Here is a 224,841-nt window from a genome sequence, read left to right as displayed (position 1 = left end):
GACGTCTATGGGGACGGCTCATTCACCTACAACCCGACTGCCGAACAGCGGCACCTCGCCGCGGCGTTGGGTGCCCCGTTCACCGTGACCCACGACAGCTTCACCATTTCGGTCTCCGACGGTCACGGCGGCAGCACCGCGATCACGATCGTCGTCCCGGTCGCGCCCGAGGCGGACGACCCTCCGACCGGGGTCGCGGCCGGCTGACGGCGGCCAATGTCGAGAACGGACACAGTGGCCACGTAAAGGACTAGAGTTCGCTCGCCGGTCGAGGAGTCTCGAAGACGGAAGGGCGGCCCGACGATGACGAGGTATGTATCGGAAGCTGTCGGTGTGCTGACTGTGCTCCTGTCCATCGGTTCGACGGTGGCGAGTCCGACCGCATCAGCTGTGCCCGCGTGCACACCCGATTCGCTTGGTCTGAGTACCGGCGCGCCCGCGTCGCCCGGCGATGCGACGCAGATCCACTTCGACGTGATCGTCACGAACACCTCGCCCCAGCCGTGTGAGGTGCTGGGGTATCCCGGCGTGGATCTCATCGGACCCGACGATCCGAGGTGGGGTCCGGACTATCAGGTGCCGCAACAAGCCGACGCGGCGGTGCCGATCACGCTCCCACCGGGTGCCGCCGCCGCTAGCCGTCTCACGTTCCTGGCGGACCCGAATGGCTGGGTGCCGGACACCATCGCGGTGACCATGCCGAATTCGCCTGGGCGGATGGAAGTTCCCTGGATTGCCGGCCGGGTACCCGTTGCCCGACAGGACGCAGCGAGTCATCCCGGGACCTACATCGGACCCCTGCAACCCATGACTGACAGCTAGGCCGTAATGCTCTGGGCGTAGCTGAACACGTTGTCGGGGTCGTAGGTCGCCTTGATCTGACGTAGCCGCTCGACATTGCCGCCCCAGTAGGCGCGCTCCCAGTCCGGCATGCCGGCGTTCGGTACGTTCACGTAGGCGCCATTGACATAGGGCGCCAACGCGTCAGTGAGTTCCGCGACCCACGCGAGGACCGCCTCGGTCTCAGCATCGGGGGCGGGCGGCCCGCCGCGAACACCCCAACCTGCACCTGGTTCGGCGTAGTACAGCGCGCCGCGGTGTGCGAACGCCGACCCGCCTGAGGGCTCACTGTCGGCCAGCGCGCCACCGAACGCGTTGGTGAAGTAGTTGCACCCGTCGGGTGCCTTCGCCATGAATTCGGCAATGATGCCCACCGCGTCGGACGGTAAGGGCTCCGTCATGAACTGCGAGGAGAACTTCCAGTTCGCCGGTTCTTCTGTGATGGGGATCTGGAACCCGGCGTAGATCTCCGGCCACGTCGAGTCCTGCACGACGATATCAGGGCTCCCGATCGACAGCATCGGCGAAAGGAGCTGCAGCGCTTCGGCTTCCGTCCCGCCGGCAAGCAGGGCATGTAACCCGACCTTGTCGCCCTCGATCTCCAGCTGACTCGTCAGCCGAGGGTCCACGTACGGCGCGGACTGCTGCCAGGCCTCGAACACCGGCTGCAGTTCATCGAAGCCGGGCCACGTGGCGACGACGAAGATCGACTGTGTCAGCGGATGAATGCGATACGTCAACGACGTGACAATGCCGAAGTTTCCGTTGCCCGCGCCCCGTAGCGCCCACAACAGGTCGGGGTTGTTGTGTTCGTCGGCGGTGATCACCTGGGCGCCGCCGTCGGCTGAGGCGACGACGATCTCGACCCCCAGCAGGTTGTCCGACGCCATTCCGTAGTTGCGTGTCAGCAGGCCGAAGCCGCCGCCGAGCGTGGCACCGACCAGCCCGACGCTGCCTTCTGTTCCGGTGGGTGCCGCGAACCCCGCCTCGCCGAGTCCGGTGACCGCCTCGAGCTGATTGAGCCCCGCCCCGACGGTGGCGGTCCGGGCATGCGCGTCGATCGCCACCGATTTCAACCCGCTGACGTCGATCACGACGCCGCCGTCGACGCCAGACCAGCCTTCCAGGGCGTGGCCGCCGCTACGTACCCGGACGGCGAGTCCCTCCTGGCGTGCCCAGGTCAGTGCGTTGAGGACATCGTCTGTGTTGTAGGCGAATACGACGGCCTTGGGGTGGTGGGTGAAGAAGTGGTTCCAGCCGCGGCTGGCAGCGGGGTAGTCGGCGTCGCCAGGGTGCACCACCCGGCCGGTGAGTACAGCAGCCATGATCACTCCACCTCCGCGAACATGTTGGGATCACCGGGCTCTTCCTCGAGCACCGAACGATTGAACGTCCACATGTAGAGGAAGTACAGCCCGCCGGCGGCAGACAACCCGAAGGCCAGCGCGATGGGCGCCCATCCCGGGGACGTCGTGATCACCACGAACAGTGAAATGATCACCCACACAAGCGCTCCGATCGCCACCGGCCATTCCCAGCGACCCAGATCGAATCCGCCCGGCCTGCGATCGAGCTTGTGGCGCGTCGCGAGATACAAGATGATCGTGAACAGGTAGGGGAGCATCGTGACGATCGCGCCGGCCATGATGAGTTGCAGCAGTGCGTCTCCCGGCATGAGCGCCATCAGGATCACACCGACGGCCAGGACCAGGAATGTCGCGGGTATCGGTGTGCGGGTGCGCGGGTTGACCCGGCCCATCACCTTGTGGGCGGGAAAGCGCCCGTCGCGCGACATGGCGTAGATGTAGCGTGCTCCCGACACCATGGCAACCAAGGCGGCCCCGAAGAATGCGAGGGCGATCGCGGCCAGCAGCGGCCGCTCGAAGCCCGGTCCGAAGCGCTGGTTCATGATCTCGGCGACCGGCGATTCGGTGTTGGAGACCTTGGCCATGTCGGTGATCGACACGGTCAGGATGATGACGAACACCATCCCCAGTACCGAGGCTGCGATGACCGAGCCGATGATCGCCCGCGGAACGGTGCGCGTCGGATTCTTGGCTTCCTCAGCCATATTCGATGCCGTCTCGAAACCGACAAGCGTCGACAACCCCATGATCGATGCAGCCATCAATCCGCCGCCGATGACCCAGAAGTTCGGGTTACCTTCGGTGATGCCGCGGGAGAACAGGTTCGCCGGTTCCGCGTTGCCACTCACCATGATTGCGATGGTCAGGGCGACACCGATCACGAGCAGGATCGCCAGCTCGACCCCGACCGACAGTGAGTTGACCCAACCGACGATGCGCGTCGCGGCGACGGCCAGGACGAACTGAATGACCAACAGCGCCACCGTCATCAGTCGCGCGGTGGTTTCACTGGGCTCCATCCCGAACAACGGCATCAGGCACTGGCTGGCCAGGGCGTTGTCGATGGTCACCGGACTGGCGACCGCACTCAGAACGGCCAGCCAACCGAAGGCCCAGCCGAGTTTCGGGCTCGCCAGCCGCGATGCCCACGCGTAGGACGATCCGCTGAGCGGGATGCGCGCAGCGAATTGCGCGTACACCAACGCCACCAGAATCTGTCCGATCGCGACGATGGGGAACAGCCAGATGCCAATCGGGCCCGAATCCCGCAATACGTCGTCATAGGTGGCGAAGATTCCCACCGCAACCGACAGCGAAGCAAACGAAATGGCAAACACCTGAAAGCCATTCAGTGTTCGCTTGAGTTCCGGCTCGTAGCCGCAGTCTTCGCAGAAGTCGTCGGCGGCTTCGTCGCCCGCTATTACCTGGGTCATTATGCCCGTCCTTGCACTGGTGGGAGGTAGGTGTGCGCGGGCTCAGTTACCGCGATGGGTCGTGGCCGTGTGGGTGGCGCCGGCCGGGGGAGCCGTGTGGGCCGAGCCTGGAATGTGGGTGCCGCTGTCGTCGCCATGGATCGGGATCGGGTGATCCCGGGGAAAGACCTCTTGGTCGCCGCGGTCGTCGGACCGGAGTTGGTGGGTCCCGGTCGCCGGTCCCGAGGGGTCTGCCTGGGCCACACCGGAGCCGATGCCGAGAGCTGCAGCAGTGATGCCGCCGAAGAGCGCGCCGTAGGCGGCCAACCTGGTGATGCCGGTGATCGTGTTCATGCTGTTGAACGTATGGCGCATGGACACACCGGCTCTTCGGCTGAACTATGTGTTCGCAGAATGCGGTATGGGTCAAATGATGTAGGGAGCCCGGTCATGCGCTCGGGTCGGACGGCCCCGTCGCCGCCAACCCGCCTACCCCTCCGATGTGGTTGATGGCGGTACGTGATGGCTGATCGGTAGCGCGGTGTAATGCCATACGCATGCCTCCCGGCGAGTAGTCGACGGAGTGTAGCGGTCAAAGGCGTCGTTGCGACGCGACTCCGGCAAAGCGAGCACCGACAACGTGAATATGCGGTGAGCGCGCCGGTGCCAATTGGCGAGCAGTGCGGCGATTCACGCGTCCAGCGCCCCGAAAAGGGTTATGAATCAACAGTGAGCAACCACCACGTGAACCTGACACCGCAGGAAGACTCGCTGATCGGCGAGAGCCAACCGGAAGCGCTGGCCCGCATGGACGCCAAGCAGCTCAAGGAATTGCAGAGTCGGCTCCGGCAGGCGCGGGAGAAGAACTTCAGCCTGTTGCGGCGCCAGGGCGCCGCTCGAGTGGAGACCGAGGGTGGCCGCGGCGCCGCGCAGCCGGCCAATGAGAAACGTTCGGAAAAGGTGGAGGTCTTCGATGAGGCGCTGGTTCGGGTGACCGAGCGTCTCGACGCTATCGCCGAGTAGCAGCTACCGGGCGGGGTCTCCGGGGCGCCCGCCCCGCCCACCGATGCCGCCGTTTCCGCCGGTGCTTCCGTTGGGCGGACTTCCGGCCCTGGCTCCTCGACCGGCTATGGTTCCGCCGACGCCCAGCCCGCCGTTGGCCCCTGAGCCACCCGCACCGCCCGGCCCGGAGTTGCTGTTTCCGCCTTTGCCGCCATAGCCGCCCGAGCCGCCGACGATTCCGCCGTTCCCACCGCCGCCTCCGCTGCCGCCCTGGCCGCCGGTGCCGGTGGTCGCGCTGCCGCCCTGACCCCCGACTCCGCCTGAACCGCCCGAGATTCCGCCGGCACCCCCTGCGCCGCCCTCACCGCCCAACCCGCTGACCCCGCCGGTGGTGCCGCCGCCGGTGCCGCCGTCGCCGCCACCGCCGCCGACGCCGAAAATGCCGCCCGTGCCACCGACGCCGCCTTGGCCGCCCTTGAAAGATCCTCTGTTACTACCGTTTCCGCCGGCACCGCCGAATCCGCCACGGCCGTCTATCGCACCGCCGTTGCCGCCGCGACCGCCTTGCCCGCCTGCTCCGCTGGTGCCGGCGTCACCTCCTTGCCCGCCGTCGCCGCCACCGTGGAAGAGTCCGCCGTTCCCGCCGGCGCCCCCGCCCCCACCATTGCTGATGACGACGGTGACGCCGAGGCCGCCGTCGCCACCGTTGCCGCCCTGACCTCCGACACCACCGAACAGCCCGGAGTCGCCACCGCGGCCACCGGTGCCGCCGTTACTGCCCGGGGATCCCGCACCGGCGGAACCGCCGTTGCCTCCGTGGCCGCCGAACACGCCGCCGTCGCCGCCTCGACCGCCAGCGCCGCCGCCGCTCGCGCCGAAGCCGCCGTCGCCGCCGTCGCCGCCGTCGCCCGACAGCACACCACCGCGGCCGCCGTCGCCCCCGTCGATGTGCTCGGAGGTCCCGCCGCCGCCCCGTCCACCAGAGCCGAACAGGCCGGCGCTGCCGCCGCGGCCGCCGTTTACGCCCTCGCCGCCATTGCCGAGAAGCCAGCCGCCATTGCCGCCGTTGCACGCGGTGCCACACGTCGCCGGGTCGGGGCTGTATCCATTCCCGATCAACAGCCCGCCGTTGGGATGCTCGGCAGTACCGTCGCCGACGAGCATGATCGGGGCGGGCGCGACAGACACAAACATGGCATGACCCGGGCGGCTGTCGCCACAGGAGTGAATGTCCGAATTACATTGTGGTGCAGCACTTGCCGGTGCTGTCGCCGCGAATGCGACGACAACGTAGCCGGCCCCGGCGATCGCTGCGCCCGCGACGCCGCCGCGTAGACAACGCGAGGTCGTCATACAGTGGCCTGTCCGATGGCGAGTGGATGGACAACGGCCGGCATTCCGTGCCACACCGCGGCATCGGCCCTCACCGTGAACCCGCAGGCCCGCATCAACTGCAAAGTCGGGCGGTTGCATACGCATCCGCCCGCGAAGCCGCGCCATGGCCGCAGCATCACGTCCTGATACGCCGCAAGGAGACGCGAGCCCGAGCGGATGTGTTCGATGAACAACAGCTGCCCGCCCGGTCGCAGGATGCGGGCGATTTCCCGCAACGCAGCCTCGGGGTCGGGGACGGTACACAAAACCAGCGTCGAGACGACGGTGTCGACCGAGGCGTCGGGGAACGGCAGGTGCAGGGCGGACGCATCAGAGATCCGCGCGGCGCGCCCGACCCGTTCGAGCCGCCGGGCGAGTGCGCGGCGCATCGCTGGTTCGGGCTCGGTGAGCACGAGCTCGTCGACGCCGCCGGGGTAGTGCGGGAGGTTCAGCCCCGTTCCGGCGCCGATCTCGACCACCCGCCCGCGCGCGCCGGCCACCAGCTCGCGCCGCCGGCGCCGCATGCCGACCAGTTCGCCCAGCCAGACAAACGGGTCATATACCAGCGCCATGACGCGCAGCCACACCGCGTAGGTGGGCGTGGGCTGTTCATCGGTACGGGAATCGTCGCGGGCAGTCTCGGTCATGTCGAGAACGTACGGTTGCGGCCCGTCGGCCCGCATCGCTCAACCCGGCCATCTTGCGGGGATGGCCCGTTCAGGTCACCTGAGACAGACCGCCGCCCTCGAGTGCGGGAAATCGGGTGAACCCAGAAGCGCTGTGGCTCGTGTCGTAGCAGACGACAGTTCGGGTCGCCCACCAAGACAGGGGTCTCAGGCGCATCGTGGAACAAGGTCTGATGGGACTCGCCTTCGGCGCTGGGTTCGTGGCTGTGCTCAACCCGTGCGGTTTCGCGATGCTGCCGGTTTACATGACGCTGGTCGTGCGCGGCGATGCCACCGGTCAGCTCACCGCGGTGCGCCGAGCCGCGGTGGCAACGATCGAGATGGTGCTGGGTTTCATGACTGTGTTCGGTGTCTTCGGCGTGCTCACGGTCTCGGCGGCCACTGCTGTGCAGCAATACCTGCCGTACGTCACGGTGGCGATCGGCGCCGTCCTCGTCGTCCTGGGGATCTGGTCGCTGGCCGGTCGGCACCTACCCGGCCTCAACCCGGTGACCCGAAGTAGCCGATGGGCGCCGACAGTGCGCGGCGGTTCGATGTTCGGCTACGGCGTCGGATATGCGATTGCGTCCCTGTCCTGCACGATCGGGCCTTTTCTAGCCGTCACCGCGGCCGGCTTCCGCAGCGGGCTGATGGTCAACGGGTTGGTGACCTATCTGGCGTACGCGGCGGGGATGTCGCTGATCGTCGGCGTCCTGGCCATCGCCGCCGCATTCGCCAACCCGATCGGGGTGTACCGGCTGCGTCGAATCCTGCCGTATATCAACAGGTTCGGTGGTTTCTTGGTGCTGATCGTGGGGTTGTACGTCGGCTACTACGGTGTCTACGAGATACGCGTCTTCAGCGGCGCCGCGGCGCCACGAGACCCGGTGATCGCCGGCGCCGGACGCATTCAAAGCGGTCTGGCCGAGTGGGTGCACGGCCACGGCGGCCATCCCTGGCTCGCGGCGTTGGCGGTGCTGATGCTGAGCGCGTTTGCGGTGTCCTGGACCAGGCGTCTGCGCCGAACCGCCAAGGTTCGCCGCGTACTGCGCCTTCATTCCGGCGGTTTGAGTCCGTCGTCGTCGTGACCGACTGAGTCGTGACCGACTGAAATCCCTTGGTTTCCTGCTGAACCAACCGGAATCGCCACTCGTGACTCAAAAAAGAGGACACTGAGTGCGCGATCAGGGAAAGTTCATCACAAAACAAGGAGTGTCGATGTCGACACCAACGGTTGAGGCGAACGACGGTGTCGGGTCGCCCGAGGTCACGCCCGGCGACGCCCGGCAGCGGATCTTGGAGGCGACGGTCGAATGCTTCCGCGCCCACGGGTACGAGAAGTCGTCGATGCGCCTGATCGCCAACACGGCCAAGGTGTCCCAGACGCTGCTGCACTATCACTTCGAAACCAAAGAGAAGCTCTTCGACGCCGCCATCAACGATGTGGCGACGAAACTGTTCGCCACGGCAGCGACCCAGCTGGTGCCCGCAGAGTCGGTCGGCGACGGGCTGGCTGACGCTGCCGGCCTGCTGTACACCCTGTTCATCGACAATCTCGACACAGTCACCTTCGTCGTCGAGTTCGGGGCGGCTGCCAACCACAACGAATTCCTGCGCACCGCCTACCTCGAATTCCGGGACACCCAGCGGCGGCAGTTCGCCGGGCTGCTGCGCTCCATCGCCGGTGATGCGGCGCCGGAGCATGTGATCGACGAATCGGTGCGACTCATGGAGGTTGTGCTGCTGGGGATGTCGATGCAGCGCCCTTTCGCGTCCGATCAGGATCGGTTGCGCGGCGACTTCGACAGCTTTGTCATCATGCTCATCACCCGGCTCTTCGAGGGCTTGGCCTCGGGGTGACGTGATGACCACAGTCGACGGTCCGTCGTCACCCGGCGACACCCACCCGTACGCGCTGTGGGATGCGGCGTATGTTCTCGGCTCCCTGTCGCCGGCGGAGCGGCGCGATTTCGAGACACACCTGATGGGCTGCCCGTCGTGCGTTGATGCCGTCAGCGATCTCAGCGGCATGCCTGCGCTCTTGGCGCAGATCGACCGCGGTTACGTCGACACCCTTGACGATCGAGGTGGCCAGGCCGGGCTGCCGCCGCTGCGGGATGAATTGCTGGCCGAGGTCACTGCGCGACGGCGTCGCTCGAGGACGGCGACGTGGGCGTGGTCCGGGGCGGCCGCGTTGGTCGTCGGCCTTACCGTCGTTGCCCTTCAGTCGAACCCGATGGTGGTGACGCCTGCACCGGTCGAAGCCCCCGCGCTCACGATGACGCCGGTGACGCCGGTTCCTCTGACTGCCACAGTCACTCTCACCCGCCGGAGCTGGGGGACCCGCATCGAGATGCACTGCCTCTATGAGGCGGGACCGATGGACCTCGGCCATGACGGCGATGAGGTGACCGACACACTGGCGATGGTGGCGGTCGGTCGCGATGGGAGCCGCACCCAGCTGGCGACCTGGACGGCACGGATCGCGATACCGGCATCGCCCGCTGGCAGCACATCGATGCCTGTCGACGACATTGCCGCAGTCCAAATCGTTTCCGTCGACGCGGGTGCGGTGTTGCTCGAACGCGACCTCTGACGCTGCTGCCGGGCCGAATTTCGTGGACGTGACGCGCCAACGTTTGCTCACGCGCTTTACCTTCAGATGTGCCTGCACCCTCAGTCTGCGTTGGCGGCGAACTGAGCTTCGAGGTCGTCGCGCGTGACCGGTGGTCCCGGGAGCGGTGCTTCGTCAGGTGATCGCAGACCTCGAACGAACAAGCTGAGGTGGCGGCGGCCGATGGCGGGCCACGCGGGACCGTGGGGCAAAGGCTGGCCGGTCATGACCGCACAGACGATGACATCAGTGGCGTTGACGTCGGGGTGCACCGTCCCGGCCGTGCGACCCTCGGCGAGGAAGTGTTCGAGGGAGGCGTTGATTCGTCGACGGGCGGCGACGGCCGCCTCGGAAGTTAGGGGCGGCGCTCCGCGCAGGGGCAGCACCAGCTGGTGGCCGAGGTTCAAACTTTCGATCAGGTAGGTCTCTACCGCGTCGGCGCCGGTCTGCCCGGACTCCTCGATCCGATCGAGGATGTCGATGAGCATGTCGTACGAGCGGTGCTCCAGGGCGTGCAGCAGCGCCGTGCGGTCCGGGAACCCGCGATAGAAGGTGCCGACACCGACGCCAGCGGCCTTCGCGATGTCGGCAAGCGGAATGTTGAGTCCCTGACGGGCCATCGCGTCGGCCGCGGCGTGCAGAATCTTCTCTCGGTTTACGAGCGCATCGCGCCGGACCGCGCGCCGACGTGGCTGCGGGGACAACTCAGCGGTCATCCCTCGAGTGTCACACAACACCCGCATCGTCTGACGAGCACGACATGGCGATTCGAAGGTCGCCGTTCACGAAGCGCTAGCCGCAGGGAGTCGACTCAGCCGGGCTGCAGGCAAGCCACCGGCGATGCCAGGTCTGCATGCGGCAAAAGACTTTGAAGCACAATCGATCTCTGAGTTCTGCGCGGCCGCGCCAAGATCGACCACGGGGTTGGTCGGCGCGAAATCCGGACGGCCCGGAGCGAATCCTTGCGGCGGCAGCGACTTCGTATTGCCGGAACGCCGGCCGCGACCTACCCTATCGTTATGCGGAATATTTCGTCCGCTCCTAACCGTCGCCGCATCCGCGCGACACAGCTGCGGCCCGTGATCGGAGAAGAGTGTGGCGCTATCTGGTGTGGTCGCCGTCGTTGGAGCAACCGGGCAGCAGGGCGGTGCCACCGCGCGGGCTCTGCTGAGCGCTGGGGTGGCGGTACGGGCGCTGGTCCGCGACCCGCAGAAACCGGCTGCGCAGGCGCTGGTAGCTGCCGGAGCCAAACTGGCGATCGCTGATTTCGACGACCCGGCAAGTGTTCGCACGGCCTTCGAGGGCGTCGAACGTGTCTTCGCGATGACGACGATGACATCGGGCCGTGGCACGGAGGGTGAGATCAACGATGGCATCCTCATCGCGGATGCGGCCAAGTCTGCCGGAGTCGAGCATCTCGTGTACAGCTCGGTGGGCGGCGCGGAGCGGCACACCGGGATCCCGCACTTCGAGAGCAAGCGCCGCGTCGAGGAGTACATCGAAAGCCTGGAAATACCAGCCACATACGTGCGGCCGACGTTCTTCTATGACAATCTGCTGAGCCAGTCGTCGAACTTTGAGGCGAACGATATAGTCGTGCGCCTTCCGATGCCCGACGGTGTTCCGCTGCAAATGGTGGCCGTCAGCGACATCGGCGCCGTCGCCGGCGCTGTGCTCATCGACCCGTCTCGTGTCCCCACGGGAGCGGTCGAGATCGCCGGCGACGAGCTGACCGGCTCGCAGATCGCCGACGTCTTCGGACGCCGGGCGGCACAACCAGCTCGTTTCGAAGCTCTGCCGACAACCGCTGCCGGAGATGACGACCTGCGCGCGATGTTCACGTGGTTCTCCACGCCGCCGTCCTACCAAGCAGATCGGGCGCTCACCGCGGAACTCGCCCCTTCTGTGCAGACATTCGAACAGTGGCTCGATCAGCGCTGGAACCGATGATCAGCCCGACCTGGCAGTTCGGCCGGCGCGGGGCCTGGAACCCGCACAAACACAGGACCTCTGGCTGTCCTATCACGAGAGGCGACGCGATATGAGCATGGCATACCTGGCTCAACCCGAACAGCAGCAAAAACTGGAATGGCTCGATGGTGGCACGCTGGCGATCTTGCTGGACGGCAAGGCAACTGACGGCCAATTGATGGTCGGACGGTTTGACGTCGGCGAAGGTGAGGCGCCGCCGTACCACAAGCACACCCGCGAAGACGAGGTTTTCATGCTGATCAAGGGAACGGCATTGGTTTGGGTCGATGACCAAGAGATGGAGCTATCCGAGGGTGGGATCGTGTTCTTGCCCAAGAACATTCCGCACGCTTACCGCATCACATCGAAGACGGCTGACTTGCTGATGATCAATACTCCGGCGGGGATCGAGGGCATGTTCCGGCATTCTGGGCGCGATCGGGCGACGCCGCGACCGGACGACTTCGAGATCACGCCTTCGAAGATGGCCGAAGGGGCAAGGGAATTCGGCCAGATCATTCTTGGCCCCCCACGTTGACATTCCGTCCGAGCGGGTCTTACCCGGTGGGGTGTGCGCCAAGGAGGAACCTCGTAGACGGTTCTGGCGCCGGGCGCGCTCCAAAAACTTAGACGACAACAACTTTCGGTATGGTGCCCGGAGCGGCGCTCGAGGCCAGGCCGGCGAAGTACGCGCCTGACCACATCCACAGTCCCGCTTGCAGCCGCAGTGAGCTGCGACCGATGGCCGCATCGCCGTCGGCGTAGGCGGTCATGCTGGACAGTACGGCGGCCTTGCTGACCATCAGGTATGCCGAACTCAGCTGCACCAGTGCGGTATACGAAGCGGGGGAGAAGCCGGCTTGGGCCAGCCCTTCCCAGACGAACCGCCCCGCGCCGGTAGCTCCTTGGAGCACGCTGGTCCACATCGACATCTCCGCCCAGCCGGGCGTGGCCGGGTCGTCGAGCTTGCCCAGTGCGCTGTCGTAATGCGTGGCGAGTTCCAGCGGGAACGCCGTCGAGTTGCACGCCAGAAAGCCGCTGCAGGCCAATGTGTCCTGCATCGACGGCACGCCCGCCGGCGGATGCTCCAGTACCACCTGCAGATAGCCGCGGTTGTACCCGTAGAGCGCCAGCAGCACCGGCACCGAGACGTGTGCGACCGCAGAGACGACCCAATCCGGCGCACTGGCCGCCGCGCCCGTCAACCCGGCCGACACCGCGTCGAACAACCGGATGCCGATCGCCGACGGGGACAGGTCGATTGCCGGGAACGGCCCAGGGGGTGCCGGGATCGCCGGGGTGCTGGTGGGGCTGGCGTGCAGGTTGTCGCGCAACCAGATTCCGCCGAAGTAGCCCGATGCCGCCAGGTTGCCCATCAGCAACCGCACCTGGGGTGCCGGTATGTTGTCCTCGGCCAGCGAGTCCAGACTCTTGACGGCCAGGTCGCCGAAGAAGAACCGTGCGCTGTCGGCCGGATCACCGCCGGCGGCAACGAAATTCGTGGCAAACGGCTTCATGAATCCGGTGGACACCGTGAACGACGCGCCACTGACGACCGGAATCGGCGGCAGTGTCACCGATACAGTGGGCGCCACAGTCGTTGTCGCGGTTGTCTTTTCGATCGATCGGGGAGCAGAGCGTGCGGCCAGTCGTGCGGCCGGGTGGTGAGTGTCACTGCGTGCCGGCGTGGGTCGGCCGGCCTGCCGCGCCGACTTGGCGGCGGGCTTCGTCACCGACTTCTGGGCAGCGGATCCGGCGTCGGGAGCGGCCGAGGCCACCCCGTGCCCGAGGAAGAGCCCAGCGCCGATCCCGAGCGCGAGCACACCGCCTGCGAAATACCCCGATGCCTGCACGCTGCAGAGACTATCAGTTCAGCAAATATTGATGTCGGTGTTCAGTCGTTCAGTTCGGCGCGCACTTCGGAGACCGTGTCTTCGTCGCAGAGACGCAGACTGCGGGCCAGTTCGGCGGCCTGCCCGGCGTCTGCCACCAGGTGCATTGGAATGCCCTCGTCGCGCAGCGCCTGCGCGTGCTCGCGCAATGACACGTTGCGCTCGTCGTCGTCGGCGCCGACCTGCCGGATGATGGCCGCGAGCACCCGTGCGGGGAATTCGCGCGCCACCTCCTCGTAGATCAGCGGATCGCGCTGACCGCTGTCGCCGATGACGACGAAACGCATCCGTGGATAGGCCTCGAACAGCCGGCGCACGGCGGCTCGTTTGTGCTCGGCACCGCTGCGTCGCAGGTAGCGCTCGGTCGGGCCCCAGTCGGTGAGGAACATCGGACCTGGCGGAAAGGCGCGCAATTCCACGAACTGTTCCAGCATCGAATAGAACGACCAGCTGCCCGTCGAGACGTAGAAGAACGTGGGTTCCGCTCGACGGCTGCCGGTGCGGCTCTCGACGCCGCGGGCCAGACCGCGGTAGAACGGCGCCATGCCGGGGATCGCCCTGCGTTGCTCCACAGCGTGCAGCAAGGTCCTGGCGACCATCGCCACACCCTCGGTCAGGCCGGTGAGAAGAATGGTGTCGTCGATGTCGGAGATCACCAGATAGGGCGCGGCCAGCGACGGTTTCATCACCCAGCCGGTGCCGACGGCCGGTTCGTCGTCACCGATCCCCGCGGCGACCGCCTCCGCCGTGTGCCAGCCGACCCGCAGCTTGGGCACCGGCAGTGAGAAGTTGGCGAAGCCGTGGCTGTCGGTGACCTCGGTGGCCCGATGCCTGCCGATGCGCAGCTCGACCTCGGTACCGACGATGGACAACGTCGCGTGCCGTCGCACATTGCTCTGCGCGACGTCCCAGTACGGGATCCTGCTGTCGCCGGGCAACTCCGGTGTCTCCATCACCCGGACCCGGACCTTGGCGACGTCCTCGGCCACATACCCGCGGTAGACCACCACGTGAACACCACGGAAGGCGCCCAACTGCACCTTGAGGTCACGACGTCGTTCAGTGAGCTTGCCCTCCAGCCCGGCCACGACGGCGGTCAGATCCGATGTGATCCGGCGAGGCAGACGAGGCATGGGAACAGCATGGCAGCCCGACGTCCCCCGATTGGTGGACACCGGATTCATCCTCTGCATCGGCCGACCGGCCGATGCCGTCGACGCTCGCGAACCAGCAGAGTCATGGCAACGACGACAACACCGAACTGGAGGTCAGCCATGAAGGCTCGAATCTCGCGTTGGCTGGAGCGGGTGGGCAACAGCCTCGGCGGCGCGGATGCGCTGACTCCGATCGATCCCTATTACGGCGCGACCTGGACCGGTCGGGTGCCCGCCATGGTGGAAGGGCGCGCCGTGAACGCCGGCCGGCTGCCGATGATCGCGGCCGCGCACCTGCCGGTGTTCTGACCCCGCGGTCTGGGACACTGTCGCCCATGGACTCGCTCGTCTCGAACGTCTCCGACACCGCCCGCTGGGTGACCGCGCACCGGGCGAAGGAATCGGCGCGGCCCGACGCGCTGTTCCGCGATCCGCTGGCCGAACGGCTGGCGGGGCAACAGGGTCACGCCATCATCGCCGCCGCGCCGCGCAGCATTCGCGACGGCTGGTGGCTGGTCGCCCGCACCAAGATCATCGACGACCTCATTGCGCAGGCCATCAGCCAAGGGTGTGACAGGGTGCTGAACCTGGCGGCCGGTCTCGACACCCGGCCCTACCGGCTGGACCTGCCGGCCGGGCTGGAGTGGGTCGAAGCCGACCTTCCGGCCCTGGTCGCCGAGAAAGAGCAACTGCTGGCCGATCAGACCCCGCGCTGCCGGCTGTCGCGCCACGCCGTAGACCTGGCCGATCCGCGCGCCCGGAACGCGTTTCTCGACGAGGCTCTCGCCGGGGCGACGAAAGCCTTCGTGCTGACCGAGGGTCTGCTGATGTATCTGGACGAAGCCGATGTCATCGGGCTGTCCGCGGCTTTTAAGCGCCCCGAGATTGCTTGGTGGACATTCGATTTCGGATCCGGCGGGATCAAGAAGACGATGAACGACAAGACCGACGGCATGATGCGCAACGCGCCGATCAAGTTCGCCCCACCCAACGGGCTGGCGTTCTTCGAAAACCTGGGCTGGTCGGTCGTTTCCTCGGAATCACTGTTGACGGCGGCCCGCCGGTTTCGGCGGTTGCCGCTGCTCCTTCGGCTCGCGGCCCGCCTACCGCAGCCCGATCCGCGCAACCCGGGCGACAAGATGTGGAGCGCGGCAGTGTGTGTCACGCCGCGGGCGCGCTCAGGCCAATAACGGATCGATCGCCGAGCGCGGAACCAGCACCTGGGTGGCGCCCGCCGACTCGGGCAGCAGCTGGCCCTGGCTGAAGAAGAAGATCACGCCGTCGTTGGTGATCGCGAAGTCCTGGTAACTCGCGGGGTCCATCCCCGTCACCGGATCGACCGAGATCGGCTGGCCGGCCTGTTTCTGCAATTCGGCGACGACGATCGGATACACCACCGGCAAGGGGTCGGCGTCCGGGCGCCACAGCGTGTCGTAGGTGATCGGCGTGCCGGAGGCCTGATCCCAGTTGAACGCTTTGAACGATGTGCCGGGGTGTGCGCCGCCGATGTTCTCGTAGTTCTGCAGGACCAGGGACTCGCTGGTACGGGGCGGGACCGTCGAGGTGTACGAGGTTGCGGTGATGTCGAGCTCGAACGGCACGTCGCCCGGATTGGACGCCTTGGCCACGTTGAGGAAGCCGTCGCGAGTCCGGCTGATGTAGTCGGCGACGGGCTTGAGGTCCGGGTAGCGGCTGGGGAAGCTGATCTTGACCTGGTATGCCGAGGCGGATTGCTGAATATCGCACGTCTGCCCGTTGTCGACGCCCTTGAGATCGCCGCAGTAGTTCGTGGGCGCGGCCGCGGCGATGCCGGGGGCGCCCGTGATCGCGGCGGCCGCGATCAGCGTGGCCAGGGTCGCCTTGCGCATGTCGGGGTCCTTCCGTCGTGTCGACCCAGACTAGGACATGGCGTCGCGGCCAACGGGCAAGCGGTCTAGCGGAGGGCAGCTCGGCCTCGGATGCGCCCGAGGACCACCAGTACCAGCAGTGTGACGAGAAGCAACAGTGTGGTGCTGGCCGCCGCCTGAAATGCCTGACCGCGATCAGTGAGCCCGAAGATGGTCACCGGCAGTGTTTTCCATGTTGCGGGATACACCATCACCGTGGCACCCAGCTCGCCCATCGACAGTGCCACGGCCAGCCCGGCGGCCGCGCCGAGCGCGGGCAACAGAAGCGGAAGGGTGACCCGTAGGAACACTCGGGCCGGGCCGGCACCCAGCGACTCCGCGACCTGCCGGTAGGCCGGGTCCAACCGATTCAGCGCAGCCGACACCGCACTGAAAGCGAACGCGAGCACCAGCACGAAGTGGGCGAGGATGACGATCCACCGGGTGCCCCCCAGAAGGACGGGACGGCTGTTGAAGGCGATCAAGAGCCCCAGTCCGATTGCGACCGACGGCACCGCGATCGGCAGATGGAATACGGCATCGGTCAATCGGCCCAGCCAGCGGGGCGCATCCTGGACCGCGATCGCGGCCCAGGTTCCGAACACGAGCGCGAGGCCGCCGGCCAGGACCGCGGTCTGCACACTGACGGAAAGGCTGGCGAGATTCTCGCCGGAGAGCGCCGGTCCGAATCTGGCGAACCCGACGTTCGACGGCAGCGGACCGTTCCACGCGCCGGAGAGTCCGGCGATCACCACGGTTCCCAGGGGGGCGACGAACACCACCAGCACCACCACAGCGAAGACGGTCAACACTATGACGCGACTACGCCTGCCCCACAGCAACATCCGGCTAATCCCCTCAGGCCCGGCCGACGGAGACGCGGGTGAAGACGGCCCGGTAGCCGGCATACAGGGCCAGGGACAGCGCGATCTGGACTGTCGCGATCACCGCCGCGCCGGGCAGGTCGAACGTCACAATTCCCCGGGTGTAGATCAGCACCGGCAGTGTGATCACACCCTTCGCGCCGGTGAACAGGACGATCCCGAATTCGTTGAGTGTCAACAGCAACACCAGGCTGCCGCCGGCCATCAGAGCCGGCCACGCTTCGGGCATGATCACCGACCACAGCACCCGCAGGGGAGACGCACCCAGACTCGCCGCAACGTCGAGTTGCTGGCGGGGGAGAAGCGCGAAAGCCGCCAACAGCGGGCGGATGACGAACGGAGTGAAGAAGGTGATCTCGGCAGCGATCACGCCCGCCGGGGTGTACAAGAAATTGAGCGCCGGCGATGAGCTTCCGCCGACGGTGGAGATCAATGCATTGACCGCGCCCGCGCTGCCGTAGATGAACGTGAAAGCGAGCGTGATCAGAAACGATGGCAGTGCGAGGACCGAGTCGATGAGTCGGCCGACCACCGATGATCCCCGAAATGGCATGAATGCCAACACGACTGCCAGAAATGTCCCCAGAACCAGACAGCCGGTTGTCGACGTCACCGCGATCGCCACGGTGCGCCACAGGGCAGACCGAAAAGCCGGCGAACTCAACACCGATTCCCACGTGTCGGTACCGAGGCCGTCGCCGCGAACTTTGGCCGATTCCAGGCACACTCGTAACAACGGGTAGACCGCGACGAGCAGCACGATGAGCAGCGGCGGCAGTGTCCACCACACCTGCCTGCGGCCGCGGCCCGGTCGGCCGGTGGGTGCCGCCTCGGTCGGTGCCGGCTGGTCGAGAAGTGCCGTCATCGACCCACCTGGACGAGCACGCCCGCAGGTTGCGGAAAACGCACACCGACCTCGGTGCCCACCGGGTAGCCGGTGTGTCCGGGCGCGTCCACCTCGATGAGGCGGTCGGTCATCCCTGCCACCGACAACACCACACGCGTCGTCGCACCCCGCCACACCGACGCGTTGACGGTGGCACGCAGTGCTTCCGGATGGCCCAACCCCACGATTTGTAGCGCATGCGGCCGAATGCACAGCAGCGCCTGCGCGCCGGGCGCCCACTCGACCTTCCCAACGGCGGGCTGCGGCGCCTCGGCGCTGACGGTCTTGTGTGCGACACTCACCAGCGCGGAGGTGCCGATGACGCGCCCGATGGTGCACGGGATCAGGTTGGCCCCGCCGAGAAAGGCCGCCGTGAAACTCGTCGGCGGGCGCGTCCACAGGTTCTGGGCGGTATCGACATCCATCAGCCGCGCGTCGTTCATCACAACCACGCGATCGGCCAGTGCCAGCGCCTCGGCCTGGTCATGGGTGACGTACAGCATCGCGGTGTCGGGCAGTGCCTCTTTGAGTTGCTGCAATTCCGCCAGCATCGACTGACGAAGCCGCGCATCCAGGGCCGCCAGCGGCTCGTCGAGCAGAAGCACCTTGGGGCGGATCGCCAATGCACGCGCGATCGCCACCCGCTGCTGCTGTCCACCGGAAAGTTCACGCGGCAAACGCTTTCCGAAAGACGCCATACCCACCATGTCGAGCGCTTCGGCAACGCGCGGACCGATCTCCCGGCGGGCGACCCGGTGGGACTTCAATCCGAAGGCGACGTTGTCGGCGACCCGCATGTGCGGAAACAAGGCGTACGACTGCAGCACGACCCCGATCCCGCGCTTCGACGGCGGCAGATCGGTGACATCGCGTCCGCTGAGCCGGACCCGACCGGACGTCGGCCGGACGAATCCGGCGAGCGCGTTCAGGGCGGTCGACTTGCCCGACCCGCTGGGGCCCAACAGCGCGACGGTTTCACCGACGGCGACTCTGAGGTTGAAGTCGATCAGCGCGTCGGTCCTCTTCTTGCCACGCCGGTAGCTCACCCCCACCCGATCGAAGGTGATGGCCGGGGCCGCGTCGGATACCGCCGGTGCCGACCGGCTGGTCGAGGTGGCCTGAGATGAGCTGACGGCGATCTCGCTCACCTCAGTTCCCGGTGGCCTTCTGATAGGCGGCGACATCGGCGTCGAGGTCGGTGAGCACCGCGTTCCAGTCCGGCGACCAGACCTGCACACCGTTGAGCAGGCCGGTGGGTGTGGTGGTATCCGACGAGCCGGCCGACGCCGAGACCACGGCATCCTTGACCGGGATGCCCAAAGCATCTGTGGCAACTGTCTTCTGCACCTCATCGGACAGCAGGAAGCTCAACAATTTCTTGGCCGCGTCTACATGCGGTGCACCCTTGGTGACACCTGCGACATAGGGCAGCGCGACCGTGGTTCGGGTGTGGTCGGCCATCTCGGGGAAGAAAATGACGAACTTCGAGCCGTCGTCTTTGATCGAGCCCAGATTCATCTGAACGTCACCGTTGGCCACCAGCAGTTCGCCGTTGCTCACCTTGGGCTGCAATTTTCCGGTGGACGACGACGGTCCGACGTTGTTGGCCTGCAGCTTGCCCAGGTAGTCCAGCGCGCCTGGCGTGCCCATCAGATGCTGCAGCAGAACGAGCACCGCGGTCCCGTCGCCGGCCTGCCCGGGGGTCGAATACTGCACCTTCCCCTTGAATTCCGGCTTCAGTAGGTCATCCCAGCTGACCGGCATCGGGTTCGCGCCGGGATTGGCAATGAAGCTCAGAGCATTGTTGACGATCGCCACGTACTTGCCGTCGGGGCCGACAAGGTCCGGCGAGATGCCGGTCGTATCGGCGTCACCGGCCTGCAGCAGACCGGACTTGTCCGCTTTCTGAATGAACGGCGGCAGAGTGACCAACAAGTCAGCCTGCGGATTGGATTGCTCTTTCTCCACCCGCGATACCACCTCGCCGGAGCCCGCTTCGACGACGTTGACGTTGATCCCGGTGTCCTTGGTGAATTTGGCGAACTGACCCTTGTACCAGTTACCCAGGCCGTCGGCGCTGTAGACAGTCAGCGTCGTGCCGCCGCCGGAGCTCGAGGTGCCGGTACCGCCACACGCGCTGAGCAGTGTCGCGACGAGGGCGACGGTGGCCACCGCCGTCCAATTTCGAATCTTCATCAGTACCTTCCGGTTACGCGGGTTTGGGTGATCAGGTCGGCGAATTCGGTCACGGTCGACACGATGTGGGTGGCCCCGGCGTCCCGCAGTTGCGCGGCGTTGTGCGCGCCGGTGAGCGTGCCGGCCGCGACTGCGCAGCCGGCGCGTAGCGCGCTGTGGATGTCGCTGCTGGTGTCTCCCAGCGCCGCGACGTTGCCGACCCCGTCGACCTGCAGACGCATCAGCGTGGTCAGGATCAGGTCGGGGTAAGGCCGGCCGCGAACGTCGTCGCCTGGCGCCAGTGTCAGATCGGCCAGCGACTGCCAGCCGAGCGCGGCCAGCAGTTTGTCCTGGGTGGCGGCGCTGAATCCGGTGGTCAATGCGACCTTCACGCCGGCCTGCCGCAAGGCGGTGATGGCGTCGGCCGCCCCCGGAATCGGCCGGGCGTTGCCGGTGTCGATCAGTTCGTCGTAGGCCTGCTCGAAGGCTTGATTGGCCCGCTGTGCCAGCTCTTCTGTTCCGAACAAAGCGCGGAAGACAGCGATCTTCGACTGGCCCATGGTGTCGAGCACATAGCGGCGCGCGCGTTCGCGTTCTTCGCCACTCGGCGGCAGGCCCGCCGCGGTGGCGGCAGCCTCGAAGGCCTCGACCACCAGGCCGTCGTCGGCTACCGTGGTGCCGGCCATATCGATGACTGCGAGTTGAATATCGTTGTTCGCCATGATGTTTTCCTCGGTTTCCGTTCAGAGCCCGATCAGTTCTGCGGTGTGTTCGGCGATCGCGGGCGCCAGCGTCATCCCGCGGCCTCCGGGCCCGGTGATCACCCAGTTGCCGTCGCCGATCGCGCGCCGGCACACCAGTTCGCCCGGGTCGACGCACTGGCTGTACACCCCGGCCCACCGTTGGCGAACCGGCGGCAAACGCCGTCCCAGAAGCTCTTCGACCAACTCCACGAGATACGAGTAGGGCGCCTCGTGTACATCGAAGCCGAACGGCTCGGTGTATTCGTGGGTGTCGCCGATCGTGAGTCCGCCGTGGAGTCGCTGCACGCACAACAGTTGCATCCGGTCAGCTTCTGCAATGGGATGCTGAGGCTCGTTGTCCCGCAATCTGTTCAGTGCGGTCCCGGCGAAAGCCGGGTAGTACCGAAAGCTGTCGCCGTCGGCGATCGCGGTGCTCAGCGGTTCGCCGAGTGGCTCGGTCTGCATCATCTGTAGCCGCACCCGCCGCACCGGAAGATCTCCGGCGAGTTCGCGAGTGAGCCCGCCATGCGCCGCGCCGGGGCACAGCAGTACGACATCGCCCTCGTGATGGCGGCCATGGTCGTCGCGCACGGCGTGACGCTCGACCGATCGGGCTTCAGTGCCCGGAAAGAACAGGTACCGACCGCTGTTTTCCAGATGTGCGCGGATGGCGGGCAAGGCTTGCCGTGATTCCACGGCGGCATCGCGTGAACAATGGAGTCCGGCAAGGAAGTTGCCACGCAACGCGGGGTTGAGTGCACGCACCTCGGTGGGTTCCAGCAAGCGGAAGCCGCGGCGGGCGGCGTCGGGACGGCGGCTCACCTCCTCGGCGACGGCCACCTCTCGGGCGGTGCGCAGCAGCGTCAGCGACCCCGCGGGACGAAAGCCCACGCCGGGGACTCGCTCGCCGATCTTCTCCCACAATTCGCGAGCCCGCAGGGCGGCGTCGAGTTCGCACTCCGCGCGTCCGGAGACCCAGACCAGTCCGAAGTTGCGCACGGTGGCGCCGCGTGCTTCGACCTCTCGTTCCAGATGGACGACGGTGTGCCCGCGTTCGACGGCCTCCCACGCATGGGCGGCTCCCAGCACGCCGCCACCGACAATGGTCACCCGCATGGATAGAGGCTCTACGCCCCGAGCGTCGGCGGACCTACGGTGCGGTTCCGCGCACCTGAACAGAAGCCAAACGATTGGTATAGACCAATTCGCGTTATCCTGTCAGCCATGGCCCTCACCGAGGTGCTGGCGGAGACGTCAGCCTTACTCAGGTCGCTGCGTGACGTGTGGGACGAAGACTGTGTCGACGAACTCGACCACGCGATGCAGGCCGCGGCCCGCGCCGTCGACGACGGCGCCGACGACGAACTGGTGCTGGCTGCCGCCCTGCACGATCTGGCGCACAGCCCGCTGTACGTCGGTCCCGACCGAGATCGCCACGACGTCGCCGCACGCAACTGGCTCACCCCGCGCTACGGCAGCCGCGTGGGATGGCTCGCGGGTGCTCATGTGATGGCCAAGCGCTACCTGGCCGCCACCGACCCGGCCTATGCCGAAGCGCTGTCACCGCGGTCGGTGCTATCGCTGCGGCAGCAGGGTGGCCCAGCCGTCGATGACGAAATATCGTGGCACCCTTGGTGGTCCGACGGGCTGCGGCTACGGCGCTACGACGACGCCGCGAAAGTTCCCGGGGCGCCGGCGTTGAGCATCGCCGATGTCCTGGTCATCGCTGAGCGAGTACTCAGACGCCGCACGACATGAGCAAGGTGCATCTGGTCCGCAGCGGCCTCGCCGAACTCTTGGCGGACTTGCAGGAGGGAGACGCCGTACCCGCCGAGCGGGACCTGGCGGTGCGATTTGGTGTCGCGCGTGACACGGTGCGGCAAGCGTTGCACGAGTTGCTCCTGGAGGGCCGTATCCAGCGCCGTGGCCGCGGTACCGTGGTCGCGAAGCCGAAACTCACACAACCACTTTCGCTGCAGTCGTACACCGAGGGCGCCGAAAGGATGGGGCGCAAGCCAGGCCGCATCCTGGTCACGTGGGAGGACGTCGAGGCCACCGCCGAGCTGTCGGCCGGACTCGATGTCGAACTCGGGGAGCCGGTGATGCACCTCGAGCGTGTGTTGTTGGCCGACAACGAGCGAATCGGACTGGAGAGCACCTACCTGCCCCTGTCCCGGTTCGGCACGTTCTATCAAACCTTCGATGCGGAGACGTCGTTGTACGCGGCGATCCGTGCGACGGGGGTCCGGTTCGCCTCGGCCGTGGAGCGCATCGAGACCATCCTGCCCACTCCGCGGGAGGCGGGTCTGCTGATGACGACCACCGCCATGCCGATGCTGCATCTGCACCGTCGCTCACTGGACGTCCACGGAAGGCCCATCGAGGTGGTCCGCGCGCTGTACCGCGGCGACCGTGTGGCCTTCCAGACGATGCTCGTCGACGATGCGTGAGTCAGCCCGTGCCGGGCTAGGACACGCCGAGCAGTGACTCGATCCCGCTGCGGGCGAAGTACAGGACGAACCCGGCCGCGACGATCCACAGCAGCGGGCTGATCTCGCGGGCCTTGCCGGCGGCGGAGCGCACCACCACCCACGTCACGAACCCGACGCCGATGCCGTTGGCGATGGAATAGCTGAACGGCATCACCGCGACTGTGAGGACGACCGGTAGCGCCACCGAGAATTCCGAGACATCGACATGGCGCAGTTGGGAGAACATCATCGTCCCGACGATCACCAGCGCGGCCGCGGCGACTTCGGTCGGAACGATCTGGGCCAGCGGCCCGACGAACATCGCGGCCAGGAACAGCGCGCCGGTGACGAGGTTGGCCAGCCCGGTCTTGGCGCCCTCCTCGATGCCGGCCCCCGATTCGATGAACACCGTGTTCGACGAGGCCGACGTCGCGCCGCCGACGACTGCGCCGGCGCCTTCCACGACCAGAGCCGAACGCAGCCGTGGGAAGTTGCCCCGGTCATCGGCCAGTCCGGCTTCCCGGGACAGTCCGGTGAAGGTGCCCATCGCGTCGAAGAAGTTCGCGAACACCAGCGTGAAGACCAGCATCGTGGCGGCCAGGACGCCGATCCGCCCGAAACTGTCGAAACTGAAGGCGCCCACCAGAGATAGGTCGGGAAGCGCGAACGGTGACCCCGACAAGGTCGGCACTGACAGGGTCCAGCCCCCGTGGTTTTTGGTCGCGGGGCCGAGATGCCAGATCGCTTCGATGATGACCGCGACGACGGTGCCGGCCACGAGTCCCAGCAGGATTCCGCCCCGGACCTTGCGCACCACGAGTGCGCCGGTCAGTAGCAGTGTGAAGATGAACACCACCGTGGGCACGGTACTGATCGAGCCATGTCCGCCACCGCCCAAACCAACAGGGGGAGAGGGCAATCCGGTCGAGGAGATGAAGCCGGCGTCGACCAGGCCGATGAACATGATGAACAGGCCGATGCCGGCGGTGATCGCCAGCTTGAGCGGCATGGGCACCGCGTCGAACACGAGCCGGCGCAGCCCGGTGACGGCCAGCGCGACGATGACGAGGCCGTTGACGACCACCAGGCCCATCGCTTCCGGCCAGGTGACAGTACCGACCACGGTGGTGGCCAGGAACGAGTTGATGCCCAGCCCGGCGGCGAACGCGAACGGAAGCCGGGCGAACACGCCGAACAGAATCGTCATCACCCCGGCGGCCAGCGAGGTGGTGGCCGAAACCTGCGCGAAGCCGAGTTTGTGTCCGGTCACGTCGGCGGCCCCGGACAGGATGATCGGGTTCAGCACGACGATGTAGGCCATCGCGATGAACGTGACCAGGCCGCCGCGAACCTCGGCGCCGATCGTCGACCCGCGGGCCGTGATCTCGAAGAAGCGGTCGAGACGATTCACGCTTCGCACCCTAAGCGACGAGGTGGGTCAGGCCGGTGTTGCGGTGACCGGGATGGTGACCGTGCCTTGGCAGGCGCCGCTTTCGATGGTGGTCTGGAATGTGCCCGCCAGCGATCCGTCGGATTGCGGGGTATAGGTCGTCACCGAATGCGCCGGGTCGTAGGTGATTGTGCCGTCCGGCAGTGTGCAGTCCCATCGCCAGCTGTTCGACCTCGACCATTGCGAGCCCGTCCAGACGAAACTGGTCGATTGCGCGGCGTTGTCCTTGGGCGTCGGGCCGTCGATGACCGAGGCGGTACAGATGTCGGCCGAACAGTCCGTGTTGATCTTGTACGAGGCGGTGTAGGGCGTTTCCTGTTGTGTCGCCGCTTTCGACGTGCCCGACTTCTGATCGGTGTGGAAGGTGATCTTGTACCAACCACCCCAGAACACCTCGTCGGCGTGCGCGACCGGCGCGGCGATCAGCACAAGAGCGGCGCTCGACACCACACCAAAAACCTTGAAGTCAGCCAAAATAACTCTCGCCACCGGTGGGATAGCCGCCACCGTTCGTGGCGATGTGAACGTGAGTGTAGTGGTTGGCGTCGTTTCCGCCGAGATCTGGCATGAGGGACGGTTTGCCGCCGTGGTCGTAGATGATGCGGCGCCAGATCACGTGATTCAACGACAGCCGGTCTGCGTTGGCCAGGGCGAATGCCGCGATCCGGTTGCCGAGTTCCTTGCCTTCCGGCGTCTGCCAATTCGGGATCATCACGTCGATGGCCAAGCCCATCGGATGCCACTTCAACGAGTCGGCTCGTACGCCGCCGATGTTGTGGATCTCCGGGAAGTAGGCGCTGATGAGGCGTTCGGCCAGGACCGTTTTGAGCTGCAGCCCCTGTTCGATTCCGACGCCCGCGGGTAGTGCGTGCAGGGGCGTGCGGTTGACCGCACTTCTGCTGGCCACCAACTCGGCCTGCGTCATGACGACGTAGTGCGCACCGATCGGTGCGGCGGCCAGATCCATCGGCACCGCGGCGACCAATTCGGCACAGCACTCGACGGTGCCCGACGTCATCCTGGCGGGGCCGGAACCGGTGCTGCCGGACAGCACGGCGGCCAACGGGAGAGCGGCCAGCGCGACCACGGCGACCGACCATCGGCGCCGGGGCCTGGCTAACCGGTGCTTTCCCACGGACGGCACTTTACCTGGACAGTTCCGGCGCCCATACACCGTTCGCTATCTTCTGGACTGGTGTCCAGGACCGTTGAGAGGCTCTGAACCGTTGCTGTCGAACCGAGGTGCCGACCAGCGGGGAACGCGCCGAGACCGCGGCAAAGTGCGCCCTGACGTCGGTGTTCATCTTCTGTTCACCAAACCGAATCCGGACTGATACTTCTCCGTTTACCGTTCGCTCGATCGCCGTCAGACTGCGGCTTTTACTTCTTGAACCGGCCCGCGAATCCACGCAGCGGCAGGTCCGCGCTCGTGATCAGCCCGGGTGCGGCGGCCACCACCGCGGGGATGGCGTTGAGCGCCGGCAACCCCGTGACGGTCATGCCGATGGAGGCGAACGACTCCACGTCGGACAGGTCGACGCCCGGCTTCGGAAAGATCATGTGCTTGTTGTAGACGTACGGGTCGCCGGCGATCTGGGTGATGTAGCACCCCTTGATGTCCCAGCTCGGATCGGTGTGCGGTGTCATCTGCCACTCGAGATGCGTCTCGACCCGCGGCACACCGTCGACCATGCCCTGGTACTTGAGGTAGTTGCCGCCGAGTGAGCCCTTGGGCAGCTGGTACCAGCCGAGGTCGACGTCTTTGGTGCACGCGCCCAGTTCATAGGTGAACTTCACCTCGTCGAGTTCGAGGTCGAAGCAGTCGGCCATCATCAGCACGCTGTCGGCGAAGACCCGGGTGTACTTCTCGAGCATGCCGGGCAGCGCCGGGTCGTCGACGGGCAGACCGTAGCCGACCTCTTTCCAGGTGTCGGCCGAGTGGTGGCACGACACGTCTACCGATTCGATGGTGGTGACGTTCTCGATCTCCGCGACGTCGGAGGAGCAGACGACACCGAGGATCTGGTTGACGCCGGGATTCATGCCGGTGCCGTAGAAGCTGGAGCCGCCCTTCTCGCAGGCCTCGTGCAGAAGCTGCGACACCTTCTTGCCGGAGTGGTGCGGGTGATTGGTGTCGCGATGCCAGCCGGTGATCCAGTCCGCGGTCGTGACGATGTTGATGCCCGCCTCGAGCACCTTCACATAGAGGTCCTCATCGGGGAAGACCCCGTGGAAGGTCAGCACATCGGGCTTGGCGGCGATGATCTCGTCGACGGATCCTGTTGCGGTGACACCGATCGGCGCGATTCCGGCGATTTCACCGGCGTCGCGGCCGATCTTCCCCGGGGAGTAGCAGTGCAGGCCGACCAGCTGCAGGCCGCGATGCTCACCGATGCGCTTGATCATCTCGGTGCCGACGTTTCCGGTCGCCACCTGGAACACCCGGATCGGGCTATTGGCTGACATTCGCAGGTTCTCCTTGGTGGTCGGAAGCATAGAACTGGTTGGCCCACTTACGAATTGCGGTGAAGCCGTCGAACTCGGTGGTGGCCAGCGCAGGGCGGTGGGTGTAGCGCTGGTGCTGCCAGATCTCGATGTCGGCGGCGAACTGGTCGATCACGTCCTGGGCGAACGCCTGCGCCTTGGCTTCGGCTTTGGCGCTGTCGTCGCCGGGCTTGCGGCCGATGTAGACCATGAACCGGACATCGGAGGTGTTCTCGTCGACCGGGGTGACCGCGGAGATGGTGCGGTTGTCGATCATGCCCCAGCTCTTGGTGACCGCGACGCCGAGTCCGCCGTTGATCGCCTCGACACCGCTGTTGATGTCGTCGATGATCTGGCCCTCGTCGCCCTCGAAGGTGATGGTGAAATCCACGTAGGACACCGGCTCGTCGAAGTCGTGCCGGGTGAACAGCGGCACGATGGGAGTCTGGTGCACGAACTTGAAATGTGCGAAATCCACCCCGTTTTCGAGCACGTATTGCGGATGAAGCTCAAGCTGTGGCCGGTACAGCCGGGCCTGCGGGTAATAGTCGGCGGCGGTCTTGTCGTCCCCGAAGTCGGCGAAGATGTCCGGCGCGTCGAAGTACGGCGACCTACCTTCGATGTCGTGCCAGATGTACACCGAGGAATTTCGCTCCACCACCGGGTAGGTGGGGATCCGGCGGCCGCGATTTGGCCTGTCCTGGTAGGGAATACAGACGTTGCGTCCCTCGTGGTTCCATTGCCAGCCGTGAAACGGGCACTGGATGACCTCGCCGACCACTTGGCCGCCGTATCCGAGGTGAGCGCCGAGATGTTCGCAGTAGGCATCCATCACGGTCAATGCTCCCGACTGCGCGCGCCAAGCGACCATGTCGGTGTCGAAATACTTCATGCGGTGGACGTCGCCGACCGCGATCTCGTCGGACCACGCCACCTGGAACCAGCCGGTGGGCTTCATCGACAGGGACGGTTTCGCCACGCTGGCGAGTCTAGAAAGAGATCATAGAAGTGTCAATGAATCTGGGTTAGGCTTTCGGCGTGGCCGAGGCGGACAGTGCGCGACGACGGCCGAACCGGCGCGGTTCGGCCACCCGCGAGAGCCTGCTCGAGGCGGCGTTGACCGCGCTCGCATCCGGTCAGCCCGGTGCGGTGTCGGCCAATCGGATCGCGAAGGACGCCGGCGCCACCTGGGGCACCGTGCAATACCAATTCGGTGATACCGACGGTTTTTGGGCAGCGGTACTGCGTTACACGGCCGAGCGGCGGGCCAACATTTTCACTCCGCCGGATACGTCGGCGAGCCTGCGTGAGCGGGTGGCCGGCATCATCGACACGCTCTATGACGGGTTGACGAACCGCGACTCGCGCGCGATCGAGAACCTGCGGGCCGCGCTGCCGCGGGAGCATGCCGACCTTGAGCGGCTCTACCCGCAGACCGCTGCCGAACTGTTCTCCTGGGGGCAGGGCTGGCAGGAGACCTGCCAGAAGGCGTTCGCGGACCTGCACGTCGACCCGCAGCGCATACGGGAGATGGCCTGGCTGATTCCCGGCGCGATGCGCGGGATCGCCTCCGAGAAGCAGCTCGGCAGCTACGGCGATCTCGACGCGGCCCGTCGCGGACTGACCAACGCGATCGTCGCCTACCTGAAGTAGGGTTTTGCGCCGAGATCGACGAAATGTCGCGCGCCACTCGCTCTTTCCCGGCGAAATGTCGGTTTGGGCGGAGGGGGTCAATCCTCCTTGGCGATAAGCCGTTTCAGCGCCACCCGGTCGGGCTCCAACAGCTCGGCGATGCGCTCCTGATTGACGTCGGCGACGATGATCTCGCCGACGTCCTTGTGCACATCGCTGAAGATGCCGTGCGCCTTCATCTTGTCGGCCTGATAGATGTTGTCCTCGGTCGGCGTCACGTAGTAGACGGCGTCCGCCTTGAACCGGTGCACCATCCACAGATGGATCAGCGTCATCAGGCGCTTCTTCCGCAGCTTCTCGGCGAAGGTGTTCTGGTCGCGCACCGTCAGGATGCTTCGGCCGTGCCGGTCCTTGATCGGGTCGACGAGCACGTTGGCCAGCAGCTCCTGCTCGCCGCCCTTCTCTCGCTCGCCGTAGATACCGAGCTCGAGGACCTCGCCACCGGCACGCCGCGGACGCAACGTCACCCGCAGCTTCTCGCCGAGCTCATAGTGCTCGCTCCACAGCGCCAACCAGTCTTCGAGCAGCTTCTTCGGCACTTCGGTCTGCACCAGGTGCTGGTGCTGGGTGGAGCCCTTGCCCATCGACTTGGTGGTGGCGGTGCGACCCGAGGATGCTGCCAGCGCGGCATCGCTGCGCGGACCGCCGACCAGCGTTTGCGGTGTGCGGTACGGCGATTCGACCAGCCGCATCTTGCGCTGCAGACGCGCCAGCGCCAGCATGCCGTCCTGGCGCAGGGCGGTGGCGAATTCCTCGGCGGCGACACCGTCGATCTGGTGGCCGCCGTAGGTCATGAAGTTGAAGACGAAGCCCATCTTGCCGAGTTCTTCTGGGAAGGCTCGCATCTCCTCGTCGGTCATCCCGGTGGTGTCCCAGTTGAACGAGGGGGAGAGGTTGTAGGCCAGCATCTTGTCCGGATACACCGCATGAACGGCCTCGGCGAACTCGCGGGCGTCGGCCAGATCGGCGGTCTTGGTCTCCATCCAGAGCAGGTCCGCAAACGGCGCTGCGGCAAGGGATTTCGCGATCGCGTAGGGAATGCCGCCGCGGACCTGGTAGTAACCCTCGGGGGTCTTGGCCCGCTCGGGATCCCATGCTGCGTCGACGCCGAGTTCACGTGCCTTCTCCCGGGCCGCGTGCAGCGATGCGGTCTTGGCGAACTCGCGCCAGTCCGCGGCGCTCATCTCGTGCGGCTCACCTTCGCTCTCCCGGAATGCGAGAAGCTCGGCCACCGCGTCGCCGTAGGTGTCCAGCGAGGCGTCGTCCTGCCAGGCGTCGACGAATCTCGACTCGACCTTGTCGAACAGGGCGTCCAGCGAATGCTCTTTGCCGTCGCGCCATGCGGCGGCCTGTTCGGTGATGAGGTCGGAGATGCCCTGCCGCTGCAGCCAGGCGTCGGCCACCGCGTACTCACCTTCGGGCAGCGCGTAGAGCAGATGACCGTTGAGCTCGGTGACACCCGACTCGTAGAACCGGCGGACCATGGCCAGGAAACACGACTTGTACGGCGGCACCTTGAGATTGGTCGCGCCGAGCAGGAACGGCTGATCCCGCTCATCACCGCGGCTGTCGATGAGGTTGGCCGCCTCGGCATCGGTGCGGGCGACGATGATGCCCGGCACACCCATGATGTCGAGCTGGAAGCGGGCGGTGTTCAGCCGTTTGAGCTGTTCGTCGGACGGCACCAGTACCTTGCCGCCCTGGTGGCCGCACTTCTTGGTGCCGGGGCGCTGATCCTCGATGTGATAGCCCGCGACGCCGGCCTCGACAAAGCGGCGAATCAGGTTGCGCACGTGCGGATCTCCGCCGTGGCCGGTATCGGCGTCGGCGATGATGAACGGGCGATAGTCGACGGCCGGCGTGGCCGCACGCTGCTCGGGAGTCATCTGCAGGCGCAGGTACTGCTGGTTGCGGTCGGCGGTCAGCAGCGCACGCACCAGGCCCGCTGCCTCCTCGGGCACCTGGCTCAGCGGGTAGCTCGCCAGGTCCGGGCCCGGGTCCTCGGTGGTCGAACCCTTGGCCGAGGTCGCCCAGCCCCCCAGGTAGATGCCCTCGATGCCCATCCGCTTCATGGTCACCGCCTGGCCCGGCGAGTACGGCCCGAAGGTGGTGATGCTCTTCTTGGCTGCGAAAAGTTCTCGCAGCCTCTTGTAGAAGGCGGCCGACGCCTCGCGGGCGACGGTGTAGTCGACGGGGATCGTGCCGCGCTGTTCGACGACTTGGGCTGCGGTGTAGAGGCGGGTGATCCCCTCGAATCGCGGACTGTCGATGTATTGCTGGGTCTCGCTGACCGCGCGCTGATGGGGCGACTGGGTCGCTGAGTCCGCTTCGATGATGGACATGGGTCTCACGCTCCTCGCTGAGCTGTTCCCGCGCCGGCGACACCCCCGGGCGGCACAGTCGATTATCCCGACTCCACCGCTTACCGGAGCGGGTTTGGGGCCAGTTCGGGATACCGTCATCATCCGGCCGGCGGGCAGCACTCGCCGATCATCGGTGCCGCAGTGTCACAGCAAATATTGCAAAGACAAATTGCCACCCTTATCGGCGGCCGTTGGTAATGCACATCAGGGCGCGCGGAATTGGTTGGGCACCTGCATATTCCACCGCGTCGGTCCGGTCCCGGATATATTGACGATGACGCAATCAGAATTACTGAATTAACGGCACGGCGAATTGCACGGATGGCGACCATTCGACTCGCAAATCAGGTACATTCCTGTGGTCCATATCACTGGCCACGGCCGGTAGGGGCGCTCGTTCGCTTGGGTCGGGGTGAGGAGGGGCTGCGGTGAACTGGCGCGACCGTCCGCCGCTCAAGGCTGCCGGCTTGATCTTTCTCGCCGTGATCGTTCTGGTCCTGTCGTTGGTCTATCTGCAATTCCGCGGCGATCTGTCGCCTCGGGCAACGTTGACGATGGTGTCTGATCGCGGCGGCCTGGTGATGGACACGGGGTCAAAGGTCACCTTCAACGGAGTGGTGATCGGCCGGGTCATCAGCGTCAGCTCCGGGGAGCGCGACGGAAAGAACATTGCGCGCCTGAGGCTCGACGTCGAGCCCCGCTATCTGGCCTACATTCCCGCCAATGTGCACGCCGACATCAAGGCCACCACGGTCTTCGGCAACAAGTACGTCGCACTGTCGACACCGAAGAACCCGGTGTCGGCCCGGCTGACGACGTCCGACGTGATCAACGCCTCCAGCGTCACCACGGAGTTCAACACCCTGTTCGAGACGGTCACCTCCATCGCGGAGAAGGTGGACCCGGTCAAGCTGAACCTCACGCTGTCGGCGACGGCCGAGGCGTTGAACGGGCTGGGCACCAAGTTCGGCCAGTCGATCGTCAACGGCAATTCGGTGCTCGACGACATCAACCCGCAGATGCCGCAGATCCGCCGCGACATCCAGCGGCTGGGCGATCTGGCCGACGTCTACACCAAGGCCAGCCCCAACCTGTGGGATGCGCTCGACCACGCGGTGGTGACCGCGAACTCGCTCAACGGCCAGCAGCACGACATCGACGCTGCCCTGCTCGCCTCCATCGGATTCGGCAACGCCGGCGCCGACATCTTCGAGCGCAGCAAGCCGTACTTCATTCGGGGAATGGCGGACCTGGTCCCCAGCTCCCAGCTTCTCGACACCTACAGCCCCGAACTGTTCTGCGGTATTCGCAACATCGCGCAGGCGGCGCCCAGTGCACTGGATGCCTTCGGCGGCAACGGATATTCACTTTCCACGATGACCGAGATCCTCGGCGCGCCGAATCCCTACGTGTACCCGGACAACCTGCCAAGGACTAACGGCAGGGGTGGACCGGGCGGAGCACCGGGGTGCTGGCAGACGATCGACCGCAATTTCTGGCCGGCTCCCTACCTGGTGATGGATGACGGGGCCTCGATCGCGCCGTACAACCACTTCGAACTCGGCCAGCCCTTGCTCACCGAGTATGTGTGGGGGCGTCAGGTCGGCGAGAACACCATCAACCCCTGAGGCCTTGCCGAAATCGGCACGTCCGCTCGGGGACCGCGGTTAACCTGAGCCGATGCGGGTCCGCCTGGAGAGCGCACGGTGCGTGGGTCATGCGCTGTGCTATGCCGTTGATCCCGAACTGTTCCCGGTTGACGACATGGGCTACTCGACACTCGAGGAGCATGACGTCGCACCCGGAGACGAGCAGCGCACCCGAGACGGTGTCGCAGCTTGCCCGGAACAGGCGCTGGTGCTCGACGAGGGTGACTGATTGGCCGGGCACGAGGTGTCCGGTGATCCCGCGCTGCGCCGGACCCTCACCGTCTGGTCGGCGGTGGGTGTGTCGGTTGCGCTCATGGCACCGTCGATGGCGATCAACATCAATCCGCAGGGAACGGCCACCGCGGTCGGTCGTGCAGTCCCACTGGCATTCCTGTTGGCGACGGTCGGCGTTCTGCTGATCGCCCACACGTTCGTCCGGCTCGCCCAACGGTTCAGCCACGCCGGCAGTGTGTACGCCTTCGTCGGTGTCACGCTCGGACCGCGGGCCGGCAGTGTGGCCGGCTGGCTCAACGCGGGAACCTATGTCTTTTTCGGCGCGGTGACTGCGACGGCAGCGGGCATCTTCCTGACCGATCTGGTTCGAAAAGTTGTTGCTCCTAACGAATTACCGGATTGGATTGCGTTCGTGTTCGCCTGGCTGGTTCTCGCCGCGGTGTGGTGGCTCGCCGCCAGGGAGATCAGGGGTGGCGCCACCGTCCTGCTGGTCACCGAAGGCCTGACGGTGATGCTGATCCTGGTGGTGGCGGCGATCACGCTGGGCAAGGTGATCACCGGCCACACTCCCGGCGGTCAGCATCTGGACATGTCGGTGTTCACCATCGCCCCCGGTACCTCCGTCTCGACGGTATTCCTGGGAATCGTGTTCGGCTTCCTGTCATTCGCCGGCTTCGAGGCCGCGGCGACTCTCGGTGAGGAAACCGAGGCGCCGCGGCGCAACATTCCCCGGGCCATCCTCGGTACCGCGCTGTTCGGCGGGGTGTTCTTCGTGACGGTCACGGCGATCGAGATGATGGCGTTCGGCACGGACTCGGCCGGGGTCGCGGCCTTTGCCAAGTCCGACGCGCTGATGGGCGATATCGCCGAGCGGTACGTCGCACCGTGGCTGTCCTATGTCATCGTCGTCGGCGCGACGTTCAGCGCGGCGGCCTGCTGCCTGGCCAGCGTGGTGGGTGCGAGCCGGCTGCTCTACGCGCTCAGCAGGGACGGTATCGGCCCGGCCGCGCTGGCAGCTGTGCATCCCCGACGCAACGTTCCGCATTTAGCGGCGGCAACAGCGGTGGCGGCGGTGTTCGCAATCCAGGCGATCGGCTGGATTGCGTTGCGGGCGCGTCCATTCGACGTGTTCAGCATCGCGGCCACAGCGGGCACGCTCATCTTGCTGGTGGCCTACGCACTGGCCACGTTGGGAGCTGTCCGGCTGCTATTCCTCGCCCGCGACAACCAGATTCGCAAGTCGGAGGTGATCCTGCCGTTGCTCGGTCTGGCCTTGCTGGGATACACCTTGTATCGCAATGTGATCCCGTGGCCGCACGGCAGTGCGGTGTGGGGGCCGTGCCTGGCTGTCGCCGTCCTGGTGCTGGTCGTGGCCGGCGTGCTCGCCCGGCCCGCCGCCGCCCGTGACGCGGGAGCGAAACTCATCGCACAACAGGGCTTTTGACGATATACGCCGCACTGCCGGGGTGGGCAGAGCGGCGTACTCGTGGATGTTCTATGCGGGCTGGGGGGCGGGATCGACTGGCGGAGGGGCGATATCGGCGCCGACGGGCACGATGTCGGGGGCCGGCGGAGGAACGTCGGCAGCCGGCGGCGGCGGCGCGTCGACGGTGTCGACAAACACCGGCGCATCCGGAGCCGGCGGGGGCGCATCCGGAGCCGGCGGCGCGGGCGGATCCTGCATGGCATCGGCAAGCATCGGCAGGTACATGTGGTGGGTGAACTGCGGCTGGTAGGCGCCGCCACCGCCGACGCGCACGCCGCCGCCCTCACCGCTGGACACCGCGGTGCCGTCGGGCAATGTGACTGCGGTGTGGCGGCCATTCCAGCCGATCACCAGGGAATTGGGGGCGGTTCCGTAGTGGAATCCGCGGGCGAGGAGGGCGGCTTCCTCGTTGCCGGTGTGGAACCGGCTGCCAAAGGCAGGCCTTCCGGTGGCCACATTTGACACCCAGGAGGCCAGTCCCGAGCAGTCGGTGCCAGCCGGTGTGTCCCCGCCGGGGACGTACGGCGTGCCTGACACCTGACTGATCAGAGTCATCAACGTCGCGATTGCAAACATGCGGCCGAAACTAACAACAATTTGCGCGCAGACCAAAGTCTGTGCTTTTCACCACGTTTCGCGAAAAAGTGTGTCCTGCACAACATAAATCTTAAGATTTATAAGGCTAATCCGATTAACGCGCTTTGCGCATTCCGCGAATTAAAGCCTATAACAAGGGATTTCGGCAAGGCATCGTCCACAGCACGTCGGCAGCAGTCGCCCAACCGCACGGCTCATCGGTCACGGCCTGTGACAGCGCCGAGACTACTTGAACGATTCAGGTGAGCTGGAATCGGGACTTTGCCGTGATCGCGCAGGTGTGCGACGATCAGCCTTCAGCGCGGACCTGGTCCTTGACCGCAGGCACGATAGGCGGCGCGGTCTTCCAGTTCGGCAGGCCATCGGACTCCAGGCCCACCGGCCAGCCCTCCTCGTGCACCTGCGCCCAGTGTGAGTGATTGAGCTGGTGCAGCGTGAAGCAGGCGTTCAGCGCGTTGTAGAAGCCCATGTTGTCGACGGTTTGATTCACCGCTTCTTTGGCGAGCAGAGCCGCCATCGTGGGCACCTCGGCGACCCGGCGGGCGAATTCCAGCGTCTTGTCGGCGAGCTCGTCTTGAGGGAAGACCTTGGTGATCATGCCGAGCTGATATGCCTCGTCGACCTCCATGGCGTCACCTGTGAGCATCAGCTCCTTGGTCTTGCGGGGTCCGAACTCCCACGGATGGGCGAAGTATTCGACACCGCACATACCCAGCCGGGTGCCCACCACGTCGGCGAACCGGGTGCCCTCGGCCGCGATGATCAGGTCGCACGCCCACATCAGCATCAGGGCCGCCGCGTAGACGTCGCCGTGCACCTGCGCGATGGTGATCTTGCGCAGGTCGCGCCACCGGCGGGTGTTGGCGAAGAAGTGATGCCACTCCTGCAGCATCAGCTTCTCGGCGCCCTCCCGGTTGGCGCCAAGGCCCTGAAAGCTCGGGTGCTGGTCCGGCCCCGGGGTGTACTCGGCCCGCGACACCGCCGACCCGAGGTCGTGACCGGACGAGAACATCGGGCCATGACCGCCCAGGATGACCACCCGAACCGTGTCGTCGGCCTCGGCCCGCAGGAACGCCTCGTTGAGCTCGACCAGCAGGCCGCGGTTCTGCGCGTTGCGCGCCTCGGGCCGGTTGAGCATGATGCGGACGATGCGGCCGTCATCGAGCTCTTCGTAGGTCAGGAAGCGGTAATCGGTGGACATAGCGGCATTCTATGCAGACGAGAACGTCGTTACCCGAGGCGGGCGCGCAATTCGCGCTTGAGCACCTTGCCGTAACTGTTCTTGGGCAGGTCGTCGACGAAGAGGTAGCGCTTTGGCCGTTTGAACCGGGCGATCCGATCGAGCAGGTGGGCGTCGAGCACATCGCCGGCGGCGGAGCCCACGACGAACGCCACGACCACCTCACCCCACTCGGGATCCGGCGCACCGACCACGCAGGCTTCGGCCACGTCGGGATGCTCCAGCAGCGCCTCCTCCACCTCCCGCGGATAGATGTTGCTGCCACCGCTGATCACCACGTCCTTGGAGCGGTCGTGCAAAGTCAGGTAGCCACGGTCGTCGAACGACCCCATGTCCCCGGTGTACAACCAGCCCTGCTTCACGGTGTCGCGGGTGGCCGCCGGGTTGTTCCAGTACCCGGACATCACGACGTCGCCCCGGCACACGATCTCACCGATCTGGCCCGGCTCGGCGCGGCCGCCGTCCGCGCGCAGCACGGCCACCTGGACGCCGGAACGGGGGTATCCCACCGACCCGAGGATCGCGTCGTCGCCGAGTTCATGGTCGGCGCGCCGCAATCCGGTGATCGTCATCGGCGATTCGCCCTGGCCGTAGATCTGCGCGAAGACAGGCCCGAACGCGGCCATCGCCTTCTTGAGGCCGTCGACGTACATCGGGCCTCCGCCGTACACGATCATGCGGAGGGCGGCGGGAGCCTCGCGCCCGGTGCCCACCAGGCGCTGAATCATGGTGGGCGCCAGGAACGCTGATGATCCCGGGTGTGCCGCGCAAAGATCGAGGAATTCGTCCGGGTCGAAGACGCCGGATGCGGCAACCACCTGCCGTGCGCCGCGCAGCACGTACGGCGCGATGTAGAGACCGGAGCCGTGCGACATCGGGGCGGCGTGCAGCAGGCTGCAATTCTCGTCCGGGGAATCGATGTCGGCCAGATGCGCCACCGTCATCGCGGTGAGACTGCGGTGGGACAGCATCGCTCCTTTGGAGCGGCCGGTGGTGCCGCTGGTGTAGAAGAGCCACGCCAGCGTCGACGGGTCGGTTACCGGGACGTCAGCGGGCGGGGCGGTGAACAGCTGGTCGTAGTCCGGGCCGCCGATCTGTTCGACCCCGACGGGGGAGTGCGGGGTCAGCTCTGTCGCGATCTTGGGAGAAGCGAATACCGTTGCCGCACCGCAGTCGTCGAGGATTTGTGCCATCTCACGGGGATGGAGCTTGAAGTTGACCGGGACGACGACGCACTCGGCCGCCCACACCGCGTAGAACAGTTCGATGATCTCCGCGCGGTTCTCGCTGGCGATCGCGATCCGCTGGCCTGGTGCGTGGACCCGCCGAAGCGATGCGGCCAGTCGCAGCGCGCGCTGCTTGAGCTCGCTCCAGGTGTGCAGCTGCTGCTCGCCGCGGTAGACCGCGCCGCGGTCGCCGAAGCGGTCCGCTGCCTGATCGAGGGTGGCGAACAGGTTCACCGGGCGACCCACTGCGAGGTCAGCGCGAAGTCGGACAGATACTTGGTGGAGCTCCAGCCGCCGTCGACCACGATGGTCTGGCCGTTGATGAAACTGCCTGCGGGGGAGCACAAGAACGCCACCGTGCCGGCGATGTCCTCGACCCGTCCCAGCCGGGTGTGCGGTGTCATCTCCGTCTGCATCTTCCGGAAGCCGGGGTCGTCCAGGCGGTGCTCCACCATCGGGGTGACCGTGACGCCCGGCGCGACGGCGTTACTGCGAATCCCTTGTGCGCCGTACTGGCACGCGATGTGCAGGGTCAGTGCGGTCAGGCCGCCCTTGGCTGCGGAGTAGGCACCGCCGCGCAGACCGCCGACCACGGCGAAGGTCGAGGTGACATTGATGATGGCCGAACCCGTTCGCATGTGCGGGATCACGTCGCGGGCGAGCCGGAACGGCGCGCGCAGCATGACCCCGAGGAAGTGGTCGAGCGTCTCGTCGTCGGTTTCGTGTAACGGTTTCGGGCTGCCGACCCCGGCGTTGTTGATCAGGAAGTCGACATGTCCCCACCGGGAGACCGCCGCCTCGACGATCCGCTGCGGCGCATCGTCGTCGGTGAGGTCGACCGCCAGCGTGGCCACCCGGTCGGGATCGCCGATCGCCTCGGCCAGCGCGGCCAGCCGGCCCGCGTCGCGCCCGGTGCCGACGACAGCCATGCCTGCCGCGGCGAGCGTTGTGGCGCAGGCGAATCCGATTCCACTGCTTGCGCCCGTCACCACCGCCACCTGGGGATCACTCATCCGCGTCGACCAATCTCGCTCGAATTCGATGTTTCAGTACTTTGCCTGCGTCGTTCTTGGGCAGCGCGTCCCAGACGACCACCTGCTCGGGCCACTTGAACTTCGCGACACCGGTGGCCTGCAGAAAGTCGCGCAGATCGCCGACGTCTGGCCCCGGCGGCCGATCGGTGACGATCACCGCGCACGCCCGCTCCCCGGTGCGCGGGTCGGGAACCCCGACGATCGCGATCTCACCGATGTCGGGGTGGCCGAGCAGTAGGTCCTCGACTTCCTTGGGGGAGATGTTCTCGCCGTTGCGGATCACGATGTCCTTGGCCCGGCCGGTGACCACGAGATAGTGGCCGTCCACCCAGTGACCGAGATCGCCGGTGCGGAAATAGCCGTCGGCATCGAAGGCGTCGGTGTCGTCTTCCGGATGCAGGTAGCCCAGCAGCATCTGCGGACCCCGGGCCCGGATTTCACCGTCCACGATCGTCACGTCGGCGATGCCGGGTCGGCCGTCGGTGTCGGCGGCCCGGTCGCGATCGTCGGGAGCGCCGATCGTCGTGACCGGCACCTCGGTGGAGCCGTACACCCGAGTGACCACCGCCCGCTCGAAATAGTCGGCGGCAGTGCGGATCAGCTGTGGCGAAACCGAGGCACCGCCACAGATGAACACCCGCAGCTCGGGTAGTCGGGTGTTCGCGCGTTGGGCGGCGGCGAGAATCGCCTGCAGGAACGGCGTCGCGCCGGCCATGTGTGTGCAGTGCTCGGCGGTCAGCAGTGCGACCGCGCCGTCGGAGTCCCACCGGTCCATCAGCACCGCGGTGGTTCCCAGCAGCACTGGGCATTCGAACGCATAGATCGAGCCACCGATGTGGGCAATGGGGGAGGGCACCAGGAATGCCGATCCCGGATCGATCAGCCAGTGTCTGCCGATCTGGCGGATCAAGGCGTGAATCGAATTATGGCTGTGAAGAACACCTTTGGGCCGTCCGGTGGTGCCGGAGGTGTAGAGGATCATCCGGACGGCGTCGGGGTCCAGAGCCGGGGCCGACGCCGGCTGGGTGGGCAGCGAGTCGAACGCGAGCTGCCCGGTCAAGGGTTCGCCGCGGACCACGACGACAACCGGTGGATGGGGCAGCGCCGCGGTGACGCGCTGGAGCATTGCCGCATAGTCGTGACCGCCGACATCGCCGGGCACGAAGATCATTCGCACATCGGCGTCGGCCAGGATGAAAGCCAGCTCGTGGTCACGCAGCGACGGCAGAATCGGATTGACCACCATGCCGGCCGCGGTCGCGGCGTGGTAGATGATCGCCGCTTCATGCCAGTTGGGCAGCATGAACGACACCACGCTTGCGGCGGGTATCCGGGTCAGCATCGCGCCGGCCAGCCCGGTCGCCCGATTGTGAAGTGTTGCGCAGTCGAGGCGCACCGGGCCGTCGACGAGAACCTCCCGCTGCGGGGTGTCGCGGGCGGCGGCGGTCAACGCGTCCGCCAGGGTGTCGTGCACCCACAATCCGGAACCGTAGGCCCGGGTGGCCAATTCGGCGTCACGCTGCGCGGTGCGCATTGCCCGTCAGCCCTTCACCCGTCGCATCGTCATCGAGTGGCGGAACCGCGAGGCCGGGTGCGTATTGACGGTCACCTGGGCGATCTCACCATCAGACGTGATGTAGGTGCGTTGCATCTCGAGTGCGGGTGTACCCGGTTCGACCTTGAGCCGGCCGGCCAGCTCGACGCTGATCTGGACAGCGGAGATCTCCTGCCGCACTTCAACGATGCTGAGCCCGAACAGGTCCTCGATGAGCGGGAAGATCGGCCCGCTGTGGTTCTGCAGCATCCGGCCCACCGCCGCGAACGCGCGGTTGATGTAGTACTCGGTACGACAGACCGGGGCGTCGGCTCCGTCGGCGCCGCGGAAGCCCCGCACCGCCAGCCATTCTTCGCCGGCCGCCAACCCTGTCCGGTGCTCGAGTTCGTCGTCGATGGTCACCATGGCGATCGATTCGATCGCGAAGCGGGCACCCGTCGCGAAGGCCAGCAGATCATTGATGGACACCACGTCCTGGACGTAGGCGTGTGCCGACGGCCTGGGCACCACCATGGTGCCGGCCCGCGGCCGGGACGACACCAGGTTGTCCTCACGCAGCCGTCGCAAGGCTTCGCGCACCGTATACCGGCTGACCGAAAACCGTTGACACAGTTCGTGTTCAGTGGGTAGCTGAGAACCGACGGGATACACCCCGTCCACGATCTCCTTGCGCAGCGTGCGGGCCACCTGAATATAGCGGTGGTCGCCGGACTCGGGAGGTGTCATGTCAGCTGCTCCGGCGCAGGGCCAAGATGCTGCCGTCGGCATCGGCCGAGACGTATATGGTGCCGTCCGGCGCGGCGGCGATCCCGGCGAACGGCCCCTGGGGACCCGAGAACGGCGGCATGCCGCGCAGCGGTTTGGGGGTGACGCCAGGTGGTGTGCCGACCGGAAGACCCGAGGCGATCGTGGTTCGCGATCCGCTGTCCAGATCGACTTCGAGCAGCGACTTGGCGTCCGCGTCGACGATGTAGAGCCGGTTGGCGTCCACCAGAATGCCCTGCGGACAACCCAATCCGTCCACGACCGGCTCGATCCTGCCGCCATCGACCCGCACCACCCGGCCGCGTTCACTGACCAGCGCGCTGCCATCGGGCCCGAACGCCACCCCGACCGGAGTATCGAGTCCGGTCGCCAATACCTCGGTGCGACCGGCGTCCACTGACACCAGCCGCCCGGTGCCCTGCTCCACGGCGACGATGCCGCGCGCTGCAACGGCCACCCCGTAGAGCTGGTCCAATCCGTCGGCCAGAAAATCGCTTTCGCCCTGGGTGGGGCGGAACCGCGCGACCTGCCCACCTGACGTCGTCACCACGAATTCGCCCGGCCCCGTCGCGGTCACACCCCGGACGAAACCGGGGTAGCCGGGGCTGAACAGCATGCCGAGCGTCTGCAGTTCGCCATCGGCGCCTAGTGCATAGAAGTAGGTGCCGTCCGCGATGTACACGACACCGTCGGAACCGACCGTGAGGTCCAACGGCCAGTTCAGCCCGCCGGGCAGCGCGGTGCGGGTCTGCAGGCCGTCGAGGACCTCGGTGATCTCGCCGGTGAAGTTGGAGACGAACAGTCTGTTCCCCACGAACGTCAGGTTGTCCAGCCCGGGACTGAGGTTGGCCAGCACGGTGTGCTCGCCGGTGCGGGGGTCGATCTGCAGCACCTGGCCGCTGTGTACCTGGGTGGAGACCAGATTGCCGTTCGCGTCGAATTTCACCGCATCGGGCACGCCCAGGCCGCCGGCTACCACTTCGGGGCCGCCGCCATCGGGGTCGATGCGCCAGATCTCGTTGGCACCCATCACCGGGAAGTACAGCAACCCGTCGGGTCCGACCTCCATCGCGTTGGGTGAGGGCACGTTCTCCAGCAGGATGCGCGGCGGTCCGCCGGCCGGATCGAGCTCGATGATGCGGCCACCCTCGCGGCATTCACCGATGAAGAGCCGGCCGCGGTGCACGGTGATGCCGTTGGCGCAGGGCAGATCGTCGCGCAGCACCCGAGTGCTGCCGTCGGCGGCCCGCACGCTGACCCGCCCGTCCATCACCTCGGTGGCGTACAGGTTCCCGGCATCGTCGAACGCGACGTCGTCGGGGGCGATGATGTCGCCGCCCTTGGCGCTGATCGTGTCGAGTGATCCGGTCCCGATGTCCAGGGCGCTGATCTGGCTGCCGGTCACCTGCGCGATGTACACCCGACCGTCCGGACCGGTCCGCAGACCGTTGGCGCCGAACAGCCGGCTGGGTGCGGTGCGGCGCTCGATGGTCCAGCCCTCGGCCACCACCGGGGGTTGGACGAGGGTGAAGCGGCCAGGCGAAGGACGCAGCGACCTCTGTTCCACCGCGTGACCGTACCAAGCTGATTTAGTCCAGACAATAGGCGCCATATTTCTGCATGATCACCCTTGACGAGGCCATATCCGCTGCGGAATCATGTTCTCCATTCGGCAGAGTCCAGCTATTTGTCCGGACAAAATGGTGAGTGAAAGCAGGGTATGGCGGATCTCCTCAGGCTCGACGGCCGCATCGTGGTGGTGTCCGGCGCGGGCGGCGGCGGCATCGGAACCGCTGTGACGGCCATGGCCGCACGGGCCGGCGCGACGGTTGTGGCCGTCAGCCGCTCGCAGGACAACCTCGACACCCATATCGGCCCGCTGATCGCCGAGGGACTGCCGATCGTGCCCGTGACAGCGGACGCCGCGACCGACGACGGGATCGCAGCCGTGCTGGCCGCGGTGCGCCGCACCGAGGGGCGACTGCACGGATTGGTCAACATTGCCGGCGGCGCCGCACCCTCGACGTGGATGCCCGCCACCCGGGTCAGCCGTGACGACTGGCGAGACCTGTTCACCGCGAATCTCGAGACGATGTTCTTCATGAGCCAGGCGGTGGCCGCCGAAATCCGTGCAGTGGGTGGGCCGGGCTCGATTGTCTCCGTGTCCTCGATCAGCGGCATGAACACCGCGCCGTTCCACATCGCCTACGGCACGGCTAAAGCCGCGATCGTGGCGGCCACCCGCACCCTGGCGGTCGAACTCGCGCTCGACGACATACGGGTCAACGCCGTGGCACCCGGGGTTACCGAAACCGAGGCGTCACGCACCTACGTCGACCCCGATCCGGAACGGGACCGAGCGGCGATCGCGATGGGACGGCGGGGACAACCGGAAGAACAGGCCGGCGCCATCGTGTTCCTGCTGTCGGACCTCGCCGGCTACATCACCGGCCAAACCCTGCTCGTCGACGGTGGCCTGGACCTGCGGTGGAGCCACCTTCGTGCCGACAACACCTCGCTGTTCCTCGCCGACGACGACTTCCGCCGCGAAATCAGCAGGCCCTGAAAGGAAGTGATGATGGGCGAACTGGAAAGTGCCGAAGAGCTCGCGGAGCCGATGACCATCGATGTCGATGCTTATATCTCACCGGAGTATGCCCGCGCCGAACGCGACAAGCTGTGGCGCACGGTCTGGCAGCAGGTCGGCAGGGTGGAGGAACTGCCCGAGGTGGGCAGCTACCTGACGTACGACATCCTCGACGACTCGATCATCGTCGTGCGAACGGGGGCGGACACTTTCGCGGCGCACCACAACGTGTGTATGCACCGCGGCCGCCGGTTGGTGGACACCCCGCCGGGGGCCAAACATGCTGTCGGACGGGCACGCAAGTCGTTCGTGTGCGGATTCCACGGCTGGACCTATGGTCTGGACGGCGCCTGCACTCACATCCGGGAAGAAGCCGATTGGAAGGGTGCGCTGAATCCGGACAACACCCGGCTTCGGCCGGTGAACGTCGACACCTGGGGTGGCTGGCTGTGGGTCAACATGGACCCCGACTGCGAACCGTTGGCGGACTACCTGTTCCCGGCCGCGAAGATCCTCGATCCGTTCGGATTGGAGAACATGCGGTGCAAGTGGCGCAGATGGGTGCATTTCGACTGCAATTGGAAAGTCGCGCTGGAAGCGTTCAACGAGACCTATCACGTCTTCACCACACACCCGGAGTTCAACAGGTTCGGTGAATTCAAGGGCTGGGCCAAGGCGCAGGGCAGGCACAGCAACATCGGCTACGACGCTCCGGAGGAGATGGCCGAGACGAAGTCCAAGATCAGGCTCGGGACCGGCGACCCCCGCATCTCCACCGCGGAGATGCAGGTGTACACCATGGAGGAAACCAACGCCACCACCACGCAGACCCTGGTGGCCGCCGCATTGCGACTCGTCGACGAATTGCCCGAGGGCACCCCGGCGGACAAGGTTCTGGAGCACTGGCTGGCCTCCGCGCGGCGCGACGACGAGGCGCGCGGGGTCTTCTGGCCGACCATCCCTGCCGACATCCTTGGGCAGAGCGGCACCGCATGGCAGCTGTTCCCGAACTTCCAGATCGGACAGGGCCTGACCAGTGCGCTGTGCTACGGCGCACGCCCCGACCCGGGCTATGACCCGGACAAGTGCATCTTCGAGGTGTCGGTGTTCGAGCTGTACCCCAAAGGCGCCGAGCCCCAGACGGAATGGGAGTACACCCCGGTCGGCGATCCGCGGTGGCGCAGCGTCCTACCCCAGGACTTCTCCAACATGGCCGCCGTCCAGCAGGGGATGAAGTCGCTGGGTTTCCCCGGGACACAGCCCAATCCGTATCGCGAGCGCAGCACTGTCAACCTGCACTACCAGTTGTCGAAGTACATGGGCACCGGGGAGCCGCGACCGCTCGCAGAGGAGACCGGCCGATGACCGCCGACTGTGGACCCACCCGGACACCCGACGACATCGACATCGATGCGCTGCGGGAGAAGTACCGCGTCGAGCGGGAAAAGCGACTACGTCCGGACGGCTCCGCGCAATACCTGGAGCTCGAGGGCGACTTCGCCGAGTTCTACGAAGTCGACCCGTATACGCCGGTGGTGCAGCGTGATCCGATCATCGAGGATGTCGATGTGGTGGTGCTCGGCGGCGGCTTTGCCGGGTTGCTGGCGGGCGCCTACCTGAAGAAGGCCGGCGTCGACGGCATCCGGGTCATCGAGATGGCCGGTGACTTCGGCGGCGTCTGGTACTGGAACCGGTTCCCGGGGATCCAGTGCGACAACGATGCCTACTGCTACATCCCGATGCTCGAAGAGCTGGGCTTCATGCCGTCGAAGAAATTCGCCGACGGCGCCGAGATATTCCAGCACTGCCGCAACATCGGCAAGCACTTCGGCCTGTACGACGGAGCGCTGTTCTCCACCCAGGTGCGCGAACTGCGCTGGGAGGACGAGACGCACCGCTGGCGGATCAGCACCGACCGGGGTGACGACATCCGGGCCAGGTTCGTCGTGATGGCGCAGGGCTCCTACAACCGGCCGAAGCTGCCGGGTATCCCGGGGATCAAAGACTTTGCCGGCCATGTGTTCCACTCCGCGCGCTGGGATTATGACTACACCGGCGGCAGCGCGGACGGTGGCTTGGACAAACTGGCCGACAAGCGCGTCGCGCTGGTGGGCACCGGTGCCACCGGCATTCAGCTGGTTCCGCATCTGGGCCGGGACGCCAAGGAGCTCTTCGTCTTCCAGCGCACGCCGTCGTCGGTCGACGCGCGCACCAATCCGCCGACCGATCCGGCCTGGGCGGCGTCGCTGCAACCCGGCTGGCAGGAAGAACGCAAGCGCAACTTCCACAACTGGTCGCCGTTCGTCGGTGTGGTATTCGGTGAACCGGATCTGGTGTGCGACTTCTGGACCGAGCTCGGACGGAACCTGACCGCCCGGATCGCCGCGACCGAGGATCCAGCTTCGGTGTCGATCGAGCAGATCATGGCGTTTCGGGAGGAGGAGGACTTCAAGATCATGGAGCGGCTGCGCCGTCTGGTGGCCGAAGTCGTCGAGGATCCGGCCACCGCCGAGGCGCTGAAGCCCTACTACCGCTTCATGTGCAAGCGTCCGACGTCCAGTGAGCACTACCTGGCCACGTTCAACCGTCCCAACGTCACCCTCGTCGACGTGTCGGCGTCCAAAGGCGTTGAACGGCTGACCGAGCGGGGGATCGTCGCGGACGGGGTCGAATACCAGGTCGACTGCGTGATCTTCGCGAGCGGCTTCGAGATCTCCACCGAGATCAGCCGTCGATTCGCGATCGACGCCATCGTGGGGCGGGACGGGCTGTCGTTGTTCGACCACTGGCACGACGCCTACTCGACATTGCACGGCATGACCAGTCGCGGCTTCCCCAATCAGTTCTTCATGGGCTTCATCCAGGGCGGAGTCTCGGCCAACACCACCGCCATGTTCGAGCAACAGGCCAAGCACATCGCCTACATCATCGCCGAGGCCCAGAATCGCGGCGCGACCACCGTCGAGCCGAGTCAGGAAGGTCAGGACGCCTGGGTCACCACGGTCCGTGAGCTGTCGATCGACAACTCCGCGTTCGAACTGTCTTGCACGCCGGGGTATTACAACAACGAGGGCCAGGGCGGCGCGAAGGACAACGGCGCTTTCCTCGGTGACTTCTACTCGCCCGGCTTCTACGCCTTCGATGAACTCCTCGAGCAGTGGCGGGGCACGGGTGATCTCGACGGCCTGGTACTCGGAACCTGATGGCACCGGCACGATTCGACGACCGGGTCGCCGTCATCACCGGCGCAGGCCGGGGTCTGGGTCGCGAGTACGCGTTGCTGCTCGCCGGACTGGGTGCCAAGGTCGTGGTCAACGACGCGGGCGGGGAGCTGACCGGTGAGGGCACCGACACCGGCCCGGCTCAGCAGGTGGTCGACGAGATCACCGAAGCAGGCGGGGAGGCGATCGCGTCGTCGGAGTCGGTGGCGAGCGCCCACGGTGGCCAGGCGATCGTGGCGGCGGCCCTCGAGGCGTACGGTCGCTTGGATGTCCTGATTCACAACGCCGGAAACGTCCGCCACGCACCGCTGTCGGAGATGACGGCCGAGACCTTCGACGCGGTGCTCGACGTTCACCTGCGCGGTGCTTTTCACGTTGTGCGCGCTGCGTTTCCGTCGATGTGTCAGGCCGGCTACGGTCGAGTGGTCCTCACGTCGTCGATCGGCGGCCTGTACGGCAACCACGGGGTGGCCAACTACGCCGCGGCCAAGGCCGGGGTGATCGGGTTGTCCAACGTCGTCGCGCTGGAGGGCGCCGACCACGGGGTGCGCTGCAATGTCATCGTCCCGGCGGCGGTTACCAGAATGGCCGAGGGTATCGACACCTCCGCCTACCCGCCGATGGGTCCTGAGCTGGTCGCTCCCGTGGTCGGCTGGCTGGCGCACGAATCATGTTCGGTCACCGGCGAAATTCTCACCGCGATCGCCGGACGGGTGGCCCGGGTCGCCGTCGTCGAGAGCGCCGGGGTCTACCAGCCGGCGTGGACCGTCGACGACGTGGGCGCTCGTATCGACCAGATTCGCGACCTCGGGGAGCAGCTCATGTTCCCGGTGGTCCCCGACGGCCACCACGCGCACATCGGCCACAGCTTCGCTATGGCAAGGGGCACGGTATGAACAGCAGCGGCCCGCTGGCGGGGATCCGGGTGGTCGACCTCACCGCGATGGTGATGGGACCCTACTGCACCCAGATCCTGGCCGACATGGGCGCCGACGTCGTCAAGGTCGAGCCGCCGGCCGGTGATGACACCCGCTACGTCTCGGTCGGCCCCGTACCGGGGCTCAGTGGTGTGTTCGTCAACGTCAACCGCGGCAAACGCAGTGTGGTACTTGATCTTCGATCCGACGAGGGTCGGGCCGCGCTGTGCGCGCTGATCGCGCGTGCCGACGTGTTCATCCACTCGATGCGCGCGAAGGCGATCACCAAACTCGGGTTCGGCTACGACGACGTCGCCGCCATCAACCCGTCGATCGTCTACACCAACTGCTACGGCTACGGCCGCCGCGGACCCGACCGGGACCGTCCCGCCTACGACGACACCATTCAGGCCGAGTGCGGCCTGCCGGCCGTGCAGGCCGAATTGACCGGTGAGGCGAACTATGTCGCCACGATCGTCGCGGACAAGGTCGCCGGACTCACCGCGGTGTATGCGACGACGATGGCGCTGTTCCACCGCGAGCGGACCGGCGAAGGTCAGGAGGTCGAAGTCGCGATGTTCGAGACGATGGCCTCGTTCATGCTCGTCGAGCACGCCAACGGCGCGATGTTCGACCCTCCCCTCGGGCCCGCGTTGTACCACCGGACGGTCGCGCCGAATCGAAAGCCGTATCGCACCAAGGACGGTTACATCTCGGCGCTGATCTACAACGACCGGCACTGGGCCAGCTTCATCGGCGCCGTGCAGCCGGCCTGGGCTACCGAGCGATACGCGACGCTCACGGCCAGGGCCGCCGAGATCGACACCGTGTACTCACTGGTGGCGCAGACCATGACCGAACGCACCACCGAGGAGTGGTTGACGTTGTTCGTCGAGCTCGAGATTCCGGCCGCACCGCTGAATTCGCCCCAGGCGCTGTTCGACAACGAACAGCTCAATGCGGTCGGATTCTTCGAGACCGTGCCCACCCCCCAGGGTCCGGTTCGGATGCCGGGCGTGCCGACCTGGTTCTCCCGGACTCCGGGCCGGATCGCCGGGCCCACACCCGAACTCGGCGCCGACACCGAGGCCGTGCTGGCCGAGCTGGGTCTGGCGGAAGTGGAGAGCCGATGAATCTGAACTTCGACATGGGCGCGTCAGCGGCAGCACTGCGCACACAGCTGCGTGAGTTGGTGAAAGACCATGTCCCGGATGGATACCTCGGGGCGTTCACCGATGACCCCGCGGATCTGGATGTCGCACAACGGTTTTGCAAGACGTTGGCCGCGCACGAACTGCTCTGCCCGGCCTGGCCGAAGGAGTTCGGCGGTCGCGGCGTCTCGGTGTGGGAACAGACCGTGGTCCGCGAGGAGATGTGGGCGCACCACGAACCGCGCGGTGCGCAGTACATGGGGGTCAACTGGGTGGGACCGATCATCATGCGGCACGGCACCGAATCCCAGCAGCGCACCCATCTTCCGGCGATCGCCCGCGGCGACGTGATCTGGTGTCAGGGCTTCTCGGAACCGGAGGCCGGGTCGGACTTGGCGTCACTGCGGACGACCGCGCGGCGGGACGGCGACGGCTGGTTGGTGAGCGGTCAGAAGATCTGGACGTCCTACGCCACCATGGCGCAGTGGTGCTTCCTGCTGGCGCGCACCACCAAAGTGGGAGAAGGCGCAACGCAGAGAAAACAACAGGGCCTGACGATATTCCTGGTCCCGATGAACGATCCCGCGATCCAAGTGCGGCCGATCCGCTCCATGATGGGCCCGCATCACCTCAACGAGGTGTTCCTCGAGGACGTGCGGGTCACCGCGGCGGATGTGCTCGGCACGGTCGACGACGGATGGTCGATCGTGCAGGAGGTGACCTCGTTCGAGCGGGTGGGAATCGCCCGGTACGCGCGGTGTGAACGGTTACTGGCGGCGGCACCAACGGTTCTCGGCGACCGCTGGGATGACGTGTCCGCTGAACTGCGCGGCAGATGGGTGCGGATGTTGACGCATTGCCGCCGTGCGCGGCTGATGGCCTACCGCATCGTGGAACTCCAGAGCACCGGTCGGGTCCGGCCCGGCGACGCTGCCGCCTACCGGATCGCGGTCACGAAGCTGGATCAGGACAGCGCAGAGGTATTGATGGACATCGCGGCCGAGGTGTCACACGACGACCCGCGGGCGGGATGGTTCCTCGGCGAGGTCGATGACCATTGGAAGTACTCGCAGGCCTCCACAGTGTCCTCGGGCAGCATCGAGATGCAGCGCATCCTACTGTCCCGTTCTCTGCTGGCGGCGGCGAAATGACCTCGATGGTGCTGGACCTCAGCGCGGAGGCCAGAGAGTTCGGCCTTCAGGCACGTCGGGCCTTCGAGGCCGCGGGCGGGGACCAACTCGTGCAGCAGGCCGAAAAAGACCCGGCCAAGCCGGGCCTCAGAGAGTCTCTCGTCGGCCCGATCCTCTCGGGCTTGGGCGCGTGGGAGCTCGACCCTCGCACCGACCCGGACAGTCTGGAAGCCGCCGCGGCTCTGTGTCGCAGCGCGGGCTACTGGGCGGTGCCCTACCCGGTGGCCGAGCGTCTGTCCGCTCCCGCCGACCTCGACGTCGACGGGCTGGTGGTCGTGGCAGGCAGCCGACCGTCGGCGACTCTGGCCGGCCTCGAAACCCGTTGGGCAGCAGTGACCCTGGACGGCGCGCGAGCACACGTGACCGGCCATACCGCGGCCGGGCCGGCATTCGTCACAGAGCTGCAGCTGTCGGCGATCGATGAGAACGGCGCCGGGGACGTCGCCTTGGCACTGACGTTGCAGTGCTGGACATTGCTGGGCATGCTGGATCGCGCGATCGAGCTGACAGTTGCGCATGTGAGCCTGCGGCAGCAATTCGGTCAGACCTTGTCGGCATTTCAGAGCGTGCAGTTCCAGCTCACCGACGCCGAAGTCGAGCGCAGCGGGTTGGACATTCTCGCCAAGTACGCGCTGTGGAGCATCGGAAGCGACAGCGCCGACGCGTGCAACGATGCTCTCGCCCTGCGAATGTCGGCTCTCGAAGCCGCGGAGATCGTCTTTCGGGTGTGTCATCAGCTGCACGGTGCGGTGGGGTTCTGCGACGAGACGACCCTGTCCTGGCTCTCGCGCCACAGCCAGCCGCTGCGGCGGCTCCCGTCCGGCCTGTCCGCGACGCGGGACCTGCTGACGCGCAGGGTGGGCGGGGCCGGATTGACAGGACTGTTCGCATGAAGGTCGTTGTCATCGGCACCGGCTTCGGCAAGCACGCTGCCGCGCCGGTCTACTCGAGTCTCGGCCTCGACGTCGACGTGATCAGCCCACGTGACGAGTCCGCGGTGCGGACGGCGATCGCATCGGACGTCGATCTGGTCTCGGTGCACTCGCCACCGTTCATGCACGTCGATCATGTGAACGCCGCGATCGATCACGGACACCCCGTGCTCTGCGACAAGCCGTTCGGCCGCAACGCCGCCGAGGCCGAGGCCATGCGTGACCGGGCACGGGAAGCGGGAGTGCTGAACTTCCTGAACTTCGAGTTCCGGTTCACCGCGGCGTGGGCGAAGCTCAAACAGCTGGCCGGCGATGGAACGATCGGCACGCCAGTGCATCTGAACTGGACGTTCTACGGAAGCGGACTACGCGGACGCGAGTACGGCTGGATCAACGACCGTGAGCGCGGTGGCGGTTGGATCGGCGCCTACGGCTCGCACCTCATCGACTACACGCGGTGGTTGTTCAACAGCGAGGTGGCCGACTGCGGGGGTGTCACGCGGATCGATGGTTCGGCGCCCGAGGCGACCGCCGAGGACGCGTACTCGGCGTGGTTCAGGATGGCCAACGGCTGCACCGCCTCCCACGACACCGGCTTCGCCGGGGCGGTTGCCCTCACGCCGCGCGCGACACTGCTCGGCAGCGCCGGCTCCGTAGAGCTGACCGGCGACACGGCACTGGTGGTGTATCGGCGCGGCGAGGATCCGCAAGCGTTCGAATTCCCGCCTGCACCGCGACGGTCACCGCCGCCGGCATTGTCCGCGTTCCTCGGCACGGTGGTCGAGGCGATACGGACCGGTACGCAGATCGCTCCGTCGTTCGACGACGGTGCGGCCGTGGCGCACGCCATGGACCAGCTGCGGGCCAATTCATGACGAATCTCGAGGACTTCAGGACCGAGGTGCGTGCATGGTGCGAGAGCCATGTGCCCACCGATTGGCGGTCCGCCCAAACCGGCGTCACCGACGCCGATTTCGTCGCCTTCCAGAAAGCCTGGTTCGCCGAACTGCACGCCGCGGGCTTCGCCGTCCCGCACTGGCCGGGGCAGTGGGGTGGCGGAATGCCGGTCGACCAGCAGATCGTGCTGTACTCCGAACTCGCCGCGCATGACGCCCCGCGGTTGGTCCTGGCGTTCGTCGGCATCCACCACGCCGCGTCCACTCTGCTGGTCGCAGGCACCGAGGAGCAGCGCCGCCGCCACCTGCCCGCCATCCTGGACGGCGAGATCTGGGTGCAGGGATTCTCCGAACCCGAAGCCGGATCCGATCTGGCCAGCCTGCGTACCACCGCCCGACGCGTCGGCGACACCTATGTGGTCAATGGTCAAAAGATCTGGGCCAGTGGGGGATTGCATGCCGACTGGTGTCTGCTGCTGGCCCGCACCGATCCGGAGGCGCCGAAACGGCGGGGGATCTCTTACTTCCTGCTGGACATGACCACACCGGGTATCGAGGTGCGGCCGATCCGCAACGCCGTGGGGGAGTCGCACTTCTGCGAGATCTTCCTCGACGACGTGGTCATTCCGGCGGCCAATCTGATCGGCGCCGAGAACGAGGGCTGGCAGGTCGCCCAGGCGACGCTGGGCGCCGAGCGCGGTATGACGATGCTGGAATTGGCCGAGCGGCTGGGGACTGCGGGCTTCCGCCGGCTGGTGCAGGCTTGCTCGCCGATCACAGATGAGCGGGTCGCCGATCGCCTGGCGCATATCGAGATCGAGATCGCCGGCTTGCGCGGACTGTGCCGTGACCTGGTGCTCAATCACGATGCCGAGGGTGTCGGGGCGGCGGACGCCTCGGTGGTGAAGTTGTTCTACAGCGAACTGCTGCAGCGGATGACCGACTTCGGCGCCGAGATCGGTGGGCTGACCGCCCACACCACACTCACCAAACCCGCGTCCAGCGGCTGGGAGTCCGGGGCGTGGATGCTGGACTTCATCGGATCCTGGGAATGGACCATTCCGGGTGGCGCCAGCGAGATTCAGCGCACCATCATCGCCGAACGCGGGCTGGGGTTGCCGCGCGAACCGAGTCCGAGCGGGGCCTTGTGAGACCGCGAGAATCAGGCGCAGCGTGATGGCAGACCATTTCGAACAGTTCCATGCCGACCTACGATCGGTGGCCGGCGCTCTGCTGGCCAAGGAGCGCACGGTCGAGTGGGCGGTGATCGCCGACGCCGGCTGGACCGGGCTGGAAGTACCCGAACACCTCGGTGGCGCGGGCGCGACGTTCGCCGAGGCGGCGGTCATCTGTGCGGAGATGGGCCGGGCGGCCAGCGCCACCAGCTTTCTCGGCAGCGCCGTGCTGGCCGTCGGAGTGCTGAACAGCCTGGCGCCCAGCGAGACCCGGGACCGTCTGCTCGCCGAAACAGCTTCCGGCAGCACCCGAGTGGCGGTTGCCTTCGAGCCGTTCGATTTCGTGCCCGACGCCGAGGGCGCCGACACGATCTTGGTCGTCACCGACGCCGGGGTCACCGAGGCGACTGCGTCCGTCACCCCGCAGCCGGTGCTCGACGAGACCCGCCGCCTGGCCCGCGTGACGGTCGAACACCCAGGAGCAGCGCTGAGTTTCGTCGACGAGTCGGCCATCGGCCGGCTACGCGATAGGGCCGCCGCCGCCATCGCATGCGACAGTCTCGGCGTGGCCGAGGCCATGCTCGCCGCGACCGTCTCCTACGTGACGATGCGACACCAGTTCGACCGGCCCATCGGCTCGTTCCAGGCTGTCAAACACGCGTGCGCCGACATGTATGTGGCGATCGCGGTCTCCCGCCAACTGGTCCGCGCGGCCGTACACGCCGTCGCCGGTGACCAACCCGATGCGGGGGCAGCGGCCGCGATGGCGAAGTCGTACGCGTGCAGCACTGCCGTCGACGTGGCAGGCAAGGCGATGCAACTGCACGGTGGCATCGGCTACACGTGGGAAAGCGGCGTCCACGTCTACCTCAAGCGGGCCGCGCTGAATCGTTCGTTGTTCGGCTCTCCCGCAGCGCATCGTCACCAACTCGCACAACGCTATCTGTAACGGAATCAAGGAGTTTCGCATGGGTGTACCGGTCTACAAACGCATTCTCGACCTGTTCGAGGCCGAGGGCGTGAGCACATTGTTCGGCATCCCGGATCCCAACTTCGTGCACATGTTCACCGAAGCGGACGCCCGCGGGTGGTCGGTTGTGGCGCCGCACCACGAGCTGAGCGCCGGCTTCATGGCCGAGGCCGCATCCCGGATGACGGGCAAGCCCGGCCTGTGCATCGGAACGCTCGGCCCGGGCATGGCCAACATCGCCGGCGCCATCCAGTGCGCACTCGTCGAGAACTCCCCGGTCATCTTCCTGGGTGGGCAGCGGGCCCGGGTCACCGAGCGCCGGGTGCGGCGCGGACGCATCCAATTCGTGCAGCAGGAGCCACTTTTCGCCGCATCGGTGAAGTACAGCAGCTCAATCGAGTACGCCGACCAGACCGACGAGATCATCCATGAGGCCATTCGCAAGGCCATGTCGGGCACCCCGGGACCGACCTACGTCGAGTTCCCGTCGCACATCATCCTCGACGAGCTGGACGTCGACGACGCGCCGCCGCCGTCGGCCTACCGGCTGGTCAACCAGGGCGCTGGCAGCCGTGAGGTGGCCGAGGCGGTCAGGCTGATCCGCGACGCCCAGCGCCCGGTGCTGCTGGTCGGTCACGGCGTGCACACCTCCCGCACCCAGCAGGAGGTCAAGGAGCTGGCCGAACTGATGGCCTGCCCGGTGATCCAGACCTCGGGCGGTACCTCGTTCATCCCCGGGCTGCAAGACCGGACGTTCCCGTACCTGTTCTCCCCGGCCGCCAACACCGCCGTCGAGGAATCCGACCTGTGCGTCGCCCTGGGCACCGAACTCGGCGAACCCATGCACTACGGCAAGACCCAGCACTGGGCCGCAGGCAACGCGACCCGCAAATGGGTGATGGTCGAGCAGGACCCGACCGCCATCGGTGTCAACCGGCCCGTCGACGTGGCGCTGGTCGGTGATTTGCGCGGCGTTGTCCCCCAGCTGGTCGAGGCGCTGCGGGACACCCCGCGGTCGGTGTCGGCCAACCTCGAGACGCTGATCAAAGCCGACGCCGCCGAGCTGGTCCGGGTCGCCGAGGAAGCACCGAGCGGACGCACCCCGGTGCACCCGGCTCGCTACGTCGTCGAGGCGACCAAGGCGTTCGACGACCTCGACGACGGGATCCTGGTGCGCGACGGCGGGGCGACCGTGATCTTTCAGTGGACGTATTCGCAGACCAAGCCACGCGACGTGATCTGGAACCAGAACTTCGGTCACCTCGGCACCGGCTTGCCCTACGCCGTCGGCGCCTCGGTGGCCGAGGGCGGTAAGCGCCCGGTCATGCTGCTCACCAGTGACTCGGCGTTCCTGTTCCACATCGCCGAGCTGGAGACCGCAGCCCGGCAGAACCTGCCGCTGGTGTGTGTGGTCGGCGTCGACCATCAGTGGGGTCTCGAGGTCGGCGTGTACAAGCGGACCTTCGACCAGCCGTCCCCGCAACCCGGCGTGCACTGGAGCAAGGATGTCCGGATGGACAAGATCGCCGAAGGTTTCGGTTGCCACGGTGAGTATGTGGAGAAAGAAGAGGAGATCGGTCCGGCGATCGCCCGGGCCTACGCCAGTGGAAAAGTCGGCGTGGTGCACGTGTGCATCGACCCGAAGGCCAACTCCGAAGAGATGCCGAAGTACGACCGATTCAGGACCTGGTACGCCGAAGGCACCCAATAACCCAGCCGGATTGAGGAGGATGTGATCATGCGCGAATATCTGAAGTTCTACATCGATGGCCAGTGGGTGGATCCGGTCGAGCTGCGGACGCTCGACGTCGACAACCCGACACTCGAGCAGGTCGGCGGCACGATCGCCATCGGCAGCGACGCCGACGTGGACAAGGCGGTCAAAGCGGCCCGCACGGCATTCGGCACGTGGTCGGTCAGCTCCAAGGAAGACCGCCTCGACGTCTTGCAGACGATCCTCGACGAGTACCAGAAACGTCTGAAGGATCTCGCGGACGCGGTGCACGAGGAGATGGGCGCACCTCCGACGCTGGCGGCGGGGCCGCAGGTGATGATGGGTCTCGGTCACCTGTCGACCGCCATCGACGTGCTGAAGAACTACAGCTTCGAAACCGAGCGCGGCCAGACGATGGTGGTCAAGGAGCCGGTCGGGGTGTGTGGCCTCATCACGCCGTGGAACTGGCCGATCAACCAGATCGCCTGCAAGGTGTTCCCGGCCCTGGCTGCCGGGTGCACCATGGTGCTCAAGCCGTCCGAGGTGGCGCCGTTCTCCGGGCAGATCTTCACCGAGATCATCGACGCCGCAGGGCTTCCCGCGGGCGTCTACAACATGGTCTTCGGTGACGGGCCGGGCGTCGGCGCCGCGCTGTCCAGCCATCCCGGCATCGACATGGTGTCGTTCACCGGCTCGACCCGGGCCGGTATCGAGGTGGCGCGCAACGCCGCCCCCAGCGTCAAGCGAGTCAGCCAGGAACTCGGCGGGAAGAGCCCCAACATCGTGCTCGACGACGAGGCGTTCGGCCAGAGCGTCGCGGCCGGCGTCGCGGTGATGATGATGAACTCCGGGCAGAGCTGCAATGCGCCATCGCGCATGCTGGTCCCGAAGTCGCGGATGGACGAAGCCGTAGCCGTGGCGAAAGCCACCGCCGAGGGAGTCAAGGTCGGCGACCTGTCCGACAGCTCGGCCATCGGGCCGGTGGCCTCCCGCGCGCAGTTCGAGAAAGTACAAGGCCTCATCGAGAAGGGCATCGCCGAGGGCGCGACGGTGGTGGCCGGCGGCCCGGGCCGTCCCGAGGGCCTCGACACCGGCTACTACGTGCGCCCGACGGTGTTCGCCGACGTGAACAACGACATGACGATCGCCCGCGAGGAGATCTTCGGACCGGTGCTGTGCATCCTGGGTTACGACAACCTGGACCAGGCCGTCGAGATCGGCAACGACACCGACTACGGCCTCTACGGGTACGTCTCCGGTGCCGACCTGGACCAGGCGCGTGCGCTGGCCCGGCGCATCCGGGCCGGCGCGGTCGCGATCAACCACGCGTTCGACATCAAGGCCCCCTTCGGCGGGTACAAAACCAGCGGCAACGGCCGGGAGTGGGGCGAAGAGGGTTTCGCCGATTTCCTGGAGACCAAGGCGATCCTCGGGTACGCGCCCGTCGGCAGCGGGGATTAGCCAGGGCACGCATTAGCATCGGCATCCATGCGGGTGCTGGTGCAGCGGGTGACGTCGGCCTCGGTGTCGGTGAGTGGTGAGGTGGTCGGGGAAATCCGGCCGTCCGGTCAGGGCCTGCTGGCCCTGGTCGGCGTCACCCATTCCGACACCGACGCCATCGCCCGCCGGCTCGCCGAAAAGCTATGGCAGTTACGGATTCTCGACGATGAACGGTCCGCGGCCGACATCGGCGCGCCGATCCTGGTGATCAGCCAGTTCACCCTGTACGCCAACACCGCGAAGGGTCGCAGGCCGACCTGGAACGCGGCGGCGCCGGGCGCCGTCGCCGAGCCGCTCGTCACAGCCTTCGCCGATGCGCTGCGGGAGGTGGGCGCCCACGTCGAAACCGGCGTGTTCGGCGCCGACATGGCGGTGGCGCTGGTCAATGACGGCCCGGTCACTGTGCTGCTGGAGCTGTGACCGAAACCTGTTGACGCAGAGCCTCATAGGCGCGGGAACCCGGGATGCGCGGGCGGTTTCGGCCATGGCTCCAACCCAGCCAAGTTACCTGGCCGTCGGCTGCCTGCGGGCCTGGTCGGCAATTGCGCCGCAATCCGATCCGAGCCGACCGGCAGAAGTGGTTGACTGGCAGCTGACCAATGGCAGGGACGGAGGTCGACCAATCGAAGGCGACTCGGAGCATACGGATGCCGGCGTCCCCGATGACGTCCGGCAGATGGTGATGACAGCCGCCTACGACGAGCTCACCCGGTGGGGCTTGGAGCGCTTCGACATTCCGACGATGTGCTCGCGGCACAGCATCGACGAGTCGCTGGTCACCAGATATTGGGGGGACGGCAGCCGGCTCGCTCTGGAGGCCCTCCTGTACTGGAGCAACGACGTCCTCACCGCACCGGATACCGGATCCCTGCGCACCGACCTGCAAGCGTTGGCCACCACGGTGGCCCAGCAGGTGAACGACACGGTCGGGCGCAGTCTGCTTCGAGCACTGGTGGTGGACGACCGTGCCGCCTTCGCAGACGACACCCGGATGGCGTTCTGGATGCGGCGCTTCGCCAGTATCCGGTCGGTGTTCGATCGGGCTGCCGCGCGTGGCGAGTTGCGGGACGGCGTCGACACGATCGCCGCGATGCAGCTCGTCCTGGCGCCGATCAATGTCCGCGCTCTCTACACCCGGGAGCCGATCGCCGAGCATTACTGCGCCGCGATCGCCGACCTGGCGTGGCACGCCGTTGCGAAACATTAGGCTCGGCTGTCGCTGAGCACGATGTCCATGCTTACCGTCAAGAAACAATTGTCTGTGCGCAACTAATCTAAGCGTTCGATGAGGCCTCGATTAAGGTGTGGCCGTCACGGGCATTCATCGCCGCCGACCGGGTACGCGCACTTCCATGCATCGCAATGGGATGGGACCTCGTTCCATACCGGGCGGGTTGAGCCGATACCTGGTGGCGTCGGTTGTACCGGTGAAGTCCCGAGGTCTCAGGAGGCTGGCGTGGCGCCCGCGTGGCTGACGGTGCTGTCCTGGTGCGCGCTGGCGCTGGCCGGAATCAGTTCTCTGATCATTGTTTTCGACATCTACGCACGCGGCCACCGGCAGCGGATGCGCGTGATGGAGGCGGTATGGCCGGTAACCGGCCTGTACTTCGGTCCGATCGCGGTATGGATGTATTGGCGCTTCGGAAGGCCACAGAGTGGCAGGTGGCTGGCCGAGCACGGGCGCGACAACCCGCCCGGAAAGCCGGGCTGGGCCACCACCGCGATCGGCGTCAGTCACTGCGGGGCAGGATGCACTCTCGGGGACATCATCGCCGAATTCGCGGTATTCGCCCTGGCCCTGCAGCTGGCCGGACGAGCGCTGCTGCCGGAGTACATCGGTGACTACACTGCGGCGTTGGCGCTGGGAATTCTGTTCCAGTACTTCGCCATCGCCCCGATGCGCGGCCTGGGACTGCGCAAAGGGCTAACCCAGGCAGCGAAGGCCGATGTGCTGTCACTGACCGCCTTCGAGGTGGGGCTGTTCGGTTGGATGGCGCTGATGTCGTTCGTCTTCTTCGGCTCCCATCCGCTGCATCCGAACAATCCCGTGTACTGGTTTCTGATGCAGATCGGCATGATCATCGGCTTCGCGACGGCGTGGCCGGCCAACGTGTGGTTGATCAGACGAGGGGTCAAGGAGGCGATGTGAACGGCTGGGCGCACGCACTGATAGGCGACTGGCACCAAGCGCCGTGGGCGGCTGCCAAGGCGTTGGCACTCTTCGTCACGGCCGCCGCGGCGTTTCGCTTCACCCAACGTCGTGCGATCGCGGAGTTCACCCCGTTCGATTGGGTGACCGCAGTCGCAGTCGGCGCAGTCGTGGGCCGGACGGCGACCGCGCCCGACACCGCATGGCTGACCGGAGCCGCGGCGCTGGCGACGTTGATCGCGGCGCATGCAGCGGTCGTCCGGATGCGGTTCGTTCCGGCCTTGCGGCGCATTGTGGATCCGCCGCTTCGCGTGCTCATCCGCGATGGCGAGGTCGACGAACGAAACCTGCGGCGCAGCGGGCTGACTCGCGCCGACCTCGACGCGGTGCTGCGACAACACGGCCATCGCAGCCCGCGGCACGTTCATCTGGCATTGTTCGAAGAGAAAGGTGTGGTGTCGGTGCTGGCCGCGAAAGACGAGTGAGCGCCGCGGCCGGAACATCAATGAGGAGGGGGGCCGGGCGTGCAACAGTCAATCGACGGGCCGTCGTCGGCAGATGTCGATGCGGTATTGCGGGCCTCCCGCGCACTGGTGGGTATCGCCGCCGCCTCGATAGCCGAGATCTCCGAAGTCGTCACGGTGCCACAGCTGCGGGTGCTGGTGATGATCGACACCCAGGGCCCGCTGAACCTTGCTTCAGTCGCCGCGGCGTTGGACATCAGCCCGTCGAACGCCAGCCGGATCTGCGATCGGCTGATCAAGGCAGGCTTCCTGCACCGGCAGGACTCCGCGGCGGACCGGCGCAACATATCGCTGTCGCTCACGACCGAGGGACGGCAACTGGTCCGCAAAATGAACCGGCACCGCCGGCGCGCGATCACCCGGGCGCTGCGTGCGATGAGCGTCAAGGAGCGGCAGTCCGTGGTCAACGCACTGGACACCTTCGCGGTCGCGGCCGGTGAACCGGCCGACGATGCCGGGCTCCACTTGGTGTGGCCGCCGGCCTGACCCGAACCGATTTGTTACCGGTCCGCGCTCTCGGGTCCACATCAGACGTGAGAACGTAGACCTCTATGCAATCGCACAGCTTCGTCACCTATGAGGAATTCGGGCGCCGGTTCTTCGAAATCGCGGTGACCGAGGAACGGGTGGCTGCCGCGTTCGCCGAGATCGCCGGCGGCGAATTCGAGATGGGCCCGATGGCCCAAGGGCCCGGTGGTCTGGCCAAGGTCACCGCCAAAGTGAAAATCCAACAGCCGACCGCCCGGCGCAGCGTCGGCGACACCATCACCTTCAACGTGCGCATCCCGCTGGTGATCGAGCTGATCGTGGACCTCAGAGTCGACAAGCAGCGGTTCAAGGTCGACGGCGATATCGCGCTGCGGGCGACCGCCCGCGCGGCCGAACCGCTCACCCTGGTCATCGACGTCGCGAAGCCGAGGCCCTCTGACATCGCCGTGCACGTGACCTCGAAATCGGTGCGCGGCGAGATCCTGCGGATCGTGGCCGGCGTCGACACCGAGATCCGTCGGTTCGTCGCGGCATACGTCGCCGACGAGATCGACAGCCCGGCGTCGCAACAGGCAAAGGTCATCGACGTCGAAGAGGCTGTTGCCTCAGCCTGGGACTGAATTGCTCGGTGGCTCTGGGGGCAACCCGCCGTCCGGTGGGCCCGCGACCGCCGGATTAACGGCGTCTGAACGAAATCTTGCGTAAAGCGGGTAACCCCATGCGATGAACGGGTTGAGTGGACGGGGATGACCGCCGTCGACGTCGAGCCCGAAGCGCCGCAGCGCGATCCGGATCCCCACACCAGCCGGCTCGCGCTGATCCGGCGCGCCGCCATCGGAGTCTGGCTCGCCGGCATCGTATGGTGGACTGCCGCAAACGGTTTGGCGCTCAATCGTGAACTCGTGCTGCTCTACGTGTGTTCCGGGCTGCTGGCCGCCAGCATCGGCAGGCGCCGGGTGTTGCTGATCGTGCGGGACTGGTTGCCCTTCGCCGTGGTGCTGATCGTGTACGACCTGAGCAGGGGAGCGGCCGGGCTGATCGGCACCCCCACCCAGTGGGTGTGGCAACCGGAGGTGGATCGCCGAATGTTCGGCGCGGTGCCCACCGTGTGGCTTCAGGAACACCTCAAGATGCCGTCCCCGCCCTGGTGGGAGGTGGTGATCAGCACGGTGTACATGTCGTTCTTCATCCTGCCGTACGTGGTGGCGGGCGTGCTGTGGCTGCGCGACCGGGCGGAGTGGAAGGCATTCGTCCGGCGTTTCGTGGTGCTGTCGTTCGCCGCGCTGGCCATCTATGCGGTGCTGCCCGCCGCGCCGCCCTGGGCGGCGGCCCGCTGCGAGCCGGCCGACGTCGCAGGCGGTCCATCCGCACCGCCGTGCATGTTCAGCCCGGTGCCGCATGCCGACGGCGGGCTGCTGGGGCCCGTGACCACCCAGCACCCGGGCGCCAACGACGTCGTGGAGCGGATCTCCAGCCGGGGCTTCGCGATGCTGCATCTGGACGTGGCCCGCGCGCTGCTCGACGAGGGCCAGGCCAGCGTCAACCTGGTCGCCGCCATCCCGTCGCTGCACGCGGGCCTGTCGGCGATGATCGCGGCATTCCTGTGGGGACGGGTCGCCCGGCGCTGGCGGCCGCTGCTGGCCGGCTACGTGATGATCATGGCCTTCACCTTGGTGTACGCGGCCGAGCACTATGTCATCGATCTGCTGCTCGGGTGGGCTCTGGCCGCAGTGACGGTGCTCGCGGTCCGGCGCTACGAGCGCCGCCGGCTAGCTGCGGCGGGACCGGCCGGTGAAATTGAGTGGCCGCCCGACAGCACTGAGCTGGGTGAGAACGTCCTCGACGCGCGCCCTGGGCACCTCGGCCCGCCACTGCGGGAGGCTACCGGTCAGCTGTAAGGAGCTGGGCCCCAACGACAGACTGGTCAGGGTCAGGCCACTGGCCAGTTCCGGGAGCCGCACCGGGTAGGACGGCAACCGCGTCGGTAACGCCCACCGGCGCCGAGTGGTGCGCAGCGCCCGCGGGTGCAACCACAACGTGGAGCCGTCCAACTCCACATCGACCTCCACACTGCCCAGCCGGGGGTGGCGAGTCCAGCGCAACCGCGCGATGCCGTCGTCGTCGACATGACCCGACAGTCGGGGCAGCGACTCGGAGAACACCGCGTTGAGCGCCTGGGTGGAGAGGACCATGGTCACCTCCACCGGCGCGGCCACCAGTACCGGCGGAACACCCGGCTTCAAGTGCACATTGTGCAGAACCATCGTGGCGCCCTCGAAATGATGGTTGCCCCAACGGATGTCGGTCGCGGTGATCCGGACGTCATTCAACTGGCCGACGGCAAGACCACGGACATCGAGGCGGGAGTTGAATTCGGTGACGGTCAGCGTGACGTCCCCGCCGTCGAGGCGCACCGTCATCGTGCGCCCGACCACCAACCGCTTGATGGTCATGAACAGGGTGCGGTACGCCATCGCCGCCCCGGTGCTCACCGGGAAGGTCGCCGCCGACGACCAGACCGAAGACAGCAGACCCAGCGAACGTGCCATAGGGCTACCCATCCTGCTCGGTCGGCACGGCGCGGCGCAACAGTCCCAAGCGTGAGTTTGTATTCGCCGGGTGAGGGTATAACTGGCCCGATGACGTCCGTCGTGGTGGTGGGAAGCGGCTTCACCGGGTTCGAGTGCGCGCGGCGGCTGCAGCGTCGCTTACATCGGCACAGCGCAGATGTGCAGATCACCCTCATTTCGCCGATCGACTACATGCTCTATACGCCGTTGCTGCCCGACGTGGCCGGCGGCCTTGTCGACGCGCGCTTCGTGTCCATCCCGCTGGCCGGCACGCTGCCCGGGGTTCAGGTGATCCGCGGTCGCGTCGACACCGCGGACCTGACGGCGCACACGCTCGGCTACACCGACCCCGAGGGTCGAAGCCACGAACTGTCCTGGGATCGGCTGGTGCTCACCCCCGGCTCGGTGACCCGGCTCTTCGACATTCCCGGCCTGGCCACCTACGCCCGCGGTCTCAAATCGATCGCCGAGGCGCTGTACCTGCGCGACCACTTCCTCGAGCAGCTGGAACTGGCCGGTATCGACTCCGACCCCGCGGTGGCCGCAGCACGACGCACGGTCGTGGTGGTGGGCGCGTCGTATTCGGGCACCGAACTGGTGGTCCAGCTGCGGGCGCTGGCCGACGCCGCGGCACGCCAGATGGGATTCGACCCGCAATCGGTGCGCTTCCTGCTGCTCGACCTCGCCGAACAGGTGATGCCCGAAGTGGGTGAGAAGCTCGGGAAAGCCGCACGGGAGGTTCTGCGCGACCGCGGCATCGACGTTCGGCTGGGCCTCACCTTGAAGGAAGTGCACGCCGATCACGTTGTGCTCAGCGATGATTCGCGGATCGACACCCGGACGGTGGCCTGGGTGACGGGGGTGACCGCCGCACCGCTGATCGAGACGCTCGGCCTGCCGACCGAGAAGGGCCGGCTGAAGGTCGGCGCGGACCTGCGGGTGCCCGGCCACCCCGACGTCTTCGCCGCCGGCGACGCCGCCGCCGTCCCCGACCTGACCCAGCCCGGCGCCATCACCCCGCCCACCGCCCAGCATGCGGTACGGCAGGGAAAGGCGTTGGCGCGCAACGTCGCCGCCAGCCTGGGGTTCGGTACCTCCAAGGACTACCGGCACCGCAACATGGGTCTGGTCGTCGATCTCGGCCCGCGCAAGGCTGTGGCCAACCCGCTCAACATCCAGGTCTCCGGCCTGCCCGCCAAAGCCGTCACCCGTGCCTATCACCTGTATGCGATCCCGCGTGGCGTCAACCGGTGGGCGGTCGCGCTGGCCTACCTCACCGACCTGATCTTCCCGAGGACGCTGGTGTCGATGGGGCTTGCCAGCCAGGAAGATGCCCAGTTCTCGACCAGCGAGGGCATTCCGATGCTCAAGGCCGACTGACTACAGATCCAGCGTCAGGTGGCCGCCGTCGGGCGCGCGTGACACGCACGTCAGCATCATTCCCTCGGCCCGCTCGGGTTCGGTGAGAAGCGTATCCCGGTGCTGGACAACGCCGTTGATGACGCGGGTGCGGCAGGTGCCGCAGAAGCCCTGCTGGCAGGAGTACGGTGCCGCGACGTGCTCGCGCTGCAGCGCCGACAGCAGGGTCTGCTCTGGTTGCACCGCCACCGTGACACCTGTCGAGGCCACCGTCGCGGTGAACGTCGTGCCGTCGACCACCGGCGGCGCGGCAAACCGCTCGAAGTGCAATTCGACGTTGTCGCGGCCGGCCAGGGCTTCCCGAATGGCGGTGAGCATGGGCGCCGGCCCGCAGGTGTAGACGCCTGCACCGTCCGGGCAGGCGCCCAAAAGTTCTGCGGCGGTCGGAATTCCGTGTTCATCGTCGGTACGGATCTGCACCCGCTCACCGAATTCGCCCAACTCGTCGAGGAACGGGATGGACTCGAGGCTACGCCCGGTGTAGATCATCGACCAGTCGATACCCAGCCGCTGCGCCAGCCCCAGCATCGGCAGGATCGGGGTGATACCGATACCGCCGGCGATAAACCGCAGTTGCCGGGCGGGGGAGCCGTAGCCGGGAACGGTGAGCGGGAACGCATTTCGCGGGCCACCGGTGGTCACCGTCGCCCCGACCTCAAGATCGTCGTGCACCTCGATCGATCCACCACCACCATCGGGGATGCGCCGCACCGCGATCCGGTAGCTGGTGGGCGCGGCGGGGTCGCCGCACAGTGAGTACTGCCGAATGCGCCCACTGGGCAGCCGGATGTCCACATGCGCGCCGGGATGCCACGCCGGCAGGGGTCGTCGATCCGGCATCGCCAGCGTCAGTGCCACCACGTTCTGATCCCGCGCGACCACCCGACGGTCGACGACCTGCAGCGTGAACGTGCGCTCGCGTGCCTGCGGCATCGCCGGGCGCCGCACCGCGCCGCTGATCGCCCACAGGGCCCTGATCGATGCGTCGGTGAGGCGCAGCAGCGGATCGTGGCGAGTACGGCCCGACGCGCTCGGCGGCGCGGACCCCAGCCGGTCTCTCACAGGTGCGCGGCGCGGGCGGCCGGCGAGCTGGCCAGATAGGCGACCGCCTGCGCGGTGGACCCGACGTCCTCGGGTGAATAGTTCGGCCGGAAGTAAGTCAGCGTCGTCGTGCCGAACAGGGTGCGGTACTTGGGCAGCAGACCCAGCTTGGAGTCGCGGGCCCGCAGCCGCTGCATTCGCCACCAGCTCATGTCCAGCGTCGGGTCGGTGCGACACATGTACCAGCTGCCGCGGTTGAAGAAGCCGGCGATGAGCACCACGGCCATGGCCATCGAGCGGATCCGGTCGAGATAGCTGTCATGGAAGTAGACCGCGACGTCGTGCGCGACGTTGCGGTGCTCCACCTCTTCGCTGCCGTGCCAGCGGAAGACGTCGACCAGGGTGGGGTCGGCGCCGAAGTCGTCCCAGGCGCAGTTGAGCGCGAAGTCGCCCAGGACGGCGGTGTAGTGCTCGATCGCCGCGATCAGCCACAGGCGGTCACACAGATTGTTCAGCCGCTTCCGTGGGTCACTCGAGGTGCTGGGCGAGAGCACCTGACCGAACACGTAGTCGAGCTGGCGCAGGATCGGCTCGGCGTCCACGCCGCGCGCCACCATCAGCTCCTGCAGGACCTGGTCGTGGGTGTCGGCGTGGGTGGCCTCCTGGCCGATGAACCCGCGCATGTCCTCGGCCAGCCGCGGATCCTTCACCAGCGGCAGCGCTTCGTTGTAGGTGGCGACGAACCAGCGCTCCGCGACCGGGAGGACGACGTGGAGCAGGCCGACCACATGTGAGGCGACCGGGTGCCCCGGAATCCAGTGCAACGGCGCGTCGGACACGTCGAAAGCGACCTTACGGGCCTGGATCTGCACCGGGCCCGGATCGATCTCGCGGTCGAAGCGACGTGGGCGCAGCATGGGCAAACCTCCCGGCAGTGGCTGCCGAGGAGTCTAGCCCGTATCGGAGCCGGGTCAGCCGACCTGAGTCGGCGTGACGATCACGGTTCCCGGAGCGCCCGGAGTCGGGCGGGAACCACCGTCGGACGGGATCTGCTGAGCAGGGGCCGAACCCGGTGCGCTGGGCGCCGGCGCGTCGGGCTGGGCGGCCTTGGTGCAGTTCAGCATCAGCGACATCTTGCCGCTGGCCAGGTATTTCTGGCTCTGAACGATGCACTTGGCCTGCGGAACGTCGCTGCCCACCGAGCCGCCGAAGACCGTCGAGATGCCTTGGGCGTGCAGGATCGCGACCGCCTTGTAATACGGTTCGCCGAGGATGTTCATCGTTCCGCCGGCATTCGGGTCGGCGCTGCTGGACCCCATGCTGAGGGCGGCTGCTGCCGAACTTGCGGCAAGCGCGCCGGCGGCCACCAGGATGAGCCTTTTCACTCCAACCTCCGTCTGTGTCTGCGGTCGAACATAGCCCAGGGAGCTTGGAGGTCGCTCTGCGAGCAGATCACACCAGCCTCTTGCGACCTCTATCGCCACAAGGGCATGGATTCGTTTCACCGGTATGCGACTAGAACGTCTCCCGGTGCCGTTCCTGCTCGACGACGGCGTCCAGGTCGGCCAGCCGCGCCATCGAGGACACCGCGCGCGCGGTGCGGTTGTTACCGGCCAGCAGGTCCTGGTGACGATGCACGAACGCCCAATAACCCGAGGTGAAGGGGCATGCATTCGGTCCGATGCGGACCTTCGGGTCGAAGCTGCACGAGCGGCAGTGGTCGCTCATCTTGTTCAGGTAGGCACCACCGGAGGTGTACGGCTTGGTGGCGAGCAGACCCCCGTCGGCGTGCTGGCTCATCCCGACCACATTCGTCGGCATCACCCAGGCGAAACCGTCGACGAACGCGGTGGCGAACCATTCGGTCAGGGCCCGCGGCTGGTAACCGCGCTGCAGCGCGTGGCTGCCCAACACCATCAGCCGCTGGATGTGGTGCGCCCACCCGCGATCCCGCACCCCGCCGAGCGCCTGCCGCAGACATTCGGCGGTGACCGAGTCGGCATCGAGTTCGGTCCACCAGGCCGGCAGCGGAGTCTCGGCGGACAGGGCGTTGTTGTCCAGATAGTCCGGGCCGAAGTGCCAGTACAGGTGCCACATGTACTCCCGCCACCCCAGAATCTGGCGGATGAACCCCTCGGCGGCGGCCAGTGGGGCGTTGCCGTCCCGGTAGGCCTGTTCGGCGGCGTGCACGGCGTCCAGCGGGTGCAGCACGCCGAGGTTCAGCGGCACCGACAGCAGCGAATGTGACATCGCCCAGTCACCGCCCATCATGGCGTCCTCGTAGCGGCCGAACAGCGGCAGCCGACGTTCGATGAATCTCGTCAGCGCCCGGCGTGCCTCGGCCGGGGTGACCGCGAACAGCCGTGGCCCGTCGACGCCGACGGTGGGCAGATCCATCGCATCGAGGTCGCGGCGCACCCGGTCGTCGATGTCGTCTTCGGGCGGGCGGTAAGGCGCGTCGACACCGATCGATGCACCGTTCTTGGGTGGGGACTCGCGGTTCTCGGCGTCGAAGTTCCACCGCCCGCCGACCGGCTCGGAACCGTCCATCAGCACGCTGAACCGCCGGCGCTGCTCGCGGTAGAAGTCCTCCATCCGGAACCGGCGCCGATCCCCGGCCCACTGTCGAAAGTCGGCTCGCGACAACGCAAATCCCGGGGTGGGCAACACCTCGGCGATCATGCCGTCGCGCTGAAGGCGCCGCACGAAGCGATCGGCGGCGAACGATGTCGGTTCGTGCACCAGCACCGGTGTGCCGTAATCGCGCAGCGCCTCGGTGTAGGTTTCCGCGCGGACCACGGTTGCGCGCTCACCCAGGTCGGCCGCGGCGTGCCGCACGCCGGACAGCACCAGGTGCAGCTTCTGCCGGTGAAAGCGGCGCCGGCGCAGCGCGGAGGTCGCCTCGACCAGGAACACCGGACGGTGCGCGTGCTCGCCGCCGTGGAACTGCGGCCCGAGCTGATCGGCGAACAGCCACAGGGGGGTGTCGTCAGCGCTCATCGGTTCGGTCCTAGCCGCCGTTGCCGCGCAAAATCTCCTCGGCACATCGCAGTCTGGTATGCCCGGTTTCCTGCATGCAGACACGAACCGGGGACTCGGTCTCGGTCGGCGGGGCCGCCACCGGGGAAGTCGGCGCCGACGTGAGGACCGGATTCGGGATCTCGTCGGAATGCACCGACCACAGGTAGCGGTTGGTGTACTGCAACTTCGTGCAATAGGCGGTCGCACCGTCGGCGGTGGTTCCGGTGGCGCCCGGCTCGGTGCAATCCGAGCCGATCACCGCGGTGGGGGTCGGCTCGACGGTGACGGTGTCGGTCGTCTGTGGTGTCGTCGTCGCCGTCTGTGGTGTCGTCGTCGCGGCCGGCGGTGGTGGTGGCGGGACGGCCGGGGTGGTTGCCGTCGTCGTGGCGGTCCGGAGGTCCTTGGCGGCAACGTCCTCCCCGCGGTCGCGCCCGGCGATGAAGGCGATCGCGACACCGGCGACCAGCAGCACCGCGAGGACGGGAAGCAGAATTTTCAGCCACCGACTGTGAGACTGCGGGGCCGGCTCCCCGATGGGCGCCGCATCGGTGATCGGAGTCAGCCGGGTGCCATCGGCATCGATCAGGCCGTCACCGGACACCGGGGTGGTGATGTGGTGGGCCAGCGCCCGCACGAAGTCCACGCAGCGGTCGAACCGCTCGGCAGGGTCCTTGGACAGCGCCTTGCGCAGCGCAGCGTCCAGGTTCGCCAGCTCCGGCCGGTGCTCGGCCAGGCTCGGCGGCAACGCCGACAGATGCTGGCTGATCACCACCGCGGGATTGGAATGCGGAAACGGCGGGGTGCCGGTGAGTAGGTGGTAGGCAGTGGCCGCCAGCGCATACTGGTCGGCCCGTCCGTCGAGGTCGCGGCCCATCAGTTGTTCGGGCGCGGCATAGGACACCGTGCCGACCGTCATGTTGGTCTGGGTCAACCCGCTGGCATCGTCGTCCCACCGAGCAATTCCGAAGTCCGCCAACAGAATTCGTTCCTCACCGGATTCCTGTTTGGAAACCAGGATGTTGGCGGGCTTGACGTCGCGGTGCAGCAGGTGGCGTTGGTGCGCGTAGTCCAGCGCCTCGGCGACCGCGGTGACGATCTTGAGCACCTCAGCCTGGGGCAGGCCGGTGGGGAAGTTCCTCAACAAATCGCCGGCGTCGTTGCCGTCGACGAAATCCATGGCGATCCACAGCTGGCCGTCGGTCTCGCCGCGGTCATGGACGCCGACGATATGGGGGTGCCAGAGCGTGGCAGCGATATCCGCTTCCCGTTCGAATCGCGCCCGGTATTCGGCGTCGCCACTCACCGAGGCCGGTAACACCTTCAGGGCGTCGCGGCGGGGGAGCCGGGGATGCTGGGCCAGGTAGACCTCACCCATCCCGCCCGCACCCAGCAATCGCAGGATCGTATAGCCCGCGAATGTCTCGCCTTCGGCCAGCGGCATGGCCTGATACTACAAATGTCCTGCCCGGACGGGTTCGGACGCGCTGAGCGCGGCAAGCTGGTCCTCGGTGACACCGAGGACGCGAAGGCACGCGTCGGCAACGTGGCCGGCCAGCGTGCCGGGGTCCGGATGCGGGGGCGGTGTCCACATGTTCACCAAGGACTCGACCAACCGGAACGGAAGGTCCGCCGCGTCGTCGGAGATGCCGGTCGCGACCAGAACCGCGCGGCTGAGGTCCAGGTAGGCCTGTCGCAGGCGCTCACGTTCGGTCCAGAACGTGGCCAGCCGCGCCTCCCGGAGCTCGGGCAGCAGGTAGAGGGCACCCAGGTTCCACTGCGCTGTCAGCAGCTGGGCACCGTCGAAGGCGGCCAGGGCGTGCAGGGTGCTCGCGGCCGAGCGGGGGTCGCCGCCCTGCTCCAGTCCGGACAAGAACGTCAGGGTCGGTGTCACAGTCTGGTGCAGCAGCGCCGACAGCAGCTCGTCCTTGGTCTTGAAGTAGTGGTACAGCGAGGCCTGCCGGATGCCGACCGCCTCGGCGATGGCCCGGGTCGAGGTGCTGGCGTAGCCGCGGCTGGTGAACAGCTCCGCCGCGGCGTCGAGGATCTCGTCCCGGGCGGTCGTGCCGGGTCTGCGCCGTTCGGTCAAGCGCGGACGGCCCGCCCGCGTTGTGTCCATGGTCCGATGTTGACCTACATCACCTGCGAAAAGACAGACCCAGGGATTTTCTGTCACATGACAGAAACGCGGGATACCTATCGGTTACGCGCCGTCTTGGTTTGGTTACGCCAGCGACACCCACCGCGACCAGAGGCCCGTAAAACTGTCAATCGACAGGCTGATGGCTCACCGGTGAGCGCATCCTCGTGGACCCTCTGACCTTCCGGGAGACTCTGCATGGCGAGCGCCGCAAGTGTCGCGCTGCGACCCGATGCACCGGCGACGACGCCGGGCGACGTGGTCGCCGCGGTGGATGATCTCTGTGTCACGTTCCGCCGCAACGGCAAGGACGTGCACGCGCTGCGCGGGGTGTCGCTCCAGATCGCACCCGGCGAAATCGTGGGCCTGGTGGGTGAATCCGGCTCCGGGAAAAGCGTTCTGGGCTTCAGCATGCTCGGCCTGCTCGGCGCCGCCAAGACCAGCGGCAGTGTCCAGGTGTGCGACACCGACATGCTCACCGGCGCCGCCAAGCAGCTGCGCAAGGTCCGCCGACTCGACCTCGGCGCGGTGTTCCAGGACCCGATGACGTCGCTGAACCCGACGATGCGGATCGGCAAACAAGTCGAAGAAGTAGCAGGCAGCAGCGCAGAAGCACTGAAACTGCTGACTGCCGTTGGTATTCCAGATCCCGAACGACGGATGCGAGCCTATCCGCACGAACTCTCCGGCGGGTTGCGCCAGCGGGTGATGATCGCGATCGCGGTGGCCGGTGATCCCGAGCTGATCATCGCCGACGAACCGACCACCGCACTCGACGTCACGGTGCAGGCACAGGTGCTGGCGCTGCTGCAGCGCCTGCGCGCCGAGATCGGCTGCAGCATTGTGCTGATCACCCACGACCTCGGCGTCGCCGCGCAGATCGCCGACCGCATCGCCGTGCTGTATGCCGGGCGGATCGCCGAAATAGGCCCGACCGCCGACGTTCTCGCCACCCCCGCGCATCCCTACACCCACGGGCTGTTGCAATCGCGGCTGACCCTGGACACGGCGCGGGACCGGCCGCTGGCGGCGATGGCCGGCCAGGTGCCCAGTCCGACCGCACCGCTGCCCGGTTGCGCGTTCGTGCCGCGGTGTGCGCTGGCCCGCACCGAATGCTCCGCCACACCACCGGATCCGGTGGCGTGCGCCGAGAACCGGGTGAGCGCATGCATCATCGAGCCGGCCCAGATGCGCACCGAGCTGGCCGGGATCGTCGCCGCCGAGGCCGAAGCCTTCGCCGAGCGGGTCGAGATTGCGGCTGATCAACCGCCCGCCGTCGATGCCCGCACCGTCACCAAGACGTTCACCGTGCGCCGCCGCCGGCTGGATCGCTCCGGGGCATCCGGAGGCAAACTGCAGGCGCTGCGCGGAGTGTCGCTGACCGTCGCGCACGGCGAATCAGTGGCCCTGGTGGGCGAGAGCGGCTCCGGGAAGTCGACGTTGCTGCGCATCATCGCCGGGCTGGAGAAGCCGACCACCGGCGAGGTCGAACTGGCCGGCGACACCCGCCCGCAGATGGTCTTCCAAGACGCCGGTGCCTCGCTGACACCGTGGTTGTCCGTCGGCGAACTGATCGGTGAACGGCTGCGCGGCACCTCGATGTCGCGCAGCGAGCGCAAGGACGCTGTCGCGGAAGTGCTGGAGCGGGTGGGCCTTCCGCAGGATGTGGTCAAGTCGAGGGCCGCGCAGTTGTCCGGCGGTCAGCGGCAACGGGTTTCGCTGGCTCGGGCCACCGTGATCCCGCCGCAGGTGCTGCTGTGTGACGAGCCCACGAGCGCGCTGGACGTGTCGCTGGCGGCCTCGGTGCTCAATCTGATCGGCGGGCTGCGCCGCAGCCTGGACATGTCGGTGGTGTTCGTGACCCACGACCTGTCGGTGGCGCGGGTGGTGGCCGACCGGATCGCGGTCATGTACCTGGGTCGCATCGTCGAGATCGGCCCCGCCGAAGACGTGATCGGACGCCCGACGCATCCGTACACCCAGGCGCTGGTCGACGCGATCCCCGACCTGGGCCGCGACTGCCGGGTGCTGGCCGGCGAACCCGCCAGCCCGCTGTCACCGCCGACCGGCTGTGCCTTCCACCCGCGATGCCCGATCGCGATCGACACCTGCAGCGACATCGAACTCGACGTCCGCCTGGAAGGCACCCCCGGCAGCCCGCACCAGGTCGCCTGTATCGAACGGAAGGCGCGCTGATGGCCATCGCAGTCCCCGCCCCGGCACTGCTGCGCAGCCGCGAGAAGCGGATGGCGGCGTTACCGAAAGACCGTGCGGTGATCGTCAATTGGCTCGGAGTGTCCTTGCTGCTGCTGGTGACCGTGATCGCCGTCGCCGTCCCGCTGCTGGCCCCGCACGACCCGCTGGTGCCCGTCGGCATGCCGCTGCAGGCGCCCGGCAAGAACGGATTCCTGCTCGGCACCGACAGCGTCGGGCGGGACATCTTGAGCCGCGTGCTGTTCGGCATCCGGTCGAGCTGGTTCGCAGCCCTGGTGGTGGTCGGCGTCGGGCTGCTCATCGGAGGCCTCATCGGGCTCATCGCCGGCGCGACCGGCGGCTGGCTGGACGCGACCTTGATGCGGATCACCGACGGGTTCCTGTCGCTGCCGGCGCCGGTGCTGGCCATCGCCGTCGTCGCCGCACTGGGACCCGGCTTCGTGCACACCCTGATCGCGGTGTCGATCGTGTGGTGGCCGTTCTACGCCAGGCTGGTTCGCGGCGAGGTCGCGCGGTTGGCGGCCCGCCCCCACGTCGAGGCCGCCCGGCTGGCCGGCGTCGGGCCCGTCCGGGTCGCCATGCGCCACCTGCTGCCCGGCGCGGTGCCCAATGCGCTGGTGGCCGCCAGCCTCGACCTCGGCACGTTGATCCTCACGCTGGCGGCGTTGTCGTTCCTGGGTCTCGGGCAATCGGCTCCCGCCCCGGAACTGGGCGCCGACGCGGCCCGCAACCTGAGCTACTTCCTGCAGCAGTGGTGGGTCCCGGTGATGCCCGGCCTGGGCGTCCTTGTCCTGGCAGTGATCGGCAATGTCGCCGGTGACAGCCTGCGCAACCTGATGAAGACGAGCTAGGAGGCCCACAGGTGAAAGCGTTCATCGCCTCCCGACTGGCCGCGACGCTGGTGATCCTGGTCGCACTGACCGCCGTGATGTTTGTCCTGCAACATATTTCGCCCCTGGATCCGGTCAAAGCTCAGATGGGCGCACAGGCGTCCGCCTCAGCGGTGGCCGCGCGCCGAGAAGCGCTGGGCCTCAACGACCCGATCGTCACCCAGTTCTGGCACTACCTCACCGGGGCGGTCCAGGGCGACCTCGGCACGTCCTACCGGACCCGGCACGCCGTCGCGTCCGATCTCGGCAGCTTCTTCCCGGCCACCCTGGAACTCGCCCTCTACGGTATCGGTATCGCGCTGGCACTGGCCGTGCTGCTGGCCTTCAGCACCACGCTGAAGTGGCGGGGATCGGCTGTGCTGCGGGCGATCCTGTTCACCGGGTCCTCGGCGCCGATGTTCCTGCTCGGCATCCTGGGGCTGATCGTCTTCTACCAGAAGCTCGGCTGGGTTCCCGCCAACGGCCGCATCGGCATCAGCAACCCGCCGACCGGCCCCACCGGACTGCTGACCGTCGATGGACTGCTCAGCGGACGTTTCGACGTCGTCGCCGACGCCCTGCACCACCTGATCCTGCCGGCCCTGGTGCTGGCGTTGGGCCCGGCAGTCGCCATCGGCCGGGTGCTGCGATCCAGTCTGCTCACCGACATGGACAGCGACTACGTGCGAACCGCACGCGCAAAAGGATTGTCGGAGAGCCGAATAGTGGCCGGTCACGTACTGCGCAACTGCGTCGGTTCGGCGTTGTCGATGACCGGACTGCAGGTCGGCCTGATGTTCGCCGGCGTGCTGGTCGTCGAGCAGGTCTTCGGCTGGCCGGGCATCGGCCAGTACATCGCCCAGAGCATCCCGGTGGCCGACTTCCCGGCGATTGCCGGCGTCACGCTGATGCTCGGCGCCCTCTACGTCTTCATCAACACGGTCGTGGATCTTCTCCAGGCCGCCGCAGACCCCCGCATCGCAGTTACAGGAGGATAGGTGCCGAAACAGCCACTGATAGTGGGCAATCCGGTCTTGGTCGTCGTCGACATGCAAGAAAGTGGCGACATGCCCGTCGAGGAGGTGGGCATCCCGCACATGGCCGGCTACGCCGACCGAATCGCCCGGGCGCGGCAACTGATCGCCGCCGCGCGCGCCGCGACCATCCCGATCGTGTTCTTCCAGGAAGTGCACCGCGCCAACGGCATCGACTTCGGCCGTGAACTCGACGGTGTCGAAGGACCGCACTGCATCGACGGCAGGCCCGGCACCCCACTGCATCCCGAGCTGTTACCCGACTTCACCGGCCCCAATCACGAATTCCACATCGTCAAGCGGCGCTACTCCGGTTTCATCGGAACCGAATTCGAGATCGTGCTGTCCGGTTTGAAGGCCGACACGCTGATCCTGATCGGCGGCCTGACCGACGTGTGCGTGCACTACACCTTCGCCGACGCCCATCAGCGTGACTTCCACGTGCGGGTGGTGTCCGACTGTGTCGGCGGTTCCTCGGTCTACCGGCACGATGCCGCACTGGATGCCATGGAATACCTGCAAACCGGCGCGACGCGGACCACTGAGGAGATCCTCGACGCCTTTGCTTCCCTCACCACCCCGGTACTCGAAGGAGCCGCCCGATGAAGAAAATCACCACGCTGCTTGCGATCGGCGCGACCGCAGCCCTGGCGTTGACCGCCTGCGGCGGTTCGAATTCCGGTGGCAGCAGCACCCCGAACGCGGCTCCGACCGACAAGGTGTTGAAGCTGTCATTCCTGCAGGATCCGGGCCAGCCGCCGGACCCCGACATCTACTACGCCGGCCAGGGTCTGCTGTTGACCACCAACACCTATGAGGGTCTGCTGGAGTACAAGGCCGGCACCGACAAGCCTGGACTCCAGCCGCTGCTGGCCACCGAGTGGACGGCATCGCCGGACAACAAGGTGTTCAACTTCAAGCTGCGCCAGGGGGTCAAGTTCCACGACGGCACGCCGTTCACCTCCGCGGCTGTCAAGGCGTCCTTCGACCGGCGCGCGGCGGTGAATCAGGGGCCCGCATACATGGTCTCCGACGTCGAATCGGTCACCACCCAGGGCGATTACGACGTCACCGTCACGCTGAAGGCGCCGAACTCGGCGTTCCTGGACTACCTCGCGTGTCCCTATGGTCCGCGGATGATGAGCCCGGACGGGCTGCAGAAGAACGCGGGCAGCGACCACGCGCAGGGTTATCTGACCACCCACGACCTGGGCACCGGTCCGTACACGCTGACCGACGCCGAGGTTGGTTCGAAGTACCAGTTGACCGCCTTCGGCGACTACTGGGGCGCCAAGCCGTACTTCGAGAAGGTCGAGCTGCCGGTGATCACCGACGTCTCGGCGCAACAGCTGCAGTTCAACAACGGTCAGCTCGCCGCGATCCTGCACGACCTGCCGTCCTCCGCGGTGCAGTCCTACCTGGACAACAAGTCGTTCGCGAACTATTCGCTGCCGACCATGATGTCGAACTTCGTCTACATCAATCCCAAGAAGGGGATGATGACCGACGCCAAGAACCGCAACGCCGTCATGCAGGCCATCGACGTAGACGAACTGGTCAAGCAGACCTACTTCGGCCGCGGCAAGAAGGCCGAACAGATCTACCCGCCCAACGTGATGGCCGCCGAGTTCGGTAAGCAGTCGGTGACGCACGACCCGTCCGTGCTGACTCAGCTCGCGGCGGGTCTGCCTGCCGACCAGAAGTCCGTCACCATCGGCTACGACTCGTCGAACCCCGATAACCAGTTGATCAGCAACCTGGTCCAGACCCAATTGGCCGCAGCCGGACTCAACGCCAAGGTCCAGGCCTACCCGACGTCGGAGATCTACGGATGGGTCGGCGGCGACGGGCAGTCGGCTCCGGAGATCATGACCTACCTCGGGTGGCCGGACGCGCCCTCGCCCTACACCTGGGGCCACATCTCGTGGGATGCCGACGGTGGACTGAACTTCTTCGGATGCTCGGCGCCGCCCATCACCGAGGCGTTGGCCAAGGGTCTGCCCACCGGATCGGACGCGGACTTCTCCACGGCTGGCGAGGAAGCGGTCAAGACGGGTTGCTGGCTGAATGTCGCTGATGTCAACGACTTCATGGTGGCCCAGCCGTGGCTGAAGGGCGTTGAGCAGGCACATGTGGTGACCGACCCGAACTCGCTGCGGTTGGCCGCGCTGTCGGTGGGCTGAGCCGAATGGTCCTGGGAGACGGGAAAGTTCGCCGGATTGTCCTGCTGACCCTCGGTTGGGAGGAGCTACCCAAGTCGGTGTCGGTCTACGGGGCGCCACCGGAGCTGCGGATGCGTGAGCCGGTTCCCGGGGTGCTTCTGCAAACCGACGGCGGCTGGGTGTTGCTCGACACCGGGTTCAACACCGCACTGATCCGCGATCCGGCGTTGTACCGGCGGTTCTTCCCGACCGTCGAGTACATCCCGGTACTCCCAGGACCCGGTGAGCCGATCGAGGAGTCGTTGCACGACATCGGCATCGACGTCGACGACATCCACCTCGTGGCGCTGTCGCACCTGCACCACGACCACGCGGGCGGCGTGAAGCTGTTCGCCGGCAAGGTCCCGGTGCACGCGCAGCGCCGCGAGCTGGAGTACGGGCTCTCGAACCATCCCGAGCCCGAACACAACGCGATCAACCGCATCGACTTCGACGATCCCCGCATCGACTGGGTACTCGCCGACGGTGAAGCCGAGATCGCGCCCGGTATCACCGCGGTGCCCACCTACGGGCACACACCGGGGCATCAGAGCTTCGTCGTCGAGCTCGATGAGGCGGTGGGCGGCGGCGGGTTCGTATTCGCGTTCGACGCCGCCGACCTCACCGAGAACATCGAGCACGAGTTGCCGATCGGCGGGTTCATCGACGTCGATCCGGCCGACACGGTCGAGCCGATCCGCAAGCTGAAGCGGCTGGCCACCGACAAGGGATACGAGCTGGTGCCCGGCCACGACCCCCATGTCTGGCCGGAGCTGACCCAGCGCTTCGCGGACCGGTTCGGCCCGGTGCCGCCGCCGTGACCACGGCCGCCGTCGAACACGTCATTCGCGCACCGCGCGCGGTGATCGACGGCGAGGTCCGGCCCGCCGCGATCGGGTTGGCGGACGGCATGATCCGGGTAATCGGCGAGGTCGACAGTCACCTCGGCGGCGCCGGCGAGACGGTGCTCGGCCCCGACGTGGTGTTGCTGCCCGGTCTGGTCGACACTCATGTGCACATCGACGACCCGGGCACCGACTGGGAGGGCTTCGACTCCGCGACGGCCGCGGCGTTGGCCGGTGGCATCACCACGGTCGTGGACATGCCGCTGGACTGTGACCCGGTGACGACCACGGTGCCGGCGCTGGAGGTCAAACGTTCCGCGGCGCGCGGCGCATGCCACGTCGACACCGGTTTCTGGGGCGGCATCGTGCCGGACAACCTCGAGTCGTTCGGTGAGCTGGCCGGTGCGGGAGTGCTCGGCTTCAAATGCTTTCTGTCCGAGTCGGGCAACGCCGACTTTCCGCCGCTGGACCCCGACCAGCTTCGCGCCGCGATGGCCGTTGTGGCCGAACTGGATTCGGTACTGCTGGTACATGCCGAGAGTGAGCGGGTGCTGACCGATTGCCCCGCCCCGGCGGGACGGTCCTACGGCGAATTTCTGCGGTCGCGGCCCGACGCGGCGGAGCGGGACGCGGTGCGCATCGTGCTCGACGCCGTCGCCGAGACCGGTGCCCGAGCTCACATCGTGCACGTCTCGAGCGCCGAGGTGCTGCCGATGCTCGCCGAGGCCAAAGCGGCAGGTCTTCCGGTGACTGCCGAAACATGCCCGCACTACCTGACTTTCGCCGCCGAGGCCATTCCCGAGGGGGCGACGGTGTTCGCGGCCTGCCCGCCCATCCGCGGCGGGGACAACCGCGACCTGCTGTGGGCTGCGCTGGCCGACGGAACGCTGGACATGGTGGTCTCCGACCACTCGCCGTGCGCCCCGCGCCACAAAGACCTCACCGGCGGAGACTTCGGCCGAGCCTTCGGCGGGATCAGTTCGTTGCAGATCGCACTGCCCGCGCTGTGGACTCAGGCCCGCCGGCTCGGATTCGACGTGCGCGAGGTGTGCCGGTGGATGGCGCAGGCGCCCGCCGGCCTGGCCGGGCTGACCGACCGGGGACTGATCGCCGAAGGTAAGCGCGCCGATTTCTGCGTGTTCGACCCCGACGCCTCATGGGTGGTGCGGGGTGCCGAGCTGCGGCATCGTCATCCGGTGACCCCGTACGAGGGCAGCGTGCTGACCGGTGCGATCCGCCAGATGTGGCGGGCCGGACGGGTGGCCGGCCACGATAGCCACGGCGACCTGCTGGTCGCCGGACTGCGGGAACCGGCATGAAAATTCTGGTGCTCAACCCCAACACCTCGGACACGATGACGGCGGAGATCGATGCCGCGGCCCGGGCGGCGGCCGCACCCGGGACCGAAATTGTCACCGGGCAATCAGCTTTCGGGTCCGTCGCGATCGACTCCGCCGCGGAGAGCTACCTCTCCGCCGTCGGGGTGATGGACGTCGTCGCCACCCAGCTCGCCGCCGGAACGTTCGACGCCGATGCCGTGGTGCTGGCCGGCTTCGGTGAACACGGCAAAGACGCGCTGCAGGAGATGCTCGACGTCCCCGTACTCGACATCGCCGAATCAGCCGCCCACGTCGCGCATCTGATCGGCAGGCGGTTCTCGGTGGTCACCACGCTGGCCCGCTCCATCGCTCCGATCGAGGACCGTCTGCTGTTGGCCGGGTTGGCTGCCCACTGTGCATCCATACGGGCGTGCGGCCTCGGGACCGCCGAGGTCGACGCCGACCCAGCCGGCGCGGTTGCCGCCATCGTCGCCGAAGCCGAACGCGCGGTGACGCTGGACGGCGCCGACGTGATCTGCCTCGGCTGCGCGGGAATGTCCGGTGTGACCGCCGCGATCACCGACACACTCGGAGTGCCCGCCGTCGACGGGGTGGCCGCGGCGGTGGGTCTGGCACAGATGCTGGTCGGTCTGAACCTGTCCACCAGCAAGGCCGGCGTATATGCCGCCGGACCGGACAACGCACGCACGCATTGGCCACTATCGCAGGGGTTACACACATGACCGGACTGGACTTGGCGTGCCGCACGGTCGGCGGCAGCGTCGTGGCGGCCAGCGACGAGTCGTTCGGCGTCAAAGAGCGGCTGATCGACGCGGCCGAACCCGACTTCGTCCCAGGCACATTCGACTTGCGCGGCGAAGTGGTCGACGGCTGGGAGACCCGCAGGCATGCGCCCGCGCCGGACTGGGCTATCATCCGGCTCGGAGTGCCTGGCCGGCTGCACACCATCGACGTCGACACCCGATTCTTCACCGGCAACCATCCGACCGGCTGCACGCTGTATGCAGCCACGCCGGCGGCCGGCACCGACCCATGCGATGCACGGGTGGACTGGCGGTTGCTGTCGCCGCTGACGGCTCTGAAAGCCGACGCGCACAACCCCATCGCCGTCGACGACCCGCGCCGCTACACCCACCTCAAGTTGGTGATCGCCTCCGACGGCGGGGTGGCCAGGCTGCGGGCCTACGGCGACCCCGTACCCGATCCGGCGCTGTGGTCCGGGGTGACCGTCGAAGTGTCCGGTGCCGAGAACGGAGGGTGCGTCGAGCACTGCAGCGACACGTTCTTCTCCGATGCGCGGGCGCTGATCGCCGCGGACCGCCCGCAGAACATGGGGTCGGGCTGGGAAGCCCGGCGCAGGCGTGACATCGGGCCCGACACCCACGACGCGGTGACGATCTCGTTTCTGACACCCAGCGATCTGACCCGCATCGAAATCGACACGTCCTACTTCGTGTTCAACGCCTCCCGCGAGGTGTCCGTGCTCGGTACCCGGGACCGGCCCGATGCGCGACGACCATGGTGGGCCCTGCCGTTCGACGAGGTGGTGCTGCCCCGCACGCACCTGGTCGCCGACGCGCGACAGGTCTTCGTGGTCGATGCGCCGGCGATCACCGCCATTCGAGTGCAGGCCTATCCCGACGGCGGCATCGCCCGGGTCCGGGCGCTGGGCCGGCCCACCGAATCCGGATTCGCGGAGTTGCGATCGAGATGGGACGCGTCCCTGTGACCCTCGCGACCCCGGTGATTGCCGACTGCACCGGGCTCTGGCGACGGACGCTGCTGGTGGAGGCCGACGGTTCCCGCGACACCGGAACGAATGTGCAATGGCTGCAAGGTATCTCCATGTTCGTCGATCTGCGTGGACCGGGTGAGGGTTTCGCGGGCCTGCTCAGCCAGCGCGACGACGTCTTCGAATGGGCCCGCCTGGTCGACCTGCAGCCACCCGGCCTGCCCGATGCGGGGCGGATGAGCTGGGCCGGTGGCACCCTCGTGGAGATCGGCATACACGCCGACTACACCGAGCACTGGCAGCGCGAAGCCGGCACGACACAACCCTGCTGGGGACTCGTGCTCTCGGCGCCGGGAACGACCGGGGTGCTGGTGCGGGTGGGGGACCGGTTCGGCTGGGCCGGCCCGCAGGAGGTCTCGCTCGGGACCGTCAGCGGAACCGATTGGCAGATCGAGGAATCCAGCGATTCACACCGAGTCGGGGCGCAGCTGCGTCCTCGGATCGAGACAGGACAGCTACGAGTCGACGACGACATCACCTGGGACATCAAAGAAAGCGAAGGAAGCGTGACACTGTGAGTGGGGCGACATCATTTCAATCGGTACCCATCATCGACATCAGCGGGTTGCGGTCCGCCGACGCTGCCGACCGTGAGCGCGTCGCGGCCGAACTCGGCGCAGCGGCACGCGACGTCGGATTCTTCTACATCTCCGGGACCCCGGTCAGCGACGAGCTTTTCGACCGGCTACTGGAGGCCACCAAGCAGTTCTTCGCTCTGCCGGTGACGGAGAAGATGAAGTCGTACATCGGGCTGTCGAACTGTCATCGCGGTTATGTGCCGGTGGGTGAGGAAGGGTTCTACGGCGACAAGCCGGATGTCAAAGAAGCATTCGACACCGCACTGGATCTGCCCGCCGACGACCCCGACCACCTGGCGGGAAACCCGATGCTCGGACCCAACGTGTGGCCCGATCTTCCCGGCTTCGCCGAAACGGTCACCGAGTACTACCAGGCGGTGCTGAGCGTCGGACAGGATCTGTTGGCCGCCTTCGCCATTGCGCTCGGGGAGGATCCGGACACCTTCACCCGGCACGCCACCAAGACGCCGAGCCAGTTGCGGCTGATCTACTATCCGCACAATCCGGATGCCGAGGACGCCCAGGGCATCGGGGCGCACACCGACTACGAGTGCTTCACGCTGCTCAAGCCAACGGCCCCCGGGCTCGAAGTCCTCAACGGCGCCGGGGAATGGATCGATGTGCCACCGATTCCCGGGACGTTCGTGGTGAACGTCGGCGACATGCTCGAACTGTGGACCAACGGCGCCTTCGTGGCCACGTCGCATCGGGTGCGCAAGGTCAAGCAGGAGCGGTACTCGTTCCCGCTGTTCTTCAACGTCGACTACCACACCGTGGTGCAACCGCTGCCGCAGTTCGTCACCGCCGACGACCAGTCGCGACCGGCGTTGGTGGCCGGCGAGCACCTGTTCGCCCAAACCGCGCAGACGTTCGCCTACCTGCGCTCCCGGCTCGACAGCGGCGATTTGGTGCTGCCGGACGGTTCGCTGGCGACCGGTACCTTCGGCCAGCAGGCACTGCAGTCCCGCACCTGAGTGCGCCGAGCGTGCGGCCTATCGTCGACGAACCGCGGCGCTCCACCGACAACGCCCACGCTCGACGGGCTGCCCTCAGCGCGGCGAGAAGAATGACGCGTTGAAAGTGTTGGTATCGAGTTTGACCCCGTGCAGGATGACATTCTGCCCCTGCTGGACACCAATTCTCGGATTGTCTGGAGTGTTCCACCCACCGAACGGGATGGGCGTGGGCTTCGCGAGGTCGGCGGGTCGATCCGGCGTCCAGCCGGCGATCGGACCGGCCTCCCACAACGGCAAGTCCGCGAACTCGGTGACGTCGCCACCCATGATTTGACGCCAGCGCTTGCGGAAGGTGTACACGACGGGACGGACACCGGTAGAGGCAACGCCGTCGACCATGGCCCTGGTAAGTTGCGAGCCGCTGTCTTCGATGTCGAACGCGAAGAACTGAAGTTGGTCGACGTAGGGCGCGGCCGCGTCAATGCCGACCTGCCAGAGCGCGGGATCGCGGGAATATGCCGCGATCATGAACCCCGCGTCCAGCGCCATCTTCATTTGCTCAGGTGCGGCTTCCCACGGTGTCCGCTGCCCGGGAGGCCAATGATCGACCGTCGTGGTGCTGGCGACGTACAGGCGAAAGCCGTCGTTGTACGCGGCCGCAAACCAGGCGGCGTCGACTCGTTTGGCGGTATCGATGCCTTTGATCAAGACAGGCTTTCCTGCGGAGGAATCGGCCTCTGCAGAAGCTTTGCCGGACGGAAACAGTGCAGCGCCCGGAACGCACAGAGTAGCCGTGGCTAGCCCTGTTGAGAAAAATTGGCGCCTACTCAGTGCGGGCATGGGACCCTTTGATCCGCTTTAAGTGGTTGCCGAGACAAACGTCAGCCATGTTGCTAGGCTACGCGATCCGCGTCGAGTGACCGGAAATAGGCACGCCGCCCACAGGACTGTCACCCGCTGTTCCCAGCGAGGTAACCGTAGGCGATCGGACACTCCCGCCACGCTGAACCCTCAGCGCACTCGCCGGACGGGCCGTGTCTCGATCGCGTCGATGGTCAGGGCACGGCGGGTCAGCACCCAACCTGGCTCGGCGCGGTGGTACTCGTCGTCGTAGTGCAGGTACCACACCAGATCGGTGAAACCTTCCGCGCGGCGGCTGAAGTGGTGTGCCGTCGCCGCGACGCGACCTTGTGCGACAGCGGGATTCGGTCCTGCGGCATACACCTCGGAGTCGATGCTGTGATGCGTTCGCCCGACGCTGGTCGCCGCTGCGAGTGCGTCGCGAAGGGCGTCCCGGCCACGGTGCGACCGCGCCGGGGTCAGCACCTCCGGTGGATCCGGCAGCACCAATTCGCCGTCAGCCGCGAATAATCCGATCACGGTCTCGACATCCCGGTCGTCGACCGCAGCCGCGTAGCGATGCACCACGTACGACAGGTCGGAACGGTCGGCGACCGAAAGACTCACGGCCGCAATCCCAGGCGCTGCGCGCAGGCCGACAGGAGGTCCTTGGCCTCGTCTATCTCGCTGACAGCAGGCATCCCGAGCACCAGCCGCCCGGCTCCGACCTCGGCCAACCGCCCGGCCCGGTCGGCGTCGACCTTGGTCACCAGATGGCCCAGCGACAGCTCGAGGGAGGCGGGGTCACGTCCGGCGTCCTCGGCGGCCAGTCGCATCACCTCGATGAGCGTCGCAAGCTCGGCGCCGCCGACCCCGAGTGGCTGGAAACCGTCACCGAGACGCCCGGCCCGCCGTGCCGCCATCCGGCTGTGCCCACCGATATGAATCGGAATACCCTCGGCTTCAACCGGTTTCGGGTAGGACATCGCATGGTCGAAGTCGTAGAACTCGCCGTGATGGCTCACACCGCCGGGATTGTCGGCCCACAACGCCCGCAGCACCTCGATCTGCTCGTCCGCGCGACGGCCCCGGCTGGTGAAACCCGCTCCGCAGGCTTCGATCTCCTCCCGTAACCAACCGACCCCGACGCATAGTCGCAGCCGTCCGCCGGACAGCACGTCGACGGTGGCGGCCCGCTTGGCCAGCATCACCGGATGGTGGTTGGGCGCCACCAGCACTCCGGTGGCCAACCCCAACGTGGTGGTCTGGCCGGCCAGGAACGCCAGCATCTCCAGCGGGTCGGGCACCGGGCACTCCGGGGCCACCTCGACCCGGCCCGACGGGTCGTACGGATACACGCTGGTGTACTGCGTCATCAGCACCGTGTGCTCGGCCATGATGATCGACTCGAAGCCACACGCCTCGAGATGGCGGGCGAACTCCGCCATCCACACGGGGTCCGCGGTGACCCCCGCGGCAATGGGAGCGACGACGGCGAACTTCACGTCGTGAGGCTAACCCGCAGGCTCCGGGTCGCCTTCGCCCAGTCCCGGCAGATGAGCCATCAGCCGGTCCAGGAACACCACATGGCCCTTGAGCAACTTGCGGCGTGCCCGCGCCACCGGGAACCACCCCACCCGGTCCAGTTCGGGAAACTCCTGAATTCGCCCCGAACCCTTCGGCCACTCCAGGGTGAAGGTATTGCTCTGTGCCCCGGTCACATCCAGGTCGGCCTCGACGGCGAACACCGTCAGCACCTTGCCGCTCGGCTGCTTGACCGCATCGAACTCGATCCGGACGCCCTGCGGCACTTCGGATCCCAACTCCTCGGCGAACTCACGCCGTGCGGCGTCCCATGCGTCGTCGGTATCGGGGTCGTACTCGCCCTTGGGAATCGACCACGCTCCGTCGTCCTTGCGTGCCCAGAACGGCCCACCGGGATGCCCGATGAGCACCTCCGCGACGCCGTCGACATGTCGGTGCAGCAGCACACCGGCGCTGTATCTCGGCATCGCTATTCCGGATGTGGCGCGGTCGCGGACTGCATCACCGCCGCCAGCGCCTGCGCCCGCGGGTCGGTCAGCACATCCTCGAGCAGCAGCGGCTTACCGTCGGGCCCGGTCAGCGGGACACGCCAGTTCGGGTACTCGTCGGTGGTGCCTGGCTGATTCTGGGTGCGCCGGTCACCCACTGCGTCGGTCAGCGCCAGCGCCAGCAGCCGCGACGGGGTCCGGGCCAGATACCGGTACAACGCCAGGATCACCTGCTCCTCGTCGGCGTCGTCACCGAGAAGACCGACCCGGCGAAGCTCGGCCAGCCAGGCCGCCTGCTCGGCGCGATCGTCGGCCAATTCCTCCTCCGCCGGGCGGGTGAGCAGGCCGAGCTCGTCACGCAACCGTACGTGCTCACCGGCGAGGTAACCCGCCGTCGGCGGCAGGTCGTGGGTGGTCACCGAGGACAGGCACAACTCCCGCCAGCGCTCGGCGGGCAGCGGTCCGCCGCCGCCGTCGCGGTCCAGTTCGAACCACAGGATGGAGGTGCCCAGCACGCCGCGAGCCCGCAGATAGTCACGCACCCAGGGTTCCACCGTGCCCAGATCCTCACCGACGACGACGGCGCCGGCCCGGTGTGCTTCGAGCGCGACGATGCCGATCATCGCGTCGTGGTTGTAGCGCACATAGGTGCCCTTCGTGGGCGCGGCGCCGGAGGGGATCCACCACAGCCGGAACAGTCCGATGATGTGATCGATGCGCACCCCGCCGGCGTGCCGCAGGATCGCCGCGATCAGATCCCGAAAAGGTTGGTAGCCAAGCTCTTCGAGCTGGTCGGGCCGCCAAGGTGGTTGTGACCAATTCTGGCCGAGCTGGTTGAACTCGTCAGGCGGAGCGCCGGCGGCGACCCCGGTGGCCAACACGTTCTGCAGGGCCCAGGCGTCCGCGCCGTCGGGATGCACGCCGACGGCGAGGTCGTGCATGATGCCCAGCGCCATCCCGGTGCGGACGGCCTGGGACTGCGCGGCGGCGAGCTGATCGTCGAGCTGCCACTGCAGCCAGCGGTGGAAGTCCACCGCCGAGGCGTGCCGGTCCACGAACTCGGCCACGTCGGGGCCGGCCGGATGGCGCAGGCCTTTCGGCCACTTCCGCCAGTTGCCGCCGTACTTCTCGGCCAGCGCCGACCAGGTGGCGAAGTCGTCGAGGGCCCGGCCTTCCCGTTGCTTGAACGCCTCGAAGGCGAGCTCGCGGCCCGCCGACCGGGGCACCCGGTAAATCGCTTTCAGCGCAGTACGTTTCGCGGCCCACGCCGAGTCGCGGTCGATGGTGTCGATCTTGCGTGACCGGGCCGCAACCGCGGCCCGCAGCTTCCACACCCGCCCGCGCTTGGGCAGCTGAGCGAATTCGGGAACGGACTCGACGCGCAGGTAGATCGGATTGGTGAACCGCCGCGACGTCGGCAGGTAGGGGGAGGGCTCCATCGGCCGGGTCGGTGCGGCCGCCTGCAGCGGATTGACCAGGATGTAACCGGCCCCGTGCCGCGCTCCGGCCCACACGGCGAGATCGGTGAGGTCACCAAGATCGCCCACCCCCCAGGAGTTTTCGGAGCGCACACTGTAGATCTGGGTGGCCAGGCCCCAGGTTCGCCGCGCGCCGAGCCGGGCCGGCAGCCCCAGCCAGGCCGGGGTGATGATCAGCGGCGTACTGAACTCCTGACCCCCCGAGCTCAGATGGACGCTGTGGTAGCCCAGCGGCAGATCGGCGGGAAGCACGAACGTCGCCTCACCGACCAGCCTGCCGTCCAGGTCGTGCGGCGGGGTGAAGTTGTCGGCCTGGCGCACCCCGGTGCGCACCGTGCCGTCCTCCAGCCGAACCCAGACGTGCGCCGGGTCGCCGTGGGTGACGTGCGCCCAGAACGAGGTCTCGCTGTCGGCGCGCCCGACGACCGTCGGTGGCAGCGCCCGGGACCAATACCGGGTGTCGTCGGCCGAAAGCGCTGCGGCGCGGCCCTCTTCGGTGCGGGCCTCGACACCGAGCGCGGCCAGCACCGCCACCAGGGTGTCCTCCTCGACCGGCACGGACCGCCCGGTCCAGTCGTGGTACTCGGTGGCCACACCGAACCGATGGGCGAGTTCAGCCAACGACGAAGCAGTCATGTGTGCCATCTTGCTTGGTTGCCCGTAACCTCGCCTCACATGGGCGGCCCCGGACTCGCTGCGCGAAATCGGCGAGCCCGCATCGCCAGCGCCGCGCTGTTCCTGACGAACGGCGCGCTGTTCGCCAACCTGCTGCCGCGCCTCCCCGAGATCAAGGCTGATCTCGGCCTGTCCAACTCGGCGTTCGGCCTGGCGGTGGCCGCGTTCTCGGCGGGTGCGCTCCTGACCGGGGTGACCGCCGCGGCCCTGGTCCGTCGGTACCGCTCCTCGGTGGTGGCGGTCGCGGGCAGCGTGCTGATCGCCGTCTTCACAATCACCGCCGGCCTGGCACCCACCGGCCCGACGCTGGCGGTCGCGCTGTTCTGCGCCGGTGCGGCCGACTCGGTGACCGACGTCGCCCAAAACGTGCACGGGCTGCGCGTGCAACGCGCCTACGGCCGCTTCATCATCAACTCGCTGCATGCGGTGTGGTCGTCGGGTGCGGTACTGGGTGGCCTGATCGGCGCGGGCGCAATCTATCTCGGCATTCCCCGCGTCGCGCAGCTCTCGGGATCCGCTGTGTTGTTCAGTGCGGTGTGCCTGGTCGCCTACCGGTACCTGCTGCCCGGTCCCGACCACGACCACACCGAAACCCCGGCGGGCGAGCGGGCCACGGCCCGGGCGGGCCGCAGTGTCTACCTCGCGCTGGCCGCGCTGGTGGCCATTGCGATCGCCGGTGCCGCAGTCGAGGACGCGGGCAGCTCGTGGGCGACGTTGTATCTGCGAGAGTCGCTGTCGGCGCCCGCGGCGCTCGCCGCGTTCGGCTACGTCGCACTGGTCGGCTTCCAGTTCATCGGCCGCCTCGTCGGCGACCGGCTGACCGACCGATGGGGGCCGTGCACGGTCGCCCGGGCCGGCGGTGTGATCGTCGCCGCCGGCATGGCGGGCGCGCTGGCGTTTCCCAGCATCCCCGGCACCATCGCGGGATTCGCCGCCGCCGGATTCGGCTCGGCCACCCTGGTACCCGGTGCCATGCACGCCGCCGACGAGCTGCCCGGACTGCGGCCGGGCACCGGGCTGACAGTGCTGACCTGGCTGATGCGGGCGGGCTTCCTCGGCTCACCGATCCTCGTGGGCGCGATCGCCGACGCCGTGTCGTTGCGAGCCGGTCTGCTCACCGTTCCGGTGGCCGGGCTGGTGGCGGTCCTGCTGGCCCGGGCTCTCAGCCCACGGCGCCGGTCAGTTCGATCGTGAGCACACCCGCGATGATCAGTGCGATGCCGCCCATCATCAGTGGCGTCAGCGGCTCGGCGAACACCACCCGGGCGATCACCGCGATCAACGCGACACCGGCCGCCGACCACACGCCGTAGGCCACCCCGACCGGCATGCCCAGCGACAGCGTCACCGACAGCAACGTGAATGACACCAGATAGCCGAGCAGCATCGGTGCGACCCACGCCTTCTTGCGGAAGCCGTCCGAGGCACGCAGACACAGGGTCGCGCACACCTCGATGAGGATGGCCCCGGCCAGCGTCAGCCACATCATGGCGTGCCCTCCTGGCCGGCGTGATTCCGCGAGCCGAGCTCGACCAGCAGGACGCCGGCGATGATCAACCCGATCCCGGCGACGATCGGGACGGTGAACGGGTCACCGAAGATCACCGCCGCCAGGATGGCCGTCGCGGCGGTTCCGACCGCACCCCAGACGCCGTAGGCCACCCCGACCGGCATGCCGGCCCGTAGCACCAACGCCAGGAAGTAGAACGAGGCGAGGTAACCACACACCACCAGAATCAGCCACGCCGAATGGTCTTGCGACGCGCGCAGCGACAGGGTGCCGGTGACCTCCACAGTGATAGCGGCCAACAGGAGCGCCCATTTCCGCACGCGGGTCAGGATAGCTGGGCCGAGACGTGTGGCCGCCGTCATAGGTGGCCGCCGCGGTGACCGGATAGACCAGCTGCCGCGCGCCCAGACGCATTACCCGTCGGTAGCGTGGATGGGTGATGTCGTGCATCGACATCGCACTTTGTGGCAGGAGGACAGCGATGACAGCGGATGCGAGCGTGCGGCCGATCGTGGACAGCCCGGTCGTCCAGACCCGCTACGGGCCGGTGCGCGGGGCCGACGACGGCCGGGTCACGACGTGGAAGGGCATTCGCTATGCCGCCCCGCCGGTCGGAGACCTGCGCTGGCGGGCGCCGGTCGCTCCGCAGCCGTGGACCGAGGTTGCCGACGCGACGACGTTCGGTCCGGTCAGCCCGCAGCCGCGCAGCCCCATCCCGATGGGATTGGGCACCCACGCCGACGAGGACTGCCTGTTCCTCAATATCTGGGCGCCGTCCGGGACCGGGGCATCGGCCACCGGCGACCCCAAGCCCGTGCTGGTGTGGGTGCACGGCGGCGCCTACATCTTCGGGTCGGGTAGCCAGCCGATGTACGACGGCACCGTGCTGGCGACCGGTTCCGACGTCGTCGTCGTCACGATCAACTACCGGCTCGGCGCGCTGGGCTTCCTCGACCTCTCCTCGGCCGGGTTCGACAGCAACGTCGCGTTGCGCGACGTGCTGGCCGCGCTGCGCTGGGTTCAGGACAACATCGCCGAATTCGGCGGCGACCCGGACCGGGTGACGTTGTTCGGTGAGTCGGCCGGGGCCGCGATCACCACCACGCTGCTGGCGGTGCCGGAGGCCGCCGGCCTGTTCTCCCGGGCCATCGCCCAAAGCGCGCCGGCCACCTCGATCTACGGCACGGAGCGCGCGGGCACCATGGCCGAGCTGTTCCTCGATCGGCTCGGCATGACAGCGGCCGAGGCGCACCGGGCTCCCGTCGAGACCCTGGTCGACGCGTCACAGCACGTCTTCGATCACGTCCCGGCCACCACACCCGGGTTGCTGGCCTTCGCGCCCACCGTCGACGGGGATCTCGTGCCGGACTACCCGGTCACGCTGGCCAGGGCCGGCAAGACGCACCCGGTGCCGCTGCTGATCGGCACCAACAAGAACGAGGCCGCGCTGTTCCGGCTGATGCGCTCACCGCTGATGCCCATCGCGCCCAAGGCGGTCCGCACGATGTTCAGCGAGATGGCCAACGACCAGCCGGGCCTGCAACTGCCGACCGCCGAGCAGGTCAGTTCGGTGTACCCGGCGAAGATGGCCCGCACCCGCAGCCTGTGGGTGGCCAGCGACGTCGGCTTCCGGATGCCGACGGTGTGGTTCGCCGAGGGGCACACCGCGGTGGCGCCGGTCTACCTCTACCGATTCGATTGGGCCACACCACTTTTCAAGACGATCCGACTGGGTGCCGCGCATGCCACCGAACTGATCTACGTGTGGGGCAACCTGATCTCGGGTCCGCGCGACGTCACGTTCAAGCTCGGCGGACTCAAGACCGGCGAGGAGCTGTCCGAGCGGATGCGTGCCCGGTGGACGGCGTTCGCGGCCACCGGTGACCCGAACGTGCCCCTGGGTCAGCCGCACTGGGCGCCGTATCGGGACGGCGACCGCGCGACGCTGGTGATCGATCGCCGGGATCGCGTCGTCGACGACCTGGACCGGCCGATCCGCCACGCCTGGGGCGACGAGGTGCTCAGCTTCCGCTGAGGCTTCTTGACGCCGTGTCTAACAACGGGCCCGGATCGCGTTAGACTCCCGCCGGGAGGTGTCGCGTGGAACGAATCGGTGAACTGTTGTCCGTTCTCCCGCCGCAGATGCGTGAGCCGGTGCTGTTTGCGATCCCGTTCTTCCTTGTGCTGCTCATCCTCGAATGGACCGCAGCCCGCAAGCTCGAACGGCTGACCGAAGCCGAACAACCGGCGTCCGGCGCCTACCACACCCGCGATGCGTGGGCCTCGATCTCGATGGGGCTCATGTCGGTGGCGACGATGGGCGTCTGGAAGTTCCTGGCTCTGCTCGGCTACGCCGCGCTGTACGCGTACGTCGCGCCGTGGCACCTCTCGCCGACGAAGTGGTACACGTGGGTAATCGCGATCGTCGGAGTGGACGTGCTGTTCTACGCCTACCACCGCACCGCCCACCGGGTCCGGCTGATCTGGGCCACCCACCAGGCGCACCACTCCAGCCGCTATTTCAACTTCGCGACCGCGCTGCGGCAGAAGTGGAACAACAGCGGCGAGATCATCATGTGGATTCCGTTGCCGCTGTTGGGCGTTCCGCCGTGGATGGTGTTCACCAGCTTCTCGATCAGCCTGATCTACCAGTTCTGGATCCACACCGAACGGATCGACAAGCTGCCGCGGGCCTTCGAGTTCGTGTTCAACACCCCGTCGCACCACCGTGTGCATCACGGGATGGACCCGGAGTACCTGGACAAGAACTACGGCGGCATCCTCATCATCTGGGATCGCCTGTTCGGGACATTTCAGCCCGAACTGTTCCGCCCGCACTACGGCCTCACCAAGCCGGTCACCACATTCAACATCTGGACGTTGCAGACCCACGAGTACGCGGCGATCGCCCGCGACGTCCGCTCGGCGCGCCGCTGGCGTGACCGGCTGGGCTACGTCTTCGGTCCGCCCGGCTGGGCGCCCAGCACCACCCGGCAACCGGCGACTACGGTGGCCGCAAGCTAGTCAACATCGGTGCCGCCACCCGAGGATGGAGCCCATGGAGGTCAAAGAAGTCCTGCTGCCCGGAGTCGGGCTGCGGTATGAGTTCGACAACGCCGATGGCAACCGCATCGGTGTGATCGCCCGGCGCGGCGGTGATTTCGAAGTCGTCGTCTACGGCGCCCCCGACCCCGACCAAGCGCGCCCGGTGTTCCGACTCACCGACGAGGAAGCCGACGCGCTGGCCCAGATCCTCGGTGCCCCGCGGATGGTGGAGAGCTTCGCCGACTTGACCAAGGAAGTGCCCGGCCTCGATGCCGGCCAGGTCGAGATCGCGGCGGGGTCGCCGTTCGTCGACCGGCCGCTCGGCGATACCAAGGCCCGGACCCGCACCGGCGCGTCGATCGTGGCGATCGTGCGCGACGAAGCGGTGCTGGCCTCGCCGAAACCCGACCAGGTGCTGCACGCCCACGATGTCCTGATCGTGATCGGCACCGAGCACGGCATTTCCGGCGTCCGTCGAATCGTCGACCAAGGATGATCTGAGTGGCTGTGTCGGCGGCGCTACTCCTCGAGCTCGGCGTCATCTTCACGGTCCTGACCATCCTCGGAACCCTGGCGCGCCGGTTCGCGCTGTCACCGATCCCGCTCTACCTGCTCGCCGGACTGGCCCTGGGCAACGGCGGAATCGCGCCGGTCCCCGCGGCGGGGGAGTTCGTGTCCACCGGCGCCACGATCGGCGTGGTGCTGCTCCTGCTGACCCTGGGCCTGGAGTTCTCCATCGGTGAGTTCGCCGCCAGCATGCGGCGACATCTGCCGTCGGCCGGCGTCGACCTGGTCCTCAACGCCACCCCGGGTGCGATCGCCGGCTGGCTGCTCGGCCTGAACTTCGTCGGCATCCTGGCGATGGCAGGCATCACGTTCATCTCCTCCTCGGGCGTGATCGCGCGCCTGCTCAACGACCTGCGCCGGCTGGGCAACCGGGAAACGCCTGCCGTGCTGTCGATCCTGGTGCTCGAGGACTTCGCGATGGCCGCCTATCTGCCGCTGCTGGCTGTGCTGGCGGCCGGCGGCACGTGGTGGGAGGCGCTGCTGTGGATGGCTGCTGCGATGGTCGCATTGGTGCTGGTGTTCGCGGCGTCCTACCGATGGGGTCATCACCTGGGCCGGCTGATCAGTCATCCCGACGACGAGCAACTGCTGTTGCGCATCCTGGGGCTGACCCTGCTGGTGGCCGCGGCGGCCGAACATCTGCACGCCTCGGCCGCGGTGGGCGCGTTCCTGGTGGGGCTGACACTGACGGGGGAGACCGCCGAGCGGGCCCGCACCGTGCTGAGCCCGTTGCGGGATTTGTTCGCGGCGGTGTTCTTCGTGGCGATCGGGTTGTCGGTGGCACCGGCGGACCTGGTGCCGATGCTGCCGGCGGCCGTACTGCTGGCCGCCGTCACCGCGATCACCAAGGTGGCCACCGGTGTGTACGCGGCCCGCCGCGACGGCGTCGGCCGACCGGGCCAGCTGCGCGCGGGCACCGCGCTGGTCGCCCGCGGGGAGTTCTCCCTGGTGATCATCGGCTTGGCGGGGACCACCGTCACCGCGGTGGGAACGCTGGCCACGCCCTATGTTTTCGTCCTGGCCATCGTCGGGCCCCTACTCGCGCGGTTCGCCCGGTAGGACGCCGCCGTCATGGCACCATGCTGGAGTGCAGACCGTATTTGATCGCGACGTCGATCCCGCCCTGATCGCCCGGGCGCTGGGCTCCGCCGCGTTCGGATCGATGTGGCTGGACTCGTCGCTGGTCGGCCGTCCCGACTACCCCCGGCTGTCCGGCGACCTGACGTGTGACCTGTTGGTGGTCGGCGGCGGCTATGCCGGACTGTGGTCGGCTCTGCACGCAAAGGCGCGCAACCCCGGGGCGCGGGTGGTGCTGATCGAAGCCGAACGGGTCGGTTGGGCGGCATCGGGACGCAACGGCGGCTTCGTCGAGGCCAGCATCACCCACGGTGCCGAGAACGGAAAGTCGCGCTGGCCCACCGAGTTCGACCGCCTGGAGAAGCTCGGCCTGGCCAACCTCGACGGCATGCAGGCCGATATCGCGTCCTATGGCATGAACGTGGACTGGGAGCGCACCGGCATGCTCACCGTCGCCACCGAACCGCATCAGGTCGAGTGGCTGGCCGAGGGCGCCGACGACGGCGAGGGCCGGTTCCTGGATCAGGCGGCCGTGCGCGCCGAGGTCGCCTCACCGACCTATCAGGCCGGACTGTGGGCGACCGACACCTGCGCGATCGTCCATCCGGCCCGGCTGGTCTTCGAACTCGCCCGGGCCTGCTCGGAGGCCGGGGTCGAGGTCTTCGAACACACCGCGGCGACGTCGGTACAACGCGAACAGCGGGGGATCCGGGTCGAGACGTCCGCCGGGGTGCTCCAGGCCGACCAGGTTGTGTTGGCCACCAACGTGTTTCCGAGCCTGCTGAAGCGAAATCGGTTCCACACGATTCCGGTGTACGACTATGTGCTGTCCACCGAACCGCTCACGAGCGACCAGTTGGAGCGCATCGGGTGGCGCCACCGACAGGGCATCGGCGACAGTGCCAACCAGTTCCACTACTACCGCCTTTCGGCGGACAACCGGATCGTCTGGGGCGGCTATGACGCCGTCTATCACTACGGTCGCCGCGTCGACTCGATGTACGAAGACCGGCCCGAGAGCTACCGCAAGTTGGCCGCGCACTTCTTCATCACGTTCCCGCAACTCGAGGATGTCCGGTTCAGCCACCGCTGGGCCGGTGCGATCGACACCAACACCCGGTTCTGTGCGCACTGGGGGCTGGCCGGGCGAGGCCGGATCGCCTACGTCAACGGATTCACCGGTCTGGGTGTCGGCGCCGCCCGGTTCGCCGCCGACGTCTGTCTGGACCTGCTCGACGGTCACCCCACCGAGCGGACCGAGCTGGAGATGGTCAACCGCAAGCCGCTGCCGTTCCCACCCGAACCGGTGGCCAGCGTGGGGATTCAGGCCACCCGGTGGTCGTTGGACCGGGCCGATCACAACGAGGGCAAACGCAACCTCATCCTGCGCACCCTCGACCGGCTGGGCCTGGGGTTCGACTCCTAACTCCGGCTTTTAACCCCATCTGCGGCGATTCCTGCGACGACACGCCGGGTACGCCATAGTTCGTTGGTAACGATTTGAAATCGGCGCCGATACACAGTCGAGATACTTCCGCGGCGCGTCCTTGACGTACCGCCGACCGATCGGGGTGTAGGGTGACTCGTTTTTCGCTGGGATTCGTCTCCACCGCCGCGGCTCTGGCCGCGTCCGCGATCATCGCCCCGCTGGCCCACGCGACACCCGGTGTGGTCGTCTCGCCCGGGATGGAGATCCGCCAGGCCAGCAACGTCTGCACCCTCGGCTACGTGGATCCGGTGGCGCGCATCGCCTACTCGGCCGGTCACTGCCGGGCCGACGGGCCGGTCACGGATCGCGACGGCCACTTCATCGGCATGGTGTCGGCATTCCAGGACAACACCCCTGACGGCGCCGTGGTGCGCACCGACCAGGTGATCTCCGACTACGAGACCATCACGTTGGCCGCCGACGTCGCGGTCAACAACATTCTTCCCGGCGGCCGCCAGCTGGTCGCCGACGCCGCCCCGCCGATGGCCAACGGCCAGCCGGTCTGCCACTTCGGCGTGATCACCGGCGAGAGCTGCGGATCGATCGAGCGGGTCAACAACGGCTGGTTCACCATGGAGAACGGCGTGGTCAGCCAGAAGGGCGACTCCGGCGGCCCGGTGTACATGCCGGTCGACAACAACAAGGCCGTCATCATCGGACTGTTCAACAGCACCTGGGGCAACCTGCCCGCGGCGGTGTCGTGGGTCGCCACCAGCCAGCAGGTGCGCGCCGGCGCCGACGTCGTCAACGTGGCTGCCGCCGAGGAAGCCAACGCCAACTAGCGTGCGAGCGCGAACACCGGGACTTTCGGTGCGGCCGAACGCAATTCGGCGGTCGTCGAGTCCGGTGTGAGGCCGGCGATGTGGCCCTTGACCTCCCAGTACCACCGGTCGAGATAGCTCTTGAGCAGGGCCGGCTTGGCGTCGTCGTCGACCTCGGTGAGGGTGACCGCGGTGCGACGCCAGCGCGGGCCCAGTTCCACTTCGCCTGCTGCCCGCGCATTGCGTGCCCACTGGGTGTTGCCCCGCGGGGAGACCAGGTACTCGGTGTCGCCGACCCGCAGCACGTTGACGACCACACTGTGCAGTGCGCCGGATTTACGGCCCCGCACGCGTAGCGCGCGCGTGCCCGCGATGCTGATCCCCGCCTCGGCGAGCCGGCGGATGACGGCGTTGGCCGCCCGGGCGGCGGCGTTCGGACGGTCGTAGTGCGCATTCATGGCGGTGTCCCATCGACTCGAAGATTTGAGAGCGGTGCTCTCACCACGAGGATGCCAGCCGGGTGCGCGAAAAACAAGAGCAGTGATCTCGGATGTGTCAGACTCGGCGCGTGGGGAAACGCGAGGACACGCGGCAGCGCATCGAAGCCCAGATCGTCGAGCTGGGACGCCGGCAGCTGGCGACCGTGGGGGCGGCCGGACTGTCGGTGCGGGCTATCGCCCGCGAGCTGGGCATGGTGTCCTCGGCGGTGTACCGCTATGTCGCCAGCCGCGATGCGCTGCTGACCCTCCTGCTGATCGATGCCTACTCCGACCTCGCCGACGCGGTCGGACAGGCGCGGGTGGCCGCCGACGGCGGCTGGCGGGCCGACGTCGCGACCATCGCCCACGCGATCCGCGGCTGGGCGCTGGACCAGCCCGCCGAGTGGGCGCTGCTGTACGGCAGCCCTGTGCCGGGCTATCACGCCCCGGCCGAGCTGACCACCGGACCGGGCACGAGGGTGATCGGCATGCTGTTCGACGCGGTCGCCACCGGTGTGGCCACCGGCGATATCGCCTTGACGGAACACCATGCGGCTCAACCGATGTCGACCGACCTGATCCATGTGCGGGACGAGTTCGGCTTCCCCGGTGACGATGCGCTGGTGATCCGGTGCACCGCGATCTGGGCCATGATCATCGGGGCCATCAGCCTCGAGGTGTTCGGTCAGTACGGCAGCGACACCTTCACCGATCCTCGGGCATTGTTCGACGAGCAGCTGCACCTGGCCGTCGACCTGCTGACCGCGGGCGGGCAAAACTAGAACACGTTCTAGCCACACCGGCGGGCCGGGGATATCCTCGAACCGATGACCGACCAGACACCTGTCCAGATCGCGTGGGTGACCCGCGACCTGGACGCCACCGAGGCGGCCCTGACCACGCTGCTCGGGGCCAGGAAATGGATTCGCATGCCCGATGTGCACTTCGGGCCGGACACCTGCGAACACCGCGGCCGCCCCGCCGACTACCACGCCGACATCTCGTTGAGCTACGCCGGCGACACCCAGCTCGAACTCATCGCACCGACGCGTGGCGAGAGCATCTACACCGAGTTCCTGGACCACAGCGGCCCCGGGCTGCACCACATCTGCGTGGAGGTTCCCGACACCGACGCGTTCGACGCCGCGCTGACCGGCAGCGGTCCGACGGCGGAGATCGTCGCTCGCGGGGTGATGCCCGGCGGCATGCGGTTCGCGTACCTGTCCGCCGCCGCGGCCGGCGTGCCCTACCTCGAAATCGCCTACATCCCCGACGACATCCGCACGTTCTTCGACTATGTGAAACAGGAGCAGCAATGAGTGGCCTGGACATTCCCGCGACCGTCGCCGCCTCGGATGTGACCGACTGGTCCGACGAGGTCGACGTCGTGGTGATCGGTTTCGGCATCGGGGGCGGATGTGCGGCGGTCAGCGCCGCGGCCGCCGGCGCGCGAGTGTTGGTGCTCGAGCGTGCCGCGGTCGCCGGCGGCACCACCTCGATGGCCGGCGGCCACTTCTACCTCGGTGGCGGAACCGCCGTTCAGCAGGCCACCGGGCATGCCGACAGCGTCGAAGAGATGTACAAGTACCTCGTCGCGGTGTCGCGCGAGCCCGAACTCGACAAGATCCGCGCCTACTGCGAAGGCAGCGTCGAGCATTTCAACTGGCTCGAGGAGTTGGGGATCGCGTTCGAGCGCAGCTACTACCCGGAGAAGGCGGTGATCCAGCCCAACACCGAGGGGCTGATGTTCACCGGCAACGAGAAGGTGTGGCCGTACAAGAACATGGCGGTGCCCGCCCCGCGCGGCCACAAGGTCCCGGTGCCCGGTGACACCCAGGGCGCGGCGATGGTCATCGATCTGCTGCTCAAGCGGGCAGCAGAACTGGGTGTGCAGATCCGTTATGAAACGGGCGCAACGAATCTCGTCGTCGAGGACGAGTCCGTCGTCGGCGTCTCGTGGAAGAAGTTCACCGAGACCGGCGTGATCCGGGCCAAGGCGGTGGTGATCGCCGCGGGCGGTTTCGTGATGAATCCCGAGATGGTCGCCGCGCTCACGCCGAAACTCGCCGAGAAGCCGTTCGTGCTCGGCAACACCTACGACGACGGCCTGGGCATCCGCCTCGGCGAATCGGCGGGCGGGGCCACCAAGCACATGGACCAGATCTTCATCACCGCGCCCGTCTACCCCCCGTCGATCCTGCTGACCGGAATCATCGTCAACAAGGAGGGCAAGCGGTTCGTCACCGAAGACTCCTACCATTCGCGCACGTCGGGTTTCGTGATGGACCAGCCGGACAGCGCGGCGTACCTGATCGTCGACGAGGCGCACATGCAGCGCCCGGAGATCCCGCTGATCACCTTTATCGACGGCTGGGAGACGGTCGAGGAGATGGAGGCGGCGCTGGGCATCCCGACGGGCAACCTCGTCGAGACGCTGAACAACTACAACGAGCACGCCGCCAAGGGTGAGGATCCGGAGTTCCACAAGCAGCCGGAATTCCTTGCGCCGCAAGACAAGGGGCCGTGGGGCGCCTTCGACCTGACGCTGGGCAAAGCGATGTACTCCGGCTTCACCGTCGGCGGTCTGGCCACCGACGTCGACGGCGAGGTGTTGCGCGCCGACGGCAGCGTGATTCCGGGCCTGTACGCGGCGGGCGCGTGCGCGTCCAACATCGCCCAGGACGGCAAGGGCTACGCCAGCGGCACCCAGCTGGGGGAGGGCTCCTTCTTCGGGCGACGCGCCGGAACGCACGCCGCCACGGTGGCCGCCGAAAGTGCCAGCGCCGCAGGCTAAACGGTAGCGGGCTCGTTACCCTCGACGTGGCCGAGGCGCCACTGGCCCTCGCCGAGCAGTTCCAGGTGCCTGACGTGGTGTTGCTCGACGGTGCTGCGGTGGCTGACGCTGACCAGGATGGTGTCCGGTAGTTCGGTGCGCACCATGTCGTAGAGCGCGAACTCCAGCCCCTCGTCCAGCGCCGAGGTGGCCTCGTCGAGGAAGACCGCCTTCGGTTTGGTCAGCAGCACGCGGGCGAACGCGATGCGCTGTTGCTCGCCCGGCGACAGCACCTTGGCCCAGTCCTGCGACTCGTTGAGGCGAATCGTCAAGTGCGACAGGGCGACCTTGGTCAGCGCATGTTGCAGGTCGTCGTCGCTGATCTTCCCGGAGGTAGCCGGGTAGGACACCACGGTCCGCAGATCGCCCAGCGGGACGTAGGGCATCTGCGACAGGAACATGGTGTGGTCGTCCTCGGGACGGCAGAGGGTGCCGGAGGTGAACGGCCACAGCTGGGCCAGGCTGCGCAGCAGCGTGGTCTTGCCGGCACCCGACGGCCCGGTGATGACCAGCGTCTCGCCCGGCTCCAGCCGCAGGTCGATCGGGTCGACGAGCTGGCTGCCACTTGGCGTGCGGACCTCGACCCGGCGAAGTTCCACCGAACCGTCAGTGCTGGTGACCGTCGTCAGCTTGGGCAGCTCGCGCGCCTCGGCGTTGGTTTCCACCAGGCCGTGCAGACGGATGATGGCCGCCCGGTAGGAGGCGAACGAGTCGTAGGCGTTGCGGAAGAACGACAGCGAGTCGTGGATCGACCCGAATGCGCTCGACGACTGGGTGACGTCACCGAGGTCGATCTGCCCGGCGAACAGCCGAGGCGCCTGGATCACCAGCGGTAGCGGGTTGATGATCTGGCTCATCGACAGGTTCCACCCGGTCAGCGCGATCGTGCGATTCACATAGCGCTTGTAGTTGGAAATGATCTGGGCGAACTTGGTGCGCAGCAGTCCCCGCTCGGCGTTCTCGCCGCGATAGAAGCCGACAGCCTCGGCCGAATCGCGCAGCCGGACCAGCGCGTAACGGAAGACGGCGTTGGTGAGCTCGTTGCGGAAACTGAGCCGGATCAGCGGATGGCCGATCCAGAACGCGATGACCGTCGCGACGAACACGTAGACCAGCACCACCCAGAACAGCGCGTGCCCCAGGGTGACGCCGAGGAACGTCAGCGGACCCGACAGGTTCCACAAGATCACGGTGAACGACACCACCGTCACCAACGAGTTGATCGCGCCGAACAGCAGCGTGCTGGAGCTGCCGATCATCGGCGTGTTCGGCGAGGACCCAACCCCGGCGGTGAAGATGTCGATGTCGTACTGGATGCGCTGGTCGGGGTTGTCGATGTCGCTGTCGGTGAACCGGGTGCGGTAGTAGGCGTGGTCGTCGAGCCAGTCGCAGGTGAGCCGGTCGGTGAGCCATACCCGCCAGCGAATGATGAACCGCTGCATCAGGTAGATGTCCAGCATCACCCGGCTGATGTAGATGGTCGCCAGGATGCCGAACAGGATCAGCGCCGCCCAGAATCCGTCGATACCGGACTGGCGAACTTCCTCGTTGCCGCCGCCCGCGCCCTGGAACGCGACCTGCAGCGACGTAAACAGGTCATTGCTGTAGTAACTGAGCAGGACGTCGAGGCGCACCGAGATGATCGTCGAGAGCAACAGCACGGCGATCCAGATCCACACCCTGATGCTCTGCCGGCCGGTGAAGTAATCCCCGGTGATCCGCCAGTACTGCCGGCCCCACACCGTGTACCGGGCCAGCAAGAACAGCACGATCAGGCTCAGTACGGCGCTGATGCCCCATGCCTTGGCAATCCAGATCAGGGACGGGACCAGCTCGTGTCCCCAGTCCATGGACGGGTGGAACATCTCCAACGTGCTTCTCCTCCTGCGGCGCCGACCACGCGACGCCCGATCAGCCGGCTTCCCGGCGAACCTACCCCGGCATCCCGGGGAAGGCGCGCGTGTGTGTCAGATGACTGGCGAAATGTGAGTTCCGGTGCGTCGTCAGACCCGTCCCCGGGTTGAACCGCGGGCAGTGACGCAAAGATAACCGCCAGGTCCGAGAACGACGGTCGCGCGGCGCGCGGGGTGGGACGGCGCGGCGAACGCACCAGCGCCGAGTGCTCCGCCGTCGGCCAAGGCGCCGACGGTACCGTTGACCCGTGGCGAAAACTCGCAAGGACAGCGTTGCCGGACCCGGCCGGATCAGCCGGGGCTTCTGGCGCATGCTCGGTGCCACCACCGAGAAGGCCAAGGCTCAATCGATGGCCGAGGTGGACGCCTCGGCCGAGTTCGACGAGAAGGCCAAGGGCCTCGACGACGAGCAACTGGCCAAGGCCGCGAAGCTGCTCGAGCTCGGAGACCTCGCCTCGTCGTCCGACATCCCGCAGTTTCTGGCGATCGCCCGCGAAGCGGCCGAGCGCGCCACCGGCCTGCGCCCGTTTGATGTCCAGCTGTCCGGTGCGCTGCGCATGCTGGCCGGGGACGTCATCGAGATGGCCACCGGTGAGGGCAAGACCCTCTCGGGTGCCATCGCTGCCGCCGGCTACGCACTGGCCGGGCGCAACGTCCACGTCGTGACCATCAACGACTACCTGGCCCGCCGCGACGCCGAGTGGATGGCGCCGCTGATCGAGTCGATGGGTCTCACGGTCGGCTGGATCACCGCCGAGTCGACCGCGCAGGAACGCCGCGCCGCCTACCAGTGCGATGTCACCTACGCCTCGGTCAACGAGATCGGCTTCGACGTGCTGCGCGACCAGCTGGTCACCGATGTCGCCGATCTGGTGTCACCCAACCCCGACGTCGCGCTGATCGACGAGGCCGACTCGGTGCTGGTCGACGAGGCCCTGGTGCCGCTGGTGCTGGCCGGCACCACCCACCGTGAGACCCCGAAGGTCGAAATCGTCCGGCTGGTCGGCGATCTGACCGCCGGCATCGATTACGACACCGACGCCGACAGCCGCAACGTGCACCTCACCGACGAAGGGGCCAAGAAGCTCGAGGCCGCGCTCGGCGGTATCGACCTCTACTCCGAGGAGCACGTCACCACCACGCTGACCGAGGTGAACGTCGCCCTGCACGCGCATGTACTGCTGCAGCGCGACGTGCACTACATCGTCCGCGACGGCGCCGTGCAGCTGATCAACTCCTCGCGCGGGCGGATCGCCTCGCTGCAGCGCTGGCCGGACGGGCTGCAGGCCGCGGTCGAGGCCAAGGAAGGCATCGAGACCACCGAGACCGGCGAGGTGCTGGACACCATCACCGTGCAGGCCCTGATCAACCGGTACCCGACGGTGTGCGGCATGACCGGTACCGCGCTGGCCGCCGGCGAACAGCTGCGCCAGTTCTACAAGCTCGGCGTCTCGCCGATCCCGCCGAACACGCCGAACATCCGCGAGGACGCCGACGACCGCGTCTACATCACCGCCGCGGCCAAGATCGAGGCGATCATGGAGCACATCGTCGAGGTCCATGCCACCGGTCAGCCGATCCTGGTCGGCACCCACGACGTCGCCGAGTCCGAAGAGCTGCACGAGCGGCTGGTCCGCCGCGGCGTCCCGGCGGTGGTGCTGAACGCGAAGAACGACGAGGAAGAGGCCGCCGTCATCGCCGAAGCCGGCAAGCTCGGCACGGTCACGGTGTCCACCCAGATGGCCGGTCGCGGTACGGACATCCGGCTGGGCGGCTCCGAAGAAACCGATCACGATAAGGTCGCCGAACTCGGCGGTCTGCACGTCATCGGCACCGGCCGGCACCGCACCGAGCGCCTGGACAACCAGCTGCGCGGCCGCGCAGGCCGGCAGGGCGATCCCGGTTCGTCGGTGTTCTTCGCCAGCTGGGAGGACGACGTCGTCGTCGCGCACCTGGACGAGGGCAAGCTGCCCACCGACGCCGACGAGACCGGCCGGATCACCAGCCCCAAGGCCGGTGCCCTGCTGGACCACGCCCAGCGGGTGGCCGAAGGTCGGCTGCTCGACGTCCACGCCAACACCTGGCGCTACAACCAGCTCATCGCCCAGCAGCGCGCGATCATCGTCGAGCGCCGCAACACCCTGCTGAGCACGCCGGCAGCGCGCAACGAACTCAAGGAACTCTCGCCCGACCGGTACGAGGAGCTGGCCGAGACGTCCGACGACGACCAGCTCGAGACGATCTGCCGCCAGATCATGCTGTTCCACCTGGACCGCGGCTGGGCCGACCACCTGGCCTACCTGGCAGACATCCGGGAGAGCATCCACCTGCGCGCACTGGGCAGGCAGAACCCACTCGACGAGTTCCACCGGATGGCCGTCGACGCGTTCGCGCACCTGGCCGCCGACGCCATCGAGGCCGCCCAGCAGACCTTCGAAACCGCCAACATCCTCGAAGAGGAGCAGGGCCTCGATCTGTCGAAGCTGGCCCGCCCGACGTCGACCTGGACGTACATGGTCCACGACAACCCGCTCAACGACGACACGTTGTCGGCGCTCAGCCTGCCCGGGGTCTTCCGCTAGGGCTAAGTTCATCACCATGGACCGCCGCGACCGCGTGCTGACGATCCCGAACGTCCTGTCGGTGATCCGGCTCGTGCTGGTGCCGGTGTTCCTGTACCTGCTGCTGGCCACCGATGCCTATGGCTGGGCGGTGGCGATCCTGATGTTCAGCGGCTTCTCGGACTGGGCCGACGGCAAGATCGCCCGCCTGGTGCCCAATCAGTCGTCACGTCTCGGCGCATTGCTGGACCCGCTGGTCGACCGCGTCTACATGGTGGCCGTGCCGGTCGGGATGGGTTTCGCCGGTGTCGTGCCGTGGTGGCTGGTGGCGACGCTGGTCGGCCGCGATCTCGTGCTGGCCGCCACCTTGCCGGTGGTGCGCAGCCGCGGGCTCACCGCGCTGCCGGTCACCTATATCGGCAAGGCGGCGACGTTCGCGCTGATGTCCGGGTTCCCGCTGGTGCTGCTCGGCCAGTGGGACGCGACGTGGAGCCGGGTGATCGGTGCCTGCGGCTGGGGCTTCCTGCTGTGGGGTGTCGGCATGTACCTGTGGTCGGCGGTCCTCTACCTGCTGCAAGTCCGTCTGGTGGTGACCACGCTGCCCAAAGCCGGCGTCAGCGATGCCCGCACCTGACAGCGCGCTCGGCGGCTACGACCCGCGGGCCGGCCGCAGTGAACGCCACGAGCGCCGGCCGGCCCTCATTCCGCTGCCGGGTCTGCTGCGCTCGCTGCTCACCGAACACCTCGACCCCGGCTACGCCGCCGCTGCCGCGGCCCGCGAGACGAGCGGACAGTCCCGCCGAACGATCGCCGACCGGGCCTGGCAGGCGGTGGCGGCGGTACTGATCGCGGTGGTGTTCGCCGCCGCGGTCGCGCAAGCCCGGACCACCGCGCCCGGCGTCAACGCCGCGCAGCAGGTGCTGGCCGCCAGCGTGCGATCCGCCGAAGGCACCACCGACCGGCTCACCCAGCGCCGCGACGAGCTCGCCAGCCAAGCCGACAGCATCCAGCGCCGCCAGCTGCGCGACGACGCCGCAGGCCGGGATCTGCTCAGCAAACTCGACGCGCTCAGCCTGGCCGCGGCCACCACCGCGGTCATCGGACCCGGCCTATCCGTCACAGTGACCGACCCCGGCGTCGGCCGCGATCTGTCCGACGTGTCCAAACAGCGGGTGGCCGGCAGCAGGCAGATCATCCTGGACCGGGATCTCCAGCTGACCGTGAACTCGCTGTGGGCCAGTGGGGCCGAAGCGATCTCGGTCGGGGGAGTGCGGATGGGGCCCAACGTGACGATCCGTCAGGCGGGCGGTGCCATTCTCGTCGACAATCATCCGATCAGCAGCCCTTACACGATCCTGGCGGTGGGCCCGCCGGGCGAGATGCGCGATACCTTCGATCGGAGCAGCGGGCTGCAGCGCCTACGGCTGCTCGAGGTGTCCTACGGCGTGGGGGTCAGTGTGAGCAGCGGCGACGGCCTGTCGCTGCCGGCGAGCGCGGTACGGGAGATTAAATTTGCCAAGCAGATCGGTCGGTAGGGGGCGTCTCAGCAGATGATCGGAATCGCCGCACTCGTCGTCGGCATCGTGCTGGGCCTGGTGTTGCATCCCAGCGTCCCCGAGGTCATCCAGCCGTACCTGCCGATCGCGGTCGTCGCCGCACTCGATGCGGTGTTCGGCGGTCTGCGGGCCTACCTGGAGAAGATCTTCGACCCGAAGGTGTTCGTGGTCTCGTTTGTGTTCAACGTGCTGGTGGCAGCGCTGATCGTCTATGTCGGCGACCAGCTCGGGGTGGGCACGCAGCTGTCCACGGCGATCATCGTCGTGCTGGGCATCCGCATCTTCGGCAACGCCGCCGCACTACGGCGCCGGCTGTTCGGGGCCTGAGGTGACCGACGACGAACACGGCCGCCACGAACTGCCGGGCCCGGCCCCGGCCCCGCTGCGCCGCCCCCGCAGTCGCACGCAGATCATGTTCGGCGCGCTCGGGGTGGTGCTGTGCCTGATGCTCGGTGTGGCGATCGCCACCCAGGCCCGACAGACCGAGACCGGCGACGCACTGGACACCGCGCGCCCAGCCGACCTGCTGGTCCTGCTCGGCTCGCTGCAGCAGCGCGAAGCAACGCTCAACACCGAGGTGGCCGACCTGCAGCGCAACCTGGCGGCCATGCAGACCGCAGGCAGCAGCGACCAGGCCGCGATCCAGAACGCGCAGGCCAGGCTGGCCGCGCTGTCGATCCTGATCGGCACGGTCGGGGCGACCGGGCCTGGCGTGACGATCACGATCGACGATCCCGGGCCCGGTGTCGCGCCGGAAACCATGCTCGACGTCATCAACGAACTGCGGGCCGCCGGCGCCGAGGCGATGGAGATCCGCTCCGGGCAGCAGGCCGTCCGCGTCGGGGTCGACACCTGGGTGGTCGGCAGCCCCGGCGCGCTGGTGATCGACACCCAAACTCTGGGCCCGCCGTATTCTGTTCTGGCCATTGGCGATCCGCCCACCCTGGCTGCCGCGATGAACATCCCGGGCGGCGCCGTCGACAGCGTCGAACGGGTGGGCGGCCGAATGACCGTCGCGCAGTCCGACCGTGTGGACATCACCACCTTGCGGCAACCGAAAGCGCGACAATACGCTCAGCCCGTCAAATGAGCAGCCCGTCAAAATGACCGACACCGAGGAGCACTGTGAGCGAAATCCCAGCCGACCTGCGCTACACCGCCGAGCACGAGTGGGTGCTGCGTACCGGTGACGACACCGTGCGCGTCGGCATCACCGACTTCGCCCAGTCCTCGCTGGGTGACGTGGTGTATGTGCAGCTCCCCGAGGTGGGCAGCGACGTCACCTCCGGTGAGTCGTTCGGCGAGGTGGAGTCCACCAAGTCGGTGTCTGATCTCTACGCCCCGGTCTCGGCCAAAGTGATTGCCGTCAACGGCGAATTGGAAGGCAGCCCCGGGCTGGTCAACTCCGATCCCTACGGTCAGGGGTGGTTGTTGGAGTTGCAGGTCGACGGCGATACCCTCGAACAGGGGTTGGCGGCGTTGCTCGACGCGGACGCCTATCGGAACACAGTGACTGAATGACATTGTTAGGGTGCCTGCCAGCCACCGATCCGGCGGTGGTGGGCACAACGACGACCACCGCGCGGTACGGTCGTCGTAAGTGATTGGTGAGGCGGACGGGCGCCTTGTGCGGATTCCCGCCAAGTACAGCCACGGCAGCCAGTGAAGGAGCAGCGGGTGACCGACAAGGACCAGAACTCTGACGAAGTCACCGTGGAGACGACGTCCGTCTTCCGGGCCGACTTCCTCAACGAGCTGGACGCCCCGGCGGCAACCAGCGGCGAGAGCGGGGTGTCCGGGGTCGAAGGTCTCCCGGTCGGCTCGGCGCTGCTGGTCGTGAAGCGCGGCCCGAATGCGGGTTCGCGGTTCCTGCTGGACCAGGCGACGACGTCGGCAGGCCGCCATCCGGACTCCGACATCTTCCTCGATGACGTGACCGTGAGCCGTCGGCATGCCGAGTTCCGCTTGGACGGCAACGAATTCCAGGTCGTCGACGTCGGCAGCCTCAACGGGACCTACGTGAACCGCGAGCCCGTCGATTCGGCCACCCTCGCCAACGGCGACGAGGTCCAGATCGGCAAGTTCCGCCTGGTGTTCCTGACCGGACCGAAGTCGTCCGAGGATGAAGGCGGTCCAGGAAGCTAGTGACCGCACCCGATAGTCCCGCGCTTGCCGGGATGTCTATCGGAGCGGTCCTGGACCTGCTGCGACCGGACTTCCCGGACGTGACGATCTCCAAGATCCGATTCTTGGAAGCCGAGGGTCTCGTCACGCCGGAGCGCAGCGCATCGGGGTATCGGCGGTTCACCGCGTACGACTGCGCACGGTTGCGGTTCATCCTGACCGCGCAGCGCGACCACTATCTACCGCTGAAGGTCATCAAGGCTCAGCTCGACGCCCAGCCGGACGGCGAGTTGCCGCACGTCGGATCGCCTTACGCTGTACCGCGTTTGGTGACGGTGGCGGACGGCCAGGATGTTCCTGCCGCCGACACCGAGAGCGACGTGGCGCGCACCCAGGTCCGGTTGAGTCGTGAGGATCTGCTGGAGCGCTCCGGGGTGGGCGAGGAGATGCTTACTGCGCTGTGCAAAGCGGGCGTGATCACCACCGGCCCGGGTGGGTTGTTCGACGAGTATTCGGTGGTGATCGCGCAGTGTGCGCGGGCGCTGGGGGACTACGGCGTCGAACCGCGGCATCTGCGGGCGTTCCGGTCGGCGGCCGATCGGCAGTCCGATCTGATCGCGCAGATCGCCGGCCCGGTGGGCAAGGCGTCGAAGACCGGGGCGCGCGATCGCGCGGACGACTTGGCGCGCGAGGTTGCCGCTCTGGCAATCACGTTGCACACGTCGCTGATCAAGTCCGCTGTACGAGACGTTCTCGACCGCTGAGGACTAGACTCCAAAGGACTGCAACGAGCGCGGAGGTCAGACACAGATGGGCGAGGTTCGTGTGGTGGGCATTCGCGTCGAACAGCCCCAGAACCAGCCGGTCCTGCTGCTGCGGGAGTCCAACGGCGACCGGTATCTGCCGATCTGGATCGGCCAGTCCGAGGCCACGGCGATCGCCTATGAACAGCAGGGTGTCGAGCCGACCCGCCCGCTGACCCACGACCTGTTCCGAGATGTCATTGGCGCACTGGGGCATTCGCTCAAGGAGGTGCGCATCGTGGATTTGCAGGAGGGCACCTTCTACGCCGACCTGATTTTCGACCGCGACATCAAGGTGTCGGCGCGCCCGTCGGACTCGGTGGCGATCGCCCTGCGCATGGGAGTGCCGATCTACGTGGAGGAGGCGGTGCTGGCCGAGGCCGGGCTGCTCATCCCCGACGAGAACGACGAGGAATCCACCGGCGCGGTCCGTGAAGACGAGGTCGAGAAGTTCAAGGAATTCCTCGACAGCGTGTCGCCGGACGATTTCAAGGCGACCTGACCGGGTATCACCGCGGTGCCGGCCGGCAAGATCACGGATGCGTCTCACTTGGCCTGCAGCGGTTCGACACGCGCGGCGGATGACGGTCCGCACGGGCAAGGGCGGCCATACTTTGATTGCGAACGACGAGCGCGACTGCCCGTCGAAAAGCGTATGCTCGGTGGACTCGGACTGGGCAAACGTGGTTGGTGGAGCGGTGAGCGGGCCATAGGTTCGAACGGCGAGAGGAAGCATCGTGGGCGAGCAGCCACGTCAGGGACAGTTGGACCTTGCTGGCACGGGCTCTGATTCCGATGGCCGCTTTGAGGCGGACACACCCGCCGGCGCGCCGGTGAGTGAGCCGGTGCAGCAGGGCCTGTTCCCCGACGACTCGGTTCCCGACGAATTGGTCGGCTATCGCGGGCCGAGCGCCTGCCAGATCGCCGGAATCACCTACCGCCAGTTGGACTACTGGGCGCGCACCTCTCTGGTGGTGCCGTCCATCCGCGGCGCGGCCGGCTCCGGCAGCCAGCGGCTGTATTCGTTCAAGGACATTCTGGTCCTCAAGATCGTGAAGCGTCTGCTCGATACGGGCATCTCACTGCACAACATCCGCGTCGCCGTCGACCATCTGCGTCAGCGCGGCGTGCAGGATCTGGCCAACATCACCCTGTTCTCTGACGGCACAACGGTGTACGAGTGCACGTCGGCCGAAGAGGTCGTCGACCTGCTGCAGGGCGGTCAGGGTGTGTTCGGTATCGCGGTCAGCGGAGCCATGCGGGAACTGTCCGGCGCGATCGCCGACTTCCCCGGCGAGCGGGCCGACGGCGGCGAGTCGATCGCCTCGCCGGAGGACGAGCTGGCATCCCGGCGCAAGAGCCGCGACCGCAAGATCGGTTAGCAGCTAGAATCTCCTCTGTATCGCCCTCGCGCGGGAGAGCTTCGTGGCAGCCAGTCACGGACGCCGAAGGAGCAACACCTCTCCGTCAACCTCTCAGGCACCCGGACCGCGCATGGCCACGATGCCTCTGGAAAGCGGTGGCTCGGTTTTTTTCGCCGAGGTCGCCCGCCCATGGGGAAAGGCAGCACTGCTCAACAGCGGGCTGACCGAATCTCTCAGGCGCCCGGTCCGGGTGGACGACAGAGGGAGAGGACGCCGCTGACGGCTGCGCCGTACGTCAGGAGTCCCCCATGTCGAAACAAGCAGGGTCCAATCACACCCCCACCTTCGCCGATCGTCACATCGGACCCGATTCCGATGCGCTGGCCACCATGCTCGACGTGATCGGGGTGGCCTCGCTCGAGGAACTGGCGGCCAAGGCGCTGCCTGCGGGCATTCTCGACGCGCTCTCCGCCGACGGCATCGCGCCCGGCCTCGACCAGCTGCCCGCCGCGGTGGGCGAGCATGAGGCGCTGGCCGAGCTGCGGGCACTGGCCGACACCAACACCATCGCGGTGTCGATGATCGGGCAGGGCTACTACGACACGCTCACCCCGCCGGTGCTGCTGCGCAACATCCTGGAGAACCCGGCCTGGTACACCGCGTACACGCCGTATCAGCCGGAGATCAGCCAGGGCCGGCTCGAGGTGCTGCTGAACTTCCAGACCATGATCGCCGACCTGACCGGGCTGGATCTGGCCAACGCGTCGATGCTCGACGAGTCCACCGCGGCCGCCGAGGCGATGACGCTGATGCACCGCGCGTCGCGCGGATCGGCCAACCGGCTGGCCGTCGACGAGGACATGTTCGCCCAGACCGCGGCCATCCTCGCGACCCGCGCGGAGCCGCTGGGCATCGAGATCGTCACCGCCGACCTGCGGGGCGGGCTTCCCGAGGGTGAGTTCTTCGGCGTCATCGCGCAGCTGCCCGGTGCCAGCGGCCGGGCGACCGACTGGTCCAAGCTCGTCGAGCAGGCCCACGAGCGCGGCGCGCTGGTGGCACTGGGCGCCGACCTGCTGGCGATGACGCTGATCGCCCCGCCGGGTGAGTTGGGCGCCGACGTCGCGTTCGGAAGCGCGCAGAGATTCGGTGTGCCAATGGGATTCGGCGGACCGCACGCCGGTTTCCTTGCCGTGCACAACAAGCACGCCCGCCAGCTGCCCGGCCGCCTGGTGGGGGTGTCGGTGGACGCAGATGGGTCTGCGGCATACCGGTTGTCGCTGCAGACCCGCGAACAGCACATCCGCCGCGACAAGGCGACCTCCAACATCTGTACCGCCCAGGTGTTGCTGGCGGTGATGGCCGCCTCCTACGCCAGCTACCACGGTCCACAAGGTCTGACCGGAATCGCGCGGCGCGTGCACGGGCACGCCCGCTCACTGGCCGCCGGCCTGGGCGCCGCCGGCGTCGAGGTGGTGCACGACACCTTCTTCGACACCGTGCTGGTGCACGTCCCGAACCGCGCGGCCGCGGTGCAGGCCGAGGCCAAGGGCCGTGGCATCAACATCTGGCGGGTGGACGCCGACCACGTGTCGGTCACGTGCGACGAGGCCACGACTGCCGCGCACGTTGCCCTGGTGCTGGAGTCGTTCGGCGCCGGCTTGGCGGGTGAGTATGCCGGCCCCGATATTGATTCGCGGACAAGCGAATTCCTGACGCATCCGGCGTTTCACCGCTACCGCACGGAAACCGAGATGATGCGCTACCTGCGCACGCTGGCCGACAAGGACATCGCGCTGGACCGCAGCATGATCCCGTTGGGCTCGTGCACGATGAAGCTCAACGCCGCCGCCGAGATGGAGTCGATCACCTGGCCGGAGTTCGGCAGGCAGCACCCGTTCGCGCCGTCCGGTGACACCCCGGGCATGCGTAAGTTGATCGCCGACCTGGAGGGCTGGCTGACGGGGCTGACCGGGTACGACGCAATCTCGTTGCAGCCCAACGCCGGATCGCAGGGTGAATACGCCGGACTGCTGGCCATCCGCGACTATCACCTGGCCAACGGCGATACCGAACGAAACGTCTGCCTGATCCCATCCAGCGCGCACGGCACCAACGCCGCGTCCGCGGCGATGGTCGGCATGCGGGTGGTCGTGGTGGCCTGCCGGGAGAACGGCGACGTCGACCTCGACGATCTGCGCGCCAAGGTCAGCGAGCATGCCGAACGGCTGGCCGCGCTGATGATCACCTACCCGTCCACCCACGGGGTCTACGAGCACGACATCGCCAACATCTGCGCCGCGGTGCACGACGCCGGCGGGCAGGTCTACGTCGACGGCGCCAACCTCAATGCCCTTGTCGGGCTGGCCCGGCCGGGCAAGTTCGGCGGCGACGTCAGTCACCTGAACCTGCACAAGACGTTCTGCATCCCGCACGGCGGCGGCGGCCCGGGCGTCGGGCCGGTGGCGGTGCGCTCGCATCTGGCGGCGTTCCTGCCCGGCCACCCGATGGCCGAGGAACTGCCGAAGGGACACCCGGTGTCTGGGGCCCCGTACGGGTCGGCGTCGATCCTGCCGATCACCTGGGCCTACATCCGGATGATGGGCGCCGGCGGCCTGCGCGATGCCACGCTGACCGCGATCGCCTCGGCGAACTACATCGCGCGCCGCCTCGACGAGTACTACCCGGTGCTCTACACCGGCGAGAACGGCATGGTGGCCCATGAGTGCATCCTCGATCTGCGGGGCATCACCAAGTCCACCGGCGTCACCGTCGACGATGTGGCGAAGCGGTTGGCGGACTTCGGTTTCCACGCGCCGACCATGAGCTTCCCGGTGGCCGGCACGCTGATGGTGGAGCCGACCGAGAGCGAAAGCCTGGCCGAGGTGGACGCGTTCTGCGAGGCGATGATCGCGATCCGCGCCGAGATCGACAAGGTCGGCTCGGGGGAGTGGCCCGCTGAGGACAATCCGCTGCGCAATTCGCCGCACACCGCCGAATGCCTGTTGGTCGACGACTGGACCCACCCGTACACCCGCGAGCAGGCGGCCTACCCGCTGGGCAAGGGAAACCGGGCGAAGGTGTGGCCGCCGGTGCGCCGCATCGACGGGGCGTACGGCGACCGCAACCTGGTGTGCTCCTGCCCGCCGGTGGAGGCATTCGCCTAGCGATTCTCGTCGATTCAGAACTGAGGGCGAACATTCGGCCGAAACATCGCCCTCGGTTCTGCCTCGATGCCTGATAGCGTCACCCTGTGCTGCCTGCCAGCGTTCGCCAGTGGCAAGAGGGTGGCCGGATGCTGTCCACCAGCGCCGGCAACGTTTTCGTCCGATCAGCGCCCGGCTCTGCCGATTCCCGGGTCGCTTCGCTCCTGCCCTCCGCAGCCCCGACCCTGCTTCTGCTGCACGGCTTCCCGTCGAGCTCGTACGATTTCCGCGGCGTCGTCGAGCGCCTCGGGGACCAGCCCTGGCTGACGCTGGACTTCCTCGGCTTCGGGCTGTCGGACAAACCCCGCCCGCACCGCTACAGCCTGCTCGAGCAGGCCGACATCGTGCAGCAGGTCGTCGCCGATGCCGTACCGGGTCCGGTGGTGCTCCTCGCCCACGACATGGGCACCTCGGTGGCCACCGAGCTGCTGGCCCGCGACGTCGCGGGCACGCTGCCCTTCGAGATCCAGCGCGCCGTCCTCACCAACGGCAGCGTGATCATCGAGCGCGCCAGCCTACGGCCCAGCCAGAAGATCCTGCGCGGCCCGTTCGGCCCGCTGTTCGCCCGGCTGACCAACGAACGGGGCTTCCTGCGCGGCTTCGCCAAGCTGTTCAGCGCCGCGCACCCGCTGTCCGACGAGGAGGCGCAGGCCCAGTGGGCGCTGCTGGCGCGCGACGACGGCCACCGCATCCTGAACCTGCTGTGTGCCTACCTCAACGAACGGGTGCGCTTCGCCGATCGGTGGCACGGGGCGGTGCGCGACTGGGACAAGCCGCTCGGATTCCTCTGGGCCACCGGCGATCCGGTGGCCACCACCAACGTGCTGGCCGGCCTGCGGGAGTTGCGGCCCACGGCTGAGGTGATCGAGCTGGCCGGGATCGGCCACTACCCGCAGATCGAGGTGCCCGACGAATTCACCGCGGGCGTCCGACAGTTATTGCGGCTCGCCTGAACGACTACGACAACAGCGTCGACACGGCCGTCGCCAGATCCGGCGAATCGGACGTCGCGACATTCTGATACGTCCCGCCCGAGGCTTGGGCCACCGCTTCCCACGTCGCCCGGTCGGAGTCGTCACCGAAGTCGATGACGTTGATCGCCACCGGCTTGGCCGGATCGGCTGCCGACTTCACGTACTGAACCAGCCCGGGGCCGTCCAACGTCTGATCGGTGTGCGGACCCTGGGTGATCACCAGCATCGAATTGGTCTGGCCCTGACGGAAGTTCGCCAGCGCCTCACCGTAGGCCAGCCGCAACGTCGTGAACGACACGGCACCGCTGCCCGACGGCGACAACCCGCTCAGCGTGCCGGTCAATGCGGCCGAGCGTGGCTGCCCGTTGACATCATCGGTCAACGGCCCCATCGGCACCGCCGACTTGCCCTCGACACCATTGAACGTCCACAACCCGACCGCCGCGTTCGACGGCAGCGCGCCGATCCGGTTGGTCAGTGCGGTCACCACATTGGCCAGCCGCGACTTGCCGCCCTCGTCGGTACCCATCGCCTGGTTGAGCATGATCGTGGTGGCCGACCCGGTGGCCGGGGTGGACACCGCCGCGGCCAGCGTGGCCCGCACCGACTCGTCCTCGATGGTCAGCGGCGATCCCAGCTGCGGGAAGCTCACCACATCGTTGCCCGGCGGGCTGGTTCCCTCGGCCCGGAAGCCGGCCTTCGCCAGGGCGCTGAGCTGTTCGGGCTTGTGCATGAACCTGGCGAACTGGCTGGCCGCACTGACCTGCTCCTCGGACAACCAGGTCCCGGACAGCAAGACGGTGGGGTAGTCGGCCACGGCCACCGGACCCGACGGCAGCCATTCGGCGACAGTGTTCTTGGCGTCCGGCGTCGACGACGTGCGGGCGAACAACTGCTGCTCGGTGATCGCCACGGCGTGCACCGGCGCACCGGGGTCCCCGGAACCGATCAGGGACTTCCAGGCTGTGTCGGCGGTGTCGTCGGCGAGCTTGGGCTGCCCGGCGACCAGACCGTTGACCGCGCCGATGCCGGCCGTGGCCGGCGAGTTCGGCGGCGCCGCCGCCGAGGCCACCGCTTCGGCGGCCAGATAGGTGGCGTCGGCATCGCCGACGGTCGGCAACGCCAGTCGCAGCGATCCCCAGCCGGGCAGGTTCAGGCCGTCGAGCGCCGTCGGATTGGACTGCAAGCCCGGCAGCGCTGCCCAACCCTGCTGTCCCAGGGCGTCTTTGAGCTGCGGCCGCACCGCGAGAACCACCGGCGAGCTGACCAGTGAGCGGGCGTCGCTGACGACTTCCTTCCCCGCGGTGGACTGCAGACGCGCCGCACCGATGGAACTGGCCGGGATCCACAGCGCCGGACGCTCGCCGAGATCGCCGGGCCAGTTGGACACGAATCCGTCGATCACCCGATCCGAGTCGGCCGCGGTGACAACCATTTTCACGCAGCGATCCCCGACCGGGGTGACCGTGGCGTTGAAGCCCTGGGCGAACTTGCTGACATCGTCGACGATCGACGGGTCGGCGACCACACCGACGTTGAGGGTGCCGCCCAGACACTGCTGGGCGGCGTCGGTCGAGCGATGGGACAGCGCATCGCCGAAGAACCGCCACAGGATCACCGCACCGACGACCACCACAACCGTGATCAGCGCGGCGATCACCCCGAGACTCACGCCGCGGCGCCCGCTCTCACTGCGATGCCCGCCCTCGAAAGCGATTCTGCGCCGCGCGGTGTCGGTCAGCGGCGACGAGCCGGTGTCGTCGGGTGCGTCCTGGGCGTCGGGAGCATCGGAGTCACCGCGACGGGCGAAGCGACCGGTCGGATTGTCGTCGGCAGGCTCGTCACCGAATGAACCCCCGGGACCCGGTCTACTGTGCCTGCCCATGGCGGTGCTTGATCCTCTTCCCTGTCAACGGTGATGCGGTGCGGACGCGCCCGTCAGGCGCCGGTGCTGGCCTTGTACTCCCGGCGACGCCGATGCAGGATCGGCTCGGTGTAGCCGTTGGGCTGCGCGGCGCCGGCCAGGATCAGCTCCTGGGCGGCCTGGAAGGCGATGCTGTTGTCCGGATCGGTGGCCATCGGCTTGAAGTCGGGATCGGACGCGTTCTGCTCGTCGACCACCGCCGCCATCCGGCGCAGGCTTTCCCGGACGGCGTCCTCGGTGATCACACCGTGCCGCAGCCAGTTGGCCAACAGCTGGCTCGAAATACGCAGCGTCGCGCGGTCTTCCATCAGAGCGACGTCATGGATGTCGGGCACCTTCGAGCAGCCGACACCGGCGTCGATCCAGCGCACCACGTAGCCGAGGATCGACTGGCAGTTGTTGTCCACCTCTTCGTGGATCTCCTCCGGCGACCACGCCAGCTCCTTGGCGAGCGGGATCGTCAGCAACTCGTCGATGCTGGTGCGGGTCTTGCCGGCCAGCTCCTGGTGCACCTCGTAGACGTCCACGTAGTGGTAGTGCATGGCGTGCAGAGTGGCCGCCGTCGGCGACGGCACCCACGCGGTGGTGGCGCCGGAGCGGGGCTGGCCGATCTTCTGCTCGACCATGTCGGCCATCAGATCGGTCATCGCCCACATGCCCTTACCGATCTGCGCCTTGCCGGAGAATCCGGTCGCCAGGCCGATGTCGACGTTCTGGTCCTCGTAGGCCTTGATCCACGGCTGGGACTTCATGGCGCCCTTGCGGATCATCGGGCCGGCTTCCATCGACGTGTGGATCTCGTCGCCGGTACGGTCCAGGAAGCCGGTGTTGATGAACGCCACCCGGTCGGCGGCGGCCTTGATGCAGGCCTTGAGGTTGGCCGAGGTGCGGCGTTCCTCGTCCATGATGCCGACCTTGATGGTGTTCTGCGGCAGGCCCAGCACGTCCTCGACGCGGCTGAACAGTTCGCAGGTGAACGCGACCTCGTCCGGCCCGTGCATCTTGGGCTTCACGATGTAGATCGACCCGGTGCGGCTGTTCTGCCGCGGGCTGCCGTCCTCGGCCTTGAGGCCGTGCACCGCGATCAAGCTGGTGAACAGCGCATCCTGGATGCCTTCGGGCACCTCGTTGCCGTCGACATCGACAATCGCGTCGTTGGTCATCAGGTGACCGACGTTGCGGACGAACAGCAGGCTGCGTCCGGGCAGCGTCAACTCTCCGTCTCCCGGCGTCTTGTAGGTGCGGTCGTCGTTGAGCACACGGGTGAAGCTCTTGCCGCCCTTGCTGACCTCTTCGGCCAGGTCGCCCCTGTTCAGGCCCAGCCAGTTGCGATAGCCGAGAACCTTGTCGTCGGCGTCGACAGCGGCCACCGAGTCCTCGAAGTCCATGATCGTGGTGATCGCGGACTCCAGCACGACGTCCTTGACGCCGGCTTTGTCGGTCTTGCCGACGGGCGATTCGGGGTCGATGAGGATCTCGATGTGCAGGCCGTTGTTGACCAACAGCACCGACCAGGCCGGTTCGCCGAGGTCGCCGGTGTAGCCGACGAACTTCTCCGGGCTGGCCAGCCCGGTGGACTCGTCGCCCAGCGCGATCTCCAGGGCGCCGTCGGCGACGCTGATGCCGGTCGCGTCGGCCCACGATCCCGACGCCAACGGCACGGCCTTGTCGAGGAAGTCCCGGGCGTAGGCGATCACCTTGTCGCCGCGAACCCGGTTGTAGCTGGTGCCCGGCTCGGCGCCGCCGTCGGTGCTGATGACGTCGGTGCCGTAGAGGGCGTCGTACAGCGAACCCCAGCGGGCGTTCGCGGCGTTCAGCGCGAAGCGGGCGTTGAGGATCGGAACCACCAGCTGCGGGCCTGCGGTGGTGGTGATCTCGTCGTCCACGCCGGAGGTGGTGATGCTGAAGTCGCCCGGATCAGGCTGCAGGTAGCCGATGTCGGTGAGGAACTGCTGATATTCACCGGCGTCGATGCCGCCGATGATCCGCTGCCGATGCCACCTGTCGATCTGCGCCTGCAGATCGTCGCGGCGCGCGAGCAGGTCCTGATTCTGCGGCGTCAGGTCGGTGACGACCTTGTCCACCCCGGCCCAGAAACTGTCGGCATCAATCCCGGTGCCGGGCAGCGCTTCGTTGGTGATGAAGTCGTACAACACCTGCGCCACTCGCAGATTGCCCACGGGCACGCGATCGCTCATCTGTCCTCCCTCACGAGAATCAATTCATCTTACCCGCAGGTAGGAACCCCTCCGACAGAGTGTCGTAGGCCACCCCCGCATCCAGCAGGCGCTCACACCACGCCAGCAGCGCCGCACGCAACGGCGCTGCGCGCTCGGCTATAACTCCCTGGCACCGCACGTATTCCGCCCGCCCGGCGGGTTCCTCGACGGCGATGGGCTCAAACCCGAAGTCCGACAGGTCGTAGGGACTGGCCCGCATGTCGAGTTCGCGGGCGTCGGCGGCCAACTCCAGGCAGTTCACCAGCAACTCCGAATTCACCAGCGGTCCGAGCTTGAAGCACCACTTGTACAAGTCCATGTTCGCGTGCAGGCACCCCGGCTGTTCCCAGTCGCGCTGCGCAGCGCGGGTCGGTACCCCGCGGTTGCGTGGTGCCGCCGCGGCGGTGAAGAACCGATACGCGTCGAAATGTGTGCAGCGCAACGGCATCGACTCGACGACCGCATCGGTACCCGGCCCGCCGAGTCGCAGCGGCACCGCGCCGTGACGAACCGCGTCGGTGCGGTAGACCATCGCCCACTCGTGCAGACCGAAGCAGCCGAACTGCGGCGCGCGGGCCGCGGTGCTGCGCAGCAAGTCGGCCACGAAACCGACCGTGGACAGCCGGGAGTGCAGGAAGTTCACGCCGACGGTCACGCCGTCGGGCGTGGCCTGATAGCCGGCGCGGTCGAGGTATTCCGCCCCCGCCGGACCGGCCAGCGTGACGCCGTACCCGGGATGCCACACCCGCAGCTGGCGCGGTCGCAGGCTGTAGTAGGTGAACAGGAAATCCCAGACCGGGTGGGCTTCGCCACGTCGGGAGCGGTGCCGGTGCGGGGCCGTGAACGAGTCGATGCGTCGCCGATGGGAGGCGGCGCGCGCGGTCCACTCCGCTTCGCGGAGCCGGTGCGGCATCGTCTCTCCTCCGGGGTGTCTCCTCCTGGCCCGCGGTCCAGGCCGCCGTGACCCGGTCAGTTTACCGAGGTCACATACGACACATGACCGGGCCGCAGAACGGGAAAGCACTATCTATCCCCCCGTAGCCAACGCCGAAGGATGACGTGATGACGACCTCCCAGCCGAACCCGCGGCTGAGCCGCTGGGAACACCACAGCGAGTGGCCGCTGGCCGCGGTGGCGGTGGTGTTCCTGGTGACCTATTCGCTGCAGGTGCTCGTCGAGCCGCGCGGAGTGGCGGGGGCAGTGCTGAACACCGTGATGACCGTGCTGTGGGTGACGTTCGTCGTGGACTATGTGGTCCGCTTCGCCCTCGCGCAGGCGCGGGCGCGGTGGTTCTTCCGGCACTTGTTCGACCTGGCGACTGTCGCACTGCCGTTCCTGCGCCCGCTTCGGGTACTACGGCTGGTGGTGCTGGTGTTCACCCTGCAACGCGCGTTCGGCAACGCGCTGCGCGGCCGGGTGGTGGTCTATGCGACTGCCGTCGCGACGCTGTTGGTCTACGCCTCGTCGCTGGCGGTTCTCGACGTCGAACGGGGTGCTCCCGGTGCCAACATCGTCAGCTTCGGCGATGCCGTGTGGTGGTCGCTGGCCACGATCACGACCGTGGGATACGGCGATCAGTATCCGGTGACCGTCGTCGGCCGGTTCATCGCCGCGCTGTTGATGGTCGGCGGAATCAGCCTGATCGGTGTCATCACCGCCACCGTCGCATCGTGGATCGTGCAGCGCGTTTCGGAGGACAACACCGCGTCCAACACCGCCACGGCAGACCAGATCGAGGCGTTGCGCGACGAAGTCCGGCAGTTGAGCGAGGCGCTGGCGGTGTCCGGCGCACACCGTCCCACGGGACCAGGCCCTACCGGCCCGAGCCGTCGCGACGTAGTCGCTAGCCGCGGCCCGGTGCTGTCATGCCGGTGCCGTCATGCCCGGTGCATGCCGTCGCGCACGGTACCGATCAGATCCTCGACCAGGTCCTCGAGCGCGACCATGGCGCACACCGACTGATCACCGTCGGTGACCAGCGCCAGGTGGCTGTTGTCGCGGCGCAGCTGGGACAGCGCGTCCGGCAGCGGCATGTCGGCAGGCACCCGCGGCAGCGGACGCACCACGGCGCCGTCGACCACGGCGTCGCGCTCGTCGATCTGGTCGAGGATGTCCTTGATGTGGACGAAGCCGACGAACTCGCCGCTCGGATCGGTGACCGGGAACCGGGAGTAGCCCGTCTCGTTGAGCGCCTGCTCGATGGCGCTGACCGTCGGGCCGCCGCCAGGCCGTGCGACCGGGACGGCGCGGATGTCTTGCACCGGGACGGCCACATCGTTGACCACTCGGTTACGGATCTGAAGCGCCCGGGTCAGCCGCATGTGCTCCTCGGGGTCCAGCAGCCCCTCGGATCGCGATTCGGCGATCATCTCGGCGAGTTCCACGGTGGACACGGTGACGTCGAGTTCGTCCTTGGCTTCGACGCCGAATGCGCGCAGCGTGGTGTTGGCCGCCCAGTTGTAGAACCCGATGAACGGCCGGGCGAACCGCACGTAGACCAGATACACCGGCACCACGAGCATCGCCGTCTTCTCCGGACCGGCGATCGCGATGTTCTTGGGCACCATCTCGCCGAGCAGCACGTGCAACGTCACCACGAAGCCCAGCGCCACCACGAACGACACGGTGTGCAGAACGGCGTCGGGAACCCCGACCAGATCGAACGGCTTCTCCAACAGGTGGGCCACCGCGGGCTCACCGACCCGGCCGAGCAGGATCGAACACACGGTGATGCCCAGCTGGGCGCCGGCCAGCATCAGGGACAGTTGCTCACCGGCGCGCAGCACGGTCACCGCGCTCCGTTTGCCTTGTTCGGCAAGGGCTTCCAGTCGGTCGCGGCGGGCCGAGATCAACGCGAATTCGGAGCCGACGAAGAAGGCGTTGGCGCCGAGCAGCGCGATCGTCAGCAGAACACCCAGAACGTCGCCCATCAGCCCTCCCGCCCGGCGTCGCCGCGGCGTCCCAGTTCGGTCAACACGAGCTGATCGATCCGGCGGCCGTCCATCTCGACGACGGTGGCCCGCCAGTGCACCGGATCGTCGAACAGGCCGTCCGGGTCGAACGCGGACAGTTCGACGGATTCGCCGGGCTCCGGAATGTGGCCCAGCGTCTCCAGCACCAGCCCGCCGATCGTTTCGTATTCACCTTCGGGGGCGCGGAATCCGGTGGCTTCGGCGACCTCGTCGATGCGCAGCAGCCCCGACACCCGCCAGCCCTGTCCGGCCTTCTGGAAGTCGGGCGTGGAGTCGTCGTGCTCGTCGCGGACGTCGCCGACGATCTCTTCGATCAGGTCCTCGACGGTGACCATGCCCGCGGTGCCGCCGTATTCGTCGACCACCATCGCGGTCTGCAGGCCGTGGGCCCGCAGCTGGGCCATCAGCGCGTCGCCGTCCAGCGACGAGGGCACCGTGGGCACCGGGATCGCCAACGACACCAGCCGGGTGGTCGAGCGCTCCGCCGCAGGCACCCCGAACACCTGCTTGACGTGCACCAGGCCGATGGTCTCGTCCAGGTCGCCGCGGATGATGGGGAAGCGGGAGAAACCGGTGCTGGCCGAGGCGGTGACCAGGTCGGCGACGGTGCTGTCGGCGTCCAGCGCCTCGATTTCGGTGCGCGGCGTCATGAACTCCTCGGCGATCCGCGACCCGAATTGCAGCGAGCGGTTCACCAGCGCCGCGGTGTCCTCGTCGAGCGAGCCGTGCTCGGCCGAGCTGCGGACCAGTGACCCGAGTTCTTCGGGTGAGCGCGCCGAGCGCAGCTCCTCGGCCGGTTCGATGCCCATCCGGCGCAGGATCCAGTTCGCGGTGCCGTTGGTGAGCTTGATGACGGGGGTCATCACTTTCGAGAACATCAGCTGGAATCCGGCTGTTGCCCGCGCGGTCGGCACCGGCCGCGCGACCGCGAGGTTCTTGGGCACCAGTTCGCCGAACACCATCGACAAGGAGGTGGCGATCAGGATCGCCAGGGCCAGCGAGATGCCGCCGGCAGCAGGTGCCGGGACATGCAGCAGGCCGAGGACCGGGTCGAGCAACCGGGCCAGGACGGGCTCGGCCAGGTAGCCGGTGGCCAGCGTGGTGATCGAGATACCCAGTTGCGCGCCGGACAGCTGGAAGGACAGCGTCCGATGCGCTTTCGCGACGTTCTGGTCACTGCGGTCACCGGTGCGGGCGTTCGCGTCGACGGTGCTGCGTTCCAGCGCGGTCAGCGAGAACTCGGCGGCGACGAACAACGCCGTCCCGAGGGTCAGCACGACGATCGCCAACAGGCTGAGCGCGGTATACAGAGCGGTCATGAGCGGGTGGGGCAGCCGGGCCACATGCCCGGCCGGCTAGAAGAAGGTTCGGCCTCGGCCTCGTCTGCGGGGCGCTCGCCCCGGGCAGCCCGATCCGCGGGGACCTCAATGGGTGCCTGCGGCACAGGTTCCCTTTCCTCGGCGAGCAGAACAAATCCCTATGTTAGCGGCTTCGCCGACGGTGACCTGCTCACCAGCCGGTCGGCAGGGGATGTCCCTCGGCGAACCCGGCCGCCGACTGGACGCCCAGCACCACCCGTTCGTGCAGCTCGGCGATGGTGGTGGCACCGACGTAGGTGCAGGTGCTGCGGACGCCGGAGGTGATGTGGTCGAGCAGGTCCTCGACCCCGCCGCGTTCGGGGTCCAGCGCCATCCGCGAGGTCGAGATGCCTTCCTCGAAGAGCGCCTTGCGGGCCCGGTCGAAGGCGCTGTCGGCGCTGGTCCGGGCGGCCACAGCCCGCTTGGAGGCCATGCCGTAGCTCTCCTTGTAGGGCCGGCCGTCGCGGTCGCGCATCAGGTCGCCGGGGGATTCGTAAGTGCCGGCGAACCAGGAGCCGATCATCACATTCGAGGCGCCCGCCGCCAGCGCCAGCGCCACGTCGCGCGGATGCCGCACGCCGCCGTCGGCCCATACGTGAGCACCGAGTTCCCGTGCAGCAGAGGAGCATTCGAGCACGGCAGAGAACTGCGGGCGTCCGACGCCGGTCATCATCCGGGTGGTGCACATGGCGCCGGGACCGACCCCCACCTTGACGATGGAGGCGCCGGCCTCGATCAGGTCGCGGGTCCCCTCGGCGGAGACGACGTTGCCGGCTGCCAGCGGGACGCCGAGGTCCAGCGACGACACCGCCTTGATCGCGTCGAGCATCTTGAGCTGGTGACCGTGTGCGGTGTCGACCACCAGGACGTCGACGCCGGCCTCGGCCAGCGCCTGCGCCTTGGCGGCCACGTCGCCGTTGATGCCCACCGCGGCGGCGATCCGCAGCCGGCCCTTCGCGTCTACGGCCGGGGTGTAGATGCCCGCACGGATGGCGCCGATGCGGGTCAGAACGCCGGCCAGGGCGCCGTCGGCGTCGGTGAGGACGGCGACGTCGACCGGGGCGTGCTCGAGCAGCTCGAACACCTGTCGTGGTTCGGTGTGCACCGGCGCGGTGACGAAGTCGGTGACGGCGATGTCGCGCACCCGCGCAAACCGGTCGACGCCGACGGTCGCCGCCTCGGTGACCAGGCCGATGGGCCTGCCCTCGAACACCACCACCGCCACCCCGTGGGCCCGCTTGTGGATCAGCGCGACGGCGTCGGACACCGAGTCGTCGGGCGCCAGCACCACCGGGGTGTCGGCCACCAGGTCACGGCTCTTGATGAAGTCCACGGTCTGCTTGACCGCGTCGATCGGCAGGTCCTGCGGCAGCACCACGATGCCGCCGCGGCGAGCCACCGTCTCGGCCATCCGGCGGCCCGCCACCGCGGTCATGTTCGCCACCACGACGGGGATCGTCGTGCCGGTTCCGTCGCAGGTCGACAGGTCGACATCGAACCGGGACGCGACGTCGGATCGGCTGGGTACGACGAAGACGTCGTCGTAGGTCAGGTCGTACTGGGGTAGCTGGCCGTCGAGAAAGCGCACCCGATCAGCCTAACGGCGCTACGCCTCGACTTCGCTGCGGTCACCGCTCCACAGGGTGTGGAAGCGGGCGGCCGGGTCGGCGTCGGTCCGGCCGTAGGTGTGCGCGCCGAAGAAGTCGCGCAGGCCCTGGGTCAGCGCCGCGGGCAGCCGCTCGGTGCGCAGCGCGTCGTAGTAGGACAGCGCCGAGGCGAAGCCGGGGACCGGGATGCCGAGCTCGGTGGCCTTCACCACCACGCGACGCCAGCTGTCGATACCCGCTTCGACCGCGTCACGGAAGTACGGCGCGGCGATGAGCGTCGCCAGCTCGGCGTTCTCGTCGTAGGCCTCCTTGATCCGGTTGAGGAACTTGGCCCGGATGATGCAGCCGCCACGCCAGATGGTGGCCATGTCACCGAGGGTGATGCCCCAGTTGTATTCGGCGCTGCCGGCTTGGATCTGGTTGAAGCCCTGGGCATAGGCGATGATCTTCGAGGCGTACAGCGCCTTGCTGACGTCATCGATGAATTGCGCTGCGTCCGTGGGCTGTTCACCCAGTTCGCCGGAGGCCAGGCCGGTGGTGGCCTTGCGCTGCGGGACCGAGCCGGACAGGGCGCGGGCGAAGACCGCCTCGGCGATGCCGGTCACCGGCACCCCGAGGTCCAGCGCCGACTTGACCGTCCAGCGGCCGGTGCCCTTCTGCTCGGCCTCGTCGACGATCACGTCGACCAGCGGCTTGCCGGTCTTGGCGTCGGTCTGGCGCAGCACCTCGGCGGTGATCTCGATCAGGTAGCTGTCCAGATCGCCGTTGTTCCATTCGGCGAAGATCTCGGCGATCTCGGGTGCGGTCTTGCCGAGCCCGTCGCGCAGCAGCTGGTAGGCCTCGCCGATGAGCTGCATGTCGGAGTACTCGATGCCGTTGTGCACCATCTTGACGAAATGGCCCGCGCCGTCGGGGCCGATGTGGGTGCAGCACGGAACGCCGTCGACGTGCGCGGAGATCTCCTCGAGCAGCGGACCCAGCGACTTGTAGGACTCGGCGGGTCCGCCCGGCATGATCGACGGCCCCTTCAGCGCGCCCTCCTCACCGCCGGAGATGCCGGCGCCGACGAAGTGCAGGCCGCGCTCGCGCACCGCCTTCTCGCGGCGGATGGTGTCGGTGTAGAGAGCGTTGCCGCCGTCGATGATGATGTCGCCCGGCTCGAAGACCTCGCAGAGCTCGTTGATGACGGCGTCGGTCGGGTCGCCGGCCTTGACCATGATCAGCGCGCGGCGCGGCTTCTCCAGCGCGGCGGCGAATTCGGCCATCGTCTCGGTGCGCACGAAGTTGCCCTCGGAACCGTGCTCGGCGAGCACGGCATCGGTCTTGGCGACCGACCGGTTGTGCAAGGCGACGGTGTAGCCGTGGTGGGCGAAGTTCCGCGCGATGTTCGATCCCATCACCGCCATTCCGGTAACACCGATCTGTGCAGTACCGTCCGTCTGCGGTGAGCTCATCTCGCGCCTTTCAGTTGTGTGGATTTTGTTGTGGCAGAAGAGTTTCAGGAAAGAAAGAGTCGATGCAGCTCGGTCAGCCAGGGCATCGCCACCGCGACCGTCGGCACCACCAGCACCGCGGCGGCGGTGGCGTAGGCGGCCAGCGAGAGCGCCAGGCTGTTTCCCTCGCCGGCCAGCCGGCGCACCCGGATCAGCGTGGTCGGGCCGCCACCGGCGAGCGCGCCCTTCGGGGTTCGGGCCGCCGCGCAGGTCACCAGCGCGCGGGCCAGGGGAGCGGGCCCGGCGGTGCGCACCGCGGCATCATCGGCGAGCATCTCGACCAGCAGCCGCACCGCGTTGAGCGCGCTGCCGCTGCGGACGAAGCGGGGGAACGCGGTGTGCACGGCGATGAACGCCTCGAGCACCAGATCGTGACGGGCTCGCAGATGCGCCCGCTCGTGACTGAGGATCGCGGTGAGTTCGGTGTCGCTCAATGCCGACAGGGTGCCCTGGCTGAGTACGACCCGGCTGCGCACTCCGGGCAGGCAGTAGGCCAACGGTTCGGACACGTCGAGCACCCGCAGCCCGTGCATGCCGTGCCGGCAGCCGCCCAGCAGGTCGACGACCATCCGGTGGTGGGCCCGGCGGCGCCGGGTGGCGACGGCGACCTGTACCGCCGCGACCACCAGCCGGGCGCCGATGAGCAGCGTGATCGCGAAGACCACGACGTATGCCGACCACAGCGGCCAGCCCAGCACTTCGATCTCGCTGGTGATCGTCGCGGTGGGACGGCCGTCCGGGCCGGGGGCGAACAGCCGGCTGGCGATGGCCAGGCCGGCGCTGAACGCGGAGAGCACCGCGGCCACGGCAATGGACTGCCAGAGGACGATCGCGGCCCGCGGCGCACGCATCGGCCAGGAGGCCCGGGCCAGCAGCGCGGGCACAGGACCGACCAGCATCAAGGCGAGGAAGGTGAAGGCCAGCGCGGACACGCTGAAATTGTCCCTCAGGCGCTGGGCATGCCGCCAGCGGGCCAGGTGGAACGGTGCTTGGACTCCAATTCCGCCAAGGCGCGGCGCAATGCGTCCGCCTCGTCGACGCCCACCCGCTCGACGAAGTGCACCAGGGCGGCCTGCCGGCCGCCGGAGTCGGAGGCCTGATCCAGCGCGTCGACCATCAGGCCGGCGACCAGTTCGTCGCGGCCGTGCACCGATGCGTACTGGTGGGCGCGGTCATCCCGGATCTGGGAGACCAGGTTCTTGCGGGCGAGGCGCTGCAGGACGGTCATCACCGTGGTGTAGGCCAGGTCCCGTTCGGTACAGAGCGCCTCGTGGACCTGACGAACCGTCAACGGCTCGCCAGCGGCCCACAAGTGGTCCATCACCGCGCGTTCAAGTTCGCCGAGACGAGTCAACTTGGCCATTTCCGTTCATCTCCGTAGGCAGTCAAATCAGAGTACTCCCGATTACTACCGCGCGTCGTATCCAACAAGTCGATCAACTCCGCTCACGACGGTGGTGTTCCCGCGGGACGTCCCGCGGGAGGGTCGGCGCAGGCCACCGGGCAAAACGGGGCAGAGTTGTGACAGCACTCACAGTAGTCACGCAGGCTTGCCATCCCTTCTTATGGTTAGGCTTACCTAATCATAGATGAGGAGGTGTCGTGACCGCAGCCGTGCTTGACCCGTTGATCGACGGGATGACCATTCGCCGGGTCCTGCCGTTGCACGAATCCAGCCGCCGATTGCGCGCCCTGACCCCGGATTCACCCCGGGTGCACGGGGTGGCGGTGATGGCCGATGTGTCCCGCCGCCGCTGGTGGCCGCTGGATTCGGTGACCTCCGGCCGACTCGCCGCCATGTTCGAATCGGCGGCCGACGAGCTGGGGGACCGACGGGCCGCCGCCCAGCAGATCGCGGCCACGTTCACCCACGCGGTTCTGGGACGGGTGGTGACCTTGTTCGTGCTCGAGGGGCGGGCCTGGGATGCCGGGCCGGGAAACCTGTGGATGCACATCGATTCCGAGGGCTCGATCGACTGGGCCGCCGTCGTCGACCCGACGCTTCGGGTGCTGCCCGACGATCCCGCGACCACCGGCGTGGTCCGACTGCCCAACGAGCTCGCGCTGGCCACCTGGACCGCGCACCGGTGCCATCGCTCGCTGGAGCCCATTTTCGACGGCCTCCAGCACCTGAGCCGGGGTTCGCTGACGCCGGCAGCCATGTGGCAGATGGTCGGGTCGGCAGTGGTCATCACCGCCACCCAGGTGCCGATGCTCACCGGAACCGGCGAAATCACCTGCATGCGGCGCGGCCAGGCGGTGCTCGACGCCCTGAGTGGATTCGGGTTGCCGGTCCGGTCGCTGCGCCGGGCGGGATAGCTCTTGTAGCTTAGGCAAGCCTTGCCTAGTCTGTTGAGACCAGACCAACGGACCGAGCCGGAGTTTCTGAGGGCTGCAGAAACCCCCGGTCCATGCCGAGGACGGGCCCCGCGTTCACGCGCGGGGCCCGTCCCTCGTCTCGGCCCGGCTGGTGTAGACACAAGTGCGTGCAATCAGAGCAGTCGCCGAGCGAGCAGATCGCTTTCTCCGCCCCGTTCGACAACGAACTCGGGCTGGTGTTCACCGAACTGACCGTCGATGGCGCCAAGGCGCAGCTGGACGTGCAGCCCAAACTCCTGCAACCGATGGGCATCGTCCACGGTGGGGTGTACTGCTCGATGATCGAGTCGATGGCCAGCACGTCGGCGTTCGTGTGGCTGTCCGCCAATGGCGGCGGCAACGTCGTCGGTGTCAACAACAACACCGACTTCCTGCGGGCGATCTCCGGCGGCACCGTGTACGGGGTGACCGAGCCCGTGCACCGCGGCCGTCGCCAGCAGCTCTGGTTGGTGACCATCCGGGACGACAAGGATCGCCTCGTCGCCCGCGGACAAGTGCGCCTGCAGAACCTCGAGCCCGAGGCCTGAGCGACCTCGCCGCCCTGCTGATCGCGGGTGGGCGTGGCAGGATCGCGCACTATGCAGCTGACACCGCACGAGACCGACCGGTTGCTGTTGTCCTATGCCGCCGAGCTCGCCCGGCGCAGGCAGGCGCGCGGGTTGAAACTCAACTACCCCGAAGCGGTCGCGCTGATCACCGATCACGTGCTGGAAGGCGCTCGCGACGGTCGCACCGTCGCCGAGCTGATGGTCACCGGGCGTGACGTGCTGGGCCGCGACGATGTGATGGCGGGTGTGCCCGAGATGCTGCCCGACGTGCAGGTCGAAGCCACCTTCCCGGACGGCACCAAGCTGGTCACCGTCCACCACCCGATCCCGTGAGTCCGACGGAGGGCGCCATGATTCCCGGTGAGGTTTTCCTCGGCGACGGTGACATCGAGATCAACGCGGGCGCCGTGCGGATCGAGCTGGAGATCGTCAATACCGGCGACCGGCCGGTGCAGGTCGGCAGCCACGTCCACCTGCCCCAGGCGAACAAGGCGCTCTCCTTCGATCGTGCCGCGGCACACGGGCACCGCTTCGACATTCCCGCAGGCACCGCAGTCCGCTTCGAACCCGGTGTGCCGCAACGGGTCCGGCTGGTCCCGCTGCAAGGCATGCGCGAGGTGCACGGACTGAGTCTCACCCCACCCGGAAGGTTGGATGCATGACCGAGCTGTCCCGGGCCCGCTACGCCGCCCTGTTCGGGCCCACCACCGGTGACCGGATCCGCCTGGCCGACACCGACCTTCTCATCGAGATCACCGAGGATCGCAGTGGCGGTCCCGGCCTGGCCGGCGACGAGGCGGTGTTCGGCGGGGGCAAGGTGTTGCGTGAGTCGATGGGCCAAGGCCGCGCCACCCGCGCCGACGGCGCGCCGGACACTGTTATCACGGGTGCGGTGATCATCGACTACTGGGGAATCATCAAGGCCGACATCGGGATTCGTGACGGCCGTATCGTGGGCATCGGCAAGGCCGGCAACCCCGACATCATGTCCGGCGTGCACCCAGACCTGGTGGTAGGCCCGTCGACGGAGATCATCGCGGGCAACGGACGCATCGTCACCGCCGGGGCGATCGACTGTCACGTCCACCTGATCTGCCCGCAGATCATGGACGAGGCCATCGGCAGCGGCATCACCACGATCGTGGCCGGTGGCACCGGCCCCGCGGAGGGCTCGAAAGCCACCACCGTCACGCCGGGCGCCTGGCATCTGGCCCGCATGCTCGAGTCGCTGGACCACTGGCCGCTCAACATCGCGCTGTTGGGCAAGGGCAACACGGTCAGCCATGAGGCGATGTGGGAGCAGTTGCGTTCGGGCGCAGCGGGTTTCAAGCTGCACGAGGATTGGGGCACCACGCCCGCCGCGATCGATGCCTGCCTGACGGTGGCCGACGCCGCCGGGGTGCAGGTGAACATCCACACCGACACCCTCAACGAGGCGGGCTTCGTCGAGGACACCCTGGCCGCGATCAAGGGCCGCAACATTCACGCGTATCACACCGAAGGCGCCGGCGGCGGCCACGCGCCGGACATCATCACTGTCGCGGCCTATCCGAACGTGCTGCCGAGTTCGACGAACCCGACCCGGCCGCACACCGTCAACACCCTCGACGAACACCTCGACATGCTGATGGTGTGTCACCACCTGAACCCCAGCGTCCCTGAGGATCTCGCGTTCGCCGAGAGCCGCATCCGGCCGTCGACGATCGCCGCCGAGGACCTGCTGCACGACCTCGGGGCGATTTCGATGATCGGCAGCGATTCCCAGGCGATGGGCCGCGTCGGCGAGGTGGTGCTGCGCACCTGGCAGACCGCCCATGTGATGAAGCGCCGCCGCGGAGCCTTGGAAGGCGATGCGGCGGGACAACATGGCGCCGACAACAATCGGGTGCGCCGCTATGTCGCGAAGTACACGATCTGCCCGGCGCTGGCCACCGGCATCGATCACGAGGTCGGTTCGGTGGAGGTCGGGAAGCTCGCTGACCTGGTGCTGTGGGAGCCCGCGTTCTTCGGGGTGCGCCCACACGCGGTGCTCAAGGGCGGCATGATCGCCTGGGCGGCGATGGGCGACGCCAACGCCTCCATCCCGACTCCGCAACCGGTGCTGCCGCGCCCGATGTTCGGCGCCGCCCCGGCCGCCGCGGCCGCGACCTCGGTGCATTTCGTCGCCCCGCAAGCCATCGAGGACGGGCTGGCCGACCGGATCGCGGTCAACCGAAAGCTGGTGCCGGTCGGCAATGTGCGTGCCATCGGCAAGGCGCAGATGCCGCTCAACGATGCGCAGCCGCGCATCGAGGTCGATCCCGACACGTTCACCGTCCGCATCGACGGCGAGGTGTGGGCCGAACAGCCCGCCACCGAACTGCCGATGGCGCAGCGCTACTTCCTGTTCTGATGGCGCTGGTCTGATGGCACTGGTCTGATGGCAACACTGTCCACCCTGCTCATACTCGCCGACTCGCGGCTGCCGACCGGCGGCCACGTGCACTCCGGCGGAGTGGAGGAAGCGGTCACCAGCCGGGTGGTCGTGGACCTCGAGACGCTGGACGCCTACCTGCGCCGCCGGATCCGCACCAGCGGACTGGTGACGGCGTCGGTCGCGGCCGCCGTGCACCGCGAAGATCTCACGGTGGCCGATGCCGACGCCGAAACCGATGCGCGCACACCGTCACCCGCGGCCCGGCAGGCCTCCCGCGCGCAGGGCCGCGGACTGCTGCGGTTGGCGCGCCGGGTCTGGCCCGCCGCCGAATGGGAGGAGCTGGGCACCCGCCCGCATCTGGCGGTGACCGCAGGCCGGGTCGGGGCGGTCAGCGGGCTCGACCCGCACCAGAGCGCACTGTCGCTGGTGTACACCACGATGACCGGCACGGCCACCGCCGCGCAGCGGCTGCTGGCGCTCGACCCCGCCGATGTCGCCGCGCTGACGTTCGGCCTCGCGCCGCTGTGCGAAGACACCGCCGCGCTGGCCGCCGCAGGCCTGGCCGACCTGTCCGATCCGCTGCTCGACGAGCTCGCGCAGCGGCACGTCCAACGCGAACGACCGCTGTTCGTCTCCTGAAAGAAGCTGTATGCCTCCACATTTCATCGACGGTCAGCCGCACACCCACCCGGATCGGCCCAAGCGGACCCGGAAACCGGGGGAGCCGCTGCGGATCGGCATCGGCGGCCCGGTCGGGTCGGGCAAGACCGCGCTGGTGGCCGCGCTGTGCCGTCAGCTGCGCGACGACCTGTCGCTCGCGGTGCTGACCAACGACATCTACACCACCGAGGACGCCGACTTCCTGCGGCGCCACGCGGTGCTGCCCGATGACCGGATCGCCGCCGTGCAGACCGGTGGCTGCCCGCACACCGCGATCCGCGACGACATCACCGCCAACCTCGACGCCATCGACGACCTGATCGCCGGACACGACGACCTGGATCTGATCCTGGTGGAATCCGGCGGCGACAACCTGACCGCGACGTTCTCCTCCGGACTGGTGGACGTCCAGATCTTCGTCGTCGACGTGGCCGGCGGAGACAAGGTGCCGCGCAAGGGCGGCCCGGGGGTGACGTTCTCGGATCTGTTGGTGGTCAACAAGACCGACCTGGCTCCACTGGTCGGCGCCGACCTGGAGGTGATGCGCCGCGACGCCGCCAAGGTCCGAGAGGGCCGCCCGACGGAGTTGATCTCGCTGACCGCGGATCCGGCGGCAACCCCGGTGCTGGCGTGGGTGCGCGAGCAGCTGCGGGTCAACCAACTCACGTGAGCCGCAATGCGTTCTGACGTCGTGGTGGTGGCGCAGCCGGGCCGGCTACCCCGCATCGAATGCCGTGGGGCCCTGGCCGCCCGGCACACCGAACCCGACACCGTGCACCTGGTGTCGGCGGCGGCGACGCCGCTGGGCGGGGACGTCATCGCGATCAGGATCGTCGTCGAACCCGGTGCCCGGCTGCGGCTGCGCAGTGCTGCCGCGGCCGTGGCGCTGCCCGGTGCCGACACCACCGACTCATACGCGTGCTGGCAGATCGAGGTCTGCGGTGAGCTCGACCTCGACCCCGAGCCGACGATCGTGGCCGCCAACGCGCGGCACGTCAGCGAGCTCACGGTCGGTGTGGGTGACGCGGGCCGCCTGCGGATCCGGGAACGCGTACAGATCGGCAGAACCGGTGAGCGCGAGGGATTCTGGAGCGGCGCCATGCGCGCAGACGTGGCGGGCGTGCCGCTGCTGAGACATCGGGTCGAACTCGGGCCGTCGTCGGTGGCCGACGATGCGCTGGGCACTCCGCTGGCGTGTGTGAGCGAGTTGCGTTACCCCGAGCCCGCCGCCGACGCCGCAGGGATCACCCTGGCGCTGGCGGCCGGCGGCAGCTTGTCGACCTGGCAGGGGCAGCGGCTCTACTCGTGACGGCCGGCCAGGGTCAGGACCAGGCGGGCGCCGCCCAGCGGACTGGTGGTCAGTGACGCTGTGCCGCCGTGCAATTCCGCCTGCTGGGCCACCAGCGCCAACCCGAGTCCCGATCCGGAACGGGAGGCGGTCGAGCCGCGGGAGAACCGCTCGAACACCGCGGCCCGTTCGTCTTCGGGCACCCCGCTGCCGTCGTCGTCGACGGTGATCTGGACGCCGTCGGCCGAGCTGGACACCGACAGCTGAACCTCGGTGGCCCCGCCGTGCTTGACCGCGTTCGCGATGGCGTTGTCGATCACCAGGCGCAGCCCCACCGGCAGTCCGACCATCAGCACCGCGGGGGAGGGCACCAATGACACCGCCAGATCGCGATAGATGCGTTCGGCGTCGTGTGCAGCGCGGTCGAGCAGTTCGGTGACGTCGAACGGCACGAAGTCCGCGGCCGTGGTCAGCTCGCCCTGGGCGAGCCGCTCCAGCGCGGTCAGCGTGGCCTCGATGCGGCTCTGCGTGCGGATGACGTCACCGATCACCTCGTTGCGCTGCTCGGGTGCGAGGTCCAGGGTGGACAGCACTTCGAGGTTGGTGCGCATCGCGGTCAGCGGGGTGCGGAGCTCGTGGGAGGCGACGGCCGCGAAGTCCCTGGCCGATTCCAGTGCGGCCCTGGTGCGATCCTGCTCGTTGCCGATGCGGGCCAGCATGCCTTCGACCGCCTCGGCGATCTCCACGGCTTCCTTGACGCCGCGCACCTGGACCTCGTCGGGGTTGGACTGGGAGTTGATCGCGCGGGCCTGCTGGGCGAGCACCCGGAACGGGTTGATCATGATGAGCGAGATCAGCCAGCCCACCACCACGGTGCCTGCGATGACGCCCGCACAGATCAACAGCACCCGCAGATGCAGTTCGGCGATTCGCCGCTGGGTTTCGGCCACCGGAGCGCCCAGCGCGATCGTGGCGCCGCCGACGGCGAACGTCCGCACCCGGTACTCGACGCCGTCGATCGTGGTGTTGGCGTAACCGTTGCCCAGCTCCGGAAGCACCACGTCGGGCGGTACCGACATCGCCATGGCACCGACCCGGATGGTGCGCACCAGGTTTCCGTCCGGAGTGGGAGTGCCGCTGGCGTCGGGCTTCGACGTCGTCAGCAGCGAGCTGACGTCGCCGAGGCTGCTGACCGAGTCGAGCCGGCGGTCCAGCTGGCTGTACTGGTCGTTGGTGACCCCCAGCCACACCCACGTGCCCAGCGTCAGCACCAGGATCACGACGGACAGCGCCGCGACGATCACGATCGTGCGCAGCGACAGCATCCGGGTTGGTAGCCGCTGCAGCACGCGGTAGACGATCTCGTCGGGCTTCACGACCACGCCGACCACCTTAGGGCGCAGCGTGCGACGAACGTGGGACCGCGCCGGGGCGCGGCTAGATCACGCCGGGTGCCAGCGGGCGCTGAATGAGTCCGCAGCGGTTGCGGAAATCGGTCGACGGCTGGCGGATGCCATCCAGCTCGGCGCGGATCTGCGGGTTGGCGTCGAGATACTGCTGCGTCTGAACCTTGACCTGATCCTTCGGCAGCCCCTGCAGGCCGGTGAAGAACCCGTTGACGTCCGGGTGTGTGAACAGATAGTTCGACATCGCCGCCGACACGCCGGCCATGATTCCGGTCATGTCCGCGGTGGTGCAGTTGGGCGGCGGGTCCGCCGCGGCCGGGCCGGCCAAGATCACCGAAGCCGGGCCGGCCACGCTGAGCAACACCGCGCCGGCGCCGATCGCTGCCGCAGCCGCGCGACGCACGGAACGATTGGATGTCATCGAGCCCCCTTGTAGTCAGACTGTCTCGCCGATCATGCTAAGGCAGCCGGTGGCTGAACACGTTCATTTCGCCTGCGCTCGCGGGCAACTCCCAGTAGCGCAGGCGCGGTCAGCTGGCGGCTTTCTCGTCCTCGACGGTGGCCGCGATCTCTTCGAGTTGCTCGATCCTGGTCCGGGCGTAGGCCTGCTGCTCGGTGATCGTCAGCTGTCCGCGGTGGCTGCCGATGAAGGTGCTGATCCACGACAACGACGTGGTGAGCCGTGCCTTGAACCCGACGAGATAGATCAGGTGCAGGAACAACCAGGCCAGCCAGGCGATGAAGCCGCCGAACTCGATCTTGCCCACCTTGGCCACGGCCGAGTACCGCGAGACCGTGGCCATCGAGCCCTTGTCGAAGTACTGGAACGGCTCGCGGGCCGCCGGGTCGGCGCCCTTCAGTTCGGCCTTGATCAGCTTGGCGGCGTACTTGGCGCCCTGGATGGCGCCCTGCGCCATACCGGGCACGCCCTCGACGAAGGCCATGTCGCCGACCACGAACACGTTCGGGTTGCCCGGAACGGTGAGGTCGGGCAGCACCTTGACGCGGCCGGCCCGGTCGATCTCGGCGCCGGACTGGTCGGCGATGATCTTGCCCAGCGGGCTGGCCGACACACCGGCCGACCACACCTTGGTGGCGCATTCGATGCGGTCGAGGCTGCCGTCGCCGCGCTTGACGGTGATGCCGTTGCGGTCGACGTCGGTGACCATCGCCCCCAGCTGGATCTCCACGCCCAGCTTCTCCAGCCGGTCAGCGGCCTTCTTGCCGAGCTTTTCGCCCATCGGGGGCAGCACGGCCGGGGCGGCGTCGAGCAGGATCACCCGGGCCCGGGTGGAGTCGATGTGGCGGAACGCACCCTTGAGGGTGTGGTCGGCGAGCTCGGCGATCTGCCCGGCCATCTCCACACCGGTGGGGCCGGCGCCGACGACGACGAAGGTCAGCAGCTTCTCCCGGCGCACCGGGTCGCTCGAGCGTTCGGCCTGTTCGAAGGCACCCAGGATGCGGCCGCGCAGTTCCAGCGCGTCGTCGATGGTCTTCATGCCGGGGGCCCACTCGGCGAAGTGGTCATTGCCGAAGTAGGACTGACCCGCCCCGGCGGCGACGATCAACGTGTCGTACGGGGTGCGGTAGGTGTGACCCAGCAGGATCGAGTCGACGGTCTTGTTGGCCAGGTCGACGTTGGTGACCTCGCCGAGCAGGACCTGACAGTTCTGCTGGTCGCGCAGCACCACGCGGGTCGGCGGGGCGATCTCGCCTTCCGAGATGATGCCCGTCGCCACCTGGTACAGCAGCGGCTGGAACAGGTGGTGGGTGGTCTTGGCGATCAGCTTGATGTCGACGTCGGCTCGTTTGAGCTGCTTGGCGGCGTTCAGGCCGCCGAACCCAGAACCGATGATGACGACCTTGTGCTTATCCGATGGGGTGGCACCGGGGTGGGTCATTTCTGCTCCTCAACGACTTGCACAGGACACCTACTACGGTAGTCGCCCGGGCAACGGGTTTCTCACCCATACCCGGGCCAATCGGGTGATGTGGACCACCTACCGGGGGCTACCCGCCGAGCAGCGGGCGCACCGCCTCCGCGACGGCGGTGATCCGGCCGGGGTGGTAACCGTCCAGGTGGGTGACCGGACTGAGGATGACGCCGTCGACGCCGGCGTCGAGCACCTTGGTCTTGATCTGGTCGGCGATCTGCTCGGGGGGTCCCCAGACCGCGCGCTGCTTGACGTCGGCGGGGATGAAGTCTTCGGTGATGTTCTCGTCGATCAGACCGAAGACGAGCATGCTGGTCTCGAGCTCGCTCGGGTCGCGGCCGATCTGCTCGCACTGCTCGTTCTTCACCTGGATCTTGCGGGCGAGCTCGTCGAAGCCGCAGACCAGGTTGAGGTGGTCGAAGTGCTTGGCGGCCAACGGAATTGTCTTCTTCTCGCCGGTGCCGCCGATCATCAGCGGGATGTGGTCGCGGAACCGCGGGTTGGCGAACGCCTCCTGGGTTCGGTAGTACGTGCCGTCCACTGTCACCCGCTCGCCTTTGAGCATCGGCAGGATGATGTCCAATGCCTCGTGCAGCTTGTTGAACCGGTCGGTGAAGGTGCCGAACTCGTAGCCCAGTGAGTCGTGTTCGAGTTCGAACCAGCCGGTGCCGATGCCCAGGATGGCCCGGCCCTGGCTGATCACGTCCAGGGTGGTGATGGCCTTGGCCAGCAGCGTGGGGTTGCGGTAGGTGTTGCCGGTGACCAATGTGCCGAGCTGCACCCGCTGCGTGGCGTTGGCCAGCGCGCCGAGCGTGGTGTAGGCCTCCAGCATCGGCTCCTCGGGCGCACCGAGGCTGGGCAGCTGATAGAGGTGATCCATCACGAAGACGGCGTCGGCGCCGGCCGCTTCGGCTTCCTGCGCCTGCGCGATGACCGTCGGGAACAACTCGGCGACACCGGTGCCGTAGGAGAAATTGGGGATCTGAATCCCGAGTCGAATCGTCACGGATTCGACGTTAGCCCGCGACGGCGAACTACAGGTGAACCGTCAGCCGAAGTTGGCGAGCGCGCCCCGGCCCACGTGCACGGTCTGGCCGGTGATGTGCCGGGCCGCGGGCGTGGTCAGGAACAGTGCGAGGCGGGCGATCTCGGCCGCCACCGACGGCGGGGTGCTCGACAGCCCGTCGTAGGACGGCTCGGCGCTGCGCCCGCACGCCACCGTGTTGACGGTGATCCCGCGGGTGCCGAAGTAATCCGCTTGTCCTGCAGTCCAATTCGACAGTGCGGCCTTGACCGCGGCGTCGGCGCCGCCATCGCGAGGATTGTCCGGCACCACCGTGACGATGGATCCGCCCGAACGCAGATGGTCACCGATGTTCTGCACCAGCAGCACGGCGGACAGGACGGTGGCGTCCAGCGCGGTGCGCCAGGCCTTCGCGGTGTCGCTCAGGCTGAAGGTGCGGGGGTCGCCGCCGACCCAGGCGGGCGCGGGCACGTGAACGATGGTGTCCAGATGGTGCGGGAACTCGCTGCGCAGCCCACCGAGGGTCTCCGCGTCGGTGGCGTCGCACACGATCGCGTCGACGTCGAGTTCCTTGGCGGCCACCTCGAGATCATCGCGGCGTGCCCCGCTGATGACGACCTTGTGGCCGGCGTCGCGGAAACCCTCCGCAATCGTCCGACCCAGTTCGGTGTCACCTCCGGTGACCAGCACGTCCATCCCGTCAACCTCCTTGTTGGATTACAGCGAAATGTTACTGGACGGTAGCTAAAGAGGCCAATGCCGCGCCGACACGATCCGGACACGACATCGCGTTTCGCCCTAGGGTGTGTCGGGTGAAGCGCAGCCGGGCGCACCGGACGCAGCCGCCGCTGCCGCGGTGGGTCTATGTGCCGGCAGCGCTGGGTGCAGCCTTCGTGGTGCTGCCCCTGGTGGCGATGGCGGTCAAGGTCGACTGGACGAACTTCTGGTCCCTGATCAGCAGTGCGCCGTCACGGGCCGCGCTGCTGCTGAGCCTGCGCACCGCGGCGGCCAGCACGGCGATGTGCCTGATCGTGGGTGTGCCGATGGCGCTGGTGCTGGCCCGCAACGACGACCGAATCGTCCGGACGCTGCGACCGCTGATCCTGCTGCCACTGGTGTTGCCGCCGGTGGTCGGCGGTATCGCGTTGCTGTACGCCTTCGGCAGGCTCGGTCTGCTGGGCAGCTACCTGGAGGCGGCGGGCATCCGGATCGCGTTCACCACCACCGCGGTGGTGCTGGCGCAGACCTTCGTCTCGCTGCCCTTCCTGGTGATCGCGCTGGAGGGTGCGGCTCGCACCGCGGGCTCCGACTACGACATCGTGGCGGCGACGCTGGGGGCGAGGCCGGCGACTGTGTGGTGGCGGGTGACGCTTCCGCTGCTGACGCCCGGCCTGGTCTCCGGTGCCGTGCTGGCCTTCGCCCGTTCGCTCGGCGAGTTCGGGGCCACCCTGACCTTCGCGGGGTCCCGGCAGGGGGTCACCAGGACACTGCCGCTGGAGATCTATCTGCAGCGCGAGAGCGACGCCGACGCCGCGGTCGCATTGTCGCTGCTGCTGGTCGTCGTCGCAGCAGTCGTGGTGCTGGGTCTCGGGGCGCGACGGCTGTCCGGCTGGACCGGCAATGGCTGAGTTGCAGTTCGCGGCCGCGGTGGCCGACCGCTCGTATGAGGTGGCATTCGAGGTCGCCGCCGGGGATGTGCTGGCCATCCTGGGGCCCAACGGTGCCGGTAAGTCCACCACGCTGCACGTGATCGCCGGCCTGTTGCAGCCGGATTCGGGCCTGGTCCGGGTGGGCGGCCGCACCCTGACCGACACCGCTGCGGGGATATCGGTGCCCACCCATGACCGTCGCGTGGGCCTTCTGCTGCAAGATCCGCTGTTGTTTCCGCATCTGAATGTGCAGGCCAATGTGGCGTTCGCCCCGCGCAGTCGCGGGGCGGGCCGGGCGGTGGCGTGGCAGGCCGCCGCGCAGTGGCTGGCCGAGGTGGGGCTGACCGACCTCGCCGACCGCAAGCCGGATCAGCTCTCCGGCGGGCAGGCGCAGCGGGTGGCGATCGCCCGGGCGCTGGCCGCCGAACCGGAGGTGCTGCTGCTCGACGAGCCGCTGGCCGGACTCGATGTCGCGGTGGCCGCGTCGGTGCGGGCGGTGTTGCGGCGGGTGTCCTCTGCCGGCCGGGCGACGGTACTGATCACCCACGACCTGCTCGACGTGCTGACGCTGGCGGACCGGGTGATGGTGCTCGACGCCGGCGGCGTCGCCGAGATCGGCGCGGTCGGCGACGTGCTGGCGGCCCCGCGCAGCACGTTCGGCGCCCGCATCGCCGGCGTGAACGTCGTGCGGGGGGTGGCGGCGGGCCCGGACGCCGTGCGTGCCGCGGACGGGACGCTGTGGCACGGCAGGCACGCCGTCCCACCCTCCGGCAGCGGGGCACTGGTCGCGGTGTTCACCCCGGCGGCGGTCGCGGTGTACCGCGAGCTGCCGCACGGCAGCCCGCGCAACAGCGTCCAGATCCGGGTCGCGGAGCTCGACGCCGACGGCAGGCGGGTGCGGGTGCGCGGCCAGGAACAGGCCGACGGCGCGCCCGGCCTGGCGGCCGACATCACCGCGGAGTCGGCAGCCGCCCTGCGGCTGGCCGCGGGCGACCCGGTGTGGTTCACAGTGAAGGCACAGGAGGTCGCCTTGCACCCCGCAGCGCGCTGACGACGCGTCGGAGACGCGTCGCGGACCTGCATTGTTGGCCGATTTTGTAAGCTCGCAACAGCGTTACAGGGCGCCACATCGTGAGCAGGCCACACTTGCGTCACGGCCGTAACACGGTAGGTTCATCGCCATGACGCAGCCGGACTCGATTTCGCGACGGCCAGGCCTGTGGACGGCGTTCGCGGTCACCGCGGTGACCGCCGCCACCGCCGTCACGATCGCCCTGCCGTCGTCGACCGCAGTCGCGGATCCCGCGACGCCGACACCCACCACGGCGGCACCCGCACCGCCGCCCGCGGATCCCAACGCGCCGCCCCCGCCGCCGGCCGATCCCAACGCGCCGCCGCCGCCCGCGGACCCGAACGCGCCGCCGCCGGCCGATCCCAACGCGCCGCCGCCGCCGCCCGCGGACCCGAACGCACCGCCCCCGCCGCCGGCCGACCCGAACGCCCCGCCGCCGCCGGCACCGCTGGAGCCCGGTCGGATCCCCAACGCGTCGGGTGGCTTCAGTTACCTGCTTCCGGCCGGCTGGGTGGTGTCAGACGCGTCGCGGCTCAACTATGGCCAGGCGCTGCTGAGCAAGACCACCGCACCAGCGGAGAACGGCCAGCCCGCCCCGACCGCCAACGACACCAGCGTCATCCTCGGCCGGCTGGACCTGAAGCTGTTCGCCGGCGCCGAGCAGGACAACAGCAAGGCCGCTATCCGGCTGGCGTCGGACATGGGCGAGTTCTTCATGCCGTTCCCCGGCGTCCGGCTCAACCAGCAGAGCGGCGCGCTACAGGCCGGTGACATGCCGGGCTACTTCTCGTCCTACGACGTGAAGTTCACCGACACCACCAAGCCGAACGGCCAGATCTGGGCCGGTGTGGTCGGCACGTCCGTCCCGAACGCGCCGCGCGATCAGCGCAACCAGCGCTGGTTCGTGGTGTGGCTGGGCACCGCCAAGGATCCGATCGATCCGGCCGCCGCCAAGGCGCTCGCCGAGTCGATCCGGCCGTACACGGCGCCGCCGCCGCCGCCGGCGGGGGATCCCAACGCGCCGGTGGCTGATCCGAACGCGCCGCCGCCCGCCGCGGGAGGGCGCATCCCGCTCGGTGTTCCGGTCCCGGTGGAGACGCCGGTTCCCGGGATGACGCCCGGCCAATAGGTGATCGTGGCCGTTTGATGCGGCCAATCGTTACCTGCCAGGCGTATACCAAAGGGATAGCGGTCGGCATTCGCGCTGGCCAGCCAACCTGAGGAGACCGTCATGGACATGGTTGCAGCGACTGAATTCCTCGCCCGTTCGACGACGCTGACCAGCGTCGGCTGGATCGGCTACATCATCATCGGCGCGCTGGCGGGCTGGATCGCCGGCAAGATCGTCAAGGGCGGCAGCTCGGGCATCCTGATGAACATCGTCATCGGGATCGTGGGCGCGCTCGTCGGCGGATTCCTGCTGAGCTTCTTCCTGGACACCGCGGCGGGCGGATGGTGGTTCACCCTGTTCACCGCGGTCCTGGGCTCGGTGATCCTGCTCTGGATCGTCGGCATGGTCCGCAAGACCTAATGCGCGCCTGGCGGGTACGTCGGCCCGGGCCGATGCGCACTCACCCGCTGGAGTTGGACAGTGCCGCAGCCGTTCCGCGGCCCGCGTCCGGCGAACTGCTGGTGGCCGTGCTGGCCTGCGGCGTCTGCCGCACCGACCTGCATGTCACCGAGGGCGACCTGGCCGTGCACCGCCCACATGTCACACCCGGGCACGAGGTGGTCGGCGAGGTCATCGAGGTCGGATCCGACGTGGGTGCGGAATTCGCCACCGGCGACCGGGTCGGCATCGCGTGGCTGCGCCACACCTGCGGGGTGTGCCAGTACTGCCGCCGAGGCGCGGAGAACCTATGCCCGAACTCGCGCTACACGGGGTGGGACGCCGACGGCGGATATGCCGACTTCGCCACTGTGCCAGCTGATTTCGCCCATCGACTGCCGGACGGCTATACCGACAGCGAACTGGCGCCGCTGCTGTGCGCCGGAATCATCGGCTACCGGTCGCTGCTGCGCGCCGAGCTCCCACCCGGGGGACGGCTGGGCCTCTACGGGTTCGGCGGCAGCGCCCACATCACCGCGCAGGTGGCGCTGGCGCAGGGCGCCGAGGTCCACGTCATGACGCGCGGCACCGAGGCGCAGGAGCTGGCACTGAGCCTGGGGGTGGCGTCCGCGCAGGGAGCGGCCGACCCGCCGCCGGTCCCGCTGGACGCGGCGATCTTGTTCGCCCCGGTCGGCGACCTGGTGCTGCCTGCCCTCGAGGCGCTCGATCGCGGCGGGACGCTCGCTATCGCAGGCATTCACCTCAGCGACATCCCGGCCCTGAACTATCAGCGACACCTGTTCCAGGAACGCCAGGTCCGGTCGGTGTCGTCGAACACCCGCGCCGACGCCCGCGAGTTCCTTGCCTTCGCGGGCCGGCACCGCATCGAGGTCACGACGCCGGAATATCCGCTCGGACAAGCTGACCGGGCCCTGACCGACCTGGCCGAGGGTCGGATCGCGGGGGCGGCGGTCCTGCTGCCCTGACTCAGAGGGCGGCCAGGACTCCGCGCAGGCCCGCGGCCAGGCTGCCCCGCCCGCTGCGGTACAGCGGACCGGTTCCGTCGGACAGCAGGATCCGCAGCCGGGCCATGCCGCGCGCCCGCACCGGTTGCGGGGCGTGCAGTCGCAGGGTGATGTCGTCGACCACGTCGCGGCAGGTTGCCAACCGCTGCGGATGCACCGGGATGTGCGACGAGATTGCCGGCCGGTCGCGGTGCAGGTCGCCCAGGGCTTGGCGCAGGCTGCGGGCGAGTGCTTCGCGTTCGGGGATCGAGGTCAGCCGCGCCATGTGGACCGCCAGTGGGCTGCCGGGCAGTGGTGCGATGCCGTCGTCGACGTCGCGGTCGAGCCGGCCGGCGAAAAGTCGTGCCCGCAGCCGCGCGCTGACTGTCGCGTCCTGATGTGACGACGCCGGCGCGGGGGCGTCGGGGCCGCCCGTGAGCCGGGTGTTAATCTCGCCGAAGTTGTCGTGAAATTGGTTGAGCCCCATGGGCGTTTCCTGTTCCGAGCAGGCCTCGTTGCCTCACTCTAAATGACCATCCAAAACGTTACACCGGTCATTCATGACCGGTCAAGTTGTTTTGATGGTCACTCGTACCTACACTCGACGCCATGGCCGACTGGCTGGCAGACCCCGAGAGCAAGCCGGCGCCCGAGCCGCTCGCCCGGGTCCAGGCGCTGGTCAACACCGCCGACCTGGAATCCGGCGCGGACCGGCTGGCCGGCGCCGGCGACGCCGAGCCCTGGTTGCGATCTCACGGCCTGCTGACGGCCGACGGGACTGTCACGCCGCAGGAATTGGACGAGATCCGTGGGGTACGGGAAGCCCTGCGCGCTCTGCTGGTGCACAACGCGGGCGGCCCCGCGCCGACCCCCGACGACCTGCGGCCGCTGAGCCGGATCGCCGATACCGCCACCGCGCGGGTGCACCTGCGCTCCGACGGCGCGCTCGACGTGGCCGCCGACGCCGGCTCGCTGGCGGGGCGGCTGCTATCGCTGCTGCTGATCGTCTCGGAAGCTCAGCGCGACGGGACCTGGGCGCAGCTGAAGGCATGCGGCAACGCGAACTGCCGGTGGGCGTTCTACGACCGCTCGCGAAACCACGGCGGGACTTGGTGCGATATGGCGACCTGCGGCAACAAGCTCAAGAACCGGGAGTTCCGCGCGCGGCGCAGCCGAACCTCAGGTTGACAGGTGCCAGACCAGCGCGGCGGCCAGCGCACCGAGGCCGTTGAGTGACCAATGCAACGCGATCGGCGCGATCAGGCTCCCGCTGCGCCGCCGCAGCCAGGTGAACGCGAAGCCGGCCGCACCGGTGGCCAGCACCGCCATCACCACCCCGGCGAGCATGCCCAGGAACCCGCCGCCGAACAGGCGCGTGAAACCGACGTTACTGCTGGTCAAGCCCAGTGAGCTGGCGACGTGCCACAGCCCGAACAGCAACGACCCGGCGGCGGCAACGCCCCGAAAACCCCAGGCCCGGTCGAGGGCGCCGTGCAGCACGCCCCGGAAGGCCAGCTCCTCGGGGATGACGGTCTGCAGCGGGATGATGATCATCGAGGCGACCAAAGCACCGGACAGCGTCGCGTAGTGGTTGTTCAAGAACATCGGGCGGGTCCAGGGGAGCAGCGCGCCGACGGCGATCACGGTCAGCACCAGGAGCACCGCGCCCAGCGCGTAGAGCGCGCCGGACTTCCAGTGCTCGCGGCCCAATCCCAGTTCCGCCCAGCCCAATCCGCGGGAGCGCACCAGCACCAGCAGGCCGGCGGCCGCGGCGGGCACCACGGCGATGTTCGCCCATGGCGTGGTGAAGTGGGCGAGCAGGTTGCTCATGGCGAGCACGACGACGACGACGCCGATATCGACGTAGACGCGGAAGTGGTGCAGGGCGGCCAGCTGCAACGCATGGGGGTGGGGAGGCGCGGCCGCCGCGCTGTGCTCAGACATAACCCGCCCGAGTGTACCCGCGCTCACCGGTACCCCAGCAAAGATCTACTCGTTGTCACCGCCGGTCGCGGCGGTGGCGTCGACCGCCGCACCGGTCTGCTCGCCGCGCGCATCCGGCCACACCCAGTCGCGTACTTCGGGGATGTCGTCGCCGTGGGTCCGGGTGTATTCGCGGGCGGCGAGGCGCTTGTCGACCATCTCCTGGCGCAGTGTGGCGCAGCTCGACTGCAGCTGCGGCACCCGATCGATGACGTCGATGACCAGGTGGAAGCGGTCCAGGTCGTTGAGCATCACCATGTCGAACGGTGTCGTGGTGGTGCCCTCTTCCTTGTAGCCGCGAACATGGATGCGGCTGTCGTTGCTGCGGCGGTAGGTCAGCCGGTGGATCAGCCAGGGGTAGCCGTGATAGGCGAAGATCACCGGCTTGTCCGCGGTGAAGATCCCGTCGAAGGCCCGGCTCGACAGCCCGTGCGGATGCTCGGTGTCGTCCTGCAGTCGCATCAGGTCGACGACGTTGACGAACCGGACCCGCAGCTCCGGCAGATGCTGGCGCAGTAGGTCGACGGCGGCCAGCGCCTCCAGCGTCGGGACGTCACCGGCGGCCGCGATCACCACGTCCGGATCTTCCCCGACCGTCTCGTTGCCGGCCCACTCCCAGATGCCCAGGCCGCGGGTGCAGTGCGCGATCGCCTCCTCCATGGTGAGGAAGTTGGGGTGCGGCTGCTTGCCTGCGACGACGACGTTGACGTACTGGCGTGAGCGCAGGCAGTGGTCGTAGGTGGACAGCAGGGTGTTGGCATCCGGCGGCAGGTACACCCGCACCACCTCGGCCCGCTTGTTGACGACGTGGTCGATGAACCCTGGGTCCTGATGGCTGAAGCCGTTGTGGTCTTGGCGCCAAACATGGCTGGACAGCAGGTAATTCAGGCTGGCGATCGGTCGGCGCCACGGGATGTGGTTGGTCACCTTCAGCCATTTGGCGTGCTGGTTGAACATCGAGTCGATGATGTGGATGAACGCCTCGTAGCAGTTGAACAGCCCGTGCCTGCCGGTCAGCAGGTAACCCTCCAGCCAGCCTTGACACTGGTGTTCGGAGAGCATCTCCATCACTCGCCCTGCGCGGGCCAGATGTTCGTCGACCTCGGGGCCGAGCAGTTCGGCACTCCACTGTTTGTCGGTCACGTCGAAGACCGCCTGCAACCGGTTGGACGCCGTCTCGTCGGGCCCGAAGATCCGGAAGTTGTCCGGGTTGAGCCGGATCACCTCGGTCAACCACTGGCCGAGCACCCGGGTGGCCTCGGCGACCGTGGCGCCCGGTGCGGGCACGTCCACCCCGAACGTCCGAAAGTCGGGCAGCCGAAGGTCTTTGAGCAACAAGCCGCCGTTGGTGTGCGGGTTGTCGCTCATCCGTAGCTGACCCTCCGGCGCCAGCGCGGCGATACGCGGGTCCAACGTGCCGTCGGCGTCGAAGAGCTCCTCGGCGCGGTAGGACGCCAGCCAGTCGGCCAGCACCTGCAGATGCTCGGGGGTGTCCCGCGCGCTGGCCAGCGGAACCTGGTGCGCGCGCCACGATCCGGTGGTCTTCTTGCCGTCGATGTAGGCCGGCCCGGTCCATCCCTTGGGCGTGCGGAACACGATCATCGGCCAGGCCGGCCGGTCCTCCGAGGGCGAGGCTTTGATTTCGGCGATCCGGTCCAGCACCTCGTCGAGAAGTGCGGCGAACCGGCGGTGCGCATCGGCGTGATCGGCCGCGGCGTCCTCGGTCACCTCGAAGAAGTAGGGCTGGTGGCCGAATCCGACCATGAGGCTGCGTAATTCGTCGTCGGGGATGCGCGCCAGCACTGTGGGGTTGGCGATCTTGTAGCCGTTGAGGTGCAGGATCGGCAGCACCACACCGTCGTGGGCGGTGTTGACGAACTTGTTGGAGTGCCAGCTGGTGGCCAGCGCACCGGTCTCGGCCTCGCCGTCGCCGACCACCGCGACGACCAGCAGGTCCGGATTGTCGAACGCCGCGCCGTAGGCATGCGACAGCGCGTAGCCGAGTTCGCCGCCCTCGTGGATCGACCCGGGTGTCTCCGGTGCGACGTGGGAGGGGATGCCACCGGGGAACGAGAACTGGCGGAACAGCCGGCGCAGGCCCTCGGCATCCCGGGTGATGTCGGGGTAGGTCTCGGTGTAGGTGCCGTCCAGGTAGGCGTTGGCCACCAGGCCGGGGCCGCCGTGACCAGGTCCGGTGACGTACACCGTCGACTGCTCGCGCGCTTTGATGGCGCGGTTGAGGTGCGCGTAGAGGAAGTTCAGGCCCGGGGTGGTGCCCCAGTGGCCGAGCAGGCGGGGCTTGACGTCCTCGCGGCTCAGCGGAGTGCGCAGCAGGGGATTGTCCAACAGATAGATCTGTCCGACCGAGAGGTAATTGGCTGCCCGCCACCAGCCGTCGAGTTGGTCAATGGTCTCTTCGCTCAGCGAGTCCATGGGTCCATCAAACCCTGATCGCGGCGACCGCGCTGCCGGGGCACCGATTGTTCACTACTACGCTGTCCGACGTGCTCGGCTTGGCGATGGACTCGTGACCGCTCCCGCACTGCTCGCCGGCGTGCGGGTGCTCGACCTGTGCGACCAGACCGGGGACCCGGTCACCCGGCTGCTGGCCGACCTCGGCGCCGATGTCATCAAGGTCGAGGCGCCGGGAGGTAGCCCCGCCCGCCGGGCGTTGCCCAGCCTCGACGGTGTCAGTATCCCGTTCGCACTGCACAACGCGAACAAACGCAGCCTGGTGCTCGATCCCGCCGCCGAGGCCGACCGGCGCCGGCTCGTCGAGCTGGCCGGCGAGGCGGACATCCTCATCGACAGCGGGACCCCTGGGTTGGCGGCGGCGTTCGGCACCTCATGCGTCGCGCTGGCCGACCAGTTCCCGCAGCTGGTCGCGATGACGGTCACCGACTTCGGCGCCGAGGGGCCACGGGCGTCCTGGCGGGCCAGCGACGCGGTGCTCTACGCGATGTCCACCGCGCTGTCGCGGTCGGGGCCGATGACGGGCACACCGGTGCTGCCTCCGGACGGTATCGCCTCCACGACCGCCGCCGTGCAGGCGGCGTGGGCGGTCCTGGTGGCGTACTTCAACCGGTTACGCTGCGGGACAGGCGATTACATCGATTTCTCCCGGTACGACGCGGTGGTGCTGGCCTTGGATCCGCCGTTCGGGACGCAGGGTCAGGCCGCGACCGCCCGCAACGCGGCCGAGCGCTGGCGCGGCAGACCGCGAAATCAGGATTCGTATCCCATTTTCGCCTGCCGCGACGGCTACGTGCGGATCTGTGTGCTGGCGCCCCGGCAGTGGCGCGGCATGCGGGCGTGGCTGGGGGAGCCCGAACAGTTCCAGGACCCGGTTTTCGACTCGATTGCCGCCCGCACCAAAGCCTTCGGTGAGCTCGGTCAGTTGATGGCCGCGCTGTTCGCCGGCAAGACGATGGCTCAGCTGGTTGCCGAGGGTCAGGCACACGGTGTGCCGATCGCCGCGGTGCTGACACCGTCGCAAGCGCTGGAGTCCGAGCATCTCACCGAGGTGGGGGCGCTGCTGGACACCGAGCTGGCGCCGGGTGTGACGGCTCGGGTACCGGCCGGCTACTGGGTGGTCGACGGCAGCCACGCCGGCTACCGCACACCGGCCCCCGGGTTGGACGGCAGCGACACCCGTTGGACGGCAGCGCCATTCGCGCCGAATGCCACCCAGGCGGTGGGCGCCCGGCCGCTGGCCGGCGTGCGGGTGCTGGATCTCGGTGTCATCGTCGCCGGCGGTGAACTCAGCCGGCTGTTCGGCGACCTCGGCGCCGAGGTGATCAAAATCGAGAGCGCCGGCTACCCCGACGGCTTGCGCCAGAAGCGTCCCGATCAGCAGATCAGCGAGTCGTTCGCCCGCGCCCATCGCAACCAGCTCGGCCTGGGCCTGGAGCTGCGCAGCCCCGAAGGCGCCGAGGTGTTCGGCCGGCTGGTGGCGGCCTCCGATGCGGTGTTCGCCAACTTCAAGCCGGGAACACTTGCCGCCCTTGGCTTTTCCCCCGAACGACTGCGTGAGCTCAATCCCGGCCTGGTGCTGGCCGAAAGCAGCGCATTCGGTGACACCGGACCGTGGAGCAAACGCCTGGGGTACGGCCCGCTGGTACGCGCGACGATCGGCGTGACCCGGTTGTGGACGTCGCAGGAGCCGCCCGCGCCCACCGCGCGGCATGCGTTCTACGACGCGACAACGATCTTCCCCGACCATGTCGTGGGACGGATCAGTGCGATCGGGGCGCTCGCCGGACTGATCCGCCGCGAGCGGGACGGCGTCGGCGCCAGGACCCACGTGTCGCAGGCCGAAGCCGCGATCAACCAACTCGACACCCTCTACGTCACGCTGGCCGCCGCGGCCACCGGAGTCGGGCACGTCGAGCCGGATCCCGCCGCGCATCTGGTGCTGGCGTGCGCCGGAGATGACGAATGGTGCGTGGTGTCCATTGGTTCCGATGCCGACCGCGAGGCGGTGGCCCGCGTCATCGGCCACACGGAACTGCCCGACTGGACGAGGGAACGCTCGCCACTGCAGGTTGCCGAGGCGCTGCAGGCCGCCGGGGTGGCCGCCGGGCCGATGAACCGGGTCGCCGACCTGGCCGACGATCCGCAGCTGACGGTGCGAAAAGTGTTCAGTGACATGATCCATCCGTTGCTCGAGCATCCGCTGCTGACCGAGGTAGGCCCGGCACCCTACCGCCACATTCCGCCCGCACCGCAGCGCCCCGCGCCGCTGCCCGGCGCAGACACCCGCCGGATCTGCTCCGACGTGCTGAACATGACGGCCGACGAAATCGACCGACTGATCGCCGACGGCGTGCTGTTCGCCGCGGCCGCCGAGACTCCAGGAGCGATGAGATGAGCACCGCCGCACAGATTTTCGTCGACGGAACGTTCCGCAAGGCCGACCAGGTACAGCCGGTCATCGAAGCGGCGACCGGCGAGCCGCTGGGCGACGGTGCCAGCGCCACCGAGGCCGAGATCGACGCCGCGGTGGCCGCCGCACGGGCCGCCCTCGGGCAGTGGCAGTCCGCCTCGCCCGACCACCGGGCCGAATTGCTCATCGCGTTCGCTGCCGCCCTGGAGAGCCGCGCGCGGTCCACCGACGAGCTGGTGAGCCGCGAGAACGGCATGCCCATGTCGTTGTCGCGCGGTGCCAACGGGCGCTTCCCGGCCGCTCTGGTGCGCTACTACGCGCAGCTGATCACCGAAACGCCGATCGAGGAGATCCGCCCGAGCATGATCGGGCACACCGTCGTGCGCCGGGAAGCCGTCGGTGTGGTGGCCGCGATCGTGCCGTGGAACTATCCGCAGGCGCTCGCCGCCTTCAAGCTGGCGCCCGCGCTGGCGGCCGGCTGCACGGTGGTGCTCAAGGCCGCTCCCGAAACCGCGCTGGACGCTTTGGTGTTCGCCCAAGCCGCGGAAGAGGCCGGGCTGCCTGCGGGCGTGCTCAACATCGTTCCCGGTGGCGCGGCGGCCGGCGCCTACCTGGTATCGCATCCAGGCGTGGACAAGGTCACGTTCACCGGGTCGACGGTCGCCGGCCGTGCGATCGGCGAGGTGTGCGGCCGGCTGCTGCGCCCGGTCACCCTGGAGCTGGGCGGGAAATCGGCGGCGATCATCCTCGACGATGCCGACCTCGACGCCACCATCAAGGGCCTGCGGAACGCGTCGTTCGTCAACAACGGTCAGACCTGCCACCTCAGTTCGCGGATCCTGGCACCCCGATCACGCTACGGCGAGGTGCTTGACGCGCTCGTCGGCATGGTCGGTGAACTCACCGTCGGTGACCCCCTGGACAAGTCGACCGATATCGGCCCGCTGGTCAGTGCCCGCCAACGCGACCGGGTGCTGGGCTACATCGAATCCGGGAAGGCAAGCTCGGCGAAACTGGTTGCGGGCGGCTCGGTTCCGGCCGATCAGCCGCGCGGCTGGTTCGTCTCGCCGACGGTGTTCGCCGACGTCGACAACGCCGATCGGATCGCCCAGGAGGAGATCTTCGGTCCGGTGCTCGCGGTGATCCCGTACGACGGTGACGACGAGGCCGTCGCGCTGGCCAACGACAGCGAGTTCGGTCTGGCCGGCACGGTGTGGTCGACCGACGACGAGCGCGCCATCGAGGTGGCGCGCGCGGTGCGTACCGGCACCGTCGGAATCAACGACTACCAGCTGGACTTTCGTGCGCCATTCGGGGGAGTGAAGGCCAGCGGCATCGGCCGCGAACTGGGTCCGGAGGGGCTGGACGCGTTCTTCGCCCTCAAGTCGATCTACCGGGTCGGACCCGCAGACGACTGAGTGGCCACCCGCGACGCGGTCTACGTCGCGAATGGCCACTCGGCCAGGTGCTGGTGTAGCCGGTACTAGCCTGTACTAGCCGGTTCCGAGGCAGCCGACGCCGTTCACGCAACCCCCGGCACCGCCGGGTCCTGCGCCACCGCTGACGCCGGGTGCCGAGCCGCTCACGCCGCCGGGGCCTGCGCCGCCCTCGACGCCGGGCGCCGAGCCACTGACACCGCCGGGGCCTGCGCCGCCGTTCACGCCGGGTGCCGAGCCGCTCACGCCGCCGGGGCCTGCGCCGCCCTCGACGCCGGGCGCCGAGCCACTGACACCGCCGGGGCCTGCGCCGCCGTTCACGCCGGGTGCCGAGCCGCTCACGCCGCCGGGGCCTGCGCCGCCCTCGACGCCGGGCGCTGTGCCCGTCACGCCGCCGGGGCCCGCGCCGCCGTTCACGCCGGGCGCCGTGCCCGTCACGCCGCCAGGCGCTGTGGTGTCACCGGCGGCCGGACTGGTCGTCACAACCACCGACGAGGTGGGCGACGTCGTCGTGGTGGTCGACGTGCTCGTCTTCGAGTTGTCATTGCTGCTGCCGCAGCCGACGGCAAGCGTCAACACCGCGGCACCGCCGACGAATGTCATGGCGGCCCTTGAAATCACTCCCGATCCCACAGCCATGCGGCCCTCACTTCCTTGTTAGGGGACGCTTTGGCTTACCCATCACGGGCGCAAACAAATCATGCTGTGTCGCCGCAGACCCGGTCGGGTTGCGGGCGTGTTCGTTCGCAATCGCGGTCAGTCCCGGGCGAAAGCGGCCGCGGCTTCCTTTTCGAGGTCGAGGTACTGGTCCTCGCCGATGTCGACGGCCACACCCAGGATCCGACCGCCGGTGAACGGGAACCCCGGCGGGTAGGACCGGCTCACCGGGTCGGCACTGTCGTACCCGACGCACAGCCCGTCGCCGCACAGCGTGAACGGCCCGATCTGGGCCCGCATCGGTCCCTCGGCCACAACCTGTTCTTCGACATAGAGCTTGGCGGTACCCAGCGACTCCATATGTTCGCCTGCGCCTTCGCGAACGAACTCGACCCCGAGGGTCAGCTGGCCGGGATCGAGTGGACCCGAGACAAAGGTCTGCTCGGGTTTGATACCGAGGAAGTTGTAGACGTAGTGCAGCTTGCGGTCCTTGATGAACAGCGTGTGACCACCGAATCGTGAACCGTGGGCGAAGATCACGCCTTGCGACTCCGGCGTCACCTCGACATCGGCGATGATCTTGTAGGACCGGCCCCTGATGTTCACCGCTGTCGATTCCGGCACCGGCGCCGTGTCGGGGAAATAGACATAGCGTGAGCGTGGCGGCTCGCTCTGCGGCCGCACATCGGTTATCTGTTCGACGGCCGGCCGATCGTCAAGGGGCAGCACGAAGTTCGCTTCGGCTTCGGCGAACCATGCGTCGATGAGTTCCTGGAGTTTCTCAGGGTGCTCTGCGGCGAGGTTGCGGGCCTCGGCCCGGTCGTCGTCGACATGGTAAAGCTCCCAGACGTCGGCGTCGAAGTGTCCTTTGCCGCTGATCGGTGCGTGGAGGGCGGCTGCCTTCCAGCCCTCCTGCCAGATGCCGCGGGTGCCCAGCATCGAGAAGTACTGCCGTTTCTTGGTGGTAGGCGCGTGGGGATCGTCGAAGCTGTAGCGCATCGACACCCCGTTGAGCGGATACTGCTCCACGCCGCGATACACCGTTGGCATCTGCAGACCCACCGCTTCGAGAATGGTCGGCACGATGTCGGTGCTGTGGTGATACTGGTGACGCATCTCGCCTTTGGCCTTGATTCCGTTGGGCCAGTGGATGACCAAGGGGTCGCAGGTGCCGCCGGCGAACTGCGCGTAGCGCTTGAACATCTGGAACGGAGTGGAGAAGGCCACCGCCCAGCCGGTCGGGTAGTGGTTGTAGGTCTCCGGGCTGCCGAGCTCGTCGAAGTAGGACATGTTCTCCTCCAGGCTGTCGGGATAGCCGTTGAAGAACTTGTTTTCGTTGACCGACCCGTTGGGGGTGCCCTCCCCGGAGGCGCCGTTGTCGGCGCAGTACATGATCAGGGTGTTGTCCAGCTGACCGGTGCGCTCCAGGAAGTCGACGATCCGCCCCACCTGGGCATCGGTGTATTCGGAGAAACCCGCGAACACCTCCGCCATCCGGCAGAACAGCTTGCGTTCCTCCTCGTTGAGCTCGGCCCAGGGCCGCACGTAGTCGGCCTCGTTGGCGACCTCGGCGGGCATCGGGTTCAGTGGCGTCAGTTCGGTGCCCTCGGGCACCACACCGCGCTCGATCATCCGCGCCAGCACCCACTCGCGATAAGCCTCGTAGCCGTCGTCGAACACGCCCTTGTACTTGTCGATGTAGTCCTGTGGCGCGTGGTGTGGGGCGTGATTGGCGCCGGGGCAGAACCACATGAACCACGGCTTGGACGGTGCCGATGAGCGCAGGTCGCGCAACATCCGAATGGCTTGGTCGGCAAGGTCTTTGGACAGGTGGTAACCCTCTTCGGGGGTGTAGGGCGGCTCGATGGCGTGGTTGTCCTCGATGAGGTCCGGATACCACTGGTTGGTCTCGCCGCCGAGGAAGCCGTAGAACCGGTCGAAGCCTTTCGACAGCGGCCACTCCGATTTGCTGCCGCCCGGCGACAGGTCCTCGACCGGCACGTTGTGGTTCTTGCCGAGCCACATCGTGGCGAATCCGTTGTCCTGCAACACTTGTCCGATGGTGGCGCACTCGGCGGGCAGGCGGCCGGCCGCCCCGGGGAAACCCATCGACCCCTCGGTGATCGACGCGCAGCGATTCACATGGTGATTGCGCCCGGTCAGGAAGGTCGACCGTGTCGGTGAACACAGCGCGGTGGTGTGCCACTGGGTGTAGGTGACGCCGTTGTCGGCCAACCGGTCCAGCGTGGGCATGTTGATCCGGCCGCCGTAGGGCGACCAGGCCGCCTGGCCGGTGTCGTCGTAGAGGACGATCAGGACGTTGGGGGCGCCGTCCGGGGCCTTCTTCAGCTGATAGGGCGTCCAGTCCGGGACCGAGTCCCGGATATCGAGGTTGATGACGCCACGAAACGGCTCGGCCATGATGATCCTCCCGGCATCGGCGGCTCCTTGCTCGGCCGCAATGCGGCCATGCTCGCACCGTCGGCGATGCTCTACCGGGGAATGACCGGGATCAGTCCAGCGAGTCCCAGAACTCGGTCAGCACCGTGGCACCGCGCACCGGATCCTGCAGCATCCACCAGTGGCCGAGCCCGTCCAGCACCTCGGTCCGGGCGCCGGCCTGCTCGGCGGCGGCGCGGCGCTGCTCCTCGGAGCCGACGAAGTGGTCTTCGGTGGCCAACAGCGCCAAGCCGGGACGCGCGGTGGCGTTGACCAGCATCCGGCCCGCCTCGGCAACGGCGGGCTGCGCCGCCGAGCGGTACAGCGCCAGGATGGCCCGGCCCATCTCTGGTCCGTGTGCCAGCGCCAGTTCGGTGGCGACCGCCGCGGAGATGCCCATCCCGGTCAGCAGGGCGACCCGGTCCTCGAGCGAGGCGGCGACCATCGCTCCGACGGCCTCTTCGCCGGCGCCCGGGGTCTGCCACACCTGGGCCATGTCATGCCAGACATAGTCGGGATGCATGACACCGATGATGTCGCTGGTCCAGCTGCGCACGAGTTCGGGGCGATGGATGACGACGTTGAGCACATGCCCGCCGCCCCAGTCGTGGCCGACCAGGTCGACGGGATCGTCGAAGCCCGCCAATTCGCCGATCAGCCAGTCCCGGTAGGCCACCATCGTCGCCGGGAAGTCGTCGGGCAGCGGCGCACCGAACCCGGGCGGCGACAACCGCACCACGTCGTCGCGACCGAGTGCCTCGACCAGCGGGCCCCAGATCACGTCGGTTTCCGGATTGCCATGTACCAGAACGACCGTCATGGCGTCATCCTGGCATGGCCGTCCGCCGAGGAGAACCGCCCATCTGGCCGTCTGCTGACCGATGCTAGGTTTTGACAGGCGTCAAACGCCGTCACGACTACAGATAGGAGCCGTCGATGGATCCTCGGACGCCGGTATTGGTCGCGGCGGGACAGATCAACCAGCGCGACGACGCGCAGATCGAACCCGTCGACCTGATGGCTGCGGCCGCGCGCGAGGCCGCCGATTCGACCGTCCTGCAGGCCGTCGACGCCATCCGCGTGGTCAACCTGCTGTCGTGGCGCTACCGCGACCCGGGTCTGCTGCTGGGCCAGCGGATCGGCGGCCGCAATCCCTCGACCTACTACACCGGTGTGGGCGGCAACACGCCCCAGTCCCTGGTCAATCAGGCCTGCCTGGATATCCAGCAGGGTCGCGCCGAGGTGGTCCTGCTCGCCGGCGGCGAGACGTGGCGCAATCGAAAGCGCATGCAGGCCAAGGGAATCAAGCCCGACTGGACCCGCCAGGGTGAGGACGTCGCAGTGCCGCCGGGCGCTGAGGACGAGGTCCCGATGTCCAGCCCCGCCGAAGAACGCATCGGGCTGTTGCTGCCGTCGCACGTCTATCCGCTCTTCGAGCAGGCGCTGCGGATCGCGCGCGGCGAGAGTGTGGCCGATCATCAGCGCCGTGTCGCGGAGCTGTGGTCGCGGTTCAGCGCGGTGGCCGCGGACAACCCGCAGGCGTGGAGCCGTGAGGCGCGCAGCGCCGAGGAGATCGGGCAGGCCGGTCCGGACAACCGGATGATCAGCTGGCCGTATCCGAAGTTGATGAACTCCAACAACATGGTCAACCAGGCCGCCGTGGTCATCCTGTGCTCGGCCGAGAAGGCCGCCGCGTTGCAGATCCCGCGCGAGCAATGGGTCTTTCCCTACGCGGGCACCGACTCGCATGACACCTACTCGGTGGCCGAACGCCACGAGCTGCATCGGTCACCCGCGATCCGGATCGCCGGGCGCCGCGCACTCGAACTCGCCGGGGTCGGCGTCGACGACCTGGCGCACATCGACGTCTACTCCTGCTTCCCGTCGGCGGTGCAGGTGGCCGCCAACGAACTGGGTCTGGCCACTGACGACCCGCAGCGGCCGTTGACCGTCACCGGCGGGCTGACCTTCGCCGGCGGCCCGTGGAACAACTACGTCATGCACTCCATCGCCACCATGGCCGGGTTGCTGCGCGACGACCCCGCGGCCTACGGCCTCATCACCGCCAACGGCGGCTTCCTCACCAAGCACAGCTTCGGGGTGTACAGCGCGACCCCGCCGCCGGCGGCGTTCCGCTGGGAGGACGTCCAGTCCGAGGTCGACCGCGAACCCACCCGTACCGCGGTGGTCGAATGGGAGGGCGAGGGCACCGTCGAGTCCTGGACCACCCCGTTCGATCGCGACGGCCGCCCGGAGAAGGCCTTCCTGGCGGTCCGGACCCCCGACGACTCCCGCGCGATGGCCATCGTCGACGACGCCGACGCGGCGGCGGTCACCGTGGCCGAGGACATCGCCGGCGCCAAGGTCCGGGTGCACGCCGACGGCCGGGCCACCCTGTCCTGATCGGCTTCTGGCGAGGTCGAAACGGCGATCTTTTCCCCGCGACCTGCTTATTCTCGTCGAAGCACGACGGGGGAACTAGGGGCGTGGCATGCGGATCTTGCTCACGGAAGTCACCGGAGAGCTAGGTCGCGCCCTCGCCCAGAGCCTGCTGGCCGCGGGCCATGACGTCGACGGCATCGCCGAGCGTCCGCACCGCGACCTGGATGCGGGCGTCGAGTTCGTCGCCGCGGCGCTGAGCCACCCGGTGCTCTACCGGTTGGCGGAGGCAGCCGACGTGGTCGTTCCGCTGCCCGCCGGCGGGCGTGATCTGACCCGCCCCGCCGATATCGCCCGCGTCTGTGACGCCGCCGCGCGCGGCGGTGCGCGGATCGTGTTCCCGTCGCTGTCCCTGTTGGGTCCACGTGGCGCTCAGCAGCTGGAGGACCTGGTCAGCACGTGCTGGGCGCCGAACCTCGTGGTGCGCATCGCCGCGCCGATGGGACGGCAGAGCGACGGCCTGGTCTGCCGCTCGGTCGCGGCCCTGCTGGATGCCGACGCCACCGGATCGCTTCATGTGCTGCACATCGACGATCTGATCCGGTTCCTGGTTCTCGCCGCAGGCACCGAGCGCACCGGTGTCGTCGACCTGGCCGGGGTGGACACCACCACCGTCGGCTCCGCGGCCCGGCTCCTCGGCGGGGTGGATCCGCATCCCAGGGTGCGCGGGGTGTCGGGCTGGCCCCAGCTGTGTCCGCCGCTCGACCTGGACCCGCTGCGGACCGAGTGGAGATTCGAATGCGGCTGGGGCGCAACCGATGCCGTGGCCGATACGGTACGCGGGCTGCAGGGCCGCAAGATCGGCGTGGCCGGCGCGCTCGCGGTACCCGGGCGAGTCCCGTTGCCCGTCACCACCGTTGCGCGGGCGGCCGGCAGCCGATCCGCACCCGAGGGCGCCGACGGCGAATTCGATGACCGGATCGACCCGCGTTTCCCGGTGTTCGTGGCCGGCCCGCTGAGTGAGGCCACGGCAGGCCCGCTCACCCCGATGTCGCTGGATCTGCATCTGGGCGGGTTGCGGCTCGCCGGCCGGTCGCTGGCTGCGCTGCTGGATCTGCGCAGTGCGGTCGCCGGCGAATGGGAGAGCCGTCTGGTCGCGTCCTTCGGCCACCGGATCTATCTGGGCGCGTCTGCCCTCGCGGCCGCCGAGCCTCGACTTCCGGGCCGCGCGGCCGGTCTGTCGCGGCGATTGCGCGCCGCCGCCGATGTGCCGACGCCGAGACCCGCTGCGCTCGCCGCGGTCACCGGCGCGATGTCGGCGAGCCGTCTGCAGGCCGGCGCCCGCATGTTCGGCCGTCACCTGCGGGCCTACCGCGACGCCGCCGACGCCGAACGGCGCGACACAGCCAAGCTGGGGCTGCTGCGCGATGCGCAGCTGGATGCCCGAATCCGGTTGCTGCGCAGCCGAGTTCATGAGGGATGGACGTTGAGCGCGCTTGCGGTCGTGCTCGCCGAGGCGGCCCCGGCGCAGCTGAGCGGGGCGGATCAGCCGGTGAGCGTCGGCGCCGAGGTCGCGTCGCTGGCGCGGGTGTTGCGCGCCCACCCCTACGCGCGCGCCGCGTTGGAGTCCGGCGATATGGCGGCCACCCGCACCGGTGCGCCGATGTTGGCGAGCGCATTCTCCTCGGCACTGGCCCAGCTGGGGCACCGCGGGCCGGGGGCCGTCGAGCTCGCAACGCCGGTGCTCGGTGATCGTCCGGACGCACTGCTTGCGGCGGCCACCCGCGTGCGCGGCTCAGGAGCCGACGACCATGCGACGGTTCCCGCCGCTCAGGCCTGCCGGGTACTGGCCTATGACACCACCCTCCGGTACACCCATCAACTTCGGCTTGCGGTACGGGAATTGGGCCGCCGGCTGGTGGCGGCGGACAAGATCGCGGTGCTCGACGATGTGTTCGAGCTGACCGTCGATGAAGCACTGGCGGTCCCGGCCGACACCCGGCTGCGCATCAAACGTCGCATCGCCGAGCGTGAGCGGTTGCAGGCCGTGCGGCTGCCCGCCGTCATCGACGGGTTTTGGACGCCGATTCCCGCACCAGATCCCGCGCAGGTCGCCGACGAGCTGCACGGAACCGGACTGTTCCCCGGCGTCGTGGAAGGCACGGTCCGGGTGGTCGATTCGGCCGCCGACGCCGGGCTGGGCGCGGAGGACATCGCCGTCGTCTCCGCAGCCGACATCGACGCGGTGGCGCTGCTGGGCACACCGGCCGCGGTCCTGACCGACGGCGGTGCCACGCTGGGAGATGTGAGCGTGTTCGCCGCTGACTTCGGTGTTCCGTTCATCGCCGGAGTGGCCGCCGGGTTGTGTACCGGCATGCGGGTCCGGGTCGACGGTTCTGCCGGGCTGGTCACCGTGCTGGCACCTGCCTGCGACGTGGTGCGGGTGTGACGCGGTATACCGTGGCCCGGTGATGTGGCGGACCATAGCGAGGCTCTCGGCACTGTGGTGGGTGCTGATCGCCGCCCCGGCGCTGATCGCCACCCGGTTGCTCGACCATGCCGGCGCCACCTCGGCCAAAGGCTGGGTGCTCGGCGTCTGGCTCGGTGGTTACGTCGCGCAGTTCGTTGTGTTCCTGGCGATTTCACGCCGGTCGCCGCGTCCGGCGTTGCTGGGCTGGGTGATCGCCTCGACGGTTCCGTGGGCCGCCGACTGGACGACCCCGCTGTCGGTGTGGTGGTTGGCGCTGTGGAGCGCGGTCGTCCTCGGCTACGCGGCGTGGCTGGTTGTCGCAGTGTCTCGGGTGGATCAGTTGCGCAGTGCCGGGGTGGCCGCCACAGGTGTCGTGCTGGAGGTCATCAGGCCGACGTTCAACGTGGTGGTGAACAAGGATGCCAGCCGCCGTGTGCTGCGGCTGCGTGTCGAAACATCCTACGGGGCAACGCCTTACGAGGCCCGGTTGGCGGCGACGTTCACCCTGGGTGAGCTGCCCGAGGCCGGCGACCGGGTGGCGGTGCGGATCGATCCGGCCCGCCCGCAGCTCGTCGAACTCATCGAGGACGAGCCGATTGTCCGGGCCGCGCCGCAACCGGGCGACCTGCCGCCCGAGCTGGCCGAGCGACTGCAGACGTTGAAGACCATGCGCGACCGCGGCGACCTCACCGACACCGAATTCGCCACGGCGCGAAAAAGACTGCTCGAATCACCCGCCGAGTAGTTCGCGCAGCCGCAGTGCGTTCCGGACGGCGTGACCCTGGCCGTCGTTGTTGAAATAGACCAGCACCCGCCGGTCCTGATCCTGCCACTCCCGGATCCGGTCGGCCCACCAGTTCAGGTCGTCCTCGGTGTAGTTCCCGGCATAGATGGGCGCGGTGTCGGGGCCGTGCATGCGCACGTAGACCAGATCGGTGGTGGCGCGCAGTACGCAGGGCATACCGGGCCCGCTGATCACCACGTAGGCGGCGCGGTAGCGCTCCAGGAGCTCGTAGACGTGCGGGTCGTCCCAGGACGGGTGACGCATCTCGAGGGCCACCCGGATCCAGTCGGGGACCAGCGACAGGAAGTAGGCCAGCCGGGCGTCGTCGCGTTCGAGGTCGGGATGCAGCTGGACCAGCACCGCCTCCCGCTTGTCACCGAGCGCCCGCTGGCAGCGTTCCAGCCGATCGATCCACGGTTCGGGGTTGTTCAGGCGGCGGTAGTGGCTCAGGCCGCGGTGCGCCTTGACCGTCATGGTGAATCCGTCGGGCAACCGGGTGCGCCAGCCGTCGAAGGTGGCGTCCTTTGGCCAGCGGTAGAAGCTGGCGTTGAGTTCGACGGTGTCGAACACCTCGGCGTAGCGGGCCAGTCGCTTGGCGACCGGCAGGCCGGGGCGGTACAGCACCGAATCCCAGTGGTCGTAGGACCACCCCGAGGTGCCGATTCGGACGGTCACGCGTCAGCCGGCGATACGCTGCCGCACGTCGTCGTCCAACGAAACCCGCACCAGGCCTGCCGCGAGCGGCGCGATCGCCCGGCCGGTGAGGGCAGCCAGTCTGTGCGGGTCACGGGGGAGACCGAGTTGCTCGGCGCTGTCCAGCGAGCGCTTGTCGAAGTAGGGCCGAACCCACGGCCAGACGTCTTGGACCTCGCGCAGGAAGATGTCGGATCCGGTGTCCCCGATTCCGGTGAACTGTTTGAGCGCCTGTCTGGCATTCTTCACGTCGGGCTTGGTGATGCGGGCCAGCGTGCGCAGGTCGTTGCGGTATTCGTCGTTGACCCTGGTCGCAAGCTCGGTCAGCCGCGACGCCGAACTCTCGTCGTAGCGCACGTAGTGGGCACGGCCGAACGCGTCGATCATGGTCTGCCGGTTGGCCGCCATCACGGCGCGCGGTGTGCGCAATCCGGCCCGGAACAGTTCACGGGCGGCGTGCATCGCGATGGAGGCATCGATCGGCTTGCTGGCCAGCATGCACAGCACCAGCAGCTGGAACAGCGGCATCGGGGTGTCCCGCAAGGTGATTCCCGCTTCCGCGGCATAGGTTCTGCCCGCATGCTGACGAAGGCGCTGAATGAGGCGCCTGGCCTCCGCATCATCCATCTGCCAGGCGATACCCGTCCAGTGGGCCGACGAAACGATATGTCATCGTGGCGTCAGACATTCTCAGCGTTTCGTGTCGCGCCAGTCGATCATCTTCTCGACCGTGCTCAGGTCGTACGTGCCCTCCGATGCGCGGACCTCGGTGTGGAACAACGTCGCACCGGCGGCCAGATAGTCGTCCGCCGACCGGGGATCGGTCCAGAACGTCGAGCGCTCGATGTCACTGTCGGCGCGTCCGAACCGGGCGGCCAACTCGGCGACGCGGGCGCTCGCTTCCCGGTACGAGTCGAGGGGAAGGAAGGTGTGCCAGATGTCGGCGTGGCGTGCGACGGCGGGCAGCGTGCGCTTGGGGCCGGATCCGCCGATCAGGATCGGGATCTTGCGCAGCGGCGCCGGCTGCAGCAGGCCGAATCGTCGCTCGATGCGCAGCAGACCCTCGTCGAACGCGTCGGCTCGGGACTTGACGGTCCCGAAGTCGAAACCGTATGTGGTGTAATCCTTCTCGTACCACCCCGCGCCGACGCCGAGGATGGCGCGGCCACCGCTGATGTGATCGACGGTGCGGGCCATGTCGGCGAGCAGGTCCGGATTGCGGTAGCCCATGCCTGACACCAGCAGCCCGAGCTCGGCCCGGGTGGTGATCTCGCCCCAGGAGGCCAGCGCGGTCCACCCTTCGAAGTTGTTGACGTCCGGCTGCGTGGCCGCCAGTACCGGTTTCGCGTCGGCGATTGATTCGATGAATGGCGCGTGGAAGTGGTCGTAGCCGAAGATGACGTCGACGCCGATGCTCTCGGCGTGCAGGACGGCACGCCGCCAGGTGGCGTAGTCAGGGGTGTCGGCGGGCTGAATCTGCACGGCGACGCGCACGGGGTAGGTCATGCACGCGACAAGCCCGGCTCACCGGGATTTATTCCGGCGCTACTTCGGCGGTAGGAATTTCGCGTGGTCGACGCCGCGGGCGACCCAGCTCTGCAGCTGACGCTTCGTCCGCACCCCGGCGTCACCGATCCGGATCCAGCCGCGAGTTTCCCGCCCCGCCATGATCATCGGTGCGGTGTGTTCGCGTGCCAGCAGGCCGGCGGTGGCCTCCGGCGGTACTCGTACCATCAGGCCGCCCTGGCCGCTGGCGCAGACGGCCATGTTGCCGTTGATCAGGAACGCCAACCCGCCGAACATCCGCTTCTCGTCGACTCCGGGTTCGGTGGCGAGCAGTTCCCGCAGGCGGTTCGCGAGATCTTCGTCGTAGGGCATAGCCAGTATTTACTACGCCCAGCAGACACAAAATCGCCCCAATTCGGCTGAATAGGGGCGACTTTGTGTCTTGTCGAGCGTCAGGCCGCGGCGGTGGCCGCCTCGGTGGCCGGCTCCAACGCCTGCGCGACGATGTCGGCGACGTCCGTCATCGGCTTCACGGTCAGCGCCTCGAGCACCTCGGCCGGGACGTCGTCCAGGTCGGCCTCGTTGCGCTGCGGGATGAAAACCGTTGACAGCCCGGCCCGTTGCGCGGCCAAGAGCTTCTGCTTGACGCCGCCGATGGGCAGCACCCGCCCGTTCAGGGTGACTTCGCCGGTCATCCCGACATCCGAGCGGACCTGCCGTCCGGTGGCCATGGACACCAGCGCGGTGACCATCGTGACGCCTGCGGACGGACCGTCCTTGGGCACCGCGCCGGCCGGCACGTGCACGTGGATCTTGCGGTTCAGCGCCGCGGGATCCACGCCCAGCTGTTCGGCATGGCTACGCACGTAGGACAGCGCGATCTGCGCCGACTCCTTCATCACGTCGCCCAGCTGACCGGTCAGCTGCACGCTCGGCTCGCCCTCGGTCGACCCGGCTTCGATGTAGAGCACATCGCCGCCCAGGCCCGTCACCGCCAGTCCGGTCGCCACACCCGGCACGGCGGTACGTTCCGCCGATTCCGGGGTGAACCGCGGACGGCCAAGGTAGCCAACCAGATCCGGCTCATCAATGGTCAACGCCTCGTCGGAGGCAAACAGCTTGGTGGTCGCCTTACGCAACGCCTTGGCCAGCAGCCGCTCGAACTGCCGCACACCGGGCTCCCGGGTGTAGTCCGCGGCGATCTTGCGCAGCGCCGCGTCGGTGACCGTGACCTCCTCGGGGGTCAGCGCCGCGCGGTCGCGCTGCCGGGGCAGCAGGTACTCGCGGGCGATGGCGACCTTGTCGTCCTCGGTGTAGCCGTCGATCTGCACCAGCTCCATCCGGTCCAGCAGGGCCGAGGGGATGTTCTCGATCACGTTGGCCGTGGCCAGGAACACCACGTCGGACAGGTCCAGATCCAGGTCCAGGTAATGGTCGCGGAACGTGTGGTTCTGCGCGGGGTCCAGGACCTCCAACAGGGCGGCCGAGGGGTCGCCCCGGTAGTCGGAGCCGACCTTGTCGATCTCGTCGAGCAGCACGACCGGGTTCATCGAACCGGCCTCGCCGATCGCCCGGACGATCCGGCCGGGCAGCGCGCCGACGTAGGTGCGCCGGTGCCCGCGGATCTCGGCCTCATCGCGCACGCCACCCAGGGCGACGCGAACGAACTTGCGGCCCAATGCCCGTGCCACCGATTCACCCAGTGACGTCTTGCCGACGCCGGGCGGGCCGGCCAGCACCATCACGGCGCCGGAGCCGCGGCCGCCGACGACCTGCAGACCGCGCTGGGCGCGACGCGAGCGGACGGCCAGGTACTCGACGATGCGGTCCTTGACGTCGTCCAGCCCGTGGTGGTCGGCATCCAGGATGTCGCGGGCTGCCGTCAGGTCGGTCGAGTCCTCGGTGCGGGTGTTCCAGGGCAGGTCCAGGACGGTGTCCAGCCAGGTGCGGATCCACCCGCCCTCGGGGCTCTGCTCGCTGGAGCGTTCCAGCTTGCCGACCTCGCGCAACGCGGCCTCCCGGACCTTCTCCGGCAGGTCGGCCGCCTCGACACGGGCCCGATAATCGTCGGATCCGTCCGGCTCGTCTTCGCCCAGTTCCTTGCGAATGGCGTTGAGCTGTTGGCGCAGCAGGAACTCCTTCTGCGTCTTCTCCATGCCCTCGCGGACGTCCTGCGAGATCTTGTCGCTGACTTCGACCTCGGCCAGATGCTCGGAGGTCCAGTCGATCAGGAGACGGAGCCGACGATCCGCGTCACTGGTTTCCAGCAGTTGGCGCTTCTGGACGTCGGACAGATACGACGCGTAGCCGGCGGTGTCCGCCAGCGCCGACGGGTCGGTGATCTTGTTGACCACGTCGACGATCTGCCACGCCTCGCGGCGTTGCAGCATGGCCAGCAGCAGTTTCTTGTACTCCGCGGCGAGTGCCTTGGTGTCCTCGTCTGCCTCGGCCGCAGTTATCTCGTCGACCTCGACCCACAGCGCCGCGCCCGGCCCGGTGGTTCCGGAGCCGATGTGGGCGCGGCTCTCACCGCGCACGACGGCAGCGGCGCCACCGCCGGGGATGCGGCCCACCTGCACGATCGACGCGATGACGCCGTGGGTGGGGTAGCGATCGTCCAGGCGTGGGGCGATCAAGAGCTTGCCGGTCGGGGTGGCCTGCGCCGCGTCCACCGCGGCACGCGCGGCGTCGTCGAGTTCGATCGGCACCACCATTCCCGGCAGCACGATCGGCTCGCTGACAAACAGGACCGGCACAGATTTGGCTTCAGCCATCAATCCTCCAAAGTTCAGTCTGACCGACTCAACCTTGAACGATTCCAGTTTGTTCCCCTCGCGCGGCGGCGCACACAAAGCAGCGAGCCTGCCGCCGGGGGGTGGCGACAGGCTCGCTGTTGTTTCGGGTGGATCAGCCGGCGGACGGAGTTGCTCCCAGCACCCGCTGCATGTCCGGGATCATCTGCTGCAGCTGCTGTCCCCAGTAGCCCCAGCTGTGCGTACCGTTCGCGGGGAAGTTGAACACGCCGTTGCGTCCACCAGCCGCGAGGTAGTTGTCCATGAAGGTCTTGTTGGTGCGCAATGTGAATCCTTCGAGGAACTGCGCGGCCATCAGGTTGCCACCGCCACCGGAGGTGTCGAGATCCGACGGCGTACCGGTGCCGCAGTAGATCCAGATCCGGGTGTTGTTGGCGACCAGCTGGTTGATGTTGACCATCGGGTCGTTGCGGCGCCACGCCGGATCGGACGACGGACCCCACATGCTCTGCGCGTTGAACCCGCCCGCGTCGTTCATCGCCAGACCGATCAGCATCGGCCACCAGCCCTCGGAGGGGTTCAGGAAGCCGGACAGCGATGCGGCGTAGGTGTACTTCTGTGGGTAGTAGATCGAGTAGGTCAGCGATGCGCTACCGGCCATCGACAGACCGACGACGGCGTTGCCGTTCGGGTCGACCCCGTAGTTGGCGGCCAGGTACGCCGGCAGCTCCTGGGTCATGAACGTTTCCCACTTGTAGGTGTAGTTCTGCCCGTTGCCCTGCGACGGCTGGTACCAGTCGGTGTAGAAGCTGGACTGTCCGCCGACCGGCATGACGGTCGACAGGCCCGAGCCGTACAGCCACTCGAACGCCGGGGTGTTGATGTCCCAGCCGTTGTAGTCGTCCTGGGCGCGCAGGCCGTCGAGCAGGTACACCGCGTGCGGGCCACCGCCCTGGAATTGGATACGGATATTGCGTCCCATCGCGGCGGACGGGACATCGAGATAGAGGACCGGGAGTCCGGGCTTGGAGAAGGCGGCCGCGGTCGCCGACCCGCCGACGACACCAATCAGGCCGGGCAGAGCGAGTGCGGCCACGAAGGCTGCGGCCACGCGGCGCAACCATGTGCCTCGCAACTTATCGACGATCTTCATGACGGAAACCATCACCTTTCGTACGTGTTTCACAACCGGAGGTGAGCTGTGTGCCGGTAGCTAATCACGGTGCGTAGCGCGGACTCGGCACGCGCGGCGGTGTGGCATATCGCGGTTCGCTAACGATCAGGCGACGCGGGGGACTCGGGATACTCAGTACCGCAACGGCTTTGACCTGGCGTCAATAACGGAAAGATCACGCGGAGGCAACGGTACAGTTGAGGCGTGGACCCGTTCGATCTGCAACGCTTCGTCGATGCCCAGGACCGGGTGTACCACCAGGTGCTCGCCGAGTTGCGGGCCGGCGCCAAGCGCAGCCACTGGATCTGGTTCATCTTTCCTCAGCTCGGTGCGCTCGGAAGTAGTTCCACCGCAAAGCGTTTCGGTATCTCATCGCTGGCTGAAGCGCAGGCATACCTGGCGCACCCGACGCTCGGGCCACGACTGCGGCAGTGTGCCCGCCTGGTGGTGGCGATCGAAGGCCGCTCTGTCGATGAGATCTTCGGCTGGCCGGACAATCTCAAGGTGCGCTCGTCGATGACGCTGTTCGCGGCGGCCACCGATGACAACGCCGATTTCGTGGCGGTGCTTGACAGGTTCTACGGCGGCGAGCGGGACACCCGGACACTCGAGCTGCTATAGCGGCCGCAGCACCAGCCAGCCCTGAGGTGGGACCACCACCTCGTCGACGATCTCCTCGGGGGGTGCCGCGGTGCCGCCCACCAACTGGGCCTGCCCGCCGGTGAGCTTGGCCACCGGCAGCGGCATCGGCGCGTCGTCGATGTTGAGCGCGACGATCAGGGCGTCGTCGCCGGTGCGGGTCTCATAAACATAACCGCGGTTGTCCACTTGCAGTGCAGTGGTTTTCGCTTCGTGCAGCCAGGGATTTCGGCGGCGCAGGCCGATCAGGTACTGGTGCAGGTTCCAGGTCTCGCGCCCCGCGGCGTCCAGCGGGACGGGTGGCGTTCCGAACTCGGGCCGCACCGCGTCGTCGCCGCCGGCCCGTTCTTCCTTGACGCCGCGGTAGCCGAGTTCGTCACCGGCGTAGATGCTGGGGACACCGCCGGTGGTGAACAGCAGCACCAGGGCGTGGGCCACCTGCTCGGGGCGGTCCAGCTTGCTGGCGATCCGGGTGACGTCGTGGTTGCCGACGAAGGTCAGCGGCGCAAATCGGGTCAGGAAGTCGTTGTGGCGCTGCAGCGCCCAGTCCAGCTCATGGAAGTTGCCGTCGTTGAGGCTGCTCCAGATCGCCTTCCACAGTTCGTACTGGGTCACCGAGTCGACACCGCTGCCGTCGACGAACGCGACGTAGTCACCGTGGATCACCTCGGCGACGAACCAGGCGTCGGGGTGGGTTTCGCGGACCCGCGGGAGCACCTGCGCCCAGAACGACTCCGGTACCGCGTACGCCGCGTCGAGGCGCCACCCGTCGGCGCCCCGGGCCAGCCAGTGGCTCATCACGTCGACGGTGTAGTCGACGACGGCCGGGCTGTTGTGGTTGAGGGTGATGAGCTCGCCGTGGCCCTCGAAGGTGTGGAAGTGGCCGGGGCGGCCGCGAAACCACGATCGTGCATCGGGGTCGCCGCCGTCCACGGCGCGACGGTAGCGCTCGAATTCCGTTCCCACATGGTTGAACACGCCGTCGAGCAGGACCCGTAGTCCACGTTGATGCGCTTCGGAGACAAGGTGGTCGAAGTCGTCGTCGTCACCGAGTCGCGGGTCGATGCGGAAGTGATCGGTGGTGTCGTATCCGTGGGTGCGGGAGGCGAAGACGGGCCCCAGCGCGATCCCGGACGTCCCGAGTTCGACGGCATGGTCGAGCCAGTCGACGAGGCGGCGGAGTCGGTGCTCATCGGGGCCCGGCGGTTCGGCGGCGGGGAAGGCGCCGACGAAACCGAGTGGATAGACGTGCCACCAGATCGCGTGGCGCACCCAGTCGCTCATGGCGCGAACTTCGCGGCGTAGAGGGTCATCATCTCGTCGCGGTACTCGGGGGCCGGGCCGTCGACCGTCAGCTGCGGGGCGACCGCGGTGATCGGCAGAGTGGCCACCGGTGGCAGCGGTGCCTGCCAGTCGGTGAGCCAGTCGGCCAGCTGGGCTCCCGCGACGACAAACACGATGCGGCCCAAGCCAACCCAGGCGTGTGCGGCCGCGCACATCGGGCAGTGTTCGCCGGAGGTGTAGACGGTGGCGCGGGCCCGCTGATCGGGGGAGAGGTTCGCGGCGGACCATTGTGCGATCGCGAGTTCGGGATGGGCGGTGGCGTCACCGCCTGCGACGTGATTGTGGTCCTCGAACAGGACCGTGCCGTCGGCGTCGACCAGGATCGAGCCGAACGGCTCGTCACCGGCGTTCAGCGCGGTGCGGGCCAGCTCGACGCAGCGGCCGAGCCGCCGGATGTCTTGGTCGTCGAGCGCCACGCCCTCACCTTACGCAACCGGTGTCGGTGGATGGCGGAAGCGCCAAAGGTCCAGCAACCGCATCGGATCCACCGGTGAACCGGGCCGGCTGCGCGCCAGTGGGTAACAGGCGAATCCGACGAACAGCGCGATCAGGTGCCCGACCGGGGTGAACGTCGGGCTGATCAGCACCGCGCCCACGCAGTAGGCGAGTGCGATGAACAGATACAGCCAGCGCCACGGCCGCGCGATGTGATAGGTCAGCAGACCGCCGATGCCGACGGCGAAGTAGCTGACGCCGATGTCGCGGGCGTTGAGGTAGCGCGGTGAGATCATCGCCTCCTGGATCTGCCAGTACAGATAGCCCTCACTGGCATAGGTGGCGACGATGTGGGCGATCAGCCCGGCGATCACGAAGCGCAGCCGGCCTAGCCAGCGTTCGGCCGGGGCAAGGAAGAGGCAGAACATCACCAGATACGGCCACCACGCCGCGCCGTCGAGCCACAGCAGGCTGGTGATGAGCACCCGGATCGGGTCGGAGGCGAGGTGGTGGAGGTTGGTCGAGTCTTTGCGCAGCAGCTCCAGCAGATGCCAGTGCGGCAGCAGGTGCTGGGCGATGGTCGTCAGGAACAACACCGCCAGCCAGCCGAACGTGATGGGCGCGGAGCCGATGAAATGCACGACCCGGCCGGGCCAGCCCCGCCGGGTCGGGAGGACCGGCGAGGGAGGTTCCAGGCCGTCGTGCACCTGTCGAGATTACTGCCTCAGTTGCAGCAGTCCGTGCTGACGACCTCTAGGCGGCACAGGCACGACGCGAGGATCGGGACGTCGGCGCGGGCTCTGGCCAGTTCGAGCTGGCGGCCGATGATGACGGCCTCGTCTGCGCGGCCGAGTCGCTGCAGGCATTCGTGGTAGCCGTGCAGACTCCAGACGTTGCCGGGGTGCTGGCAGGGCCGGCTCAATGTCGGATCCAGCCCGAGGTCGGCGGCGTACACCGCGGCCGCATCCTCGACGCGGCCTTGTTCAAGCAGCAGCGCACCATAGGCGTGCCGGGTCGGCTGCATCCAGCCCCATGGTTCGTCATAGGGGAGCTCGTCGTCGAGTGCGATCGCCCGCCGCAGATGCTCGAAGGCCGCATCGAAATCGCCCTCCCGATAGGCGATCTCGCCGTCGAGCATCGCCGCGGCGACGGCCAGGATGTCGCGGCTGGTGTTGTTGAACAGGTACCGCGACTCCGGGACGCGGGCATAGGCCGCGGCGAACGCCTCCCGCTCGGCGGCCGCCTGGGCCAGCTGTCCCTTGGCGGCATGCGCGACCCCGCGCCCGTAGTGAATGGTTGCCGTTGTCGTGCAATACAACTCGGTGTCGACGGGCAGGGGCTCGGCGATCAGCTCGTCCCAGCGGCCGAATCGGATCAGCACGTGCACCCGTAGCGGCACGAATGCTTCCAGCCAGTCGGCCATCGGCGGCGACTCGATGCTGAGCAGGTCGGGGGTCAGCTGCCCGGACAGCTCGTCGGCAGCCTGCAGTGCGATCTGCGACTGGCCGGCGAACATCGCCGAATAGACGATGAAGTGCAGATCGTGCGCCCGGTAGAGCGAATAGAAGTTCAGCGGCCCGGCGTGTGCGACGAATCGGCGATCCGCCGCCACCGCGGATTGGTTGGCCAGCACCGAATCTCGGTAGTTCCCGCACAGCACGTCGATGTGCGAGGGCATGTGCTGCAAATGGCCGGCGTCGGGCACCAGGCCGCGCAGCAGGTCGGCGGCCGGCAGCGCGTCCTCGGGATGGGCTGACATCTCCATCGCGTGGATGTAGAGGTGCAACACACCGGGATGGGCGCGCCCGGCGTCGGTGCGCAGCGCCGCGTCCAGCAGGGCCTTGGCCTCCACCACCCGCGAACCGGGGGCCGGCTCCCCGGTTGCGGTGTCCCACAACGCCCAAGCCGTGATGTTCACCAGCGCATCGGCGGTCAGCGCCAGGACGTCGGCGTCGTCGGGGTACGCCCCTGCCAGCTCGGCCATGGCCTCGGCATAGGCGACATGGCCGGCCGCCAGGGCGTCGGCGTCGTCGGGAAAATCGGTGGGGAATCTGGTTGTCAGCGCCGCGATCAGGGCGTGCTCGACGACGCTGCCGCGGCTCGAGGCGGCAAGCTCCAGTTCCATGCGGGCCCGGGCCAGCGACGCGGCCAGGTCGACGGGATCGAAGGCGTCCCAACCCTTGTTGTAGTTCGGGCCGATCGCGTACGCGATACCCCATCGGGCGATCGCGAGGTCGGCGTCGAGCGCCAACGCCCGTGCGAAGCAGGTGATCGCTTCCTCGTGGTTGAAGGCGTACGCCCACACCAGTCCGCGGTCGAACCACACCTGCGCCTGCGGCGACGGGGTGTCGACGTGCCTGTGGTAGTCACCGAGGTCGTAATACGGCTCGGTGTCGCCGAGCGGAACCGCCATGCTGCACACCCTAGGACAGCGCGGCGAGTGCGGATACCGTTGCAACCGACCAGAACGAAAGGGTGCACACGTGATTCGCTGCGTGCGGTTGTTCACCGGAGCCGACGAGCAGTCCCACGTCGAGATCGGCCGCCTCGACCTGACGCCGGGCCGCAACGACGATCTGGTATCCGCGGCGATGTCGTCGACGCGGGTGACGGCGGAGGAGACCGCCAGCGGCGGCACGCTGGCCTGGCACACCGCACCGGTGCGCCAGCTCGTCGTGACGCTCGCCGGCACGCTGGCGTTCACCACCCGCGACGGCGAGGAGTTCACCCTCGCCCCCGGTGACGTGCTGCTGGCCGAGGACACCGTCGGTTCCGGTCATCAGTGGCGCCTGGTCGACGCCGACCCGTGGCGCCGGCTCTACATCGTGCTCGCCGACGGAACCGAGGTCCCGTTCGTCAGGGACTGACCCCGAACTGACCCTCAGTGCCCGGCGACGATGTCGGCTTCGTCGACCGTCACCGGCTCCTTGGCCGCGGGCAGCAGCGAATACAGCAGGCACACCACCGCGAAGAACAGATAACCAAGCGCCACTTGGGGATTAGCGGCCCATGCGATCTCGGGCGCGTGGATCAGGCCGACGAACGACAGTACTGCGGCCACCACCGACGCCAGTGCGGCGTAGCGGAACTTCTTCTCCAGGATGAACGTCACCATGGTGCCCAGCAGCAGGCCGACCAGGATGGCGCCCTCGCCGAGCGTCTGCAGACCGTCGTAGACCACACCGGCGCCGCCGAGGGCGTCCATGCCGACCTTGGCCGCCGACGTTCCGGCGGCGTTCAGCGCGTTGTCGATCAGCCCGCTGGCCCATTGGGCGAGGTTGGGCAGCAGTGCCGCGACGACCGCCACCGCGTGCAGCCGCGGCACGGCCTGGAAGGCCTGAGCGCCGATCAGCAGACCGATGTAGAGCAGGATCGGCACGATCGCGGGCACCGGCAGCAGTGCGGCCAGCACCCCGAACAGCCCGAGGAAGCACAGCAGGCCGATCACCACGCCGCTGGCCAGCGAGTAACCCGCGCGGCCGCCGGCGTCCTTCCAGCCGGGGTGGCCGATGTAGACGGCCGGCGGGAACGGTGAGCCGAACGCCGAACCGATCACCGCGCCTGCGCCGTCGGCCAGCAGCACGCTGCGCAGGTTGTAGTTGTCACCCGCGGCGGCCGCGCTCTCCACATTGCTCATCGCCTCGGTGAAGTTGTAGACGCCCAACGGGATTGCGGTGCCGAGCAGCGGTGCCAGGTGGGCAAGTCCGGACCCCAGCAGGTCGAGGCGAAGGTCGGGGATGCCGATTGCGATGTCGGCGACGGCCTGGCTGACATCGGGTGCCGACATGAATCCACCGACCCAGCCGATCGCGGTGCCGACCAACAGCGCCACCAGACCGACGGGGATGTTGCCCGGCAGCTTCACGTCGGTGAAGAACCCGATCAGGATGATCGCCAGCACCGGCAGGCCGATCCACGCGGCCTCCCACATCTGGGCGGCCGGGCGCATCGAGATGAACGTGATCGAGATGCCGGCCAGGGTCCCCAGCATCGCCGCGCGCGGGGTGAGCTTGCGAATGTAGGGCCCGACGAAGCCGCCGATGATCACGATCACGCCGATCATGAACGCCCAGGCCAACCCGGCCTTCCACGCTTCGATGGGATTCTTGGTGGCCAGGTAGACCGGCAGCATCACGACGAAGACCACGATGAACATGTGCGGCACACTCGGCCCGTACGGCAGCGCGGTGACGTCGTCGCGGTTCTCTTTCCGCGCCAGTCGTCGTGCCAGGAACGTGTAGTAGAGGTTGCCCAGCACGAGGGCCACACCGAGCGCGGGCAGAACGGTCCCCAGCACGTCGTCGGCGGGCAGCTTCACGACGCCGATCATCAATGTGGTCAGGGTCAGGACGTTGACCAGAATGTTGAACCCCAGCCCGAAGAACGCGTTGAGATCGCCTCGGGTCCACCACGGGATCTTCAGCTCGCTGGGCGGTGTCGCGGGCTCGGTGACGTCGGTGCTCATCGGCATGCCTTTCTGGCGCGTCGGGACATCGAGCGCTACCTGGAGATTCTCGACGCTCGCATTCCAACCAGGGGTCAGTTGTGTGTCATTCGTGTTAGTCCGCAGCGGGACCCTGGTTCGACACCGCGCAGGGGTCGTGCTCTAGTGCTGAGGTGCTGGAGTTCACCGTCGAGGACCTGTCCGCCGAGGACATCGAACGGCTGCGGGCGATCTACGAACCGCTGGCCGTATCGGTGCGGCAGCTGGTCGACGCGACGATCCGCACCGAGGTGGACGCCGAGACCGTCGCCGCGGTGAAGGCCGATATCGACGCGGCGACGGCCCGGCTGCGCAGTAAGCAGATCGACGGCGCATTCGGGGTGAAACGGACCCCGTCGGGGCGGAGCATCAGTTGGGGCAATGCCGTGATCGGTCTGCGCAATCCGACCGCCCCGCCGCTGGTGATCCACCGCGATGAGGACGACCGGCGCTGGGCAGACTTTCACCTCGGTGCGGCCTACGAAGGCCCGCCCGGGCATGTGCACGGGGGAGTGTCGGCGCTGATTCTGGATCATGTGCTGGGGGAGGCGGCCAGCCCGGATGCCAAACCGCGCTTCACCGGCAGCATCACCGTGCGGTACCTGCGGGCCTGTCCGCTTGGTCCGCTGCACTCGGAGGCTCAGATCACCCGCGTCGACGGCGTGAAAACCTTTGTCTCCGGCTATATCTCCGACGCCGAGGGCATCACCGTCGAAGCCGACGGCGTCTTCATCACTCCGCGCTGGCTGCGCGACTGACTGCGGTAGGTTCCAGCCATGGAGAAGGTGATAGTCACACTGCGGACCGCGGCCGCCGACGACGAGTGGGCCGAACAACTGCGGGGTCCGGTCGCGCAGGAACTGCTCGCGCTCGGTCTGCCGGGGCTGACGATCAACGTCCGCGACCGTGATGTTCGCGAGTCGATGATGACGTTGACGACGCTGGATCCGCCGGTGCAGGGACTGATCAGTGTGTGGACGCAGCAGTACTACGGCGATCAGATGCTGATGGCGCTGGAGCTGCTGGGCCACTACGCCGAGGAGATCGCCGCCTACCTGGTGACGGAGTCCGCCCCGTTGCCGCCGCCGTCGACCCCGCCCGGCGAGCGGTCGCCCGGGCTGGCCAACATGGCGCTGCTGCGCAGGCCCGCCGAGATGGACGAGCGCACCTGGTTGGCCCGCTGGCACGGCAATCACACGCCGGTGGCGATCGCCACCCAGTCGACGTTCACCTACGTGCAGAACTATGTGGTGCGCGCGATCACCGAGGACGCCCCGGTACTCAACGCGATCGTCGAGGAGCATTTCCCCATCGAGGCGGTGGGGAGCCTGCACGCGTTCTTCGGCGCGGCCGATGATGCCGACCTGCAGAGCCGCATGGAGCAGATGGTCGCCAGCACAGCGGCATTCGGTGCCAACGTGAACATCGACGCGGTGCCCACCAGCCGCTACAACTTCCGCAGCCCGTTTTCGGCATGACCACCCTCGACGAGGCAGTCGCGCTCGCGCAGGCCGACCGGGGTCTCGCGGTGGTTGCGACACTGCGCGCCGACAACACCATTCAGGCGTCGTTGGTGAACGCGGGGATCGTTGCGCACCCGGCCACCGGCGAACCGGTGCTGGGCTTTGTGACCTATGGCCGGGTCAAGCTGGCGAACCTGCGAGTCCGGCCCGCGGTGACGTTGACGTTCCGCGCCGGCTGGCAGTGGGCGTCGGTGGAGGGGCGCGCCGAACTTGCCGGCCCCGACGACCAGCCGCAGTGGCTTGCGTCGGCGGACCAGCTGCGGCTGTTGTTGCGCGAGGTGTTCACCGCGTGCGGTGGCACGCACGACAACTGGGATGAATACGACCGCACGATGACCGAGCAGGGCCGCGTGGTCGTGTTGGTGGCGCCGACCCGGGTGTACTCCAACGGTTGACAATTCTTGTCGGTGGGTCGAACTAGTGTTCGAAGTATGGTTTCGATCGACGGTCTGCTGGAGGCGCTCGACGATGTCGTAGAGGCCTTGGCTGCAGTCGATCTCGATGTCCTGGACCCGCCGGATCGGTTCAGGGTCTTGGAGCGGTTGGAGACCGCGCGCCGTCGTCAGGTCGCGGTGTCGCACGCCCTGACCGCGCGGTTGGCGCAGTTCGAGGGCTGCCCACCGGTGCCGATCACGCTCGCTGATGTCTTGCGGATCAGTCCGCGTGCGGCCAAACGCCGGATTCGGGATGCCGAGCAGGTGGCGCCGCGTCGGGCGTTGACCGGTGAGCCGTTGGCGCCGCTGCTGCCGGACACCTCGGCGGCCTGGCACGCCGGGCAGTTGGATGGTGAGCATCTGCGGGTGATCCAGAAGTTCTTCCGCGATCTGCCCGACCACGTCCCGGCGGTGGAGGTGGAGAAGGCCGAACGCACACTGGCCGAGCACGCCCAAACGACGCGGCCCGACCAATTGGAGAAGATCGCCCACCGGCTGGCACTGCACCTCAACCCCGACGGGAAGTTCTCCGAGGAGGACCGCGCCCGTAAACGCGGGTTCGTCTGGTGCGGTGGGCAACAGGTCGACGGGATGAGTGTGGGCCGGCTGATCGCCACGCCGGAGTTGCGTTCCCTGCTCGACGGGTGGTTCACCAAGTTCGCCGCACCCGGGATTTGCAACCCCGCCGACCAGACCCCCACCCTGGCCCCGTCGAACGAGGTGGCCGACCGTGATTTGCGTAGCCACGGCCAACGTCAGCACGATGCGTTGACCGCACTGGTGCGTGGTCAGCTCGGTGACCCGAAACTCGGTCAGCACAACGGGTTACCGGTGACGGTGATGGTCTCGGCCACCCTGCAGGACCTTCAGGCCGCGACCGGGCATGGGGTCACCGCCACCGGAACCCTGCTGCCGATCCCCGACGTCATCCGGATGGCCAGCCACGCTTATCACTACCTGGCCCTGTTCGACGGGGTGCGCGGGCAGGCGTTATGGCTGGGCCGCACCAAACGCGTGGCCTCGGCTGATCAGCGGATCATGTTGCACAGCAAGGACCGCGGCTGCACCCGCCCCGGCTGCGATGCACCCGGATACCTCACCGAAGTCCACCACGTCGACGAGTGGGCCCAGGGCGGGCTGACCAACATCGACAAGCTCACCCTGGCGTGCCCCGCTGATCACCGACTCCTCGACCACGGCTGGAAAACCCGAAAACTCGCCGACGGCGACACCGAATGGATCCCGCCGCCGCACCTACCCATGCTGCGCGGCGGCGTCAACGACTACCACCACCCCGAACAACTACTGGGGGGCTAGGTCTCACCTGCCGGGCTGTGGCTGCACGCCGCAGCGTGCCGCACCGTTAGGGTGTGCCGCGTGACGCTGTTCATCGACGACGAGAACCGGGTTCGCACGATCACCCTCAATCGCCCGGACGCCCTCAACGCCTTCAACGAGGCGCTCTACGACGCCACCGCTGAGGCACTGCTCGCCGCTGCCGACGATCCCGAGGTCGCGGTCGTCATGATCACCGGAGCGGGCCGCGCATTCAGCGCCGGCCAGGATCTGGGCGACATGCAGGAGCGCATCACCAATCCCGACTTCGTCCAGGGCGCACACGGATTCCCGGGCCTGATCACCGCGCTGAGCCAGTTCCCCAAGCCGCTGATCTGCGCGGTCAACGGGGTCGGCCTTGGCATCGGCACCACGATCCTGGGCTACGCCGACCTGGCGTTCATGTCGTCGACGGCGCGGCTGAAGTGCCCCTTCACCAGCCTGGGGGTAGCTCCCGAGGCGGCGTCGTCATATCTGTTGCCGCAGTTGATCGGTCGGCAGAACGCGGCGTGGCTGCTGATGTCCTCGGAGTGGGTGGATGCCGCGGAAGCACTGCGCATGGGTCTGGTCTGGCGGGTCAGTGAGCCCAACGAGCTGATCGCCGACGCCCGAAAGCACGCCGAAGTGCTTGCCTCCCGGCCTATTTCGAGCCTGATGGCGGTGAAGCAGACGATGACCGAACCGGCCCGGCCCGAGATCGCCGCCGCGACGGCGCGGGAGAATGCGTTCTTCGAGAAGTTGATGGGTGCTGCGGCCAACGCCGAGGCGCTGGCGGATTTCCACCGCGGAAAGGCCTAGATCAGCTCGCCCGTGCCGTGTCGCCGAGGGACGCGAAATGCTGTTCGATGATGGCTCGCACCGTGCGACGGCACCGGCCGCAGTCGCCTCCGGCGCCGCAGGCCGCAGCGACCTGCTTGGATGTGCACGCCCCGCGGGCAACGGCCTCGGTGACCGTGGCGCTGGTCGCCCCCGCGCAGAGGCATACGTACATCAGCGATTCACTCTCGTCGCAGGGCGGTGTCGCACACCGGTCATATTAGCCGAGACTAACCTTAGTTAGGTACCCCTACAACATGCCGTCTCATCCAGCTGAACAAAACCGCCATCGTCCTTGCATTAGGGTGATTCCGGCTGCCAGTCGGGCGGCGTGAGTGGGGAGACGTCATGCAGGGTGATCCGGAAGTTCTTCGCTTGCTCAATGAGCAGCTGACCAGCGAACTGACCGCCATCAATCAGTACTTCCTGCACTCCAAGATGCAGGACAACTGGGGATTCACCGAGCTGGCCAAGCACACCCGCGACGAATCCTTCGACGAGATGCGCCACGCGGAGGCCATCACCGATCGAATTCTGCTGCTCGACGGCCTGCCCAACTACCAACGACTCGGCTCGCTACGCGTCGGGCAGACCCTGCGTGAGCAGTTCGAGAGCGACCTGGCCATCGAGTACGAGGTGGTCGCCCGGCTCAAGCCGGCCATCATCGTGTGCCGCGAGAAGCTGGATTCCACCACGGCCAATCTCTTCGAAGAGATCGTGGCCGACGAGGAACACCACATCGATTACCTCGAGACGCAGCTCGAGTTGATGGACAAGCTGGGCGTGGAGCTGTACTCCGCGCAGTGCGTGTCACGACCCCCGAAGTGACCTACGGCCGGTCTTCGGCCCGCCACGCGTAGACCATGCACACTTCGCTCTGCACGGCGCCGTAACGCTCGCGCTCACTGGCAAACCAATACGTTGTGAACCCCTGCGCTTCGAGCATGTCGATGATGACGTCTTTGGTGGCGAAGTACTCCACTTCCAACACCACCTGACGGACCATGTCCCACTGGGTCGGCGTGATGCCCTGCAGCACTGCGACTTCGGCGCCCTCGACATCGAGTTTCAGGATGTCGATGCGCGTCAGGCCGTACTCCTCGATGACCGAGGACAGCGGGACCAGGGTGGCCGTCACCGTGGTGGTGCGGCCCATCCACGCGACCACCGGGCGCACCGCGGCCCGGCGCACGGCGAGCGGAGCGACCGGGATGAAGCCCGCCACATCGGCGACGAACCGGTCCAGCCGCTGGCGTGCGAACTGCGCATCCCGCGTGCTCCACAGGGAGAAGTTCGGGTGGTGCTGAAACACCACCGTCTCGTTCGTCGCGGACAGGCCGCGGTTGATCGGGTGGATCATCAGGGACGCGCCGGGCCGGGCGCCCATTGCGGCCGCGTACTCACCGCGATTGGCGGCCTCGGCGTTGACCGCCAGCACCGAGTAGGTGGTGGGCATCGGCTCGAACGCGAACACCTCCGCCTCACCGCGGCAGCGCAGCGCCGCGAACAAGGTGAACATGCCGATGTTCGCGCCGGCGTCCACAACGACTGCGCCGGGCCGGAAGTCGATGTGGTCGCCCTTGGCGTAGACCGAGTCCGCGCCGAAGATCTCCGGGTACAGGAAGTTGGTTTCGATTCGCTGCCACTGATGGATTCGCATGCCGTTGGGCAGCGTCACCGGTGTGCCGCCCGGTCTCGTCCGCAGCCTCGTTGCGGCCAGCCAGCCCGCCGCCAGAACCACCGCCCCCGCGAGACCGCCGATCATCGCGCGCCGGCCTGGAAGATAGTTCACCCGGGTATTGTCGCTGAGCTCAAGCCCGGTCGGCGAAAAACTAGAACACGTTCCAGATCGGGGTGACGCGGCGTACCATCACGCCATGAGCCGAATCGGAAACTTCCCTGACGACGACGTCGCGGGCTGGATCGTCAAGTCTCCTGACCTGGGAACGGCGATGGCCGCCTTCTCCCACGCGGTGTACAGCGACAAGAACCGGCTGCCGATGCGGGTGCGTGAACTCGCCCGCGCGGTGATCGCCCAGGACAACGAATGCGTCTTGTGCCAGAACACCCGGGACGCCGACGGGCCGGCGGCCGGTGTGGACGAGGAACTCTACGACCACGTGCTGGAGTGGAAGACGTGGGAGGGCTACAGCGAGCAGGAGCGCATCGCCGCGGAGTTCGCCCACCGGTTCGGAACCGACTGGGCCAAGCTCAAATACGACGACGACTTCTGGGATCGGGCTCGTGAGCATTTCTCCGACGAGCTGATGGCCGACCTGACTTTGTCGTGCGCCATGTGGGTCGGCATGGGCCGCATGCTCAGCACGCTGGACATCGGTCAGAGCTGCAAGCTGACCTTGCCGAGCCGCGCATAGCGGCTATCCGTCGCATCCGGCCGGTGCGGTCGGCACAATGGCTGCCATGACCACACCGCCGGCCGGCGCACCCATCGGGCAATTGGACGCCGACGGCGTCGACACCGTCGTCGGAACCTTTGTCAATCCGGCCGGCTTGACCCATGCCAAGACCGTGCCGGTGCGCCGGGTCAACGCGTTCGCCGATCCCGGGCTGGGCTTCAGTCCGGTCACCCACGGGTTCGCCATCGACCGTGCCGGGATCGCGTTCGCCCCGGGGATCAGCGTGGTCGGTGACCAACGGATCCGCATCGATATCGACGCGCTGCGGGTCATCGGCGAGGGCCTCGCGTGGGCGCCGGCCTCGTTCTTCGACCAGGACGGCAACCCCGTCCCGGCGTGCGCGCGGGGGACTCTCGGACGCATCGAGACCCGGTTGGCCGACGCCGGCCTGCAGGCGTTGGTCGGCCACGAGATCGAGTTCCTGCTGGTCGATCCCGAGGGCAACCGGCTGCCCGGCAACCTGTGGGCCCAATACGGGCTGGCCGGGGTGCTGGAATACGAAGGCTTCGTTCGGGATGTGACCGCGGCGGCTGCGGCGGCCGGTGTCGGCATCGAGCAGTTCCACCCCGAGTACGGCATCAACCAGTTCGAGATCTCCCTGGCCCCGAAATCGCCGGTGGCTGCCGCCGACCAGCTGATCTTGGCCCGCATCATCATCAGCCGGGTGGCCCGCACATGCGGACTGCGGGTGAGCCTGTCGCCGGTGCCGTTCGCCGGAAGTGTGGGTTCTGGTGCACATCAACACTTTTCGCTATCACGCGGCGACACCCCGGTGTTCTCCGGCGGGACCGGCGCGCAGGGGATGACCGCCGAAGGGGAGAGCGCCATCGGCGGCATCGTCTCCGGGCTGCCTGCGGCACAGCTGATCTTCTGCGGGTCGATCGTGTCCGGTCTGCGGATGAAGCCCGGCAACTGGGCCGGCGCCTACGCATGCTGGGGTACCGAGAACCGGGAAGCGGCAGTGCGTTTCGTGCGCGGCGGACATGGCAACCCGTATGGGGCCAACGTCGAGGTCAAGGTCGTCGACCCGTCGGCCAATCCGTACTTCGCCACCGCCGCGATCCTCGGCCTCGCGGCCGACGGCATCGAGAACGGCGCTGCACTGCCGCCGGAGACGACGGTCGACCCGGGCACCGTGTCCGACGACGATCGCGCGGCCGTGGGAACCGTTGCCCTCAGTACCGACCAGGCACACGAGATCGCCGCACTCGACGGCTCGGCCCGGTTGCGGGCGATCCTCGGCGATCCCGCGGTCGACGTCCTGGTCGCCGTTCGCCGCTACGAGCATGAAATGTATTCGCACCTCGATCCCGAGGCGCTGACCGAGAAGTTCCGGATGGCGTGGAGTATCTGAGTGTCTGTATCCGCCTCGGCACTCGGCGACCACATCGCCGGTATCCGTCTGGTGGACAACCACGTTCACGGCTACTGGCTGACCGCCGGTGATCGCAGGCGCTTCGAGAACGGGCTGAACGAAGCCAACATCGAATCGCTGGCCGACTTCGACTCCGGCTTCGACACCCAACTCGGATTCGCCGTGCGGGCGCACTGCGCGCCGCTGCTCGGGCTTGCCGAACATGTTGACCCGCAGACCTATTGGGAACGCCGCAGTGAGTTGACCGAAGATCAGCTGGCGCGGCTGTTCCTGCCTGCCGCCGGAGTGAGCGACTGGCTGGTCGACACCGGCCTGCCCGGCGCCATCGCAGGGCTGCCCGAGATCGCCGACGCGTCCGGGGGCGAGGTCGGCGAGATCGTCCGTCTCGAGGAGGTCGCCGAGCAGGCCGCCGCAGCTGCGGGCGACTACGCCGATGCGTTCCGCCGGATCCTGCACCAGCGCACCGAGACAGCGGTCGCCACCAAGTCGGTGCTGGCCTATCGCGGCGGCTTCGACGGCGATCTGTCCCAACCCAGTGCACGCGATGTCGCCGCCGCGGCAGCCCGCTGGCGCGACGCCGGGGGAGTGCGACTGACCGACCGCACGCTGCTGCGGTTCGGCGTGCACGAAGCTCTTCGGCTGGGCAAGCCGCTACAGTTCCACGTCGGCCTCGGCGACCGCGACTGCGATCTGCACCGGACCAACCCGATGTTCTTGCTGGATTTCCTGCGCGAGTCGGGCACCACGCCGATCGTGCTGTTGCACTGCTACCCGTACGAGCGCGAAGCCGGTTATCTGGCACAGGCTTTCAACAACGTCTACCTCGATGTCGGCCTGAGCATCAACCATCTCGGGGCCCGCGCCGAGGCTTTCATCGCGCGCACCCTGGAGTTGGCCCCGTTTCGCAAGATCCTGTACTCCTCAGACGCTTTCGGCCCCGCCGAGCTGCACTATCTGGGGTCGCGGCTCTGGCGGGCGGGGATGGCCGCGGTGCTCTCCGGGTTCGTGGCGCGCGACCAGTGGAGCGAGGCCGACGCCATCCGGGTCGCCGACCTGATCGGGCGCGACAACGCCCTTCGGGTCTACGGTCTCTAGTGGTCGCTGGTCGTCAGGCCGGCGGGAAGTGCTTCCAGTGCGCCATGTCGGCCGGCCCCGTGCAGATCAGCGGCACCCCATAGACCTTGGGTTCCCATTCGTCACCAGCCACCCGCTGCTGTGCGGTGGTTCCGGGCGTGGTGCACGGCAGCGCGTTGGCGGCCTCGCCGACCAACGGCCCAGTCGCCATCCACACACCGCTGGCCGCGCAGATCAGCGTGTTCCTCTGTGCATCGAACCCGAAGACGAAGCCCGGGCTCGGTGTGCAGGGTGTTCCGCCGACGACGTTCTGGGCGACGTTCGGCACACAGGTCGGGGAGTGGCACGACGTGGCCGACGCGGGAGCGGCCAAGGGGATCGCAGCACTCACCAGTCCCGCCGCGACGACCGACCCAACGACGATTCTGCGCATCTGTGCCTCCTGACGACGGTGCCGGTCCGGCCTGATCAGACTAGCGTCGCGAGCCCGGGCCGGTGCTCAGATCAGCCCGTTCGCGTCCGAGATCCTCGTGGTGTCGGCCGTCGAGTCGGGATTATTGGGGCCGTTGGACCCTCGCGCACCCGCTTGCCGTGAGGTGACTCTGATTCCCATGCGCTCGCCTCTGATGCTCGTCGCCGGGATTGCCGCGATCGCCCTTACCGCTTGTGGTCCGACGGGCGGTCTACCGGCGAACACCAGCGTGGTCACTGCTGCGCCGTCGACGCTCACGCAGACTCGGACCGTCGCACCGTCCGCACCGCCGCTGCGGCAGTCGATGCAGGCGTGGTGGGACAAAGTGCAGGACCATGTCAGGGCAATCCAGTCGGCAACGGAAGCGGTGTCGGCGGCAGCGCAGGCTAACGACGTCGTATCGCTGAGCACGGCATGCGCGAGATACCACGACGGAGTGGCTGGACTGCAGGGCCACATGCCACCGCCTGATCCCGCTTTCGGCGCCGAATTCCAGGCCGGGCTCTCGGACTACGACGTGGCTATGCACTTTTGCATGGCGGCAACCGACGACATCGACGCCAACGAACTGCGGCACTCGCTCGAGTTCCTGCGATCAGGCAACGCCGCGATGGGCAGAGCAGGCACGATTCTGGATCAGGATCTCGGCGAATCGGTCCGGTTGGGCTAGGCGGCTCAGACCAGCCCGGTCGCGTCGAACATCCACGACATGTCTGCGCTCGCCAGGTCCTCGAGCCAGGTCGGCGGCGCGAAGCTGGTCAGCCCGTTCATGTCCCAGTAGTCCTTCCACAGCGTGATCTTGCCGTCGGAGACTTTGTGCACCGTGACAAAGCGCAGCACGCCCTGTTCACCGGACGTGAATGTCCATGTCTCGGAGTGCTCGTACATGGTGTCCACGCCGTTGCTCACCAGCACGCCGTCGTGGTTCTCGTAGCCGGCCAGCGGCTCGAGCCCGATCTTGAGCCGCTTGACGATATTCTCGGGGCCGCGTGCTGCGGCGATCGGGCCGACCGGCATGTCGACGTAGATGCAGTCGTCGGACAGGAACGTCTTCAGCGTTTCCCAGTCGCGGTTCGACAGCGCCCTCCACATGCCCAATACGGTCTGAGCCACGTCCGTGGGTACCGCTGAAGTGTCAATTGACATGGGCCAGCTCCGTTTCCGTCGTCGTCGTCGTTCCCGGTGCCGCCGTCGCCCGGCCCACCCGCAGGAAACTGCCGGTCCGTTCGGACCCGAGCACGGGTGTCGGTTCGCCGTCGCGGACCACCGCACGCCCGCCGATCAGGACCAGATCGACGGCGTCGTTGTTGCGGTTGACCATCCGGGGCAAGCCGTCGTACTGCTCGACGGGGTGCTCGGCGTAGTCGTCGAGGCGGCTGTCGAGGCGCTTGGGGTTGATCACCACCAGATCGGCCCGATCGCCGACGCGCAGGTGGCCGGCGTCGATCTGGTACCAGTCGGCCAGCTCACCGGTCATCCGGTGCACGGCCTGCTCGACCGACATGAAGGGGCGGCCCTTGCGATCGGCGTCGCGCACATGACGCAACAGCCGCAGACCGTAGTTGTAGAACGCCATGTTGCGCAGGTGCGCACCGGCATCGGAGAAGCCCATCTGCACACCGGGGTCGCGGGCGAGTTTCTTGAGCACCTCGGGCCGTTGATTGGAGATCGTGGTGCGCCAGCGCAGCTTGGTGCCGTGCTCGAGCACCAGATCCAGGAAGGCGTCCACCGGATGCAGCTCACCCCGGTCCATGCCGACCTGCCCGAAGGACTTGCCCACCACCGTTTCGTCGGGGCAGGCGACGATCTCGGCGTCGAAGAAGTCCCGGTGCCACACCCGGACGCCGTACTTGGTGTCGTAGTCCTTGCGGAACTGGCGGCGGTAGGCCTCGTCGGCCAGCAGCGCGTTGCGCTCGACCTCGTCGCGCAGGTGCAGTGCGGCCGCTCCGGAGCCGAACTCCTCGAACACCACGAGATCGATGCCGTCGGCGTACACCTCGAACGGAACCGGCAGGTGCTGCCAGCGGAAGTCGCCGCCGAACTTGTTGGTCACCTTGGCCAGCGGGCCCAACAACAGAATGGCGAACGGATTGGACTTGACGTCGGCCGCCGACAGCAGGCTGGTCTTGAGCTTGTCGCGCAGCACCGGGAGTGATTGCGCCACTTGCGAAATCAGGTTCATCGGGTTCTGGATGTCCGGCCCGGACTGCAGCACCCGCCCACGCTTGCGCAGCAGCGACTTGAGCCGGCGCAGCTCGCGGGGCTTGGCGTAGGTCGACGGGAGCGTCCGCGACCGGCAGGTCTCGCCGTCGATCTTGTCGAACAGCAACTGCATCGAGGACATCCCGACGAACCCGGCGTCCAGCGCTTCGGTGAGCATGCGCTCCATCTCGGCCTGCTGGGCAGCGTTGGGCCGCACATCGTCTCGGGTCGCGCGATCCAATCCCATGACCGCGGTTCGCATGTCGGAGTGGCCGATGAACGCCGCGATGTTGGGTCCCAGCGGCCGTGACTCCAAGGCTTGGATGTATCCCTCGGCGGTGGTCCAGGTCTTGGCGTCATCGATCGCGGCGACGACGTGCTCGCGCGGAATCGCCTCGACCCGGCCGAACAGGTCTCCGGCGTCGCTGCCGCCGACGTGGATCGTGGACAGCGAGCAGGAGCCGATCATGATCGTCGTGACACCGTGGCGCACCGACTCCGGCAGGCCCGGACCGCCCAGCACCTCGACGTCGTAATGGGTGTGGATGTCGACCATCCCCGGCAGCACCCACCGGCCACCCGCTTCGACGACGTCGTCGCAGCCGGTCACGTCGAGGGGGCGCAGGCTGACCGCGGCGATGCGGCCGTCGCGGATGCCGATGTCCCGGATCCCGGACGGGGCACCGGTTCCGTCGAACCACCGGCCGTTGCGGATGATTGTGTCGAAGCTCACGAGCGTCAATAGAACCGTTTGCTTGCACGAGTGTCAACGATTTAGTGGACACTTTCTTCGATCTGTTTACTCCATATGTGCCCAGGCATCCGGCTGCCGTCCGTCGACATCGACGAAGCCGTACGCGCGTGCCAGATCTGCTGCGGACACCGACCGCTGATGCCAGCGCGACCTGTCCTCATCCGCGGCGATCGCCGCGATTGCGCGGCCCACGTACCGCGGTGTCTCTGATTCCGCGAAACCCGGCGGTGCGTCCGCATCTCGCCAGTTCTCCTCGGTGACGCCGAAGTGCTCGAGCATGATCTCCGAGCGCATCCAGCCGGGCGTGACGGCGACGGCCGTCGCGCCGTACGGGGTCAGCTCGTGACCGAGCGCGAAGGCCATCCGGTTTACCGCAGACTTGACCGCGTCGTAGAACACCGAAATGCGATAGTTCGCCGCGTTGTATTCGGCTGTGCCATCGGTCATCTCGATCAGTAGGCCCCCCGGTCGCTCGACCATCAGCGGCAGCAGCGCGTGCGCGGTGATCAGGTGGGTGTCGATGCCGAGACGGAGGATGCGCAGCCCGTCGGCGATGTCGAGTTCCCAGATCGGGCGGTTCCACTGTGGCGGCTCACCCTTGAGGATCTCGGCACCCCAGATGTCGTTGACCAGCACGTCGATGCGGCCGAACTCCGACCGGATCCGGTCGGCCAACCCGCGCACCTGGTCGGGGTCCAGGTGATCGACCTGGATCGCCACCCCGGTGCCGCCGAGGTCGTCGACCAGCGCAGCCGTGCCTTCGATGGTCTCCGGCCGGTCATAGTCGGACCCACCGCGCCCTGTGACACTGCTGCGGCCGGTGCAGATGACGGTCGCGCCTGCCTCACCGAGTGCCGCGGCGATGCCGCGCCCGGCACCCCGGGTGGCACCGGCCACGACAGCGATCCGGTCCGCGAGTGCACCGCCTAACGACATGACCCTCAGGCTAGTCAGGCCTCGTGGCCCGGTTCCAGGTCCTTGACGTCGGTGAACGTGACGAGATCCCCGAGTTCCTCCGGCGCGGCCCCGGCCACCGGCTCGGTCAGGTGCCCGACGTGATCGCCCAGATCGAAGCGCTCGAGAATCCGTCCCGCGAACCAAGCCGCGGCGTCGTCGAGGATCGGCAGACCTTCGGGCCCCTCCCGCCACCGGCAGCGGCCGAACTTGTCCACTCGGTCGCCGGTCTCGCTGCCGAACAGCCGCGCCAATTCGCGGTGCTCCTTGGCCAGCAGGTGCACGGCCAGATGAGTCGCACCCTCGGCGGCGACTCGATAGGTGTGGTTCTTCTTGGACAGCCCGACCAGGAATCGGGAGGGATGAATCGACACCTGGCTGCTGAAGCCGACCAGACAACCCGCGCGCTGATCGCCGACCCGGGTTGTCACGACGAACATCGGATAGTCCAACAACCCGACCACCTTCTCGAACGCCTCGGACCCAGCCAGTACGTCGCGGTCTGCCATGCCTGCACCTCCGGTGATGATCGTCAGCTTCAGCTCACGCTTACCCAGAAGGCGCATACTCGCCTAGGTGACTCCCTTGCAGCGCTACATCGCCGAAGAGATCGCAACGGATCATGTCGACGGCCTGTTGAGCCGCCGCGAAGCGCTTCGGCGCCTGGGGCTGCTGGGTGTCGGCACCGCGGCTGCCAGCGCGCTGATCGCCGCGTGCTCGGCCGACAAACCGACCACCGCGGCGTCCTCACCGGCATCGACGGCAACTTCGTCGACCCCCGCCGCGCCACCCGGCATGGCCACGGCGCTGCCCACCGAACCCATCACCTTCACCGGCGCGCGCGGGCAGCTGCAGGGCGCCTGGGCGCAGGCCGCCAGCCCACGCGGCGGCGTGCTGGTCATCCACGAGAACAAGGGCCTCAACGACTGGGTGCGCACCGTCGCAGGCCGACTGGCCGGGATCGGCTACTCCGCGCTGGCGATCGACCTGCTTTCCGAGGAGGGCGGCACCGCCACGTTCACCGATCCGGCGGCCGCAACCGCGGCGTTGGGCACCATCGCCCCCGAGCGTTTCGTCGCCGACCTCAGATCCGGGCTCGACGAGGTGGCGCGCCGGACACCCGGCCAGAAGCTCGCCGTCGTGGGCTTCTGCTTCGGCGGCGGACTGGTGTGGCGGTTGCTGGCCGCCGGCGAGGCCCGGCTTGCCGCCGCCGTGCCGTTCTACGGTCCGCTGCCCGACAACCCGAATTTCGCCGGATCGAAGAACGCGGCGGTCCTCGGCTTGTACGGCGCGCTCGACCAACGGGTCACGTCTTCGGAGCCTGCGGCCAAGGCGGCGCTGGATCAAGCAGGCCTGGTCAACGACCTGATCGTCGAGCCCGACGCCGACCACGCGTTCTTCAACGACAGCGGACCGCGCTACAACCCGGTCGCGGCCGCCGACGCGTGGACCCGGGTGCAGGACTGGTTCACCCGGTATCTGGCTTAGTCGTCGAGCCGGACGGTGACGGTCACCCGGCCGCGCGCATCCCGGGTGGCGACGGCGTGGCCCGGACGCTGTGCGCCGCCGAGCAGGATGGTCAGCGGGGCGCCCTCGCCGGTGAAGTTGCGCCACCATTTCTTGCCGTCCGGCATCGCCACGCCGATGAGGATGTCTGAGCCGCGGCGGCGGTAGCCGACCGGCAGCACCACACTGCGGCCACTGCGCCGGCCGGTGTAGCGGATCTCGGTCAACCCCAGCCCGACGATGCGGCCCCACCGCGGCGACGTGATCAATGCGGTGGCACCGCGATTGACCGCAGCGGACGCCGCGCGGAACACATCCGAAATCTGCACGTCACCAACGCTAGACCACATGGGGCTGTTCACCGCGTGTTCAGGACGCAGAGGGTCGGGGGTCGCCGTCCGCACATCGCCGCACGATCGGATACGGCCATGATGAGGGTCGCGCAGGTCGCGAACTTCTACGGCCCCCGGTCCGGCGGATTACGCACGGCGGTCGACCGGCTGGGCGCGGAGTACTGCGCCGCCGGCCATGAGGTGTTCCTGATCGTGCCCGGACCGACGGCCACCCACACCACGCTGCCCAGTGGTGTCACCCGAATCTCGGTGCCCGCCAGACAGATTCCGTTCACCGGCGGCTACCGCGCGGTGATGCCGTTGCCGGTGACCGCGCTGCTGGAGCAGTTGGCGCCCGATGCCATCGAAGTCTCGGACCGGTTCACCCTGCGCTCGCTGGGCCGGTGGGGTACGCGACACGGCGTCACCACCGTGATGATCTCGCATGAGCGCCTCGATCGCCTGACCGGTCAGATCATGCCCGGGCGGCTGGCTCGCCGGCTCGCCGACCTGGCGAACCGTCGTACCGCGGCGAACTACGACACGGTGCTGTGCACCACCAGTTTTGCCCGCGAAGAGTTCGACCGCATCGGCGCCACGAATGTGATGACGGTGCCGTTGGGGGTGGACCTGGACATGTTCCATCCCCGCCGGTTCTGCACGCGCACCCGCAATCGGTGGGCCGCACCGGACCAGGTGCTGCTGGTGCACTGCGGTCGGCTTTCGGTGGAGAAGCGTGCCGACCGAAGCATCGATGCACTTGCCGCGCTTCGTGATTCGGGTGTGGATGCCCGGCTGGTGATTGCCGGCGATGGACCGATGCGGGCGCGGCTGCAGCGCCAGGCGGCACGGCTGCCGGTGGATTTCACCGGTTTCATCGACTCGCGCAACGCCGTTGCCACACTGCTGGCCTCCGCCGACGTCGCGCTGGCGCCCGGTCCACACGAAACATTCGGCTTGGCCGCGCTGGAAGCACTGGCCTGCGGGACGCCGGCGGTGGTCTCGCGTACCTCCGCATTGTCCGAGATCCTGACCTCGGACAGCGGCGCATGTGCCGACAACGATCCGCACGCGATCGCCGCGGCCGTCGCCGGGGTCATCGACCGCCCCGAGCAGCACCGGCGGTACTGCGCCCGGCGTCGGGCCGAGACGTTCACCTGGCCGCGGGCGGCAGCGGGCATGCTGACCGCGCTCGGCGGTTTGGCCCATGGCCGCGACGGGAACGCCGTCAATTGACGGTGCCGAATCAGCGGCGCGCCCCACTGAAGGAGCCAGCATGGCCTCGAACAATGTCGTGTGGATAGTCATCGCCGTACTCGCCGCGCTGATCGTGATCGGAGCGCTGGTCTGGGTCGGTCGTAAACGTCAGATCAGCCGCCGGGTCGCGCAGGCCGAGGAGATCCGCGAGGAGGTCCGCGAAAAAGAGGTCAAGGTTCAGCGGCGCGAAGCTCTGGCGGATGAAACCGCAGCCAAAGCCCGTGCAGCGCAGGCCGAAGCGGAAGCCAAGGCGGCCGAAGCGGCCCGCCTGCAGGAGAACGCCGAGAAGCATCGCACCGAGGCGGCTGCTCACCGCGGCGAACTCGACGAACGTGCCCAGCACGCCGACGCGCTCGACCCCCGGGTCTCCGACGAGGATCGCGCAGAGTCAGTCGCGCGAGGGGATCAGGCCGGGCGCGCCGAGGCTGACCGGTAGCTCGGCCCACCCGCGCAGCACCCTGGTGTCACGGCGGCTGCCCAGCCCGGCGAGTTGCGCCTCGGGGAAATGCGTGAAGAACCTGCGCAGACCCACCTCGCCCTCGGCCCGCGCCAGCGCGGCCCCGAGGCAGAAGTGCCGTCCCCCCGAAAAGGCAAGGTGCTTACCGGCGTTCGGGCGGCTGACATCGAAGCGGTGGGGGTCGTCGAACACCGCCGGATCACGGTTGGCGGCGGCGAGGTAGATGGCCACCATCTCGCCGGCCCGTACCGTGGTGCCGGCCACCTCGGTGTCTCGCAAGGCGATCCGCGCCGACAGCTGTACCGGGGACTCCAGCCGCAGGATCTCTTCGACCGCGCCCGGCCACAGCGACGGATCCTCCTGCAGTCGCGCCAGCTGGTCGGGGGAGTTGAGCAGCAATCGAATTCCGTTGCCCAGCAGGTTGACCGTGGTCTCGAACCCGGCAGCGAGCACAAGCCCGGCGACGCCCGCCAGTTCACTCTCATCGAGATGCCGACCCTCGTCCGAGGCGGCGATCAGCTGACTCATCAGATCGTCGCCGGGATGCTCGCGGAGCTGGCGCAGGTGCGCGGACAGCCACAGATTGAATCCGGCGAGTCCCTTCTGCACCCGCAGGTATTGCGACCAGGTCAATCCGACATCCAGGCTGGGCGCGGCGAGCTCCCCGAACTCGAGGATCCGCGGCCGGTCGGCCTCGGGCACCCCGAGGATGTCGCCGATCACCGACACCGGTAACTGCGCGCAATACCGCTCGACGATGTCGACGACGCCGGGACCGTCGGACAGCTGGTCGAGCAGTTCCGCGGCGGTGTCCTCGACCCGGTCGCGCAGCGCGGTCACCGCGCGCGAGGTGAACACCGACGAGACCGTCTTGCGGTACCGGGTGTGCTCGGGCGGCTCGACGGCCAGCAGGGACGGCGGCCGCAGCGGATGCAGCAGGTCGTCTCGGGTGCGGCGTTCCACCCAACGCAGCGGCTTGGGCAGATTGCCGCCGAGGATGATCACCCGGAAATCGTCGGAGCGCAGTAGTTCGTGGGCCACCGCGTGGTCGAGCGTCAGGTAACCCAGCCGAGTGGGCAGCATCGGACCCTGCGGACGCATCTCTTCGAAGAACGAGACCGGGTCGGTGCGCACCGCCGGATCGAACGCCATCCTGGCCTGTGGGTCGCCGCGACGGGCCGCCGCACTGGCCGCCGCTCGGATCATGCCGTGCATCACCAACCAGTGCACCCGTTGCTTCATGCCCATCACGCTACGAGTGCCGCCCGGTCCGCGCCACAAACTCAGGCGGGCGTCCAGCTCACCGGTAACCGTTTGATGCCATGGATGAACGCGGACAGCAGCATCGAGGGCTCTTCGGTGACCGCGATGTCCGGCATGCGGCGGTGCAGTTCGTCGAATACGACCGCGATTTCGCGGCGGGCCAGGTTCGCGCCCAGGCAGAAGTGGGCGCCGCCCCCGCCGAACCCGACGTGATGGTTGGGGGTACGGGTGACATCGAAGAGGTACGGGTTGGCGAACTTCTCCTCGTCGCGGTTGGCCGAGGCGTACCACATGGTGACCTTGTCACCCTCGGCCATCTTGACCCCGCTGAGCTCGATGTCGCGGGTGAGGGTGCGGCGCATGTAGATCACCGGCGACGCCCAGCGCACCACCTCCTCGACCGCGCTGTCGGTGACGCCGGCGAAGTCGTCCCACCAGATCTTGCGCTGTTCCGGATACCGGGTCAGTGCCAGCACCCCGTGGCTGATGGCGTTGCGGGTGGTCTCGTTGCCCGCCACGGCCAGCAGGATGAAGAACGATGCGATCTCGGCCGACGTCAGCCGTTCCCCGTCGACCTCGGCCGCCACCAGCGAGGTGGTCAGGTCCTCACGCGGGTTGATTCGCCGGTCCTCGGCGAGCGCGGTGGCGTAGGCGCCGATGTCGAAGGCCACCTTGAGAAATTCGTCGAAGTCGGTGGTCAGGTCCGGGTCGCCGAAGCCGAGAATGATGTTGGTCCAGTGGAAGATCCGGTCGTGGTCGTCCTCGGGAATTCCCATCATGTCGCAGATGACCTGCAGCGGCAGCGGGCCGGAGAGCTCGGTGACCAGTTCGGCATTGCCGTCCGGATGGTTGGTGATCATCGCCGACACCAGTTGTTGCGCACGGTCGCGCACCGACGCCTCGGTGCGGGCCACCACCTTGGGGGTGAAGGCGCTGCGGACGATGTTGCGCAGCCGGGCGTGCCGCGGGTCGTCCAGCGCGATCATCGAGCCGAAGTACTCGGCGACTTCGGGGATCTGATCGCCGATCGTGATGTTCGGATAGGAGCTGAAGATGTCCGGGTGGCGGCTGGCGTAGAAGACATCGTCGAGCTTGGTCAACGCCCAGTGGCCGGGGCCCGCCTCGATACCCTCGAACTCCACCTCGTGGAAGAACGAGATCGGGGCCTCGCGGCGCAGAGTGGCGAACGCGCCGTCACGCAGGGCGTCGTCCATGCCCCAGAACTCGAAGGTGCCCAGATTGATGTCCTCGAGCGCCATTTCGGGCGGCTGCTGACCATTGACACGTGTGGCGATGCCCATGGGAAACGACCTTAGAGTCCACGGCCCACGCTCGTGTTCATTTCCCGATTCAGGCAAGCTTGCTCCCACGATGACGCGCACCTCCACGACATTGCGTTTCGGCCTGCTGCTCACGCTGACAAACGGCTTCCTGGACGCCTACACCTATCTCGCTCGCGGCGGGGTGTTCGCGAACGTGCAGACAGCCAACGTCATCCTCTTCGCGCTGGACACCAGTCAGGGCAAGGTCAGCGCGGCGCTTGCGCATGTGTGGCCACTTCTGGCGTTCTTCGCCGGCGTGGGGCTGGCCTCGCATCTGAAGTCGGGCCGGGTGGAGCGGTACCTGAAGCATCCGCTGCGCTGGACGATGCTGCTGCAAGCCGCGGTGCTGTTCACCATCGGCTTCGTACCGACGACGGTGGCGCACAGCTATGTGACGGTGCCGATTTCGTTCGTCGCGGCGATGCAGATCGGGTTGTTCCGCAACATCGGCGATTTCGTGTACCTGCCGGTGGCGACGACCGGCAACCTGATGCGTCTGGTGGAAAGCGGTTACACCGGTTTCGTGGACCGCGATGCGACGGCGCGGCAGGCCTTCACCACCTACGCCGCACTGACGGTGTTCTTCACCGGCGGCGCGGTGGTCGGCGCGTTCGCCACCCGCGTCTGGAGCGTGCATGCGATCTGGATTCCGGCCGTCGTCCTGTCCGTCACGCTGATCCTGTTCGTCATCGACGAACGCAAGGGAGTGGAGCCATGAATCTGCCACCGCTGCAATGCCGCTCGTGCGGCCGGGAATTCGAGGTCGCCGAGCTGGTCTGGCGATGCCCTTGTGGCGGGGTGCTCGACGTCACCGAGAGGTGGCGGCCCGACGGCGAGTCCGTGCTGCCGGTACCCGTCGGCGCATCGATCACCCTCGGTGAAGGCAACACCCCGATGATCCCGTCGAAGACGTTGCCGGCGGTCCGATTCAAGCTCGAATTCCTCAGTCCCACTCTGTCTTTCAAAGACCGTGGCGCGGTGGTCCTGGCGGCGCTCGCTGATCGTCTCGGAATCGGGGAGTCCGTCGTCGACAGCAGCGGCAATGCCGGAACCGCGGCTGCGGCGTATTTCGCCAGGGCCGGCATCGACTGCCAGGTGCTGGTCCCGGCGACCACCTCGCCGGAAAAGCTCGCCCAGATCCGGGCGCACGGCGCCGCGCTGACGCTGGTGCCGGGCGACCGCGCCGCGACCGCCGCGGCGGCAGCGCGGATCGCGCAGCGCCCCGGCGTCTTCTACGCCAGTCACGTCTACCACCCGTACTTCATGCACGGTGTGAAGACCTACGGATACGAGATCTGGCAGCAGAACGGCCGCAGCCTGCCGTCGGCGGTGCTGGTTCCGGTCGGCAACGGGACACTGCTGCTGGGCTGTCACCTGGCCTTCACCGAGTTGGTCGCTGCCGGCTTGGCCGACCGGGTGCCTGCGCTGATCGCGGTCCAGGCGGCGGGGTGCGCCCCGCTGGCGGCGGCGTGGGACGGCCGCGACCCGGCCCTGGGCGTCACGGTGGCCGAGGGCATCGCGATCACCGCGCCGCCCCGCGCCGAGCAGATCGTGGCCGCGGTGCGCGATTCGGGCGGCACGATCGTCACCGTCGACGACGACGCGATCGTGGCGGGGCGGCATGCGCTGGCCCGCGAGGGCTTGTTCGTCGAGCCGACGGCCGCGGTCTGTTACGCCGCGGCCGCGGGCGCCGCCGCCAGGTCAGGTCCGCACTGGCAGCGGATCACCGAACTGTTGGCGGCGGGTGACGTGGTGATTCCGTTGTGCGGCGCAGGTCTCAAGCATCCGGGCGATTGAAGTGCGCCCCAGCGGGGAAGCATGAAGCATGGCAACCTACCGCGTGATCAACCCGCATGGCGACGTCGTCGACACCAAGGACATCGAGAGCGCCGAGGATGCGCACGCCTGGTTCGTCGACTCGCGCGCCGACAACTCCGAGCTGGGCTGGCGCATGGAGGTCGAGCACGACGGCGAGTGGAGCTTCTTCGACGACACCGAAGGCAGCTCGGACTGACGACCAGGCCGAGCAAGCCTCAGGCCAGGTCCCATCCCATGTTGCGGGCGAACGTGACCGCATCGTCGGAGATGGTTCCCAACTTCTTCGACGTCTCGATGTAGCCCTTCACCATCGGCATGAAGTTCATCGGGTTGTAGGCGTCTTCCTCGTAGCTCCACAGCCCGTCGCCGGCGTACTTGAGCACCGAGATGTTGGGTTCCTCGTGGATGCTGCCGTCGCCGGGATCGCGCATCCGGTTCTGGAATTCGCAGATCACCCAGCCCTTGTCCACATCGACGGAGTGCCAGGTCGACGGGAACCAGGGCATCTCGGTGCCGGGAAAGCTGTTCATGGTGTTGACGATCCACTTCCGGATCGCTTCGCGGCCATGGAATGTTCCGTAGGAATGCTCCACGTAGGTGGCGTCCTCGGTGAACTGGTCGGCGAATCGCGACCAGTCCCAGCTGTCGGCAATGCCGACGACAACCTGCTTGTGTTCCTCGAACGCCGACTCGATTTCTTCGCGTGACCACCGACCCATGCACCGGTTGTATCAAACCGAGGGCCGACCGTGGCGACGTTTCAGTCGTTCTCGACGACCTTCTTGATGCGTTCCAGCGTGGTGCGCATGTCTCGCTGGTTGCGCCGGACACGCAGCTGTCCGCCCAACAACTCGAACAGCCGCATCCCCGGGAAATCGGCCATCCGGAAGGATTCCGTCACGTCGGTGCCGTCACCCGCCGGGTCGAGCCGGTAGTGCCAGTTGTTGAGCGCCTTGTCGCCGGCCAGCACGGCGAAGCCGAATTCGCGTCCCGGTTCGCAGGCGGTGACGCGGCACGTGGTCCAGTACACCGGGCCGATCTCGTTGCGCCGCACATGCCCGCGGAACTTCGCTCCCAGCGCCGGGCCGGTCGCACCGCCGAGCCACTCGGACTCGAACACCTCCGGCGAGAACTCACCGGTTCGGGTGATGTCGGCGATCACATTCCAGATCTTGTCGGCCGGTGCGGCCATGTGCACTGTCACGGAGCCCTTCATGGGATCTGATCCTATGCAGCCGGTGGCCCGGGCCGAACGGCTATGCGGCGTAGCGTTGGCGGACATGGGGTTTGGTGTGCGAATTCGGCTACCGATGGTGATCGTGGACCGCGTTGTGGCGTCCCCGCCCGACGCGGTCTGGGCCGTGCTGACGGACCTGGAGGCCTGGCCGCGGTGGGGGCCGTCGATCAGCCGTGCCGCGCTCGACTCCGGCGGCAGATATCTCGTGCCCGGCTCGACCGGGACGGTGTGGACCCTCGGTGGTGTCGCAGTCCCGTTCACAGTCACCGAGTTCGACGCGGGGCGACGATGGGCGTGGTCGGTCGGGGGCGTGCCGGCCACCGCGCATGGCGTCGAGCCGGCGCCGGGCGGCTGCCGGGTCTGGTTCGGGGTGCCGTGGTGGGCGGCGCCCTACACCGCGGTGTGTGCGATTGCGTTGCGCCGCATCGATTCTCTGGCCGCTACGCGGAGGTGACGTGTGGGATCTCCGGCTGCAGGAACACGTCGTTGAGGGTGACTGTGCGCAGATTGCGTGACCGGATGACGTCGATCAATGCGGGGAAGACGTGCGTGACCGGCGGATGGTTGAGGTGGCCGATCACGATGTTCTGCTGAATGAAGTACTGATCGGCCATCTTCACGATGAAGTCCTCGGCGACCGGTGTGGAGTCGGCCAGCGAGCCCGCCCACAGGGTCGCAACCCGGTACCCCAGATCGGCGGCCACCGCGTCGACATCGTCGTTGTGACTGCCGTACGGCGGCCGGAAATACGGTGTGGCATCGGTGCCGAATGTGTTGCGCAGGAACTGGTCGTTGCGCTTCAGCTGGTCGGCGACCTGCTCCTTGGTCAGCGTGGTCAGATCGGGATGGGACCAGGTGTGGTTGCCCAGCTGGATCTGGCCGGAGTCCACCAGCGGCCGCAGCAGCGCCGCGTTGTCGCGCCAGGAGTCATAGACGCCGTTGACGAAGAACGTGAGCCGGATGCCGGTGTCCTTGGCCAACTGGGTGTAGAGCCGGACGACTTCGGAGTTCACCCCGTCGTCGACGGTGAGCGCCAGCAGGTCGCCCTTGCCCGGAATCCTGGTCAGTTCGCCGCCGCCCGGCAACGAGATCCGCGCCGTGGTCGGCGGCGGGGGCAGCAGTGGCGCGGCGCCGAGCGGCGGCGGGGGAGCCTTGGCCGCGAGCGGAGGATTGGTCTGCGGCATCGCGATCGCGCTGGACGCGCCGACCAGTCCGGCCGAGGCGAACAATCCGATCACGAATTGACGGCGGGTTACCTCGGGCACGTCACGATCCCACCACCCCAAGTCACATCTGTAACATCCGTCACACCGATAGGCTAAGCTGCGCGACCGCCGAAACCCGGTATATCCGCCGCTGTGTCGCCGTCCGGGCCGGGCTACCGTGGCCAGATGAGCGACGTGAAGATCCGCTTCGGGATCAGCTTCGGCAGCGGAGTCGAGGATCTGCCCCGCGTCGTCGACCGGCTCGAGGCGGCGGGCATCGACTCGCTGTGGTTCTCCGAGCTGGTGTACACCCCGGCCGTCGACCCGTTCGCCGGAATGGCGTACACGCTGGGGCGCACCACCCGCCTCAAAGTCGGCACCTCGGTCTCGGTGCTGCCCGGGCGCAACCCCGTGCTGGTCGCCAAACAACTGGTGTCGCTGGCCGTCCTCGGCCCCAAGCGGGTGCTGCCGGCGTTCGGTCTGCGCCCGGCCTCGAAGGCGGAGTGGGACCTGTTTCCGGTGCCCGACGGGCAGCGCGCGGCGGTGTTCGACGAGGCACTGGAAGTGCTGCGCGCGTTGCTCACCGGTGACGACATCACCTTTGACGGCAGGTACTTTCAGCTCGCCGGCGTTTCGCTGGGCATCCGTCCGCCGGTTCCGGTCGAGGTCTGGCTCGGCGGTTCGGCACCGGCGGCATTCCGCCGGATCGGGCGGCTGGCCGACGGCTGGCTGGGCAGCTTCCTCACTGCCGATGAGGCGCGGGTGGCCCGGGAGAGCATCGAGCGCGCCGCGGCGGAGGCGGGCCGTACGGTCGAACCGGACCACTATGGGCTGAGCCTGGCCGTTGCCGACGGGCACCTGCCCGACGAGATCGCCGCCGCCGTCAGATCCCGGCGCTCCGACGTGGATCCGGCCGAATTGATCGCCGGGGACTGGCCGCAACTGCACCGGCAGCTCGACGGGCTGATCGCCGCTGGGCTGAGCAAGTTCGTCATCCGACCGGTGGGCAACACCCCGGCCGACGAGTTCATCGAACGTTTCATCCACGAGCTGTTGCCCCGGCAGAACTGATCCGGCAAAGTCTCGTTGATGTCGAACCACTTCACCGGCTTGAGCCTCGGCCCGCCACTGGGCGATCAGCGACTGGATCTGTGCGATCTCTACGCATTCCAGTCGCCGGCTGATGCCAGCCGCACGGTGCTCATCATGAACGCCAACCCGAACGCCGACGCGCTGCATCCCGATGCCATCTACCGGCTGGCCGTCGACAACAACGGCGACCTGCGCAACGACATCGCGTTCAGTTTCGTGTTCTCCGCGCCGGAGGACGGGCGGCAGACCGTCGACGTCTTCAAGGCGGTCGGTGACGAGGCGGAATCGCCATATGCGGTGGGGGAGAAGATCTTCGAGAACGTCGAGGTGTCGTTCGGTGAAACCGCGAATGTCGTCGAGTACGACGGCTACACGTTCGCCGCCGGTGCGCGCAGCGATGCGTTCTTCTTCGACTTCGACGGCATCAAGAACCTGTTCGACACCACCGGCGGCCGCAACTTCACCGCGCCGCACCTCGGCGGCGAGTCACCGTGGACCGGGGTGGACTCCAACAGCAGCGCCAACGTGTTCTCGATCGCCATCGAACTGCCGACCGCCGAGCTGGGTCCCGACCCCGACCTTCGGATCTGGGGGCGCTGCAGCCTGAACCGGGACGGCGACCTGCTACACGTCGACCGCGCCGGGCACCCGTCGGTGAGCAGCTTCTTCAACACCGACGACACCAAAGAGGAGTACAACGCCAGCGAGCCGATCCATGACCGGGAACGCTGGATCGGGCAGTTCATCCACCTGATGGGGCACACCGGCGGCTACACCGACGACGAGGCCATCGAGGCGATCGACACCGAGGGCACGCTGCCGGACATGCTGACATTCGACCCCGCGAAACCCGCGAAGTACCCGAACGGACGGACCTTCGCGGACGACGTCATCGACTACCGGCTGGCGTTCCTGACCAAGGGTGATTGCCCGCCAAGCGGTCTCGCCCCGCACACCGATACCCTCGACGTCTTTCCGTACCTGGGCAACCCGCACCCGGCGAGCTAGGACCCGCAGTACGACCGGGTCGCCGAGTCCAGCGCGGTGCGGTAGAGATCGTCGAACTGGCGCTGCCCGGCCACATCGTTCTTGGCCGCGTCCAGTTCGGCTCGGCAGGCCGGCGAGCTCAGGACCGGCCACTGGGCGGCGATCTGCTCGACCATCTGGCGGTTCAGACCGTCGATGACCGAACGGGAGGACGCCAGGTCGGGCGCCGTGGTCGGCGCCCCGGCCGGGTCGAACTTCCAGCCGGCGAACCGGGCGTACTCGACGGCCTCGGTCGCGTTGATCTGGTTGGTGAATACCGTGGTTACGTAATCGATTGCCACGCCGCGGGATTCGGCGTCCTTGGACACTGCGGCCAGCACCACTTTGACCCGTGCGGGGTCGGTGATCGGGCCGCCGGTCAGCCATTTGTTGGCGGCCACCGCATCCGCGGTCTGCAAGCGCTGCGCCGCGGCATCGACCAGGTTGTACAGCGGCTCGGGCGAATCGGCCCAGGCCGGTGCGGCCGTCACGACCGCCATCATCGTCATCATCGCTGCGGCGCCGCGCGCCAGGGCAGTGGTCATGGGTCCATCCTTTACGACTGTTGCCGCCGATGCCGGCATTGACGTTAACTGTCCCGGTGGCGGACTGGAGCGGCCAGGACTACAGCCGGGTCAGCGGCATGCAGCGCTCGGTGGCCGCTGAGAGCCTGGCCGACCTCGTCGTCGACGGCAGCGAGTGGATACTCGACATCGGTTGCGGCGACGGCTTCCTCACGGCCGAGATCGCCGGCCGCCTGCCTCACGGCTACATCGTCGGCGTCGACGCCTCGCCGCGGATGGTGGCCACCGCCGCGCACCGCGGCCCGGCGTTACCGGCCGGTCCGGTGTTCGTCTGCGCGGACGCGCGGCGTTTGCCGTTCGTTCGCAGCTTCGACCTGGTCGTCTCGTTCAACGCGCTGCACTGGGTGCCGCAGCTCGGCGAAGCGCTCACCGGCGTTGCCGCGGTGCTCCGGCCACAGGGTCGGGCTCTCATCCAAATAGTCTGTGCGGGAACACGACCCAGCATCGAGTCCACCGCCATGCAGGTGGCCGCCGACCCGCGATGGAGCTCCAGTTTCGCCGGATTCAATGCGCCGTTCATCCATCCCGATCCGGTGGAGCTGCGCGAGCTGGCCGAGGGCTCCGGGTTGCGGGTGGCCTCGATGACGGTGCTCGACCGCGAATGGGACTTCGGCACCGTCGAGCAGTTCACGGCCTGGTGCACCGTGGGCTCGACAGCGTGGACCGACCGGTTACCCGAATCCGACCGCGCCGCGTTCGTCGACGACCTCGTCGCCGCGTACGAACCGGTGACAGGCCGGGCGGGCCTGTTGCGGTTCATGCAGGTGCGGGCCGAGCTGTCCCGCTGAGATCAGCCGACCGGCCCGGAGCCGAGAATGATGGGCGCGCTGCGCGGAGCGCCCTCCCGGTCGATCCAGCTCAACGTGATGGTGTCACCAGGGCGACGGGTGTCCATGAAGTTCGAGAGGTCGGTGGCCGTGTTGATCGCGATTCCGTCCGCGGCGGTGATGATGTCACCCGGCGCAAGCCCGGCTCCGCGAGCCGCGGTGTCCGGAAGTACCTGGCGCACAACGGCTCCGGGCGGAGCGCCGGGGCCGGGATCGGCTATTCCGACGCCGATGAACGCGGTGTCCCCGATATGGATACCGGGACCGCCGCCGGAGCGGATCGCCCCGGCGACGCCGAGCGCGCGGTCGATCGGGATGGCGAAGCCCTCGCCGCCACGGACGTTGCCCATCCGATAGGTCAGGGTGGCCGCGACGGTCACGCCGACTACCTGGCCGGCGGCGTTGACCAGCGGGCCACCTGAATCGCCGGGCCGGACATCGGCGGCCACCCGGATCAGATCGGTGAGTTCACGTGAGCCACCGCCGGATTCATCGGAGGCGCGAACCGACGCACCGAGCTGGGTGATGTTGCCCGGGGAGAAGCTCGGCGCGCCGCCGGCGCCGCCGGCATTGCCGATCGCGGCGATGGGGTCACCCACCGCCAGCCCCGACGAGGTGCCCACCGAGGCGATCGGCAGATCACCGGCACCGCGCAGCCGCACCAGCGCGATGTCGTTGGCGCGGTCGTAGCCGATGACATCGACGGGATAGGTGCGACCGTTGGCCAGGCTGGTCGCGGTGATGCCGGTGGCACCCTCGATGACGTGGTTGTTGGTCAGCACCTCGCCGCTGGGGTCGAGGACGATGCCGGTGCCGGCACCGACCGCGCTCTGGTAGTTCAGGGTCGTGTTGATGTCGACCAGACCGGGAGTGACCTGGCCCAGCACGGTGGACTGATCCAGCGGCGCAAGGGGAGCCGGCCCGAGGTGTGTCGGGGCGGCGTGGGCCGGCGCGGTGAGCAGGCCGGGCACCAGCAGAAGGGCGGCCAGCACTGTCGACAGCCGGCGCCCGTGACGAAATGGCTTTGCGTCCATGAGTCAACTTTGCCCGAAAAGCTACGTATATGACATCCGGGTGGCCTTTTGGCCGTTCGCGCCGTTGCTGAGCGCCGTGTCGCCGTTTGGTGGATCACATTTGTGGGCAGTCGGGTTCCAGCATCACGTCCCCCGGCATCGAACGCGAAGGAATCCGATCGTGAGCACTCCAGAACGCTCCGAAAGAACCGACGAACGGCAGCCGCACGGTGACAAGCCGGTGCCGGACGAAAACGCGAAGGCAAAAGCTAAAGAAATGATGACGGCTTACGAGGATCGTCCCACCGCAGTGTTGCCAGGATCGGACAATACCGTGACCGGCACCGCGGTCAACGACTGGCTTGACGAGGAAGGACAGCCCCTATACGGCAAAAACGAGGATACGGACGGATCCTCGTAACAGCGGACACCCAGCTCCCTGCCAGTTTGCTCAAGTGGGGAGCACCGGCGCGGTCGCGTAGGCTACCCGGGACACGTCACGAGGGGAGTGCGACTGGTCTCGCGGGGGTGGACCGGAGTGCAGACGCAAGGACAGGACATCAAGCTGTGAATACACCCGGGAAAACGCCGCACATGGAGCCGCACTTCGACGACGTGCAGCACCACTACGACCTGTCCGACGATTTCTATCGGCTGTTCCTGGACCGCACGCAGACCTACAGCTGTGCGTACTTCGAACGCGACGACATGTCCCTGGAAGAGGCGCAGACCGCGAAGATCGATTTGTCGCTGGGCAAGCTCGGGCTGCAGCCCGGCATGACGGTGCTCGACATCGGCTGCGGCTGGGGCGCGACGATGATGCGGGCTTTGGAGTCCTACGACGTCAACGTCGTAGGACTGACCCTGAGCAAGAATCAGGCGCTCCATGTCCAGCAGCTCTTCGACGAGTCCACCAGCCCCCGGTCCAAGCGAGTTCTGCTGGAGGGCTGGGAGCAATTCGACGAACCGGTCGACCGCATCGTGTCCATCGGCGCCTTCGAACACTTCGGCTATGACCGCTACGACGCCTTCTTCAAAATGGCGTATGACGCGCTGCCCACTGACGGCGTGATGCTGCTGCACTCCATCGTCTTGCCGAGCGATGAAGATTTCGCGGCGCGCGGTATGCCGATCACCATGCGGTACCTGAAGTTCTTCAAATTCATCATGGACGAGATCTTCCCCGGTGGCCGCCTGCCCAAGGTGACCGATGTTCAGGAGCACGCGATCCGCGCCGGTTTCATCGTCAACCGCGTCCATCCACTGCGGTTGCACTACGCCCGGACTCTGGAGATCTGGGCCGCGGCACTGGAAAAGAACGAGGAAGAAGCGGTAGCCCTGCAGTCCCGCGAGGTGTACGACCGGTACATGAAGTACCTGACCGGCTGCGCTGAGCTGTTCCGCGAGGGTTACACCGACATCTGCCAGTTCACCCTGGCCAAGGGCTGACGCTGCCGCCAGCCCCCGGCTTCACCCCCAGGGTGATCGGGCATCACCGCGACGCATCCCCCGGCGTGCGCCAGCATCACGATGTCGGCTGTGACGCTACGGGTCCGATCGGTCCACCGTCGCGGGCCGAAGGCCCACACCTCATAGGGCCATAGGTCCTTTGCTCAGTGTCACTATCGTGATGACATGCCTGCCGCGACCGCCCTTCGCTCTCGGCCCGCAGTGCTACTCATCGCCGCGGCGCTGTCAGTCAGTCTGATACTGGGTTTGAGTTTCGTTGCGCTGCACCACTTTCGAGATCTGCGTGGCGCGGCGGTCGATCCGGTGGCCCAGCCGCTGACCGACGCTCAGGCCAGGGCGCAGGTGCTCGAGCCTGCGCGCGAGATCGCCGGCACCGGCAAGCTCACGAACGTCAGCGCCAGCTATCTGCTCATGTCGTGCACGAACGCCGACGAGCCGCCGTACCAGGGTGCGATCTACCTCAACTTCAATGTGCCGGGGGTCGTGGAGACGCCGAAGTACTTCGATGCGATCGCGACGGCCATGCGGACCGCAGGCTGGGCCGAGGCGATGCCGCCGAATCGCCACCCCGGCGGGCGGACGTTCACCCGGGACGGGGTCACCGTCATCTACTTCCGCACCGACGACCGCAGCAACCGCGCCACGATGCAGATCTACGGGGAATGCCGGAACACCACCGATCACCGCCGGGATGCCACCGGATGGGCGGACGTCACCGCCGCGGTACGCCCCTGAACTGGGCGGATTTCAGGCATTCCCGCGCCGCCCACGCAGTCGGACTAGGGACTTTGGTCCCTGAATCCGAGGCCTTCAACCCGTACCTGGTACGGCGGGTCACACATAGAATCTGTGCATGACCTACGTGATCAGCAGTGCGTGTGTCGACGTCAAGCACAAGGCCTGCATGCAGGAATGCCCGGTCGACTGCATTTACGAGGGTGACCGGACCATGTACATCAATCCCGTCGAATGCGTGGAATGCGGCGCATGCCGGATCCTGTGCGAGGTCGACGCGATCTACTTCGAATCGGACCTGCCCGACGAGGAGAAGAAGTTCCTCGCCGACAACGCGGCCTTCTTCACCGAGGTCCTGCCGGGCCGCGACGCCCCGATCGGCAATCCGGGCGGGGCCTGCGAACTCGGCCCGGTCGGGGTGGACACCCCGCTGGTCGCCGCGCTGCCGGTACACCAGTCCTGACCGGCTCCGCACTCCTCGTCGACATCGTCGAGCCCACCGTTATCGCATCGTCGCCGTAGCGGGACCAAACAGCACTCATTCGCCGGTATACGCCGGGCGCGGGTAGGCTCCACGGAGATCGAAGACGACCACGCTGTCCCGGTTCGCTTCCGGCGCTTCCTTCGAAGTGCGCCCATCAGGCAATCGGTGCCTCTGCGCGTGCTCTGTGAGGCCGGCGAAGTCTGCACCGGAGAGGAGTGCTTGAAGTTGGAGACCGTCCTGGGACTGTCGATGACCCCGACCACCGTCGGCCTCGTCCTGGTCGAAGGCGACGGAGCCGAAGGCGCCACGAAGGGCCATGATGCCTTCGAGGTGCGCCGCGGCGGGTTCAGCCCCGTGACCACCTCGGAGTTCGTTGCCGAGGCACTGTCGCGCACACAGGCCATTGTGGGCGATCAACGCCTGCAGTCCATCGGGGTGACGTGGAGCGACGACGCCTCCGTCGAGGCCTCGCTGTTGCTCGACTCGCTGGCCGACTGCGGCTTCGCGAACGTGATCCCGATCCGCCTGCCCGAGGCCACCGAGGCGTTCGCACGGGGAATCGGCCACGTCATCGGTTCCGACGTCACCGCGGTCTGCGTCGTGGAGCCCGAAGCCATCGTCGCGTTGATCGTCGATGCGGACGAGGGCACCGTGCAGACCGCGGTCAGCTACGCCCTGGAAACCGACGAGGACCTGATCGACTGGTTGTCCCAGCTGCTGGGCGCCAGCGAATGGGAGCCCGACGGCCTGGTCCTGTTGGGCTCGGGCGACGGTTTGGAGCCGATCGCCCGCAGTCTCGAGCAGATGCTCGGCATCCCGGTCTTCGCCCCCGCCGAGGCCGAACTGGCGCTGGCTCGCGGTGCGGCCCTGGCCTCCGTGAACGGCATCGGCGTGCTCGACGACAACCTGTTCGACATCCCGGTGCCGCCGCCGGCCCGCCGCCGCGAATCGGTGGCGCTGCGCGGTGCGACGGCTCTGCTGGCCGGCGGTGTGGTGGCGTTCGTGGTGTCCGCGTCGGTGGCCGTCGGCCTCGAACTGCTGCCTGACTACGAGGCGCGCCCCGTGCACCGCGACGTGGTCAACACCGCCGAGACGCCCGCGCTCCGCCCGGTCACCGCGCCGGAGGCCCCGGAGTCCGCGCCTGAGGCGCCCGAGTCTGCGCCTGAGTCGCTCACGAGCGCCGACGACGGGTCACGCCCGGCTCAGGCGCCGCAACCCACCAGCGAGCCTGTCTTCGACAGCGCCCCGGTGGTCGCGATGACGATGAATGTGCCTGCACCGCCGCCCGAGGCGCCGCCCGCCGGGGTGGACGCCAACCCGGAGGCACTCCCACCGGTCGAACCCGCCGCGGCGCCGCCGGTCGTGGCCACCGTGCCACCGGTGAACCAGCCGAAGCAGACGTTGCGGCAGCGCATCTGGGAGCGCGTCCACGGGGGATAGCCGCCCGGCCTTCGCTGACGTGTGACCATTGCACGCGTTCCGTCGCCCTCGGGCGCAGTTTCGGCATGTCACCACATGTTTGGCCGGCGCCGCCGAGCGGAACATCTACACTTTCACTTTGCTGTTCGCCCACGTGAGGACTCCGAGCCATGGCCAAAGCAGTTCGACGCGCAATCGCCGTCGCAGGGATCGCGGTGCTGTCACTGGCGGCTTCGGTGCAAACCAGCACAGCTGCCGTCGCGCCCTCCATCGACGGCGCGACAGTGGCGTCCGTTCAGCCCACCAACGGGCAGATCGTCGGAGTGGCCATGCCGATCACCGTGACGTTCACCAAGCCGATCACCGACCGCTGGGCGGCTCAGCAGACGATCAGCGTGACCACACCGGCCTCGGTGGGGGGCCGGTTCGACTGGCTCGACGACAAGACGGTTCAGTTCGTGCCTGACCAGTACTGGCCTGCACACTCCGAGATCACGATGATGGCCGGCGGGATTCCGCGGACGTTCGGGACCGGGGCGATCGTGCTCGGCGTCGCCGACATCTCGGCGCACACGTTCACCGTCAGCATCGACGGCCAGGTGGCACGTCAGATGCCGGCCTCGATGGGCAAGCCCAAGCACCCGACCCCGGTGGGTAGCTTCAACGTGCTGGAGAAGCAGTCCACGGTCGTGATGGATTCCCGCACCATCGGCATTCCGCTGAACGACCCGGAGGGCTACAAGCTCACCGTGAGCGACGCCGTACGCGTCACCTGGGGCGGGGTGTACGTGCACTCCGCGCCGTGGTCGGTCGGTTCGCAGGGCTACGCGAATGTCAGCCACGGCTGCATCAACCTGAGCCCGGACAACGCCTCGTGGTATTTCAACCAGGTCCACGTCGGCGACCCGGTCGTCATCAACGCTTAACTGCCGCAGGGCTTTCCGCATCGATCGCGTGCAGGTTCCTGGCTGTCGGCGAGGTCGGTACCGAGGCCGCATCGGGATAGGTGCGCAGCACCCGGTCGGCGGTGCCCGGTGTGGTCACCCCGAACCAGTAGTGCTCGTTCTTGAAGTGGTGCAATCGGTGGTCGCGCCAGATCACCCGATAGGCAGCGGTTTTCGGCTTGTAATCGGTGTGCACCAGGTAGTGGCACCATTCGTAGAGCAGCCCGCAGGTCAGTATCACCACCAGGAACGTCAGTCCCATCCCGGTGCGGGGGAACAGCCACAGCGCGATCGCCACCGCGGAGACCACGGCGCCGATGGCCGACGGCAGCGGGATGAACACCAGGTCCACGTCGCGCGGGGCGATGTGATGCTCGCGGTGCTTGCGGGCAAGCAGCGGGTCGAGAGTGAACCGACCGATGCGGCGTGGCCGCCAGTGCAGGACGAAGACGTGAATCGTCCACTCCAGGAACGGGAATGCCGCGGCGATCGCGAACGGAACCACCGCATCGCCGAGCCGCCAGTCGCCGACCGCGACGCGGGCGATCACGGCCCCGGTCAGCGCCACGAGGAACAACCACGGGGTGGGATGCCGCCAGAATTCACGGCCCGCATCGGCCAGGGTGAGACTGCGGCGGGCGTTGGTCGGTGCAGTCACTGTTGTTCCTCCAGTGCGGTCAGGGCGGTCACCAGAGCGGCGGTGGCCGGTTCCAGCAGTTCGCGGGCGGCAGTGGCCGCCTCCTCCGGTCGGCCCGCCGCGATGGTGCGGGCGACGGTGCGGTAGGCCTGCGTCTGCCCGACCTCGGCGGCCATCAGGGTGGCCAGCGCGGGCAGTGCCGGCACGTAAGCGGCCCGTAACGTGTTGAACATCAACCGAAATGCGATGGAGTCGGCGCCGTCGACGATGTGATCCCAGAACGCCAGCGCGTGTCGCTGTTGCTCGAGTGGGTCGTCGGCGGATTCGAGCGCGACGATCGATTGTTCGAGCAGCTCGGCCAGCCCGTCCGGGTGGCGCCGCGCGGCCAGTTCGGCCACCTTGGGCCCGTTGTGCAGGCGGGCCTCGAGGATGCTGCGCGCCACCGATACGTCGAGTTGCCCACCGCGAAGCAGCAATTGGGGGAGCAGGTCGAGACCGGCGTGCCTGCGGAAGTCGCGGACCGTGGTCGCGTCACCCTGGCGGACCTCGACGAGGCCCGCGGCGGCGACCCGCTTGAGCGCCTCGCGCACGGCGGGCCGGGATACTCCGAGCACCTCGGCCAGCCGGCGCTCGCTGGGAAGCGGTTCGCCCGGTTGCATCTCGCCGCTGAGGACGTCGGCGAGGATCTGCTCGAAGACATCCTCGGGTACGGAACGCCGGCTCACCGGCTGCAGTGCCATGCCGCCAGCATGCCCGGCTAGCGGCCAGAGGTCAAGTGGTCAGACCAGTGCCCCGGGACCGCCCAAACCGACGAGCGGCAGGAGAAGTGCGGGTGGAGCCCCGCACAACGTCGATTTCGGCGCTACTTCGGGTGGCGCGCGGTGAACGTGAGTGCCACCTCGTCGGCCACCTTCAGCGTCCCCATGAACAGCGAGTACGGCTTGACCCCGAATTCGGTCTGAACCACCGGCAGCTCGGTGGACATCACCCACATCCCGTCGTGCTCCTCGACGGCCAGATCGACCGATTGCGGGTGCGTCGTGCCGTGGATCGTGACGCTGCCGTCCAGGTGGTAGCCGCCCGCAGTCGTGCCAATGTTCTCGGCGTCGAAGGTGATCTGCGGAAATTTCTTGGCGTCCAGCGACTTCAGCGCGTTCGAGCGAACGACACCCTTCTCCGGTCCGGTCAGCGGTGTCACGCCACCCTCACCCCTGACGACCTGCAACGAGTCGACATCGACGACCAGTCGGGCTGTGACCGGGGCGTCCCCGCGCCACTGGACCTGCGCCTGCCAGGACGCGAAGGTGATGGTCAGGCGATGCCCCATCTTGGCGGCAGGCCCCCCGACTCCGGTGAATATCTGCAGTTCACCCTCGGCGGCGGTCAGTGTCCAGCAGGTATCCGTCACGCCTCGACTGTATCGGCCTGTGTCACAAGCTACTTGCTTGCGCCGGCCCCGGTGTAGTCGACCTGCCAGTGCTTGATGCCGTTGAGCCAGCCGGACCGCAGCCGCTCCGGCTTCGACAACGGCGTCAGATCCGGCATGTGGTCGGCGATCGCGTTGAACATCAGATCGATCGTCATCCTGGCCAGGTTGGCCCCGAGGCAGTAGTGCGCGCCGGTACCGCCGAAGCCGACATGCGGATTGGGGTCGCGAAGGATGTTGAACGTGAACGGATCGTCGAAGACTTCTTCGTCGAAATTGGCCGAGCGGTAGGACATCACCACCCGCTGACCCTTCTTGATCTGCACACCCGAGAGCTCGACGTCGTCCAGAGCTGTGCGCTGGAACGACGTGACCGGGGTCGCCCATCGGACGATCTCGTCGACCGCCGTCACGGGACGCTGCGCCTTGTACAGCTCCCACTGGTCCGGGAAATCGGCGAACGCCGTCATGCCGTGGGTGATCGAGTTGCGGGTGGTCTCGTTGCCCGCCACGGCCAGCAGAATCACGAAGAACCCGAACTCGTCGTCGGAGAGCTTGTGCCCGTCGACGTCGGCCTGCACCAGCTTGGTCACCAGATCGTCGCCGGGGTTGGCCGTCCGGTCGGCTGCCATCTGCATCCCGTACATGATCAGCTCGCCGGCGGCGCCCTGCGGGTCGTTGCGATGGAACTCGGGGTCTGCTTCACCGACCATCTGGTTGGACCAGTCGAAGAGCTTCTTGCGTTCGTCCTGCGGTACGCCCATGAGGTCGGCGATGGCCTGCAGTGGCAGCTCGCAGGAGACCTGTTCGACGAAGTCGCCCGAACCCTGCGCGGCAGCGGCTTTGGCGATCGCCTGGGCGCGTTCGTGCAGGTTCGCCCGCAACGTCTCGACGGCCCGCGGGGTGAATGCGCGGGAGACGATCTGGCGCAGATGGGTGTGCCGCGGCGCGTCCATGTTCAGCAGGATGAACTGGCCGGTGTCCTTGTGCGACACGGCCGCGTTGTCCGGATAGCGCGGCAGGGCGGTGTTCTCCAGGCTGGAGAACACGTCGCTGCGCCGGGAGATCTCTTTGACGTCCTTGTGCTTGCTGACGACCCAGTAGCCGTCGTCGTCGAAACCGCCGACACCTCGTGGCTGTTCGTTCCACCAGATCGGTGCGACGCGGCGCAGCTCAGCGAGTTCTTCGACGGGTAACCGCTCGTTGTTCAGGTCGGGGTCGGTGAAGTCGAAGCCGGGGGGCAGGTTCGGACTGGGCATAAAAAGCGCACCTCCATACGACGTGATCTAGTGCCCGGTGATCCATGCCTACACCACGCACGGAGGCCTCGGGTGCGGGTTGAGGAAACTCGCAACTAGAACGTGTTCTATCACTGGGTCGATGTCGGTCGCAGCGCCTCGGCGGTGGCCTGGTCGGCAGGCAGGAAAGCCTCGAGGCTCAGCTCCGCAGCGGTCAGGTCGAGCGCCGTTCCGAATGTCGTCACCATCGAGAGGAACGTCAGCGGCAGCCCGTCGAGACGGTCGACCTCCAGCGGGACCGCGACGCCGCCGAGATCGGTCGACGCGTCCTCGCCGCCCGGGTAGGACTCGAGCTCTGCCAGCAGGCCGGCGGAGCGTCCGGCGCCGGCCTCGCGGCGCAATCGGCTGAGCAGGTGATGCCGCCACTGCGACAGATTGCGGATGCGCGGCGCCAGTCCGTCGGGATGCAGTGCGATGCGCAGGGCGTTCGGGGTTTCCAGGAGATGCGGTGCGACCCCGTCCAGAAGCACCGCGGTTCCCGAATTGATCTGCAGCACATCCCAATTGCGGTTCACCGCCAGACAGGGGTAGGGGTCGTAGGCGGCGAGCACCCGGTCGACTCCGGCGCGGACGGCCGCCATCGCGGGATCGTCGAAGCCCCGCTCGGCATACGCCGGCGCCAGCCCGGCGGCCAGCAGCAGGTGATTCTGCTCGCGGGCCGGGACGGCCAGGGCGTCCGCCAACCTGAGCACCATGGCGCGACTCGGCGTGGAGCGTCCACTCTCGACAAAGCTGACGTGCCGGGCCGAGACGTCGGCTTCCAGGGCCAGATCGAGTTGACTGAGTCGGCGCCGGCGCCGCCAGTCGCGCAACAGGTCCCCGAACGCTGTGCTGCCCATTCCGCCAGCATCTCCCAGTCGTCGGGGCTACGCCATTACCTCGCAGGTAATTGCGCCGCCTACCTCGGTGCGGGAGCGTGAAGCGCATGACACGGCACAGTGATCCGCATCCGGTTCCGCGCTGGCTTGGTTTCGTGCTCAGGTCCGATCGTGCCGGCTCGGCATGGTTCGTCGGCGCCGGCTTCTTCTTCGCCCCGCTGCTCACCCTGGTGTCACGCTGGCCCGCGCTGACCGTCGCGATCTGGACCGCGGTCGGTCTGTTCGGGCTCTGGCTCGGACTGCTCGGCGTGGCGATGGCCACCGGCCTCGCGCTGATGCTGCGCGCGAATACCGAAATACCCGAAGACTATTGGCGCTCGATCGTGAACTACTGATCGAGGATGACGGCGTTCTCCGGGCAGGCGCCGGCGGCCTCACGGGCGCTGTCTTCGAGCCCGGCGGGCACCTCGTCGACGATCGCCTCGGCATACCCGTCGTCGGTCATCGCGAACACCTCCGGACAGACGGTGGTGCACACGCCATGGCCCCGGCAGCGCCCGTCGTCGATGTGGGCTTTCATACGAGATCAAACTCCAGATGCAGTTCGGTGAGCCCACGCAGGATGTAGGTGGGCACATAGGAATACCGCCGTGCATCGGCGGGTCCGTGGTGTTCTTCACTGATACGGATGTCGGTGGTGCGATCCAGCAGACGCGTCAGCGCCACCCGCGCCTCGGCCCGGGCCAGCGGAGCGCCCGGGCAGGTGTGGATTCCTCGCCCGAATGCGATGTGCTGCCGGGCATTTGACCGAGATGGGTCGAAGGTGTTCGGGTCGGTGAAGCGGCGCGGGTCGCGATTGGCCGCGGCCTGGACCACCATCAGTGTGGAGCCCGACGGGACATCCACCCCACCGAGGGTGACCGGTTCCTTGGAGAGCCGGAAGTCGCCCTTGACCGGGCTCTCGAAGCGCAGCGCTTCTTCGATGAAGTTGCTGATCGTGGAACGGTCCGCCCGCAGCTGCGCCTGGAATTCCGGGTTGTCGCCGAGGATCTGCAGGGCGGCGCTGAGCAGCCGGACAGTGGTCTCCTGGCCTGCCGAGTAGAGGTTGGCCGCCACCCGGGCCACGTCGCCGGGATCGGGCACCGAGCCGTCCGGGAAGGTGGCCGCGGCCATCTCGGACAGCACGTCGCCGCGAGGGTTGGCGCGCCGGTCTTCGATATAGGCGCTGAACTTGTCGTAGAGATACTCCAAGGGGGACTTGGCCAGGCTCTCGCCCTTGACGCTGCCGATGCCGCCGCCGTGGTGCGCGCCGCTGGCCATTTCCCTGACGAACTCGTCGCGGTCGACGTCGGGGACGCCCAGCAGGTCGGCGATGATCATCAGCGTGAACGGCTGGGCGAAGCCGGCAATCAGCTCACCGCCGCTGCCGACCAGGTAGTCGTCGAGCGCGCGGTCGACCATCGCTCCCATCGCCTCTTCGTTCTCCTTGAGGCGCTTGGGTGTGATCAGCCGCATCAGCAGGGCGCGGTGATCGGTGTGCACGGGCGGATCGAGCGCGGGCAACTGGTCGTAGAAGGGCAGTTCGTCGCGGTGCCGGGCGATGAGTTCCGGGACGTCGTCACGCCCCTCGACGGGAACCGGGAAGCCGGGGAAGGGGCCGGTCACCGCGATGCAGGACGAGAAACGGTCAGCGTCGCCGGCGACTTCGGTGGCTTCTTCCCATCCGGTGACCATCCACACGCCGTGGTGCGGCTCCTTCGAGACCGGGCAACGTGCTTGCAGCGCCTCCAGATACGGATACGGATCAGCGACCAGACCGCGATCCGTGAAGAAGTTGACGGCGTCTACGTCGGTCACTGAGGAATCCCTTCACGTCACGGTATGGCCTATACGATCGGCGAGGAGGATGCTAGCCGATCGTATGGTAGTTTACTAGCCGATCGTAAAGTTGCATTGCGAAGGGAGTCGACGATGAGCGCAGTCGCCGCAGCCACCCCCGACTCCACGGCCGCCCCCGATACCCGGCAGCGGCTGATCGATGCGGCCATCGCGCTGTTCATTCGGCACAGCTTCGCCGGGACCTCGCTGCAGATGATCGCCGACGAGCTCGGCTTCACCAAAGCCGCGATCTACCACCACTTTCGGACCCGCGAGCAGTTGCTCACCGCGATCCTCGAGCCGATCATCGACAAGCTGTCCGCGGTGGTCGACGACGCGGAGAAGCAACGCGGCGTGCAGGCCCGGGCCGAACGCATGCTCAACGGCTACGCCCGCCTGGCGGTGCAGAACCCGATGCTGGTCTCGGTCCTGGCGTCTGACCCGAGCGTGCACACCGTGCTGAAAGCCAACCGCGACTGGACGCACATGATCTCGCGCCAGATGGCGCTGCTCGCCGATGTCCACCCCGGCCCCGGCGGGTATCTGCGGGCGCAGTTCGTCTTCGCCGGAATCGCCGGATCGGCCGATCCGAAACGTGCAGCCGACGACGAGTGGCTGCACGCCCAGCTCGTCGAGGCGGGCCGGCGTGCACTCGGCTTGCGTGCGCCGCGCCGAACATCCTGATTTTCCAGCATCTTTCGTTCATCAGGCGGTCAGCCCGCCGGAAAGGGGAAACCTATGTCCACCTCGAAAACGGCGGTGGTGACCGGTGGCGGTTCGGGAATCGGTGCGGCAGTGGCGGACCGGTTGCGCGCCGACGGTCACACCGTGGCGATCATCGACCTCAATCCCTCCGAGGCCGAACACTCCTACGTCGCGGACGTCACCGACCGCGCGCAGATCGATGCTGCGCTCGCCGAGATCCACTCCACCCTCGGGCCGGTCACGATCCTGGTGAACGCCGCAGGCAAGGACAGCTTCCGGCGCTTCCTCGACCTGTCCTTCGAGCAGTGGCAGAACATCATCGACATCAACCTGCACGGTGTCTTCCACACCATCCAGGCCGTCCTGCCGGACATGGTCGAGGCCGGCTGGGGCCGCATCGTCAACATCTCCTCGTCGAGCACCCACTCTGGTGTGCCCTATATGTCGGCCTACGTCGCGGCGAAGTCCGGCGTCAACGGTCTGACGAAAAGCCTTGCGCTGGAGTATGGTCCGGCCGGCATCACGGTCAACGCGGTGCCGCCCGGCTTCATCGACACCCCGATGCTGCGCAAGGCCGAAGCCCGCGGAAACATGGGTGACATCCAGGCCACCATCGACGCCACCCCGGTGCGCCGGATGGGCAAACCGGAAGACATCGCCGCGGCATGCGCGTTCTTGATCTCCGAAGAAGCCGGCTACATCACCGGACAGATCCTCGGCGTCAACGGCGGACGCAACACCTGAGCGTCAGCCGGCGGGCTTCGTCGTCGTCGGGGTCACCGATGTCGTCACCGTGACGGTGGTGGTGCTGACCGTCGTCGTCGCGCTCGCCGAACTGCTCGCGGTGCCCGAGGTGCCGGTCGGCGAGAAGCTGGCCTCCTTGAACTCGATCCACGAGTCCTTGTAGATGACATCGTCACCCGAGGACACCAGGATCTGGGTGGGCGAAACGGCATACGTGACACCGTCATTGACCGCGACCAGCGTCCCGTCGGAGCTACGCGTGATCGGTAGGTGCAGGGGAGCGTTGTCCGACAGGCGAACGCCGCGGTACTCCAGTCCGCCGTCGGCGTTCACGCAGATCACCACCAGAGATTTCGACGTGCGGCCGTAGGCCATCAGAGTCTGGTTCTCGTCGCACCGTGCGCCGGTGTCGACATAGCCCCGGGAGTCGGCCGTGAACGACGCCGCAGCGCTCGAGGTTGTCGCGGCCGATGGTGAGGTCGTCGCCGTCGTGCTGGCCGTCGTCGACAGCGTCGTCGGTGCGGCCTGGGCGACGGGCAGCGTGTCAGACGAGCCGGACGCCGCGGTCACCGCGACCGCCAGTCCGACCGCCGTCAGTGCTCCGCCGACTCCCAGCCAGGGCAACCAGCGCGACGGCGGGGTGGTGTGAGGTTCGTGAGCTGACATGGCCTAAGCGAACCACCTCGGAGGGCGTTTTCCGCGCTGTGCAGCGGCGTTTCTCCGGACCAATCGCAGGAGATGCCCGTCACGCCGGTCAGCTCGCCGGTTCGGCCGGGGTCGACTCGTGGGTCAGCACCGCCCACAACAAGCCGGCCGCCTGGCGGGCCTGGTCGGTGGGCACGATCGGCGAACCGGCCGCGGGCTGCTCGGCCGGTGCACCGCTGATGTGCTCCACCAGGGCCACCGCCAGTGAGCGCAGCTTCACGTTCGATTCATGGCTGGCCCGGCGCAGAGTCGCCCACGCGGTGTCGGCGTCGCACATCAACCGCCCCATGATTGCGCCTTTGGCCTGCTCGATGGCTCCGCGCGACTGCAATACCGCGAGCATGTCGGCGGTGGCCGTCTCGTCCTCGGCACCGGCCGCCACCATGGCCGCGGAGACCAGCTGCTCGTAGCCGATCAGGGTGGTCACCGTGGTGGCCGTCGACGGCCGGTCCAGCGCGCAGGACAACACGACCGTGCTGTCGGCTTTCCACACCCCGGGCACCGACACCGCACCACGAACCTCACGCCAGGCCGCGCCGTGCTCGGGCACCCGGCCGTCCATGGCCTGCAGGCTCAGCTCCGGCCAGCGCTCGTCGGCCCACAAATCCAGGCTCAGCACCGGCATCTGGTGGACGAAGGCGTCGATCACCGGACCGCCCAGCCCGGCCAGCTGCGCCTCGACGATCTCGCCGCCGTAGCCGCGGGCGGCCAGGACCGTCACCTCGTCCTCGTCGAGGCGCCGATCGTGCACGGTGATCGCCAACCCGACCGCATGGGGCAGGTCGAGATGAACGCGTTCGAGAATCCGGTCGAACAATTCCTGCTGGGACAGGTCGCGCCGGTGGAACTCGGGGACGGGCATGGTGTGCGACTCACTCCTTGGTGATGACGGTGGCCACCCGGTCGAGGCCGGAGATGCCGAGCAACGTCTTGATCGGGCCTTCGGCCGCGATGATCATCGTGAGCTCGGCCGTGGCGGCCACGGCAAACAGTGCACGCACCGCCGCGCTGTCGCAATAGGTGACGTCCGACAGGTCGACGGTCAACGCGGCAGATCCGGTGGCGGCCTTGGCCACCACGTCCTGGAACTGCCCGACATTGGCCAGGTCGATCTCACCGGCGGCAACCACCTGTGGCGACTCCAGATCGGAACCCACCGCGACCCGGAACTGGGCCTCTGCCATCAGCGCAACTCCTTGAGCGTTTCGACGCCTGTTCCGACGCACGAACCGTAACTGCCGTTACTCGGCGATTGTTGCTGATGGTTCGAACAGCTGGTGCCGGAAACCGCAAGCCGCCACCGGTCGACAGCGTCACAGGATCGGACCGTCAGCACGATTCTTGGCCCGAGCAGGACATCTCGACCGGCGGCAGCAACCGATCTGGCGCCGCGCGCTTCACCCACTGGTTTCTCCCGTCGCCATCTTTACCCCCGACGACGTAATCGCCCGGCAGCTTAGCAAGCTTCGGTGCGTGCCGAGCAGTCGGCGAGAGCAAAGTCTGCTACCGGTGCGCTGCCACCGGGACTCACGCGCCTTTCCGAGTTCACCGCAGACACACCCGCAACAGCAGTTAGGCTCACGCGAGAGGGTTGCCGGGGGGCAAGGGGCCCTGCGGGAAGAGACCTAGAGGGTGGATAGATGCTCCGCGAATTCGTCATCGCAGCAGCCGTCGCTGCAGCGGCGCTGGCCGTGGCACCGAATGCCGCCGCCGATGAACCCCACGGGCCGTTCCCGGGCGATCCGCCGGGCATGAGCTACGAGGCCTACCTGAGCGCGCCGTGCTACCAGTGGGACCGGTTCGCGTTCGGCCGCGGCCCCGGTGGCGAGCCGTTGCTCTGCCGCTGGATCCCCGGCCAGTCGCCGATCGGCATGGACCGCCCACCGGAGGGGGTGGGCTTCTGGGTGCTCTCACCCAAGATCTACGGCGTGCAGGCCGTCGGATCGCCGTGCCCGGGCTCGCAGGCCGCGGCCCAGTCGCCCGACGGCCTGCCCATGCTCTGCCTGGGAGCTCAGGGCTGGCAGCCCGGTTCGATGCATTCCGGCGATTGGGGCAACGGGAACGACTTCTACCCGGCCAGCTAGCCGGCGAGAACGCAATCAGGGCGAGAATTCACGAAGATTCTCGCCCTGATTGCGTTGTGAATGCGGTCAGACGGACGCCGCTTCGTTCAGCTCGTCGAGACGGGTGGTGGCCTCCAGGTACTCCTGCACCCAGCGCTCGATCACCGTGGCGGTCTTCTCGACCTTGGTGAACTGGCCGACGACCTGTCCGATCGGGTTGAACGCGACGTTGACGCTCTCATTGGGGTACTTGTGCGTCGCGGCAACGGCCATGCCGGAAACCATGTACTGCAACGGCATTCCGAGTGGCTTGGGGTTGCCGTCCTTCTCCCACGCCTCGGTCCAGTCGTTGCGCAGCATGCGGGCGGGCTTGCCGGTGAACGAGCGGCTGCGCACGGTGTCGCGGCTCTCGGCCTTCGCATACGCGGCGTGCTGCACCTCGGTGTGCTCGGACTCCTCGACCATCACCCACTGCGAACCGGTCCACGCGCCCTGGGCGCCCAGCGCCAGCGCCGCGGCGATCTGCTGGCCGCTGCCGATACCGCCGGCGGCCAGCACCGGCACCGGTGCCACCGCCTTGACGACCTGCGGCCACAGCACGATCGAGCCGATCTCACCGCAGTGTCCGCCGGCCTCGCCGCCCTGGGCGATGATGATGTCCACGCCGGCCTCGGCGTGCTTCTTCGCCTGCGACGGCGACCCGCACAGCGCGGCGACCTTGCGGCCCTCGGCGTGGATGTGCTTGATCATTTCGGCCGGCGGGGTGCCGAGCGCGTTGGCGATCAGCGTGCACTTCGGATGCTTGAGCGCCACCTCGACCTGCGGCGTCGCGGTCGCCTCGGTCCACCCCAGCAGCCCCATGGCGTCGTCGTCGCTGTTCTCGACGGGAACACCGTGGTCGGCGAGAACCTTCTTGGCGAAGTCGATGTGCTCCTGCGGCACAAGGTCGTTCAGCGTCTTCTTCAGAACCTCGGGGGACAGGTCCGTCGAGTCCATGCCTTCGTACTTGTTGGGGATCACGATGTCGACGCCGTAGTGGTGGTCGCCGATGTTCTCATCGATCCACTTGAGCTCGATCTCGAGCTGTTCGGGGGAGAACCCGACGGCGCCGAGCACACCGAAGCCGCCGGCCTTGCTGACGGCCACGACCACGTCGCGGCAGTGGGTGAACGCGAAGATCGGATATTCGATATCGAGGTCGTCGCAGAGGGGAGTGCGCATGGACCGGCTCCTTCAAGCGTGGGGCGTAGACAGACTGAAACGTGTTCTAGTTTAGTACGCGCCGGACGTGCGAGTTGCAGGTATCCACCATCGATGCGCGAACGAATGCCTATCGGCGCAATCACCCCAGCGAGAGCCCCTGACGACGGCTCGTGGCGGAGTACCGTTGGCAGTGTCGGCTCACAGTCGGCGAGAGGGTGCAGCCATGGTTGTCTCATCACTTCGATTGCGGCGCGTGGCGCTGCTCGGAATCGCCACCGCCCTGACCGCGGCGCTCGCGCCCGTGGGCGTGGCCTCCGCGAACTCAGGTCCCGATTGCACCAACGGCGTCGTGCCGCTCAACCCGTATGTGGTGAACTGCGGTCTGCCGGCCCGGGGCAATCACACCATCGGCGCGGCGCCCGACGCCGGCGCGATCATTGCCTGCCGGCACAGCCCGATCTGCTTGTCGTACTACGTGAATTACCCGGGCACGCTGATCGTTCCGGGCTATCGGCCCTAGGTCTCGATGCCGCTGCGGCTAGCTCGTCGAGCCGGCTCCTCGTCGGCTAGCTCGTCGAGCCGACTCCTCGACGGCCGACCAGCAGCGAGCCGCCCGCGACCAGCAGGCCGATCACGGCCAGCGGAATCGACCACGTCCGCCGCGAGGACACCGACGATTGGCACTGCGCCACGAAGTCGGTGTGCGGGACGAGCTGATTCAGGATCGGGACATTGGCGATGACGTTCTTGTCGTTGGCGGCGCGTGCCGCCGACAGATCTTCCGAGATGGCGTTGCCGCAGCCGATGCTGCCGCCGTTGCCGTCCGGGGTCGACACCGGTACCAGCATCGCGATGACCCCGGCGATCAGCAGCACCGCACCTACCAGAAGAACCACGCGGCGCACCGACATGTCCGTCTCCTTACGCATCCGTCGAATCGGTGCGGGGTCTACCCCGGTGGCCACCCGGCCAAACGCGCCGCGGCGCGCACCTGTCAGGGCTTGGCGAACAACTCCACCTCTGAGATCAATGGCAGGTTGAGCGTGGTGCGGATACCCGGCGGCGCCGCGATCACCGCGGGAATCGCGTTGACGATGCGGCCTGCGGCGCCGGCGATCGCGGCCTGGTTGTGGTCGCCGTAACTGCTGCTCGGGACGATGTCCACCGCGTACGACGGCTCACCGGTGATTTCGATGCGGTACGAGCCGCCGCCAGCTGCGGGCTGTGGCAGATCCGGACGCAGATCGGGGCGCAACCGGGTGATGTGCTCGATGACGATCGCGGGGTGGCCGTTGACCATTCCGCGGATCTCGAACTGCAGGACGGCCAGGGTGCCCTTGGCGACATGACCGACCGCGATGTCGAAATCCTCTGGCGCGGGTTCGCGTTGGTACGACTCGGTGATCTCGTCGACCTCGATGCCCAGGCCGGCGGCCAGCTGCCGGATCGCCGTGCCCCAGGCGATGCTGAGCACTCCGGGCTGCAGCAGCATCGGGATCTCGTCCATGTAGCGGGCAAAACCCATGTAGTGCATGACTTCTGCGCCGTCGTAGGACGCGTAGTCGTGGATCTCCATGCATCGCACCTGCTCGATGCGCTGACAGGTGCTGGCCAGCGCGAGCGGGATCAGATCGTTGACGAAGCCCGGGTCGACACCGCTGATGAACAGGCTTGAATTGCCTTGTCGGGCCGCGTCTTCCACTCTCTGGATGTACTTGTCGGGCATCACGCCCCAGGGGTACTGCAGCAACCCGGGCGATGATCCGACGACGTTGATGCCTGCGGCGAGGATCTTGCGGACGTCCTCCATGGCTTCGGGCATCCGGGTGTCGCCCATCGCGCAGTACACGGCGCACTCGGGTTCGGACGCCAGCACTGCGTCGAGATCTTTGGTGGCCAGGATTCCGGTCTTCACATCGAGGCCGGCCAGTTCGCCCGCGTCCTTGCCCACCTTCTCGTCTGCGGACACGCACAGCCCGGTGAGCTCGAAGCCCGGGTTCTCGATGAGTTCGGACAGGGCGATCCGACCGACGTTTCCGGTGCCGATGTGGGCAACGCGGATGGCCATAAGTTCTCCTCATGCTGGGGTCTGCGGTGCGTTCAGTATGCGCATTCGGCGCCGAAACTGGAACAGGTTCTACCTCGCGGCGAGAGCTACCGGTAGCCTGTCGGCTCATGGGACGCGTAGACGACAAAGTAGCCATCATCACTGGTGGCGCACAGGGGATGGGCGCCGCTGACGCGCGGATGCTGGTCGCCGAAGGCGCCAAGGTCGTGATCGGGGACATCCTCGACGACAAGGGCAAGGAACTCGCCGACGAACTCGGCGACGCCGCCCGCTACGTGCACCTCGACGTCACCGAAGCCGATCAGTGGAAGGCCGCGGTCGAGCTCGCGGTTGCGGATTTCGGCAAGGTCAACGTGCTGGTGAACAACGCGGGCATCGTCCAGGTCGCGCCGCTGAAGTCGCTCGATGTGGAGCGATGGAAGAAGGTCCTCGACGTCAACCTGACCGGCGCGCTGCTGGGTATCCAAGCCGTCCTGCCGTCGATGAAGGAGTCCGGTGGCGGCTCGATCATCAACGTGTCGTCCATCGAGGGCATGCGTGGCGCCGCGTGGGTGCACAGCTATGTGGCGTCCAAGTGGGGCCTGCGCGGCCTGACGAAATCCGCTGCGCTGGAACTGGCGTCGGACAACATCCGGGTCAACTCGGTGCACCCGGGCTTCATCCGCACCCCGATGACCAAGCACCTTCCCGAGGACATGGTCAGCGCCCCGCTGGGCCGTCCGGGCCAGCCCGAGGAAGTGGCCACCTTCATCGTCTTCCTCGCCAGTGACGAGTCGTCGTTCTCCACGGGTTCGGAATTTGTCGTCGACGGCGGTCTGATCACCGACGTCCCGCACCGCGCGATGCCCTAGTCTCTGGCGTTGCGGCGGGTCCGCATCGCCAGGGAGCCGAACGCCGCGCCGAGGGCGGCCCGCCCCAGCGCGGGGAAGTGGCCGATCGCATCGGCCGCCCCGCTGCGGCGACCGGGGATCGACAGCCGGAGCACCGGCCAGTCACTCGCCGCGGCCTTCGCGGCCAGCCCCGGCCGCGGATTGACCGGACGGGGATGGCCGACCAGCCGCATCAGGGCAGCGTCCTCGTCGCCGTCGGCGTAGAAGTAGCTGCCGGCCAGGTCGACCTCGTTGGCTTCGCAAAACCGTTGCACCGCAGCGGCTTTCTGGCGTCCCCAGACGACCGGCTTGGCGATGTTCCCGGTCAGGCGGCCGGCGTCGTCCAGCTCGAAGGTGTTGCAGATGACGTCGTCGATCCCCAGCGCGCGTGCCACCGGCTCCGCATGGATGGTCAGCGCTGACGAGCTGAGCACGACGGTGTGCCCGCGTTCCTGATGCGCAGCGACGATCTCGCGCATCAGCGGGTACACCCGCGCCGCCACCTGCTCGGTGTAGAGCCGTTCGCCGATCGCGTCGAGTTCGGCCAGTGACTCGCCGCGCAGATACCCCGCTGCGCGCACCAGCAACCGCTCGAACTGCATGCGGCCCAGCTTGTAGCGCAGCGAAGCCTCGATCACGCCGAGCACCTCGCCGATCCGGGCCTGTCCGCGGCGGACCCGGTCGCTGGCGTGCGCGGTCGCGGTGAAACCGGCGACCAGGGTGCCGTCCAGGTCGAAGAACGCGCCGACGGCCGGACCCGGTGGGCTCCCGGCGATCTGCGCGAGCGGATCCGCTGACAGTGTCACCACACCATCATGCCGATCCGGGAATGCCGCGGTCCGTACGGTGTTGCACGCCACATGAAGCTCAACGATGCGGCGCGCGCTCTGATCGGCTCCGGCGCCGACGCCACGCTGGTCACCCTGAATCCGGACGGCAGCCCCCAGGTGTCGCTGGTGTGGGTGGCGGTGCAGTCCGGTGAGGACGGCGACGAGCTGGTGACAGCTCACCTGTCCGAGCACAAGAAGGTCCGCAACGTGCGCCGTGACGGCCGGGTGGCGCTCACCATCGTCTCGACCGAGCCGGGCGCCGTCATGCGGCCGTATCTGTCGGTCACCGGCACCGCGCGCATCGTGGAAGGCGGCGCGCCCGAGGTCCTGCGGGATCTCGCCGCGGTGATGGTCACCGACGACAACGTGATGTTCCCGCCTGACGACGCCCCACCGGGATACCTGACCCGGATCCGGATCGACACCGTCGGCGGCATCGGTCCCTGGGCGAGCTAACCGTCCTGGCGGGTCCTGGCCGCTGCTTCGAGCTCCTCTTCCCAGGCGCCCTCATCGCGTCCGAGGGCGATCGTGGCCGCGGCCATGGCGCCGACGGCGATAGCCAGCACGACCGCGACCGGCTTGGTGACCGCGAGGTGCTCGCCCAACACCACCTCCCCGATCAGCACGGCGATCACCGGTTCGAGCACCAGCATCGCCGGGACCGAGGCGCGAAGCGACCCGGCGTGGAAGGCCGACTGCTGCAGCAGAGTGGCCACCACTCCGACGACGATCACCACGTACAGCACCGGTGAGGTGAACAGCCGCCCCATGTCGCCCTCGCGCACGGCGTGCATCACGAGCTTCGTCAGCACAGCCACCACGCCGAACAGCACACCGACACCGACCGCCAGCAGGATCGCCCGCCGCCAGTCCGACAGTCGCAGCGCCACCAGCAGACAGCCGGCCACGAACAGCAGGCTGATCCCGGCCACCACCACGGCAGGCAACGTCGCGCCGTCGTAGTCGCCGGGCTTGGTCCGGGCCAACGACACGAACACCCCCAACGCGAGCGTGAGCAGCATGGCCCAACCCCACTCGCCGCGGGTTACCCGGCGGTGCGCCAGCCGCGCACTCATCGGTAGCGCGAACAGCAACGCGGACACCATGAGCGGGGCGACCAGCAGCAGCGAGCCGTAGGCCAGTGCGATCGCCTGGAACGCATACCCCGTCACCGCCGACGCGGTGCCGGCCCACCACAGCCGGCGGCGCAACAGCGTCGACAACATCACGGTGCTGACACCTTGATCGCGCGGGACGTCCATGGTGGCCCGCTGACGGACCACGATGCCGATGGCCGCGAACACCGCACCGGCAAGGGCGGCTGCCACGACGAGCGCGTGCTGCAGCAATATCCATTCCTTCACTGGTTGTCCGGCGGCGCATCACCGAATCTAGGGCACGCGCGAGTAGGCCGACGTCAGCGACGTCGCGAGTGTCAGCGAACCTGCACGACCACCGGTGTGCTGTTGTACCCGGTGACCCTGACCCACGCCGGGGCGGGTCCCGACCCGGGAACCCGGCCCTTGATCTGGACGGTCTCGCCCGGGAACACCGTCACGTAGTTGTCGTCGTACTGGATGGGCAGGATCTCGTCGGCGAGCGGACCGGAGAGCAGTTCGGCGCGTTCGAAGAACGCGATCTGCGGGGTCGGGTTGTGCAGGCTGATGGTGACGTCACGGCCGGCGTCGTCGCCGCCGGTGGCACTGACCTCCAGCGGCACCTTCGGCATCGTGTTCAACGCGGTCATGTCGGCCCAGCTCACCTGGTTGGAGTTGAACGCCGCATCGTTGGCCGGCGGACCGACGTCGTCGGCCTGCCGGGACTGCCAGTAGACATTGTTGGCGACGACGTTGCCGTCGGCGTCGAGCAACTCGCAGCGGACGAAGAACACCGGGGAGCAGGCCGGCCCGGGCGGCAGCGTCATCGCCTGCACCGCGCCGCCCGGGTCGACGGCGATGCCGTCGGCGGCCCGATCGTCACGCAGCGCGCCGTTGAGGCTGTAGATGCGGACCCGGACGCGCAGGTTCTCGTGGGTGTCCGGGGTCTGGTTGACGACGGTCACCTTGGCCTGGCGGTGGTTACCGGTGGCGTAGGAGTCGAACACCACCGACAGCGGCTGCAGGCCCTTCTTGGCGCCGTAGTATGCGCCGCCGGGGCGCAGGTAGTAGTCGAAGATGTTGCCGAAGAACGACGGCCAGTGGCTGTTGAGCATCCAGTAGATCGTCATCTTGTGCCCGTCCCAGCCGTTGGCCGCGAACGATTCGAACTGCGCGCGGGTCGCCTCGTAGTGGGCCAGCTGAGCCTTGTCGGCGAACATCCGCGCGTTGGTGGACGGCCCGTAGCGGCGGTTGATGACACGCTGGACGTTGGCCAGCCGCGAGTTCTGCGGATCCGACCCGGCGTGGAAGAACCAGGTGTCGTTGATCGGCCAGAGCTTGTCGGGCGGGATGAACTTCTGCAGGCTCGCGAACGGTGGGATGTGCTCGTTGTCGCCCTGTTCGGCCGACGAGCCGCGGGCCGCGCCGTACTGGCCGGCGAACCAGTACGACGGCGGACGCCAGGTGTAGGGCCCGGCCATCTGGATGCCGTCCCACAGCTGCTTGCCGTCGGCGTCCCGGTTCAGCGACGACACCGTGTCGACGGTGGCGTTCTGCCAATGCAGATCGGACAGGATCTGGTGGTACTCGGTCAGCACGTCGGCGGGCGGGCGGCCGTCGCTGCCGTTGGCCCACACGAACACCGAGGCGTGCGACCGCAGCATCTCGATCTGCGAGCGCATGCTGTCCTGCGAGACGCGACGATCCTCGTCGTCCCACTGCTGCCACTTCTCCCACTGGTTGCAGCACATCCAGCCGTACATCAGCGGGATGCCGAGTTCGTCGGCCTGCTCGACGAAGCGCTGTGACGAGATCTTGGACTCCAGCCGCAGCATGTTCAGGCCGAGGTCTTTGACGTAGCCCAGGATCGCGGCGTCGCGCGCCGGGTCGTACTTGTAGAGCAGGTCGGGCGTGTAGGTGGCGCCCCGGACCAGGAAGTTCTTGCCGTTCACTTGAAGGTAGAAGTTGCCGCCGGTACCCAGCTCGGCGAACGAGTCGTCGGAGTCGCGGCCCTGGGTGATGGTGCGGATACCGAACTTCTGGGTGGCCTCCTCGGTCGCCTGACCGTTCTGCACGAACTCCAGCTTCAGGTCGTAGAGATCGGGCCGGCCCATCGTGTACGGCCACCACAGGTCCGGGTGCTCGACGGTCAGCGCGGCGAACTTCTCAGGGCTCAGCGTGATCTCCCGCTCCTCGCCTGGCATCAGCGTGACCGGCTCGTCGACGTGCAGGGGCGCCTTGCCGTCGCGGGTGATCGTGGCGCGCAGAATGCCGCGGACCTTCTCGGTCGAATAGTTCTTCAGCGGGGCGTACACCGTCAGCCGGGCACTGTCGGTGTCCGGTAGCGGGAGTTGGGTGTTGACCGTGGCGTCGCCGATCGACACCTGCCCGGATGTCTTGAGGTACACCGGTTTCCAGATGCCGGCATTCCGGTCGGGTACAAACGAGTTGCCGTTGGCCGGGTTCTTGTCCGGGCCCTGATAGCCCAGGTAGCGCCAGTTGATCCAGTCGTACCAGCTGTCCGCGAGCTCGACGCCGTTGACGTCCTGAATGGCTCGTTCCGGGGTGACCTTGACGGCGAGGGTGTTCGGCTGGCCCTGCCTGATCCACCGCGTCACGTCGAGTTCGTGGTCGTTGTACATGCCGACGACGTGCCTGTTGTCGGCGACGCGGCGGCCGTTGAGCCACACCTCGGCGCGGTAGTTGATGCCGGGGAAGTCCAGCACGTAGGTGGGGTAGTCGGCCGGCGCGTTGAACGTCGTG

General features: G+C 67.7%; 229 protein-coding genes, 2 pseudogenes and 2 riboswitches (2 of these 233 running past the window's edge). Of the genes and pseudogenes, 125 read left to right on the top strand and 106 right to left on the bottom strand.

The window, feature by feature from the left end:
- A protein-coding gene (locus CRM90_RS31430) for a cadherin-like domain-containing protein (protein WP_199189816.1) crosses the window boundary here: on the top strand, positions 1-207 show its 3' portion. It extends 2,163 nt beyond the left edge of the window; the window shows 207 of its 2,370 coding nt (coding positions 2,164-2,370); the start codon falls outside the window, past its left edge; the stop codon is at positions 205-207.
- Positions 208-333: 126 nt separating this feature from the next.
- Positions 334-822 (top strand): DUF4232 domain-containing protein, encoded by a 489-nt coding sequence (locus tag CRM90_RS07970; RefSeq protein ID WP_233209212.1) that lies wholly within the window; start codon positions 334-336, stop codon positions 820-822.
- On the opposite strand, the gene CRM90_RS07965 is transcribed toward CRM90_RS07970, so the two are convergent.
- The 3 genes from CRM90_RS07965 to CRM90_RS07955 are packed head-to-tail and all read right to left on the bottom strand — an operon-like array spanning position 819 to position 3,973.
- Positions 819-2,165 carry an FAD-binding oxidoreductase gene (locus CRM90_RS07965; protein ID WP_102806508.1) on the bottom strand — a complete coding sequence of 449 codons (1,347 nt, stop codon included), beginning with the start codon at positions 2,163-2,165 and terminating at the stop codon, positions 819-821. The two genes, CRM90_RS07970 and CRM90_RS07965, sit on opposite strands and share 4 nt — an antisense overlap.
- Positions 2,166-2,167: 2 nt before the next feature.
- A complete protein-coding gene (locus CRM90_RS07960) occupies positions 2,168-3,640 on the bottom strand; it encodes an APC family permease (protein ID WP_102806429.1) in 1,473 nt (490 codons plus the stop codon).
- Between the two features lie 42 nt (positions 3,641-3,682).
- Positions 3,683-3,973 (bottom strand): hypothetical protein, encoded by a 291-nt coding sequence (locus CRM90_RS07955; protein WP_142391339.1) that lies wholly within the window; start codon positions 3,971-3,973, stop codon positions 3,683-3,685.
- Between the two features lie 297 nt (positions 3,974-4,270).
- Here CRM90_RS07955 and CRM90_RS07950 point away from each other — a divergent pair, with 297 nt between their 5' ends.
- Positions 4,271-4,642, top strand: coding sequence for a hypothetical protein (locus tag CRM90_RS07950; protein ID WP_233209211.1), 372 nt, complete (start codon positions 4,271-4,273; stop codon positions 4,640-4,642).
- Positions 4,643-4,645: 3 nt separating this feature from the next.
- Here the strand turns inward: CRM90_RS07950 and CRM90_RS30475 are convergent, their stop codons facing one another.
- Both CRM90_RS30475 and CRM90_RS07935 read right to left on the bottom strand, forming a co-directional pair.
- A complete protein-coding gene (locus CRM90_RS30475) occupies positions 4,646-5,785 on the bottom strand; it encodes a hypothetical protein (RefSeq protein ID WP_502693245.1) in 1,140 nt (379 codons plus the stop codon).
- 185 nt (positions 5,786-5,970) lie between these two features.
- A complete protein-coding gene (locus CRM90_RS07935) occupies positions 5,971-6,642 on the bottom strand; it encodes a class I SAM-dependent methyltransferase (RefSeq protein WP_102806507.1) in 672 nt (223 codons plus the stop codon).
- A gap of 197 nt (positions 6,643-6,839) precedes the next feature.
- Here CRM90_RS07935 and CRM90_RS07930 point away from each other — a divergent pair, with 197 nt between their 5' ends.
- From CRM90_RS07930 to CRM90_RS07920, 3 genes are all read left to right on the top strand, one after another.
- Positions 6,840-7,748, top strand: a complete 909-nt coding sequence (locus tag CRM90_RS07930; RefSeq protein WP_102806426.1) for a cytochrome c biogenesis CcdA family protein — start codon at positions 6,840-6,842, stop codon at positions 7,746-7,748.
- Between the two features lie 130 nt (positions 7,749-7,878).
- Entirely contained in the window at positions 7,879-8,520 is a 642-nt protein-coding gene (locus tag CRM90_RS07925) for a TetR/AcrR family transcriptional regulator (protein WP_102806506.1), read from the top strand.
- Positions 8,521-8,524: 4 nt separating this feature from the next.
- Entirely contained in the window at positions 8,525-9,256 is a 732-nt protein-coding gene (locus CRM90_RS07920; RefSeq protein ID WP_102806505.1) for an anti-sigma factor family protein, read from the top strand.
- 80 nt (positions 9,257-9,336) lie between these two features.
- Here CRM90_RS07920 and CRM90_RS07915 read toward each other — a convergent pair whose 3' ends face one another.
- Positions 9,337-9,990, bottom strand: a complete 654-nt coding sequence (locus tag CRM90_RS07915) for a TetR/AcrR family transcriptional regulator (RefSeq protein ID WP_158248993.1) — start codon at positions 9,988-9,990, stop codon at positions 9,337-9,339.
- A gap of 379 nt (positions 9,991-10,369) precedes the next feature.
- Here CRM90_RS07915 and CRM90_RS07910 point away from each other — a divergent pair, with 379 nt between their 5' ends.
- Together CRM90_RS07910 and CRM90_RS07905 are read left to right on the top strand one after the other, a co-directional pair.
- A complete protein-coding gene (locus tag CRM90_RS07910; RefSeq protein WP_102806424.1) occupies positions 10,370-11,224 on the top strand; it encodes an NmrA/HSCARG family protein in 855 nt (284 codons plus the stop codon).
- A 91-nt stretch (positions 11,225-11,315) separates the two neighbouring features.
- Positions 11,316-11,783, top strand: a complete 468-nt coding sequence (locus tag CRM90_RS07905; RefSeq protein ID WP_102806423.1) for a cupin domain-containing protein — start codon at positions 11,316-11,318, stop codon at positions 11,781-11,783.
- An 88-nt stretch (positions 11,784-11,871) separates the two neighbouring features.
- Here the strand turns inward: CRM90_RS07905 and CRM90_RS07900 are convergent, their stop codons facing one another.
- A complete protein-coding gene (locus CRM90_RS07900) occupies positions 11,872-13,098 on the bottom strand; it encodes a hypothetical protein (RefSeq protein ID WP_102806422.1) in 1,227 nt (408 codons plus the stop codon).
- 41 nt (positions 13,099-13,139) lie between these two features.
- Entirely contained in the window at positions 13,140-14,270 is a 1,131-nt protein-coding gene (locus CRM90_RS07895) for a phosphatase domain-containing protein (RefSeq protein ID WP_158248992.1), read from the bottom strand.
- A gap of 141 nt (positions 14,271-14,411) precedes the next feature.
- Here CRM90_RS07895 and CRM90_RS07890 point away from each other — a divergent pair, with 141 nt between their 5' ends.
- Positions 14,412-14,600, top strand: coding sequence for a hypothetical protein (locus CRM90_RS07890; RefSeq protein WP_102806420.1), 189 nt, complete (start codon positions 14,412-14,414; stop codon positions 14,598-14,600).
- Between the two features lie 26 nt (positions 14,601-14,626).
- On the top strand, positions 14,627-15,481 hold the full coding sequence (locus tag CRM90_RS07885) for a class I SAM-dependent methyltransferase (RefSeq protein ID WP_102806419.1): 855 nt from the start codon (positions 14,627-14,629) through the stop codon (positions 15,479-15,481).
- Here the strand turns inward: CRM90_RS07885 and CRM90_RS07880 are convergent.
- The 7 genes from CRM90_RS07880 to CRM90_RS07850 all read right to left on the bottom strand — a co-directional run bounded on the left by CRM90_RS07880 (position 15,470) and on the right by CRM90_RS07850 (position 21,981).
- Positions 15,470-16,159: an esterase gene (locus CRM90_RS07880; protein WP_102806418.1), complete on the bottom strand. Its 690-nt coding sequence runs from the start codon at positions 16,157-16,159 to the stop codon at positions 15,470-15,472. The two genes, CRM90_RS07885 and CRM90_RS07880, sit on opposite strands and share 12 nt — an antisense overlap.
- Before the next feature lie 65 nt (positions 16,160-16,224).
- Positions 16,225-17,022, bottom strand: coding sequence for an ABC transporter permease subunit (locus CRM90_RS07875; RefSeq protein ID WP_102806417.1), 798 nt, complete (start codon positions 17,020-17,022; stop codon positions 16,225-16,227).
- Between the two features lie 13 nt (positions 17,023-17,035).
- The gene (locus CRM90_RS07870) at positions 17,036-17,926 is read right to left on the bottom strand and encodes a 2-aminoethylphosphonate ABC transporter permease subunit (protein WP_102806416.1); all 891 of its coding nucleotides are present in this window, start codon (positions 17,924-17,926) and stop codon (positions 17,036-17,038) included.
- Positions 17,923-19,131: an ABC transporter ATP-binding protein gene (locus tag CRM90_RS07865; RefSeq protein WP_102806415.1), complete on the bottom strand. Its 1,209-nt coding sequence runs from the start codon at positions 19,129-19,131 to the stop codon at positions 17,923-17,925. Before CRM90_RS07865 ends, CRM90_RS07870 begins: the two co-directional genes overlap by 4 nt.
- Complete coding sequence (locus CRM90_RS07860; protein ID WP_102806414.1) at positions 19,097-20,143, bottom strand: 2-aminoethylphosphonate ABC transporter substrate-binding protein; 1,047 nt, start codon at positions 20,141-20,143, stop codon at positions 19,097-19,099. Before CRM90_RS07860 ends, CRM90_RS07865 begins: the two co-directional genes overlap by 35 nt.
- Positions 20,143-20,844, bottom strand: a complete 702-nt coding sequence (locus CRM90_RS07855; RefSeq protein WP_102806413.1) for a phosphonatase-like hydrolase — start codon at positions 20,842-20,844, stop codon at positions 20,143-20,145. The genes CRM90_RS07860 and CRM90_RS07855 overlap by 1 nt, the downstream gene beginning before the upstream one ends.
- Positions 20,845-20,865: 21 nt before the next feature.
- On the bottom strand, positions 20,866-21,981 hold the full coding sequence (locus CRM90_RS07850) for a TIGR03364 family FAD-dependent oxidoreductase (RefSeq protein WP_199189815.1): 1,116 nt from the start codon (positions 21,979-21,981) through the stop codon (positions 20,866-20,868).
- A 108-nt stretch (positions 21,982-22,089) separates the two neighbouring features.
- Here CRM90_RS07850 and CRM90_RS07845 point away from each other — a divergent pair, with 108 nt between their 5' ends.
- Complete coding sequence (locus CRM90_RS07845; RefSeq protein WP_102806412.1) at positions 22,090-22,623, top strand: HD domain-containing protein; 534 nt, start codon at positions 22,090-22,092, stop codon at positions 22,621-22,623.
- Positions 22,620-23,315, top strand: a complete 696-nt coding sequence (locus tag CRM90_RS07840) for a GntR family transcriptional regulator (protein WP_102806411.1) — start codon at positions 22,620-22,622, stop codon at positions 23,313-23,315. Before CRM90_RS07845 ends, CRM90_RS07840 begins: the two co-directional genes overlap by 4 nt.
- Before the next feature lie 16 nt (positions 23,316-23,331).
- Here the strand turns inward: CRM90_RS07840 and CRM90_RS07835 are convergent, their stop codons facing one another.
- From CRM90_RS07835 to CRM90_RS07815, 5 genes are all read right to left on the bottom strand, one after another.
- Positions 23,332-24,747: an NCS2 family permease gene (locus tag CRM90_RS07835; RefSeq protein ID WP_102806410.1), complete on the bottom strand. Its 1,416-nt coding sequence runs from the start codon at positions 24,745-24,747 to the stop codon at positions 23,332-23,334.
- A 27-nt stretch (positions 24,748-24,774) separates the two neighbouring features.
- The gene (locus CRM90_RS07830) at positions 24,775-25,236 is read right to left on the bottom strand and encodes an Rv2253 family sensor-like surface protein (protein WP_102806409.1); all 462 of its coding nucleotides are present in this window, start codon (positions 25,234-25,236) and stop codon (positions 24,775-24,777) included.
- Positions 25,237-25,252: 16 nt separating this feature from the next.
- A complete protein-coding gene (locus CRM90_RS07825) occupies positions 25,253-25,921 on the bottom strand; it encodes a VldE C-terminal domain-containing protein (protein WP_102806503.1) in 669 nt (222 codons plus the stop codon).
- Between the two features lie 245 nt (positions 25,922-26,166).
- A complete protein-coding gene (locus tag CRM90_RS07820; protein WP_102806502.1) occupies positions 26,167-27,252 on the bottom strand; it encodes an NAD(P)H-dependent amine dehydrogenase family protein in 1,086 nt (361 codons plus the stop codon).
- Positions 27,239-28,249, bottom strand: a complete 1,011-nt coding sequence (locus CRM90_RS07815; protein WP_102806408.1) for an aromatic ring-hydroxylating dioxygenase subunit alpha — start codon at positions 28,247-28,249, stop codon at positions 27,239-27,241. The genes CRM90_RS07820 and CRM90_RS07815 overlap by 14 nt, the downstream gene beginning before the upstream one ends.
- Positions 28,250-28,308: 59 nt before the next feature.
- Here CRM90_RS07815 and CRM90_RS07810 point away from each other — a divergent pair, with 59 nt between their 5' ends.
- Positions 28,309-28,923, top strand: coding sequence for a TetR/AcrR family transcriptional regulator (locus CRM90_RS07810; protein ID WP_102806407.1), 615 nt, complete (start codon positions 28,309-28,311; stop codon positions 28,921-28,923).
- 77 nt (positions 28,924-29,000) lie between these two features.
- On the opposite strand, the gene aceA is transcribed toward CRM90_RS07810, so the two are convergent.
- Positions 29,001-31,304: an isocitrate lyase ICL2 gene (gene aceA, locus CRM90_RS07805; RefSeq protein WP_102806406.1), complete on the bottom strand. Its 2,304-nt coding sequence runs from the start codon at positions 31,302-31,304 to the stop codon at positions 29,001-29,003.
- Between the two features lie 449 nt (positions 31,305-31,753).
- Here aceA and CRM90_RS07800 point away from each other — a divergent pair, with 449 nt between their 5' ends.
- The 3 genes from CRM90_RS07800 to CRM90_RS07790 are packed head-to-tail and all read left to right on the top strand — an operon-like array spanning position 31,754 to position 34,652.
- Positions 31,754-32,953 (top strand): MCE family protein, encoded by a 1,200-nt coding sequence (locus CRM90_RS07800; protein WP_102806405.1) that lies wholly within the window; start codon positions 31,754-31,756, stop codon positions 32,951-32,953.
- 52 nt (positions 32,954-33,005) lie between these two features.
- Positions 33,006-33,203, top strand: a complete 198-nt coding sequence (locus tag CRM90_RS07795) for a ferredoxin (protein ID WP_102806404.1) — start codon at positions 33,006-33,008, stop codon at positions 33,201-33,203.
- Positions 33,204-34,652: an APC family permease gene (locus CRM90_RS07790; RefSeq protein ID WP_199189814.1), complete on the top strand. Its 1,449-nt coding sequence runs from the start codon at positions 33,204-33,206 to the stop codon at positions 34,650-34,652.
- A 51-nt stretch (positions 34,653-34,703) separates the two neighbouring features.
- On the opposite strand, the gene CRM90_RS07785 is transcribed toward CRM90_RS07790, so the two are convergent.
- The 7 genes from CRM90_RS07785 to CRM90_RS07755 form a co-directional block, all read right to left on the bottom strand.
- Positions 34,704-35,270: a peptidoglycan endopeptidase gene (locus CRM90_RS07785; RefSeq protein WP_199189813.1), complete on the bottom strand. Its 567-nt coding sequence runs from the start codon at positions 35,268-35,270 to the stop codon at positions 34,704-34,706.
- 310 nt (positions 35,271-35,580) lie between these two features.
- A complete protein-coding gene (locus CRM90_RS07780; protein ID WP_102806403.1) occupies positions 35,581-36,492 on the bottom strand; it encodes an enoyl-CoA hydratase in 912 nt (303 codons plus the stop codon).
- Positions 36,493-36,521: 29 nt separating this feature from the next.
- Positions 36,522-37,991, bottom strand: coding sequence for an AMP-binding protein (locus CRM90_RS07775; RefSeq protein WP_502693242.1), 1,470 nt, complete (start codon positions 37,989-37,991; stop codon positions 36,522-36,524).
- Entirely contained in the window at positions 37,988-38,770 is a 783-nt protein-coding gene (locus CRM90_RS07770) for an SDR family NAD(P)-dependent oxidoreductase (protein ID WP_102806401.1), read from the bottom strand. Before CRM90_RS07770 ends, CRM90_RS07775 begins: the two co-directional genes overlap by 4 nt.
- A complete protein-coding gene (locus CRM90_RS07765) occupies positions 38,763-40,325 on the bottom strand; it encodes an AMP-binding protein (protein ID WP_102806400.1) in 1,563 nt (520 codons plus the stop codon). Before CRM90_RS07765 ends, CRM90_RS07770 begins: the two co-directional genes overlap by 8 nt.
- Before the next feature lie 6 nt (positions 40,326-40,331).
- Entirely contained in the window at positions 40,332-41,072 is a 741-nt protein-coding gene (locus CRM90_RS07760; RefSeq protein WP_102806399.1) for a GntR family transcriptional regulator, read from the bottom strand.
- A gap of 1 nt (position 41,073) precedes the next feature.
- Entirely contained in the window at positions 41,074-42,678 is a 1,605-nt protein-coding gene (locus CRM90_RS07755) for an SMP-30/gluconolactonase/LRE family protein (protein WP_233209210.1), read from the bottom strand.
- A gap of 153 nt (positions 42,679-42,831) precedes the next feature.
- Here CRM90_RS07755 and CRM90_RS07750 point away from each other — a divergent pair, with 153 nt between their 5' ends.
- The 19 genes from CRM90_RS07750 (at position 42,832) to CRM90_RS07660 (ending at position 62,424) form a co-directional block, all read left to right on the top strand.
- Positions 42,832-43,677: an SDR family NAD(P)-dependent oxidoreductase gene (locus CRM90_RS07750; RefSeq protein WP_102806397.1), complete on the top strand. Its 846-nt coding sequence runs from the start codon at positions 42,832-42,834 to the stop codon at positions 43,675-43,677.
- A gap of 12 nt (positions 43,678-43,689) precedes the next feature.
- Positions 43,690-45,063 carry an aromatic ring-hydroxylating oxygenase subunit alpha gene (locus CRM90_RS07745; protein WP_102806499.1) on the top strand — a complete coding sequence of 458 codons (1,374 nt, stop codon included), beginning with the start codon at positions 43,690-43,692 and terminating at the stop codon, positions 45,061-45,063.
- Positions 45,060-46,901, top strand: a complete 1,842-nt coding sequence (locus tag CRM90_RS07740; protein ID WP_102806396.1) for a flavin-containing monooxygenase — start codon at positions 45,060-45,062, stop codon at positions 46,899-46,901. Before CRM90_RS07745 ends, CRM90_RS07740 begins: the two co-directional genes overlap by 4 nt.
- A complete protein-coding gene (locus CRM90_RS07735) occupies positions 46,901-47,815 on the top strand; it encodes an SDR family NAD(P)-dependent oxidoreductase (protein ID WP_102806395.1) in 915 nt (304 codons plus the stop codon). Before CRM90_RS07740 ends, CRM90_RS07735 begins: the two co-directional genes overlap by 1 nt.
- Positions 47,812-48,969 carry a CaiB/BaiF CoA transferase family protein gene (locus CRM90_RS07730; protein ID WP_102806394.1) on the top strand — a complete coding sequence of 386 codons (1,158 nt, stop codon included), beginning with the start codon at positions 47,812-47,814 and terminating at the stop codon, positions 48,967-48,969. The genes CRM90_RS07735 and CRM90_RS07730 overlap by 4 nt, the downstream gene beginning before the upstream one ends.
- The gene (locus tag CRM90_RS07725) at positions 48,966-50,138 is read left to right on the top strand and encodes an acyl-CoA dehydrogenase family protein (RefSeq protein ID WP_102806393.1); all 1,173 of its coding nucleotides are present in this window, start codon (positions 48,966-48,968) and stop codon (positions 50,136-50,138) included. Before CRM90_RS07730 ends, CRM90_RS07725 begins: the two co-directional genes overlap by 4 nt.
- A gap of 5 nt (positions 50,139-50,143) precedes the next feature.
- Positions 50,144-51,070: an acyl-CoA dehydrogenase family protein gene (locus CRM90_RS07720; protein WP_102806498.1), complete on the top strand. Its 927-nt coding sequence runs from the start codon at positions 50,144-50,146 to the stop codon at positions 51,068-51,070.
- Positions 51,067-51,984, top strand: coding sequence for a Gfo/Idh/MocA family protein (locus CRM90_RS07715; protein WP_102806392.1), 918 nt, complete (start codon positions 51,067-51,069; stop codon positions 51,982-51,984). The genes CRM90_RS07720 and CRM90_RS07715 overlap by 4 nt, the downstream gene beginning before the upstream one ends.
- Entirely contained in the window at positions 51,981-53,156 is a 1,176-nt protein-coding gene (locus CRM90_RS07710) for an acyl-CoA dehydrogenase family protein (RefSeq protein ID WP_102806391.1), read from the top strand. The genes CRM90_RS07715 and CRM90_RS07710 overlap by 4 nt, the downstream gene beginning before the upstream one ends.
- Before the next feature lie 25 nt (positions 53,157-53,181).
- Positions 53,182-54,129 carry an acyl-CoA dehydrogenase family protein gene (locus CRM90_RS07705; protein WP_102806390.1) on the top strand — a complete coding sequence of 316 codons (948 nt, stop codon included), beginning with the start codon at positions 53,182-53,184 and terminating at the stop codon, positions 54,127-54,129.
- Between the two features lie 19 nt (positions 54,130-54,148).
- Positions 54,149-55,861 (top strand): thiamine pyrophosphate-binding protein, encoded by a 1,713-nt coding sequence (locus CRM90_RS07700; protein WP_102806389.1) that lies wholly within the window; start codon positions 54,149-54,151, stop codon positions 55,859-55,861.
- 27 nt (positions 55,862-55,888) lie between these two features.
- On the top strand, positions 55,889-57,325 hold the full coding sequence (locus CRM90_RS07695; RefSeq protein ID WP_102806497.1) for an aldehyde dehydrogenase family protein: 1,437 nt from the start codon (positions 55,889-55,891) through the stop codon (positions 57,323-57,325).
- A gap of 27 nt (positions 57,326-57,352) precedes the next feature.
- The gene (gene dtd, locus CRM90_RS07690; RefSeq protein ID WP_102806388.1) at positions 57,353-57,784 is read left to right on the top strand and encodes a D-aminoacyl-tRNA deacylase; all 432 of its coding nucleotides are present in this window, start codon (positions 57,353-57,355) and stop codon (positions 57,782-57,784) included.
- A 256-nt stretch (positions 57,785-58,040) separates the two neighbouring features.
- Positions 58,041-58,571, top strand: coding sequence for a TetR-like C-terminal domain-containing protein (locus tag CRM90_RS07685; RefSeq protein WP_233209209.1), 531 nt, complete (start codon positions 58,041-58,043; stop codon positions 58,569-58,571).
- 249 nt (positions 58,572-58,820) lie between these two features.
- Positions 58,821-59,513 (top strand): DUF4396 domain-containing protein, encoded by a 693-nt coding sequence (locus tag CRM90_RS07680; RefSeq protein ID WP_233209208.1) that lies wholly within the window; start codon positions 58,821-58,823, stop codon positions 59,511-59,513.
- A complete protein-coding gene (locus tag CRM90_RS07675; RefSeq protein ID WP_102806386.1) occupies positions 59,510-59,998 on the top strand; it encodes a YetF domain-containing protein in 489 nt (162 codons plus the stop codon). Before CRM90_RS07680 ends, CRM90_RS07675 begins: the two co-directional genes overlap by 4 nt.
- Before the next feature lie 39 nt (positions 59,999-60,037).
- Positions 60,038-60,523 carry a MarR family winged helix-turn-helix transcriptional regulator gene (locus CRM90_RS07670; RefSeq protein WP_102806385.1) on the top strand — a complete coding sequence of 162 codons (486 nt, stop codon included), beginning with the start codon at positions 60,038-60,040 and terminating at the stop codon, positions 60,521-60,523.
- Between the two features lie 65 nt (positions 60,524-60,588).
- Complete coding sequence (locus tag CRM90_RS07665; RefSeq protein ID WP_102806384.1) at positions 60,589-61,146, top strand: hypothetical protein; 558 nt, start codon at positions 60,589-60,591, stop codon at positions 61,144-61,146.
- A gap of 126 nt (positions 61,147-61,272) precedes the next feature.
- Positions 61,273-62,424: a phosphatase PAP2 family protein gene (locus CRM90_RS07660; protein WP_102806383.1), complete on the top strand. Its 1,152-nt coding sequence runs from the start codon at positions 61,273-61,275 to the stop codon at positions 62,422-62,424.
- Positions 62,425-62,466: 42 nt separating this feature from the next.
- On the opposite strand, the pseudogene CRM90_RS07655 reads toward CRM90_RS07660, so the two are convergent.
- Positions 62,467-62,946, bottom strand: a pseudogene (locus tag CRM90_RS07655) (hypothetical protein); the annotation flags it as partial.
- A 219-nt stretch (positions 62,947-63,165) separates the two neighbouring features.
- On the opposite strand from CRM90_RS07655, the gene CRM90_RS07650 reads away from it, so the two are divergent.
- Complete coding sequence (locus CRM90_RS07650; protein ID WP_102806382.1) at positions 63,166-64,476, top strand: NAD(P)/FAD-dependent oxidoreductase; 1,311 nt, start codon at positions 63,166-63,168, stop codon at positions 64,474-64,476.
- Here the strand turns inward: CRM90_RS07650 and CRM90_RS07645 are convergent, their stop codons facing one another.
- The 6 genes from CRM90_RS07645 to CRM90_RS07620 all read right to left on the bottom strand — a co-directional run bounded on the left by CRM90_RS07645 (position 64,477) and on the right by CRM90_RS07620 (position 70,693).
- On the bottom strand, positions 64,477-65,577 hold the full coding sequence (locus CRM90_RS07645) for a PDR/VanB family oxidoreductase (RefSeq protein ID WP_102806381.1): 1,101 nt from the start codon (positions 65,575-65,577) through the stop codon (positions 64,477-64,479).
- Positions 65,574-66,473, bottom strand: a complete 900-nt coding sequence (locus CRM90_RS07640) for a metal-dependent hydrolase (protein WP_102806380.1) — start codon at positions 66,471-66,473, stop codon at positions 65,574-65,576. The genes CRM90_RS07645 and CRM90_RS07640 overlap by 4 nt, the downstream gene beginning before the upstream one ends.
- 54 nt (positions 66,474-66,527) lie before the next feature.
- A complete protein-coding gene (locus CRM90_RS07635; RefSeq protein WP_083118996.1) occupies positions 66,528-66,941 on the bottom strand; it encodes a hypothetical protein in 414 nt (137 codons plus the stop codon).
- Between the two features lie 130 nt (positions 66,942-67,071).
- Positions 67,072-68,556, bottom strand: a complete 1,485-nt coding sequence (locus CRM90_RS07630; RefSeq protein ID WP_102806379.1) for a cryptochrome/photolyase family protein — start codon at positions 68,554-68,556, stop codon at positions 67,072-67,074.
- Between the two features lie 10 nt (positions 68,557-68,566).
- Positions 68,567-70,018, bottom strand: coding sequence for a serine/threonine-protein kinase (locus tag CRM90_RS07625; protein ID WP_102806378.1), 1,452 nt, complete (start codon positions 70,016-70,018; stop codon positions 68,567-68,569).
- Between the two features lie 9 nt (positions 70,019-70,027).
- A complete protein-coding gene (locus tag CRM90_RS07620) occupies positions 70,028-70,693 on the bottom strand; it encodes a TetR/AcrR family transcriptional regulator (RefSeq protein WP_102806377.1) in 666 nt (221 codons plus the stop codon).
- A 219-nt stretch (positions 70,694-70,912) separates the two neighbouring features.
- Here CRM90_RS07620 and CRM90_RS07615 point away from each other — a divergent pair, with 219 nt between their 5' ends.
- The 11 genes from CRM90_RS07615 to CRM90_RS07565 are packed head-to-tail and all read left to right on the top strand — an operon-like array spanning position 70,913 to position 82,561.
- Positions 70,913-72,910 carry a dipeptide ABC transporter ATP-binding protein gene (locus CRM90_RS07615; RefSeq protein WP_102806376.1) on the top strand — a complete coding sequence of 666 codons (1,998 nt, stop codon included), beginning with the start codon at positions 70,913-70,915 and terminating at the stop codon, positions 72,908-72,910.
- Positions 72,910-73,779 carry an ABC transporter permease gene (locus CRM90_RS07610; RefSeq protein ID WP_102806375.1) on the top strand — a complete coding sequence of 290 codons (870 nt, stop codon included), beginning with the start codon at positions 72,910-72,912 and terminating at the stop codon, positions 73,777-73,779. The genes CRM90_RS07615 and CRM90_RS07610 overlap by 1 nt, the downstream gene beginning before the upstream one ends.
- An 11-nt stretch (positions 73,780-73,790) precedes the next feature.
- The gene (locus CRM90_RS07605; protein WP_102806374.1) at positions 73,791-74,795 is read left to right on the top strand and encodes an ABC transporter permease; all 1,005 of its coding nucleotides are present in this window, start codon (positions 73,791-73,793) and stop codon (positions 74,793-74,795) included.
- Positions 74,796-75,437 carry a cysteine hydrolase family protein gene (locus tag CRM90_RS07600; RefSeq protein ID WP_102806373.1) on the top strand — a complete coding sequence of 214 codons (642 nt, stop codon included), beginning with the start codon at positions 74,796-74,798 and terminating at the stop codon, positions 75,435-75,437.
- Positions 75,434-77,014 carry an ABC transporter substrate-binding protein gene (locus tag CRM90_RS07595; RefSeq protein ID WP_102806372.1) on the top strand — a complete coding sequence of 527 codons (1,581 nt, stop codon included), beginning with the start codon at positions 75,434-75,436 and terminating at the stop codon, positions 77,012-77,014. Before CRM90_RS07600 ends, CRM90_RS07595 begins: the two co-directional genes overlap by 4 nt.
- A gap of 5 nt (positions 77,015-77,019) precedes the next feature.
- Complete coding sequence (locus CRM90_RS07590) at positions 77,020-77,853, top strand: N-acyl homoserine lactonase family protein (RefSeq protein WP_102806371.1); 834 nt, start codon at positions 77,020-77,022, stop codon at positions 77,851-77,853.
- Positions 77,850-79,196 carry an allantoinase AllB gene (allB, locus tag CRM90_RS07585; protein ID WP_102806370.1) on the top strand — a complete coding sequence of 449 codons (1,347 nt, stop codon included), beginning with the start codon at positions 77,850-77,852 and terminating at the stop codon, positions 79,194-79,196. Before CRM90_RS07590 ends, allB begins: the two co-directional genes overlap by 4 nt.
- Entirely contained in the window at positions 79,193-79,939 is a 747-nt protein-coding gene (locus CRM90_RS07580) for an aspartate/glutamate racemase family protein (RefSeq protein WP_102806369.1), read from the top strand. Before allB ends, CRM90_RS07580 begins: the two co-directional genes overlap by 4 nt.
- Entirely contained in the window at positions 79,936-80,946 is a 1,011-nt protein-coding gene (locus CRM90_RS07575) for an allantoicase (protein WP_102806368.1), read from the top strand. The genes CRM90_RS07580 and CRM90_RS07575 overlap by 4 nt, the downstream gene beginning before the upstream one ends.
- The gene (locus tag CRM90_RS07570; RefSeq protein WP_233209207.1) at positions 80,943-81,527 is read left to right on the top strand and encodes a hypothetical protein; all 585 of its coding nucleotides are present in this window, start codon (positions 80,943-80,945) and stop codon (positions 81,525-81,527) included. Before CRM90_RS07575 ends, CRM90_RS07570 begins: the two co-directional genes overlap by 4 nt.
- The gene (locus CRM90_RS07565; RefSeq protein WP_102806366.1) at positions 81,524-82,561 is read left to right on the top strand and encodes an isopenicillin N synthase family dioxygenase; all 1,038 of its coding nucleotides are present in this window, start codon (positions 81,524-81,526) and stop codon (positions 82,559-82,561) included. The genes CRM90_RS07570 and CRM90_RS07565 overlap by 4 nt, the downstream gene beginning before the upstream one ends.
- Positions 82,562-82,636: 75 nt before the next feature.
- On the opposite strand, the gene CRM90_RS07560 is transcribed toward CRM90_RS07565, so the two are convergent.
- The 5 genes from CRM90_RS07560 to malQ form a co-directional block, all read right to left on the bottom strand.
- Positions 82,637-83,383: a glycoside hydrolase family 25 domain-containing protein gene (locus CRM90_RS07560; RefSeq protein ID WP_142391338.1), complete on the bottom strand. Its 747-nt coding sequence runs from the start codon at positions 83,381-83,383 to the stop codon at positions 82,637-82,639.
- A gap of 171 nt (positions 83,384-83,554) precedes the next feature.
- Positions 83,555-84,010 carry a nuclear transport factor 2 family protein gene (locus tag CRM90_RS07555; RefSeq protein ID WP_102806364.1) on the bottom strand — a complete coding sequence of 152 codons (456 nt, stop codon included), beginning with the start codon at positions 84,008-84,010 and terminating at the stop codon, positions 83,555-83,557.
- The gene (locus CRM90_RS07550; protein WP_102806363.1) at positions 84,007-84,888 is read right to left on the bottom strand and encodes an LLM class F420-dependent oxidoreductase; all 882 of its coding nucleotides are present in this window, start codon (positions 84,886-84,888) and stop codon (positions 84,007-84,009) included. The genes CRM90_RS07555 and CRM90_RS07550 overlap by 4 nt, the downstream gene beginning before the upstream one ends.
- 9 nt (positions 84,889-84,897) lie before the next feature.
- Positions 84,898-85,395, bottom strand: a complete 498-nt coding sequence (locus tag CRM90_RS07545; RefSeq protein WP_102806362.1) for an NUDIX hydrolase — start codon at positions 85,393-85,395, stop codon at positions 84,898-84,900.
- 2 nt (positions 85,396-85,397) lie between these two features.
- Positions 85,398-87,539, bottom strand: coding sequence for a 4-alpha-glucanotransferase (gene malQ, locus CRM90_RS07540; RefSeq protein WP_502693241.1), 2,142 nt, complete (start codon positions 87,537-87,539; stop codon positions 85,398-85,400).
- 30 nt (positions 87,540-87,569) lie between these two features.
- On the opposite strand from malQ, the gene CRM90_RS07535 reads away from it, so the two are divergent.
- Positions 87,570-88,763 (top strand): MFS transporter, encoded by a 1,194-nt coding sequence (locus CRM90_RS07535; protein ID WP_102806360.1) that lies wholly within the window; start codon positions 87,570-87,572, stop codon positions 88,761-88,763.
- Here CRM90_RS07535 and CRM90_RS07530 read toward each other — a convergent pair.
- Together CRM90_RS07530 and CRM90_RS07525 are read right to left on the bottom strand one after the other, a co-directional pair.
- Positions 88,732-89,055, bottom strand: a complete 324-nt coding sequence (locus tag CRM90_RS07530) for a DMT family transporter (protein WP_102806495.1) — start codon at positions 89,053-89,055, stop codon at positions 88,732-88,734. The two genes, CRM90_RS07535 and CRM90_RS07530, sit on opposite strands and share 32 nt — an antisense overlap.
- Complete coding sequence (locus CRM90_RS07525; protein ID WP_102806359.1) at positions 89,055-89,399, bottom strand: DMT family transporter; 345 nt, start codon at positions 89,397-89,399, stop codon at positions 89,055-89,057. The genes CRM90_RS07530 and CRM90_RS07525 overlap by 1 nt, the downstream gene beginning before the upstream one ends.
- A 161-nt stretch (positions 89,400-89,560) precedes the next feature.
- Here CRM90_RS07525 and CRM90_RS07520 point away from each other — a divergent pair, with 161 nt between their 5' ends.
- The 6 genes from CRM90_RS07520 to CRM90_RS07495 all read left to right on the top strand — a co-directional run bounded on the left by CRM90_RS07520 (position 89,561) and on the right by CRM90_RS07495 (position 96,039).
- On the top strand, positions 89,561-91,114 hold the full coding sequence (locus CRM90_RS07520) for a carboxylesterase/lipase family protein (RefSeq protein WP_102806358.1): 1,554 nt from the start codon (positions 89,561-89,563) through the stop codon (positions 91,112-91,114).
- Between the two features lie 107 nt (positions 91,115-91,221).
- Positions 91,222-92,103 (top strand): sterol desaturase family protein, encoded by an 882-nt coding sequence (locus CRM90_RS07515; protein WP_102806494.1) that lies wholly within the window; start codon positions 91,222-91,224, stop codon positions 92,101-92,103.
- 34 nt (positions 92,104-92,137) lie between these two features.
- Positions 92,138-92,620 carry a cation:proton antiporter regulatory subunit gene (locus tag CRM90_RS07510; RefSeq protein ID WP_102806357.1) on the top strand — a complete coding sequence of 161 codons (483 nt, stop codon included), beginning with the start codon at positions 92,138-92,140 and terminating at the stop codon, positions 92,618-92,620.
- 5 nt (positions 92,621-92,625) lie between these two features.
- Positions 92,626-93,750, top strand: a complete 1,125-nt coding sequence (locus CRM90_RS07505; protein WP_102806356.1) for a cation:proton antiporter — start codon at positions 92,626-92,628, stop codon at positions 93,748-93,750.
- A gap of 28 nt (positions 93,751-93,778) precedes the next feature.
- On the top strand, positions 93,779-95,194 hold the full coding sequence (locus CRM90_RS07500; protein ID WP_102806355.1) for an NAD(P)/FAD-dependent oxidoreductase: 1,416 nt from the start codon (positions 93,779-93,781) through the stop codon (positions 95,192-95,194).
- Positions 95,195-95,346: 152 nt separating this feature from the next.
- Positions 95,347-96,039: an Rv1815 family serine proteinase gene (locus CRM90_RS07495; protein ID WP_102806354.1), complete on the top strand. Its 693-nt coding sequence runs from the start codon at positions 95,347-95,349 to the stop codon at positions 96,037-96,039.
- Here the strand turns inward: CRM90_RS07495 and CRM90_RS07490 are convergent.
- A complete protein-coding gene (locus CRM90_RS07490) occupies positions 96,036-96,476 on the bottom strand; it encodes a nitroreductase/quinone reductase family protein (RefSeq protein WP_102806353.1) in 441 nt (146 codons plus the stop codon). The two genes, CRM90_RS07495 and CRM90_RS07490, sit on opposite strands and share 4 nt — an antisense overlap.
- Before the next feature lie 110 nt (positions 96,477-96,586).
- Between CRM90_RS07490 and CRM90_RS07485 the strand changes: the two genes are divergently transcribed.
- From CRM90_RS07485 to CRM90_RS07475, 3 genes are read left to right on the top strand one after another with little or no spacing between them, the layout of a single operon-like run.
- Complete coding sequence (locus tag CRM90_RS07485; RefSeq protein ID WP_199189812.1) at positions 96,587-97,279, top strand: TetR/AcrR family transcriptional regulator; 693 nt, start codon at positions 96,587-96,589, stop codon at positions 97,277-97,279.
- 45 nt (positions 97,280-97,324) lie between these two features.
- Positions 97,325-97,816 carry a VOC family protein gene (locus CRM90_RS07480; protein WP_102806351.1) on the top strand — a complete coding sequence of 164 codons (492 nt, stop codon included), beginning with the start codon at positions 97,325-97,327 and terminating at the stop codon, positions 97,814-97,816.
- Positions 97,813-99,291: an FAD-binding protein gene (locus CRM90_RS07475; RefSeq protein WP_102806350.1), complete on the top strand. Its 1,479-nt coding sequence runs from the start codon at positions 97,813-97,815 to the stop codon at positions 99,289-99,291. Before CRM90_RS07480 ends, CRM90_RS07475 begins: the two co-directional genes overlap by 4 nt.
- On the opposite strand, the gene CRM90_RS07470 is transcribed toward CRM90_RS07475, so the two are convergent.
- Positions 99,288-101,195: an ABC transporter ATP-binding protein/permease gene (locus CRM90_RS07470; RefSeq protein ID WP_102806349.1), complete on the bottom strand. Its 1,908-nt coding sequence runs from the start codon at positions 101,193-101,195 to the stop codon at positions 99,288-99,290. The genes CRM90_RS07475 and CRM90_RS07470 overlap by 4 nt on opposite strands.
- Before the next feature lie 359 nt (positions 101,196-101,554).
- On the opposite strand from CRM90_RS07470, the gene secA2 reads away from it, so the two are divergent.
- The 12 genes from secA2 to CRM90_RS07410 all read left to right on the top strand — a co-directional run bounded on the left by secA2 (position 101,555) and on the right by CRM90_RS07410 (position 113,807).
- On the top strand, positions 101,555-103,825 hold the full coding sequence (gene secA2, locus CRM90_RS07465; protein WP_233209215.1) for an accessory Sec system translocase SecA2: 2,271 nt from the start codon (positions 101,555-101,557) through the stop codon (positions 103,823-103,825).
- A gap of 16 nt (positions 103,826-103,841) precedes the next feature.
- Positions 103,842-104,438, top strand: coding sequence for a CDP-alcohol phosphatidyltransferase family protein (locus CRM90_RS07460; protein WP_102806347.1), 597 nt, complete (start codon positions 103,842-103,844; stop codon positions 104,436-104,438).
- Complete coding sequence (locus CRM90_RS07455) at positions 104,425-105,339, top strand: DUF881 domain-containing protein (RefSeq protein WP_102806346.1); 915 nt, start codon at positions 104,425-104,427, stop codon at positions 105,337-105,339. Before CRM90_RS07460 ends, CRM90_RS07455 begins: the two co-directional genes overlap by 14 nt.
- A gap of 15 nt (positions 105,340-105,354) precedes the next feature.
- Positions 105,355-105,687: a small basic family protein gene (locus CRM90_RS07450; protein ID WP_083119044.1), complete on the top strand. Its 333-nt coding sequence runs from the start codon at positions 105,355-105,357 to the stop codon at positions 105,685-105,687.
- Positions 105,572-106,450 carry a DUF881 domain-containing protein gene (locus CRM90_RS07445; RefSeq protein WP_102806345.1) on the top strand — a complete coding sequence of 293 codons (879 nt, stop codon included), beginning with the start codon at positions 105,572-105,574 and terminating at the stop codon, positions 106,448-106,450. Before CRM90_RS07450 ends, CRM90_RS07445 begins: the two co-directional genes overlap by 116 nt.
- 35 nt (positions 106,451-106,485) lie before the next feature.
- The gene (gcvH, locus tag CRM90_RS07440; RefSeq protein WP_102806344.1) at positions 106,486-106,881 is read left to right on the top strand and encodes a glycine cleavage system protein GcvH; all 396 of its coding nucleotides are present in this window, start codon (positions 106,486-106,488) and stop codon (positions 106,879-106,881) included.
- Between the two features lie 156 nt (positions 106,882-107,037).
- On the top strand, positions 107,038-107,505 hold the full coding sequence (gene garA, locus CRM90_RS07435; protein WP_233209206.1) for a glycogen accumulation regulator GarA: 468 nt from the start codon (positions 107,038-107,040) through the stop codon (positions 107,503-107,505).
- Entirely contained in the window at positions 107,505-108,248 is a 744-nt protein-coding gene (gene ftsR / locus CRM90_RS07430) for a transcriptional regulator FtsR (protein WP_102806343.1), read from the top strand. The genes garA and ftsR overlap by 1 nt, the downstream gene beginning before the upstream one ends.
- Positions 108,249-108,294: 46 nt before the next feature.
- Complete coding sequence (locus CRM90_RS07425) at positions 108,295-108,789, top strand: bifunctional nuclease family protein (protein WP_036344970.1); 495 nt, start codon at positions 108,295-108,297, stop codon at positions 108,787-108,789.
- Between the two features lie 235 nt (positions 108,790-109,024).
- Complete coding sequence (locus CRM90_RS07420; RefSeq protein WP_102806342.1) at positions 109,025-109,669, top strand: MerR family transcriptional regulator; 645 nt, start codon at positions 109,025-109,027, stop codon at positions 109,667-109,669.
- Positions 109,670-109,690: 21 nt separating this feature from the next.
- Positions 109,691-109,788: riboswitch (glycine riboswitch) on the top strand.
- Positions 109,789-109,922: riboswitch (glycine riboswitch) on the top strand. It abuts the riboswitch before it with no gap.
- Positions 109,923-109,959: 37 nt separating this feature from the next.
- The gene (gene gcvP, locus CRM90_RS07415) at positions 109,960-112,815 is read left to right on the top strand and encodes an aminomethyl-transferring glycine dehydrogenase (protein WP_102806341.1); all 2,856 of its coding nucleotides are present in this window, start codon (positions 109,960-109,962) and stop codon (positions 112,813-112,815) included.
- Positions 112,816-112,943: 128 nt separating this feature from the next.
- Positions 112,944-113,807 carry an alpha/beta fold hydrolase gene (locus tag CRM90_RS07410; RefSeq protein ID WP_102806340.1) on the top strand — a complete coding sequence of 288 codons (864 nt, stop codon included), beginning with the start codon at positions 112,944-112,946 and terminating at the stop codon, positions 113,805-113,807.
- Between the two features lie 4 nt (positions 113,808-113,811).
- Here CRM90_RS07410 and CRM90_RS07405 read toward each other — a convergent pair whose 3' ends face one another.
- The 3 genes from CRM90_RS07405 to CRM90_RS07395 are packed head-to-tail and all read right to left on the bottom strand — an operon-like array spanning position 113,812 to position 118,884.
- The gene (locus CRM90_RS07405) at positions 113,812-115,713 is read right to left on the bottom strand and encodes a substrate-binding domain-containing protein (RefSeq protein ID WP_102806339.1); all 1,902 of its coding nucleotides are present in this window, start codon (positions 115,711-115,713) and stop codon (positions 113,812-113,814) included.
- Positions 115,714-115,766: 53 nt separating this feature from the next.
- Positions 115,767-117,950, bottom strand: coding sequence for a malate synthase G (locus tag CRM90_RS07400; RefSeq protein WP_102806338.1), 2,184 nt, complete (start codon positions 117,948-117,950; stop codon positions 115,767-115,769).
- Between the two features lie 19 nt (positions 117,951-117,969).
- Positions 117,970-118,884 (bottom strand): 3-methyladenine DNA glycosylase, encoded by a 915-nt coding sequence (locus CRM90_RS07395; protein ID WP_102806337.1) that lies wholly within the window; start codon positions 118,882-118,884, stop codon positions 117,970-117,972.
- 149 nt (positions 118,885-119,033) lie between these two features.
- On the opposite strand from CRM90_RS07395, the pseudogene CRM90_RS07390 reads away from it, so the two are divergent.
- Positions 119,034-119,753: pseudogene (locus CRM90_RS07390) on the top strand (potassium channel family protein); the annotation flags it as partial.
- A 95-nt stretch (positions 119,754-119,848) separates the two neighbouring features.
- On the opposite strand, the gene CRM90_RS07385 reads toward CRM90_RS07390, so the two are convergent.
- From CRM90_RS07385 to CRM90_RS07360, 6 genes are all read right to left on the bottom strand, one after another.
- Complete coding sequence (locus CRM90_RS07385; protein WP_102806335.1) at positions 119,849-120,901, bottom strand: hemolysin family protein; 1,053 nt, start codon at positions 120,899-120,901, stop codon at positions 119,849-119,851.
- Positions 120,901-122,262 carry a hemolysin family protein gene (locus CRM90_RS07380; RefSeq protein ID WP_102806493.1) on the bottom strand — a complete coding sequence of 454 codons (1,362 nt, stop codon included), beginning with the start codon at positions 122,260-122,262 and terminating at the stop codon, positions 120,901-120,903. The genes CRM90_RS07385 and CRM90_RS07380 overlap by 1 nt, the downstream gene beginning before the upstream one ends.
- A gap of 190 nt (positions 122,263-122,452) precedes the next feature.
- Complete coding sequence (locus tag CRM90_RS07375; RefSeq protein ID WP_102806334.1) at positions 122,453-123,889, bottom strand: GuaB1 family IMP dehydrogenase-related protein; 1,437 nt, start codon at positions 123,887-123,889, stop codon at positions 122,453-122,455.
- Between the two features lie 18 nt (positions 123,890-123,907).
- Positions 123,908-125,362 carry an NADP-dependent phosphogluconate dehydrogenase gene (gnd, locus tag CRM90_RS07370; RefSeq protein ID WP_102806333.1) on the bottom strand — a complete coding sequence of 485 codons (1,455 nt, stop codon included), beginning with the start codon at positions 125,360-125,362 and terminating at the stop codon, positions 123,908-123,910.
- A gap of 44 nt (positions 125,363-125,406) precedes the next feature.
- Entirely contained in the window at positions 125,407-126,333 is a 927-nt protein-coding gene (locus CRM90_RS07365) for a M56 family metallopeptidase (RefSeq protein ID WP_102806332.1), read from the bottom strand.
- Positions 126,334-126,347: 14 nt separating this feature from the next.
- Complete coding sequence (locus CRM90_RS07360) at positions 126,348-126,764, bottom strand: BlaI/MecI/CopY family transcriptional regulator (RefSeq protein ID WP_102806331.1); 417 nt, start codon at positions 126,762-126,764, stop codon at positions 126,348-126,350.
- A 239-nt stretch (positions 126,765-127,003) separates the two neighbouring features.
- On the opposite strand from CRM90_RS07360, the gene CRM90_RS07355 reads away from it, so the two are divergent.
- The 8 genes from CRM90_RS07355 to CRM90_RS07320 all read left to right on the top strand — a co-directional run bounded on the left by CRM90_RS07355 (position 127,004) and on the right by CRM90_RS07320 (position 132,713).
- Positions 127,004-127,720, top strand: a complete 717-nt coding sequence (locus CRM90_RS07355) for an iron reductase (protein WP_102806330.1) — start codon at positions 127,004-127,006, stop codon at positions 127,718-127,720.
- A 167-nt stretch (positions 127,721-127,887) separates the two neighbouring features.
- Positions 127,888-128,307 carry a PaaI family thioesterase gene (locus CRM90_RS07350; RefSeq protein WP_102806329.1) on the top strand — a complete coding sequence of 140 codons (420 nt, stop codon included), beginning with the start codon at positions 127,888-127,890 and terminating at the stop codon, positions 128,305-128,307.
- A 51-nt stretch (positions 128,308-128,358) separates the two neighbouring features.
- Entirely contained in the window at positions 128,359-128,661 is a 303-nt protein-coding gene (locus tag CRM90_RS07345; protein WP_102806328.1) for an urease subunit gamma, read from the top strand.
- A 17-nt stretch (positions 128,662-128,678) separates the two neighbouring features.
- A complete protein-coding gene (locus tag CRM90_RS07340) occupies positions 128,679-128,990 on the top strand; it encodes an urease subunit beta (protein ID WP_102806327.1) in 312 nt (103 codons plus the stop codon).
- Complete coding sequence (locus tag CRM90_RS07335) at positions 128,987-130,720, top strand: urease subunit alpha (protein WP_102806326.1); 1,734 nt, start codon at positions 128,987-128,989, stop codon at positions 130,718-130,720. The genes CRM90_RS07340 and CRM90_RS07335 overlap by 4 nt, the downstream gene beginning before the upstream one ends.
- 27 nt (positions 130,721-130,747) lie before the next feature.
- Entirely contained in the window at positions 130,748-131,383 is a 636-nt protein-coding gene (locus CRM90_RS07330) for an urease accessory protein UreF (protein WP_102806325.1), read from the top strand.
- A gap of 10 nt (positions 131,384-131,393) precedes the next feature.
- Complete coding sequence (gene ureG, locus CRM90_RS07325; protein ID WP_102806324.1) at positions 131,394-132,074, top strand: urease accessory protein UreG; 681 nt, start codon at positions 131,394-131,396, stop codon at positions 132,072-132,074.
- A gap of 6 nt (positions 132,075-132,080) precedes the next feature.
- Positions 132,081-132,713: an urease accessory protein UreD gene (locus CRM90_RS07320; protein ID WP_102806323.1), complete on the top strand. Its 633-nt coding sequence runs from the start codon at positions 132,081-132,083 to the stop codon at positions 132,711-132,713.
- On the opposite strand, the gene CRM90_RS07315 is transcribed toward CRM90_RS07320, so the two are convergent.
- From CRM90_RS07315 to CRM90_RS07295, 5 genes are all read right to left on the bottom strand, one after another.
- Entirely contained in the window at positions 132,704-134,017 is a 1,314-nt protein-coding gene (locus CRM90_RS07315; protein ID WP_102806492.1) for a sensor histidine kinase, read from the bottom strand. The genes CRM90_RS07320 and CRM90_RS07315 overlap by 10 nt on opposite strands.
- A 112-nt stretch (positions 134,018-134,129) precedes the next feature.
- Positions 134,130-134,519 carry a heme-binding protein gene (locus CRM90_RS07310; protein ID WP_102806322.1) on the bottom strand — a complete coding sequence of 130 codons (390 nt, stop codon included), beginning with the start codon at positions 134,517-134,519 and terminating at the stop codon, positions 134,130-134,132.
- A 109-nt stretch (positions 134,520-134,628) separates the two neighbouring features.
- Complete coding sequence (locus CRM90_RS07305) at positions 134,629-135,999, bottom strand: NAD(P)/FAD-dependent oxidoreductase (protein WP_083119089.1); 1,371 nt, start codon at positions 135,997-135,999, stop codon at positions 134,629-134,631.
- Between the two features lie 109 nt (positions 136,000-136,108).
- Positions 136,109-137,038, bottom strand: coding sequence for an LLM class F420-dependent oxidoreductase (locus CRM90_RS07300; protein ID WP_102806321.1), 930 nt, complete (start codon positions 137,036-137,038; stop codon positions 136,109-136,111).
- 42 nt (positions 137,039-137,080) lie between these two features.
- Complete coding sequence (locus CRM90_RS07295) at positions 137,081-137,752, bottom strand: SDR family oxidoreductase (protein WP_102806320.1); 672 nt, start codon at positions 137,750-137,752, stop codon at positions 137,081-137,083.
- A 116-nt stretch (positions 137,753-137,868) separates the two neighbouring features.
- On the opposite strand from CRM90_RS07295, the gene CRM90_RS07290 reads away from it, so the two are divergent.
- From CRM90_RS07290 to CRM90_RS07270, 5 genes are all read left to right on the top strand, one after another.
- On the top strand, positions 137,869-138,684 hold the full coding sequence (locus tag CRM90_RS07290) for an ABC transporter permease (protein WP_199189810.1): 816 nt from the start codon (positions 137,869-137,871) through the stop codon (positions 138,682-138,684).
- Complete coding sequence (locus CRM90_RS07285) at positions 138,677-139,756, top strand: sulfate/molybdate ABC transporter ATP-binding protein (RefSeq protein ID WP_102806319.1); 1,080 nt, start codon at positions 138,677-138,679, stop codon at positions 139,754-139,756. Before CRM90_RS07290 ends, CRM90_RS07285 begins: the two co-directional genes overlap by 8 nt.
- 130 nt (positions 139,757-139,886) lie before the next feature.
- Positions 139,887-140,906, top strand: coding sequence for an APA family fibronectin-binding glycoprotein (locus CRM90_RS07280; RefSeq protein ID WP_102806318.1), 1,020 nt, complete (start codon positions 139,887-139,889; stop codon positions 140,904-140,906).
- Positions 140,907-141,008: 102 nt separating this feature from the next.
- Positions 141,009-141,308: a GlsB/YeaQ/YmgE family stress response membrane protein gene (locus tag CRM90_RS07275; protein WP_102806317.1), complete on the top strand. Its 300-nt coding sequence runs from the start codon at positions 141,009-141,011 to the stop codon at positions 141,306-141,308.
- On the top strand, positions 141,308-142,312 hold the full coding sequence (locus CRM90_RS07270; protein WP_102806316.1) for a zinc-binding alcohol dehydrogenase family protein: 1,005 nt from the start codon (positions 141,308-141,310) through the stop codon (positions 142,310-142,312). The genes CRM90_RS07275 and CRM90_RS07270 overlap by 1 nt, the downstream gene beginning before the upstream one ends.
- Position 142,313: 1 nt before the next feature.
- Here CRM90_RS07270 and CRM90_RS07265 read toward each other — a convergent pair whose 3' ends face one another.
- Positions 142,314-142,817, bottom strand: coding sequence for a hypothetical protein (locus CRM90_RS07265; protein ID WP_102806315.1), 504 nt, complete (start codon positions 142,815-142,817; stop codon positions 142,314-142,316).
- A 122-nt stretch (positions 142,818-142,939) separates the two neighbouring features.
- Here CRM90_RS07265 and CRM90_RS07260 point away from each other — a divergent pair, with 122 nt between their 5' ends.
- Positions 142,940-143,518 carry a CGNR zinc finger domain-containing protein gene (locus CRM90_RS07260; protein ID WP_102806314.1) on the top strand — a complete coding sequence of 193 codons (579 nt, stop codon included), beginning with the start codon at positions 142,940-142,942 and terminating at the stop codon, positions 143,516-143,518.
- Here CRM90_RS07260 and CRM90_RS07255 read toward each other — a convergent pair.
- The gene (locus tag CRM90_RS07255) at positions 143,510-144,274 is read right to left on the bottom strand and encodes a CPBP family intramembrane glutamic endopeptidase (protein WP_102806313.1); all 765 of its coding nucleotides are present in this window, start codon (positions 144,272-144,274) and stop codon (positions 143,510-143,512) included. The two genes, CRM90_RS07260 and CRM90_RS07255, sit on opposite strands and share 9 nt — an antisense overlap.
- A 45-nt stretch (positions 144,275-144,319) precedes the next feature.
- Positions 144,320-146,746 (bottom strand): phosphoketolase family protein, encoded by a 2,427-nt coding sequence (locus CRM90_RS07250; protein WP_102806312.1) that lies wholly within the window; start codon positions 146,744-146,746, stop codon positions 144,320-144,322.
- Positions 146,747-146,840: 94 nt separating this feature from the next.
- On the opposite strand from CRM90_RS07250, the gene CRM90_RS07245 reads away from it, so the two are divergent.
- On the top strand, positions 146,841-149,183 hold the full coding sequence (locus tag CRM90_RS07245) for a CaiB/BaiF CoA transferase family protein (protein WP_233209205.1): 2,343 nt from the start codon (positions 146,841-146,843) through the stop codon (positions 149,181-149,183).
- Positions 149,180-150,616, top strand: coding sequence for an aldehyde dehydrogenase (locus CRM90_RS07240; RefSeq protein WP_102806310.1), 1,437 nt, complete (start codon positions 149,180-149,182; stop codon positions 150,614-150,616). The genes CRM90_RS07245 and CRM90_RS07240 overlap by 4 nt, the downstream gene beginning before the upstream one ends.
- Positions 150,617-150,691: 75 nt before the next feature.
- Here CRM90_RS07240 and CRM90_RS07235 read toward each other — a convergent pair whose 3' ends face one another.
- The 3 genes from CRM90_RS07235 to CRM90_RS07225 form a co-directional block, all read right to left on the bottom strand.
- A complete protein-coding gene (locus tag CRM90_RS07235) occupies positions 150,692-151,237 on the bottom strand; it encodes a hypothetical protein (protein ID WP_102806309.1) in 546 nt (181 codons plus the stop codon).
- 153 nt (positions 151,238-151,390) lie between these two features.
- Complete coding sequence (locus tag CRM90_RS07230; protein WP_102806308.1) at positions 151,391-153,712, bottom strand: arylsulfatase; 2,322 nt, start codon at positions 153,710-153,712, stop codon at positions 151,391-151,393.
- A gap of 91 nt (positions 153,713-153,803) precedes the next feature.
- Complete coding sequence (locus CRM90_RS07225; protein ID WP_102806307.1) at positions 153,804-154,550, bottom strand: alpha/beta fold hydrolase; 747 nt, start codon at positions 154,548-154,550, stop codon at positions 153,804-153,806.
- A gap of 116 nt (positions 154,551-154,666) precedes the next feature.
- Between CRM90_RS07225 and CRM90_RS07220 the strand changes: the two genes are divergently transcribed.
- The 3 genes from CRM90_RS07220 to CRM90_RS07210 all read left to right on the top strand — a co-directional run bounded on the left by CRM90_RS07220 (position 154,667) and on the right by CRM90_RS07210 (position 159,324).
- Entirely contained in the window at positions 154,667-156,133 is a 1,467-nt protein-coding gene (locus CRM90_RS07220; protein ID WP_102806306.1) for an acetyl-CoA acetyltransferase, read from the top strand.
- Positions 156,134-156,221: 88 nt separating this feature from the next.
- Positions 156,222-158,558 (top strand): Rossmann-fold NAD(P)-binding domain-containing protein, encoded by a 2,337-nt coding sequence (locus CRM90_RS07215; RefSeq protein ID WP_102806305.1) that lies wholly within the window; start codon positions 156,222-156,224, stop codon positions 158,556-158,558.
- A gap of 22 nt (positions 158,559-158,580) precedes the next feature.
- Positions 158,581-159,324 (top strand): SHOCT domain-containing protein, encoded by a 744-nt coding sequence (locus CRM90_RS07210; protein WP_102806304.1) that lies wholly within the window; start codon positions 158,581-158,583, stop codon positions 159,322-159,324.
- On the opposite strand, the gene CRM90_RS07205 is transcribed toward CRM90_RS07210, so the two are convergent.
- The 6 genes from CRM90_RS07205 to CRM90_RS07180 form a co-directional block, all read right to left on the bottom strand.
- Complete coding sequence (locus tag CRM90_RS07205; protein WP_102806303.1) at positions 159,310-160,038, bottom strand: DUF72 domain-containing protein; 729 nt, start codon at positions 160,036-160,038, stop codon at positions 159,310-159,312. The genes CRM90_RS07210 and CRM90_RS07205 overlap by 15 nt on opposite strands.
- 3 nt (positions 160,039-160,041) lie before the next feature.
- Positions 160,042-160,683, bottom strand: a complete 642-nt coding sequence (locus tag CRM90_RS07200) for an endonuclease (RefSeq protein ID WP_102806302.1) — start codon at positions 160,681-160,683, stop codon at positions 160,042-160,044.
- A gap of 63 nt (positions 160,684-160,746) precedes the next feature.
- Positions 160,747-161,562 (bottom strand): LLM class F420-dependent oxidoreductase, encoded by an 816-nt coding sequence (locus CRM90_RS07195; protein ID WP_102806301.1) that lies wholly within the window; start codon positions 161,560-161,562, stop codon positions 160,747-160,749.
- Positions 161,563-161,601: 39 nt separating this feature from the next.
- Positions 161,602-161,934: a TfoX/Sxy family protein gene (locus tag CRM90_RS07190; RefSeq protein WP_102806300.1), complete on the bottom strand. Its 333-nt coding sequence runs from the start codon at positions 161,932-161,934 to the stop codon at positions 161,602-161,604.
- An 80-nt stretch (positions 161,935-162,014) separates the two neighbouring features.
- A complete protein-coding gene (lon, locus tag CRM90_RS07185; protein WP_102806299.1) occupies positions 162,015-164,336 on the bottom strand; it encodes an endopeptidase La in 2,322 nt (773 codons plus the stop codon).
- A 133-nt stretch (positions 164,337-164,469) separates the two neighbouring features.
- Positions 164,470-165,468 (bottom strand): esterase family protein, encoded by a 999-nt coding sequence (locus tag CRM90_RS07180; protein WP_102806490.1) that lies wholly within the window; start codon positions 165,466-165,468, stop codon positions 164,470-164,472.
- A 225-nt stretch (positions 165,469-165,693) separates the two neighbouring features.
- Between CRM90_RS07180 and CRM90_RS07175 the strand changes: the two genes are divergently transcribed.
- Positions 165,694-166,110, top strand: a complete 417-nt coding sequence (locus tag CRM90_RS07175) for a DUF1810 domain-containing protein (protein ID WP_102806298.1) — start codon at positions 165,694-165,696, stop codon at positions 166,108-166,110.
- On the opposite strand, the gene CRM90_RS07170 is transcribed toward CRM90_RS07175, so the two are convergent.
- The 4 genes from CRM90_RS07170 to CRM90_RS07155 are packed head-to-tail and all read right to left on the bottom strand — an operon-like array spanning position 166,105 to position 170,320.
- A complete protein-coding gene (locus CRM90_RS07170) occupies positions 166,105-167,412 on the bottom strand; it encodes an alpha-amylase family protein (RefSeq protein ID WP_102806297.1) in 1,308 nt (435 codons plus the stop codon). The genes CRM90_RS07175 and CRM90_RS07170 overlap by 6 nt on opposite strands.
- The gene (locus CRM90_RS07165) at positions 167,409-167,888 is read right to left on the bottom strand and encodes a nucleoside deaminase (RefSeq protein WP_102806296.1); all 480 of its coding nucleotides are present in this window, start codon (positions 167,886-167,888) and stop codon (positions 167,409-167,411) included. The genes CRM90_RS07170 and CRM90_RS07165 overlap by 4 nt, the downstream gene beginning before the upstream one ends.
- A gap of 9 nt (positions 167,889-167,897) precedes the next feature.
- The gene (locus tag CRM90_RS07160; RefSeq protein WP_233209204.1) at positions 167,898-168,614 is read right to left on the bottom strand and encodes a rhomboid-like protein; all 717 of its coding nucleotides are present in this window, start codon (positions 168,612-168,614) and stop codon (positions 167,898-167,900) included.
- Between the two features lie 17 nt (positions 168,615-168,631).
- Positions 168,632-170,320 (bottom strand): tetratricopeptide repeat protein, encoded by a 1,689-nt coding sequence (locus tag CRM90_RS07155; RefSeq protein WP_102806295.1) that lies wholly within the window; start codon positions 170,318-170,320, stop codon positions 168,632-168,634.
- 70 nt (positions 170,321-170,390) lie between these two features.
- Between CRM90_RS07155 and CRM90_RS07150 the strand changes: the two genes are divergently transcribed.
- Positions 170,391-170,774 (top strand): cupin domain-containing protein, encoded by a 384-nt coding sequence (locus CRM90_RS07150; protein ID WP_102806294.1) that lies wholly within the window; start codon positions 170,391-170,393, stop codon positions 170,772-170,774.
- Positions 170,775-170,788: 14 nt separating this feature from the next.
- On the opposite strand, the gene CRM90_RS07145 is transcribed toward CRM90_RS07150, so the two are convergent.
- Positions 170,789-172,372, bottom strand: coding sequence for a SulP family inorganic anion transporter (locus tag CRM90_RS07145; protein WP_102806488.1), 1,584 nt, complete (start codon positions 172,370-172,372; stop codon positions 170,789-170,791).
- A gap of 152 nt (positions 172,373-172,524) precedes the next feature.
- On the opposite strand from CRM90_RS07145, the gene CRM90_RS07140 reads away from it, so the two are divergent.
- The 5 genes from CRM90_RS07140 to CRM90_RS07120 are packed head-to-tail and all read left to right on the top strand — an operon-like array spanning position 172,525 to position 176,480.
- Entirely contained in the window at positions 172,525-173,148 is a 624-nt protein-coding gene (locus tag CRM90_RS07140) for a PaaI family thioesterase (protein WP_102806293.1), read from the top strand.
- Between the two features lie 18 nt (positions 173,149-173,166).
- Positions 173,167-173,868 carry a hypothetical protein gene (locus tag CRM90_RS07135; RefSeq protein ID WP_102806292.1) on the top strand — a complete coding sequence of 234 codons (702 nt, stop codon included), beginning with the start codon at positions 173,167-173,169 and terminating at the stop codon, positions 173,866-173,868.
- Positions 173,865-174,308: a TIGR03618 family F420-dependent PPOX class oxidoreductase gene (locus CRM90_RS07130; RefSeq protein WP_102806291.1), complete on the top strand. Its 444-nt coding sequence runs from the start codon at positions 173,865-173,867 to the stop codon at positions 174,306-174,308. The genes CRM90_RS07135 and CRM90_RS07130 overlap by 4 nt, the downstream gene beginning before the upstream one ends.
- A gap of 36 nt (positions 174,309-174,344) precedes the next feature.
- Positions 174,345-175,664 (top strand): HNH endonuclease signature motif containing protein, encoded by a 1,320-nt coding sequence (locus CRM90_RS07125; protein WP_102806290.1) that lies wholly within the window; start codon positions 174,345-174,347, stop codon positions 175,662-175,664.
- Positions 175,665-175,724: 60 nt separating this feature from the next.
- Positions 175,725-176,480: an enoyl-CoA hydratase/isomerase family protein gene (locus CRM90_RS07120; protein ID WP_102806289.1), complete on the top strand. Its 756-nt coding sequence runs from the start codon at positions 175,725-175,727 to the stop codon at positions 176,478-176,480.
- Position 176,481: 1 nt separating this feature from the next.
- On the opposite strand, the gene CRM90_RS07115 is transcribed toward CRM90_RS07120, so the two are convergent.
- A complete protein-coding gene (locus tag CRM90_RS07115; protein ID WP_102806288.1) occupies positions 176,482-176,673 on the bottom strand; it encodes a (2Fe-2S)-binding protein in 192 nt (63 codons plus the stop codon).
- Positions 176,674-176,846: 173 nt separating this feature from the next.
- On the opposite strand from CRM90_RS07115, the gene bfr reads away from it, so the two are divergent.
- Complete coding sequence (bfr, locus tag CRM90_RS07110; RefSeq protein ID WP_083119154.1) at positions 176,847-177,326, top strand: bacterioferritin; 480 nt, start codon at positions 176,847-176,849, stop codon at positions 177,324-177,326.
- A gap of 1 nt (position 177,327) precedes the next feature.
- Here the strand turns inward: bfr and CRM90_RS07105 are convergent, their stop codons facing one another.
- A complete protein-coding gene (locus tag CRM90_RS07105) occupies positions 177,328-178,290 on the bottom strand; it encodes an FkbM family methyltransferase (protein WP_102806287.1) in 963 nt (320 codons plus the stop codon).
- An 85-nt stretch (positions 178,291-178,375) separates the two neighbouring features.
- Here CRM90_RS07105 and CRM90_RS07100 point away from each other — a divergent pair, with 85 nt between their 5' ends.
- The 3 genes from CRM90_RS07100 to CRM90_RS07090 are packed head-to-tail and all read left to right on the top strand — an operon-like array spanning position 178,376 to position 181,385.
- Positions 178,376-178,873, top strand: coding sequence for a carboxymuconolactone decarboxylase family protein (locus CRM90_RS07100; RefSeq protein WP_083119157.1), 498 nt, complete (start codon positions 178,376-178,378; stop codon positions 178,871-178,873).
- 37 nt (positions 178,874-178,910) lie between these two features.
- The gene (locus CRM90_RS07095) at positions 178,911-180,269 is read left to right on the top strand and encodes a type I glutamate--ammonia ligase (protein ID WP_502693240.1); all 1,359 of its coding nucleotides are present in this window, start codon (positions 178,911-178,913) and stop codon (positions 180,267-180,269) included.
- Entirely contained in the window at positions 180,270-181,385 is a 1,116-nt protein-coding gene (locus tag CRM90_RS07090; RefSeq protein ID WP_102806286.1) for an amidohydrolase family protein, read from the top strand.
- Positions 181,386-181,398: 13 nt separating this feature from the next.
- On the opposite strand, the gene CRM90_RS07085 is transcribed toward CRM90_RS07090, so the two are convergent.
- A complete protein-coding gene (locus CRM90_RS07085; RefSeq protein WP_102806285.1) occupies positions 181,399-181,797 on the bottom strand; it encodes a hypothetical protein in 399 nt (132 codons plus the stop codon).
- 178 nt (positions 181,798-181,975) lie between these two features.
- On the opposite strand from CRM90_RS07085, the gene CRM90_RS07080 reads away from it, so the two are divergent.
- A complete protein-coding gene (locus CRM90_RS07080; protein ID WP_102806284.1) occupies positions 181,976-182,506 on the top strand; it encodes a hypothetical protein in 531 nt (176 codons plus the stop codon).
- A gap of 5 nt (positions 182,507-182,511) precedes the next feature.
- Here CRM90_RS07080 and CRM90_RS07075 read toward each other — a convergent pair whose 3' ends face one another.
- The 4 genes from CRM90_RS07075 to CRM90_RS07060 form a co-directional block, all read right to left on the bottom strand.
- The gene (locus CRM90_RS07075) at positions 182,512-182,982 is read right to left on the bottom strand and encodes a limonene-1,2-epoxide hydrolase family protein (protein ID WP_102806283.1); all 471 of its coding nucleotides are present in this window, start codon (positions 182,980-182,982) and stop codon (positions 182,512-182,514) included.
- Complete coding sequence (locus tag CRM90_RS07070) at positions 182,972-184,771, bottom strand: N-acyl-D-amino-acid deacylase family protein (RefSeq protein WP_199189809.1); 1,800 nt, start codon at positions 184,769-184,771, stop codon at positions 182,972-182,974. Before CRM90_RS07070 ends, CRM90_RS07075 begins: the two co-directional genes overlap by 11 nt.
- A gap of 66 nt (positions 184,772-184,837) precedes the next feature.
- A complete protein-coding gene (locus CRM90_RS07065) occupies positions 184,838-185,728 on the bottom strand; it encodes an SDR family oxidoreductase (protein ID WP_102806281.1) in 891 nt (296 codons plus the stop codon).
- 14 nt (positions 185,729-185,742) lie between these two features.
- On the bottom strand, positions 185,743-186,255 hold the full coding sequence (locus CRM90_RS07060) for a flavin reductase family protein (RefSeq protein WP_102806486.1): 513 nt from the start codon (positions 186,253-186,255) through the stop codon (positions 185,743-185,745).
- Between the two features lie 67 nt (positions 186,256-186,322).
- Between CRM90_RS07060 and CRM90_RS07055 the strand changes: the two genes are divergently transcribed.
- Positions 186,323-187,234, top strand: coding sequence for a dienelactone hydrolase family protein (locus CRM90_RS07055; protein WP_102806280.1), 912 nt, complete (start codon positions 186,323-186,325; stop codon positions 187,232-187,234).
- On the opposite strand, the gene CRM90_RS07050 is transcribed toward CRM90_RS07055, so the two are convergent.
- Entirely contained in the window at positions 187,231-187,581 is a 351-nt protein-coding gene (locus CRM90_RS07050) for a hypothetical protein (protein ID WP_233209203.1), read from the bottom strand. The two genes, CRM90_RS07055 and CRM90_RS07050, sit on opposite strands and share 4 nt — an antisense overlap.
- A 102-nt stretch (positions 187,582-187,683) precedes the next feature.
- Here CRM90_RS07050 and CRM90_RS07045 point away from each other — a divergent pair, with 102 nt between their 5' ends.
- Both CRM90_RS07045 and CRM90_RS07040 read left to right on the top strand, forming a co-directional pair.
- Positions 187,684-188,820, top strand: coding sequence for a glycosyltransferase (locus CRM90_RS07045; protein WP_102806485.1), 1,137 nt, complete (start codon positions 187,684-187,686; stop codon positions 188,818-188,820).
- Between the two features lie 40 nt (positions 188,821-188,860).
- Entirely contained in the window at positions 188,861-189,277 is a 417-nt protein-coding gene (locus tag CRM90_RS07040) for a hypothetical protein (RefSeq protein WP_102806278.1), read from the top strand.
- Here the strand turns inward: CRM90_RS07040 and CRM90_RS07035 are convergent.
- Complete coding sequence (locus tag CRM90_RS07035) at positions 189,230-190,540, bottom strand: cytochrome P450 (protein ID WP_102806484.1); 1,311 nt, start codon at positions 190,538-190,540, stop codon at positions 189,230-189,232. The two genes, CRM90_RS07040 and CRM90_RS07035, sit on opposite strands and share 48 nt — an antisense overlap.
- Before the next feature lie 41 nt (positions 190,541-190,581).
- Positions 190,582-191,862: a cytochrome P450 gene (locus CRM90_RS07030; protein WP_102806277.1), complete on the bottom strand. Its 1,281-nt coding sequence runs from the start codon at positions 191,860-191,862 to the stop codon at positions 190,582-190,584.
- Between the two features lie 70 nt (positions 191,863-191,932).
- Here CRM90_RS07030 and CRM90_RS07025 point away from each other — a divergent pair, with 70 nt between their 5' ends.
- From CRM90_RS07025 to CRM90_RS07015, 3 genes are read left to right on the top strand one after another with little or no spacing between them, the layout of a single operon-like run.
- The gene (locus tag CRM90_RS07025; protein ID WP_102806276.1) at positions 191,933-192,601 is read left to right on the top strand and encodes a YoaK family protein; all 669 of its coding nucleotides are present in this window, start codon (positions 191,933-191,935) and stop codon (positions 192,599-192,601) included.
- Positions 192,598-193,680 (top strand): pyridoxal-phosphate dependent enzyme, encoded by a 1,083-nt coding sequence (locus CRM90_RS07020; protein ID WP_233209202.1) that lies wholly within the window; start codon positions 192,598-192,600, stop codon positions 193,678-193,680. The genes CRM90_RS07025 and CRM90_RS07020 overlap by 4 nt, the downstream gene beginning before the upstream one ends.
- Before the next feature lie 28 nt (positions 193,681-193,708).
- Positions 193,709-193,897 (top strand): hypothetical protein, encoded by a 189-nt coding sequence (locus CRM90_RS07015; protein ID WP_083119178.1) that lies wholly within the window; start codon positions 193,709-193,711, stop codon positions 193,895-193,897.
- A 19-nt stretch (positions 193,898-193,916) separates the two neighbouring features.
- Here the strand turns inward: CRM90_RS07015 and CRM90_RS07010 are convergent, their stop codons facing one another.
- Complete coding sequence (locus tag CRM90_RS07010; protein WP_102806275.1) at positions 193,917-194,420, bottom strand: nuclear transport factor 2 family protein; 504 nt, start codon at positions 194,418-194,420, stop codon at positions 193,917-193,919.
- Between the two features lie 41 nt (positions 194,421-194,461).
- The gene (locus CRM90_RS07005; protein WP_102806274.1) at positions 194,462-194,917 is read right to left on the bottom strand and encodes an SRPBCC family protein; all 456 of its coding nucleotides are present in this window, start codon (positions 194,915-194,917) and stop codon (positions 194,462-194,464) included.
- On the opposite strand from CRM90_RS07005, the gene CRM90_RS07000 reads away from it, so the two are divergent.
- Complete coding sequence (locus CRM90_RS07000; RefSeq protein WP_353616974.1) at positions 194,916-195,392, top strand: SRPBCC family protein; 477 nt, start codon at positions 194,916-194,918, stop codon at positions 195,390-195,392. The genes CRM90_RS07005 and CRM90_RS07000 overlap by 2 nt on opposite strands.
- Here CRM90_RS07000 and CRM90_RS06995 read toward each other — a convergent pair.
- Positions 195,379-196,203: a polysaccharide deacetylase family protein gene (locus tag CRM90_RS06995; RefSeq protein ID WP_102806272.1), complete on the bottom strand. Its 825-nt coding sequence runs from the start codon at positions 196,201-196,203 to the stop codon at positions 195,379-195,381. The two genes, CRM90_RS07000 and CRM90_RS06995, sit on opposite strands and share 14 nt — an antisense overlap.
- A 135-nt stretch (positions 196,204-196,338) precedes the next feature.
- Between CRM90_RS06995 and CRM90_RS06990 the strand changes: the two genes are divergently transcribed.
- On the top strand, positions 196,339-197,214 hold the full coding sequence (locus CRM90_RS06990) for a TIGR03854 family LLM class F420-dependent oxidoreductase (RefSeq protein WP_102806482.1): 876 nt from the start codon (positions 196,339-196,341) through the stop codon (positions 197,212-197,214).
- Positions 197,215-197,232: 18 nt separating this feature from the next.
- Positions 197,233-198,243 (top strand): DUF4331 family protein, encoded by a 1,011-nt coding sequence (locus tag CRM90_RS06985; RefSeq protein ID WP_102806271.1) that lies wholly within the window; start codon positions 197,233-197,235, stop codon positions 198,241-198,243.
- Here the strand turns inward: CRM90_RS06985 and CRM90_RS06980 are convergent.
- Positions 198,240-198,806, bottom strand: coding sequence for a chorismate mutase (locus CRM90_RS06980; protein WP_102806270.1), 567 nt, complete (start codon positions 198,804-198,806; stop codon positions 198,240-198,242). The two genes, CRM90_RS06985 and CRM90_RS06980, sit on opposite strands and share 4 nt — an antisense overlap.
- Before the next feature lie 56 nt (positions 198,807-198,862).
- On the opposite strand from CRM90_RS06980, the gene CRM90_RS06975 reads away from it, so the two are divergent.
- Entirely contained in the window at positions 198,863-199,633 is a 771-nt protein-coding gene (locus tag CRM90_RS06975) for a class I SAM-dependent methyltransferase (RefSeq protein WP_102806269.1), read from the top strand.
- Between the two features lie 2 nt (positions 199,634-199,635).
- Here CRM90_RS06975 and CRM90_RS06970 read toward each other — a convergent pair whose 3' ends face one another.
- Complete coding sequence (locus tag CRM90_RS06970) at positions 199,636-200,706, bottom strand: S1C family serine protease (protein WP_102806268.1); 1,071 nt, start codon at positions 200,704-200,706, stop codon at positions 199,636-199,638.
- Positions 200,707-200,866: 160 nt separating this feature from the next.
- On the opposite strand from CRM90_RS06970, the gene CRM90_RS06965 reads away from it, so the two are divergent.
- From CRM90_RS06965 to CRM90_RS06940, 6 genes are all read left to right on the top strand, one after another.
- The gene (locus CRM90_RS06965; protein WP_102806267.1) at positions 200,867-201,106 is read left to right on the top strand and encodes a hypothetical protein; all 240 of its coding nucleotides are present in this window, start codon (positions 200,867-200,869) and stop codon (positions 201,104-201,106) included.
- A 173-nt stretch (positions 201,107-201,279) separates the two neighbouring features.
- Entirely contained in the window at positions 201,280-202,134 is an 855-nt protein-coding gene (locus CRM90_RS06960; protein ID WP_102806266.1) for a cyclopropane mycolic acid synthase family methyltransferase, read from the top strand.
- A 186-nt stretch (positions 202,135-202,320) separates the two neighbouring features.
- Positions 202,321-202,890 (top strand): lipoprotein LppJ family protein, encoded by a 570-nt coding sequence (locus tag CRM90_RS06955; protein WP_142391336.1) that lies wholly within the window; start codon positions 202,321-202,323, stop codon positions 202,888-202,890.
- A gap of 118 nt (positions 202,891-203,008) precedes the next feature.
- Entirely contained in the window at positions 203,009-203,353 is a 345-nt protein-coding gene (gene fdxA / locus CRM90_RS06950; RefSeq protein ID WP_102806264.1) for a ferredoxin, read from the top strand.
- Between the two features lie 240 nt (positions 203,354-203,593).
- Complete coding sequence (locus CRM90_RS06945; protein ID WP_142391335.1) at positions 203,594-204,814, top strand: DUF7159 family protein; 1,221 nt, start codon at positions 203,594-203,596, stop codon at positions 204,812-204,814.
- A 149-nt stretch (positions 204,815-204,963) separates the two neighbouring features.
- The gene (locus CRM90_RS06940; RefSeq protein ID WP_102806262.1) at positions 204,964-205,719 is read left to right on the top strand and encodes a L,D-transpeptidase; all 756 of its coding nucleotides are present in this window, start codon (positions 204,964-204,966) and stop codon (positions 205,717-205,719) included.
- Here the strand turns inward: CRM90_RS06940 and CRM90_RS06935 are convergent.
- The 5 genes from CRM90_RS06935 to CRM90_RS06915 all read right to left on the bottom strand — a co-directional run bounded on the left by CRM90_RS06935 (position 205,709) and on the right by CRM90_RS06915 (position 209,937).
- Positions 205,709-206,395: a sterol desaturase family protein gene (locus CRM90_RS06935; RefSeq protein WP_102806261.1), complete on the bottom strand. Its 687-nt coding sequence runs from the start codon at positions 206,393-206,395 to the stop codon at positions 205,709-205,711. The two genes, CRM90_RS06940 and CRM90_RS06935, sit on opposite strands and share 11 nt — an antisense overlap.
- A complete protein-coding gene (locus tag CRM90_RS06930) occupies positions 206,392-207,114 on the bottom strand; it encodes a FadR/GntR family transcriptional regulator (RefSeq protein WP_102806260.1) in 723 nt (240 codons plus the stop codon). The genes CRM90_RS06935 and CRM90_RS06930 overlap by 4 nt, the downstream gene beginning before the upstream one ends.
- A gap of 122 nt (positions 207,115-207,236) precedes the next feature.
- The gene (locus CRM90_RS06925; protein WP_102806259.1) at positions 207,237-207,782 is read right to left on the bottom strand and encodes a YceI family protein; all 546 of its coding nucleotides are present in this window, start codon (positions 207,780-207,782) and stop codon (positions 207,237-207,239) included.
- 29 nt (positions 207,783-207,811) lie between these two features.
- Positions 207,812-209,059, bottom strand: coding sequence for a cytochrome P450 (locus CRM90_RS06920; RefSeq protein ID WP_102806258.1), 1,248 nt, complete (start codon positions 209,057-209,059; stop codon positions 207,812-207,814).
- Between the two features lie 110 nt (positions 209,060-209,169).
- Entirely contained in the window at positions 209,170-209,937 is a 768-nt protein-coding gene (locus CRM90_RS06915) for an MmyB family transcriptional regulator (RefSeq protein WP_102806257.1), read from the bottom strand.
- Positions 209,938-210,023: 86 nt separating this feature from the next.
- Here CRM90_RS06915 and CRM90_RS06910 point away from each other — a divergent pair, with 86 nt between their 5' ends.
- Entirely contained in the window at positions 210,024-210,311 is a 288-nt protein-coding gene (locus CRM90_RS06910; RefSeq protein ID WP_102806256.1) for a hypothetical protein, read from the top strand.
- Here the strand turns inward: CRM90_RS06910 and CRM90_RS06905 are convergent.
- Positions 210,305-210,496 (bottom strand): ferredoxin, encoded by a 192-nt coding sequence (locus tag CRM90_RS06905; RefSeq protein ID WP_102806255.1) that lies wholly within the window; start codon positions 210,494-210,496, stop codon positions 210,305-210,307. The genes CRM90_RS06910 and CRM90_RS06905 overlap by 7 nt on opposite strands.
- A complete protein-coding gene (locus CRM90_RS06900; RefSeq protein ID WP_102806254.1) occupies positions 210,493-211,773 on the bottom strand; it encodes a cytochrome P450 in 1,281 nt (426 codons plus the stop codon). The genes CRM90_RS06905 and CRM90_RS06900 overlap by 4 nt, the downstream gene beginning before the upstream one ends.
- Before the next feature lie 114 nt (positions 211,774-211,887).
- Between CRM90_RS06900 and CRM90_RS06895 the strand changes: the two genes are divergently transcribed.
- A complete protein-coding gene (locus CRM90_RS06895; protein WP_102806253.1) occupies positions 211,888-212,478 on the top strand; it encodes a TetR/AcrR family transcriptional regulator in 591 nt (196 codons plus the stop codon).
- Between the two features lie 54 nt (positions 212,479-212,532).
- Positions 212,533-213,243 (top strand): SDR family NAD(P)-dependent oxidoreductase, encoded by a 711-nt coding sequence (locus tag CRM90_RS06890; protein ID WP_102806252.1) that lies wholly within the window; start codon positions 212,533-212,535, stop codon positions 213,241-213,243.
- 3 nt (positions 213,244-213,246) lie between these two features.
- Here CRM90_RS06890 and CRM90_RS06885 read toward each other — a convergent pair whose 3' ends face one another.
- Entirely contained in the window at positions 213,247-213,618 is a 372-nt protein-coding gene (locus CRM90_RS06885) for a hypothetical protein (RefSeq protein ID WP_102806251.1), read from the bottom strand.
- A 58-nt stretch (positions 213,619-213,676) separates the two neighbouring features.
- Between CRM90_RS06885 and CRM90_RS06880 the strand changes: the two genes are divergently transcribed.
- Positions 213,677-213,892: a hypothetical protein gene (locus CRM90_RS06880; RefSeq protein WP_102806250.1), complete on the top strand. Its 216-nt coding sequence runs from the start codon at positions 213,677-213,679 to the stop codon at positions 213,890-213,892.
- Positions 213,893-213,997: 105 nt separating this feature from the next.
- On the opposite strand, the gene CRM90_RS06875 is transcribed toward CRM90_RS06880, so the two are convergent.
- Entirely contained in the window at positions 213,998-214,810 is an 813-nt protein-coding gene (locus CRM90_RS06875) for an ANTAR domain-containing protein (protein ID WP_102806249.1), read from the bottom strand.
- Between the two features lie 10 nt (positions 214,811-214,820).
- Positions 214,821-215,132 (bottom strand): STAS domain-containing protein, encoded by a 312-nt coding sequence (locus CRM90_RS06870; protein ID WP_051660254.1) that lies wholly within the window; start codon positions 215,130-215,132, stop codon positions 214,821-214,823.
- 456 nt (positions 215,133-215,588) lie between these two features.
- Here CRM90_RS06870 and CRM90_RS06865 point away from each other — a divergent pair, with 456 nt between their 5' ends.
- Positions 215,589-216,032, top strand: a complete 444-nt coding sequence (locus CRM90_RS06865) for a hypothetical protein (RefSeq protein ID WP_102806248.1) — start codon at positions 215,589-215,591, stop codon at positions 216,030-216,032.
- 66 nt (positions 216,033-216,098) lie between these two features.
- On the opposite strand, the gene CRM90_RS06860 is transcribed toward CRM90_RS06865, so the two are convergent.
- Entirely contained in the window at positions 216,099-217,232 is a 1,134-nt protein-coding gene (locus CRM90_RS06860) for a nitronate monooxygenase (RefSeq protein WP_102806247.1), read from the bottom strand.
- 205 nt (positions 217,233-217,437) lie between these two features.
- Between CRM90_RS06860 and CRM90_RS06855 the strand changes: the two genes are divergently transcribed.
- Complete coding sequence (locus CRM90_RS06855) at positions 217,438-217,734, top strand: hypothetical protein (RefSeq protein ID WP_199189808.1); 297 nt, start codon at positions 217,438-217,440, stop codon at positions 217,732-217,734.
- 46 nt (positions 217,735-217,780) lie between these two features.
- Here CRM90_RS06855 and CRM90_RS06850 read toward each other — a convergent pair whose 3' ends face one another.
- Positions 217,781-218,125, bottom strand: a complete 345-nt coding sequence (locus CRM90_RS06850) for an aminopeptidase (protein ID WP_102806246.1) — start codon at positions 218,123-218,125, stop codon at positions 217,781-217,783.
- 83 nt (positions 218,126-218,208) lie between these two features.
- Positions 218,209-219,282, bottom strand: a complete 1,074-nt coding sequence (locus tag CRM90_RS06845) for an NAD(P)H-dependent amine dehydrogenase family protein (RefSeq protein WP_102806245.1) — start codon at positions 219,280-219,282, stop codon at positions 218,209-218,211.
- Positions 219,283-219,389: 107 nt separating this feature from the next.
- Between CRM90_RS06845 and CRM90_RS06840 the strand changes: the two genes are divergently transcribed.
- Positions 219,390-220,133: a glucose 1-dehydrogenase gene (locus tag CRM90_RS06840; protein WP_102806244.1), complete on the top strand. Its 744-nt coding sequence runs from the start codon at positions 219,390-219,392 to the stop codon at positions 220,131-220,133.
- On the opposite strand, the gene CRM90_RS06835 is transcribed toward CRM90_RS06840, so the two are convergent.
- Complete coding sequence (locus CRM90_RS06835; protein ID WP_102806480.1) at positions 220,130-220,960, bottom strand: HAD family hydrolase; 831 nt, start codon at positions 220,958-220,960, stop codon at positions 220,130-220,132. The two genes, CRM90_RS06840 and CRM90_RS06835, sit on opposite strands and share 4 nt — an antisense overlap.
- A gap of 51 nt (positions 220,961-221,011) precedes the next feature.
- Between CRM90_RS06835 and CRM90_RS06830 the strand changes: the two genes are divergently transcribed.
- Positions 221,012-221,437, top strand: a complete 426-nt coding sequence (locus CRM90_RS06830) for a TIGR03618 family F420-dependent PPOX class oxidoreductase (protein ID WP_102806243.1) — start codon at positions 221,012-221,014, stop codon at positions 221,435-221,437.
- Here the strand turns inward: CRM90_RS06830 and CRM90_RS06825 are convergent.
- The gene (locus tag CRM90_RS06825) at positions 221,434-222,330 is read right to left on the bottom strand and encodes a DMT family transporter (RefSeq protein WP_102806479.1); all 897 of its coding nucleotides are present in this window, start codon (positions 222,328-222,330) and stop codon (positions 221,434-221,436) included. The two genes, CRM90_RS06830 and CRM90_RS06825, sit on opposite strands and share 4 nt — an antisense overlap.
- Positions 222,331-222,416: 86 nt before the next feature.
- Positions 222,417-224,841, bottom strand: partial view of a glycoside hydrolase family 2 protein gene (locus tag CRM90_RS06820; protein ID WP_233209201.1) — the 3' portion only. It continues 332 nt past the right edge of the window; only the last 2,425 of its 2,757 coding nucleotides appear in the window; its start codon lies off the right edge, out of view; the stop codon is at positions 222,417-222,419.

Source organism: Mycobacterium sp. ENV421, assembly GCF_002887815.1.
In the GTDB taxonomy this organism is placed as follows: Bacteria; Actinomycetota; Actinomycetes; order Mycobacteriales; family Mycobacteriaceae; genus Mycobacterium.
Note: the sequence above shows the minus strand (reverse complement) of the source record. Positions and strands in the feature narration are given on the sequence as shown.

Excerpts from the sequence above, each read along its gene's own strand:
- CRM90_RS07965 (WP_102806508.1), bottom strand. The coding sequence starts at position 2,165 with ATGGCTGCTGTACTCACCGGCCGGGTGGTGCACCCTGGCGACGCCGAC.
- CRM90_RS07960 (WP_102806429.1), bottom strand. The coding sequence starts at position 3,640 with ATGACCCAGGTAATAGCGGGCGACGAAGCCGCCGACGACTTCTGCGAA.
- CRM90_RS07955 (WP_142391339.1), bottom strand. The coding sequence starts at position 3,973 with ATGAACACGATCACCGGCATCACCAGGTTGGCCGCCTACGGCGCGCTC.
- CRM90_RS30475 (WP_502693245.1), bottom strand. The coding sequence starts at position 5,785 with ATGCTCGTCGGCGACGGTACTGCCGAGCATCCCAACGGCGGGCTGTTG.
- CRM90_RS07935 (WP_102806507.1), bottom strand. The coding sequence starts at position 6,642 with ATGACCGAGACTGCCCGCGACGATTCCCGTACCGATGAACAGCCCACG.
- CRM90_RS07925 (WP_102806506.1), top strand. The coding sequence starts at position 7,879 with ATGTCGACACCAACGGTTGAGGCGAACGACGGTGTCGGGTCGCCCGAG.
- CRM90_RS07920 (WP_102806505.1), top strand. The coding sequence starts at position 8,525 with ATGACCACAGTCGACGGTCCGTCGTCACCCGGCGACACCCACCCGTAC.
- CRM90_RS07915 (WP_158248993.1), bottom strand. The coding sequence starts at position 9,990 with ATGACCGCTGAGTTGTCCCCGCAGCCACGTCGGCGCGCGGTCCGGCGC.
- CRM90_RS07905 (WP_102806423.1), top strand. The coding sequence starts at position 11,316 with ATGAGCATGGCATACCTGGCTCAACCCGAACAGCAGCAAAAACTGGAA.
- CRM90_RS07895 (WP_158248992.1), bottom strand. The coding sequence starts at position 14,270 with ATGCCTCGTCTGCCTCGCCGGATCACATCGGATCTGACCGCCGTCGTG.
- CRM90_RS07890 (WP_102806420.1), top strand. The coding sequence starts at position 14,412 with ATGAAGGCTCGAATCTCGCGTTGGCTGGAGCGGGTGGGCAACAGCCTC.
- CRM90_RS07885 (WP_102806419.1), top strand. The coding sequence starts at position 14,627 with ATGGACTCGCTCGTCTCGAACGTCTCCGACACCGCCCGCTGGGTGACC.
- CRM90_RS07880 (WP_102806418.1), bottom strand. The coding sequence starts at position 16,159 with ATGCGCAAGGCGACCCTGGCCACGCTGATCGCGGCCGCCGCGATCACG.
- CRM90_RS07875 (WP_102806417.1), bottom strand. The coding sequence starts at position 17,022 with ATGTTGCTGTGGGGCAGGCGTAGTCGCGTCATAGTGTTGACCGTCTTC.
- CRM90_RS07870 (WP_102806416.1), bottom strand. The coding sequence starts at position 17,926 with ATGACGGCACTTCTCGACCAGCCGGCACCGACCGAGGCGGCACCCACC.
- CRM90_RS07865 (WP_102806415.1), bottom strand. The coding sequence starts at position 19,131 with ATGTCGCCGCCTATCAGAAGGCCACCGGGAACTGAGGTGAGCGAGATC.
- CRM90_RS07860 (WP_102806414.1), bottom strand. The coding sequence starts at position 20,143 with ATGAAGATTCGAAATTGGACGGCGGTGGCCACCGTCGCCCTCGTCGCG.
- CRM90_RS07855 (WP_102806413.1), bottom strand. The coding sequence starts at position 20,844 with ATGGCGAACAACGATATTCAACTCGCAGTCATCGATATGGCCGGCACC.
- CRM90_RS07850 (WP_199189815.1), bottom strand. The coding sequence starts at position 21,981 with ATGCGGGTGACCATTGTCGGTGGCGGCGTGCTGGGAGCCGCCCATGCG.
- CRM90_RS07845 (WP_102806412.1), top strand. The coding sequence starts at position 22,090 with ATGGCCCTCACCGAGGTGCTGGCGGAGACGTCAGCCTTACTCAGGTCG.
- CRM90_RS07840 (WP_102806411.1), top strand. The coding sequence starts at position 22,620 with ATGAGCAAGGTGCATCTGGTCCGCAGCGGCCTCGCCGAACTCTTGGCG.
- CRM90_RS07820 (WP_102806502.1), bottom strand. The coding sequence starts at position 27,252 with ATGTCAGCCAATAGCCCGATCCGGGTGTTCCAGGTGGCGACCGGAAAC.
- aceA (WP_102806406.1), bottom strand. The coding sequence starts at position 31,304 with ATGTCCATCATCGAAGCGGACTCAGCGACCCAGTCGCCCCATCAGCGC.
- CRM90_RS07795 (WP_102806404.1), top strand. The coding sequence starts at position 33,006 with ATGCGGGTCCGCCTGGAGAGCGCACGGTGCGTGGGTCATGCGCTGTGC.
- CRM90_RS07785 (WP_199189813.1), bottom strand. The coding sequence starts at position 35,270 with ATGTTTGCAATCGCGACGTTGATGACTCTGATCAGTCAGGTGTCAGGC.
- CRM90_RS07780 (WP_102806403.1), bottom strand. The coding sequence starts at position 36,492 with ATGTCCACCGATTACCGCTTCCTGACCTACGAAGAGCTCGATGACGGC.
- CRM90_RS07770 (WP_102806401.1), bottom strand. The coding sequence starts at position 38,770 with ATGAGTGATCCCCAGGTGGCGGTGGTGACGGGCGCAAGCAGTGGAATC.
- CRM90_RS07765 (WP_102806400.1), bottom strand. The coding sequence starts at position 40,325 with ATGCGCACCGCGCAGCGTGACGCCGAATTGGCCACCCGGGCCTACGGT.
- CRM90_RS07760 (WP_102806399.1), bottom strand. The coding sequence starts at position 41,072 with ATGACACCTCCCGAGTCCGGCGACCACCGCTATATTCAGGTGGCCCGC.
- CRM90_RS07750 (WP_102806397.1), top strand. The coding sequence starts at position 42,832 with ATGGCGGATCTCCTCAGGCTCGACGGCCGCATCGTGGTGGTGTCCGGC.
- CRM90_RS07745 (WP_102806499.1), top strand. The coding sequence starts at position 43,690 with ATGGGCGAACTGGAAAGTGCCGAAGAGCTCGCGGAGCCGATGACCATC.
- CRM90_RS07740 (WP_102806396.1), top strand. The coding sequence starts at position 45,060 with ATGACCGCCGACTGTGGACCCACCCGGACACCCGACGACATCGACATC.
- CRM90_RS07735 (WP_102806395.1), top strand. The coding sequence starts at position 46,901 with ATGGCACCGGCACGATTCGACGACCGGGTCGCCGTCATCACCGGCGCA.
- CRM90_RS07730 (WP_102806394.1), top strand. The coding sequence starts at position 47,812 with ATGAACAGCAGCGGCCCGCTGGCGGGGATCCGGGTGGTCGACCTCACC.
- CRM90_RS07725 (WP_102806393.1), top strand. The coding sequence starts at position 48,966 with ATGAATCTGAACTTCGACATGGGCGCGTCAGCGGCAGCACTGCGCACA.
- CRM90_RS07720 (WP_102806498.1), top strand. The coding sequence starts at position 50,144 with ATGGTGCTGGACCTCAGCGCGGAGGCCAGAGAGTTCGGCCTTCAGGCA.
- CRM90_RS07715 (WP_102806392.1), top strand. The coding sequence starts at position 51,067 with ATGAAGGTCGTTGTCATCGGCACCGGCTTCGGCAAGCACGCTGCCGCG.
- CRM90_RS07710 (WP_102806391.1), top strand. The coding sequence starts at position 51,981 with ATGACGAATCTCGAGGACTTCAGGACCGAGGTGCGTGCATGGTGCGAG.
- CRM90_RS07705 (WP_102806390.1), top strand. The coding sequence starts at position 53,182 with ATGGCAGACCATTTCGAACAGTTCCATGCCGACCTACGATCGGTGGCC.
- CRM90_RS07700 (WP_102806389.1), top strand. The coding sequence starts at position 54,149 with ATGGGTGTACCGGTCTACAAACGCATTCTCGACCTGTTCGAGGCCGAG.
- CRM90_RS07695 (WP_102806497.1), top strand. The coding sequence starts at position 55,889 with ATGCGCGAATATCTGAAGTTCTACATCGATGGCCAGTGGGTGGATCCG.
- dtd (WP_102806388.1), top strand. The coding sequence starts at position 57,353 with ATGCGGGTGCTGGTGCAGCGGGTGACGTCGGCCTCGGTGTCGGTGAGT.
- CRM90_RS07685 (WP_233209209.1), top strand. The coding sequence starts at position 58,041 with ATGGTGATGACAGCCGCCTACGACGAGCTCACCCGGTGGGGCTTGGAG.
- CRM90_RS07665 (WP_102806384.1), top strand. The coding sequence starts at position 60,589 with ATGCAATCGCACAGCTTCGTCACCTATGAGGAATTCGGGCGCCGGTTC.
- CRM90_RS07660 (WP_102806383.1), top strand. The coding sequence starts at position 61,273 with ATGACCGCCGTCGACGTCGAGCCCGAAGCGCCGCAGCGCGATCCGGAT.
- CRM90_RS07650 (WP_102806382.1), top strand. The coding sequence starts at position 63,166 with ATGACGTCCGTCGTGGTGGTGGGAAGCGGCTTCACCGGGTTCGAGTGC.
- CRM90_RS07640 (WP_102806380.1), bottom strand. The coding sequence starts at position 66,473 with ATGCTGCGCCCACGTCGCTTCGACCGCGAGATCGATCCGGGCCCGGTG.
- CRM90_RS07630 (WP_102806379.1), bottom strand. The coding sequence starts at position 68,556 with ATGAGCGCTGACGACACCCCCCTGTGGCTGTTCGCCGATCAGCTCGGG.
- CRM90_RS07625 (WP_102806378.1), bottom strand. The coding sequence starts at position 70,018 with ATGCCGCTGGCCGAAGGCGAGACATTCGCGGGCTATACGATCCTGCGA.
- CRM90_RS07620 (WP_102806377.1), bottom strand. The coding sequence starts at position 70,693 with ATGGACACAACGCGGGCGGGCCGTCCGCGCTTGACCGAACGGCGCAGA.
- CRM90_RS07615 (WP_102806376.1), top strand. The coding sequence starts at position 70,913 with ATGGCGAGCGCCGCAAGTGTCGCGCTGCGACCCGATGCACCGGCGACG.
- CRM90_RS07610 (WP_102806375.1), top strand. The coding sequence starts at position 72,910 with ATGGCCATCGCAGTCCCCGCCCCGGCACTGCTGCGCAGCCGCGAGAAG.
- CRM90_RS07595 (WP_102806372.1), top strand. The coding sequence starts at position 75,434 with ATGAAGAAAATCACCACGCTGCTTGCGATCGGCGCGACCGCAGCCCTG.
- CRM90_RS07590 (WP_102806371.1), top strand. The coding sequence starts at position 77,020 with ATGGTCCTGGGAGACGGGAAAGTTCGCCGGATTGTCCTGCTGACCCTC.
- CRM90_RS07580 (WP_102806369.1), top strand. The coding sequence starts at position 79,193 with ATGAAAATTCTGGTGCTCAACCCCAACACCTCGGACACGATGACGGCG.
- CRM90_RS07575 (WP_102806368.1), top strand. The coding sequence starts at position 79,936 with ATGACCGGACTGGACTTGGCGTGCCGCACGGTCGGCGGCAGCGTCGTG.
- CRM90_RS07560 (WP_142391338.1), bottom strand. The coding sequence starts at position 83,383 with ATGCCCGCACTGAGTAGGCGCCAATTTTTCTCAACAGGGCTAGCCACG.
- CRM90_RS07545 (WP_102806362.1), bottom strand. The coding sequence starts at position 85,395 with ATGCCGAGATACAGCGCCGGTGTGCTGCTGCACCGACATGTCGACGGC.
- malQ (WP_502693241.1), bottom strand. The coding sequence starts at position 87,539 with ATGGCACACATGACTGCTTCGTCGTTGGCTGAACTCGCCCATCGGTTC.
- CRM90_RS07535 (WP_102806360.1), top strand. The coding sequence starts at position 87,570 with ATGGGCGGCCCCGGACTCGCTGCGCGAAATCGGCGAGCCCGCATCGCC.
- CRM90_RS07530 (WP_102806495.1), bottom strand. The coding sequence starts at position 89,055 with ATGTGGCTGACGCTGGCCGGGGCCATCCTCATCGAGGTGTGCGCGACC.
- CRM90_RS07520 (WP_102806358.1), top strand. The coding sequence starts at position 89,561 with ATGACAGCGGATGCGAGCGTGCGGCCGATCGTGGACAGCCCGGTCGTC.
- CRM90_RS07515 (WP_102806494.1), top strand. The coding sequence starts at position 91,222 with ATGCGTGAGCCGGTGCTGTTTGCGATCCCGTTCTTCCTTGTGCTGCTC.
- CRM90_RS07510 (WP_102806357.1), top strand. The coding sequence starts at position 92,138 with ATGGAGGTCAAAGAAGTCCTGCTGCCCGGAGTCGGGCTGCGGTATGAG.
- CRM90_RS07490 (WP_102806353.1), bottom strand. The coding sequence starts at position 96,476 with ATGAATGCGCACTACGACCGTCCGAACGCCGCCGCCCGGGCGGCCAAC.
- CRM90_RS07480 (WP_102806351.1), top strand. The coding sequence starts at position 97,325 with ATGACCGACCAGACACCTGTCCAGATCGCGTGGGTGACCCGCGACCTG.
- CRM90_RS07475 (WP_102806350.1), top strand. The coding sequence starts at position 97,813 with ATGAGTGGCCTGGACATTCCCGCGACCGTCGCCGCCTCGGATGTGACC.
- CRM90_RS07470 (WP_102806349.1), bottom strand. The coding sequence starts at position 101,195 with ATGTTCCACCCGTCCATGGACTGGGGACACGAGCTGGTCCCGTCCCTG.
- secA2 (WP_233209215.1), top strand. The coding sequence starts at position 101,555 with ATGCTCGGTGCCACCACCGAGAAGGCCAAGGCTCAATCGATGGCCGAG.
- CRM90_RS07460 (WP_102806347.1), top strand. The coding sequence starts at position 103,842 with ATGGACCGCCGCGACCGCGTGCTGACGATCCCGAACGTCCTGTCGGTG.
- CRM90_RS07455 (WP_102806346.1), top strand. The coding sequence starts at position 104,425 with ATGCCCGCACCTGACAGCGCGCTCGGCGGCTACGACCCGCGGGCCGGC.
- CRM90_RS07450 (WP_083119044.1), top strand. The coding sequence starts at position 105,355 with ATGATCGGAATCGCCGCACTCGTCGTCGGCATCGTGCTGGGCCTGGTG.
- CRM90_RS07445 (WP_102806345.1), top strand. The coding sequence starts at position 105,572 with ATGTCGGCGACCAGCTCGGGGTGGGCACGCAGCTGTCCACGGCGATCA.
- CRM90_RS07425 (WP_036344970.1), top strand. The coding sequence starts at position 108,295 with ATGGGCGAGGTTCGTGTGGTGGGCATTCGCGTCGAACAGCCCCAGAAC.
- gcvP (WP_102806341.1), top strand. The coding sequence starts at position 109,960 with ATGTCGAAACAAGCAGGGTCCAATCACACCCCCACCTTCGCCGATCGT.
- CRM90_RS07410 (WP_102806340.1), top strand. The coding sequence starts at position 112,944 with ATGCTGTCCACCAGCGCCGGCAACGTTTTCGTCCGATCAGCGCCCGGC.
- CRM90_RS07405 (WP_102806339.1), bottom strand. The coding sequence starts at position 115,713 with ATGGGCAGGCACAGTAGACCGGGTCCCGGGGGTTCATTCGGTGACGAG.
- CRM90_RS07400 (WP_102806338.1), bottom strand. The coding sequence starts at position 117,950 with ATGAGCGATCGCGTGCCCGTGGGCAATCTGCGAGTGGCGCAGGTGTTG.
- CRM90_RS07395 (WP_102806337.1), bottom strand. The coding sequence starts at position 118,884 with ATGCCGCACCGGCTCCGCGAAGCGGAGTGGACCGCGCGCGCCGCCTCC.
- CRM90_RS07385 (WP_102806335.1), bottom strand. The coding sequence starts at position 120,901 with ATGGGCGACGTTCTGGGTGTTCTGCTGACGATCGCGCTGCTCGGCGCC.
- CRM90_RS07380 (WP_102806493.1), bottom strand. The coding sequence starts at position 122,262 with ATGACCGCTCTGTATACCGCGCTCAGCCTGTTGGCGATCGTCGTGCTG.
- gnd (WP_102806333.1), bottom strand. The coding sequence starts at position 125,362 with ATGAGCTCACCGCAGACGGACGGTACTGCACAGATCGGTGTTACCGGA.
- CRM90_RS07360 (WP_102806331.1), bottom strand. The coding sequence starts at position 126,764 with ATGGCCAAGTTGACTCGTCTCGGCGAACTTGAACGCGCGGTGATGGAC.
- CRM90_RS07345 (WP_102806328.1), top strand. The coding sequence starts at position 128,359 with ATGCAGCTGACACCGCACGAGACCGACCGGTTGCTGTTGTCCTATGCC.
- CRM90_RS07340 (WP_102806327.1), top strand. The coding sequence starts at position 128,679 with ATGATTCCCGGTGAGGTTTTCCTCGGCGACGGTGACATCGAGATCAAC.
- CRM90_RS07335 (WP_102806326.1), top strand. The coding sequence starts at position 128,987 with ATGACCGAGCTGTCCCGGGCCCGCTACGCCGCCCTGTTCGGGCCCACC.
- CRM90_RS07330 (WP_102806325.1), top strand. The coding sequence starts at position 130,748 with ATGGCAACACTGTCCACCCTGCTCATACTCGCCGACTCGCGGCTGCCG.
- ureG (WP_102806324.1), top strand. The coding sequence starts at position 131,394 with ATGCCTCCACATTTCATCGACGGTCAGCCGCACACCCACCCGGATCGG.
- CRM90_RS07320 (WP_102806323.1), top strand. The coding sequence starts at position 132,081 with ATGCGTTCTGACGTCGTGGTGGTGGCGCAGCCGGGCCGGCTACCCCGC.
- CRM90_RS07315 (WP_102806492.1), bottom strand. The coding sequence starts at position 134,017 with ATGCTGTCGCTGCGCACGATCGTGATCGTCGCGGCGCTGTCCGTCGTG.
- CRM90_RS07310 (WP_102806322.1), bottom strand. The coding sequence starts at position 134,519 with ATGACATCCAATCGTTCCGTGCGTCGCGCGGCTGCGGCAGCGATCGGC.
- CRM90_RS07305 (WP_083119089.1), bottom strand. The coding sequence starts at position 135,999 with ATGACCCACCCCGGTGCCACCCCATCGGATAAGCACAAGGTCGTCATC.
- CRM90_RS07295 (WP_102806320.1), bottom strand. The coding sequence starts at position 137,752 with ATGGACGTGCTGGTCACCGGAGGTGACACCGAACTGGGTCGGACGATT.
- CRM90_RS07285 (WP_102806319.1), top strand. The coding sequence starts at position 138,677 with ATGGCTGAGTTGCAGTTCGCGGCCGCGGTGGCCGACCGCTCGTATGAG.
- CRM90_RS07280 (WP_102806318.1), top strand. The coding sequence starts at position 139,887 with ATGACGCAGCCGGACTCGATTTCGCGACGGCCAGGCCTGTGGACGGCG.
- CRM90_RS07275 (WP_102806317.1), top strand. The coding sequence starts at position 141,009 with ATGGACATGGTTGCAGCGACTGAATTCCTCGCCCGTTCGACGACGCTG.
- CRM90_RS07270 (WP_102806316.1), top strand. The coding sequence starts at position 141,308 with ATGCGCGCCTGGCGGGTACGTCGGCCCGGGCCGATGCGCACTCACCCG.
- CRM90_RS07265 (WP_102806315.1), bottom strand. The coding sequence starts at position 142,817 with ATGGGGCTCAACCAATTTCACGACAACTTCGGCGAGATTAACACCCGG.
- CRM90_RS07260 (WP_102806314.1), top strand. The coding sequence starts at position 142,940 with ATGGCCGACTGGCTGGCAGACCCCGAGAGCAAGCCGGCGCCCGAGCCG.
- CRM90_RS07255 (WP_102806313.1), bottom strand. The coding sequence starts at position 144,274 with ATGTCTGAGCACAGCGCGGCGGCCGCGCCTCCCCACCCCCATGCGTTG.
- CRM90_RS07250 (WP_102806312.1), bottom strand. The coding sequence starts at position 146,746 with ATGGACTCGCTGAGCGAAGAGACCATTGACCAACTCGACGGCTGGTGG.
- CRM90_RS07240 (WP_102806310.1), top strand. The coding sequence starts at position 149,180 with ATGAGCACCGCCGCACAGATTTTCGTCGACGGAACGTTCCGCAAGGCC.
- CRM90_RS07235 (WP_102806309.1), bottom strand. The coding sequence starts at position 151,237 with ATGACATTCGTCGGCGGTGCCGCGGTGTTGACGCTTGCCGTCGGCTGC.
- CRM90_RS07230 (WP_102806308.1), bottom strand. The coding sequence starts at position 153,712 with ATGGCCGAGCCGTTTCGTGGCGTCATCAACCTCGATATCCGGGACTCG.
- CRM90_RS07225 (WP_102806307.1), bottom strand. The coding sequence starts at position 154,550 with ATGACGGTCGTTCTGGTACATGGCAATCCGGAAACCGACGTGATCTGG.
- CRM90_RS07220 (WP_102806306.1), top strand. The coding sequence starts at position 154,667 with ATGGATCCTCGGACGCCGGTATTGGTCGCGGCGGGACAGATCAACCAG.
- CRM90_RS07215 (WP_102806305.1), top strand. The coding sequence starts at position 156,222 with ATGCGGATCTTGCTCACGGAAGTCACCGGAGAGCTAGGTCGCGCCCTC.
- CRM90_RS07210 (WP_102806304.1), top strand. The coding sequence starts at position 158,581 with ATGTGGCGGACCATAGCGAGGCTCTCGGCACTGTGGTGGGTGCTGATC.
- CRM90_RS07200 (WP_102806302.1), bottom strand. The coding sequence starts at position 160,683 with ATGGATGATGCGGAGGCCAGGCGCCTCATTCAGCGCCTTCGTCAGCAT.
- CRM90_RS07195 (WP_102806301.1), bottom strand. The coding sequence starts at position 161,562 with ATGACCTACCCCGTGCGCGTCGCCGTGCAGATTCAGCCCGCCGACACC.
- CRM90_RS07190 (WP_102806300.1), bottom strand. The coding sequence starts at position 161,934 with ATGCCCTACGACGAAGATCTCGCGAACCGCCTGCGGGAACTGCTCGCC.
- lon (WP_102806299.1), bottom strand. The coding sequence starts at position 164,336 with ATGGCTGAAGCCAAATCTGTGCCGGTCCTGTTTGTCAGCGAGCCGATC.
- CRM90_RS07180 (WP_102806490.1), bottom strand. The coding sequence starts at position 165,468 with ATGAAGATCGTCGATAAGTTGCGAGGCACATGGTTGCGCCGCGTGGCC.
- CRM90_RS07170 (WP_102806297.1), bottom strand. The coding sequence starts at position 167,412 with ATGAGCGACTGGGTGCGCCACGCGATCTGGTGGCACGTCTATCCACTC.
- CRM90_RS07155 (WP_102806295.1), bottom strand. The coding sequence starts at position 170,320 with ATGGCGGTTCCGCTCGGCGACACCGAGCCGTATTACGACCTCGGTGAC.
- CRM90_RS07145 (WP_102806488.1), bottom strand. The coding sequence starts at position 172,372 with ATGAGCACCGACGTCACCGAGCCCGCGACACCGCCCAGCGAGCTGAAG.
- CRM90_RS07135 (WP_102806292.1), top strand. The coding sequence starts at position 173,167 with ATGGAGAAGGTGATAGTCACACTGCGGACCGCGGCCGCCGACGACGAG.
- CRM90_RS07130 (WP_102806291.1), top strand. The coding sequence starts at position 173,865 with ATGACCACCCTCGACGAGGCAGTCGCGCTCGCGCAGGCCGACCGGGGT.
- CRM90_RS07125 (WP_102806290.1), top strand. The coding sequence starts at position 174,345 with ATGGTTTCGATCGACGGTCTGCTGGAGGCGCTCGACGATGTCGTAGAG.
- CRM90_RS07115 (WP_102806288.1), bottom strand. The coding sequence starts at position 176,673 with ATGTACGTATGCCTCTGCGCGGGGGCGACCAGCGCCACGGTCACCGAG.
- bfr (WP_083119154.1), top strand. The coding sequence starts at position 176,847 with ATGCAGGGTGATCCGGAAGTTCTTCGCTTGCTCAATGAGCAGCTGACC.
- CRM90_RS07100 (WP_083119157.1), top strand. The coding sequence starts at position 178,376 with ATGAGCCGAATCGGAAACTTCCCTGACGACGACGTCGCGGGCTGGATC.
- CRM90_RS07095 (WP_502693240.1), top strand. The coding sequence starts at position 178,911 with ATGGCTGCCATGACCACACCGCCGGCCGGCGCACCCATCGGGCAATTG.
- CRM90_RS07085 (WP_102806285.1), bottom strand. The coding sequence starts at position 181,797 with ATGCGCAGAATCGTCGTTGGGTCGGTCGTCGCGGCGGGACTGGTGAGT.
- CRM90_RS07080 (WP_102806284.1), top strand. The coding sequence starts at position 181,976 with ATGCGCTCGCCTCTGATGCTCGTCGCCGGGATTGCCGCGATCGCCCTT.
- CRM90_RS07075 (WP_102806283.1), bottom strand. The coding sequence starts at position 182,982 with ATGTCAATTGACACTTCAGCGGTACCCACGGACGTGGCTCAGACCGTA.
- CRM90_RS07065 (WP_102806281.1), bottom strand. The coding sequence starts at position 185,728 with ATGTCGTTAGGCGGTGCACTCGCGGACCGGATCGCTGTCGTGGCCGGT.
- CRM90_RS07060 (WP_102806486.1), bottom strand. The coding sequence starts at position 186,255 with ATGGCAGACCGCGACGTACTGGCTGGGTCCGAGGCGTTCGAGAAGGTG.
- CRM90_RS07045 (WP_102806485.1), top strand. The coding sequence starts at position 187,684 with ATGAGGGTCGCGCAGGTCGCGAACTTCTACGGCCCCCGGTCCGGCGGA.
- CRM90_RS07040 (WP_102806278.1), top strand. The coding sequence starts at position 188,861 with ATGGCCTCGAACAATGTCGTGTGGATAGTCATCGCCGTACTCGCCGCG.
- CRM90_RS07035 (WP_102806484.1), bottom strand. The coding sequence starts at position 190,540 with ATGAAGCAACGGGTGCACTGGTTGGTGATGCACGGCATGATCCGAGCG.
- CRM90_RS07030 (WP_102806277.1), bottom strand. The coding sequence starts at position 191,862 with ATGGGCATCGCCACACGTGTCAATGGTCAGCAGCCGCCCGAAATGGCG.
- CRM90_RS07025 (WP_102806276.1), top strand. The coding sequence starts at position 191,933 with ATGACGCGCACCTCCACGACATTGCGTTTCGGCCTGCTGCTCACGCTG.
- CRM90_RS07020 (WP_233209202.1), top strand. The coding sequence starts at position 192,598 with ATGAATCTGCCACCGCTGCAATGCCGCTCGTGCGGCCGGGAATTCGAG.
- CRM90_RS07015 (WP_083119178.1), top strand. The coding sequence starts at position 193,709 with ATGGCAACCTACCGCGTGATCAACCCGCATGGCGACGTCGTCGACACC.
- CRM90_RS07010 (WP_102806275.1), bottom strand. The coding sequence starts at position 194,420 with ATGGGTCGGTGGTCACGCGAAGAAATCGAGTCGGCGTTCGAGGAACAC.
- CRM90_RS07000 (WP_353616974.1), top strand. The coding sequence starts at position 194,916 with ATGGGATCTGATCCTATGCAGCCGGTGGCCCGGGCCGAACGGCTATGC.
- CRM90_RS07005 (WP_102806274.1), bottom strand. The coding sequence starts at position 194,917 with ATGAAGGGCTCCGTGACAGTGCACATGGCCGCACCGGCCGACAAGATC.
- CRM90_RS06985 (WP_102806271.1), top strand. The coding sequence starts at position 197,233 with ATGTCGAACCACTTCACCGGCTTGAGCCTCGGCCCGCCACTGGGCGAT.
- CRM90_RS06980 (WP_102806270.1), bottom strand. The coding sequence starts at position 198,806 with ATGACCACTGCCCTGGCGCGCGGCGCCGCAGCGATGATGACGATGATG.
- CRM90_RS06970 (WP_102806268.1), bottom strand. The coding sequence starts at position 200,706 with ATGGACGCAAAGCCATTTCGTCACGGGCGCCGGCTGTCGACAGTGCTG.
- CRM90_RS06960 (WP_102806266.1), top strand. The coding sequence starts at position 201,280 with ATGGAGCCGCACTTCGACGACGTGCAGCACCACTACGACCTGTCCGAC.
- CRM90_RS06955 (WP_142391336.1), top strand. The coding sequence starts at position 202,321 with ATGCCTGCCGCGACCGCCCTTCGCTCTCGGCCCGCAGTGCTACTCATC.
- fdxA (WP_102806264.1), top strand. The coding sequence starts at position 203,009 with ATGACCTACGTGATCAGCAGTGCGTGTGTCGACGTCAAGCACAAGGCC.
- CRM90_RS06940 (WP_102806262.1), top strand. The coding sequence starts at position 204,964 with ATGGCCAAAGCAGTTCGACGCGCAATCGCCGTCGCAGGGATCGCGGTG.
- CRM90_RS06930 (WP_102806260.1), bottom strand. The coding sequence starts at position 207,114 with ATGGCACTGCAGCCGGTGAGCCGGCGTTCCGTACCCGAGGATGTCTTC.
- CRM90_RS06920 (WP_102806258.1), bottom strand. The coding sequence starts at position 209,059 with ATGCCCAGTCCGAACCTGCCCCCCGGCTTCGACTTCACCGACCCCGAC.
- CRM90_RS06915 (WP_102806257.1), bottom strand. The coding sequence starts at position 209,937 with ATGGGCAGCACAGCGTTCGGGGACCTGTTGCGCGACTGGCGGCGCCGG.
- CRM90_RS06910 (WP_102806256.1), top strand. The coding sequence starts at position 210,024 with ATGACACGGCACAGTGATCCGCATCCGGTTCCGCGCTGGCTTGGTTTC.
- CRM90_RS06905 (WP_102806255.1), bottom strand. The coding sequence starts at position 210,496 with ATGAAAGCCCACATCGACGACGGGCGCTGCCGGGGCCATGGCGTGTGC.
- CRM90_RS06895 (WP_102806253.1), top strand. The coding sequence starts at position 211,888 with ATGAGCGCAGTCGCCGCAGCCACCCCCGACTCCACGGCCGCCCCCGAT.
- CRM90_RS06890 (WP_102806252.1), top strand. The coding sequence starts at position 212,533 with ATGTCCACCTCGAAAACGGCGGTGGTGACCGGTGGCGGTTCGGGAATC.
- CRM90_RS06885 (WP_102806251.1), bottom strand. The coding sequence starts at position 213,618 with ATGGCCTACGGCCGCACGTCGAAATCTCTGGTGGTGATCTGCGTGAAC.
- CRM90_RS06875 (WP_102806249.1), bottom strand. The coding sequence starts at position 214,810 with ATGCCCGTCCCCGAGTTCCACCGGCGCGACCTGTCCCAGCAGGAATTG.
- CRM90_RS06870 (WP_051660254.1), bottom strand. The coding sequence starts at position 215,132 with ATGGCAGAGGCCCAGTTCCGGGTCGCGGTGGGTTCCGATCTGGAGTCG.
- CRM90_RS06865 (WP_102806248.1), top strand. The coding sequence starts at position 215,589 with ATGCTCCGCGAATTCGTCATCGCAGCAGCCGTCGCTGCAGCGGCGCTG.
- CRM90_RS06860 (WP_102806247.1), bottom strand. The coding sequence starts at position 217,232 with ATGCGCACTCCCCTCTGCGACGACCTCGATATCGAATATCCGATCTTC.
- CRM90_RS06855 (WP_199189808.1), top strand. The coding sequence starts at position 217,438 with ATGGTTGTCTCATCACTTCGATTGCGGCGCGTGGCGCTGCTCGGAATC.
- CRM90_RS06850 (WP_102806246.1), bottom strand. The coding sequence starts at position 218,125 with ATGTCGGTGCGCCGCGTGGTTCTTCTGGTAGGTGCGGTGCTGCTGATC.
- CRM90_RS06845 (WP_102806245.1), bottom strand. The coding sequence starts at position 219,282 with ATGGCCATCCGCGTTGCCCACATCGGCACCGGAAACGTCGGTCGGATC.
- CRM90_RS06840 (WP_102806244.1), top strand. The coding sequence starts at position 219,390 with ATGGGACGCGTAGACGACAAAGTAGCCATCATCACTGGTGGCGCACAG.
- CRM90_RS06830 (WP_102806243.1), top strand. The coding sequence starts at position 221,012 with ATGAAGCTCAACGATGCGGCGCGCGCTCTGATCGGCTCCGGCGCCGAC.